The 227,969-nt window shown below is 72.6% G+C and carries 200 protein-coding genes, 5 tRNA genes, 8 pseudogenes and 1 riboswitch (1 of these 214 cut by a window edge); of the genes and pseudogenes, 153 read left to right on the top strand and 60 right to left on the bottom strand.

Annotated features, from left to right (window positions below):
- Nucleotides 1–561 precede the first annotated feature (561 nt).
- Genes ACZ6X9_RS01465 through glgX form a run of 3 tightly spaced genes read right to left on the bottom strand, consistent with a single transcriptional unit; the run spans nt 562 to nt 7,154 of the window.
- Complete coding sequence (locus tag ACZ6X9_RS01465; protein ID WP_469775888.1) at nt 562–2,448, bottom strand: ABC transporter ATP-binding protein; 1,887 nt, start codon at nt 2,446–2,448, stop codon at nt 562–564.
- Nucleotides 2,445–4,751 carry an ABC transporter ATP-binding protein gene (locus ACZ6X9_RS01460; protein ID WP_469775887.1) on the bottom strand — a complete coding sequence of 769 codons (2,307 nt, stop codon included), beginning with the start codon at nt 4,749–4,751 and terminating at the stop codon, nt 2,445–2,447. Before ACZ6X9_RS01460 ends, ACZ6X9_RS01465 begins: the two co-directional genes overlap by 4 nt.
- A 51-nt stretch (nt 4,752–4,802) precedes the next feature.
- Nucleotides 4,803–7,154, bottom strand: coding sequence for a glycogen debranching protein GlgX (glgX, locus tag ACZ6X9_RS01455; RefSeq protein ID WP_469775886.1), 2,352 nt, complete (start codon nt 7,152–7,154; stop codon nt 4,803–4,805).
- A gap of 236 nt (nt 7,155–7,390) precedes the next feature.
- Between glgX and ACZ6X9_RS01450 the strand changes: the two genes are divergently transcribed.
- The 6 genes from ACZ6X9_RS01450 to ACZ6X9_RS01425 all read left to right on the top strand — a co-directional run bounded on the left by ACZ6X9_RS01450 (nt 7,391) and on the right by ACZ6X9_RS01425 (nt 13,355).
- The gene (locus ACZ6X9_RS01450) at nt 7,391–8,653 is read left to right on the top strand and encodes a L,D-transpeptidase (protein WP_469775885.1); all 1,263 of its coding nucleotides are present in this window, start codon (nt 7,391–7,393) and stop codon (nt 8,651–8,653) included.
- Between the two features lie 166 nt (nt 8,654–8,819).
- A complete protein-coding gene (locus ACZ6X9_RS01445) occupies nt 8,820–10,055 on the top strand; it encodes a L,D-transpeptidase (RefSeq protein WP_469775884.1) in 1,236 nt (411 codons plus the stop codon).
- Nucleotides 10,056–10,183: 128 nt separating this feature from the next.
- Nucleotides 10,184–10,951, top strand: coding sequence for an enoyl-CoA hydratase/isomerase family protein (locus ACZ6X9_RS01440; protein WP_469775883.1), 768 nt, complete (start codon nt 10,184–10,186; stop codon nt 10,949–10,951).
- Nucleotides 10,952–11,261: 310 nt separating this feature from the next.
- A complete protein-coding gene (locus ACZ6X9_RS01435; protein WP_469775882.1) occupies nt 11,262–11,765 on the top strand; it encodes an ATP-binding protein in 504 nt (167 codons plus the stop codon).
- A gap of 617 nt (nt 11,766–12,382) precedes the next feature.
- On the top strand, nt 12,383–13,069 hold the full coding sequence (locus tag ACZ6X9_RS01430; protein WP_469775881.1) for an N-acetylmuramoyl-L-alanine amidase: 687 nt from the start codon (nt 12,383–12,385) through the stop codon (nt 13,067–13,069).
- A 58-nt stretch (nt 13,070–13,127) separates the two neighbouring features.
- Complete coding sequence (locus ACZ6X9_RS01425; protein ID WP_469775880.1) at nt 13,128–13,355, top strand: EF-hand domain-containing protein; 228 nt, start codon at nt 13,128–13,130, stop codon at nt 13,353–13,355.
- A 32-nt stretch (nt 13,356–13,387) separates the two neighbouring features.
- Here the strand turns inward: ACZ6X9_RS01425 and ACZ6X9_RS01420 are convergent, their stop codons facing one another.
- Nucleotides 13,388–13,696 carry a hypothetical protein gene (locus ACZ6X9_RS01420; protein ID WP_469775879.1) on the bottom strand — a complete coding sequence of 103 codons (309 nt, stop codon included), beginning with the start codon at nt 13,694–13,696 and terminating at the stop codon, nt 13,388–13,390.
- A 280-nt stretch (nt 13,697–13,976) separates the two neighbouring features.
- On the opposite strand from ACZ6X9_RS01420, the gene cutA reads away from it, so the two are divergent.
- The 5 genes from cutA (at nt 13,977) to ACZ6X9_RS01395 (ending at nt 17,761) form a co-directional block, all read left to right on the top strand.
- Nucleotides 13,977–14,324 (top strand): divalent-cation tolerance protein CutA, encoded by a 348-nt coding sequence (gene cutA, locus ACZ6X9_RS01415; protein ID WP_469775878.1) that lies wholly within the window; start codon nt 13,977–13,979, stop codon nt 14,322–14,324.
- Nucleotides 14,325–14,763: 439 nt separating this feature from the next.
- On the top strand, nt 14,764–15,519 hold the full coding sequence (locus tag ACZ6X9_RS01410; RefSeq protein ID WP_469775877.1) for an ATP-grasp domain-containing protein: 756 nt from the start codon (nt 14,764–14,766) through the stop codon (nt 15,517–15,519).
- 267 nt (nt 15,520–15,786) lie between these two features.
- The gene (locus tag ACZ6X9_RS01405; protein WP_469775876.1) at nt 15,787–16,809 is read left to right on the top strand and encodes an AraC family transcriptional regulator; all 1,023 of its coding nucleotides are present in this window, start codon (nt 15,787–15,789) and stop codon (nt 16,807–16,809) included.
- Nucleotides 16,806–17,315, top strand: a complete 510-nt coding sequence (locus tag ACZ6X9_RS01400; protein WP_469775875.1) for a ferredoxin — start codon at nt 16,806–16,808, stop codon at nt 17,313–17,315. The genes ACZ6X9_RS01405 and ACZ6X9_RS01400 overlap by 4 nt, the downstream gene beginning before the upstream one ends.
- 47 nt (nt 17,316–17,362) lie before the next feature.
- On the top strand, nt 17,363–17,761 hold the full coding sequence (locus ACZ6X9_RS01395) for a YunG family protein (protein ID WP_469775874.1): 399 nt from the start codon (nt 17,363–17,365) through the stop codon (nt 17,759–17,761).
- Between the two features lie 38 nt (nt 17,762–17,799).
- Here ACZ6X9_RS01395 and ACZ6X9_RS01390 read toward each other — a convergent pair.
- Both ACZ6X9_RS01390 and ACZ6X9_RS01385 read right to left on the bottom strand, forming a co-directional pair.
- Nucleotides 17,800–18,164: pseudogene (locus ACZ6X9_RS01390) on the bottom strand (hypothetical protein).
- Nucleotides 18,165–18,180: 16 nt separating this feature from the next.
- Nucleotides 18,181–18,908, bottom strand: a pseudogene (locus tag ACZ6X9_RS01385) (tetratricopeptide repeat protein); the annotation flags it as partial.
- 44 nt (nt 18,909–18,952) lie between these two features.
- Here ACZ6X9_RS01385 and ACZ6X9_RS01380 point away from each other — a divergent pair.
- The 7 genes from ACZ6X9_RS01380 (at nt 18,953) to ACZ6X9_RS01350 (ending at nt 24,321) form a co-directional block, all read left to right on the top strand.
- Complete coding sequence (locus ACZ6X9_RS01380) at nt 18,953–19,231, top strand: hypothetical protein (protein ID WP_469775873.1); 279 nt, start codon at nt 18,953–18,955, stop codon at nt 19,229–19,231.
- Between the two features lie 301 nt (nt 19,232–19,532).
- Entirely contained in the window at nt 19,533–19,655 is a 123-nt protein-coding gene (locus ACZ6X9_RS01375; RefSeq protein WP_433023445.1) for a lasso RiPP family leader peptide-containing protein, read from the top strand.
- A gap of 120 nt (nt 19,656–19,775) precedes the next feature.
- Nucleotides 19,776–21,575, top strand: coding sequence for an asparagine synthase-related protein (locus ACZ6X9_RS01370; protein WP_469775872.1), 1,800 nt, complete (start codon nt 19,776–19,778; stop codon nt 21,573–21,575).
- Entirely contained in the window at nt 21,569–21,820 is a 252-nt protein-coding gene (locus tag ACZ6X9_RS01365; RefSeq protein ID WP_469775871.1) for a lasso peptide biosynthesis PqqD family chaperone, read from the top strand. Before ACZ6X9_RS01370 ends, ACZ6X9_RS01365 begins: the two co-directional genes overlap by 7 nt.
- 1 nt (nt 21,821) lies before the next feature.
- On the top strand, nt 21,822–22,316 hold the full coding sequence (locus tag ACZ6X9_RS01360) for a lasso peptide biosynthesis B2 protein (protein WP_469775870.1): 495 nt from the start codon (nt 21,822–21,824) through the stop codon (nt 22,314–22,316).
- Nucleotides 22,298–23,206, top strand: a complete 909-nt coding sequence (locus ACZ6X9_RS01355) for a phytanoyl-CoA dioxygenase family protein (protein ID WP_469775869.1) — start codon at nt 22,298–22,300, stop codon at nt 23,204–23,206. The genes ACZ6X9_RS01360 and ACZ6X9_RS01355 overlap by 19 nt, the downstream gene beginning before the upstream one ends.
- Nucleotides 23,203–24,321, top strand: coding sequence for a hypothetical protein (locus ACZ6X9_RS01350; protein ID WP_469775868.1), 1,119 nt, complete (start codon nt 23,203–23,205; stop codon nt 24,319–24,321). The genes ACZ6X9_RS01355 and ACZ6X9_RS01350 overlap by 4 nt, the downstream gene beginning before the upstream one ends.
- 60 nt (nt 24,322–24,381) lie before the next feature.
- Here ACZ6X9_RS01350 and ACZ6X9_RS01345 read toward each other — a convergent pair whose 3' ends face one another.
- The 4 genes from ACZ6X9_RS01345 to gcvT form a co-directional block, all read right to left on the bottom strand.
- Nucleotides 24,382–25,764: an L-serine ammonia-lyase gene (locus tag ACZ6X9_RS01345; protein WP_469775867.1), complete on the bottom strand. Its 1,383-nt coding sequence runs from the start codon at nt 25,762–25,764 to the stop codon at nt 24,382–24,384.
- A 149-nt stretch (nt 25,765–25,913) separates the two neighbouring features.
- Nucleotides 25,914–27,176 carry a serine hydroxymethyltransferase gene (gene glyA, locus ACZ6X9_RS01340; protein WP_469775866.1) on the bottom strand — a complete coding sequence of 421 codons (1,263 nt, stop codon included), beginning with the start codon at nt 27,174–27,176 and terminating at the stop codon, nt 25,914–25,916.
- 45 nt (nt 27,177–27,221) lie between these two features.
- Nucleotides 27,222–27,599: a glycine cleavage system protein GcvH gene (gene gcvH / locus ACZ6X9_RS01335; RefSeq protein ID WP_004949856.1), complete on the bottom strand. Its 378-nt coding sequence runs from the start codon at nt 27,597–27,599 to the stop codon at nt 27,222–27,224.
- A 161-nt stretch (nt 27,600–27,760) separates the two neighbouring features.
- A complete protein-coding gene (gcvT, locus tag ACZ6X9_RS01330) occupies nt 27,761–28,933 on the bottom strand; it encodes a glycine cleavage system aminomethyltransferase GcvT (RefSeq protein ID WP_469775865.1) in 1,173 nt (390 codons plus the stop codon).
- A gap of 158 nt (nt 28,934–29,091) precedes the next feature.
- A riboswitch (glycine riboswitch) is annotated at nt 29,092–29,196 on the bottom strand.
- A 139-nt stretch (nt 29,197–29,335) separates the two neighbouring features.
- On the opposite strand from gcvT, the gene ACZ6X9_RS01325 reads away from it, so the two are divergent.
- The 10 genes from ACZ6X9_RS01325 to ACZ6X9_RS01280 all read left to right on the top strand — a co-directional run bounded on the left by ACZ6X9_RS01325 (nt 29,336) and on the right by ACZ6X9_RS01280 (nt 40,998).
- On the top strand, nt 29,336–30,700 hold the full coding sequence (locus ACZ6X9_RS01325) for an AAA family ATPase (RefSeq protein WP_469775864.1): 1,365 nt from the start codon (nt 29,336–29,338) through the stop codon (nt 30,698–30,700).
- Entirely contained in the window at nt 30,697–31,476 is a 780-nt protein-coding gene (locus tag ACZ6X9_RS01320; protein WP_469775863.1) for an enhanced serine sensitivity protein SseB, read from the top strand. The genes ACZ6X9_RS01325 and ACZ6X9_RS01320 overlap by 4 nt, the downstream gene beginning before the upstream one ends.
- Nucleotides 31,477–31,601: 125 nt before the next feature.
- Nucleotides 31,602–32,363, top strand: a complete 762-nt coding sequence (locus ACZ6X9_RS01315) for an enhanced serine sensitivity protein SseB C-terminal domain-containing protein (protein WP_469775862.1) — start codon at nt 31,602–31,604, stop codon at nt 32,361–32,363.
- A 593-nt stretch (nt 32,364–32,956) separates the two neighbouring features.
- Nucleotides 32,957–33,961 (top strand): ABC transporter permease, encoded by a 1,005-nt coding sequence (locus tag ACZ6X9_RS01310; RefSeq protein ID WP_469775861.1) that lies wholly within the window; start codon nt 32,957–32,959, stop codon nt 33,959–33,961.
- A 162-nt stretch (nt 33,962–34,123) separates the two neighbouring features.
- The gene (locus ACZ6X9_RS01305; protein ID WP_469775860.1) at nt 34,124–35,905 is read left to right on the top strand and encodes an ABC transporter substrate-binding protein; all 1,782 of its coding nucleotides are present in this window, start codon (nt 34,124–34,126) and stop codon (nt 35,903–35,905) included.
- 136 nt (nt 35,906–36,041) lie between these two features.
- Nucleotides 36,042–37,040, top strand: a complete 999-nt coding sequence (locus tag ACZ6X9_RS01300) for an ABC transporter permease (RefSeq protein WP_469776611.1) — start codon at nt 36,042–36,044, stop codon at nt 37,038–37,040.
- On the top strand, nt 37,037–38,137 hold the full coding sequence (locus ACZ6X9_RS01295; RefSeq protein WP_469775859.1) for an ABC transporter ATP-binding protein: 1,101 nt from the start codon (nt 37,037–37,039) through the stop codon (nt 38,135–38,137). The genes ACZ6X9_RS01300 and ACZ6X9_RS01295 overlap by 4 nt, the downstream gene beginning before the upstream one ends.
- Nucleotides 38,138–38,271: 134 nt before the next feature.
- A complete protein-coding gene (locus ACZ6X9_RS01290; protein ID WP_469776610.1) occupies nt 38,272–39,264 on the top strand; it encodes an ABC transporter ATP-binding protein in 993 nt (330 codons plus the stop codon).
- A 118-nt stretch (nt 39,265–39,382) separates the two neighbouring features.
- On the top strand, nt 39,383–40,090 hold the full coding sequence (locus tag ACZ6X9_RS01285) for a trimeric intracellular cation channel family protein (RefSeq protein ID WP_469775858.1): 708 nt from the start codon (nt 39,383–39,385) through the stop codon (nt 40,088–40,090).
- Nucleotides 40,091–40,113: 23 nt separating this feature from the next.
- On the top strand, nt 40,114–40,998 hold the full coding sequence (locus tag ACZ6X9_RS01280; RefSeq protein WP_469775857.1) for a thioesterase family protein: 885 nt from the start codon (nt 40,114–40,116) through the stop codon (nt 40,996–40,998).
- A gap of 33 nt (nt 40,999–41,031) precedes the next feature.
- On the opposite strand, the gene ACZ6X9_RS01275 is transcribed toward ACZ6X9_RS01280, so the two are convergent.
- Nucleotides 41,032–41,616: a TIGR03086 family metal-binding protein gene (locus ACZ6X9_RS01275; RefSeq protein ID WP_469775856.1), complete on the bottom strand. Its 585-nt coding sequence runs from the start codon at nt 41,614–41,616 to the stop codon at nt 41,032–41,034.
- A 361-nt stretch (nt 41,617–41,977) separates the two neighbouring features.
- Here ACZ6X9_RS01275 and ACZ6X9_RS01270 point away from each other — a divergent pair, with 361 nt between their 5' ends.
- The 3 genes from ACZ6X9_RS01270 (at nt 41,978) to ACZ6X9_RS01260 (ending at nt 45,593) form a co-directional block, all read left to right on the top strand.
- On the top strand, nt 41,978–43,147 hold the full coding sequence (locus tag ACZ6X9_RS01270) for a cysteine desulfurase family protein (RefSeq protein ID WP_469775855.1): 1,170 nt from the start codon (nt 41,978–41,980) through the stop codon (nt 43,145–43,147).
- A 17-nt stretch (nt 43,148–43,164) separates the two neighbouring features.
- Entirely contained in the window at nt 43,165–44,307 is a 1,143-nt protein-coding gene (gene mnmA / locus ACZ6X9_RS01265) for a tRNA 2-thiouridine(34) synthase MnmA (protein WP_469775854.1), read from the top strand.
- 788 nt (nt 44,308–45,095) lie between these two features.
- Nucleotides 45,096–45,593, top strand: a complete 498-nt coding sequence (locus ACZ6X9_RS01260) for a hypothetical protein (protein ID WP_469775853.1) — start codon at nt 45,096–45,098, stop codon at nt 45,591–45,593.
- Nucleotides 45,594–45,680: 87 nt separating this feature from the next.
- Here the strand turns inward: ACZ6X9_RS01260 and ACZ6X9_RS01255 are convergent, their stop codons facing one another.
- Nucleotides 45,681–45,962: a hypothetical protein gene (locus ACZ6X9_RS01255; protein ID WP_469775852.1), complete on the bottom strand. Its 282-nt coding sequence runs from the start codon at nt 45,960–45,962 to the stop codon at nt 45,681–45,683.
- On the opposite strand from ACZ6X9_RS01255, the gene ACZ6X9_RS01250 reads away from it, so the two are divergent.
- Complete coding sequence (locus ACZ6X9_RS01250) at nt 45,961–46,233, top strand: hypothetical protein (RefSeq protein WP_469775851.1); 273 nt, start codon at nt 45,961–45,963, stop codon at nt 46,231–46,233. The genes ACZ6X9_RS01255 and ACZ6X9_RS01250 overlap by 2 nt on opposite strands.
- A 295-nt stretch (nt 46,234–46,528) precedes the next feature.
- Here the strand turns inward: ACZ6X9_RS01250 and ACZ6X9_RS01245 are convergent, their stop codons facing one another.
- Both ACZ6X9_RS01245 and ACZ6X9_RS01240 read right to left on the bottom strand, forming a co-directional pair.
- Entirely contained in the window at nt 46,529–47,737 is a 1,209-nt protein-coding gene (locus ACZ6X9_RS01245) for a sensor histidine kinase (protein ID WP_469775850.1), read from the bottom strand.
- Nucleotides 47,734–48,405, bottom strand: a complete 672-nt coding sequence (locus tag ACZ6X9_RS01240; RefSeq protein WP_469776609.1) for a response regulator — start codon at nt 48,403–48,405, stop codon at nt 47,734–47,736. Before ACZ6X9_RS01240 ends, ACZ6X9_RS01245 begins: the two co-directional genes overlap by 4 nt.
- 441 nt (nt 48,406–48,846) lie before the next feature.
- Between ACZ6X9_RS01240 and ACZ6X9_RS01235 the strand changes: the two genes are divergently transcribed.
- From ACZ6X9_RS01235 to ACZ6X9_RS01190, 10 genes are all read left to right on the top strand, one after another.
- The gene (locus tag ACZ6X9_RS01235; protein WP_469775849.1) at nt 48,847–49,536 is read left to right on the top strand and encodes an SDR family oxidoreductase; all 690 of its coding nucleotides are present in this window, start codon (nt 48,847–48,849) and stop codon (nt 49,534–49,536) included.
- 69 nt (nt 49,537–49,605) lie between these two features.
- Nucleotides 49,606–50,646: a methionine synthase gene (locus tag ACZ6X9_RS01230; RefSeq protein ID WP_469775848.1), complete on the top strand. Its 1,041-nt coding sequence runs from the start codon at nt 49,606–49,608 to the stop codon at nt 50,644–50,646.
- Between the two features lie 145 nt (nt 50,647–50,791).
- Nucleotides 50,792–52,939 carry an NAD-dependent DNA ligase LigA gene (gene ligA, locus ACZ6X9_RS01225; RefSeq protein WP_469776608.1) on the top strand — a complete coding sequence of 716 codons (2,148 nt, stop codon included), beginning with the start codon at nt 50,792–50,794 and terminating at the stop codon, nt 52,937–52,939.
- Between the two features lie 172 nt (nt 52,940–53,111).
- Complete coding sequence (locus ACZ6X9_RS01220; protein WP_469775847.1) at nt 53,112–55,241, top strand: putative bifunctional diguanylate cyclase/phosphodiesterase; 2,130 nt, start codon at nt 53,112–53,114, stop codon at nt 55,239–55,241.
- A 299-nt stretch (nt 55,242–55,540) separates the two neighbouring features.
- Nucleotides 55,541–55,837, top strand: a complete 297-nt coding sequence (gatC, locus tag ACZ6X9_RS01215; RefSeq protein ID WP_004948522.1) for an Asp-tRNA(Asn)/Glu-tRNA(Gln) amidotransferase subunit GatC — start codon at nt 55,541–55,543, stop codon at nt 55,835–55,837.
- 5 nt (nt 55,838–55,842) lie between these two features.
- The gene (gene gatA / locus ACZ6X9_RS01210; RefSeq protein ID WP_469775846.1) at nt 55,843–57,339 is read left to right on the top strand and encodes an Asp-tRNA(Asn)/Glu-tRNA(Gln) amidotransferase subunit GatA; all 1,497 of its coding nucleotides are present in this window, start codon (nt 55,843–55,845) and stop codon (nt 57,337–57,339) included.
- Nucleotides 57,336–57,605, top strand: coding sequence for a hypothetical protein (locus tag ACZ6X9_RS01205; RefSeq protein ID WP_469775845.1), 270 nt, complete (start codon nt 57,336–57,338; stop codon nt 57,603–57,605). Before gatA ends, ACZ6X9_RS01205 begins: the two co-directional genes overlap by 4 nt.
- Before the next feature lie 25 nt (nt 57,606–57,630).
- Entirely contained in the window at nt 57,631–59,139 is a 1,509-nt protein-coding gene (gene gatB / locus ACZ6X9_RS01200; RefSeq protein WP_469775844.1) for an Asp-tRNA(Asn)/Glu-tRNA(Gln) amidotransferase subunit GatB, read from the top strand.
- A 233-nt stretch (nt 59,140–59,372) separates the two neighbouring features.
- The gene (locus tag ACZ6X9_RS01195) at nt 59,373–59,960 is read left to right on the top strand and encodes an AMIN-like domain-containing (lipo)protein (protein ID WP_469775843.1); all 588 of its coding nucleotides are present in this window, start codon (nt 59,373–59,375) and stop codon (nt 59,958–59,960) included.
- A gap of 431 nt (nt 59,961–60,391) precedes the next feature.
- Nucleotides 60,392–62,608 (top strand): MMPL family transporter, encoded by a 2,217-nt coding sequence (locus ACZ6X9_RS01190; protein ID WP_469775842.1) that lies wholly within the window; start codon nt 60,392–60,394, stop codon nt 62,606–62,608.
- Between the two features lie 306 nt (nt 62,609–62,914).
- Here the strand turns inward: ACZ6X9_RS01190 and ACZ6X9_RS01185 are convergent, their stop codons facing one another.
- The gene (locus ACZ6X9_RS01185) at nt 62,915–63,298 is read right to left on the bottom strand and encodes a hypothetical protein (RefSeq protein ID WP_469775841.1); all 384 of its coding nucleotides are present in this window, start codon (nt 63,296–63,298) and stop codon (nt 62,915–62,917) included.
- Between the two features lie 272 nt (nt 63,299–63,570).
- Here ACZ6X9_RS01185 and ACZ6X9_RS01180 point away from each other — a divergent pair, with 272 nt between their 5' ends.
- From ACZ6X9_RS01180 to ACZ6X9_RS01155, 6 genes are all read left to right on the top strand, one after another.
- On the top strand, nt 63,571–63,996 hold the full coding sequence (locus ACZ6X9_RS01180) for a hypothetical protein (RefSeq protein WP_469775840.1): 426 nt from the start codon (nt 63,571–63,573) through the stop codon (nt 63,994–63,996).
- Nucleotides 63,997–64,222: 226 nt separating this feature from the next.
- On the top strand, nt 64,223–65,038 hold the full coding sequence (locus ACZ6X9_RS01175) for an alpha/beta fold hydrolase (RefSeq protein WP_469775839.1): 816 nt from the start codon (nt 64,223–64,225) through the stop codon (nt 65,036–65,038).
- Nucleotides 65,039–65,061: 23 nt separating this feature from the next.
- Nucleotides 65,062–65,952: a helix-turn-helix domain-containing protein gene (locus ACZ6X9_RS01170; protein WP_469775838.1), complete on the top strand. Its 891-nt coding sequence runs from the start codon at nt 65,062–65,064 to the stop codon at nt 65,950–65,952.
- Nucleotides 65,953–66,402: 450 nt separating this feature from the next.
- A complete protein-coding gene (locus ACZ6X9_RS01165; protein ID WP_469775837.1) occupies nt 66,403–66,669 on the top strand; it encodes a GlsB/YeaQ/YmgE family stress response membrane protein in 267 nt (88 codons plus the stop codon).
- Nucleotides 66,670–67,249: 580 nt separating this feature from the next.
- Nucleotides 67,250–67,468: a hypothetical protein gene (locus ACZ6X9_RS01160; protein WP_469775836.1), complete on the top strand. Its 219-nt coding sequence runs from the start codon at nt 67,250–67,252 to the stop codon at nt 67,466–67,468.
- Nucleotides 67,469–67,716: 248 nt separating this feature from the next.
- Nucleotides 67,717–70,740, top strand: coding sequence for a helix-turn-helix transcriptional regulator (locus ACZ6X9_RS01155; protein ID WP_469776607.1), 3,024 nt, complete (start codon nt 67,717–67,719; stop codon nt 70,738–70,740).
- Between the two features lie 4 nt (nt 70,741–70,744).
- Here ACZ6X9_RS01155 and ACZ6X9_RS01150 read toward each other — a convergent pair whose 3' ends face one another.
- Nucleotides 70,745–70,909, bottom strand: a complete 165-nt coding sequence (locus tag ACZ6X9_RS01150; protein ID WP_469775835.1) for a DUF6191 domain-containing protein — start codon at nt 70,907–70,909, stop codon at nt 70,745–70,747.
- Between the two features lie 112 nt (nt 70,910–71,021).
- Here ACZ6X9_RS01150 and ACZ6X9_RS01145 point away from each other — a divergent pair, with 112 nt between their 5' ends.
- From ACZ6X9_RS01145 to ACZ6X9_RS01135, 3 genes are all read left to right on the top strand, one after another.
- A complete protein-coding gene (locus ACZ6X9_RS01145) occupies nt 71,022–71,585 on the top strand; it encodes a TetR/AcrR family transcriptional regulator (protein ID WP_469775834.1) in 564 nt (187 codons plus the stop codon).
- 138 nt (nt 71,586–71,723) lie between these two features.
- Nucleotides 71,724–72,332 carry a DUF4865 family protein gene (locus tag ACZ6X9_RS01140; RefSeq protein ID WP_469775833.1) on the top strand — a complete coding sequence of 203 codons (609 nt, stop codon included), beginning with the start codon at nt 71,724–71,726 and terminating at the stop codon, nt 72,330–72,332.
- A 53-nt stretch (nt 72,333–72,385) separates the two neighbouring features.
- The gene (locus tag ACZ6X9_RS01135; protein WP_469775832.1) at nt 72,386–72,742 is read left to right on the top strand and encodes a MerR family transcriptional regulator; all 357 of its coding nucleotides are present in this window, start codon (nt 72,386–72,388) and stop codon (nt 72,740–72,742) included.
- 95 nt (nt 72,743–72,837) lie between these two features.
- On the opposite strand, the gene ACZ6X9_RS01130 is transcribed toward ACZ6X9_RS01135, so the two are convergent.
- On the bottom strand, nt 72,838–73,830 hold the full coding sequence (locus ACZ6X9_RS01130) for an aldo/keto reductase (protein ID WP_469775831.1): 993 nt from the start codon (nt 73,828–73,830) through the stop codon (nt 72,838–72,840).
- Between the two features lie 108 nt (nt 73,831–73,938).
- Here ACZ6X9_RS01130 and ACZ6X9_RS01125 point away from each other — a divergent pair, with 108 nt between their 5' ends.
- The 6 genes from ACZ6X9_RS01125 to serA all read left to right on the top strand — a co-directional run bounded on the left by ACZ6X9_RS01125 (nt 73,939) and on the right by serA (nt 84,166).
- Nucleotides 73,939–74,928: a 2-hydroxyacid dehydrogenase gene (locus ACZ6X9_RS01125; protein WP_469775830.1), complete on the top strand. Its 990-nt coding sequence runs from the start codon at nt 73,939–73,941 to the stop codon at nt 74,926–74,928.
- Nucleotides 74,929–75,303: 375 nt separating this feature from the next.
- Nucleotides 75,304–78,294 (top strand): putative bifunctional diguanylate cyclase/phosphodiesterase, encoded by a 2,991-nt coding sequence (locus tag ACZ6X9_RS01120; protein WP_469775829.1) that lies wholly within the window; start codon nt 75,304–75,306, stop codon nt 78,292–78,294.
- Nucleotides 78,295–78,739: 445 nt separating this feature from the next.
- Nucleotides 78,740–80,602 carry an acetolactate synthase large subunit gene (locus ACZ6X9_RS01115; protein WP_469775828.1) on the top strand — a complete coding sequence of 621 codons (1,863 nt, stop codon included), beginning with the start codon at nt 78,740–78,742 and terminating at the stop codon, nt 80,600–80,602.
- Nucleotides 80,603–80,625: 23 nt separating this feature from the next.
- Entirely contained in the window at nt 80,626–81,150 is a 525-nt protein-coding gene (ilvN, locus tag ACZ6X9_RS01110) for an acetolactate synthase small subunit (RefSeq protein WP_469775827.1), read from the top strand.
- 112 nt (nt 81,151–81,262) lie between these two features.
- Nucleotides 81,263–82,264: a ketol-acid reductoisomerase gene (ilvC, locus tag ACZ6X9_RS01105; RefSeq protein ID WP_469775826.1), complete on the top strand. Its 1,002-nt coding sequence runs from the start codon at nt 81,263–81,265 to the stop codon at nt 82,262–82,264.
- Nucleotides 82,265–82,561: 297 nt separating this feature from the next.
- Nucleotides 82,562–84,166 (top strand): phosphoglycerate dehydrogenase, encoded by a 1,605-nt coding sequence (gene serA, locus ACZ6X9_RS01100; RefSeq protein ID WP_469775825.1) that lies wholly within the window; start codon nt 82,562–82,564, stop codon nt 84,164–84,166.
- An 84-nt stretch (nt 84,167–84,250) separates the two neighbouring features.
- Here the strand turns inward: serA and ACZ6X9_RS01095 are convergent, their stop codons facing one another.
- The 3 genes from ACZ6X9_RS01095 to ACZ6X9_RS01085 form a co-directional block, all read right to left on the bottom strand.
- On the bottom strand, nt 84,251–85,231 hold the full coding sequence (locus ACZ6X9_RS01095; protein ID WP_469775824.1) for a DMT family transporter: 981 nt from the start codon (nt 85,229–85,231) through the stop codon (nt 84,251–84,253).
- Between the two features lie 89 nt (nt 85,232–85,320).
- Nucleotides 85,321–86,046, bottom strand: a complete 726-nt coding sequence (locus tag ACZ6X9_RS01090; protein ID WP_469775823.1) for an ArsR/SmtB family transcription factor — start codon at nt 86,044–86,046, stop codon at nt 85,321–85,323.
- A 686-nt stretch (nt 86,047–86,732) separates the two neighbouring features.
- On the bottom strand, nt 86,733–88,292 hold the full coding sequence (locus ACZ6X9_RS01085) for an MFS transporter (protein WP_469775822.1): 1,560 nt from the start codon (nt 88,290–88,292) through the stop codon (nt 86,733–86,735).
- A 96-nt stretch (nt 88,293–88,388) separates the two neighbouring features.
- On the opposite strand from ACZ6X9_RS01085, the gene ACZ6X9_RS01080 reads away from it, so the two are divergent.
- From ACZ6X9_RS01080 to ACZ6X9_RS01070, 3 genes are all read left to right on the top strand, one after another.
- The gene (locus ACZ6X9_RS01080; RefSeq protein WP_469775821.1) at nt 88,389–88,985 is read left to right on the top strand and encodes a TetR/AcrR family transcriptional regulator; all 597 of its coding nucleotides are present in this window, start codon (nt 88,389–88,391) and stop codon (nt 88,983–88,985) included.
- Nucleotides 88,986–89,375: 390 nt separating this feature from the next.
- The gene (locus ACZ6X9_RS01075; RefSeq protein WP_469775820.1) at nt 89,376–90,617 is read left to right on the top strand and encodes a cytochrome P450; all 1,242 of its coding nucleotides are present in this window, start codon (nt 89,376–89,378) and stop codon (nt 90,615–90,617) included.
- A 20-nt stretch (nt 90,618–90,637) separates the two neighbouring features.
- Nucleotides 90,638–90,829, top strand: a complete 192-nt coding sequence (locus tag ACZ6X9_RS01070; protein WP_185941221.1) for a ferredoxin — start codon at nt 90,638–90,640, stop codon at nt 90,827–90,829.
- Nucleotides 90,830–90,932: 103 nt separating this feature from the next.
- On the opposite strand, the gene ACZ6X9_RS01065 is transcribed toward ACZ6X9_RS01070, so the two are convergent.
- Nucleotides 90,933–91,916 (bottom strand): serine hydrolase, encoded by a 984-nt coding sequence (locus ACZ6X9_RS01065; protein WP_469775819.1) that lies wholly within the window; start codon nt 91,914–91,916, stop codon nt 90,933–90,935.
- 837 nt (nt 91,917–92,753) lie between these two features.
- On the opposite strand from ACZ6X9_RS01065, the gene ACZ6X9_RS01060 reads away from it, so the two are divergent.
- Complete coding sequence (locus ACZ6X9_RS01060) at nt 92,754–93,101, top strand: hypothetical protein (RefSeq protein WP_469775818.1); 348 nt, start codon at nt 92,754–92,756, stop codon at nt 93,099–93,101.
- Between the two features lie 75 nt (nt 93,102–93,176).
- On the opposite strand, the gene ACZ6X9_RS01055 is transcribed toward ACZ6X9_RS01060, so the two are convergent.
- A complete protein-coding gene (locus ACZ6X9_RS01055; protein ID WP_469775817.1) occupies nt 93,177–93,854 on the bottom strand; it encodes a winged helix-turn-helix transcriptional regulator in 678 nt (225 codons plus the stop codon).
- A 97-nt stretch (nt 93,855–93,951) separates the two neighbouring features.
- On the opposite strand from ACZ6X9_RS01055, the gene ACZ6X9_RS01050 reads away from it, so the two are divergent.
- From ACZ6X9_RS01050 to ACZ6X9_RS01040, 3 genes are all read left to right on the top strand, one after another.
- The gene (locus tag ACZ6X9_RS01050; RefSeq protein ID WP_469775816.1) at nt 93,952–94,869 is read left to right on the top strand and encodes a class I SAM-dependent methyltransferase; all 918 of its coding nucleotides are present in this window, start codon (nt 93,952–93,954) and stop codon (nt 94,867–94,869) included.
- Between the two features lie 200 nt (nt 94,870–95,069).
- Nucleotides 95,070–95,915, top strand: a complete 846-nt coding sequence (locus ACZ6X9_RS01045) for a helix-turn-helix domain-containing protein (RefSeq protein WP_469775815.1) — start codon at nt 95,070–95,072, stop codon at nt 95,913–95,915.
- Nucleotides 95,912–96,970: a methyltransferase gene (locus tag ACZ6X9_RS01040; RefSeq protein ID WP_469775814.1), complete on the top strand. Its 1,059-nt coding sequence runs from the start codon at nt 95,912–95,914 to the stop codon at nt 96,968–96,970. The genes ACZ6X9_RS01045 and ACZ6X9_RS01040 overlap by 4 nt, the downstream gene beginning before the upstream one ends.
- A 17-nt stretch (nt 96,971–96,987) precedes the next feature.
- On the opposite strand, the gene ACZ6X9_RS01035 is transcribed toward ACZ6X9_RS01040, so the two are convergent.
- Nucleotides 96,988–97,347, bottom strand: coding sequence for a hypothetical protein (locus tag ACZ6X9_RS01035; RefSeq protein ID WP_469775813.1), 360 nt, complete (start codon nt 97,345–97,347; stop codon nt 96,988–96,990).
- Nucleotides 97,348–97,762: 415 nt separating this feature from the next.
- Here ACZ6X9_RS01035 and ACZ6X9_RS01030 point away from each other — a divergent pair, with 415 nt between their 5' ends.
- Genes ACZ6X9_RS01030 through ACZ6X9_RS01015 form a run of 4 tightly spaced genes read left to right on the top strand, consistent with a single transcriptional unit; the run spans nt 97,763 to nt 102,456 of the window.
- Nucleotides 97,763–98,602, top strand: coding sequence for an SDR family oxidoreductase (locus ACZ6X9_RS01030; protein ID WP_469775812.1), 840 nt, complete (start codon nt 97,763–97,765; stop codon nt 98,600–98,602).
- Between the two features lie 3 nt (nt 98,603–98,605).
- On the top strand, nt 98,606–100,201 hold the full coding sequence (locus tag ACZ6X9_RS01025; protein ID WP_469775811.1) for an MFS transporter: 1,596 nt from the start codon (nt 98,606–98,608) through the stop codon (nt 100,199–100,201).
- The gene (locus ACZ6X9_RS01020) at nt 100,198–101,154 is read left to right on the top strand and encodes a diacylglycerol/lipid kinase family protein (protein WP_469775810.1); all 957 of its coding nucleotides are present in this window, start codon (nt 100,198–100,200) and stop codon (nt 101,152–101,154) included. Before ACZ6X9_RS01025 ends, ACZ6X9_RS01020 begins: the two co-directional genes overlap by 4 nt.
- Nucleotides 101,155–101,211: 57 nt before the next feature.
- Nucleotides 101,212–102,456 carry a polyprenyl synthetase family protein gene (locus ACZ6X9_RS01015; RefSeq protein ID WP_469775809.1) on the top strand — a complete coding sequence of 415 codons (1,245 nt, stop codon included), beginning with the start codon at nt 101,212–101,214 and terminating at the stop codon, nt 102,454–102,456.
- 10 nt (nt 102,457–102,466) lie between these two features.
- Here the strand turns inward: ACZ6X9_RS01015 and ACZ6X9_RS01010 are convergent, their stop codons facing one another.
- Entirely contained in the window at nt 102,467–103,378 is a 912-nt protein-coding gene (locus ACZ6X9_RS01010) for an oxygenase MpaB family protein (protein WP_469775808.1), read from the bottom strand.
- Nucleotides 103,379–103,594: 216 nt separating this feature from the next.
- On the opposite strand from ACZ6X9_RS01010, the gene ACZ6X9_RS01005 reads away from it, so the two are divergent.
- The gene (locus tag ACZ6X9_RS01005; protein WP_469775807.1) at nt 103,595–105,097 is read left to right on the top strand and encodes a succinic semialdehyde dehydrogenase; all 1,503 of its coding nucleotides are present in this window, start codon (nt 103,595–103,597) and stop codon (nt 105,095–105,097) included.
- 126 nt (nt 105,098–105,223) lie between these two features.
- On the opposite strand, the gene ACZ6X9_RS01000 is transcribed toward ACZ6X9_RS01005, so the two are convergent.
- Nucleotides 105,224–106,453, bottom strand: coding sequence for a PucR family transcriptional regulator (locus tag ACZ6X9_RS01000; RefSeq protein ID WP_469775806.1), 1,230 nt, complete (start codon nt 106,451–106,453; stop codon nt 105,224–105,226).
- Between the two features lie 242 nt (nt 106,454–106,695).
- Here ACZ6X9_RS01000 and ACZ6X9_RS00995 point away from each other — a divergent pair, with 242 nt between their 5' ends.
- From ACZ6X9_RS00995 to ACZ6X9_RS00985, 3 genes are all read left to right on the top strand, one after another.
- Nucleotides 106,696–107,622, top strand: a complete 927-nt coding sequence (locus ACZ6X9_RS00995; RefSeq protein ID WP_469775805.1) for a proline dehydrogenase family protein — start codon at nt 106,696–106,698, stop codon at nt 107,620–107,622.
- A gap of 32 nt (nt 107,623–107,654) precedes the next feature.
- A complete protein-coding gene (gene pruA / locus ACZ6X9_RS00990; protein ID WP_469775804.1) occupies nt 107,655–109,286 on the top strand; it encodes an L-glutamate gamma-semialdehyde dehydrogenase in 1,632 nt (543 codons plus the stop codon).
- A 224-nt stretch (nt 109,287–109,510) separates the two neighbouring features.
- The gene (locus ACZ6X9_RS00985; protein WP_469775803.1) at nt 109,511–109,789 is read left to right on the top strand and encodes a hypothetical protein; all 279 of its coding nucleotides are present in this window, start codon (nt 109,511–109,513) and stop codon (nt 109,787–109,789) included.
- Between the two features lie 165 nt (nt 109,790–109,954).
- Here ACZ6X9_RS00985 and ACZ6X9_RS00980 read toward each other — a convergent pair whose 3' ends face one another.
- Complete coding sequence (locus ACZ6X9_RS00980) at nt 109,955–110,887, bottom strand: DUF6415 family natural product biosynthesis protein (RefSeq protein ID WP_469775802.1); 933 nt, start codon at nt 110,885–110,887, stop codon at nt 109,955–109,957.
- A gap of 236 nt (nt 110,888–111,123) precedes the next feature.
- Here ACZ6X9_RS00980 and ACZ6X9_RS00975 point away from each other — a divergent pair, with 236 nt between their 5' ends.
- Nucleotides 111,124–111,957 (top strand): helix-turn-helix domain-containing protein, encoded by an 834-nt coding sequence (locus ACZ6X9_RS00975; protein WP_469775801.1) that lies wholly within the window; start codon nt 111,124–111,126, stop codon nt 111,955–111,957.
- Nucleotides 111,958–112,406: 449 nt separating this feature from the next.
- Nucleotides 112,407–112,919, top strand: coding sequence for a hypothetical protein (locus ACZ6X9_RS00970; protein WP_469775800.1), 513 nt, complete (start codon nt 112,407–112,409; stop codon nt 112,917–112,919).
- Here ACZ6X9_RS00970 and ACZ6X9_RS00965 read toward each other — a convergent pair.
- Nucleotides 112,886–113,197: pseudogene (locus ACZ6X9_RS00965) on the bottom strand (transposase); the annotation flags it as partial. The gene ACZ6X9_RS00970 and the pseudogene ACZ6X9_RS00965 sit on opposite strands and share 34 nt — an antisense overlap.
- 264 nt (nt 113,198–113,461) lie before the next feature.
- Nucleotides 113,462–113,527 (bottom strand): annotated as a pseudogene (locus tag ACZ6X9_RS00960) (hypothetical protein); the annotation flags it as partial.
- Between the two features lie 2 nt (nt 113,528–113,529).
- Between ACZ6X9_RS00960 and ACZ6X9_RS00955 the strand changes: the two are divergent.
- Both ACZ6X9_RS00955 and ACZ6X9_RS00950 read left to right on the top strand, forming a co-directional pair.
- Complete coding sequence (locus ACZ6X9_RS00955; RefSeq protein WP_469775799.1) at nt 113,530–114,234, top strand: GNAT family N-acetyltransferase; 705 nt, start codon at nt 113,530–113,532, stop codon at nt 114,232–114,234.
- Between the two features lie 10 nt (nt 114,235–114,244).
- Nucleotides 114,245–114,877 carry a M15 family metallopeptidase gene (locus ACZ6X9_RS00950; RefSeq protein ID WP_469775798.1) on the top strand — a complete coding sequence of 211 codons (633 nt, stop codon included), beginning with the start codon at nt 114,245–114,247 and terminating at the stop codon, nt 114,875–114,877.
- A 112-nt stretch (nt 114,878–114,989) separates the two neighbouring features.
- Here ACZ6X9_RS00950 and ACZ6X9_RS00945 read toward each other — a convergent pair.
- Nucleotides 114,990–115,738: pseudogene (locus ACZ6X9_RS00945) on the bottom strand (phosphotransferase family protein).
- A 108-nt stretch (nt 115,739–115,846) separates the two neighbouring features.
- Here ACZ6X9_RS00945 and ACZ6X9_RS00940 point away from each other — a divergent pair.
- Both ACZ6X9_RS00940 and ACZ6X9_RS00935 read left to right on the top strand, forming a co-directional pair.
- The gene (locus tag ACZ6X9_RS00940) at nt 115,847–116,386 is read left to right on the top strand and encodes a tetratricopeptide repeat protein (protein WP_469775797.1); all 540 of its coding nucleotides are present in this window, start codon (nt 115,847–115,849) and stop codon (nt 116,384–116,386) included.
- 404 nt (nt 116,387–116,790) lie between these two features.
- The gene (locus ACZ6X9_RS00935; protein ID WP_469775796.1) at nt 116,791–116,925 is read left to right on the top strand and encodes a hypothetical protein; all 135 of its coding nucleotides are present in this window, start codon (nt 116,791–116,793) and stop codon (nt 116,923–116,925) included.
- A gap of 412 nt (nt 116,926–117,337) precedes the next feature.
- On the opposite strand, the gene ACZ6X9_RS00930 is transcribed toward ACZ6X9_RS00935, so the two are convergent.
- The 3 genes from ACZ6X9_RS00930 to ACZ6X9_RS00920 all read right to left on the bottom strand — a co-directional run bounded on the left by ACZ6X9_RS00930 (nt 117,338) and on the right by ACZ6X9_RS00920 (nt 121,660).
- Nucleotides 117,338–118,699, bottom strand: a complete 1,362-nt coding sequence (locus ACZ6X9_RS00930) for a trypsin-like serine peptidase (RefSeq protein ID WP_469775795.1) — start codon at nt 118,697–118,699, stop codon at nt 117,338–117,340.
- A gap of 542 nt (nt 118,700–119,241) precedes the next feature.
- Complete coding sequence (locus ACZ6X9_RS00925; RefSeq protein ID WP_469775794.1) at nt 119,242–119,940, bottom strand: hypothetical protein; 699 nt, start codon at nt 119,938–119,940, stop codon at nt 119,242–119,244.
- 745 nt (nt 119,941–120,685) lie between these two features.
- Nucleotides 120,686–121,660, bottom strand: a complete 975-nt coding sequence (locus ACZ6X9_RS00920) for a hypothetical protein (protein ID WP_469775793.1) — start codon at nt 121,658–121,660, stop codon at nt 120,686–120,688.
- A 428-nt stretch (nt 121,661–122,088) separates the two neighbouring features.
- Between ACZ6X9_RS00920 and ACZ6X9_RS00915 the strand changes: the two genes are divergently transcribed.
- Nucleotides 122,089–122,550: a hypothetical protein gene (locus ACZ6X9_RS00915; protein ID WP_469775792.1), complete on the top strand. Its 462-nt coding sequence runs from the start codon at nt 122,089–122,091 to the stop codon at nt 122,548–122,550.
- Between the two features lie 86 nt (nt 122,551–122,636).
- Here the strand turns inward: ACZ6X9_RS00915 and ACZ6X9_RS00910 are convergent, their stop codons facing one another.
- Together ACZ6X9_RS00910 and ACZ6X9_RS00905 are read right to left on the bottom strand one after the other, a co-directional pair.
- Nucleotides 122,637–123,083, bottom strand: coding sequence for a hypothetical protein (locus ACZ6X9_RS00910; protein WP_469775791.1), 447 nt, complete (start codon nt 123,081–123,083; stop codon nt 122,637–122,639).
- A gap of 230 nt (nt 123,084–123,313) precedes the next feature.
- A complete protein-coding gene (locus tag ACZ6X9_RS00905; RefSeq protein WP_469775790.1) occupies nt 123,314–124,930 on the bottom strand; it encodes a purple acid phosphatase family protein in 1,617 nt (538 codons plus the stop codon).
- Between the two features lie 138 nt (nt 124,931–125,068).
- Between ACZ6X9_RS00905 and ACZ6X9_RS00900 the strand changes: the two genes are divergently transcribed.
- The 4 genes from ACZ6X9_RS00900 to cimA all read left to right on the top strand — a co-directional run bounded on the left by ACZ6X9_RS00900 (nt 125,069) and on the right by cimA (nt 130,908).
- Nucleotides 125,069–126,127 (top strand): 3-isopropylmalate dehydrogenase, encoded by a 1,059-nt coding sequence (locus ACZ6X9_RS00900; RefSeq protein WP_469775789.1) that lies wholly within the window; start codon nt 125,069–125,071, stop codon nt 126,125–126,127.
- A gap of 207 nt (nt 126,128–126,334) precedes the next feature.
- The gene (locus ACZ6X9_RS00895; RefSeq protein ID WP_469775788.1) at nt 126,335–127,420 is read left to right on the top strand and encodes a branched-chain amino acid aminotransferase; all 1,086 of its coding nucleotides are present in this window, start codon (nt 126,335–126,337) and stop codon (nt 127,418–127,420) included.
- Nucleotides 127,421–127,615: 195 nt separating this feature from the next.
- Nucleotides 127,616–128,959 (top strand): MFS transporter, encoded by a 1,344-nt coding sequence (locus ACZ6X9_RS00890; protein WP_469775787.1) that lies wholly within the window; start codon nt 127,616–127,618, stop codon nt 128,957–128,959.
- 326 nt (nt 128,960–129,285) lie between these two features.
- A complete protein-coding gene (gene cimA / locus ACZ6X9_RS00885) occupies nt 129,286–130,908 on the top strand; it encodes a citramalate synthase (RefSeq protein WP_469775786.1) in 1,623 nt (540 codons plus the stop codon).
- 15 nt (nt 130,909–130,923) lie between these two features.
- Here cimA and ACZ6X9_RS00880 read toward each other — a convergent pair whose 3' ends face one another.
- Entirely contained in the window at nt 130,924–131,529 is a 606-nt protein-coding gene (locus tag ACZ6X9_RS00880) for a YceI family protein (protein WP_469775785.1), read from the bottom strand.
- Nucleotides 131,530–132,208: 679 nt separating this feature from the next.
- On the opposite strand from ACZ6X9_RS00880, the gene ACZ6X9_RS00875 reads away from it, so the two are divergent.
- The 3 genes from ACZ6X9_RS00875 (at nt 132,209) to ACZ6X9_RS00865 (ending at nt 136,656) form a co-directional block, all read left to right on the top strand.
- Nucleotides 132,209–134,665 (top strand): polysaccharide lyase 8 family protein, encoded by a 2,457-nt coding sequence (locus ACZ6X9_RS00875; RefSeq protein ID WP_469775784.1) that lies wholly within the window; start codon nt 132,209–132,211, stop codon nt 134,663–134,665.
- A 197-nt stretch (nt 134,666–134,862) separates the two neighbouring features.
- Nucleotides 134,863–136,446, top strand: coding sequence for an acyl-CoA carboxylase subunit beta (locus ACZ6X9_RS00870; RefSeq protein ID WP_469775783.1), 1,584 nt, complete (start codon nt 134,863–134,865; stop codon nt 136,444–136,446).
- A gap of 15 nt (nt 136,447–136,461) precedes the next feature.
- On the top strand, nt 136,462–136,656 hold the full coding sequence (locus ACZ6X9_RS00865) for an acyl-CoA carboxylase subunit epsilon (protein ID WP_398264129.1): 195 nt from the start codon (nt 136,462–136,464) through the stop codon (nt 136,654–136,656).
- A gap of 269 nt (nt 136,657–136,925) precedes the next feature.
- Here ACZ6X9_RS00865 and ACZ6X9_RS00860 read toward each other — a convergent pair whose 3' ends face one another.
- The 8 genes from ACZ6X9_RS00860 to ACZ6X9_RS00825 form a co-directional block, all read right to left on the bottom strand.
- The gene (locus tag ACZ6X9_RS00860) at nt 136,926–137,507 is read right to left on the bottom strand and encodes a GTP-binding protein (protein WP_049717346.1); all 582 of its coding nucleotides are present in this window, start codon (nt 137,505–137,507) and stop codon (nt 136,926–136,928) included.
- Nucleotides 137,488–138,132, bottom strand: coding sequence for a DUF742 domain-containing protein (locus ACZ6X9_RS00855; RefSeq protein WP_469775782.1), 645 nt, complete (start codon nt 138,130–138,132; stop codon nt 137,488–137,490). Before ACZ6X9_RS00855 ends, ACZ6X9_RS00860 begins: the two co-directional genes overlap by 20 nt.
- An 84-nt stretch (nt 138,133–138,216) precedes the next feature.
- Nucleotides 138,217–138,639, bottom strand: a complete 423-nt coding sequence (locus tag ACZ6X9_RS00850; protein ID WP_049717348.1) for a roadblock/LC7 domain-containing protein — start codon at nt 138,637–138,639, stop codon at nt 138,217–138,219.
- Nucleotide 138,640: 1 nt separating this feature from the next.
- Complete coding sequence (locus ACZ6X9_RS00845) at nt 138,641–141,760, bottom strand: sensor histidine kinase (RefSeq protein WP_469775781.1); 3,120 nt, start codon at nt 141,758–141,760, stop codon at nt 138,641–138,643.
- Between the two features lie 325 nt (nt 141,761–142,085).
- Entirely contained in the window at nt 142,086–142,667 is a 582-nt protein-coding gene (locus tag ACZ6X9_RS00840) for a GTP-binding protein (RefSeq protein ID WP_469775780.1), read from the bottom strand.
- A complete protein-coding gene (locus ACZ6X9_RS00835; RefSeq protein WP_469775779.1) occupies nt 142,648–143,055 on the bottom strand; it encodes a DUF742 domain-containing protein in 408 nt (135 codons plus the stop codon). Before ACZ6X9_RS00835 ends, ACZ6X9_RS00840 begins: the two co-directional genes overlap by 20 nt.
- Nucleotides 143,056–143,158: 103 nt before the next feature.
- Nucleotides 143,159–143,581, bottom strand: a complete 423-nt coding sequence (locus ACZ6X9_RS00830) for a roadblock/LC7 domain-containing protein (protein ID WP_462698163.1) — start codon at nt 143,579–143,581, stop codon at nt 143,159–143,161.
- Nucleotides 143,582–147,433, bottom strand: a complete 3,852-nt coding sequence (locus tag ACZ6X9_RS00825) for a nitrate- and nitrite sensing domain-containing protein (protein ID WP_469775778.1) — start codon at nt 147,431–147,433, stop codon at nt 143,582–143,584.
- Between the two features lie 552 nt (nt 147,434–147,985).
- Between ACZ6X9_RS00825 and ACZ6X9_RS00820 the strand changes: the two genes are divergently transcribed.
- The 9 genes from ACZ6X9_RS00820 to ACZ6X9_RS00780 all read left to right on the top strand — a co-directional run bounded on the left by ACZ6X9_RS00820 (nt 147,986) and on the right by ACZ6X9_RS00780 (nt 152,411).
- A complete protein-coding gene (locus ACZ6X9_RS00820; RefSeq protein WP_469775777.1) occupies nt 147,986–148,174 on the top strand; it encodes a hypothetical protein in 189 nt (62 codons plus the stop codon).
- A gap of 199 nt (nt 148,175–148,373) precedes the next feature.
- Nucleotides 148,374–149,156 carry a fumarylacetoacetate hydrolase family protein gene (locus ACZ6X9_RS00815; protein ID WP_469775776.1) on the top strand — a complete coding sequence of 261 codons (783 nt, stop codon included), beginning with the start codon at nt 148,374–148,376 and terminating at the stop codon, nt 149,154–149,156.
- On the top strand, nt 149,149–150,660 hold the full coding sequence (gene gltX / locus ACZ6X9_RS00810) for a glutamate--tRNA ligase (protein ID WP_469775775.1): 1,512 nt from the start codon (nt 149,149–149,151) through the stop codon (nt 150,658–150,660). Before ACZ6X9_RS00815 ends, gltX begins: the two co-directional genes overlap by 8 nt.
- A gap of 228 nt (nt 150,661–150,888) precedes the next feature.
- A tRNA-Gln gene (locus ACZ6X9_RS00805) sits at nt 150,889–150,960 on the top strand.
- Between the two features lie 80 nt (nt 150,961–151,040).
- Nucleotides 151,041–151,113 (top strand) — tRNA-Glu (locus ACZ6X9_RS00800).
- A gap of 60 nt (nt 151,114–151,173) precedes the next feature.
- Nucleotides 151,174–151,246: transfer RNA gene (locus tag ACZ6X9_RS00795), tRNA-Glu, on the top strand.
- A 13-nt stretch (nt 151,247–151,259) separates the two neighbouring features.
- Nucleotides 151,260–151,331: transfer RNA gene (locus ACZ6X9_RS00790), tRNA-Gln, on the top strand.
- A gap of 28 nt (nt 151,332–151,359) precedes the next feature.
- Nucleotides 151,360–151,432, top strand: a tRNA-Glu gene (locus ACZ6X9_RS00785).
- Nucleotides 151,433–151,529: 97 nt separating this feature from the next.
- Entirely contained in the window at nt 151,530–152,411 is an 882-nt protein-coding gene (locus ACZ6X9_RS00780) for an MEDS domain-containing protein (protein ID WP_469775774.1), read from the top strand.
- An 18-nt stretch (nt 152,412–152,429) separates the two neighbouring features.
- Here ACZ6X9_RS00780 and ACZ6X9_RS00775 read toward each other — a convergent pair whose 3' ends face one another.
- Entirely contained in the window at nt 152,430–153,104 is a 675-nt protein-coding gene (locus ACZ6X9_RS00775) for a MerR family transcriptional regulator (RefSeq protein ID WP_469775773.1), read from the bottom strand.
- An 81-nt stretch (nt 153,105–153,185) separates the two neighbouring features.
- On the opposite strand from ACZ6X9_RS00775, the gene ACZ6X9_RS00770 reads away from it, so the two are divergent.
- On the top strand, nt 153,186–153,680 hold the full coding sequence (locus tag ACZ6X9_RS00770; protein ID WP_469775772.1) for a DUF4188 domain-containing protein: 495 nt from the start codon (nt 153,186–153,188) through the stop codon (nt 153,678–153,680).
- 195 nt (nt 153,681–153,875) lie between these two features.
- Here ACZ6X9_RS00770 and ndgR read toward each other — a convergent pair whose 3' ends face one another.
- A complete protein-coding gene (ndgR, locus tag ACZ6X9_RS00765) occupies nt 153,876–154,604 on the bottom strand; it encodes an IclR family transcriptional regulator NdgR (RefSeq protein WP_040889156.1) in 729 nt (242 codons plus the stop codon).
- Nucleotides 154,605–154,701: 97 nt separating this feature from the next.
- On the opposite strand from ndgR, the gene leuC reads away from it, so the two are divergent.
- The 4 genes from leuC to ACZ6X9_RS00745 all read left to right on the top strand — a co-directional run bounded on the left by leuC (nt 154,702) and on the right by ACZ6X9_RS00745 (nt 158,034).
- Nucleotides 154,702–156,123, top strand: coding sequence for a 3-isopropylmalate dehydratase large subunit (gene leuC, locus ACZ6X9_RS00760; RefSeq protein WP_469775771.1), 1,422 nt, complete (start codon nt 154,702–154,704; stop codon nt 156,121–156,123).
- Nucleotides 156,124–156,175: 52 nt separating this feature from the next.
- Nucleotides 156,176–156,769: a 3-isopropylmalate dehydratase small subunit gene (gene leuD / locus ACZ6X9_RS00755; protein ID WP_469775770.1), complete on the top strand. Its 594-nt coding sequence runs from the start codon at nt 156,176–156,178 to the stop codon at nt 156,767–156,769.
- A gap of 214 nt (nt 156,770–156,983) precedes the next feature.
- Complete coding sequence (locus tag ACZ6X9_RS00750; RefSeq protein ID WP_436778644.1) at nt 156,984–157,229, top strand: SCO5555 family protein; 246 nt, start codon at nt 156,984–156,986, stop codon at nt 157,227–157,229.
- Nucleotides 157,230–157,350: 121 nt separating this feature from the next.
- A complete protein-coding gene (locus tag ACZ6X9_RS00745) occupies nt 157,351–158,034 on the top strand; it encodes an HU family DNA-binding protein (RefSeq protein ID WP_469775769.1) in 684 nt (227 codons plus the stop codon).
- A 409-nt stretch (nt 158,035–158,443) separates the two neighbouring features.
- On the opposite strand, the gene ACZ6X9_RS00740 is transcribed toward ACZ6X9_RS00745, so the two are convergent.
- On the bottom strand, nt 158,444–158,653 hold the full coding sequence (locus ACZ6X9_RS00740; RefSeq protein ID WP_469775768.1) for a hypothetical protein: 210 nt from the start codon (nt 158,651–158,653) through the stop codon (nt 158,444–158,446).
- Nucleotides 158,654–158,663: 10 nt separating this feature from the next.
- Nucleotides 158,664–159,344, bottom strand: a complete 681-nt coding sequence (cofC, locus tag ACZ6X9_RS00735; protein WP_469775767.1) for a 2-phospho-L-lactate guanylyltransferase — start codon at nt 159,342–159,344, stop codon at nt 158,664–158,666.
- 240 nt (nt 159,345–159,584) lie between these two features.
- Between cofC and ACZ6X9_RS00730 the strand changes: the two genes are divergently transcribed.
- From ACZ6X9_RS00730 to ACZ6X9_RS00720, 3 genes are read left to right on the top strand one after another with little or no spacing between them, the layout of a single operon-like run.
- Complete coding sequence (locus ACZ6X9_RS00730; RefSeq protein WP_469775766.1) at nt 159,585–160,352, top strand: lysophospholipid acyltransferase family protein; 768 nt, start codon at nt 159,585–159,587, stop codon at nt 160,350–160,352.
- Nucleotides 160,349–161,347 carry an NAD(P)H-dependent glycerol-3-phosphate dehydrogenase gene (locus ACZ6X9_RS00725; RefSeq protein WP_469775765.1) on the top strand — a complete coding sequence of 333 codons (999 nt, stop codon included), beginning with the start codon at nt 160,349–160,351 and terminating at the stop codon, nt 161,345–161,347. The genes ACZ6X9_RS00730 and ACZ6X9_RS00725 overlap by 4 nt, the downstream gene beginning before the upstream one ends.
- Before the next feature lie 35 nt (nt 161,348–161,382).
- Complete coding sequence (locus ACZ6X9_RS00720; RefSeq protein WP_469775764.1) at nt 161,383–162,531, top strand: D-alanine--D-alanine ligase family protein; 1,149 nt, start codon at nt 161,383–161,385, stop codon at nt 162,529–162,531.
- Here ACZ6X9_RS00720 and ACZ6X9_RS00715 read toward each other — a convergent pair.
- A complete protein-coding gene (locus tag ACZ6X9_RS00715) occupies nt 162,528–163,082 on the bottom strand; it encodes a DUF3515 domain-containing protein (protein WP_469775763.1) in 555 nt (184 codons plus the stop codon). The two genes, ACZ6X9_RS00720 and ACZ6X9_RS00715, sit on opposite strands and share 4 nt — an antisense overlap.
- A gap of 19 nt (nt 163,083–163,101) precedes the next feature.
- Entirely contained in the window at nt 163,102–163,335 is a 234-nt protein-coding gene (locus ACZ6X9_RS00710) for an Lrp/AsnC ligand binding domain-containing protein (protein ID WP_004942812.1), read from the bottom strand.
- A 155-nt stretch (nt 163,336–163,490) separates the two neighbouring features.
- Between ACZ6X9_RS00710 and ACZ6X9_RS00705 the strand changes: the two genes are divergently transcribed.
- Nucleotides 163,491–164,474: a thiamine-phosphate kinase gene (locus ACZ6X9_RS00705; RefSeq protein WP_185941270.1), complete on the top strand. Its 984-nt coding sequence runs from the start codon at nt 163,491–163,493 to the stop codon at nt 164,472–164,474.
- A 21-nt stretch (nt 164,475–164,495) separates the two neighbouring features.
- Nucleotides 164,496–165,284 carry a bifunctional hydroxymethylpyrimidine kinase/phosphomethylpyrimidine kinase gene (gene thiD, locus ACZ6X9_RS00700; RefSeq protein WP_469775762.1) on the top strand — a complete coding sequence of 263 codons (789 nt, stop codon included), beginning with the start codon at nt 164,496–164,498 and terminating at the stop codon, nt 165,282–165,284.
- A 287-nt stretch (nt 165,285–165,571) separates the two neighbouring features.
- Here thiD and rpmB read toward each other — a convergent pair whose 3' ends face one another.
- Nucleotides 165,572–165,757, bottom strand: a complete 186-nt coding sequence (gene rpmB, locus ACZ6X9_RS00695) for a 50S ribosomal protein L28 (protein ID WP_004942804.1) — start codon at nt 165,755–165,757, stop codon at nt 165,572–165,574.
- 288 nt (nt 165,758–166,045) lie between these two features.
- Between rpmB and ACZ6X9_RS00690 the strand changes: the two genes are divergently transcribed.
- The 10 genes from ACZ6X9_RS00690 to mutM all read left to right on the top strand — a co-directional run bounded on the left by ACZ6X9_RS00690 (nt 166,046) and on the right by mutM (nt 176,288).
- The gene (locus ACZ6X9_RS00690) at nt 166,046–167,689 is read left to right on the top strand and encodes a DAK2 domain-containing protein (protein WP_469775761.1); all 1,644 of its coding nucleotides are present in this window, start codon (nt 166,046–166,048) and stop codon (nt 167,687–167,689) included.
- Nucleotides 167,690–167,916: 227 nt separating this feature from the next.
- On the top strand, nt 167,917–170,067 hold the full coding sequence (recG, locus tag ACZ6X9_RS00685; protein ID WP_469776606.1) for an ATP-dependent DNA helicase RecG: 2,151 nt from the start codon (nt 167,917–167,919) through the stop codon (nt 170,065–170,067).
- Nucleotides 170,068–170,175: 108 nt separating this feature from the next.
- A complete protein-coding gene (locus tag ACZ6X9_RS00680) occupies nt 170,176–170,622 on the top strand; it encodes a cupin domain-containing protein (protein WP_469775760.1) in 447 nt (148 codons plus the stop codon).
- A gap of 153 nt (nt 170,623–170,775) precedes the next feature.
- Nucleotides 170,776–171,384 carry a 16S rRNA (guanine(966)-N(2))-methyltransferase RsmD gene (gene rsmD / locus ACZ6X9_RS00675; protein ID WP_469775759.1) on the top strand — a complete coding sequence of 203 codons (609 nt, stop codon included), beginning with the start codon at nt 170,776–170,778 and terminating at the stop codon, nt 171,382–171,384.
- On the top strand, nt 171,381–171,893 hold the full coding sequence (gene coaD / locus ACZ6X9_RS00670; RefSeq protein WP_469775758.1) for a pantetheine-phosphate adenylyltransferase: 513 nt from the start codon (nt 171,381–171,383) through the stop codon (nt 171,891–171,893). The genes rsmD and coaD overlap by 4 nt, the downstream gene beginning before the upstream one ends.
- A 131-nt stretch (nt 171,894–172,024) precedes the next feature.
- Complete coding sequence (locus tag ACZ6X9_RS00665; RefSeq protein ID WP_469776605.1) at nt 172,025–173,275, top strand: ATP synthase F0 subunit B; 1,251 nt, start codon at nt 172,025–172,027, stop codon at nt 173,273–173,275.
- 241 nt (nt 173,276–173,516) lie between these two features.
- Nucleotides 173,517–174,113 carry a YceD family protein gene (locus tag ACZ6X9_RS00660; RefSeq protein WP_469775757.1) on the top strand — a complete coding sequence of 199 codons (597 nt, stop codon included), beginning with the start codon at nt 173,517–173,519 and terminating at the stop codon, nt 174,111–174,113.
- A 2-nt stretch (nt 174,114–174,115) separates the two neighbouring features.
- Nucleotides 174,116–174,289, top strand: a complete 174-nt coding sequence (gene rpmF, locus ACZ6X9_RS00655) for a 50S ribosomal protein L32 (protein ID WP_003951102.1) — start codon at nt 174,116–174,118, stop codon at nt 174,287–174,289.
- 19 nt (nt 174,290–174,308) lie between these two features.
- Entirely contained in the window at nt 174,309–175,289 is a 981-nt protein-coding gene (rnc, locus tag ACZ6X9_RS00650) for a ribonuclease III (RefSeq protein ID WP_469775756.1), read from the top strand.
- Between the two features lie 126 nt (nt 175,290–175,415).
- Nucleotides 175,416–176,288, top strand: coding sequence for a bifunctional DNA-formamidopyrimidine glycosylase/DNA-(apurinic or apyrimidinic site) lyase (mutM, locus tag ACZ6X9_RS00645; protein ID WP_469775755.1), 873 nt, complete (start codon nt 175,416–175,418; stop codon nt 176,286–176,288).
- A 38-nt stretch (nt 176,289–176,326) separates the two neighbouring features.
- On the opposite strand, the gene ACZ6X9_RS00640 is transcribed toward mutM, so the two are convergent.
- Nucleotides 176,327–176,740, bottom strand: a complete 414-nt coding sequence (locus ACZ6X9_RS00640) for a winged helix-turn-helix transcriptional regulator (protein WP_469775754.1) — start codon at nt 176,738–176,740, stop codon at nt 176,327–176,329.
- Between the two features lie 124 nt (nt 176,741–176,864).
- Here ACZ6X9_RS00640 and ACZ6X9_RS00635 point away from each other — a divergent pair, with 124 nt between their 5' ends.
- On the top strand, nt 176,865–177,458 hold the full coding sequence (locus ACZ6X9_RS00635; RefSeq protein WP_469775753.1) for a flavodoxin family protein: 594 nt from the start codon (nt 176,865–176,867) through the stop codon (nt 177,456–177,458).
- Between the two features lie 146 nt (nt 177,459–177,604).
- On the opposite strand, the gene ACZ6X9_RS00630 is transcribed toward ACZ6X9_RS00635, so the two are convergent.
- The gene (locus ACZ6X9_RS00630) at nt 177,605–179,122 is read right to left on the bottom strand and encodes a CAP domain-containing protein (protein ID WP_469775752.1); all 1,518 of its coding nucleotides are present in this window, start codon (nt 179,120–179,122) and stop codon (nt 177,605–177,607) included.
- Nucleotides 179,123–179,284: 162 nt separating this feature from the next.
- On the opposite strand from ACZ6X9_RS00630, the gene ACZ6X9_RS00625 reads away from it, so the two are divergent.
- From ACZ6X9_RS00625 to ACZ6X9_RS00605, 5 genes are all read left to right on the top strand, one after another.
- Entirely contained in the window at nt 179,285–179,566 is a 282-nt protein-coding gene (locus ACZ6X9_RS00625; RefSeq protein WP_469775751.1) for an acylphosphatase, read from the top strand.
- 396 nt (nt 179,567–179,962) lie between these two features.
- Nucleotides 179,963–180,169, top strand: a complete 207-nt coding sequence (locus ACZ6X9_RS00620; protein ID WP_004944922.1) for a hypothetical protein — start codon at nt 179,963–179,965, stop codon at nt 180,167–180,169.
- Nucleotides 180,170–180,480: 311 nt separating this feature from the next.
- Nucleotides 180,481–184,038 (top strand): chromosome segregation protein SMC, encoded by a 3,558-nt coding sequence (gene smc / locus ACZ6X9_RS00615; protein WP_469775750.1) that lies wholly within the window; start codon nt 180,481–180,483, stop codon nt 184,036–184,038.
- Nucleotides 184,039–184,321: 283 nt separating this feature from the next.
- On the top strand, nt 184,322–185,740 hold the full coding sequence (locus ACZ6X9_RS00610) for a sugar porter family MFS transporter (RefSeq protein ID WP_185941282.1): 1,419 nt from the start codon (nt 184,322–184,324) through the stop codon (nt 185,738–185,740).
- A gap of 101 nt (nt 185,741–185,841) precedes the next feature.
- Nucleotides 185,842–186,594 (top strand): serine hydrolase, encoded by a 753-nt coding sequence (locus tag ACZ6X9_RS00605; protein ID WP_469775749.1) that lies wholly within the window; start codon nt 185,842–185,844, stop codon nt 186,592–186,594.
- Nucleotides 186,595–186,781: 187 nt separating this feature from the next.
- Here the strand turns inward: ACZ6X9_RS00605 and ACZ6X9_RS00600 are convergent, their stop codons facing one another.
- Nucleotides 186,782–187,267 (bottom strand): carboxymuconolactone decarboxylase family protein, encoded by a 486-nt coding sequence (locus ACZ6X9_RS00600; protein ID WP_469775748.1) that lies wholly within the window; start codon nt 187,265–187,267, stop codon nt 186,782–186,784.
- Nucleotides 187,268–187,398: 131 nt separating this feature from the next.
- Here ACZ6X9_RS00600 and ACZ6X9_RS00595 point away from each other — a divergent pair, with 131 nt between their 5' ends.
- The 4 genes from ACZ6X9_RS00595 to ACZ6X9_RS00580 all read left to right on the top strand — a co-directional run bounded on the left by ACZ6X9_RS00595 (nt 187,399) and on the right by ACZ6X9_RS00580 (nt 191,605).
- Nucleotides 187,399–188,424 carry an RNA polymerase sigma-70 factor gene (locus ACZ6X9_RS00595; RefSeq protein ID WP_469775747.1) on the top strand — a complete coding sequence of 342 codons (1,026 nt, stop codon included), beginning with the start codon at nt 187,399–187,401 and terminating at the stop codon, nt 188,422–188,424.
- Nucleotides 188,425–188,696: 272 nt separating this feature from the next.
- A complete protein-coding gene (locus tag ACZ6X9_RS00590) occupies nt 188,697–189,407 on the top strand; it encodes an HAD family hydrolase (protein WP_469775746.1) in 711 nt (236 codons plus the stop codon).
- Nucleotides 189,408–189,481: 74 nt separating this feature from the next.
- Nucleotides 189,482–190,723 carry a helix-turn-helix domain-containing protein gene (locus ACZ6X9_RS00585; protein ID WP_469775745.1) on the top strand — a complete coding sequence of 414 codons (1,242 nt, stop codon included), beginning with the start codon at nt 189,482–189,484 and terminating at the stop codon, nt 190,721–190,723.
- Nucleotides 190,724–191,116: 393 nt separating this feature from the next.
- The gene (locus tag ACZ6X9_RS00580; RefSeq protein WP_469775744.1) at nt 191,117–191,605 is read left to right on the top strand and encodes a hypothetical protein; all 489 of its coding nucleotides are present in this window, start codon (nt 191,117–191,119) and stop codon (nt 191,603–191,605) included.
- A gap of 72 nt (nt 191,606–191,677) precedes the next feature.
- On the opposite strand, the gene ACZ6X9_RS00575 is transcribed toward ACZ6X9_RS00580, so the two are convergent.
- Nucleotides 191,678–193,174 (bottom strand): purine-cytosine permease family protein, encoded by a 1,497-nt coding sequence (locus ACZ6X9_RS00575; protein WP_469776604.1) that lies wholly within the window; start codon nt 193,172–193,174, stop codon nt 191,678–191,680.
- A gap of 286 nt (nt 193,175–193,460) precedes the next feature.
- On the opposite strand from ACZ6X9_RS00575, the gene ftsY reads away from it, so the two are divergent.
- The gene (gene ftsY / locus ACZ6X9_RS00570; protein WP_469775743.1) at nt 193,461–194,708 is read left to right on the top strand and encodes a signal recognition particle-docking protein FtsY; all 1,248 of its coding nucleotides are present in this window, start codon (nt 193,461–193,463) and stop codon (nt 194,706–194,708) included.
- A 332-nt stretch (nt 194,709–195,040) separates the two neighbouring features.
- Here the strand turns inward: ftsY and ACZ6X9_RS00565 are convergent, their stop codons facing one another.
- The gene (locus ACZ6X9_RS00565; protein ID WP_469775742.1) at nt 195,041–195,712 is read right to left on the bottom strand and encodes a bifunctional DNA primase/polymerase; all 672 of its coding nucleotides are present in this window, start codon (nt 195,710–195,712) and stop codon (nt 195,041–195,043) included.
- Nucleotides 195,713–196,202: 490 nt separating this feature from the next.
- Here ACZ6X9_RS00565 and nsdA point away from each other — a divergent pair, with 490 nt between their 5' ends.
- The 5 genes from nsdA (at nt 196,203) to ffh (ending at nt 204,215) form a co-directional block, all read left to right on the top strand.
- Nucleotides 196,203–197,804 carry a transcriptional repressor NsdA gene (gene nsdA, locus ACZ6X9_RS00560; RefSeq protein ID WP_469775741.1) on the top strand — a complete coding sequence of 534 codons (1,602 nt, stop codon included), beginning with the start codon at nt 196,203–196,205 and terminating at the stop codon, nt 197,802–197,804.
- 494 nt (nt 197,805–198,298) lie between these two features.
- Nucleotides 198,299–199,696, top strand: coding sequence for an ammonium transporter (locus ACZ6X9_RS00555; RefSeq protein WP_469775740.1), 1,398 nt, complete (start codon nt 198,299–198,301; stop codon nt 199,694–199,696).
- Nucleotides 199,693–200,031 carry a P-II family nitrogen regulator gene (locus ACZ6X9_RS00550; RefSeq protein ID WP_469775739.1) on the top strand — a complete coding sequence of 113 codons (339 nt, stop codon included), beginning with the start codon at nt 199,693–199,695 and terminating at the stop codon, nt 200,029–200,031. Before ACZ6X9_RS00555 ends, ACZ6X9_RS00550 begins: the two co-directional genes overlap by 4 nt.
- A 22-nt stretch (nt 200,032–200,053) precedes the next feature.
- Nucleotides 200,054–202,429 (top strand): [protein-PII] uridylyltransferase, encoded by a 2,376-nt coding sequence (locus ACZ6X9_RS00545; RefSeq protein WP_469775738.1) that lies wholly within the window; start codon nt 200,054–200,056, stop codon nt 202,427–202,429.
- A gap of 238 nt (nt 202,430–202,667) precedes the next feature.
- Nucleotides 202,668–204,215, top strand: coding sequence for a signal recognition particle protein (gene ffh, locus ACZ6X9_RS00540; RefSeq protein ID WP_469775737.1), 1,548 nt, complete (start codon nt 202,668–202,670; stop codon nt 204,213–204,215).
- A gap of 105 nt (nt 204,216–204,320) precedes the next feature.
- Here ffh and ACZ6X9_RS00535 read toward each other — a convergent pair whose 3' ends face one another.
- Nucleotides 204,321–205,145 carry a class I SAM-dependent methyltransferase gene (locus tag ACZ6X9_RS00535; protein WP_469775736.1) on the bottom strand — a complete coding sequence of 275 codons (825 nt, stop codon included), beginning with the start codon at nt 205,143–205,145 and terminating at the stop codon, nt 204,321–204,323.
- A 285-nt stretch (nt 205,146–205,430) separates the two neighbouring features.
- Between ACZ6X9_RS00535 and proS the strand changes: the two genes are divergently transcribed.
- From proS to ACZ6X9_RS00450, 17 genes and pseudogenes are all read left to right on the top strand, one after another.
- Nucleotides 205,431–206,846 (top strand): proline--tRNA ligase, encoded by a 1,416-nt coding sequence (proS, locus tag ACZ6X9_RS00530; protein WP_469775735.1) that lies wholly within the window; start codon nt 205,431–205,433, stop codon nt 206,844–206,846.
- Between the two features lie 236 nt (nt 206,847–207,082).
- Nucleotides 207,083–207,673 carry a hypothetical protein gene (locus tag ACZ6X9_RS00525; RefSeq protein WP_469775734.1) on the top strand — a complete coding sequence of 197 codons (591 nt, stop codon included), beginning with the start codon at nt 207,083–207,085 and terminating at the stop codon, nt 207,671–207,673.
- A gap of 218 nt (nt 207,674–207,891) precedes the next feature.
- Nucleotides 207,892–208,329 carry a 30S ribosomal protein S16 gene (gene rpsP / locus ACZ6X9_RS00520; RefSeq protein ID WP_433023624.1) on the top strand — a complete coding sequence of 146 codons (438 nt, stop codon included), beginning with the start codon at nt 207,892–207,894 and terminating at the stop codon, nt 208,327–208,329.
- 2 nt (nt 208,330–208,331) lie between these two features.
- Nucleotides 208,332–208,571 carry an RNA-binding protein gene (locus ACZ6X9_RS00515; RefSeq protein WP_223772169.1) on the top strand — a complete coding sequence of 80 codons (240 nt, stop codon included), beginning with the start codon at nt 208,332–208,334 and terminating at the stop codon, nt 208,569–208,571.
- A gap of 105 nt (nt 208,572–208,676) precedes the next feature.
- Nucleotides 208,677–209,288 (top strand): ribosome maturation factor RimM, encoded by a 612-nt coding sequence (gene rimM, locus ACZ6X9_RS00510; protein ID WP_469775733.1) that lies wholly within the window; start codon nt 208,677–208,679, stop codon nt 209,286–209,288.
- Nucleotides 209,288–210,103: a tRNA (guanosine(37)-N1)-methyltransferase TrmD gene (gene trmD, locus ACZ6X9_RS00505; protein WP_469775732.1), complete on the top strand. Its 816-nt coding sequence runs from the start codon at nt 209,288–209,290 to the stop codon at nt 210,101–210,103. The genes rimM and trmD overlap by 1 nt, the downstream gene beginning before the upstream one ends.
- 131 nt (nt 210,104–210,234) lie before the next feature.
- Nucleotides 210,235–210,585 (top strand): 50S ribosomal protein L19, encoded by a 351-nt coding sequence (gene rplS, locus ACZ6X9_RS00500; RefSeq protein ID WP_469775731.1) that lies wholly within the window; start codon nt 210,235–210,237, stop codon nt 210,583–210,585.
- Nucleotides 210,586–210,630: 45 nt separating this feature from the next.
- A complete protein-coding gene (lepB, locus tag ACZ6X9_RS00495) occupies nt 210,631–211,455 on the top strand; it encodes a signal peptidase I (protein ID WP_469775730.1) in 825 nt (274 codons plus the stop codon).
- A 145-nt stretch (nt 211,456–211,600) separates the two neighbouring features.
- Nucleotides 211,601–212,254, top strand: a complete 654-nt coding sequence (gene lepB, locus ACZ6X9_RS00490; RefSeq protein WP_469775729.1) for a signal peptidase I — start codon at nt 211,601–211,603, stop codon at nt 212,252–212,254.
- Between the two features lie 169 nt (nt 212,255–212,423).
- Nucleotides 212,424–213,512 carry a signal peptidase I gene (gene lepB / locus ACZ6X9_RS00485; RefSeq protein WP_469776603.1) on the top strand — a complete coding sequence of 363 codons (1,089 nt, stop codon included), beginning with the start codon at nt 212,424–212,426 and terminating at the stop codon, nt 213,510–213,512.
- A 170-nt stretch (nt 213,513–213,682) separates the two neighbouring features.
- Complete coding sequence (gene lepB / locus ACZ6X9_RS00480; RefSeq protein ID WP_469776602.1) at nt 213,683–214,477, top strand: signal peptidase I; 795 nt, start codon at nt 213,683–213,685, stop codon at nt 214,475–214,477.
- Nucleotides 214,470–214,988 (top strand): NUDIX hydrolase, encoded by a 519-nt coding sequence (locus ACZ6X9_RS00475; protein WP_469775728.1) that lies wholly within the window; start codon nt 214,470–214,472, stop codon nt 214,986–214,988. Before lepB (ACZ6X9_RS00480) ends, ACZ6X9_RS00475 begins: the two co-directional genes overlap by 8 nt.
- Nucleotides 214,989–215,027: 39 nt before the next feature.
- Entirely contained in the window at nt 215,028–215,336 is a 309-nt protein-coding gene (locus ACZ6X9_RS00470) for a DUF2469 domain-containing protein (RefSeq protein ID WP_004944840.1), read from the top strand.
- A gap of 93 nt (nt 215,337–215,429) precedes the next feature.
- Nucleotides 215,430–215,789 (top strand): YraN family protein, encoded by a 360-nt coding sequence (locus ACZ6X9_RS00465; RefSeq protein ID WP_469775727.1) that lies wholly within the window; start codon nt 215,430–215,432, stop codon nt 215,787–215,789.
- Nucleotides 215,789–217,408 (top strand): YifB family Mg chelatase-like AAA ATPase, encoded by a 1,620-nt coding sequence (locus ACZ6X9_RS00460; RefSeq protein ID WP_469775726.1) that lies wholly within the window; start codon nt 215,789–215,791, stop codon nt 217,406–217,408. Before ACZ6X9_RS00465 ends, ACZ6X9_RS00460 begins: the two co-directional genes overlap by 1 nt.
- Nucleotides 217,409–217,590: 182 nt before the next feature.
- A pseudogene (locus ACZ6X9_RS00455) lies at nt 217,591–218,340 on the top strand (DNA-processing protein DprA); the annotation flags it as partial.
- Between the two features lie 194 nt (nt 218,341–218,534).
- The gene (locus ACZ6X9_RS00450) at nt 218,535–218,768 is read left to right on the top strand and encodes an RNA recognition motif domain-containing protein (protein WP_469775725.1); all 234 of its coding nucleotides are present in this window, start codon (nt 218,535–218,537) and stop codon (nt 218,766–218,768) included.
- Nucleotides 218,769–218,806: 38 nt separating this feature from the next.
- Here the strand turns inward: ACZ6X9_RS00450 and ACZ6X9_RS00445 are convergent, their stop codons facing one another.
- From ACZ6X9_RS00445 to ACZ6X9_RS00435, 3 genes are read right to left on the bottom strand one after another with little or no spacing between them, the layout of a single operon-like run.
- Nucleotides 218,807–219,328 (bottom strand): DUF6262 family protein, encoded by a 522-nt coding sequence (locus ACZ6X9_RS00445; RefSeq protein WP_469775724.1) that lies wholly within the window; start codon nt 219,326–219,328, stop codon nt 218,807–218,809.
- Nucleotides 219,325–221,808, bottom strand: a complete 2,484-nt coding sequence (locus ACZ6X9_RS00440) for a hypothetical protein (RefSeq protein ID WP_469775723.1) — start codon at nt 221,806–221,808, stop codon at nt 219,325–219,327. The genes ACZ6X9_RS00445 and ACZ6X9_RS00440 overlap by 4 nt, the downstream gene beginning before the upstream one ends.
- Nucleotides 221,805–222,968, bottom strand: coding sequence for a tyrosine-type recombinase/integrase (locus ACZ6X9_RS00435; protein ID WP_469775722.1), 1,164 nt, complete (start codon nt 222,966–222,968; stop codon nt 221,805–221,807). Before ACZ6X9_RS00435 ends, ACZ6X9_RS00440 begins: the two co-directional genes overlap by 4 nt.
- Before the next feature lie 129 nt (nt 222,969–223,097).
- Between ACZ6X9_RS00435 and ACZ6X9_RS00430 the strand changes: the two are divergent.
- The 3 genes and pseudogenes from ACZ6X9_RS00430 to ACZ6X9_RS00420 form a co-directional block, all read left to right on the top strand.
- Nucleotides 223,098–223,598, top strand: a pseudogene (locus ACZ6X9_RS00430) (DNA-processing protein DprA); the annotation flags it as partial.
- Nucleotides 223,599–223,887: 289 nt separating this feature from the next.
- Entirely contained in the window at nt 223,888–224,724 is an 837-nt protein-coding gene (gene whiG / locus ACZ6X9_RS00425) for an RNA polymerase sigma factor WhiG (RefSeq protein ID WP_469775721.1), read from the top strand.
- A 76-nt stretch (nt 224,725–224,800) separates the two neighbouring features.
- Nucleotides 224,801–225,355 (top strand): TetR/AcrR family transcriptional regulator, encoded by a 555-nt coding sequence (locus tag ACZ6X9_RS00420; RefSeq protein WP_469776601.1) that lies wholly within the window; start codon nt 224,801–224,803, stop codon nt 225,353–225,355.
- A gap of 172 nt (nt 225,356–225,527) precedes the next feature.
- Here ACZ6X9_RS00420 and ACZ6X9_RS00415 read toward each other — a convergent pair.
- A pseudogene (locus ACZ6X9_RS00415) lies at nt 225,528–226,076 on the bottom strand (M23 family metallopeptidase); the annotation flags it as partial.
- Nucleotides 226,077–226,391: 315 nt separating this feature from the next.
- Here ACZ6X9_RS00415 and rpsB point away from each other — a divergent pair.
- Entirely contained in the window at nt 226,392–227,285 is an 894-nt protein-coding gene (rpsB, locus tag ACZ6X9_RS00410) for a 30S ribosomal protein S2 (protein WP_469775720.1), read from the top strand.
- A 178-nt stretch (nt 227,286–227,463) separates the two neighbouring features.
- Nucleotides 227,464–227,969 carry the 5' portion of a translation elongation factor Ts gene (tsf, locus tag ACZ6X9_RS00405; RefSeq protein ID WP_469775719.1) on the top strand. It continues 331 nt past the right edge of the window, so 506 of the gene's 837 nt are visible here — the first part of the coding sequence; its start codon is at nt 227,464–227,466; its stop codon lies beyond the right edge, outside the window.

Raw genomic sequence — 227,969 nt, 5'->3', positions numbered from 1 at the left:
CTGGGGGCGTGGCTGCTGCCTCGCGGCCGGGCCGGGCTGCCGCCTCGGCCCGGCCGCGGCTGCCGCCGCTGCCCCGACCCGGTTGTCGCTTCCACCTTGGCCCGGCTGCCGCTTCAGCCCTCGTGGCGGCTGTTGTCTCTGCCTTTGCCCTGGCCGTGGCTGCTGCCGCGGCATGGCTGCTGCCTCGGCCCTTGCCGGAGTTGCCGTTCGGCCTGGCCCGGGCTGCTGCTTCAGCCCTTGTGGCGGCTGTCGTCTCTGCCTCTGCCCCGGTCGTCGCTGTTGTAGCAGCGGGCCGCTGCCTCGACCCCTGCCGGAGTTGTCGCTCGGCCCGGCCCCTGCTGCTGCTTCACCCCATGTGGCGGCTGTTGTCTCTGCCTCTGCCCTGGCCGTGGCCGTCGCCGCGGCATGGCTGCCGCCTTGGCCCCTGCCGGAGTTGTCGCTCGGCCCGGTCCCGACTGCCGCCTTGGAATTCCTGCGCCCCGGCCTTGCCGTCGCGGTCGCGGCCGATTCCCCGGCCGCCGTTCGCCGCCGGGCTGGGCGACCCCGTTCGCGGGCGGGCCGTCAGGCCAGGCTCTCGCGCCATGCCCGGTGCAGTGCCGCGAACCTCCCTTCGCCCGCCGTCAGTTCGGCCGGAGTGCCGTCCTCCACCACTCGGCCGTCGGCCATGACCAGCACCCGGTCGGCGATCTCCACGGTCGAGAGCCGGTGCGCGATGACCACCGCCGTCCGGCCGCGCAGCACCGTGCGCATCGCCCGCTGGACGGCCCGCTCGCCGGGGATGTCGAGCGAGGACGTGGCCTCGTCCAGGACCACGACGGCCGGGTCGGCGAGGAGGGCGCGGGCGAAGCCGACGAGCTGTCGCTGGCCGGCGGAGATGCGGCCGCCGCGCTTGCGCACGTCGGTGTCGTAGCCGTCGGGCAGGGCGGTGATGAAGTCGTGGGCGCCGATGGCCTTGGCCGCGCGTTCGATGTCCGCGCGGGTGGCGTCGGGCCGGCCGACGGCGATGTTCTCGGCGATGGTGCCGGAGAACAGGAACGCCTCCTGGGTCACCATCACCACGTGCCGGCGCAGCTCGGCGGAGGACAGGCCGGTGAGCGGGACACCGTCGAGCAGCACCCGCCCCTCGGTCGGGTCGTAGAACCGGGCCAGGAGCTTGGCGAGGGTGGACTTGCCGGCACCGGTGGAGCCGACGACCGCGACGGTGTGCCCGGCGGCGAGGGTGAGGTCGAAGCGGGGCAGCACCTCCCCGCCGGTGCGGTAGGCGAAGCGCACTCCCTCAAAGACGACCTCACGGCCCGGATCACCGGCGGGCCGCGGCGGCAGTGCGACGGGCCGCTCCGGCTCGGGGACCGTGGGCCGCTGGGCCAGCAGACCGGCGATCTTCTCCAGGGAAGCGGCGGCGCCCTGATACGAGTTGAGGAACATGCCGACCTGGTCCACCGGGTCGTAGAGCCGCCGCAGGTACAGCACCGCCGCCGCCAGCACGCCCAGCTCCAGCCCGCCGGCGGCCACCCGATAGGCACTCCAGACCACGATCGCGGCCAGCGAGGCGTTGCAGATCAGCCGTGAGGTCGTGACGTAGCGGGCCATGCTGTGCATGGCGTCCACGTTGGTCTCCCGGTGCACGCGGTTGAGCTCGGCGAAGTGCTCCTCGTTCACCGCCTCCCGGCGGAACGCCTGGACCGGCCGGATGCCGTTCATCGTCTCCGCGAACTTCACGATGACGGCGGCCGTGGCCGTCGACTTGCGGCGGTGCACGGCCAGCGACCGGTGTCGGTAACCGCGCATGACGACGGCGAGCGGGACGAAGGACAGGGCCGCCGCCGCGCCCGTCCGCCAGTCCAGCCAGGCCAGGGTGGCGGAGACGAGCAGGACGGACGCGGCGATGCCCATCAGCTCCTGGAGCCCGTCGTTGAGCAGCTCGCGCAGCGCCTCGACGTCGGTGGTGGCCCGGGAGATCACCCGGCCCGAGGTGTAGCGCTCGTGGAAGTCGACGCTCAACGTCTGCGCGTGCCGGAAGATCCGGCCGCGCAGGTCGAGCAGGGCGTCCTGGCCGGCCCGGGCCGAGACCCGGACGAAGGCCAGTTGGAGCAGGCCCGAGGCCACCGCGCAGACCAGGTAGGCGGTGCCCACCGCGACGAGCGGGCCGTAGTCGTCCCGGCGGACGGCCGGCACGGCCCGGTCGATGGCGACGGCGACGAGCAGCGGACCGGCCTGCACGGCCGCCTGCTGGGCCAGCAACAGGAGCACCGCGAGCCACACGCGCCCGCGCGCAGGCGCCAGCAGGGAGCGCAGCAGCTTCAGCGAGGCGCCTTTGGGAGCGGCCAGGACGTCCTGTGCGACCGGGTCGTCGGCGGGTGGGCCCGGCGGGCCGTCCGCGGGCGCCCCGGCGGCCCCCTCGGCCGGCCGGGGGCCGCTGTCCCTTGGTCCGGAGACGGTGGAGGTCACGGTCGGTCGTCTCCTTCCTGGTGTGCCGGGCCCTGCCGGCGTCCTGGGCCTTCTTCCTGCCACGCCGAACCATTGCCGCGTGCCGGGCCTTCCGCGCGTGCGGGCCCTTCCCGGCGGTCCGGCGGCAGGTGATCGCCGTGCGGCTCCCGCCCGTCCTCCGAGGCGGACATCAGCCACGCGTACTCCCGGTTCTCGCGCAGCAGCCGGTGGTGGGTGCCGACGGCCGCGATGCGGCCCTCCGACAACAGCGCGACCCGGTCGGCGAGCAGCACGGTCGACGGCCGGTGGGCGACGACGAGCGCGGTCGTGGTGGCGAGCACCTCGCGCAACGCCCGTTCCACCTGCGCCTCGGTGTGCACGTCGAGCGCCGAGAGCGGGTCGTCGAGGATCAGGAAACGCGGCTCGCCGATCACCGCGCGGGCCAGGGCGAGGCGCTGCCGCTGGCCACCGGAGAGGCTGAGCCCCTGCTCACCGACCTGGGTGGCGGTGCCCTGCGGCAGCGCCCGGACGAAGCCGTCGGCCCGGGCCACCGCCAGCGCCCGCGCCAGCTCGGCGTCGCCCGCGCCGACGCCGCCCATCAGCACGTTCTCCCCCACGGACGCGCTGAACAGAGTGGGTTCCTCGAACGCCACGGCCACCAGCTCGCGCAGGCGCTCACGGGGGAGCGTGGCGGCGTCCCGCCCGTCGAGAGTGATCCGGCCGGCGGTGATTTCGTGCAGCCGGGGGATCAGTGCCGTCAGGGTCGTCTTGCCGCTGCCGGTGGCCCCTACCAGGGCCATGGTCTCCCCGGGCCGGATGTGCAGATCGACGCCGCGCAGCACGGGAGGGGCGTCCGGCGGCGCGTCGGGGTACCTGAACTCCACGCCCTCCAGGCGCAATCCACCTCCGGAGGCCGTGGCACCGGCCGTCGCCGACACAGGAACGCTCTTCGGCGCAGGCGCAGGCGCAGGCGCAGGCGCAGACGCACTCTCGGACACGGATACGGACAGGGGCACGGGCACGGGCACGGCGGTGGACACGGCCGCGGAAGCGCCCGCGGACGCGCCCGGCGACCGGGGCGCACCTCCCGGTGCCGACGGCCTCTCCGGCACCGACGACCCTTCCGGCACCGGCGCTTCGTCCCGCACCGGCGGCCCCCGTCGCCCCGGTCCATCCCCCGGCGGTGTGACGTCCCCCGCCACCGGCGCGGCCCCCGACGTCCCACCGTTTCTCGACGCGTCGGCGTCCTGTGACGCGGCAGCATCCTGTGACGCGTCGGCGTCCTGCGACGTAACGGCGTCCCCCGACGCGGCAGCGTCATCGGGCACCGGCACGTCCAGCACCTCGAAGTAGCGGTCCGTCGCCGTGGCGGCCTCGTTGGAGAGCGCCAGCAGGAAGCCGATGGACTCCACCGGCCAGCGCAGCGCCAGTGCGGTCGACAGGAACGCCACCAGCGCTCCCGCCGTCAGACCGCCGTCGGCGACCTCCCGGACGCCCAGCACCAGCGCCGCGCCGACCGCCACCTCGGGCAGGATCATGATGACCGCCCACAGCGCCCCCAGCAGCCGGGCCTTGTGCAGCTCCGTCGCGCGGACGCGGCCGGAGAGCGCCTCGAAGGCCCGCTGCTGGCCCCGGTGCCGGCCGAAGCCCTTGATGATCCGGATGCCGAGGACGCTCTCCTCCACCACCGTGGTCAGATCGCCGACCTGGTCCTGGGCGGTGCGCGCGGCCAGCGAGTAGCGGGCCTCGAAGGAGCGGCAGAGGATCACCAGCGGGACGACCGGGGCGAGCAGTACCAGGCCCAGCGTCCACCGCTGGAGCAGCAGGATGACGAAACCGATGACGATCGTCAGCCCGTTGACGACGAGGAACGTCAGCGCGAACGCCAGGAAGATGCGCAGCAGCATCAGGTCGGTGGTCGCGCGGGATATCAACTGCCCGGAGGCCCAGCGGTCGTGGAAGGAGACGGGCAGCCGCTGGAGGTGGCGGTAGAGCGCGGCCCGCATGGTCGCCTCGACCTCGGCGAGCGGGCGGGCCACCAGCAGCCGGCGCAGGCCGAACAGGACGGCCTCCAGCACGCCCAGCACCAGGATCGCCAGCCCGCCGAGCCACACCCCGGACGGGTCGCCGTCCGCGATCGGGCCGTCGACGGTCCACTTGAGGGCCAGCGGGATCACCAGGCTCATGGCCGAGGCGAACACCGCCAGGACCGCGCCCCCCAGCATCCGGCCGCGCGCCGGCCGCACGAACGGCCACAGGCGCAGCAGCGAGCGCACGGCGGAGCGCTGCGCCTCGGCCCCGGGTGCTTCACGGATGTCGGTCATCAGTGGGGAGCCTACGACCCGCCACTGACAACGCTCACTCGGATTTCCGCCCTAGGCCAAGGGTCGTGCGCCGCCCTCCGCCCCGCCCCCGGTCACCTGTCCCGGCAGCACCTTCCACACCACAACGGACCGCGCCTCCACGGTGATTGGGGCTCCCGCGGACCGTCGCGCGCCCGGTGCGGCGTCCTGTTCCTCCAGGGCCGTGTCGACGAGCAGTTCGTACGCCTCCGCCCACGGCGGCCCGGGCAGTGTGAACCGGACCGGCTCCTCCCCGGCGTGCAGGACGACGAGGAAGCTGTCGTCCGTGACGGGCGTGCCGTCCGGGCCGTGTTGGGGGATGTCGCCGCCGGAGAGGTACATGCCCAGCGTGGCGGCGGGCGCGTACCAGTCGGCCTCCGTCATCTCCGTGCCGCGCGCCGTGAACCAGGCGAGGTCCCGCAGCCCGTCCGACGACTGCGGCCGGCCGGAGTAGAAGGTGCGGCTGCGCAGGACGGGATGGGTGCGGCGGAGGGTCAGCAGCCGGGAGGTCAGGTCGGCGAGGGCGCGCCAGCCCGGCTCCTCCAGTAGCGACCAGTCGACCCAGCCGGTCTCGTCGTCCTGGCAGTAGGCGTTGTTGTTGCCGCCCTGGGTGCGGCCCATCTCGTCGCCCGCGACGAGCATCGGCACGCCGGTGGAGAGCAGCAGCGTGGTCAGCAGGTTGCGCGCCTGCCGGCGGCGCAGGGCCAGTACGTCCGGGTCGTCCGTCGGCCCCTCCGTGCCGCAGTTCCAGGAGCGGTTGTCGTCGTTGCCGTCCCGGTTGCCCTCCCCGTTGGCCTCGTTGTGCTTCCGCTCGTAGCTCACCAGGTCGCGCAGGGTGAACCCGTCGTGCGCGGTGACGAAGTTGACGGACGCGTACGGCCGCCGGCCGCCCCAGGCGTAGAGGTCGCTGGAGCCGGAGAGCCGGTAGCCGAGGTCCCGGACGTCCGGGAGGGCGCCGCGCCAGAAGTCCCGTACGGCGTCCCGGTAGCGGTCGTTCCACTCGGTCCACAGCGGTGGGAAGTGGCCCACCTGGTAGCCGCCCGAGCCGACGTCCCACGGCTCGGCGATCAGCTTGACCCGGCGCAGCACCGGGTCCTGGGCGATCACGGCGAGGAACGGCGAGAGCATGTCGACGTCGTGCATCGACCGGGCGAGCGCCGCCGCCAGGTCGAAGCGGAACCCGTCCACGCCCATCTCCGTCACCCAGTACCGCAGCGAGTCGGTGATCAGCCGGAGCACGTTGGGCTGGACGACGTGCAGGGTGTTGCCGCAGCCGGTGTAGTCGGCGTAGCGGCGGGGGTCGTCCTGGAGCCGGTAGTAGCGGCGGTTGTCGACGCCGCGCAGCGAGAGCGTGGGCCCGAGCTCGCCGCCCTCGGCGGTGTGGTTGTAGACCACGTCGAGGATGACCTCGATGCCGGCCGCGTGCAGCGCCCTGACCATCCGCTTGAACTCGCCGACCTGCTGGCCGCGGGTCCCGGTGGCGGCGTAGGCGGCGTGCGGCGCGAAGTAGCCGATCGAGTTGTAACCCCAGTAATTGCGCAGACCGCGCCGGAGCAGGTGGTCCTCGTGGGCGAACTGGTGCACGGGGAGCAGTTCGACGGCCGTCACCCCGAGGCGGACCAGGTGGTCGAGGGCGGCCGGGTGCGCCAGCCCGGCGTAGGTGCCGCGCAGCTCCGGGGGGACGCCGGGGTGGCGCATGGTGAAGCCGCGGACGTGCAGCTCGTAGATGACGGTGTCGGCCCAGGCCGTCTCGGGCCGGCCGGCGCCGGCCGGGACGTCGTCGTCGGCGACCACCACGCCCTTGGGGACGAACGGCGCCGAGTCCCGCTCGTCGCGGACGGTGTCGGCGACGTGCTGCTGCGGCCAGTCCCGGACGTGCCCGTACAGCTCCGGCGGCAGTGGTCCCGAGCGGCCCGGAGGGTGGCCGAAGTCCCCGTCGACGGCCCGGGCGCAGGGGTCGAGCAGCAGTTTGGCGGGGTTCCAGCGGGCGCCCGTCCAGGGGTCCCAGCGGCCGTGCACACGGAAGCCGTAGCGCTGCCCCGGCAGCACGCCCGGCACGAAGCCGTGCCATATCTCGTGCGTCAACTCGCTGAGGAAATGCCGGGTTTCGCGCTGCTCCCCGGTGGCGTCGTCGACGTCATCGAAGAGGCACACCTCCACCGCCTCGGCGCCCCCGGCCCACAGGGCGAAGTTCGTCCCCGCGACCCCGTGCGCCCCGACGCCGAAGGAGGCCCCCAGCGGCTCGGGGGAGCCCGGCCACACCGCCCCCTCGGCGCCGCGCTCCACCGGCCGTCCGTTGACGGCGGCGGCCGGCGCACCGGCCGTCCGGTCCGCCGGTCCGGTCTGGGGGCGGCGCCCCGTCTGCTGCTCCGATGTGCTCGACACGTGTTCGCCTCCGGCGGCTCTCGGACGGCGCGCACCGGGCACCCGGCGTCCCGTACGGGTGTCCGGCGGTGCGGCCTCCGCCCCGCGTCCCGGGGCTCCTTCGGGGTTTCCTTCCCACTCCTGCCCGGTTCCGCGCATGTCCGGCCCGGATCCTCGTATGCGCTCACACGTGTGACCGGGCGCGGCAAGCGAGTGCCGGTTCGTTTCCCGTGGGGAACCGGGTCGTTGGGACGGATGTGACAGGATTTGCCCTCCCGCGCGCCCTGCGCGGACTGTGCGCCCTCGCCGCCCTCGCCATGCTCTGCGGCTGCGCCGCCGACGCCCCGCGCGCGACACGGTCCCACTCCGCCGCCCCGGTGGCGGCGCCCTCGGACGATCCGCGGCCGGTCGCCGGGCTGATCCGGGTCACCCCGCGCCCCGGCGCCCGGGAGGTCCGGGCCGCGGACCGGTTCGAGGTACGGGTGCGGCAGGGGCGACTGGAACGGGTGCGGGCGATCCGGATCCGGGACGGCGTCCGCCGCCCGGTCGCCGGGCGGATCTCCGCCGACGGGCGCCGCTGGCGGCCGGACGCCCGGCGGGTGGCGCTCGCCGCCCGCTACACCGTGGACGTGACGGCCAGGGACGCGGCGGGCCGACGGGCGACGCAGCACAGTGAGTTCCGGACGTACGTCCCGGAACACCGCGTCGTCGCCGCGGTCGCCCCCGACCCCGGCGCCACGGTCGGCACGGGCATGATCGTCTCCCTCGCCTTCAGCCGGCCGGTCGCCGACCGGGCCGCGGTCGAACGGGCCGTCAGGGTCACCGCCTGGCCGCGGACCGAGGTCGCCGGCCACTGGTTTGGCCCCTCCCGGCTGGACTTCCGCCCGCGCCGGCGCTGGGCGCCCGGCTCCCTCGTCACCGTCGACCTGCGGCTCCGCGACGTCCGCGCGGCGCCCGGCGTCTACGGGCTCCAGCGCCGGAGCATCGCCTTCCGGGTCGGCCGCGACCAGGTGAGCACCGTGGACGCCGCCGCGCACACCATGACGGTGGTCCGCGCCGGCCGGACGCTGCGCACGGTGCCGGTCACCACGGGCGGCCCCGGGACGGAGACGTACACGGGCCGGATGGTGATCAGCGAGAAGGCGCCGGTGATCCGGATGAACGGTGACACGGTCGGTTTCGGCGGCGCGTACGACATCAAGGACGTGCCGCACGCCATGCGGCTCACCGCCACGGGGACGTTCCTGCACGGCAACTACTGGGTTCCCGCCGCGACGTTCGGCGCCCGGAACGTCAGCCACGGCTGCATCGGGCTGCGGGACGCGGAACACGGGGGAGGCGCCACCCCGGCCGCCTGGTTCTACGGCGCGTCCCTCGTCGGCGACACCGTCGAAGTGATCAACTCCGGGCGGAGCCCGGTGCTGCCGGACAACGGGCTGAGTGGCTGGAATCTGACCTGGGCACAGTGGCGCGCGGGCTCCGCGCTGGACCGCTCGGCCTCCTCCACCGGGGTGGATTGACCCGGTCGGCACCCTATGCACCCCCGCTCGCGTGCCACTTGGAACCCAACGGTGACCTTGGCGGGACCGGGCTGTCCGATCCGTATGGTTATCTATCGCCATGCGCGGAGGACGCGCTTCGGGGGCGCCGCGTGGCCGCGGGCCGTGCGATGAGGAGAGAACCGTAGTGAACGTGTTGCCGCTGTCCGGAAGAGCCGGGAGAAGGGGCCGCCGGGGAGCGCTGTCCGCCCTGGTACTGGCCGCGGTGATGACCGTGGCGACCGCGTGCGGAGGCGACAAGGAAGCCTCGGATCCGGGCGGCAAGGCGGGCAGGAAGGTCGCCGCCGACGGCCCGTCCCAGGCCATGGTCTCGATCGCGGTCAAGGACGGCGCGACCGGCGTGAAGACGAGCGGGGCGCTCAAGGTCACCGCCGAGCAGGGCACTCTGACGTCGGTGAAGGTGACGGACGGCAAGGGCGGCCGAATAGAGGGGAAGATATCCCGCGGCGGGTCCCTCTGGGAGCCCGTCGCCCACCTGGCCGCCTCCACCAAGTACGCGGTGGACGCGATAGCCAAGGACAAGGAAGGCCGCGAGTCCGCCAAGCACGCGTCGTTCACCACCCTCACCCCGCAGAACACCTTCGCCGGTTACTTCACGCCCGAGGACGGCAGCACCGTCGGCGTGGGCATGCCGGTCTCGCTCACCTTCAGCCGGGGCATCACCAACCCCAAGGCCGTGGAGCGGGCGGTCAAGGTGACCGCCGAGCCCGCCGTCGAGGTCAAGCCGCACTGGTTCGGCAACGACCGTCTCGACTTCCGCCCCGAGAAGTACTGGGCCGCCGGCACCAAGGTGACGCTGAACCTGAACCTCAACGGCGTCGAAGGCCGCCCCGGCGTCTACGGCACGCAGACCAAGACCGTGAAGTTCACCGTCGGCCGCCGTCAGGTGAGCACGGTGGACGCCAAGGCGCACACCATGAAGGTCGAGCGCGACGGGAAGATCATCAAGACCGTGCCGATCTCCGCGGGCGCCCCCGGCCACTCGACCTACAACGGTCAGATGGTCATCAGCGAGAAGTACGAAGTGACCCGGATGAACGGTGACACGGTCGGCTTCGGTGGCGAGTACGACATCAAGGACGTGCCGCACGCGATGCGCCTGTCCACGTCCGGCACCTTCATCCACGGCAATTACTGGTCCGGTTCGGGCACCTTCGGCTCCGAGAACGCCAGCCACGGCTGCGTCGGCCTGGAGGACCAGCGCGGCGGCGGCGACCCCTCGATGCCCGGCTCCTGGTTCTTCAAGAACTCGATGATCGGTGACGTCGTCGTGGTGAAGAACTCCGACGACAAGGTGATCGCGCCGGAGAACGGCCTCAACGGCTGGAACATGCCGTGGTCGGAGTGGACGAAGGGCAACTGACCCCAGCCCTCCCACACCGTCCCTCCCGAACCTCCCGTCCCGTCCTTCCCGTCCCGTTCGGCACGGCCCGGCGCACTGTGACCAAGTGCACCGGGCCGTCGCCGTTTCCCGGCGTCTAACCTGCTGCCATGACTGTGCATCTTGAGGTCGCCGACGGCGTCGGGACGGTCCGGCTGGACCGTCCGCCGATGAACGCGCTGGACATCGCCACCCAGGACCGGCTGCGCGAGCTGGCCGAGGAGATCACCCACCGTGCGGACGTGCGGTCCGTGGTCCTCTGGGGCGGGGAGAAGGTGTTCGCGGCCGGCGCGGACATCAAGGAGATGCGGGACATGGACCACCCGGCCATGATCGCCCGGTCCCGTTCGCTCCAGGACGCCTTCACCGCCGTTGCCCGGATCCCCAAGCCGGTGGTCGCCGCGGTGACCGGCTACGCGCTGGGCGGCGGCTGCGAGCTCGCGCTCTGCGCCGACTTCCGGATCGCCGCCGACAACGCCAAGCTCGGCCAGCCGGAGATCCTGCTCGGCCTGATCCCGGGCGCGGGCGGCACCCAGCGGCTGCCCCGCCTGATCGGTCCGTCCAAGGCCAAGGACCTCATCTTCACCGGCCGCCAGGTCAAGGCCGACGAGGCGCTGGCCATCGGCCTGGTGGACCGGGTCGTCCCGGCCGCCGAGGTGTACGAGCAGGCGCACGCCTGGGCCGCCCGGCTCGCCGCCGGACCCGCCATCGCCCTGCGGGCCGCGAAGGAGGCGGTGGACTCCGGCCTGGAGACCGACATCGACACCGGACTGGCCATCGAACGCAACTGGTTCGCCGGACTGTTCGCCACCGAGGACCGTGAGATCGGTATGCGCAGTTTTGTCGAGGACGGTCCGGGCAAGGCCAAGTTCGTCTGACAGCAGGCCACTTGGCATGAACTGACAGCAAGTGACCCCCGGGCCCGAGCGGGTGTGCGCGGAGGATCAGGTTCCGGGGGTTGCCTCTTGTGGGGGAATTTCGAGGGGTGTGCGGACCCCTGGTGTTGACCCGGCCGGACACCCGCGACGATCTTTCGTGCACCTGCGGTCATCGCAGGTCAGTCGTGGTGTGCCACGGCGGATGAAGCCTCTGGCATATGTCGTCGCGAGGGCTCGGAGGGGTCTCTTCCGGAAAACCGAATCCGAAGGTTCCACTCCCGGGCGGCCTTTCGGCGGCCATCATGGGGGCATGGCGGGTCTGGAGGGAACGGAGCAGCCGCGACGCGGAGTCGGTACGGCCGAGACGCGCTGGGCTCCGGCGGTTGACGACGAACTGGCGCTCAAGGCGCTCGAGCGGTACGGCGACCCCACGGTCCGTGAGATCCGGATGCCCTCCTGCCCGGAGTCCACGGTCGCCGTGCGGCGGCTCACCCAGGCGGTGATCGTCTGCCGTTGGGGTCTCTCCGAGCGGCTCGCCGAGCACGCGGTGCTGCTGGTCTCGGAGCTCGTCGGGAACGCCGTCCGGCACACCGGCGCCCGGCACTTCGGCCTGCGGCTGGCGCGGCGCCGGGGCTGGATCCGGGCCGAGGTGCGCGACCCCTCGCGCGGGCTGCCCTGCCTGGTGCCGGTGGGCGAGCTGGACATCAGCGGGCGCGGGCTGTTCCTCGTCGACCGGCTCGCCGACCGGTGGGGCGTGGACCTGCTGGCGCGGGGCAAGACGACGTGGTTCGAGATGCGGGTGGCCGACCGCTGACCGCGTCTCGCGGGGGCTTCGGACGCGGGGCCCTGTGCGCGGGCGCTCTGCGTGCGGAGGCTCTGCGTGCGGAGGCTCTGGGTAAGGGGCTTTCGCGTGGGAGCCGTCGCGTGAGGGCTGTCGCGTGAGGGCTGTCGTGTGGGGGCCGTCGGGCGGGCTTTCGTGTGGCGGCGTTGAAGATCGCCTTCCGGTTCCCTCGGTACGCCGAGAGGCCCCGGTCCGTCGTCCTGCGACGGGAGGGGCCTCTTTCTGGCGCCGCGGAGAATTGGGGTGTGTTCCGCGGCAGGTGACGACCGAGCCCGGGTCAATGGGGGTCGTGCCACCGACTATGGCAGACAGGGCGGTGCCCGGCCAAACCTCAATAGCGACGGTATGGGGGGATTTGACGGTGATCTCCCAAATGACTCAGGGTAATCGAAGGTGAGTTGTGCCACTCGCCTTCTTTTCCATGAATCAATCCGCTGAGTAACTTATGGATATGCGGCTGTCTGTCGAGTAGGTGCAGACCAATACCGGGATCGCTCGCGAGTCCCCGGCGCGGCGGTGCTTGCGCGCCCACACTGTCTGTGGGTGTCATGTCCCCGTCCGACGTTCCCCTCGCGCCTCCCGGAGACCCCATGGACGCTGAGCCGTTGAACGACGCGCCGTTGGACGCCACGCCCCCGCTCGGACCCGGTCCGGGCGGCGTGCCGCGCCGCCGCGCGCTCGGCGGTACCGCCACGCTGCTCGGCGTGGCCGCCCTGGGAGCGGCCGCCGCCTTCAGCGTCGGCCGCCCGGCCGCCTCGGCCGCGTCCCGGCCTCCGGACGCGTACCCGCCCACCCACTGGATCCCGGCCGCCGGCGCGAATTACACCGTCTCCGGTCGCCCCGGCGCGTATCCGGTCGAGTACCTCGTCATCCATGTGACCCAGGAGACCTTCCCGGACACCGTGAAGATCTTCCAGGACCCGAAGTCCAAGGTCTCCGCGCACTACGCCGTCGCCTCGGCCGACGGCTACATCGCCCAGTTCGTCCGCGAGCGGGACATCGCCTGGCACGCCGGCAACTGGGACTACAACACCCGCAGCATCGGCATCGAGCACGAGGGGTGGGTGGACCGGCCCGAATACTTCACGGACGCGCTGTACCGCTCCTCCGCCCGGCTCGCCGCCGCCGTCTGCGCGCGCTACGGCATCCCCGCCGACCGCGACCACATCATCGGACACGTGGAAGTGCCCGGTTCCACGCACACCGATCCCGGCCCGTACTGGGACTGGGACCGCTACCTGGAACTCGTGACCGGGCACTTGGCCGCGGGCGGCTAATCTGTGCCGGTCAACAAGCCCGCGACGCACGGTGCGCGGCAGATCAGGGGAGGCCCACATGGCTGACATCGAGGAAGCGCGCAAGGTGTTCGCGCAGTTCGACGCCAACGGCGACGGTTTCATCACCGCCGCCGAGTACAAGAGCGCCATGGCCCGGCTCGGCGACCCGTTCGTCACCGAGACCGTGGCCCAGGCGATCATCAACTCCAAGGACGCCAACGGCGACGGGCTGATGTCCTTCGACGAGTTCTGGGCCGCCCGGAACAAGCCCGAGACCAAGGGCTGACCGGCGCCGCGCGGCCGGCGGCCGGGGGCGGGTCAGCGCCCGCCCCGCCGCTGGGCGCCCGCCCGGCGCCGCGCGTCGTTGCACAACAGGCAGCGGCCCCAGCCCGGGGGCAGCGGATCCTCCTCGTCCCCGTACAACGGGTCCACGGCGCCCTTGGGGTGCAGCGAGCACCCGGTCGCGCCGTGCGCGGCACCCAGGGCACGGGCCGCGTCCAGCGCCCGGCGCAGGGCGTCGACGATCTGCCCGGCCTCCTCTGCGGTGGGCGGGGCGTCCAGGGCGTAGGCGATGTCCGAAGCGGTATTGAGCGCGCTGTGGAGTTCGCGCAGGTCTGCGTAACTCATGCTCGCGAGCGTACGCGGCACCACTGACAACGCGGCCCGGATCATGCTCGGGCCCAGGTCGGGCGGGGTTCCCGGCGGATGCGCCGCCCGGAGTTCCGGGGCGTACGCGCCGCCCGGGGTTCGGGGGCGTACGTGCCGCCCGGGGCCGCCGGACGCACCGCCCGGGTCCGCCGTAAGCGTGCACCGGAACCGCTCCGGCCGGCAGAGCGCGGCACTCGCCCGCCGCACATCCGGCCGCCTCACCGCCCGCCCCCGCCCCGCCCCGCGATACCGTCGGCCCATGGACGCCACGACCCCTCCCGCGGACGCGACGACCCCCTGCCTCGCCGTGCTGACCACGGCCCCCGACGAAGAGACCGCCCGGCGCCTCGCCGCGAGCGCCGTCGAGCGCCGGCTGGCGGCCTGCGCCCAGATCGACGGTCCGGTGACCAGCGTCTACCGGTGGCAGGAAGCGATCGAGAGCGACACCGAATGGCGCGTCCTCTACAAGACGACGACCGCCCGGTACGCGGAGCTGGAGGCCCACATCCGTGCCGGGCACCCGTACGACGTCCCCGAGGTGATCGCGACGCCGGTCACGGCGGGCAGTGACGCCTATCTGACGTGGCTGCGCTCGGAGACCTCCTGACGCTCCCGGGCTCGGGAGGGAACACGAGACCGTTCATCGCGACGCCGGTCACGGCGGGCAGCGACGCCTATCTGACGTGGCTGCGCTCGGAGACCTCCTGACGCTCCCGGCTCGGGGAGGAGCACGAGACCGTTCACCCTCACCGCGGCACGGTCACGGCCGAGCCGTGGCGAGCGCCCTGGGACGAACAGCGCGCCGGTATCCGTCGGCGAGCGCCCCGGGGCGAACAGTGCGCCGGTATCCGCCGGGCGAGCGCCTCCCCGTACCGCTCGCCCGGCGGATCGGACCGGGCGGCCGTCGCGGTGGCGCGGGCGGCGTACGGCGGGGCGGCGGTGACGGGATGAGGTGCCGTCGGCGGCCCGAGGCTCCGGCGGCGGGCCGAGGGGGCGGTCGGAAAACCGGGGGCGCTTCCGACGCCCCCGGGCGAGAATCGGCCGCCATGACGCTCGTCCTGCCGCCCCGCCTCACCGCCTCCGCCGAGTCCGTACGGGACGCCGCCGTCCGGCGCGGCCTCCGTACCGTCCGGCTGCCGGACTTCACCGTTCCGGACGGGTTCCGCGCGGAGCGCCTGCATGCCGGGCCGGCGTTCGCGGACGCCGTGGCGCCCGCCCTGGGGATCGCTCCGTTGGAGGCCCCGGCCGACTGGCTCGCCCGGCTGCCGCGGGAGTGCACGCGGCGCGAGGTGCGGGCGGTGCCGATCGGCGAGGCGTACGGCCTCCGCCGGCCCGCCTTCGTCAAGTCCCCGAACGACAAGGGGATACGCGCGATGGTCTACGCCGACGGTTCGCGGCTGCCCGGCCCCGACGCCGTCGACCCGGCCACGACCGTCCTGGTGAGCGACGTGGTCGAGTTCACCGCCGAGTACCGGCTGTTCGTCCTGGACGGCGCGGTGCGCGGCGGGAGCCGGTACGGCGAACGGGGCCGGCTCGTTCTCGGCCCCCTGGCCCCCGACGCCGCCCGTTTCGGCGCGGAGCTGCTCGCCGCTCACGCGGACACGCTGCCTTCCGCCGTGGTCGTCGACGTGGGAACCGTCGCGGGCGGCTGGGCGGTGATCGAGGCAAACGCCGCGTGGGCGAGCGGCCTCTACACCACCGATCCGGACACGGCCCTCGACGTCGTGCTGCGGGCCGCCGGGCCGTGCACGGCCGTCGCGGACCGGGACCGTCCGTTCGTCCGGGGGCGTGCCCTCCGGTAGCGGTGAGGCCCCTGTGGCGTCAGCCGTCCGACGACTCCCCTCCTGACGGTCGTCGGTCGATTGACGTGGGACCGCGAGCCGGACCCCCGTACCCGCTCGCACTCCGATCCGCGAGGCCCTGAAAGGCCGCCGATGGACGGACAGCGTCCGTTTTCGGCCGCCCAAGCCCCGCGGCCGTTCCAGATTGCCCAGACCGAGGCGCCCCTGCCCAGGACCGAACGTGCCACCCGTGGCACACGACGCGCCAACGTGTCGGAAAATGAACCCATGGCAGAAGCGCTGACCACCGGGACGACCGGCGAGCTGGACTCCATCGTCCTGTCGAAGTTCCTCCTCACCGCGGCGGCGGCGAGCGGTGCCGACCCCGACCGCATCGCCCGCGAGGCCGGGGTGCCGGACTGGGCGCTGGCCGAGGACGAGGTCACGATCCCGGCCCGGTGCACGATGCGCGTCTGGGAACTGGTGGAACGGGCGCTGGACGTACCGGACTCGCCGGTGTCCATCGCCGGCTGGTACAGCCTCGGCGCGCTCGGGCTCTTCGACTACCTCTTCGCCAACGCGCCGACGCTCGGCGCCGCGATGGAGAGCAGCACCCGGCACCTGCACTTCATCACCACCAACGGCCGTTTCGCGCTCCATGCGCGGAACGAACGGGAGACCACCTTCTCCTTCCACTACGTGGAGGGCGAACCCCGGCAGGTGGAACTGGCCGAACAGTTCGCCCTGGCCGTGCTCTGCGCCCGGTCGCGCGGGGTGACGGGCACGCCGGTGCACCCGCTGCACGTCGGCTTCTCCCAGTCCGCACCGCGCAGGCACGCCACCCTCACCGAGGCCCTCGGCGCCGAGCGCGGCGTCGACTTCGGCCAGGACCGGGCCACGGTCACCTTCCGCACCGCCGACCTCGCCCGCCCGGTCCCCGGCGCCGACCCGCGGCTGGGCGCCATCCTCGGCCGCTACGCCGCGACCCTGCCCCCGCCGCCGCCCGCCGACTGGCGCGACCGGTTCCGCCAGGCCCTCGACACCTGCCTCGCCGAAGGCCCCCCGGCCCTCGACCACGTGGCCCGGCACCTCACCATGAGCCGCCGCACCCTGCAACGCCGCCTCGCCGAATCCGGCACCACCTGGCGCGTGGAACTGGACGCCGCCCGCCGCCGCCACGCCGACCTGGCCCGCCGCACGGGCCGCCCGGCCAACGCCGCCCTCGCCGACCGCCTCGGCTACTCCGACCCCCGGTCCCTGCGGCGGGCGGTACGGCGGTGGTCGGCGGAGGAGCACGGGTCGGAGGGGTGACCCCGCTCGCCGAACGGGACCGCGCCCTCTTCCAGGGCCGCTGGGAGGACCGCCTGTGGCTGAACGTGCCCGGCCCCTTCTACGGCGGCGGCACCGACACATGCCGGACAGGCCGGCTGCACGCGCCACGGCACGTGCTGTACGAGGCCGAGCACCTCACCGAGTTCGTCTACCGTCAGCCCCGCACGCCCGCCGAGACCGCCGCCCTCGTGACGGCCGCGGGCGAGGAACCGTTCCTCGGGTACGGATGCGACGGCGACGCGTGGTGGACGCCGTCCGCCGTCCGCGAGTGGTGGCGCGACCGCGACCGGATCATCCGGTACCTGGCGGACCACAGGCGGCGGTGGGACGAGATCGACGCCGCGACCGGACAGGACGTGGCCGCGGCCGCGCGCGACTACGCGGCGTCTCTGTACGGCGAGTTGGCCACGGACCTGCGGATCTACCTCTTCCGGCTGGAGGAGGGCCGTCCACCCTCCTCCACGGACCGGCTGCCGGGACTCTGACCGGCGGAGGCACCCGGAATGTCAGTGGGGGCTGCGACGCTGCCGGTATGACTGCCTGGACTCTGTCAGAGCTGGACGCCGCCCTGCGGGTGAGCTGGGCCGCCGACACCTGCTCACCCGACGACCGGCCCGAATGGTCCCCCGGGAACCCCGCCCTGGGGCACTGCGACATCACCGCGCTGATCGTGAACGACATCTTCGGCGGCGAGCTGGTGGTCGCCGAGGTCCGCCCCGACGGCACCCGGCAGGCCTACCACTGGTGGAACCGGCTGCCCAGCGGCGTCGAACTCGACCTGACCCGCGAACAGTTCCGCCGGGGCCAACCGCTCACGAACGCGCGCGTCGTCAGGCGCCCGCCGGGCCCGCTCCGCCGCTGGGACGCGTACCTCCTGCTGCGCGAACGCGTCACCGGGCACCTCGGACACCTGCCGGAGCCGGCCGCTTGAGCCGGTTCGGGCGGGCAGACGGCCTCCGGGGGTGACGCTCAGCCGACCGCCTTCTCGATCGCCTCGAAGACGTCGGCGTCCGTCTCCCGTTGCCATGCCGGCAGTTCCGGCCAGTCCGCGACATAACCCGGCTTCGGATCCGCGGAATGCCTGTACATCTGCGCGGTCAGCAGAGGGCCACGAACCGGCCCTTCTGCTCGCGCGTCAGCCGCGCCGCGTGCCCGTCGCTGACGGCGAGGAACCGCCGCACCTGCTCGTACACCGCTCCCGCGGCGGCCCTTTCCCAGTCCGGTGTGTCCCCCCACAGGGTGACGTAGCCGGGCTTGGGCTCCCCGGGAAAGTACGCGCGCACGCCGGCGAACCACGCTTCGCGGAACAGCCGGACGCCTTCATTCTCGGACAAGGGGATTCCTTTCGGTTCACGTCCCGACGAGCGCGGGGGCGAGGCGGCGCGCCCGTTCGTGGAGTTCCCTCGCGGCACGGTTGCGCAGATGGGGGCGAAGGCGGGCGTTCAGGGCGCGGACGCGGTCGTCCGCGCGGCCGGAATGGACATCGGGGTAGTCGTCCAGGGCGAGGTGCCAGGTGCGGCAGGCTTCCTCCAAGTGGCCCAGTTCCCACTGTCGTTCGGCGAGGGTGCAGCGGTGCCGGACGCGGGCCCGCCGGAACACGCCCTGCCGCACCCGGTCGGACTCCTTCAGCGCGGCCACCGAACCGGAGACGTCCCGGAGTTCGTGGCGGACCTGGCTCACGTGGTACAGCAGTGACGACGGATCGTACGAACCGAACGCCCTCGCCCGGGACTCGGCCTTCTCCATCGCCACCTCCGCCTCCCGGAGGTACGCCAGCGCACCCGCGCGGTCGCCGGTGCGGGCCGCCGCGTGCGCCGCTGCCCGGCAAGGAAGGCGCGCATCCGAGGGCCGGCCTGCGGGGACGCGGCGGCCGCCGCGTCGGCAAGGCGCAGCGCCTCGCGCCCGTGCCCGAGGTCCACGGCCTGGACGCTCATCCCGCGCAGGGTCGTGCAGTACGTGAGGTGGTCGCCCACCGCACCGGCCAGCTCCAGAGCCTTGACGTAGTAGCACTGGGCCAGGCCGTGGAAGCCCTCGTCGACGGCCATGTAACCGGTCAGGTAACACAGGTCGGCGGCGGCCGGGCTCAGCCCGGAAGGGGTGCAGGACGACCGGATCGGGTGACGTGAACACGCATGCGACGAGCCCCCGGCGGCCCGACCTGGCGATCATGCACGAGTACGTGGTCACCGTTCCGCACACATCCGGCCCGCCGCCCGTCGCCGTAGGTATGTACACCCTCCCCGCGGTCTCCCAGCGGCCCCGCCGCCCCTGCGTCCGCTGCGCGTCGCTCCGGGACGCGCTCGCCGGCGCGGTGCGGGCGGGAGACACGGCCGCCGAAGGCCGGATCGCCCGGGAACGGGCCGGGCACTGGCGGCGGGAGCACCGGCGGGTGCACGGCTGACGGCGGTCGAACCGGGCGCGGCGGCGTTGGGGGGGGGCTCAACAAGAGGGCCTGCTTCCGGCCGTTCGAGTCCACTCGGCGGTGCGTCGCCGCCGAGTGCGCGTCGGGCCGCGACGCGCGCCTGATGCGCAAGGGGACCAGTGGACATGCCCGTCACCCGGTAAAAGGAGTTCGATATTCCCATCCCGCCCGGACCGTTTCTTCCGGCCATAATCGGCGGCCACACCGAAAACGCGTTCTCGCGAACCCCCGCTCCCTCTTGTTAAGTTGCGGCCCCATCGAGGGGAAGGGGGTGACGCATATGAACGATCACGAGATTGTCGAGTACGAGGCGCCCGAAATGCTGCCCATCGGCGAGTTCTCCGAGGTCACGATGTGGTACGGCTGGGCCAGCAACGACGGCGAGGGTACCGCGATCATCTGATCGCGGTGTACGCATTCGGTCGGCTGGGGGGATTCCTTGAGCGCGTCATGGTTCATCGCTTTCCCGGAGAATGCCGATGACGCATGTCCGGCCCACCCCGGGCCGACCGAGAACGCCGAAGTGCTTACGTACGCGTCAGGCCGGACGTGGGTGATCGCGGACTGCTCCCATTCCCGCCTGATCGCCGCGGAAGCCGGCGTCAGACGCCTCGCGCTGTTCGGTGAGACGAGCATCGACGCGGGGCGTCTGGCCCGCCTGCTGGCGCGGCACGACGACGTCGTCGGCCTGATGGCCGCCGCACACGAGATCTCCGGCAGCTTTCACATCCTCTACGCCGACGGCCGTTCGACCCACGTCCAGGGGAGCGCGTCGGGCCTGCGCCAGGTGTTCTACGCCCGGTGCCGGGACGGCTCGTACGCCGCGTCCGACTCGGTCGAACCGCTGGCCCGGCTCGGCGGCGCCACCCCGCGCATCGAGATGGCGGCCTGGGGGATGCTGCACCCCGGCTTCGATTACGGGCTGACCCACGGCACCTACTGGCACGGGGTCCACCGGCTCCCCGCCGACCGGCGGCTGCGCATGACCGCCGACCGGGCCGAGCTCACCACCTGGTGGCGCCCCCCGGCGCCGGCGCTGTCGGTGGCCGACGGCGCGCCGGGGGTACGGGCCGCGCTGGAGGAGGCGGTGGCCGTCCGGCGGGCCACGGCCGGCGGCCTTTCGGCGGACCTGTCGGGCGGCATGGACTCGACGTCCCTCTGCTTCCTGCTGGCCGGCCAGGGCGCCCGCTTCCCGTGCTTCGTCGAGCGGACCGTCGACCCCAACCACGACGACGCCCACTGGGCGGCGATCGCCGCCCGGGAGATCGACCGTCCGCTGACGGTCCTCGGCCCCGAGGACGTCCCCGGCCCGTACGACGGCATCTGGGAACCCGGCCGCGGGCTCGTCGAGGACGTCCCGTACGGACTGGGCGAGCCGTACACCCTGATCCGGAACCGGGCGCGGAAGACCGCGATGGCGAAGATCTTCGCCGCCACCGGCTCGGACACGCACGTCGGTGGATTCGGGGGCGACGAGCTGTTCACCGTCGCGCCGTCGCACTTCGCCGACCTCTCCGCGCACGCACCCCTGGCGGCGGTCCTCGGGATCCGCGACCTCGCGCGGCTGAGGCGCTGGAGCATGCCCTCCGTCCTGCGCGCGCTCGCCCGGCGGCAGACGTACCGGGGCTGGTTCGAGGAGCAGTTGCGCAGTGTGCACCTGCCCCGGCCGGACCTCCTCGGCCCCGGCCTGAACTGGGGCCCGCAGGTCCGCGTGCCCCCGTGGTCGACCCCCGCAGGCGTCGACGCCGTGCGCGCGGTCGCGACCGCCGCCGATGCCGGCCGGACCCCGCAGGCCGGCACCCGCTCGGTGCACACCAGCGTCGCGGGACACCGCATCGGCGGACAACGGCTTGGCCCGCTGAGAGCCCTGATGGAACACCACGGCATCACCCTGTCCTTGCCGTACATGGACGACGCGGTACTGGAGGCCGCCCTGGCGGTCTCACGCGCCGAGGCCCTGCCGGGCACCGGGTTCAAACCCGTCCTGAAGGCCGCCATGCGCGTGGGCGCGCCGCCGGACTCCCGGGCGGGCGCGCTGTCGCGCTCCACCAAGGGCGAGTTCAGCATGTCGGTCCACCGCGGCCTGGCCCGCAACCGCCGTTCGCTCCTCGGCCTGTTCGAGGACTCGCTGCTCGCCGAGCACGGCCTGGTGCACATCGACCGGCTGCGCGCCGCCCTGCGGGACACCATGCGTCCCGAGTACGAGACCAACGCGCTGGAGACGACCGTCGCCGCCGAGGTCTGGATGCGGGCTGTGGCGCAGGCGCCCGCTCCGGCGCCCGAACGCCCCCTCGCCCACCGACGACTGGCCTCACCATGCTGAAGATCTCCCCGCACGTCGTCCTCACCAAGACCGAGGACGCGGCCGTTCTCCTGGACAAGAAGTCCGGCACGTACTTCCGGGTCAACCCGACCGGGACGGCGGTCTTCGAGATGCTCGCCGCCGGACGCACACCGGACGAGGTCGTGGGCGAGCTGTGCGCACGCCACCCGGAGGCGGCCGGCCGGATACCCGGCGACGTCGCGAGGCTGATCGACACCATGCGACGCGCGAAGGTGCTGATCTGACGTGACACTCCCCATGACCCTGGAGCCCCGCGCCCGGCTGCCTCTGCGCCGGCTGCCCCTGCCGGTGCTGGCCGTCGCGGTGAGCCGCCTGCTGACCCGGCTGAGCCCGCACGCGCTGGAGCGGGTGCTGCGCCTGCTCAGCCGCGGCGCCCGGCCCGCCACCCGCGCCGAGGCCCTCGCCGCGCGCGCCGACGTCGTCTCCGTCAGCCGCCGCGCCGCCGGCCCGTACTGCCTGGAGCGGTCGATCGCCGCGGCCCTGCTGGCCCGCCTGCGGGGCGGCTGGCCCGACTGGGTCTCCGGCGTCAGCCTGCTGCCCTTCGCCGCGCACGCCTGGATCGAGGTCGGGGGCCGGGCGGTCGGCGAGTCCCTGCGGCTTGACGCCTTCCACAAGAACATCGTCGTATCCCGGGACCCCCGCACCGGACGGAGCGGCAGGCCGCACGACCACCCCACCGAGAGCCGAGACGGACGGACACCATGGACACCAAGCGCATAGCGGAGCGACTGGCCGGCCGGGGATACGCGCTGGTGCCCGGCTTCCTGACCGGGGAGGCCCTCGCACGGGCGCAGGCCGCGGTCGCCACCTACTTCCCCGACCCGGAGGCGAACGGGAGCACGCCCGAGGAGGTCAACGGCCTCAAGCACGCGGTCCCGTTCCCCTTCACCAGCAACGACCTCAACCGGCACGCGCTCGACCCCCGGGTCATCGACGTCGTCGAGGAACTGCTCGGCACCACCGACCTGCGGCTGACGAGCTCCTTCATCCAGGCCAAGTACGGCACGGCGTACGGGGAGAGCCGGGACCAGACCCTGCACAACGACGCCTGGGCGGCCAGCAGCCTGGTGCACCCGCGGGCGGACGGCGTCTACCAGCGCGTGTACGGCATCCTCTACCTGACCGACGTGACCGTGGACACCGGGCCCACCTACGTCGTCGACCGCGCCGCGCACCTCGGGCTGCCCCTGCTGACCGACGCGGGCAAGGGCTCGTACGACAAGGCGGATTACCCCGAACTGTACGAGCGGGAGCGGCCGGTGGAGGCCGAGGCCGGCTCGCTCCTGCTGTTCGTCGGCGACATCGTGCACCGGGGGTCGGCCTACAACGGGCGGTACGGGCGGCGGCTCGCGCTCTTCTTCAACATGCACGCCGCACAGGCCCGTTGGACGGACAAGCACCTGTGGTCGATGCGCCCCGCCCACCCCAACTGGCACACCCAGCACGAGCTCATGGTCGAGCTGAGCCCGCGCCAGCGCCACCTCCTGGGCTTCCCGCCGCCCGGGGACGACTACTGGACCGACGAGACGATCGCGCACCTGGAGCGGATGTACCCCGGGATCGACGCCAAGCCCTACCTGCCGCGGGCCGCCGACGCGGTCGCCCCGTGACGGCCGGTCGCCCCGCGACCGAGCGGCCCGGATACGCCGGACTGGCCGTCGACGGCCTGCGCTACCTGGGAGAGGTGTTCGGCCTGGGGGAACGTTTCGACGCGGCGGCCGAGGAGTCCGTCCGGCACCTCTTCGACGGGTGGGGGCACCGGGTCTCGCGGGACACCGACGGCGGCGGGACCCGGGAGGACGCCGTGGCGACCGCCCCGTTCGAGTACTCCCTCGTACTCGACGGGGACCGCGTCGACGTCCGGATCTTCTTCCGGCCGCTCCCCGCGCGGGGCCCCGCCTCCGCGGCCGGGAGCTGGGAGCGCGGCCTGCGGACGCTGGACGGGCTGGAACGCCTGGGCCTCGCGCGCCCGGAGCGGGCCCGGCGGGTCGCCGGACTGTTCCGGCCGCGCAGCGGGCGGGCGGCGTTCGGGATGTGCCTGGCGGCTTCGGTCCGCGCCTCGGGGATCGCGCGCCCCAAGGTGTACTTCGACACGCTGGCGGCGGGCACCGAGCGCAGCCGGGAGGCCGTCGCGACGGCACTCGACCGGCTCGGGCAGCGCGGCGCGTGGAGCTGGCTGCGGCGCCACGACCCGCGGGGCATGGCCCACCTGATGCCGGCCTTCTTCGCGCTCGACGTGGACGAGTCCCCGCACGCCCGGATGAAGTTCTACACGACGGTCGCGGAGCGCTCGACCGCCGAACTCGAAGCCCGCCTGGCCCCGTTGGGCCCCGCCGCGGTGGCCGCCGCGACGGGCCTGGTGACGGACACCGCCCCGCCGGGCTCGAAGCCGCTCGACATGCCCGGGGTACGCCCGACGCTGTGCTGGAGCATGACCTCGCGCGACGGGACGCGGCCGGACGACGCCACGCTGTACCTGCCGTTCGACCTGTACGCCCCGCGCCGGCGCGAGCCGCACGGCAGGCTGCGCGAAAGCCTCGGCCCGGCGCTCCTGGCGGGGGTCGGGCGGCTGGTGGACGACCACGCCGCCGCCGTACCGGAGCGGGCGAACCCGTTCCACTGGGTGGCGGCCAAGCTGGTCCACGGCGGGCGGGCGCTCACCCTCTACGTCTCGGCCGCGGCGGTCGAGACGGCCCGGCTCGAACACCGGCGGGTGCATGCCTGACGGCCACAACGGCGGCGCCCCGCCCGGGAGTCCGGGCGGGGCGCTCGCGAGGTCAGGGGATCAGCACTCGATGACGTTGACCGCCAGGCCGCCCCGGGCCGTCTCCTTGTACTTGACCTTCATGTCGGCGCCGGTCTCCTTCATGGTCTTGATGACCTTGTCGAGGGAGACGTGGTGCCGGCCGTCGCCGCGGAGGGCCATGCGGGCCGCCGTGACGGCCTTGGCCGCGGCCATGCCGTTGCGCTCGATGCAGGGGATCTGGACCAGGCCGCCGACGGGGTCGCAGGTGAGGCCGAGGTTGTGCTCCATGCCGATCTCGGCCGCGTTCTCGACCTGCTCGGGGGAGCCGCCCATGACCTCGGCGAGGCCGCCGGAGGCCATGGAGCAGGCCGAGCCGACCTCGCCCTGGCAGCCGACCTCGGCGCCGGAGATGGAGGCGTTCTCCTTGAAGAGCATGCCGATCGCGCCGGCGGCGAGGAGGAAGCGGACGATGCCTTCCTCGTCCGCGCCGGGGACGAAGTTCATGTAGTAGTGCAGAACGGCCGGGATGATGCCGGCGGCGCCGTTGGTGGGGGCGGTGACGACGCGGCCGCCGGCCGCGTTCTCCTCGTTGACCGCCATCGCGTAGACGGTGATCCACTCCATCGCGCGGGCCTGCGGGTCGCCTTCGGCGCGCAACTGGCGGGCGGTGCTCGCGGCGCGGCGGCGGACCTTGAGGCCGCCGGGGAGGATGCCCTCGCGGGACATGCCGCGGCTGACGCACGCCTGCATGACGCGCCAGATCTCCAGCAGGCCGGCCCGGATCTCGTCCTCGGTGCGCCAGGCCTTCTCGTTCTCCATCATCATCGCGGAGATCGACAGGCCGGACTCGCGGGACATCCGCAGCAGCTCGTCGCCGGTGCGGAACGGGTACTTCAGGACGGTGTCGTCGGGGACGATCCGGTCCGCGCCGACCGCGTCCTCGTCCACCACGAAGCCGCCGCCGACCGAGTAGTACGTCTTCTCCAGCAGGGGCGCGCCGCTCTCGTCGTAGGCGAAGAGGGTCATGCCGTTGGCGTGGTACGGCAGCGAGCGGCGGCGGTGCAGGATCAGTTGCGTGGAGTCGTCGAAGTCGATCTCGTGGTCCGAGCCGATCTCGGTGCCGAGGAGGCGCAGGCGCTTGGTGGTGCGGATGCGCTCCACCTCGTCGTCGGCGATCTCGACGTCCACGGTGCGCGGGGAGTGGCCCTCCAGACCGAGGAGGACGGCCTTGGGGGTGCCGTGGCCGTGCCCGGTGGCGCCGAGGGAGCCGAAGAGCTCCGCGCGCACCGAGGCGGTCTGGGCGAGCAGGCCGTCCTTCTTCAGGCGGCCCACGAACATCCGGGCGGCGCGCATCGGGCCGACCGTGTGGGAGCTGGACGGGCCTATGCCGATCGAGAAGAGATCGAATACGGAGATGGCCACGGTGGCAGCTCCTCGGGTCGGGGGTGGAACAAAGGGTGTGGGGGGTACAGCGATACAGCGATATGCGGTTGTGACGTGGTGCGGGGCACCGCGCTCACCTCCAGTGTGCGCGATGCCCCGTACATCCCGGTAAAACCGGAGGTCCGGTCCTACTTCAGGCCGGGGTACAGCGGGTGCTTGTCCGCCAGCGCGGTGACGCGGGCGCGCAGCGCCTGGGCGTCGTACTCGGGCTTCAGGGCCTCGGCGATGACGTCCGCGACCTCGCGGAAGTCCTCGGTGGTGAAGCCGCGGGTGGCCAGTGCCGGGGTGCCGATCCGCAGGCCCGAGGTGACCATCGGGGGGCGCGGGTCGTTCGGGACGGCGTTGCGGTTGACCGTGATGCCGACCTCGTGGAGGCGGTCCTCGGCCTGCTGGCCGTCCAGCAGGGAGTGGCGCAGGTCCACCAGGACCAGGTGCACGTCGGTGCCGCCGGACAGGACGGAGACGCCGTGCTCCTTGACGTCGTCCTGGACCAGGCGCTCGGCCAGGATCTTCGCGCCGTCCAGGGTGCGCTGCTGGCGCTCCTTGAACTCCTCGCTCGCCGCGACCTTGAAGGAGACCGCCTTGGCCGCGATCACATGCTCCAGCGGGCCGCCCTGCTGACCGGGGAAGACCGCCGAGTTGATCTTCTTGGCGAGCTCGGCCGTGGAGAGGATCACACCGCCGCGCGGACCGCCGAGGGTCTTGTGCGTGGTGGTGGTGACCACGTGCGCGTGCGGCACCGGGGAGGGGTGCAGCCCGGCGGCGACCAGGCCCGCGAAGTGGGCCATGTCGACCATCAGGTACGCGCCGACCTCGTCGGCGATCCGGCGGAAGGCCGCGAAGTCGAGCTGACGCGGGTAGGCGGACCAGCCGGCGACGATCAGCTTGGGGCGGTGCTCCTTGGCGAGGCGCTCGACCTCCTCCATGTCGACCAGGTTGGTCTGCTCGTCGACGTGGTAGGCGACCACGTTGTAGAGCTTGCCCGAGAAGTTGATCTTCATGCCGTGGGTCAGGTGCCCGCCGTGGGCGAGGTTCAGACCCAGGATGGTGTCGCCCGGCTTGAGCAGCGCGAACATCGCCGCGGCGTTGGCCTGGGCGCCCGAGTGCGGCTGCACGTTGGCGGCCTCGGCGCCGAACAGCGCCTTGATCCGGTCGATGGCGATCTGCTCGACGACATCGACGTGCTCGCAGCCGCCGTAGTAGCGGCGGCCCGGGTAGCCCTCGGCGTACTTGTTGGTGAGGACCGAGCCCTGGGCCTCCATGACCGCGACCGGAGCGAAGTTCTCCGAGGCGATCATCTCGAGCGTGGACTGCTGACGGTGGAGTTCGGCGTCGACAGCGGCGGCGACGTCGGGGTCGAGCTCATGGAGGGAGCTGTTCAGAAGCGACATGAGTTCTTCCTGGGCGGGAGGGGCCGGGTGGAGGCGGGACGCGGGTCAGCCGGCGAAGTCCGTGTACGCGTCGGCGGTCAGCAGCTCCGCCGGCTCGTCCGTGATCTTCACCTTGAACAGCCAGCCGCCCTCGAAGGGGGCGGAGTTCACCAGCGAGGGGTCGTCCACGACGTCCTGGTTGGCCTCGACGACCTCGCCCGTGACGGGGGCGAAGAGGTCGCTGACCGACTTGGTGGACTCCAGCTCACCACAGGTCTCGCCCGCGGTGATGGTGTCGCCGACGGCCGGGAGCTGCGCGTAGACGACATCCCCGAGCGCGTTGGCCGCGAACTCGGTGATACCCACCGTCGCCACACCGTTCTCGTCGGTGGCCGACAGCCACTCGTGCTCCTTGGTGTAACGGAGGTGCTGGGGGTTGCTCATGGGTCGATTCTCCTGTACGCGGATCGATGCTTGTGCAGGACCCCTGGTCCGGCCAGGGGCGTCTTGCCAGGTGAGACGAAGGGCGGGGGTTCCGTTCGGAAATCGGGCATTCCGCCTGCTTTGCGGCTCGATGCCCGCTCCCTACCCGGATGTCCCGGAGGTCAGCGCTCCCGCCGGTAGAACGGCAGCTCCACCACCTCGTACGGCTCGTGGCTGCCGCGGATGTCCACCGCGACCCCGGCCGTCCCGGGCGCGGCGTGGGCCGCGTCCACGTAGGCGATGGCGATCGGCTTGCCGAGTGTGGGGGAGGGGGCGCCGGACGTGACCTCGCCGATCACCGTGCCGGTGGCGGCCTCCACCACCGGGTAGCCGGCCCGCGGCACCCGGCGGCCCGCGGCCACCAGGCCCACCAGCTTGCGCGGCGGGGCGTCCGCGGCACGCTCGGCGGCGGCCTCCAGCGCCGCGCGGCCCACGAAGTCACCGGGCTTGTCGAACTTCACGACCCGGCCGAGCCCGGCGTCGAACGGCGTGGTCGCCGTCGTCAGCTCGTGCCCGTACAGCGGCATGCCCGCCTCCAGGCGCAGGGTGTCCCGGCAGGACAGGCCACAGGGGACCAGGCCCGCGTCCGCGCCCGCCTCGGTCAGCGTCTGCCACAGCTTCTCCGCGTCGGCGGGGGCGACGAACAGCTCGAAGCCGTCCTCGCCGGTGTAGCCGGTCCGGGCGATCAGCGCCTCGACGCCGGCGACCGTGCCGGGCAGGCCCGCGTAGTACTTCAGGCCGTCCAGGTCGGCGTCGGTGACCGACTTCAGGATGGCGGGGGAGGCCGGGCCCTGGACGGCGATCAGCGCGTAGTTCTCCCGGTCGTCGCGCACCTCGGCGTCGAAGCCGGCGGCCCGCCCGGTGAGCGCGTCCAGCACCACCTGGGCGTTGGAGGCGTTGGCGACGACGAGGTATTTCTGGCGGCCTTCCTCGTCGGCCAGCCGGTAGACGATCAGGTCGTCCAGGATCCCGCCGCGCTCGTCGCAGATCATGGTGTAGCGGGCGCGGCCGGGCATCAGCGCCGAGAGGTTGCCCACCAGGGCGTGATCCAGTGCCTGGCCGGCCTGCGGACCCGTAAGGGTGATCTCGCCCATGTGCGAGAGGTCGAACAGACCGGCACGGGTGCGGACGGCCACGTGCTCGTCGCGCTCGCTCCCGTAGCGGAGGGGCATGTCCCAGCCGGCGAAGTCGGTCATCGTCGCGCCCAGGGCGCGGTGCAGCGCGTCGAGCGCGGTACGGCGGGGGGTGGCGGTCTCTGATGCGACGGACTCTGAGGCGGCGGACTCTGAGGGCATGATCAAGGCTCCCGGGCAGCGGTCGCGAGGACGCGGGGACGTCGAAGGACGGCCTCCCCATCTGTCATCGGAACCTGAGAGGTTCACCGGGAGCCCCGGAGGGCACACGGCTTGCACCTTGGGTGGGACCGCGGGGCGGTCCGCTTTTCAGATCTGCCTCACCCTGCGCGGTACGGGGCCTGAGAGATTCAAGGGAGGAACTTGCTCCTTCGGCGCCCGGCGGGCGGCGATGCGCCGTGCCGGAACTCTCCCGCGCGGATTCGAGCGGCCGGTATGCAGTTGGTCGTGACGCGTCGGTCGTGCTCTTGGCGCGCACTGGCGCGCACATCATTGCACGTACGAGCGTGCGATGGACCGTTCACAGCCCATCGCATTGGATTACTTTTCCTTTACTCCCTCCGTATGCGAGTGGGGTACACCGAGAGCACCGAGCGACGGAGCGACGAGGCCGTGGGAGAGCGGGCGAGGGGCGGGGGAGCGGTGCGAACGGGCGTCCAGGGGGAGGCGGCGGGGGCCGCGCGGGCGGCGGGGGCGGAGCCGGCGGCGAGGGCCGCCGGGCCTCGGGTGCGCGATCTGCGCGGGGTGGCGGCGCCCCCGGCGGAGCTGTGCTGCCGCGCCGGTGATCTGCTGGTGGTCTCCGGGCTCCCCGGGGCCGGCAAGTCCACCCTGATCCGACGGGTCGTACCGGCCCTCGACGGCCGGGGCGCCCCCGTCCGCAGCGTCGACTCGCAGGACGCCAGGGCCCGGTTGGAGCGCGGGTTGCGCCGGCTGCCGGTCCGGCTCCCGTACGCCGCCTACCGCCCCCTCGCGCGCCTCGCGCACTACGCGCACCTCTGGCGCGCCCTGCGCTCCGGCGCGAGCCTCGTCGTGCACGACTGCGGGCAACGCGGCTGGGTCCGCCGCCTACTGGCCCGCGAGGCGCGCCGCCGCGGCACCGCGCTGCACGTCCTGCTGCTCGCCGTGGAACCCGGCACCGCGCTCGCCGGGCAGCGGGCCCGCGGCCGGACGGTCTCCCGGACCGCGTTCGCCCGCCACCGCCGCGCCATGGAACGACTGATCACGGCGGCGGCCGGGGGCCGGCCCCCGGCCGGTGCGACGAGCGTGCTCCTCCTCGACCGCGCCGCGGCGGCGGCACTGCGGACGATCGTCTTCACGGGGGCGCCGACGTCGGGTACCTCCGTGGGGCCGGCCATGCCGGGTATGTCCGCGGGGGCGGCGAAGGCGGGTACGTCTGCGGGGTCGGCGAAGGCGGGAACACCCGTGGGACCGGCCATGCCGGGGACGTCCACGGCGCCGCCGGCGTCGGGGCCGCGCGGGCCGCTCACACCGGGGCTGCCCGTATCGGTGCCGCCCGAGCCGGAAACCCCCGCGAGGCCACGGGTGCCGGGACCGCCCGGGCCGCTCGCTCCGGGCCCGCCCCGGTCGCCCACCTCGGGGCCGCTCGGGTTGCCCACCTCGGGGTCGGTCACGCCGGGCGCCTTCGCGGGCGCATCCACGGGCGCCCCCGCGCCGGAAGCGCCCCCCGGCGCCCCCGCCCCGGGAGCCGTCGGCGGCCCGCGCCCGCGGGGCGTCTTCGCCGTGCGGCAGCCCGTCCCGCCGCCCCCGGCCCCCGCTGCCCACCGGCCCGCGCCGCCGGCCGCCGTCCCGCCGTCGGTGCGCTCCCGCCGTGTGCCCCGGCCGTCCGCCGTGCCCCTCCCGCCGTCTGACGGGGAGCCGGCCGTTAAGGTGCGGGTGCGAGTGCGACGAGACCGTGGGGAGAACGGATGAGCGGCCCCGAGCTGCACGGCACGGAGCGGGCCAGGGGCGAGGCCCCCAACTGGCCCGCCAACGAACTGGAGGAGACCCTCGCCGCCTGCGCGGGCGTCCCGGGCACCGGTGAGCGCGTCGTCGAGGCGCTGGCCCGCAGCGAGGTCTGGATACCCCTGCCCAAGGGCGGCGGCCCCGACAGCCCCGACCTCGACCTGCCCACCGTGGAGCTCGGCGGCGCCGCGTTCGTGCCGGTCTTCAGCTCCGAGGAGCAGTTCCGCCGCGTCGTCGGCGACCACATGGCCTACGCGGTCGCTCCCGCCGTGGATTTCGCCCGCGGCCTGCCCCCGCAGGTCGGCGTGGTCGTCAACTTCGAGGGCACGGTCGCCGCGCCGCTGCCCCCCGCCGCCGTCGCCGAGCTCTGCCGGGCCGGCCGGCTGCGGCTGGAGGGCGAGCCCACCGGCGGCCGGGTGCGTCTCCACGAGCCCGACTGGCAGGACGAGCCCACCGCCTTCCTCGCCGCCGCCGGCTTGGAGTTCACCGCCGCCCGCGCCGTGCGCACCGCCCGCCGCGCCCTGGCCAGCGTCGAGGGCGGCCCGCCGGAGCTCTTCGTCGGCGTGGAGCTCGACCTCCCGGACGACGACAGCCGCGCCGCCGCCGTGGACGCCCTGGGTCGCGCCCTGGGCTCCGCCCCCGTGCCCTGGCCGGTCCGCACGGTCTTCCTCGACGTCACCCGCGATCCGGTCGCCGACTGGATGCGGGACCGCGTCGCGCCGTTCTACGACCGTGACCGTTGACTGCTCCCCTGCATGTCGCCCCGGCCTCGTAAGCTGGTTGGACGACCGTACGGGAGGCGCGACCGCGCCGTGAGGCAGGGGGCGGACGCGACGCGAGCGTCGGCCGGGAGAAGGGGCGGGATCAGGTGAGCGCGGGCGCGGAGAGCGGCGTGGAGCAGGTGCTGCGCCAAGTGGCGCCCGGGCGGTACGACGTCTACGAGTCGCTGCTGCACGCCGTCGCCGAGGGCAGGCTGTGGATGCTGCTCTGGCACGGCCACCCCGGCTCGCCCGACGCCCAGTACGGGAACATGGAGGTCGACGGCCTCGGCTACGCCCCCTGCGTCACCTCCGAGCGGGAGCTCGCCGCCAGCGGCTGGAACCGCGCCCACGAGGTCGTCACCGGCCGCTCCCTCGCCGCGTCCCTGTACCCGGGCCGCTGGGGCCTGTGGCTCAACCCGCACGCCCCGGGCGGCGGCGTCGGCATCCCCTGGCTCGACCTCCGCCGCATCGCCGGCGGCCTGGACCGGCTGCCCGCCGGCCCCCTCCAGATCACCGAACCCACCGTCGACATCCCGCGGTTCTACGCCCTCCTCGCTCAGCACGCTCAGCGCACGCCCGCCGTCCGGGCGCTGCGCCGCGCCTGGGTGCAGCCGGCCATCGGCGCGGCCTACCTGGCGATCGGCCTCGACCTGTACGACACCTCCCCGCCGGCCGTGGAGTCCGTCCGGTCGATGATGCAGCAGGTGGTGGCCGTGGTGCCGGAGGGGCTGCCGGTGTCCACGGTGGCGATGGCGGACGAGTTCGACCCGGTGGCGCTGTGGATGCGCTCCCACGCCCGCCCGTTCTACGGGCATGCCGCCCCGAGCGGCGCGGCGGCACCGGTGCCGGGGTACGGGTACCCGCACTAGCGGATTCCCGTCCCGGCGAATCCCCGCCCGGACGGCCCTGCCCGCCCCCACGGCCCTGCCCGCGCGGGCACGTTCCCGGCCGGACGCCTCCGCGCGGTCCCGTCACCCCACCCGTCCGCCGCCGCGCGCGCCCACCCCCGTCCGCCGCCGCGTGCACGCACCCCCGGCCGGGGCCCGGGAGGCACCCGCGACGGGACGGGCCCGCGTGGCGGGCGAGGCGCACGTCCGCTGCCGGTTCCCCCGCTGAGGGTCAACCCCCGTCCGTATAACGGAAGCTCGCATCGCACATCACGGTTGCGCATCCATTGCCCGCCGGGTCTGGCGGGTGATCGTGAACGCGTTGAAGACTCCCGCTCCAAGGACCCGCAGGTCCGGTGTACGACCAGCTCCGCTTGTACTTCCCGCACCGCACCGCACCGCATCGCACCGCACTGCGCCACAGCACCGCAACGCACCGCAACGCAACGCACCGCAACGCACCGCACTGCGCCACCGCACCGCACAGCACCGCATGTGTCAGTGATGTCGACCGGCCGCCTCCCCGGGCGGTCGGCGGAGGCCGGTCCCACCGGCCGAGAGGGGTCCAGCGAACGATGACGGCACCACTCCCCGAGACGAGCGCGACCGGGACCGCGACCGTCGTCGCCGACGCGGAAATCCCGGTCCCGGGCACGACGATCGAGGGCCGCTCCCCCTGGCGCATCGCCTGGACGCGGCTCAAGCGCGACAAACTGGCCCTGGCCGGCGGGATCGTGGTCCTGCTGCTCGTCCTGGTCGCGATCTTCGCGCCGCTGATCGTGGACCTGCTGGGCCACCCGCCGAACGAGTACCACGAGGACCAGATCGACGCCCTGTTCGGCACACCGAAGGGTTCCTGGGGCGGCATCAACGGCGACTTCCTGTTCGGCGTCGAGCCGGTCAACGGCCGGGACGTCTTCAGCCGGGTGGTCTACGGCGCCCGGGTCTCCCTGCTCGTCGCGTTCCTCGCGGCCGTGGTCGCCGTGCTGATCGGCACCGTCCTGGGTGTCGTGGCCGGCTACTTCGGCGGCTGGGTGGACACCCTGGTGAGCCGGGTGATGGACGCCCTGCTGGCCTTCCCGCAGCTCCTCTTCATCATCGCCCTGATCTCCGTCGTCCCCAACGAGCTTTTCGGGCTGACCGGTTCGGGCGTCCGGATGGCCGTCCTCATCGCGGTGATCGGCTTCTTCGGCTGGCCCTACGTGGGGCGCATCGTCCGCGGTCAGACGCTCTCGCTGAGGGAGCGCGAGTACGTCGAGGCGGCGCGCAGCCTGGGCGCCGGCCGGATGTACATCCTCTTCCGCGAGCTGCTGCCCAACCTGGTCGCACCGATCACCGTCTACGCCACGCTGATGATCCCGACCAACGTCCTCACCGAGGCCGCGCTGAGCTTCCTCGGGGCCGGCGTCAAGCCGCCCACGTCGTCCTGGGGGCAGATGCTCTCCAAGGCCGTCAGCACCTATGAGGGCGACCCGATGTTCATGGTGATCCCGGGTCTCGCCATCTTCGTCACCGTCCTGGCGTTCAACCTCTTCGGGGACGGCGTACGGGACGCCCTTGACCCCAAGGGTTCGCGCTAGCCGCACCGGTTTTACGCGCAACACCGCTTACTGCGGAGCGATCTGACGTCGCATCAGCACGGCAGCCGCGTCGGCCGCTCCGGCATCAGGAGTACGAGCTGAAGGAACCACCCCCATCGCGGTCCGCCCCCGGACCGTGACGATCACGGAGGTCGCGACATCTTGGCAACGCACAGGACATCAAGGCGCGGAACGGCCGCGGGCGCGGCACTGGTGGTCGCGGCCCTCGTCGGAGTCACCGCCTGCGGTGGCGGAAGCGGCAAGAACGACAACGGCGGCGGAGGCGGCGGCAAGGGCGCCGGCTTCAACGCGGGCGTCGAGAAGGTCGCCAGCGCGTCCGACAAGAAGGGCGGCGAGCTGAAGTTCATCGCCACCCAGGAGTCCGACTCCTGGGACCCGCAGCGCATGTACTACGGCTTCGCCTGGGACTTCGCCCGCTACTACGTCCGTACGCTCGTGACCTCCAAGCCGGAGCCGGGCCACGCCAGCGCCGAGCTGGTGCCGGACCTGGCGACCGACCTGGGCAAGGTCTCGGACGACAAGAAGACCTACACCTTCACCCTGAAGGACGGGGTCACCTGGGAGGACGGCAGGCCGATCACCGCCCAGGACATCAAGTACGGCATCGAGCGCACCTGGGCGCAGGACAAGATCTCCGGCGGCCCCACCTGGCTGATGCAGGTCCTGGACCCGGAGAAGAAGTACAAGGGCCCCTACAAGGACGACAGCAAGGACAAGCTGGGCCTGTCCGCGATCGAGACGCCGAACGCCAAGACCATCACCTTCAAGCTGGCCAAGCCCAACGGTGACTTCCTCCAGATGCTGGCGCTGCCCGCCGCGAGCCCGGTGCCGCAGGACAAGGACACCGCGGAGAAGTACAACCTGCGGCCGTTCTCCAGCGGCCCGTACAAGTTCGAGTCGTACAACCCCAACAAGAACATGGTCCTCGTCCGCAACGACAAGTGGAACAGGGACTCCGACAAGGTCCGCAAGGCGCTGCCGGACAAGATCTCGGTCAAGTTCACCACCAACGCCGACGCGATGGACAGCGACCTGATCGCGGGCAACTACGACCTCGACCTCAACGCCACCGGCATGGGTTCGGCCGGCCGGCAGAAGGCGCTCCAGACCGCCAAGGCGAACCTGGACAACCCGCAGACCGGCTTCATCCGGTACGCGGCCTTCCCCAAGTCCGTCGCGCCCTTCGACAACGTGCACTGCCGCAAGGCGGTCATTTACGGCGCCGACCACACCTCGCTGCAGACCGCCCGCGGCGGCCCCCAGGCGGGTGGTGACATCGGCCTCAACATGATCCCGCCGGCCGTCACCGGCCACGACGGCTCCTACGACCCGTACAACCTCAAGCAGGGCGCGGCCGACCCGGTCAAGGCCAAGGAGGAGCTGAAGGCCTGCGGCAAGCCGGACGGCTTCAAGACCACCATCGCGGTCCGCAACAACAAGCCGCAGGAGATCGCGACGGCCGAGTCGCTCCAGGCGTCCCTGAAGAAGATCGGCATCGAGACGCAGATCGACCAGTACGACGGCGCCCAGTCGTCGACCGTCGTCGGCGCCCCCAAGAACGTCAAGAACAAGAACTACGGCATCATCGTCTTCGGCTGGGGCGCGGACTTCCCCAGCGGCCAGGGCTTCCTCCAGCCCATCGTGGACGGCCGGTTCATCCTGGACACCGCCAACCAGAACTACCCCGAGCTGAACGACCCCGAGGTCAACCGGCTCATGGACCAGGCGATCGCCGAATCCGACCCGCAGAAGGCGGGGAAGGTCTACCAGGAGGCGAACAAGAAGGTCATGGAGGGCGCCTGGTACCTGCCCTTCACCTACGAGAAGAACATCATCTGGCGCAGCTCCCGGCTGACCAACGTCTACACCACGGACGCCTTCAACGGCCGGTACGACTACGCCTCCCTGGGCGTCGTCCGATGACGGTCCCCGGACCGCACCCGACCGCCGTCCGTCCGCTCCTCCGGCGCTCCCGCCGCTAGGCCCGAAGGGCAGGTGAGGGCCGAGCGTGGCGGTCCGGTGGAGACTCCTCCACCGGGCCGCCGCCGGGCCGACCGCAGTGTTCGCTTACATCGTCAGGCGGCTGTTCGCCGTCATCGTGATGCTCCTCGTGGTCACGCTGGTGACCTTCTTCATCTTCTTCACCATCCCCAAGCTCACCGGGGCCGATCCCGCCGCCATGTACGTCGGCAAGCAGGCGGACCCGGAGACGATCGAAGGCATCCGGCAGAAGCTCGGGCTCAGCGATCCGGTTCTCGTCCAGTTCTGGCACTTCGTCAGCGGTCTGTTCACCGGCCGCGACTACACCGGGGGCGGCACCACCGACCACTGCCCGGCCCCCTGCTTCGGTTACTCCTTCCGTACCGAGCAGGCGGTCTGGCCGGTCCTCACCGACCGGCTGGCCCCCACCCTCTCGCTGGCCGGCGGCGCCTGCGTCATCTGGCTGCTGCTGGGCGTGACGGCCGGCGCGGTCTCCGCGCTGAAGCGCGGCTCCAAGATCGACCGCGGGGCCATGATGACCGCCCTGGCCGGCGTCTCGCTGCCGATCTACTTCACCGCGCTGCTCCTGCTCGCGCTGTTCAAGTACAAGCTCGGCTGGACCTCGTCCGAGTACGTGGACTTCGCCGACGATCCGGCGGGGTGGTTCGGCGGGCTGATCCTGCCCTGGGTCGCCCTCGCCTTCCTCTACGCGGCGATGTACGCCCGGCTCACCCGCGCCACCATGCTGGAGGTGCTCGGCGAGGACTACATCCGCACCGCCCGCGCCAAGGGGCTCACCGAACGGGTGGTGATCGGCAAGCACGCCATGCGCTCCACCATGACCCCCATCGCCACCATCCTCGGCATGGACCTCGGCGCCCTGGTCGGCAGCGCGATCCTCACCGAGAGCGCCTTCAACCTGCCCGGGCTCGGCCAGGCCGCGGTCACCGCCATCAACAACCGCGACCTGCCGATCATCCTCGGCGTGGTGCTGATCGCCGCCACCGCGGTCGTCCTCGCCAACCTCGTGGTGGACCTGCTCTACGCCGTGATCGACCCCCGTGTGAGGCTCTCATGACCACCACCCCCGAGCCGGTCACCGAATCGGTGGAGGAGCCGGACGGCGCCCGCGCCTACCTGGACGTCCGCGACCTGCGCATCCACTTCCCGACCGACGACGGCCTGGTCAAGTCCGTCGACGGGCTCTCCTTCAAGCTGGAGAAGGGCCGCACCCTGGGCATCGTGGGCGAGTCCGGCTCCGGCAAGTCCGTCAGCTCGCTCGGGATCATGGGGCTGCACACGGTCGGCCAGTACGGGCGGCGCAAGCCCCGGATCTCCGGGGAGATCTGGCTCGACGGCCGCGAGCTGCTCTCCGCCGACCCGGAGGAGGTCCGCAAGCTGCGCGGCCGGGAGATGGCGATGATCTTCCAGGATCCGCTGTCCGCCATGCACCCCTACTTCACCGTCGGCGCGCAGATCGCCGAGGCGTACCGGATCCACCACGACGCCGACAAGAAGACCGCCCGCAGGCGGGCCGTCGAGCTCCTCGACCGGGTCGGCATCCCGCAGCCCGACCAGCGGGTGAACGACTACCCGCACCAGTTCTCGGGCGGCATGCGGCAACGCGCCATGATCGCCATGGCGCTGGTCAACAACCCCGCCCTGCTCATCGCGGACGAGCCGACGACGGCGCTGGACGTCACCGTCCAGGCACAGATCCTCGACCTCATCCGCGACCTGCAGGAGGAGTTCGGCTCCGCCGTCGTCATCATCACCCACGACCTGGGCGTGGTCGCCGAACTGGCCGACGACATCCTCGTCATGTACGGCGGCCGCTGCGTCGAACGCGGCCCCGCCGAGCAGGTCTTCCACGAGCCCCAGCACCCCTACACCTGGGGCCTGCTCGGCTCCATGCCGCGCATCGACCGCGAGCAGACCGAACGGCTGATCCCGGTCAAGGGCTCCCCGCCCAGCCTGATCAACGTGCCGCCGGGCTGCGCCTTCAGTCCGCGCTGCCCGTACGCCGACGTCCCCGAGAAGGGGGTCACCCGGACCGTCCGGCCCGAACTCCGCCCGGTGACGGGGGAGAAGAGCCGGGGCCACGTCGCCGCCTGCCACATGACGCAGGAGGAACGGACGCGGATCTGGACCGAAGAGATCGCTCCCAAGCTGTGAAGGACCGAGCTGTGCCTGAAGACGCTGTGCCCGAAGACAACGACGCGGTTCCCGCCGCCGCGGCAGCGCCGGAGAAGCCGGTCCCGCTCGCCAAGGAGACGCCGTCCGCCCTCCCGGACGCCGACGCCCGCCCCCTGCTGCGGGTGGAGAACCTGGTCAAACACTTCCCGATCACCAAGGGGCTGCTGCGCCGCCAGGCCGGTGCCGTGCACGCCGTGGACGGTGTCAGCTTCGACGTCCGTCCCGGCGAGACCCTCGGCGTCGTGGGCGAGTCCGGCTGCGGCAAGTCCACCATGGGCCGGCTGGTCACCCGGCTGCTCGAACCGACCGGCGGGACCGTGGAGTTCGAGGGCCGGGACATCACCCACCTGGGGGTGGCCGGGATGCGCCCGATGCGCCGGGACATCCAGATGATCTTCCAGGACCCGTACTCCTCGCTGAACCCCCGGCACACCGTCGGCACCATCGTCGGCGCGCCCTTCCGGCTCCAGGGCATCACCCCGGAAGGCGGGGTGAAGAAGGAGGTGCAGCGGCTGCTGGGGCTGGTGGGCCTCAACCCCGAGCACTACAACCGCTACCCGCACGAGTTCTCCGGCGGTCAGCGGCAGCGCATCGGCATCGCCCGCGCGCTGGCGCTCAAGCCGAAGCTGGTCATCGCCGACGAGCCGGTCTCCGCGCTCGACGTCTCGATCCAGGCCCAGGTCGTCAACCTGCTCGACGACCTCCAGGACGAGCTCGGGCTGACGTACATCATCATCGCCCACGACCTGTCGGTGATCCGGCACGTGTCGGACCGGATCGCGGTGATGTACCTGGGCAAGATCGTGGAGCTCACCGACCGCCGGTCGCTCTACGGCACGCCCATGCATCCGTACACCAAGGCCCTGCTCTCCGCCGTGCCGGTGCCCGACCCCGGGCGGCGGGCCAAGCGGGAGCGCATCCTGCTCAAGGGCGACGTGCCGTCGCCGATCTCGCCGCCGTCCGGCTGCCGCTTCCACACCCGCTGCTGGAAGGCGACGGACGTCTGCCGGCAGCGGGAACCGGTGCTGACCGCGCTGCGGCCCGGGCACCAGGTGGCCTGCCACCACCCGGAGTCCGTGGCGGAGGCGGGGGAGACCGCGGCCTGAGCGGAGGGGCGTCGGGGGTCCTCCGGGGACCCGCTCGGGGAGGCCCGCCCCGGGCGGGCCGAGGAACCCTCCCAGGGCGGGACAAGGGGGACACCCGGCCGACCGGTAAGAATGTCGCGTGCTCACCGATCTGTTCACCCCCTCCGTCCAGCACTGGCTGGACATCGTCGGGATCTTCGTCTTCGCGATCTCCGGCGCGCTGCTCGGCGTCCGCAAGAACTTCGACGTCTTCGGCATGGCCGTGCTGGCGGAGGTCACGGCACTGGGCGGAGGTCTCTTCCGCGACCTGGTCATCGGTGCCGTGCCGCCCGCCGCCTTCAGCGACCTCGGCTACTTCCTCACCCCGCTGATCGCCACGCTCATCGTCTTCTTCCTGCACCCCGAGGTGGAACGGATCACCAGCGCGGTGAACGTCTTCGACGCCGCCGGGCTCGGCCTCTTCTGTGTCACCGGCACCGTCAAGGCGTACGGGCACGGGCTCGGCCTCACCCAGTCCGCCACCCTCGGGCTGGCCACCGCCGTGGGCGGCGGCGTCCTGCGCGACGTCCTCGCCCACGAGGTCCCGTCGCTGCTGCGCTGGGACCGCGACCTGTACGCGGTCCCCGCCATGGCCGGCGCCACGACGGCCGTCCTGATGCTGAAGTACGGCGTGCTGCACGGCCCCACCAACGCGATCCCGGTCGTCGTCGGCTGCGGGCTGCGGCTGCTCTCCATGCGCTTCCACTGGCGCGCCCCGCGCGCCTGGCACCGGCGGAGCGCGGCGGCGGAGGAGCTCCAGCCCGGGGTCGGGCCGCACCTCACACAACGTAAGGCTACCCGCCGGTAACCTACCGGTAGTACGGTGCCCGCATGGCACTGGCAAGCATCGGCAACAGCGAGTTCGACCGGGACACCGCGATCACGCCGCGCGTCCCGGACGGCCCGAGCGCTCCGGGCGTCCCGGGTGTTCCGGCGGGCGACACCGCCGAACACGACGTCCGCATCCACCAGGGCTGGACGCTCTTCGGCGCGGCCAACGGCGGCTACCTCCTCGCCATCGCGGCCCGCGCCCTCGCGGACACCCTGCCGCACCCCGACCCGTTCACCCTCACCGCCCACTACCTGAGCGCCACCCGCCCGGGCCCGGCCGTCGTCCGCAGCGCCGTCGCCCACACCCGCCGGTCGCTCTCCACCGGCCAGGCGAGCCTCTTCCAGACCGCCGACGACGGCACCGAGGTCGAGCGGCTGCGCGTCCTCGCCACCTACGGCGACCTCGACACGCTCTCCGACGACGTGCGCACCACCGCCAAGCCGCCGGAGCTGCCGCCGCGCGAGCACTGCCTCTCCCGCGACGACCTCGGCGGCGGCGAGGGCTTCGGCGCCGCCGAGATCGTCGCCCGTCTTGACCTCGCACTCGACCCCGCCACCGCCAACTGGGCCACCGGCGGACCCGCCGGCCGGGGCGAGATGCGCGGCTGGTTCGACTTCGCCGACGGCCGCGACCCGGACCCGTTCTCCCTCCTCCTGGCCGCCGACGCGCTCCCGCCCACCCCGTTCGACCTGGGGATCATCGGCTGGGTCCCGACGGTGGAACTCACCGTCCACGTCCGCCGCCGCCCCGCCCCCGGCCCGCTCCGGATCTCCGTCGTCACCCGCAATCTCGCCGGGGGCTTCCTGGAGGAGGACGCGGAGATCTGGGACAGCGCGGACCGGCTGGTGGCGCAGTCGCGGCAGTTGGCGCGGATGCTGGGCTGAGCCTCGGAAGAGCCGCGGGGGAGCCGCGCCGGATCAGTCCAGCGGCCGGCCGGTGCGGGCCGCCAGCCGAGTGTGGACGTCGGCCCCCTCGGGAGCCGGCCGGGCGGCCCCGAAGGCGCCCTCCTTGCCCTCGGGCGGCAGCGTCTCGGCCACCTTGAGGGCGAGTTCCGACAGCTCCGGGTCGAGGGTGGCGGGCCGGCCGAGCGCCTGGTTGAGATCCCAGGTGTGCGTGACGGTCTCCAGCACCAGGAAGCTCACCACGGCGTACCCGGGCGACTTCCCCCACGGCACGTCGTACACGGCCGTCAGCAGAGTCTCGTCGTCCCAGGCCTCGGCGAGCCGGTCGCCCGCCTCCCGGACGGCGGCGCCCCAGCCGTCGTCCGTCACCCGCGGGACGGGCGGCGGGCCGCTCGGCCGGAAGCCGCCGCTGGAGGCGACGCCCGCCAGCGCGTGGGCGGCGCCGACGATGTGGCCCAGCAGCCCCCGGACGTCGTACTCGGAGCACGGGGTCGGGGCGTCCAGCCGCTCCGGCCGGACCTCGGCGGCGACGGCGGCCAACTGGGCGACGGCCCGGCGCAACTGCGGGCGCGGGTCGGGGACGTTCTCGGTGTCGGGCACGGGCGGCTCTCCTCGGTGCGGTGCGGACGGCGGTCCGGGGCGGATCCCCCGGCACAGCGAGCCTGCCGCTGAAGGAGCACGTCCGGCGTGTGATTTTCGGCCAATATGAGTCGGCGGTCGGCCGAATACGGCCCGTCCGGCGTCGGCGAACGGCGCGTGGGCCGCTCGCCCGCCCACCCCGGCCCCACCCGGCCCGTCCGACGACCGGGGGCAGCCGCGGGGGGCACGGTTCCGGGGGCGCGCCCCAGCAGGAAACGGCGGAGGGAAAGGGGCCGGCCGAAGGGGCCGGGGGCACCCCCGACGAACAAGGCCGCACCGCCCGGGGACCGCCCGCCCCCGCGACTCGTAGAATCGTCCCACCATGGCCTACCTCGACCACGCAGCCACCACTCCGATGCTCCCGGAGGCGGCAGAGGCGATGACCGCCCAGCTCGCCACCACCGGGAACGCCTCGTCGCTGCACGCCGCAGGGCGCCGAGCGCGCCGCACCGTCGAGGAGGCCCGCGAGACCCTCGCCGCCGCACTCGGCGCCCGCCCCAGCGAGGTCGTCTTCACCGCCGGCGGCACGGAAGCGGACAACCTCGCCGTCAAGGGCCTGTACTGGGCCCGGCGCGCCGCCGACCCCGCGCGGACCCGCGTCCTCGCCAGCCCGGTCGAGCACCACGCCGTCCTCGACGCCGTCGACTGGCTGGCCGCCCACGAGGGCGCCACCGTCGAGTACCTGCCGGTCGACGCGCACGGCAGGGTGCGCCCCGAGGCGCTGCGCGAGGCGCTGGCCCGCGACCCCGACGACGTGGCGCTGGTCACCGTCATGTGGGCCAACAACGAGATCGGAACCATCCAGCCGGTACGTGAACTGGCCGCCGTCGCCGCCGAGTTCGGCGTCCCGATGCACTCCGACGCGGTGCAGGCCGTCGGCCAGCTCGACGTGGACTTCGCCGCGTCCGGGCTCGCCGCCATGACCGTCAGCGGCCACAAGATCGGCGGGCCGTACGGGATCGGTGCGCTGCTGCTCGGCCGCAGCCAGGCGCCCGTCCCGCTGCTGCACGGCGGCGGCCAGGAGCGGCACGTGCGCTCCGGCACCCTGGACGTCCCCGCCATCGCCGCGTTCGCGGTCGCCGGCACGCTGGCCGCCGAGCGCCGGGAGACGTTCGCGCGGGAGATCGGCGCCCTGCGGGACCGCCTGGTCGCGGGCGTCCTGGCGGCCGTCCCGGACGCGGTACTCGGCGGCGACCCGGACCCGGCGGGCCGGCTCCCGGCCAACGCCCACTTCTCGTTCCCCGGCTGCGAGGGCGACTCGCTCCTGCTGCTGCTGGACGCCCAGGGCATCGAGTGCTCCACCGGCTCCGCCTGCACCGCGGGCGTCGCCCAGCCCAGCCACGTCGTCCTGGCCACCGGCACCGATCCGGAGCTGGCCCGGGGCACCCTCCGCTTCTCCCTCGGCCACACCTCGACCGAGGCGGACGTACGGGCCGTGACGGAGGCCATCGGCCCCGCAGTGGCACGGGCCAGGAGTGCCGGGCTGTCCTGACTTACCCTGGACGGGTTATGACTGAGTTCCCCGGTGCACCCACAGGCCCCCGCGACGGTCGTCGCCTCCGCGTCCTCGCCGCCATGTCCGGCGGCGTCGACTCCGCCGTCGCGGCGGCGCGCGCCGTCGAAGCGGGCCACGAGGTGACCGGCGTGCACCTGGCCCTGTCGGCCAACCCGCAGTCCTTCCGCACCGGCGCCCGCGGCTGCTGCACCATCGAGGACTCCCGCGACGCCCGCCGCGCCGCCGACGTGATCGGCATCCCCTTCTACTGCTGGGACCTGGCCGAGCGCTTCCGCGAGGACGTCGTCGAGGACTTCGTCGCCGAGTACGAGGCCGGCCGCACGCCCAACCCCTGCCTGCGCTGCAACGAGAAGATCAAGTTCGCGGCGCTGCTGGACAAGGCGCTGGCCCTGGGCTTCGACGCGGTCTGCACCGGCCACTACGCGACGGTCGTACTCAACGAGGACGGCACCCGCGAGCTGCACCGCGCCAGCGACATGGCCAAGGACCAGTCCTACGTCCTCGGCGTACTGGACGAGCGGCAGCTCGCGCACGCGATGTTCCCCCTGGGCGACACGATCACCACCAAGGAGGAGATCCGCGCCGAGGCCGAGCGCCGCGGCCTGGCCGTCGCGAAGAAGCCGGACAGCCACGACATCTGCTTCATCGCCGACGGCGACACCCGCGGCTTCCTGGCGAAGCGCCTCGGCACCTCCGAGGGCGACATCGTCGACGAGACCGGCGCCAAGGTCGGCACCCACGAGGGCGCCTACGGCTTCACCATCGGCCAGCGCAAGGGACTCCGCCTCGGCCACCCCGCCCCGGACGGCAAGCCGCGCTACGTCCTCGACATCTCCCCGGTGAACAACACCGTCACCGTCGGCCCCGCCGAAGCCCTGGACGTCACCGCCCTCACCGCCATCCGCCCCCGCTGGTGCGGCGTCGCCCCCACCGGCCCCGCCGGCTACACCGCCCAGCTCCGCGCCCACGGCGGCGAGACCCCGGTCACGGCCGAGCTCGTGGACGACGTCCTCCAGGTCACCTTCACCACCCCCGTCCGGGGCGTCGCCCCCGGCCAGGCGATCGTCCTCTACGACGGCACCCGCGTGGTCGGCTCGGCGACGATCGCCACGACGAAGCGGGCCGTCGCGGTCTGAGGCCGGGCCGGGCGCCGCCTTCCCCGCGGCGGCCCGCGCCACGACAGGCCCCGCACGGACCGGTGGACTCCGTCCCGTACGTCGCCGCCCTCGCATTCGACCCGGGCGATGACGTCGTCGACGCTCTCCCCGCTCCGAGGCGTCCGGCATCGCCGTCAGCGGTGCCTCGCGGTCGGCGAAGTACCCGTGGAAGCCGTCCTTGGTCCCCATCGCCTTGGCGAGCGCCTCGATCCGCACCGAGTCCACCCCGCCTGAGGCCAGGGCCTCCAGCCCCGCCTCGATCCACTTCTCGCGCGGTGTGCGCAACGCGCCCCTCTGTGGCCCACGTCACCCTGTCGGCCCGGTTGTACGGAACCGTATAACGTCCTAGCCTCGGGTTGTACGGCAACGTATAACCGTGGGGAGGGCGCCCTCATGCCGTTCGGTCTCGTTGCCTTCCACCACCCCGTCCCTGAACCTCTCGGGTCGACTCGGGATGTTCGTGCGCGAACCCCACAAAGTCGCCGACACGGCGCGGCGTCAGCCGGGTTCATGCCCGGCGGGGCCCGGGTCGCCCCGGACGGCGATGCCGCCGCCACCGCCCGGCGCGTACGCGCCCGAAGCGGCCTTCTCGCGGCGTCCGCGGACGGCCGTGACGCGGCCGCGTCGCCCGACGGCATCAGCGACCCCGACCGAGGCCAGGCCCCGCGAGCTCCACTTCCTTCTGCCGCGCCGGCGCACCGCACCGCACCGCAGCCCTGCCCTGCCCTGTCCTGTCCGACGGTTCGACGCCACCATGAGGAGTGACGATGGTCGATTCCACGTCCGGTCCCCGCATTCCGGACAGAGTGCGCCACGTCCCCGTGCCGCCTGCCGCCCACGCGCTCAGCACACTGCCGAGGATCGACTACGAGAACGCCGTGCTCGCCGACCCCGACCCGGCGCCGGACCGCACGGCCGGGCAATGGGCGCGCGCCGTCCTGGAAGACGCGGACGCCGGCATGCGGCAGGCCCTCACCCAGGGCTGGACGTCGCTCGGCCTCGCCCTCGCCGCAGCCCCGTCCGACGGACACGTACTCGGCTGGCGGGTGGACCACAGCACCCCGGACGCCGCCCTCCTCGCCGCCGCCTCCCCCCTCGGACTCCACGCCGAACTGCTCTTCCAACGCCGGCGCAGCACACTGCTGTTGGCCTGCTTCGTCCGACTGCACGACGACGCGGCACGCGCCCGATGGGCCACCGTCGAGAGCCGCCACCCCCAGGTCATGCACCGACTTCTCGAACAGGCCGTATCCCGGACGGCGTGAACCGGGCGGCCCGTGCGGCTTCTTCCCGACGCCCGTTCCCGCGGGCTCGACCGCCGGTCGCCGGCCGGCGGTCGAGTGTGTTCGGCCTCAGCGGGACGTACGGGAAACGTTCGTCACCGAGCAGCGGAAGGTGCCCGTGGAGCCGGGCTTGGCGATGTAGATCGTGGAGACGTCGGCCGTGCGGTTGCCGTTCGGCGCGACGGACATGATCGAGGTGAAGCGGGTGCGGGTGTCGCCCTCCGGGGTCGTGAACTTCACGGTGAGCGAGTAGTCGTTGGTCTGCGACGTGCTGCTGTTGGTGGCGGTGATCTTGGCGGTGATCCCCGTCGAGCCGCTGTAGGTGCAGCTATCGATCCTGATGTCCCGCATGGCGTCGTTCGAGCTGCCGCGGCTGCGGCCGGACGAGCCCAGGATCGACGAGCCGCCGCCGGACGAGTCGCCGGAGGTCGTCGTCCCGCTGGTCGTCGAGCCGGTACTGAAGCCGCCCGACGTGGAGTCGGAGCCGCTGGACGTGGTGCCGCCGAACGTGCCGCCCGACGAGTCGCCGCCGGAAGTGGACGTGCTGCCACCGGACGACGAGCTGCTGCTGCTACTACTGCTGTGGTGGCTGGAACCGCTCCCTCCGCAGCTACCGCCGTGATGGCCCCTGGCACCGGTCAGTGCGACGACGCAGACGCCGAAGACGGCCGCTGCGCGGACATGGCGAAACTTCACTGGTTCGGAACTCCCCCGTTGTCAGGCTTTTTTGCCCGTTCTTTTGACGAGCGCACGCCAGACTAACCAGATCTTTACAAGCTCAGAAATCCCTGCGCCTTCTGTGACAAGGGCGGGATGAAACCGGTGACGAAACGGAACCGGCGTGGCTGGAAAAGGCCGGTAAACCCCGGGATAGCGGGCATGTCGGGCGGCGGGGAAGGGCGCCGGGGAGAGGGGTGTCAGGGTGCGGGCAGTGGTGGTGTCGGTGTGGACGGGAGGACCGCCCGTACCCGGAAGCCGCCGCGCACCGGCCCCGCCGTGAACTCCCCGCCGAGCTGCTCGGCGCGCTCGCGCAGGCCCGTCAGGCCGTGTCCGCCCGAGGGCAGGGCCGGGTCCGGGAGGGCGCCGGGGGAGCCGGGGGAGGGGGCGCCGGGGGAGGGGGTGGCGGCCGTGTTGGTCACCTCGACCACGAGGGCGGAGGGTCCGGTGCCGTCCTTGGTGGTCACGGCCACCGTGACGGACGCGTCCGGCGCGTGCTTCCGCACGTTGGTCAGGGCTTCCTGGACCGTGCGGTAGGCGGCTTCCTCCACCGGCCCGGGCCAGACCCGGGCGTCGAGCGCGGGGAGGTCGGCCTCCAGGCGGGCGTCGAGGCCGCTGCCCCGGACCAGGTCCGGCAGTGCGCCGAGCCGCGGCCGGAGCGCCGTGTCGCCGGGCGTCGAGCGCAGGACGCCGAGGAGGCCCCGGAGTTCGCGCAGGGCGGTGGCGCCCAGGCCGCGGATCACGGAGGCGGTCTCGCGCGCGGCCGGTTCCTCCGCGGTCCGTTCCAGGGCGCCGGCCTGTACGGTCATCAGGCTGACCTGGTACGAGACCACGTCGTGCATCTCGCGTGCCAGCCGGGCCCGTTCGGCGACGACCGCGCGTTCGGCGATCAGTTCCGCCTCGCGCCGGTGGGCCCGGGACAACTCCTCGATGTGGTCGGCCAGTTGCCGGCGGGCGCGGCTGAGCTGGCCCATGGCCGTCGGGCCGGCCGTCATCAGGGCGGAGGAGAGGACGCCGAACAGCAGCGCGTCGTCCCGGCTGTGCCAGGCTCCGAGCACCGACGGCCACCAGGGGCCGAGCGCGGTGAGGAAGAACGCCAGGGCCCAGCCGTAGACCGCCCGCCGCCGCTCCAGGGAGCGCGAGGCCTGGTACATCGCCACCATGGGGGCGATCAGCAGATGGCCGCCGAAGGTGACGGGGAGCGCGACGGCGAGGACGGGGACGGGGTGGCGGCGCCGGACGAAGAGGGCGGCGACGGTCACGGCGTAGAGGGCGGTCTCCGCCGGCCCGGTCACGGGGTACATGGCCGCGGTCTCGGCCGCCGCCACGGGGAGCAGGATCAGGTCGCGGAGGAAACCCTTCCGTGCCGCCGAGCGCTCGGTCCCGGAGGTGAACCGCGGGAGCCTCACGCGGGACCGGCCGCGTCCGGCTCCCCGTCGAGGCGGACCAGCCCGTGGTGGTGGGCGAGCACCGCCGCCTGCACGCGGTTGGCCGCGCCGAGCTTGGCGAGGATCGCGCTGACGTGGTCCTTGGCGGTGGCGGCGCCCATCAGCAGGGCGGCGCCGATCTCGGCGTTGGACTTCCCTCGGGCCAGCAGCGTCAGCACCGCGCGTTCGCGCTCGGTGAGGGAGGCGAGCCGGGCGGGCGGGGCGCCGCCGCCGGCGCGCAGGTAGCCGTGGACCACGCTGTCGGCGACCGCGGGCGACAGGACGGTCCCACCGGACGCCAGGATGCGGACGGCGCTGGCCAGTTCGTCGGGGACGGTGTCCTTCACCAGGAACCCGGCGGCGCCGGCACGCAGGGCGGGGGCGATGTGCTCGTCGCCGGAGAACGTGGTGAGCATCGCCACCACGGGCGGCTCCGGCAGCGCCAGCAGCGAACCGAGCACCGAGAGGCCGTCCACCTCGGGCATCCGGATGTCCAGCAGGACGACGTCGGGCCGGTGCTCGGCCGCGAGTGCGACGGCGCGTACGCCCTCGCAGGCCACCGGGACCTCGATGTCCGGCTCCGCCTCCAGGATGCTGCGGATCCCCGCGCGCAGGAGCTTCTCGTCGTCGACGACCATGACGCGGATCACTATCACCACTCCTGCGCGGATACCGGTCAGGAAATATAACAACCGCCCGGCCGTTCGCACCCCGCCGGTACCCGCCGACCGGCGGGGACGGAACCGACGGTCGGCGGGTACCGGGGGGTGCCTCCGGCTTGCCACCATGAGTGCGGGGGATGGGGTCCGCATCAGCCGGACTTTCCGGAGGCGGGCGGCCGGCCGTGCGTTCCAACGGGGGAGCGCGGCCGGGGAGCCGTACGGGCCAAGGGGGGAACGTACGGCTCCGGGGGCCGTCCCGACAGTGGGACGGCCCCGCCGTCTCCGGAACGGGCCCGCCCCGGCCACGGTGCTTCCCCGCCCCCGATGGGGGTCGCCGCGGCCGGGGCGCTCAACTCTCCTCACGGAGGCGCTTCCCCGGGGTTCCGGCCTACCGGCGTCCGCCGGCTGCCGGTAGGGCAAGCTGGGCGCATGGCAACTCATGTGATCACCGGTGCCGGATCGGGCATCGGAGAGGTACTGGCCGAGCGGCTGCTCGCCCGCGGGGACGAGCTCTGGCTGTTCGCGCGCGACGCGGGGCGGGCCAAGGAGCTGGCGGCCCGGTTCCCCGGCGCCCGTACGCTCGTCGGCGACCTCTCCAATCCCGACCGGCTCTCCTGGGCCCTGGACCACCAGACACTTCCCGAGCGCGTCGACTCGCTGCTGCACGTGGCGGGCGTCGTGGACCTCGGTGGCGTCGGCGAGCTGACGACGCGGACGTGGACGAACACGCTCGCGGTCAACCTCGTCGCACCGGCGGAGCTCACCCGGCTGTTCCTGCCCCAACTGCGGGTGTCCCACGGCCACGTGGTCTTCGTCAACTCCGGTGCGGGCCTCAACGCGCACGCGAACTGGAGCGCCTACGCGGCCAGCAAGCACGGGCTCAAGGCGCTCGCCGACTCCCTGCGCGCCGAGGAGCACGCCAATGGGGTGCGGGTGACCAGCGTCTACCCGGGCCGGACCGCCACCGCCATGCAGGCGAAGGTGCATCAGCAGGAAGGCAAGGAGTACGACGCCGGGCGGTGGATCGAGGCCGGTTCCGTGGCGTCGACGGTGCTCCACGCGATCGACCTGCCCCGTGACGCGGAGATCCACGACATCACGGTACGGCCGGGGCGCTGACCCTCCGGACGCGCTCCCGGCCGGACGGGCGTGCCCGGACCGGCCGGGAGAGTCTCGTACCCTTCCCGGGTGAGCCAGACGATCGAGACCAGCGAGCCCCGTGAGAACCGCCCCTGGGGGCCCGGCGCCGCGACCGGTGTCGGGTCGATGCCGGGAACGGACGCCCGGGAGGCGGCGAAGACCGTCACCGGGTCCCTGGAGACCCTTCCGTACCTGCCGGAACTGCCGGCGCGCGGTCCCGGCGCGGACATGATCGGCCGGACCGCCGGCCTCCTCGTGGAGGTCTTCGCCCACGTGGAGCCCAGCGGCTGGCGGATCTCCGACCGGCCCGGCCGCGACACCCGCCGGGCACGCTCCTGGCTGCGCGAGGACCTGGACGCCCTGGAGGAGTTCACCCAGGGGTACGAGGGGGCGCTCAAGGTCTCGGCCGTCGGCCCCTGGACGCTCGCCGCGGCGCTGGAACTGCGCGGCGGCGAGGCCGCGCTGGGCGACCCGGGCGCCTGCCGTGATCTCACCGCCTCGCTCGCCGAGGGGCTGCGCGGCCACCTCGCCGAGGTGCGCCGCCGGGTGCCGGGCGCGACGCCCGTCCTCCAGCTCGACGAGCCCTCGCTGACGGCCGTGCTCCGCGGCCAGGTCAGGACGGCCAGCGGTTACCGGACCCACCGGGCGGTCGACCGGGCCGTGGTCGAGGGCGCGCTGCGGGAGATCGCGGCGGTCGCGCGGGACGCCGGAGCACCCCTCGTCGTCCATTCGTGCGCCCCCGGCGTGCCCTTCGCGCTGCTCCGGCGCGCCGGGGCCGATGGCGTCTCGTTCGACTTCTCGCTGCTCACCGAGCGTGAGGACGAGGCGATCGGCGAGGCCGCGGAGGCCGGCACGACGCTCTTCGCCGGCGTCGTGCCCGGCGTGGACGGCCCATTGTCCGACCCTGCCGGTAGCGTCATGGGAGTCAGGACGCTGTGGCGCAGACTGGGGCTGTCACCTGCGACTCTCGCCGAGTCCGTGGTGGTCTCCCCGGCGTGCGGGATGGCGGGCGCCTCGCCCGCCCACGCCCGCGCGGCCCTCACCCACTGCGTCCGGGCGGCACGATCACTCGTGGACAACCCTGAGTGACGGCGCCGGAGGGCGCACCAGAGGACAACGGGAGGACGAGACGGTGGCTGTCGAACAGCACGGCGGGCACGGCGGAGACGGCGGGGCGAGCGAGCGGCTCACGGCGGAGGCGTCGACGCCCGCGGCGGCGCGGGAGCGGCACGCCCTGCTCGCCGAGCAGATCGAGGAGCACCGCTTCCGCTACTACGTGAAGGACGCGCCGGTCGTCAGCGACGCCGAGTTCGACCGGCTGCTGCGCGAGCTGGAGGCCCTGGAGGAGGAGCACCCCGAGCTCCGCACCCCCGACTCGCCCACCCAGAAGGTCGCCGGCTCGTACGAGACGGAGTTCACCTCCGTCGAGCACCGCGAGCGCATGCTCTCCCTCGACAACGCCTTCGACGACGAGGAACTGGCCGCCTGGGCCGACCGCATCGCCAAGGACGTCGGCGAGGGCGCGGACTACCACTTCCTCTGCGAGCTCAAGGTGGACGGCCTCGCCGTCAACCTGACCTACGAGCACGGCCGGCTGACCCGCGCCGCCACCCGCGGCGACGGCCGCACCGGCGAGGACATCACGCCCAACATCAAGACCATCTCCGAGATCCCCCACCGCCTCCAAGGGGACCGGATCCCCGCCCTGGTCGAGGTGCGCGGCGAGGTCTACTTCCCGATGGAGAAGTTCCAGGAGCTCAACGCGCGCCTGGTGGAGGCGGGCAAGCCGCCGTTCGCCAACCCGCGGAACGCGGCGGCCGGCTCGCTGCGCCAGAAGGACCCGCGGGTCACCGCGACCCGCCCGCTGCACATGGTCGTCCACGGTGTCGGCGCCCGTGAGGGCTTCGACATCGACTGCCAGTCGCACGCCTACGAGCTGCTGCGCGAGTGGGGCCTGCCCACCGCCGCGCACGCCGAGGTGGTGGACTCGCTGGACGGCGTGCGGAAGTTCATCGCGCACTACGGGCAGCCCAAGGTGCGGCACTCGATGGAGCACGAGATCGACGGCGTCGTCGTCAAGCTGGACGAGGTGCCGCTCCAGGGGCGGCTGGGCTCCACCGCGCGGGCCCCGCGCTGGGCCATCGCCTGGAAGTACCCGCCGGAGGAGGTCAACACCAAGCTCCTCGACATCCGCGTCGGCGTCGGCCGCACCGGGCGCGTCACCCCGCAGGCCGTCGTCGAGCCCGTCACCGTCGCCGGCTCCGAGGTCGAGTTCGCCACCCTGCACAACCAGGAGGTCGTCAAGGCCAAGGGCGTCCTCATCGGCGACACCGTCGTGCTCCGCAAGGCCGGCGACGTCATCCCCGAGATCCTCGGGCCCGTCGTCGACCTCCGGGACGGCAGCGAGCGCGAGTTCGTGATGCCGGCCGAGTGCCCCGAGTGCGGGACGGCGCTGCGCCCCATGAAGGAGGGCGACGTCGACCTCCGCTGCCCCAACGCCCGCTCCTGTCCCGGCCAGATCCGCGAGCGGATCTACTACCTCGCGGGCCGCGAGTGCCTGGACATCGAGAACTTCGGCTACGTGGCCGCCTCGGCCCTCACCCAGCCGCTGGAACCGGCCACTCCGCCGCTGCTCAACGAGGGCGACCTCTTCGACCTGACCATCGAGGAACTGCTGCCCATCAAGTCCTACGTCCGCGACCCGGACACCGGCCTGCCCAAGCACGACCCCAAGACCGGTGAGGAGAAGGTCGTCACCTTCTTCGCCAACCAGAAGGGCGAGCCCAAGAAGAACGCCCTGGCCATGCTGGAGAACATCCAGGCGGCCAGGACCCGGCCGCTCGCCCGGATCGTCAACGGCCTCTCCATCCGCCACGTGGGCCCGGTCGCCGCCGCCGCGCTGGCCCGCGAGTTCGGCTCGATCGACCGGATCGCCGCCGCCACGGAGGAGGAACTGGCCGCCGTCGACGGCGTCTCCGACACCATCGCCGCCGCCGTCCGCGAGTGGTTCGCCGAGGACTGGCACCGCGAGATCATCGAGAAGTGGCGGGCCGCCGGCGTCCGGATGGAGGAGGAGACGAGCGGCGACGAAGGCCCCCGCCCGCTGGCCGGCCTCACCGTCGTCGTCACCGGCACCCTCGCCTCCCACACCCGTGACCAGGCCAAGGAGGCGCTCCAGACCCGCGGCGCCAAGGTGACCGGATCCGTCTCCAAGAAGACCGACTTCGTGGTCGTCGGCGACAACCCGGGCTCCAAGTACGACAAGGCCATGCAGCTCAAGGTCCCCGTCCTGGAGGAGGACGGCTTCGCCGTACTGCTCGCCGAGGGACCGGACGCCGCGCGCGCCGTCGCCGTGCCACAGGAGCCCACCCCGGCGGAGTAATGCCCGCAGGGCCAGTGGGCATTACCCCTACAGCGCTTTCCGAACGCCGCGCGCGGCCGGATCCTGTTCGGGCAACCGCCGCCGATCGCTGCCCGTCGTAGCCTTCTGCGGCCTACTGTTGAGATGTGCGCCTGCCGTGGCGCGGGCACCGCCGGCTGTGAGAGGGACGGGCATGAAACCCACCGACAGCGCCGAACCGGCATCGCGGCTGCGCAGGGATCCACCACCCGCGCTGCCGGTCGTCTGCGTCCCCCTCGCGCTGCTCGTCCTCGCCCTGGGGATCGAGCACGCGGCGGCCGCGGGCCACGCGGTGTTCCCCGGGCGGACGGTCGGCTGGTCCCTCGCCACCCTCACGGCCCTGATCGTCGCCCACCTGGTGGCCCTGGGCCGGGACCGGTGGTGGGGCGGCTCCGGTTCCGGCGCCGCCCTGACCCTGGCCGTCCTGCTGCTGCACGGCTGGCTCCCGGCCGCCGTCATCGGCATCGCCGTCGTCACCTTCGTCACCACCGCCCGGCGGCACCGCTGGCGGCAGGCGTTACTCCACTGCGCCGTCGACGTCCTCGGCGTCGCGGCGGGCGGCGCCGCCCTCGGACTGCTCGGCGTGCACGCCTCCGTGGAACACCCCTGGCTGCCCAGCGGCTGGCAGCCGGCGGACATCCCCAGGATCGCCCTCGCGGCCTTCGTCTACCTCACCGTCACCCGGGCCCTGCTCTGGCGTCACCTCGCCCCGCCCCACTCCGGGTTCACCAGTGGCGTCGCCCGCGCCGCCCTGCTGCGGCAGGCGCTCGTCGGCGGCGCGCTCCTCGGCATAGCCCCGCTCATCGCCGTCGTCGCCGAACACACCCCGCTGCTGCTGCCGCTCTTCGCGATCCCGCTCATAGCCCTCGACTCCACCCTCTGGATAGCCCACGCCCGCGCGGAGGAACAGCTCCGCGACCCGCTCACCGGGCTGCCCAACCGGCAGTGGCTCCTCGAACGGACCTGGGCCGCGCTCGACGAGGCCGAACAGGCGGGCGAGCGGACCGCGCTCGTCCTCATCGACCTCGACCGCTTCCGGTCCGTCAACGACACCCTCGGCCACCTCGCCGGGGACCGGCTGCTGCTCCAGATAGCCGCCCGGCTCCGGGACGCGCTCCCGCGCGACGCGGAGGCCGCCCGGCTCGGCGGCGACGAGTTCGCCGTCCTCCTCCCCGCCGTCGACTCCCTCACCAGCGCCCAGCGCGTCGCCCGCGGCCTCGTCGCCGCCCTCGGCTCCCCCCTCGACCTGGACGGCCTCACCCTCGTCCTGGAGGCCAGCGCCGGCGTCGCCGTCCACCCCGACCACGCCCTCGACGCCGAAGGCCTGCTGCGCCGCGCCGACGTGGCCATGTACCAGGCGAAACGGGACCGCAGCGGCGTCGAGGTCTACGAGGCCCGCCGCGACGGCAACACCCCCGACCGGCTCGGCCTCCTCGGCGACCTCCGCCGCGCCCTCGACGCCGGCGAGGTCGAACTGCACTACCAGCCCAAGGTGGCCTTCGACGGACACGTCGAGGGCCTGGAAGCCCTGGTCCGCTGGGTGCACCCGGAGCGCGGCCGGGTCTCCCCGGACGAGTTCATCGCCATCGCCGAGTCCTCCGGGCTGATGCCCCGGCTCACCGAGTACGTGCTGGAGACCGCCCTCGGCCAGGTCGCCCGCTGGCGCGCCATGGGCCTGGAGGTGCCCGTCGCCGTCAACGTCTCCCCCCGCGACGTCCACACCCCCGGCTTCGCCGGCTCCGTCGCCGCCCGGCTCGCCCGACACGGCGTCCCGCCCGGCGCCCTCCAACTGGAGATCACCGAACACGTCCTCCTCGAGGACCCCCAGCGCGCCGCCGACGCGCTCGCCGGGCTCACCGGGCACGGCGTGAAGATGTCCCTCGACGACTTCGGCACCGGCTACTCGTCGTTGGTCCACCTGCGCCGCCTGCCCGTCAGCGAGCTGAAGATCGACCGGTCCTTCGTGGCCCGGCTCGCCATCGACAACGAGGACGCGGAGATCGTGCGCTGCACGCTCGACCTCGCGCACTCGCTCGGGCTGCTCGTTGTCGCGGAGGGGGTCGAGGACGACGAGACGTGGGAGCGGTTGCGGGATCTCGGGTGTGATGCGGTGCAGGGGTGGCTGGTCGCGGCTGCGATGCCTCCTGAGGAGACGACGGCTTGGTTGCGGATGCGGGAGGCCGGCTGGCGGCGGGAGCACCCGCCGGCCGTCGCGCCCGCGCCCGCGCCTGCGGCGCCCGCTCCCGTTGTCGCGGAGAAGGAGGCGGACCAGCCGGTGACGTAGGGGGGATGCCCCGGCCCCTCCCTTTCACCGTTTCTTGCGGGGGCTCCGCCCCCGCACCCCCGAAGCGCGCTGCGCGCGCTGTCCTCAAACGCCGGACGGGCTATCTTCAGCCTGTCCGGCGTTTGAGGACGAGCGGCGAAGCCGCGAAAAGGGGGTCCGGGGCGCAGCCCCGGGAAACGGCGAAAGGGCGGGTCCGGGGCACCCCCACCGCGCCAGCGGACAATCCGTTTCGCGGTGGACACGGCCCGCGCCATAGGATTGGCCGCGAAACCTACACACTCCACCCTGAGGATCGCTGCATGCCTGGCATCACGCGCGAGGAGGTCGCCCACCTCGCCCGGCTGGCGCGCCTGGAGCTGAAGGGCGAAGAGCTCGATCACTTCGCCACTCAGCTCGACGACATCATCGGCGCGGTCGCCCGCGTCTCCGAGGTCGCCGACCAGGACGTCCCGCCGACCTCCCACCCGCTGCCGCTGACCAACGTCATGCGGCCGGACGAGGTCCGTCCGTCGCTCAGCCCGGAGGCGGCGCTCTCCGGCGCCCCCGCTCAGGAGCAGCAGCGTTTCAAGGTGCCGCAGATCCTGGGTGAGGAGTGACCACGATGACCACCGAACTGATCAAGCTGACCGCCGCGGAGATCGCCGAGAAGATCGCCGCCGGTGAGGTCACGGCCGTCGAGGTCACCGAGGCCCACCTGGCGCGCATCGAGGCCGTCGACGAGAAGGTGCACGCCTTCCTGCACGTCGACCGCGAGGGCGCGCTGAAGCAGGCGCGCGCCGTGGACGAGAAGCGCGCGCGGGGCGAGAAGCTCGGCCCGCTGGCCGGCGTCCCGCTGGCGCTGAAGGACATCTTCACCACCGAGGGCATCCCGACCACCGTCGGCTCCAAGATCCTCGAAGGCTGGATCCCGCCGTACGACGCGACGCTCACCAAGCGCCTCAAGGACGCGGACGTCGTCATCCTCGGCAAGACCAACATGGACGAGTTCGCGATGGGCTCCTCCACGGAGAACAGCGCGTACGGTCCGACCGGCAACCCCTGGGACCTGACCAGGATCCCCGGTGGTTCCGGCGGCGGCTCCAGCGCGGCCCTCGCCGCGTACGAGGCCCCCCTCGCGATCGGCACGGACACCGGCGGTTCCATCCGCCAGCCCGCCGCCGTCACGGGCACGGTCGGCGTCAAGCCGACCTACGGCGCGGTCTCCCGCTACGGCATGGTCGCGTTCTCGTCCTCCCTGGACCAGGGCGGCCCCTGTGCCCGTACGGTCCTGGACGCGGCGCTGCTGCACGAGGTCATCGCCGGGCACGACCCGATGGACTCCACCTCCATCGACGCCCCGGTCCCGCCGGTCGTCGAGGCGGCCCGCAACGGCAGCGTCGAGGGCATGCGCGTCGGCGTCGTCAAGCAGTTCCGCGGCGAGGGCTACCAGGCCGGTGTCCTCCAGCGGTTCGACGAGTCCGTCGAGCTGCTGCGCGAGCTCGGTGCCGAGATCGTCGAGGTGGACTGCCCCTCGTTCGACCTGGCGCTGGCCGCGTACTACCTGATCGCGCCGTCCGAGTGCTCCTCGAACCTGGCCCGGTTCGACGGCCTCCGCTACGGCCGGCGCGCCGGCGACGACGGCACCCGGTCCGCCGAGGACGTCACCGCCCTCACCCGTGAGGCCGGCTTCGGCCCCGAGGTGAAGCGCCGCGTGATGCTCGGCACCTACGCGCTGAGCTCCGGCTACTACGACGCCTACTACGGCTCGGCGCAGAAGGTCCGCACTCTCATCACGCGGGACTTCGAGAAGGCGTTCGAGCAGGTGGACGTGCTCGTCTCGCCGACCACGCCGACCACCGCCTTCCCGATCGGCGAGCGCGCCGACGACCCGATGGCGATGTACCTGGCGGACCTGTGCACCATCCCGACCAACCTGGCGGGCAACGCGGCCATGTCGCTGCCGTGCGGCCTCGCTCCGGAGGACGGGCTGCCGGTGGGGCTCCAGATCATCGCTCCCGCCATGAAGGACGAACGGCTCTACAAGGTCGGTGCCGCGGTCGAGGCCGCGTTCACCGCCCGCTGGGGCCACCCGCTGCTGGAGGAGGCACCCGCACTGTGAGCACCGCGAGCCAGAACAAGAGCAAGGGCAGCGCGCTGAAGAAGGCCAAGGGCTTCAAGAAGTCCAAGGCCGGCACGTACCTGTCCATCGGCACGACCCTGTTCGGCGCGGTCAGCGTCGTCAAGCAGGCGAAGACGGCGCGCGGCGAGCAGGACACGCTCCAGCTCGTCGACGCGGTCGTCTCGGCCGCCGCCATCGTCACCGGCGTCGCTCTGCTCGTCCGCGAGCTGCGCCGTATGAAGAGCGACGACGTCCTCGCGGGCTGAGCCGGGACTGAGAGGTAAGTTTTCCGTGACCGTCACTGAACTGGTGTCGTACGAGGACGCGTTGGCGTCCTACGACCCCGTCATGGGCCTGGAGGTCCATGTCGAGCTCGGCACCAAGACCAAGATGTTCTGCGGGTGCTCCACGGAGCTGGGCGCCGACCCGAACTCGCAGACCTGCCCCACCTGCCTCGGCATGCCCGGCGCGCTCCCGGTCGTCAACGCCGTCGGCGTCGAGTCCGCGATCAAGATCGGTCTCGCGCTCAACTGCGAGATCGCCGAGTGGTGCCGCTTCGCCCGGAAGAACTACTTCTATCCGGACATGCCGAAGAACTTCCAGACCTCCCAGTACGACGAGCCCATCGCCTTCAACGGCTACCTGGACGTCCAACTGGAGGACGGCGAGGTCTTCCGCGTGGAGATCGAGCGCGCCCACATGGAGGAGGACACCGGCAAGTCCACGCACGTGGGCGGCGCCACCGGCCGTATCCACGGCGCGTCCCACTCCCTGCTGGACTACAACCGGGCCGGCATCCCGCTCATCGAGATCGTCACCAAGCCGATCGAGGGCGCGGGCGAGCGGGCCCCCGAGGTCGCCAAGGCGTACGTCGCCGAGCTGCGCGAGCTCATCAAGGCGCTCGGCGTCTCCGAGGCCCGCATGGAGATGGGCCAGATGCGCTGCGACGTCAACCTGTCGCTGCGCCCGAACGGCACCGAGAAGTTCGGCACCCGCTCGGAGACCAAGAACGTCAACTCGCTCCGCAGCGTCGAGCGGGCCGTCCGGTACGAGGTCATGCGGCACGCCGCCGTGCTGTCCTCGGGCGGCACGATCGTCCAGGAGACGCGCCACTTCCACGAGGAGGACGGCTCCACGACGGCCGGCCGCATCAAGGAGGAGGCCGAGGACTACCGCTACTTCCCCGAGCCGGACCTGGTGCCGGTGGCCCCCTCCCGCGAATGGGTCGAGGAGCTGCGGGGGACCCTGCCCGAGCTGCCGCGCGTGCGCCGCAACCGCCTCCGTGAGGAGTGGGGGATCAGCGAGCACGACATGCAGTCGATCCTCAACGCGGGCGCGGTCGACCTGATCACCGCCACCGTCGAGGCCGGCGCCGACTCCGCCGCCGCCCGCAAGTGGTGGATGGGCGAGCTGGCCCGCCGCGCCAACGAGGGCGGCACCGAGCTGGCCGCCATGCCGATCACCCCGGCCCAGGTGGCCCGGGTGGCCGCGCTGGTCGCGGACGGCTCGCTCAACGACAAGCTGGCCCGCCAGGTCATCGAGGGCGTGCTCGCGGGCGAGGGCGAGCCGGACGTCGTCGTGGAGAAGCGCGGTCTGAAGGTCGTCTCCGACGAGGGCGCGCTCGGCACCGCCGTGGACGAGGCCATCGCGGCCAACGCGGCCATCGCGGACAAGATCCGCGGCGGCAAGGTCGCGGCGGCGGGCGCGCTCGTCGGCGCGGTCATGAAGGCCACGCGGGGCCAGGCGGACGCGGCGCGCGTGCGCGAGCTGATTCTTGAGCGCCTCGGCGCGAAAGAATGATTGAGCACAGCCCGGAGAAGCCGGGCGTCGAGGGCTGACGCCTTCCGGTTCCCTGCGAGAGGGCCGCTCCCCGAGAGGGGGGCGGCCCTCTTCCGTATCGCCGGGTGCCTATTGGCTGACAAGTCGCATTTGGCCGGATTCGCTCGATCGCTTCCCCATCCGCCGGAACGGTCCGGCATGATCCCGTGCAACGGGCCGGACAGCGTGCCCGTACTCCATGGCTGGGGGTAGCAATGCGACGGTTGAGCACTGCGCTGGCCGCGCTCCTGCTGGCGGGCGCCGGACTGGTGACGGCCACGGGGGCGATCGCGTCGGAGCCCGCGAACGGCGGCACCACGGACGCGTCGGACTGCCGGGTCGGCTGGGGGAGCCGCCCCAGGAGCCATCCCGACTCCGAGTACCACCCGCTGACCGACATCAGAACCGGCCGACACCGCTGTTTCGACCGGATGGTCTTCGACGTGCACACCTCGGACGGTCACCCGATCGGGTACCACGTGGGGTACGTCGACAAGCTGTATCAGGACGGTTCCGGGGACGTCGTCACCGTCGGCGGGGGCGCCGTCCTGGAGATCCGGGTGTCCGCGCCGAGCCACGACCCCGAGACCGGCGGCGCGCGCTACCCCGCGCACGCCGGCCACCCGCTGCCGGGCGTGGACCTCACCGGATACCGGGCGTTCCGCGAGGCCCGCTTCGTGGGCAGCTTCGAAGGCGACACGATGGTGGGGCTGGGGCTGCGGGGACGGCTGCCGTTCAGGGTCTTCCAGACGGGCAACCACGTCGTCGTGGACGTCGCCCACACGTGGCACACCTTCCGGTAGGAGCCGCCGGGGTGTGAGGCGGGGGGCGTGGCCGGGACGTGTGGCCGGGGCACGTTGTCGGGGCGCGTGGTCGGGGCACGTTGTCGGGGCGCCAGAAGGGCCTGGTGCGGATCCGGGCTTTCCGGCCGGGCGCGATCCAGGCCCTGCGGCCGGGTTCGGCCCGCGGCCCGCGGCCGGGCGAGCCGCGTGCCCCTGTGGCCGGACGAGCCGCGTGCCCCTGTGGCCGGGTGTGGCGGGGGCCTGTGGCCGGGTGTGACGGGGGCCCTGTGGTGTGACCCACAAAAGGGACAAACGATCTCCGGGAGCTGTCAGAGTGGACGGCCGGAGGCCCGCATACTGAGGCCGTCCGCCCCCTCTCCGCCGCAGCGCTCGATCACCGCGGGTCCCCCCCGGCGTGCGCGAAGCGGCACGACTCCCCCGGAAAGCAGGGAATGACCGCTCTCGTCCGGTGGTGCCTGCGCCGCCGCCTCGCCGTCGTCGTCCTGTGGCTCGTCGCCTTCGCGGGCACGGCCGCCGCGGCCGCGCTGGCCGGTTCCTCCTACTCCGAGGACTACCGGGTGCCCGGCACCGAGTCCGGCCGCGCCACGGCCCTGCTGGAACGGGACTTCCCCGGCCGCGGCGGCGACGACACGATCGTCTGGCACACCACGTCCGGCACCGTCCGCTCCGCCGACGTCCGGCAGCGGATGTCCCACACGCTCCGCGAGATCGCCCAACTGCCCGGCGTCGCCTCCGTCGACGGCCCGTACACCGGCTCCGGCGGCCGGATCAGCCACGACGGCCGGACCGCCTACGCCGACCTCACCTTCCGCGACGCCGGCCCCGCGAAGGTGCGGACGGTCGTCGACACCGCGCGGGCCGCGGCCGGCGCCGACCTGGAGGTGGCCCTGGGCGGCGAGTCCATCGGCCTCACCGAGGGCGCGAACAGCCACCTCAGCGAACTCGTCGGCATCGTCGTGGCGGCCGTCGTGCTGTTCGTCGTCTTCGGCTCCCTCGCGGCGAGCCTGCTGCCCATCGCCACCGCCGTCGTCGGGGTCGGCACGGCCGCCGCGGGCACGGTCCTGCTCGGCCACCTGATGCCGGTCGCCGGCTTCGCACCCATGCTGGGCACCCTCATCGGCCTCGGTGTGGGCATCGACTACGCCCTGTTCATCGTCACCCGGCACCGCAAGGGCCTCCGCCAGGGGCTGTCCGTCCCGGAGGCGGCCGAACGCGCGGTGGCGACGACCGGACGGGCCGTGGTCTTCGCCGGCGGCACCGTCTGCGCGGCGCTCCTCGGCATGCTCGTCCTCCGGCTGGACTTCCTGATCGGGGTCGCCCTCGCCGCGTCCCTCACCGTCGTCCTCACGGTCGCCGCCTCCCTCACCCTGCTGCCGGCCCTCCTCGGGCTGATCGGACGGCGGGTGCTGGGCCGGCGCGAACGCCGCGCTGCCGTCCCCGCCGGACCCGGCCCCGACGCCCCCACCGGCCTGGCCGCCCGCTGGTCGGCACTGGTCGAACGGCGTCCCAAGCTGCTCGCCGCCGTCGCCGCCGGCGTGATGCTCGTCCTCGCCCTGCCCGCGTTCGCCCTCCACCTGGGCACCTCCGACCAGGGCAACAACCCCGCCTCCTCCACCACCCGCCAGGCGTACGACCTGCTCGCCGACGGCTTCGGCCCCGGCGTCAACGGCCCCCTGACGCTCGTCGCCGAACTCGACGGCGCGGGCGAGCGCCTCGCCTTCGACCGGCTGCCCGAGCGACTGCGCGGCACACCCGGCATCGCCGCCGTGGCCCCCGCCGCGCACGGCCGCGGCGGCGCCTCCGGCGTCATCGCCGTCGTCCCCGACGGCTCCCCGCAGTCCCGCGCCACCAGCGACCTCGTCCGGCGACTGCGCTCCGAGACGCTGCCCCGCGCCACCGCCGGGACCGGCCTCGACGTACACGTCGGCGGACCGACCGCGGGCTACGACGACTTCGCCGCCGTCATCCGCGGCAAACTGCCGCTGTTCGTCGGCACGGTGATCGGCCTGGGCTGCGTCCTGCTGCTCCTCGCGTTCCGCAGCGTCGGCATACCGCTGAAGGCCGCCGCGATGAACATCGCCGCCGTCGCCGCCTCTTTCGGCCTGATCGTCGCGGTCTTCCAGTGGGGCTGGGGCAGCGAGTCCCTCGGCCTCGGCCGGGCCGGGCCCATCGAGCCGTTCCTGCCCGTGGTGATGATCGCCGTCCTCTTCGGACTGTCCATGGACTACCAGGTGTTCCTGGTGAGCCGGATGTACGAGGAGTGGCTGGCCACCCGCGACAACCGCCGGGCCGTCCGGGTCGGGCTGGCCGAGACCAGCCGGGTCATCAACTCGGCCGCGATCATCATGATCTCGGTGTTCCTGGCGTTCGTACTGAGCGGCGACCGCGTCATCGCGATGTTCGGCATCGGCCTGGCGGCGGCCGTCGCCCTCGACGCGTTCGTGCTCCGCACACTGCTCGTCCCGGCCCTGATGCACCTGCTCGGCGGCGCCAACTGGTGGCTGCCCGGGTGGCTGGAGCGGCGGCTGCCGCGCATCAGCATCGAACCGCCGGAACCGTGCCCGGAGCACGGCCCGGACCGGCTGCGGGAGGCGGCACCGCTGCCGACGGCGCGCCCGGACCGGGAGGACGTACGGCCGGTGGCGTGACGGGGGTGGGGTGACGGCGGGTGGGGCGACGGCGGGTGGGGTGATGGCGGGTGGGTGAGGGCGGGTGGGTGACGGCGGGTGGGTGACGGCGGCGGCCGGACGGCCGGCGCGATCTGACGGCCCGGAGCCCCGGCCGCCGTCGGTGCGGTTCGCGGCCTCGCGGCCTCGCGGCCTCGCGGCCCCTCCCCCCCATCCGCCCGCCGCCGTGCCGGGATCGGCCGTCGCGCCGCCCCGGCTCCCGCTTCCCCCGGCGGCGGTTGCTTCGGGAGGCGCCGACGTCCCGCACTGCCCCGGCGGGGTCCCGAATCAGCCGTCCTCGATGTCCGAGATGAGCTTGGTGCTCGCGTCGCTCTGCACGGCCAGCCGGGTGTGCCCCGCGTCCGGGCCGGAGCCCCAGGTGAGGGTGACCGTGGTGAACACGTGCCCGGCCCCGGAGTCGTGGTAGCGCACCTCCCAGTGCGCGGGAACGTCCTGGGCGCGCAGCACGCCGTCGGCGTGGTTCGCCTCCTCCCAGGCGGCCAGCCGTTGCCGCAGGTCCTCGGTGAGGTAGTGCGCGCGAAGCTGCGCACCGAGGTCGTCCGTCCCGTCGAAGACGGCGTCGATATAAGCGCCGTAGAAATCGGCCACCCGATCGACGGTGGAGTCCGGGCTCCCGCCGCGGACCCCGCCGGCCGCCTGCTCATCCGCCATGAAGTCTCCTTCGTGCTGGGCGAGTTGAGGTGCCCGCCGACAGCACCTTGCCCCGGCCCGATGCGGAATACTCCTTTCAGGTGATATGTCGCCGAAAGCCGTGACCCACCCCGCGTCGCCGGGCGGCATCGCGTCCCGGGTGGCGCCGGAGTTTCCCGCGGACGGGTGGTTTGGACCCGAATCCTCGCCGTCACGTCGAGCGGGCCGGAAGGATGGACCGTCGGCCGCCGGGAGGGACGTCCGACCCGGCGGGACCAAGGGAGGGAAACGTGATGGGTTCGCATCGGTCGACCGCTCCGTGGAGCATGGGACTGGTCCTGGTCACCGTCATGGCATCCGCCGCGGCGCCGGCGGTCGCCCACACCGGGTCACCGCACCGGATGGCCGGGCGTGTCACTCTCACGAACGCGGACGACGGCAGGACCGTGCCCGCTCGTACAGGCGACGACATCGGCGTCACCCTCACCGGCTCCCGCGAAAACGGCCTCACCTACTCCTGGAGCGTCCCGGTAAGCGACAACACCGGCCTTCACCGGGCCGCGGGCAGCACGACCCCCAGGGGTGACGCCACGGCGAGGTTCCACGCCGAGCGGCAGGGCGTCACCGTCCTCACCGCCCAGCGGCACTGCCGTGCCGACCAGGGACACACCTGTCCCTTGGTGGTCACGCCGTGGAAGGTCAGGGTCGAAGTGAAGTGAGCTCCCGGACGGGCCTCGGCTCCCGCCGGTCACCCACACCTCCGGCGACGTGACCCGGCGACGCGACTCGCCCCGGACGACCTCGCCGAGCCGCTCGCCGCGGCCGGGCGCGCCGATTCCCGCCCGCCCGGTGGCGCTCGTGGAGACGGAAGTGTCCGGCGATCGCCGGCCTCGCGGCGACATTTGTACAAGACCGACAGGCGGTGGCCCAGGCATCGTCCCGTCCATGAGGAATGACGACGTCAAGCAGGTGCACGGGATGCACGTGGTCCACGACGGCCCGCGAGAGGCACCGCCGTTGGTGCTCATCCACGGATCGGGGACCTCAAGCAGTTCATGGAGCCCCGTGGTGCCGGCGCTCGCCGGCCGGCATCACGTCGTCCGGATCGACCTCCCGGGTCACGGCCGGTCCCTGCCCGCCTCGTCGTATGACGTGCCCGAGCAGGCGGGTGCCCTGGCCGAGGCGCTCGATGAACTCGGCCTTCGTGCGGTCACCCTGGTCGGGCACTCCAGCGGTGGCTACATCGCCACCGCGCTCGCCGAACAGCGCCCCGACCTGGTCGGTTCGCTCGCACTGATCAGCAGCGGCCCGAGTCCCGGTGCCCTCCTTCCGCAGCCCGTCGTCCTTCGGGTCCTGGTCGGCCCGCCGCTGGGGCCGCTCCTCTGGCCGATCCGTACGGACGCGATGCTGCGCAGGGGCATGACCGCGGTGTGCAACCGCCCGGTGGACATTCCGGACGACATGGTCGCCGAGGCCCGGAGCATCAGCTACCGGACGCTCAGAACGGTGCTGCGCCGGAACACCGCGTACATCACCGAGCGGAGCGTGCCCGAGCGCCTCACCGTCCTCGGCATACCGGTCCTGGTGATCTTCGGCGCTGCCGACCCCCGCTGGGATCCGTCCTCGGCGCACCTCTACGACACCGTGCCGAACGCGCGCGTCGAGCTGCTGCCCGGCGTCGGGCACCTCCCGATGTCCGAAGCGCCGGAGACGACCGGCGAGTTGCTGCTGGACTTCGCGGCAACGGCCACGGGCCGCTGACACCTGTCGCCTAGCCTGGTGCCATGGAGTCCCCCGGGTCACCACCTGACTGGACGTCGGTGGACGTCGCCGTCCCGCGGCCGTCGGAACGTCTGCCGGGGATCCGCATGGCCGGATTCCGGCAACGTGTCCCGGCGCCCACGGACATCACCATGGTCGCGCACCCATCGGTCACCCTGTTCGTGGACCTGAGCGAAGGAAACGGGCTCGTCCACGACGCCCGCGGCCGGCGTGTACGGGGCAGCGCGGTCGTCGGACTGGCCCCGGGCGAGCTTCGGGTCAGCGGCCGGGCGGCCGGGGGGCTGGGGTGCCTCCAGATTCGGTTGTCACCGGTCGTGGCGGCCGCGGTGCTCGGGGCACCGACCGAGCTCGGCGGGACGGTGACCTCCCTGGAAGAAGTCTGGGGTCGCGACGCCGGGCGCGCCGAGGACAGGCTGCGCGCCGCCGCGTCGTGGGACGAACGGTTCGCCATCGCGGCAGATCTCCTCGGCCGACGGCTGGGCGCGCGCCCACTGCCCGATCCGGAGGTCGCCGGTGCCTGGTGGCGGATGCTCACCAGCCGGGGACGGGTGCGGGTCGACGGCCTGGCGGAGGAGGTGGGATGGAGCCGTAAGCGCCTGTGGTCCCGCTTCCGGTCCCAGACCGGCCTCACCCCCAAGCACGCTGCCCGACTGGTGCGCTTCGACCACGCCGCCCGCCTTCTCGCGGCGGGCCATGCCGCCACTTGGGTGGCGGCCGCAAGCGGCTACGCCGACCAGTCCCACCTCCACCGCGAGGTCAAGGCGTTCACCGGCGCCACGCCCGTGGCCGTAGCCGCTGCGCCGTGGCTCGCGATCGACGACGTCGCGTGGCCGACTTCGTTCGCGGACCCGACGCCGTCGTCGTATGCGTCGCGCCGAGCGCGGGTGACGTGAACGGTGCGGGCGGCGTCCCGCCACGGTCCCGGGCGAGTGCGGCAACCTCTTCCCGGGTGAGTGCGGCGGCCTCGGCGCCGGCCGGCGGCTCCTCGGTGGCGACGTCGTCGAGGCCGCTCCCGTCGCCGTGGCAGGTCCCCCGGCCGTCGGCGGTCGTGAGGGTGACCTGGGCTTCGCAGCGCCGCATGGCGGTCCTCCTGACGGTCGGGCTGACAGCGGACCCGGACCGATGGCCATCGAAGGCGGACCGGTCACCGAAGGTGCCGTCGACGGCCGCCGGGCCGGGGTGCCGGGTGGGCCAGTCGGAGGGAACGGGACCTTGGCCCCGTGTGGAGTGATCCTGAACGGATATCCGTATGTCGCCGGTCGTCCGCGCGGAGCGACCGGCGGGCAGCCTCGGCGGAAACCCCGTCGGGCCCCACAGCACACCTACAGCAAAGGACGCACACCGTGGGCATCATCGCCTGGATTCTCATCGGCCTCATCGCGGGCGCCATCGCCAAGGCACTCACGCCCGGCAAGGACCCGGGCGGCTGCCTCGTCACGATGCTCATCGGCATCGTCGGCGGTCTGCTCGGCGGCTGGCTCGGCAAGGTGATCTTCGGCGTGCACTCCATCAACGGCTTCTTCCACCTCTCGACGTGGATCGCCGCGATCATCGGCTCGGTGATCGTGCTCCTGCTGTACCGCCTCTTCACCGGGCAGCGTTCGCGCTGACCGCGGCCGGCGCTCCGCGTCCGTCGTGCCCGGACGACGTCAGAACCGGGAGGCAGGGCCTGGTGTTCCCGGTGCGGGCGGCCATCCGCCGCTCGCACCGGCCCGGCCCGGGACCCGGCTCACCGGGCGGCCGACGTGCGCAGGGCCGGCAGGGCGGAGGCCGCGCCTGCGAGTTCCTCCTCCGTCGCCTCGGGCAGTCGGCATGCGACCGGTCCCAGGACGACCCCCGACAGGAAGAGCGCCCGTCGGCCGTGCCCGGCGCGGCCCGGCCCCTGGCTGCCGCCGGGTGGACGTCGCGCCCAGTACCGTGCCCGCCGCCGTAAAGCAGCGGAGGCAGGGGATGACGCGGAGAGCAGTGGCGGGCCCTGAGACTTGGTCACCTGCCCGGGTAAGGACGCTCAGGGCGTCTAAGGCGGTCGGCGCCGGGCGCCCCGGAATCTAAGGCGGTCCGGGCCCGCCGATATGAGGCAGTCACCCGATGCCCCGCCCCCACCTCAGAGACGAAGCTTGTCTCAGGTCGGAAAGCCGGAACGCAGAAGACGGCACCGGCCCACGGAAGCCGAGAATCTGAGGAGTCACCATGTTCGACGTCGTACTTCACCACTACCGCCTCGTCGAGTTCGGCCGTGAGGCCGCCAACCAGCGGATGCTGGACGAGGCCCGGGTCGCCGGCCGTTCGCAAGCCGCCCGGGAAGCCGGGAGGCGGGTGAGGACGGATGGCGACCTGCCGCTGAGGGCGGAGGGCACCCTGCCGCTCATCCCGCGGCAGCGGCGCGTGACCGAGCGGGCCGGGCTGTGATCCACCCGGTGGCCGGCCCGGCCGGGGACGACCGCGCCGTAGCAGGCCTCGCCGTCACCGGCCCGACCGCCACCGGCCTCGCCGTCACCGGTCTGACCGTGACCGCGCCGACCGCCACCGGCCCCGCCGTCACCGGCCCCACCGTCACCGGCCCCACCCTCAGAGCCACCGGCCCCACCCTCACCGCCCCGCCCGTCACCGGCCGGACTGTGATCAATTCGTCCGGGGCGATGTCAGAGGGCTGTGCGATGCTCGGCGATGTGCAGAAGACCTCCGTCAGCCCCGTGTTCGTCGGCCGGACCGAAGAACTGGGCGTACTTGTCGACGCTCTCGCCCGCGCCGCCACGGGCGAGCCGCAGTCCGTGCTCGTGGGCGGCGAGGCGGGGGTGGGCAAGACCCGGTTGATCGACGAGTTCCTGGACGCGGCCGCCGCGGCCGGGGCCGTCACCGCCCTGGGCGGCTGTGTGGAGATCGGCAGCGACGGGCTGCCGTTCGCGCCGGTCTCCACCGCCCTGCGCGGCCTGCACCGGCAGCTAGGGGACGAGCTCGCCCGGGCGGCGGCGGGGCAGGAGGGCGAACTGGCGCGGCTGCTGCCCGAGCTGGGCGAGACCGCGCGGGAGTCGGAGGACGGCCGCGCCCGTCTCTTCGAGCTGACGGCCCGCCTGCTGGAGCGCCTCACCGCGGACCGCACGATCGTCCTCGCCATCGAGGACCTGCACTGGGCGGACCGCTCCACCCGCGAGCTGCTCTCCTACCTCTTCCGTTCGCTGCACACCGCGCGGCTCGTCATCGTCGCCACCTACCGCTCCGACGACATCCACCGGCGGCACCCGCTGCGCCCGTTCCTCGCGGAGGCGGACCGGATGCGCGCGCTCGGCCGCGTCGAGCTGTCCCGCTTCACCCGGGACGAGGTGCACGCCCAACTGACCGGCATCAGCGGCAGCGCGCCCGACCACTCCCTGCTCGACCGGGTCTTCGAACGCTCCGACGGCAACGCCTTCTTCGTGGAGGAGCTGGCCGCGTCCATCGCCGGTGGCTGCCGGACCGGCCTCAGCGACTCGCTGCGCGAGCTGCTGCTCGTCCGCATCGAGGCGCTGTGCGAGGACGCGCAGCGGGTCGTGCGCGTCGCCGCCGAGGGCGGCTCGACGGTGGAGTACGCGCTGCTGCACGCGGTCACCGGCCTTGACGAGGACGCGCTCATCGAGGCGTTGCGTCAGACCGTCGGCGCGAGCGTCCTCGTGCCCACGTCCGACGGCGACGGCTACCGCTTCCGGCACTCCCTCGTGCGCGAGGCCGTCGCCGACGACCTGCTGCCCGGTGAGCGCTCCCGTCTCCACCGGCGGTACGCCGAGGCGTTGGAGGCCCAGCCCGGTCTGGTCCGGGCCGACGAGCGCCCCGCCCGGCTGGCCGTCCACTGGTACCACGCGCATGAGCCGGCCAAGGCGCTGCCCGCCGTGCTGGAGGCGTCGGTGCACGCCCGCCGGCGGTACGCCTACGCGGAGAAGCTGCGTCTGCTGGAGCGCGCGCTGGAGCTGTGGGAGGACGTTCCGGCCGAGATCCGCGCCGCCCAGCGCCCGCTCGACTTCGCGGACGTCTACCCCGCCTGCGGCTGTGACGACGAGGCGCTGCACCACATGGACCTGCTGGCCGAGATCGTCGTCGCCGCCAACCTCTCCGGCGACCAGGAACGGGCGCTGGCCATCGCCAAGAAGGCGCTCCGCAAGCCGGGGATGGACCCGCTGCGCGGCGCCTGGTTCTGGTTGCAGCGCTCCAAGCTGATGACCAGCCTCGGGCGGGGCGACGGCCGGCCGGAGCTCGACACCGCGCTGGAGCTGGTCGCGGAGCTGCCGCCGTCCGCCGTGCACGCCGAGGTGCTGGCCCAGCTCGCCGCCTGGGGGGCGCTGCACGACTCCGGGCCCGAGGTGGGTGACACGGCGGAGCGGGCGGTCGCGATGGCCCGTGCCGTCGGGGCGGAGAGCACGGAGCTCAGCGCCCGCCTCACGCTCGGCGGCCACCGGGTCGACACCGGGCGCGACGTGGACGGCGGGCTCGCCGAGATGGCCGAGGTCTGCGCCCGGGTCGTGGACCGGGGCGTCGTCGGCGTCGTGGGCCGCAGCCACATCAACCTGGCCTCCGCCCTGCAGGGCGTGGGCCGTTCCGCGCGCGCCGCCGAAGTGGCCCGGGAGGGCATCGCCCTCGCCGACCGCTACGGTCTCGACGACGCCCGTGCGTGGGCGCGCAACAACCTGGCGTCCGCCCTCTTCCTCCTGGGGCACTGGGACGAGGCGGAGGCGGCGGCCCTGGAGGCCCGGCGCGAGGCCCGGGGCGTCAAGCCCCCCGGTTTCGCCGATGTCCGCCTGGCCGCCGTCGCCCTCGCGCGGGGCGACCTGGAGCGCGCGGAGTGCCTGCTCGCCTCGGCCCGCGAGCGGTTCGGCACGCACGACCCGCAACCGCAGAGCACCCTGGTCCTCGCGCGGTACACCATCGAACTGCACGCGGCGCTCGGCCGGTACGCCGAGGCCCGCGCCGAGCTGGAACGGGTGCTGGCGGCCGGGCTGCCGCGGGGTGTCGACCGGTACGTCTGGCCGTTCCTGACGACGGCCGCCGCGGCCGAGGCCGACGCCGGGGAGCTGCCGGAGACGGCCCCCGGCCGGGCCGCGGTGCTGTCCGGGCTCCGGGCGGCGGCCGACGGCCGGAGCCGGTCGATCCCGCTCCACCGGGCCTACGGGCTGCTGTTCGACGCCGAACACGCCCGCGCGGAAGGGCACTTCGAGGCCCGTCGATGGGAGGCCGTGGCCGACGCCTTCGAGCCGCTGGACCGTCCCCTGGAGCTTGCGCGTGCCCGCCACCGCTGGGCCGAGGCGCTGCTCACGGCGGGTGGCCCGGCCGCGGAGCACGCCGCCGGGCCGCTGGCCCGGGCGCACGCCGAGGCCGTCCGGCTCGGCGCCCGGCCGCTGCGCGAGGCGACCGCGTCGCTCGCCCGGCGCGCCCGGCTCTCCCTCGACGGGGAGCCGTCGCCCGACGGACGCGCGCCGGAAGCGGTCCCGGGGCCCGACGCGCCGCCCCGGCTCACGCCTCGGGAACGCGACGTCCTGCGCCTGGTCACGCTGGGCCGGAGCAACCGGCAGATAGCCGAGGAGCTGTTCATCTCCCCGAAGACGGCCAGTGTGCACGTCTCCAACATCCTGGCGAAGCTGGGTGCTTCGGGCCGTGGCGAGGCCGCGGCGACGGCGCACCGGCTGGGGCTGTTCAGCCCCGCCGGGGCCGGATGACGGCTCAGCCCCGCCGGGGCCGGATGACGACGCATCCGGAGTCGAGGTCGACCGGCCCCCGCCCGGGGTCGGCGTCCCCGACGTCGTCCAGGCACAGCTCGTGCCGGTTCCGTTCCTCCTCGGTGTGCCGGCGTCCCGGGGCGAACAACTCGCTGAGTGCGTCGAACATGCCGACTCCCGTCGTCGTGGCGGCCTTTCCCATGTAAGCACACGGGTGTGCGACGGCCGGGCGGTACGACCGCACCTTGTTTCTGTACCTACTGGTATGTACAGTTCTGATCATGGACACCTCGGAACGCCTCATCGAGAGCACCCGCGCCCTGCTCTGGGAGCGCGGTTACGTGGGCACCAGCCCCAAGGCCATCCAGCAGCGGGCCGGGGCCGGGCAGGGCAGCATGTACCACCACTTCACCGGCAAGCCCGATCTCGCCCTCACGGCCATCCGCAGGACGGCCGAGGAGATGCGCGCCCAGGCCGAGCGGCAGTTCTCCGGGCCCGGGACGGTGCTTGAGCGGATCTCCGCCTACCTGCTGCGCGAGCGCGAGGTGCTCAAGGGCTGCCCGGTGGGCCGGCTCACCCAGGACCCGGACGTCGTCGCCGACCCGGAGCTCCGGCGGCCGGTGGACGAGACCTTCGCCTGGCTCCGCGACCGGCTCGCCGGCCTGCTCGCGGACGGCCGCGAACGCGGCGAGCTGGACCCGGCACTCGACCCGGCCACCACGGCGTCCACGATCGTCGCCGTGCTCCAGGGCGGCTACGTCCTGGCCCGCGCCGCCGACTCCGACGAACCCTTCCGGCAGGCGGTCACGGGCGTGCTCGGACTGCTGCGAGCCCACGCCCGATGAGCCCCCGGGCCCGGTCCTCCCCCCGCCGTCCACCGGCGTGCGTGCCACCGCGCTCCTGACCGCCATCCTCGCCATCCGAACCGCGAAGCCCTGGTCACCCACCGAACCGACGTCCGACACGACCGGAAAGAGCCTCCTGTGTACGCGATGCAGTACGAGATCACCCTCCCCGCCGACTACGACATGGGCGTCATCCGCGACCGCGTGGCCACCCGCGGCCACGCCCTCGACGACCGGGCCGGCCTCGGCCTGAAGGCGTACCTGATCCGCGAACGCGGGCGCGGGGGCTCGCCCGTCAACCAGTACGCGCCCTTCTACCTCTGGCACGACGACGGGGCGATGGCGGAGTTCCTCGTCGGCGGGGGCGGCTTCCAGGGCGTCGTCGCCGACTTCGGCCGCCCCGCCGTCCACCACTGGACGGGAATCGCCTGTCACGCCGGGCCCGCCCGCGCCGACACCCCGCGCGCCGCCTCCCGCCGGATCACCCCGCTGCCGGTGACCGAGGACCCGGGCGCCCTCACCGCCCTCGTGGCCGAGGAGACCGCCCGGCTCGCCGAGACCGCCGGGCGCGCCGGCGTGCACACGGCGGCGCTCGCCGTCGATCCGCGCCACTGGGAGCTCATGCGGTTCGTGCTGTGGAAGCACGAGGTTCCCGAGGACGAGGCCGAGAGCGCTGTGGAGCGGTACGAGGTGGCGCACCTGTCCGCGCCGCACCTGGCGGACGTCTCCGCCGGCCGGCTGTGGTGACGCCCGGCGCCCCGGCGGGAATGCGCGCGCCGGGGCGCGGCGCTGCACCGGGCATGCGCATGAAAGACATGGTGCGCCGGACGGGCGTCAGTGAACGGTTGCTGCGGTACTACGAGGACCAGGGGCTGCTGACGCCCGAGCGGCTGCCCAGTGGGTACCGGGTCTACTCCGAGGACGACGTCGTCACCGTCCGGCGGATCCGCGGGTTGCTCGCCGCCGGGCTGACGACCGCCGTGATCGCCAGGATGCTGCCCTGCCTGGACGGGGACGGGTCGCGACTGGTGCCGGTCTGTCCGGATCTCGTCGCCGAGCTGCGGGGGGAGCGGTCCCGGATCACGTCGGCCATCGACGAGCTGCTGACCGCGCGGGGCTTGCTGGACGAGGTGATCGCGGCCGGGCCGCGGGGATAGGAGCCCCGGCCCCGCCCTTTCGCCGTTTCCCGACGGCGCGGCCCCCGGAACCGCGCCCCGCGGTCGTCCTCGAACGCCGGATCGGCCGGAGAGGTTCAGTACCAGGATCCCAGCGCTCTCGGGAGCTCTCCTATCTCCTCCAAGTCCTTCTCCGTCAACCGGACTTCCGCCGCCGCCGCGTTCTCCACCGCCCAGTGGGCCTTCTTCGTCCCGGGCACGGGTATCACGTGCCGCCCCTGGGCCAGCACCCACGCCAGGGCGATCTGGGCGGCGGTCGCGCCGTGGCGGTCGGCGACGCGGCGGAGTCCGGCGACGATGGGCTGGTTGGCGGCCATCATCTCGGCGGTGAAGCGGGGGTGGCGGGCCCGGATGTCCTCGGGCTCGAAGCCCTGGCCGGGGGTGAGGGTGCCGCTGAGGAAACCGTTGCCCAGGGGCATCGCGGCGAGGAGGCCCACGCCGCGCGACGCGCACCAGGGCGCGAGGGCGTCGAGGGCCTCCCGGGACCAGACGGAGAGTTCGGCCTGGACGCAACTGACCGGGAAGACCTGCTGGACGCGCTCCAACTGCCGGATCGTGCCGTCGTAGAGGCCACCGCGGGCGCGCCGGTGGGTGCGGGCGCCTATGGCGCACCACCCCAGGGCGCGCACCTTCCCGGCGGCGACGAGGTCGGCCATCGCGCCCCAGGTCTCCTCGACGGGCACCTCGGGGTCGGGCCGGTGCAACTGGTAGAGATCTATGACGTCGGTCTGGAGCCGGCGCAGCGAGGCGTCGCAGGCGCGTTTCACATAGCCCGGGCGCCCGTTGGCGACGATGTGCTGCTCGCCGACGAGCAGCCCGCACTTGGTCGACACGAACGCCTCGGATCGCCGCTCGCGCAACACCCGTCCCACCAGCAACTCGTTGGTGAACGGGCCGTACATGTCGGCCGTGTCGAGCAGGCTGGCGCCGGCGTCCAGGGCGGCGTGCACGGTGCGGAGCGCGGTCTCGCCGCTCTGCTGGGAGGCGGTGTAGGCCCAGTGCATGGGCATGCACCCGAGGCCGATCGCACCCACTTCGAGCGCCGTCGCACCGATTGTCCTGCGCTCCACCGGCCGTATCCCTCCCGTTCCCTCCTGATCGGCGCGCGTCCAACTTAACCTTTGGCGCAGGTCCGGCCGTCAGCGGGCCGCCGGGGGGACGTCGCATAACCTCCCGGCATGAGCGCAGATCACAGCGGTGAGCACCCGTCCGACGCCCGGCCCCTGGCCTGGCTGCCGTTCCGCCCCGAGGAGATCGACGGGCTGCCCGAGGGGCTGGAGTACGCCTACTGGAACGGTGGCGACGACTATCCGACCGACCCGGCGCGGGTCGCCTTCTACGGGATCCCCTACGAGATCGACGGCGCGCTGGCCCCCGCCGAGGTGTGCCTGCGTCCGCTTCCCCTGATGCGCGCCGTCCGGGTCGTCCAGGCGCTCACGGCCGGGACCGACCACCTCCGCCCCGCCCTGCCGCTGCTCCCGCCGGGGGCCGTGCTGTGCAACGCCCGCGGCCTGCACGACGCGAGCACCGCCGAGCTGGCCCTCACTCTGATCCTGTCCTCCCTCAGGGACATCCCGGGTTTCGTCCGGGCGCAGGACGTGGGGGAGTGGCGGCAGGGCTTCCGTCCGGCGCTCGCCGACACGTCGGTCCTCATCGTGGGGTACGGCTCGATCGGACGTGCCATCGAGGACCGGCTTGCTCCCTTCGAGTGCGCGCGGGTGGCGCGCGTCGCGCGCTCCCCGCGTCCCACGGAGCGCGGTCCCGTGCACCCGGTCACCGCCCTGCCGGACCTCCTGCCGGACGCCGACGTGGTGATCGTGGCGACCCCGCTCACCGACGAGACCCGGGGCCTGTTCGACGCCGGCCTGCTGGCCCGGATGAAGGACGGGGCGCTGCTCGTCAACGTGGCGCGCGGGGCCGTCGTGCACACCGGGGCACTGCTCGCCGAGTTGGAGAGCGGGCGGCTGCGCGCCGCGCTGGACGTCACCGACCCCGAGCCGCTGCCCCCGGGGCACCCGCTCTGGACCGCCCCCCACACGCTGATCACCCCGCACGTCGGCGGCCCGTCCTCGGCCTTCAGGCCCCGCGCCGAGGCGCTGCTCCGCGGCCAACTGGCCGGATTCGTCCTGGACGAGCCTCTGCGAAACGTCGTAGCCACGGCCGTCTGAAGCCACGTACAGACACCGTCCGGCTGCACTGAGTATCCATAATCCCGTAGCTAGTTACGCTATGTATATGAGCTATGTCCGTGAGTGACCAGTCTGGTGTATCGTCCGGACCGGGGGCTGCGCCGGGCACCGTACGGGCGCAGCGAAGTACCGCACTCAAGGGGGGCGACGGGCGATGCACGGCCAATGGACGATCAACCCGACGCGGCTCACGCACCAGCGGCCCACGTCGTCGGCACGGTGGCGGCCCGCTCACCCGCGGCAGGTCCGGCGGCATCCGGTCCGCCCGGCCCACCGCACGGCCGGCCCGTTCCGGCGGTCCCGGCGGACGGCGGGGTCGGAGGCGTTCCGGGCCCCGCTCGGGACGGCGGAGCGGTGACCGCGCAGGGAGCCGCCCTGCCCCGGCAGGCGGTCCCGGCCGGGGGGCCGGGCGGCCGGCCCGCCGGGGCCTCGGGCGTGGTGTCACAGCTCTTGCTCGCCCTCGTCTGCGGCGGCTACGCCACGGGCGCGGCGTTCGGCTGGGGCTCGCCCCATCTCGCCAAGACCATGGGCGACTTCGGGCTCAGCGGGGCGGCGGTCCTCGCCGCCGTCTCCTGCTTCTGGTACGCGCGCACTCGTACCACCGGCTTCCGGCCCGCGTGGCTGCTCTTCGCGGTCTCCTCGGGCATGGCGGGCTTCGGGAACGCGGTCTGGGGCTGGTACGAGGTCGTGCTGGAGGAGCGCGTCCCGACCACCTCGCCCGCGGACTTCGCGTTCCTCCTGTTCGCGCCGCCCGCCATCATCGGTCTGCTGGTGCTGGCCCGCCGCCCGGTCACCCGGGCCGGCTGGCTCTGCCTGGCGCTCGACTCCTGGCTGATCGGCGGCTCGCTGCTGACGCTGTCCTGGAGCCTGGCCCTCGCCCACACGGCGCACTTCGCCGACGAGACGGTGGCGCACGTCGCGCTGTCCCTGGCGTACCCGCTGCTGGACATCGTGCTGGTGTCCATGGTGCTGGCGCTGCACTTCCGGCGTTCCTCCGCCAACCGGTCCGCCGTCAACACGGCGATCGCCGCGCTCGCCCTGACGGTGCTGTGCGACGCCCTGTTCACCTCGCCGCTGCTGCGCGAGAACTACCGCTCCGGACAGATCCTCGACGCCGGCTGGTTCGCGGGCTACATGCTGATGGCCTACGCCCCGTGGGTGACGCGGGAGCAGGGGAGCGCGTCCGGTGCCGCCGCCACCTCCGGCCGTCAGGTCCAGGCCTCCGGCCGGCCCATCGCGGGCTCCCTCGCCGCCCTCACGCCGTACCTCGCGGCGGCCGTCTGCACCCTGGGCATCCTCTACAACGTCCTCGACGGCCACCACGTCGACCGGGTCGTCCTCTTCACCGGCTGCACGGTCGTCCTCGCGCTGGTCGTCCGGCAGGGCATCATGCTGCTCGACAACATCTCCCTCACCCAGGAACTGGCGCAGGCGGAGAACCACTTCCGCTCCCTGGTGCAGGGCTCCAGCGACGTCATCATGATCGCCGCGCCGACCGGCATACTGCGGTACGTCAGCCCCGCCGCCGCCGGCGTCTACGGGCGGGACGCGGAGGAGCTGGTCGGCTCGGAGCTGGCCTCCCTCATCCATCCCGAGGACCTGGGGCGGGTCGTCCACGAGGTGCGCCGCTTCCTGGCCGCGGCGCCCGCCGACGAGCCCACCACCCGGATCGAGTGCCGCTTCCGCTCCGGCGACGGCGAATGGCTGAACGTCGAGTCCACCGTCAAGCGGCACCACGGCGGCCTCATCTTCAACAGCCGTGACGTCACGGAACGGGTGCGCCTCCAAGCGCAGTTGCAGCACACCGCCGAGCACGACCCGCTCACCGACCTGCCCAACCGCTCGCTGTTCACCAAGCGCGTCCAGCAGGCCCTGGCCGGCCGCAGAGTGACCGATCCGGGCACGGCCGTGCTCTTCATCGACCTCGACGGCTTCAAGGCCGTCAACGACACCGTCGGCCACCAGGCCGGGGACGAGCTGCTGGTGCAGGCCGCCCGCCGGCTCCAGGAGTCCGTGCGCGCCGGGGACAGCACCGCCCGGTTCGGCGGCGACGAGTTCGCCGCGCTGATCATCGGCGACGGCACCCGCGATCCGTCGGCCCGCGAGTACCGCATCATGGAGATCGCCGACCGGCTGCGGCTCACCCTCTCCCAGCCCTACGTGGTGGAGGGCGGCACCGAGGTCCGGGTGGCCGCCAGCATCGGCGTCGCCTTCGCCGAGCCGGGCATCACCCCCGGCACCCTGATGCGCAACGCCGACCTGGCCATGTACCGGGCGAAGCAGGCCGGCAAGGGGCGCGTCGAGTTGTACGCGCCCCACCTGCAGGCCGAGGTCGTCCGCCGCGCCGAGCTCACCACCCGGTGGCGCACCGCCCTGAACGACGGGGAGTTCGCGCTGCTCCACCAGCCGGTGGTGGAGCTGGCCACCGGACGGGTCACCGCCGTCGCCGCCCAGGCCCGCTGGCGCTCCCCGCAGGGCATCCTGTTCCCGCCGGAGGAGTTCCTGCCCGCCGCCGACCCGGACCGCGGGGACGAGAACGGCCGCACCGTCGAACTCGGCCGCTGGACGCTGGAGAAGGCCCTCGAACAGGCCGAGCGCCGACGGGTCGCGGGCCACGCCGTGCCGGTCTACGTCCGGCTGTCCGCCGCCCGGCTGGTCGACCGGGCGCTGCCCGCCAAGCACGTCGAGTCCCTGCTGCTGCGGCACGGCACGCCCGTCGGCGGGCTGGTCCTGGAGCTCACCGGCGTCGACTCCCGCGTCCCGCTGGACGAGCTGGAGCGGCGGCTGGTCTCGCTGCGCCGGTTCGGGGTGCGCATCGCCCTCGACGGCTTCGGCAGCGGCCACGCGGCCATGAGCGCCCTGCGGCGGCTGCCCGTCGACGTCCTCCGGCTCGACCGGGACCTCGTCGACGGCGTCACCGACTCCGTCCGGCTGCGCAAGATCACGGCGGGGCTGCTGAAGATCGCCGGTGATCTCGGGACGCAGTCCGTGGCCGAAGGCGTGGACGACCCCGAACAGGCCCGCGTACTCCGTGCCATGGGCTGCACCCACGCCCAGGGCCTGGCGTTCTCCGGGCCGCTCGACGAGCACCGGCTGCGGCAGGCGCTCGGCCGCGGCTGCTACCCGGTTCCCCTCGAACCGCCGGCCGGCGAGAGCGGCCCCACCCCGGGCGGGCCGCTGCCGTCGTCGGCGAACAGGCTGCCGGGCGGCGGGAAACGGCTGCTCCTCGGCGGACCGGTGCCCGTCAACGTGGTGTTGCCGTCCGCGCTCCGGGCGGGCGGTGCGGGGGCCCTGGCCCATGCTCCATTGCGCTCAAATAGTGAGACGCCCGTCCCACCCACTTGACACCTCGCCCGTGACAGGGAGAGGGTCGGTCCCATGCGCACCCGAATTCTCGTACTTGGACAGCGCGTCGGCTGAAGCAGGTCGTGGTTCCCCGCCTGCTGACCCACACCGGCGCGCTCCCCTCGCTTGCCTTACGGCACGAGGGGTTTTTTGTTGCATCGATACCGACCGAGACTCCACCGCCCGACCGGACCGCGACGACGCGGTTCCACCGCGGCAGCTCCCGCAGCCCGCCGCGGTCCGTCCGAAGCAGTCCGTCCGAAGCAGTCCGTCCCAAGCAGTCCGTCCGAAGCGGCTCGTGGCAGTCCCGGCAGCCGAAGCGGACCCGGCAGGCGAAGCAGCCTCCACAGCCGAAGCAGTCCCCGACCGAACCAGTCCCCGTAGCCGAAGCACATCCCTCGAAGCGTCCGTCCCAGCAGTACGAATCTCCGAGAAGAGAAGGTCGATGTCCGAGCAGGCCACCGGAGCACCCCATCCGCAGCCGCGCACCCGAGGCGGCGCGGCCCACCAGCAGCCCGCCATCGTCGAGCCCGGTGTCACGGGCGCGCAGTCGCTCATCCGCTCGCTGGAGGAGGTGGGCGCCGACACCGTGTTCGGCATCCCCGGCGGCGCGATCCTCCCGGCCTACGACCCGATGATGGACTCCTCGAAGGTGCGGCACATCCTGGTCCGCCACGAGCAGGGCGCCGGCCACGCCGCCACCGGGTACGCCCAGGCCACCGGCCGGGTGGGTGTCTGCATGGCGACCTCCGGGCCGGGCGCCACCAACCTCGTCACCCCCATCGCCGACGCCCACATGGACTCCGTCCCGCTGGTCGCCATCACCGGCCAGGTCTCCTCCAAGTCGATCGGCACGGACGCCTTCCAGGAGGCGGACATCTGCGGCATCACCATGCCGATCACCAAGCACAACTGGCTGGTGACCGACCCCGCCGAGATCCCGCGGACGATCGCCGAGGCGTTCCACGTCGCCTCCACCGGCCGCCCCGGCCCGGTCCTGGTCGACATCGCCAAGGACGCGCTCCAGGCGCGCACCACCTTCGTCTGGCCGCCCCACACCGACCTGCCCGGCTACCGGCCCGTCACCAAGCCGCACGCCAAACAGATCCGCGAGGCCGCCAAGCTGATCACGCAGGCCAGGCGGCCGGTGCTGTACGTCGGCGGCGGCGTGCTCAAGGCCCGGGCCACCGCCGAGCTGAAGGTGTTCGCCGAGCTGACCGGCGCCCCCGTGACCACCACCCTGATGGCGCTCGGCGCGTTCCCCGACAGCCACCCGCAGCACGTCGGCATGCCGGGCATGCACGGCTCGGTCGCCGCCGTCACCGCCCTGCAGAAGGCCGACCTGATCGTCGCGCTGGGCGCCCGCTTCGACGACCGCGTCACCGGGCGGCTGGACTCCTTCGCCCCGCACGCCAAGATCGTCCACGCGGACATCGACCCCGCCGAGATCGGCAAGAACCGCGCCGCGGACGTCCCCATCGTCGGTGACGCCCGGGAGGTGCTGGCCGACCTGATCGTCGCCGTCCAGGCCGAGCACTCCGCCGGGCACACCGGCGACCACACCGCCTGGTGGACCGAGATCGACCGGTGGCGCTCCTCGTACCCGCTGGGCTACGACCGGCCCGAGGACGGCAGTCTCTCCCCGCAGCAGGTCATCCAGCGGATCGGGCAGCTCGCCCCGGAGAACACCGTCTACACCGCGGGCGTCGGCCAGCACCAGATGTGGGCCGCCCACTTCATCACCTACGAACAGCCCGCCACCTGGCTCAACTCCGGCGGCGCGGGCACCATGGGCTACGCCGTCCCGGCCGCCATGGGCGCCAAGGTCGGCATGCCCGACCGCACGGTGTGGGCGATCGACGGCGACGGCTGCTTCCAGATGACCAATCAGGAACTGGTCACCTGCGCCCTGAACAACATCCCGATCAAGGTCGCCGTCATCAACAACGGCTCCCTCGGCATGGTCCGCCAGTGGCAGGCCCTGTTCTACAACGAGCGCTACTCCAACACCGTGCTGCACTCCGGCCCCGAGGCCGACGGCAAGCAGCCCTGCTCCGGCACCCGCGTCCCGGACTTCGTCAAGCTCGCCGAGGCCATGGGCTGCGTGGGCCTGCGCTGCGAGGACCCGGCCGATCTGGACGCCGTGATCGCACAGGCCAACGCCATCGACGACCGGCCGGTGGTGGTGGACTTCATCGTCCACCAGGACGCCATGGTCTGGCCGATGGTCGAGGCCGGCACCTCCAACGACCGGATCCTCGCCGCCCGCGGGGTCCGCCCCGACTTCGGCGACGTCGTCGACGACTGACACCAGGAGAGAGAAGACCGACCATGACCAAGCACACGCTCTCCGTCCTGGTGGAGAACACCCCCGGCATCCTGGCCCGGATCGCCGCCCTGTTCTCCCGCCGCGGCTTCAACATCGACTCGCTCGCCGTCGGCGTCACCGAGCACCCGGACATCTCCCGCGTCACCATCGTCGTCAACGTCGAGTCGCTGCCGCTGGAGCAGGTCACCAAGCAGCTCAACAAGCTCGTCAACGTGCTGAAGATCGTCGAGCTGGAGGACACCGGAGCCGTCAAGCGGCAGCTCGTCCTGGTGAAGGTCCGGGCCGACAACGAGACCCGCTCCCAGATCACCGAGATCGTCCAGTTGTTCCGCGCCAAGACGGTGGACGTCTCCCCGGAGGCCGTCACCATCGAGGCCACCGGCGGCAGCGACAAGCTCAACGCCATGCTCAAGATGCTGGAGCCGTTCGGCATCAAGGAGCTGGTGCAGTCCGGCACCATCGCCATCGGCCGCGGCGCCCGCTCGATCACCGACCGCAGCCTGCGCGCCCTGGACCGCTCGGCCTGACACCTCTTCGTCCCTCCCGCCGGCGGTCCCGGATACCGGGACCCGGCGACATCCCGCCTCCCCGCCGTCATACGGTGGGACGCAACACCTCGCATTCAAGGAGAAACCACACGTGGCTGCCGAGCTGTTCTACGACAACGACGCCGACCTGTCCATCATCCAGCGCCGCAAGGTCGCGGTCCTCGGCTACGGCAGCCAGGGCCACGCCCACGCGCTGTCGCTGCGTGACTCGGGCGTCGACGTCCGCGTGGGTCTGCACGAGGGCTCCAAGTCCCGGCAGAAGGCCGAGGAGCAGGGCCTCCGCGTGGTCACCCCGGCCGAGGCGGCGGCCGAGGCCGACGTCATCATGATGCTCGTCCCGGACCCGGTTCAGGCCGACGTCTACGAGCAGTCGGTCAAGGAGCACCTGAAGGACGGCGACGCGCTGTTCTTCGGCCACGGCTTCAACATCCGCTTCGGCTTCATCAAGCCCCCGGCCGGCGTCGACGTCTGCATGGTCGCCCCCAAGGGCCCCGGCCACCTGGTGCGCCGTCAGTACGAGGAGGGCCGCGGCGTCCCGTGCATCGCGGCCGTCGAGCAGGACGCCTCCGGCAAGGCCTTCGAGCTCGCCCTCTCCTACGCCAAGGCCATCGGCGGCACCCGCGCCGGTGTCATCAAGACCACCTTCACCGAGGAGACCGAGACCGACCTCTTCGGCGAGCAGGCCGTGCTCTGCGGCGGCGCCTCCGCCCTGGTCAAGGCGGGCTTCGAGACCCTCGTCGAGGCCGGCTACCAGCCCGAGATCGCGTACTTCGAGTGTCTCCACGAGCTGAAGCTGATCGTGGACCTGATGTACGAGGGCGGCCTGGAGAAGATGCGCTGGTCCGTCTCCGAGACCGCCGAGTGGGGCGACTACGTCACCGGCCCGCGCATCGTCACGGACCAGACCCGCGCCGAGATGAAGAAGGTCCTCGCCGAGATCCAGGACGGCACCTTCGCCGAGAACTGGATGAAGGAGTACAAGGCGGGCCTGCCGAAGTACAACGAGTACAAGAAGGCCGACGAGGACCACCTGCTGGCGACCACCGGTCAGAAGCTGCGCAAGCTGATGAGCTGGGTCGACGACGAGGCGTGATCCCCAGGGTCCGGCGGGGCCGCTTCCGGGCGGCCCCACCGGACCCTTCCCGTCCCTCCCGGCACGGTTGTCCAGGGTGGCCGGTCCCCTCGGGGTGATCCTTGCGAAACGGCGCGGGACGCCCGCCCGTCCGCCGATACACTTCACCGCAACAAAGCGCGTCAGGCTCACAGCGTCGTGCGTCTCCAACGCGGCTGCGCCCCTTCACCGCCTGCGGCCGTCGGGACGGCCGTCATTCCCCCGTGCCCCCCACGGCACGTCCGGGAAACCCATGGACCAGTGAGGACTGAGGACCCCGTGAGCACTGCTTCGACCCGCAAACCCGTCGTACTCATCGCCGAGGAACTCTCGCCCGCCACCGTCGACGCGCTCGGCCCGGACTTCGAGATCCGGCACTGCGACGGCGCCGACCGAGCCGACCTGCTGGCCTCCCTCGTGGACGTCGACGCCGTCCTCGTACGCTCCGCCACGAAGATCGACGCCGAGGCGGTCGCCACCGCCAAGCGGCTGCGGGTCGTCGCCCGCGCCGGCGTCGGCCTGGACAACGTGGACGTCTCCGCCGCCACCAAGGCCGGCGTGATGGTCGTCAACGCCCCCACCTCCAACATCGTCACCGCCGCCGAACTCGCCTGCGGCCTCCTCATCGCCACCGCCCGCAACATCCCGCAGGCCAACGCCGCGCTGAAGAACGGCGAGTGGAAGCGGTCCAAGTACACGGGCGTGGAGCTCTCCGAGAAGACGCTCGGCGTGGTGGGCCTCGGCCGCATCGGCGTGCTCGTCGCCCAGCGCATGGCCGCCTTCGGCATGAAGATCGTCGCCTTCGACCCGTACGTCCAGCCCGCCCGCGCCGCGCAGATGGGCGTCCGCCTCTGCACGCTCGACGAACTGCTGGAGACGGCCGACTTCATCACCGTCCACCTGCCGAAGACCCCCGAGACGCTCGGTCTGATCGGCGACGAGGCGCTGCGCAAGGTCAAGCCGTCGGTGCGGATCGTCAACGCCGCGCGCGGCGGCATCGTCGACGAGACCGCCCTCGCCGCGGCCCTGAAGGAGGGCCGGATCGCCGGCGCCGGCCTGGACGTCTACGCGAGCGAGCCGTGCACCGACTCGCCCCTCTTCGAGTTCGACAACGTCGTGGCCACTCCGCACCTCGGTGCCTCCACCGGCGAGGCGCAGGAGAAGGCGGGCATCTCCGTCGCCAAGTCGGTGCGGCTGGCCCTCGCCGGCGAACTGGTGCCGGACGCGGTCAACGTGCAGGGCGGCGTCATCGCCGAGGACGTCAAGCCGGCGCTGCCGCTGGCCGAGAAGCTGGGCCGCATCTTCACGGCGCTGGCCGGCGAGGTCGCGGTCCGCCTGGACGTGGAGGTTTACGGCGAGCTCACGCAGCACGACGTCAAGGTGCTCGAACTCTCGGCGCTCAAGGGCGTGTTCGAGGACATCGTCGACGAGACGGTCTCCTACGTGAACGCCCCCCTCTTCGCCCAGGAGCGCGGCGTCGAGGTCCGCCTCACCACCGCCTCCGAGTCCCCGGAGCACCGCAACGTCGTCACCGTCCGCGGCACCCTGTCGGGCGGCGACGAGGTCTCCATCTCCGGCACCCTCGCCGGCCCCAAACACCTCCAGAAGATCGTCGCGGTGGGCGAGAAGGACATCGACCTCGCCCTCGCCGACCACATGGCGTTCCTCCGCTACGTCGACCGCCCCGGCGTCGTCGGCACCATCGGCCGCATCCTCGGCGAGGCGGGCATCAACATCGCCGGCATGCAGGTGTCGCGGGCGACGGAGGGCGGCGAGGCGCTGGTCGCCCTGACGGTCGACGAGTCGATCCCGCTGCCGGTGCTCGCCGAGATCGCGGACGAGATCGGGGCGGTTTCGGCCCGCGCGGTGAACCTGGCGGACTAGGCCCGGGGTTGCCCCGGCCCCGCCCTTTCTCCGGTGCTCGCGGCGGCTGCGCCCCCGACGGGCAGGAGTGTGCGCCCCGGCGCGCTATTCGGCCCGTCCGGGGGCGCCCGCTCGGGAGGAAGGGCCGGGGCCGGCCTCCGCGTGCTCCGCCCGCGGTGCGCGGCGCGGGCGGGATCGGGACACCGCCACGCCCACCAGGCACAGCCCCCCACCCGCCAACGTCAGCCACAGAGGCACCTCGTCCAGGAACACCCACCCGAGCACCACCACGACGGCCGGTACGGCATACGTCGTCGCGCCCATCTTCCCGACGGGCGTCCGGGCCAGGGCGAAGCTCCACGTGGTGAACGCGAGAGCGGTCGGGACGACGCCGAGGTACACCATGTTCAGGGTGGCGGAAGCCGGCGCCCGGGGCAGTTCCGCCGCCAGTCGCCCCGCGAACGGCAGGCAGGTCGCCGTGCCGACGAGGCAACTGAACACGGTGATCTGCAAGGGAGAGCCGTAGGACAGCGCGGGCTTCTGCGCGACGACGCCCGTCGCGTACGCCGCGGCGGCCAGCAGACACAGCACCACACCCAGGACCGGCGTCGACCCCGAGGACCCCGCCGACTGCGACAGGCCGACGACCACCGCGCCGGCGAACGACACCGCCATGCCCGCGACCAGTCGGGGCGGCAGCGCCTCGCCCAGCAGTCGGGCGGCGAGCAGGGCCATCAGGATCGGGCCGATGTTCACGAGCAGGGCGGCGGTGCCCGCGTCGACCAGGCGCTCGCCCCAGTTGAGGACGGTCATGTAGCCGCCGAACCAGACCACGCCGGATATCACGATCCCCCGCCACGCGCCGCGCGGCGGAAGCCCTTCCCGCCGGGCCACCAGCAGCAGGACCAGGGTCACGGAGGCGGTGGCCAGCCGGCCCAGCGCGAGGGCGCCGGGCGAGAAGGCGGTCCCGGCGCTGCGGATGGAGACGAAGGCGGACGCCCAGGCCAGCACGGAGAAGCACGCCGCGCCGACCGTGAGGGCGGCGGGGGAGCGGGCGGGGGAGAGGGCGGTGGGGCGGGAAGTCATGCCGGTCACTCTAGAGCGAAAACATTTCGGCGACCACCGAAGTGTTGGCCCCTTGTGGATCCGGCTGCCACCCTCGGCGCGCGCGGTCTTCACACCCAGGCGCCTGCCCCGACCCCCAGCAGCTCCTCGAACGCCCGCTCGCCCGCCTCCGTGACCAGGAGCGCCCGGCCGCCCTCGGGCGGGCGGACGACCCACCCGGCGCGCAACGCCCGCGCGCACAGGCGGGCCGCGGCCACGCCGCCGAAGTGGCGACGGCGTTCGGTCCAGTCAAGGCACGAGCTCGCCACCGGCCGCCGGCCGGGCCGGGTGAGGTCGATGCCCGCCCGGGCGAACCAGTCATGACCCTCCTCCGTCAGCTCGAACACGCCGTCCGTGCGCAGCAGTCCGCGTTCCCCGAGGGCGTCCGTCACCGCGAGCCCGAGACGTCCCGCGAAGTGGTCGTAGCAGGTCCGCGCGCGGACCAGCGGGTCAGGCGCCGACACCACCGGCACCGCGTGCGGGGCGTCCCGCCCGGGGACGGCGTGCGCGGCGAGGCCGTCCACCAGCCGTGCGGTGGCCGCGTCGGCGATACGGACGAGGCTGCGCCGCCCCCGCCGTTCGATCACGCAGACCCCCGCGGCGGCCAGCTTCGTCAGGTGCCCGCTGACGGTGGACGGCGCGACGTCGGCCATCCGCGCCAGCTCCCCCGCGGTCCAGGCGCGGCCCTCCAGGAGCGCCATGCAGATGGCCGCCCGGGTCTCGTCGGCCAGCGCCGCCGCGAGCGCGGCGAGCCGCGCGGCGGGCTCGCCGGGTTCGGTGTCGGGAGTGAGAGACATGCCCCTCAGCATGCCTCATCGTTTCGTCGCCCGCCGAAGCGGCACGGTGCTCCGGCGGGCACGTCGGGAGGCCGCGCAGGGCAGTGGAAGCGTCAGGGGAACCGGGTGTGCGAGGGTTCCGTCACAGCGGCGGCGACCGGGCGGCGCATCCGGTTTTCGTAACGGAAGTCAGGTGAGCGTGAGAAGGATCGATGCATCCGAGTTTCGAGGCACGCCGCAGAGGTATGTGGCCCAACTGGACCTGACAACGCGGCAACTAATCTCATGGTGGGGGTCCGAAGAGATCACCCAGGATGACCTAGGGCCGTGGTTCACGTTCGCCTTCGCTCTTGACAACGGAATCCTGGCCGCCTTGGTTCGGGAAGTCGAGAACGCGCCGTCCGCGGGTTACATCCTGACTGCCATAGGGGCGCAGGATCCGCGCGTGACGCTGACGGACTTTCTGACGGAGTCGGGCCTCGACGCGGATTGCGTACTCCATGAGGGGTTCGAGTAGTCGCCGCGAGTGCGCTCTTCACCACGGCGTCCGGTCGAAGGGCTCAGTCCGGGCCGGATGCCGTCCGGACGAGGTTCGCCGCGGGACCACGGGCGGTCGGTACCCGAAACGTGGCTGCGCTGGTGGGCCTTGCTCCGGCCCGTGACGGTGAAAGGCGGGACCGGGACATCCCGGTCCCACCTCCCGAGACTCACCGTCCGGAGACGACCGGCGTCTCCGTAGGCATGTCTGCCGGCGCCGTGCCCTCCGCGCGTCCCCGCAGGACGCGCACCGTCACCGCCGCTCCGGCGAGCAGGACGAGCGCGGCCCCCAGGGCCGCGACGTGCATTCCGTGCACGAACGCCTCCCGTGCCGCGGAGAGCACCGCCTCGCCCGGTCGTCCCGGGAGTCGCCCCGCGACCGCTGCCGCGCCGGTCAGTGTCTCGCGGGCCGTGGTGAGGTCGCCGTGCGGGAGGGTGGGGGAGAGGGTGCCGGAGACGTCGCGGCGGTAGACGGCCATGCCGATGCTGCCGAAGGCGGCCATGCCGAGGGCTCCGCCGAACTCCTGGCCGGTCTCCAGCAGGGCGGCGGCCGAACCGGCCTTCTCCGGGGGCGTGGCGCCGAGCGCCAGGTCGGAGACGAGGGCCGCGACGATGACGATGCCGCAGGCGATGACGGCGCAGGAGACAAGGGTGAGGGTCAGGGAGCGGGTGCCGGTGCCGAGGAGGAGAGCGAAGCCGGTCGCGGCGACGACGAAACCGGTGGCGATCACGTAGGCCCGGTCCACCCGCTGGGCCGCGACGGTGGCGAGCGGGCCGGCCGCGCCGACGGCGAGGGACGGGAGGGTGCCCCAGAGCGCCGCCTCCAGCGGGCCCTTGCCCAGGACCGACTGGAGGTACTGGGTGGTGAAGTACGAGGAGCCCATCATCGCGAACATCGCGAGGGTGTTGAGGCCGATGCCCGCCCCGAAGGCGCGGTCGCGGAACAGCTCCCGGCTGATCATCGCGGACCGCCCGCCACGCTGCCGCCGGACGAACGCGAGGCCGAGTGCCAGGCCGAGGGCCAGGCAGAGCAACCGCGGCATGCTGAAGCCGTCGGCCGCCATCTCCTTGACGCCGTAGATCGTCGGCAGCACGGCACCCATCGACAGCACCACGCCGAGCAGGTCGAAGCGGCCGGGCCGCGGGTCCTTGAACTCCGGGACCAGGAACGGCGCGCAGGCGAGCAGCAGCACCATCGCGGGCACGTTCAGCAGGAACACCGACCCCCACCAGAAGTGCCTGAGCATCACCCCGCCGAGCACCGAGCCCAGCGCGATGCCGCCCGCCATGGCCGCGGACCAGATGCCGACCGCCTTGGCGCGCTGGGTGTCGTCGCGGAACATGTTGCGCACCAGCCCCATCGTGCTGGGCATCAGCGTCGCACCGCCGACGCCCAGTACGAACCGCGCCGCGATCAGCATCTCCGGGCTCTGCGCGTAGGCCGCGGCCACGGAGGCCACGCCGAAGGCGGCGGCGCCGAGCAGCAGGAGCTTGCGGCGGCCTATCCGGTCGCCCAGCGAACCCATCGTCATCAGCAGCCCGGCCAGGGCGAACGCGTAGCTGTCGAAGATCCAGAGCTGCTGGGTGCTGCTCGCGCCCAGGTCCCGGGTGATGGCCGGGACGGCGAAGAAGAGGACGGAGGTGTCCATCGAGACCAGGAGGAGGGGGAGCAGGAGGACGGTGAAAGCGGTCCATTCCCGGCGCCCGGCCTGCGGGGTGGGGTTCATCATGGGCAGGACTATACGAGCGTATGAGACGCATGTCTATGACGCTTGTATAAGACGAGCGTCCATGACGCTTGTATGGGCGGCGGCTAGGCTTCCGGTATGGGACATCGTGAAGATCTGCTGGAGGGCGCCAAGCGCTGCCTGCTCGACAAGGGCTGGGTGCGGACGACCGCGCGCGACATCGTGGCCGCCTCCGGCGCCAACCTGGCCTCGATCGGCTACCACTACGGCTCCAAGGAAGCGCTGATGATGGCCGCGTTCCTCCAGTTGACGGAGGAGTGGGGGGATCGTGTGGGCCGGGCGCTGGCCGCCGGGGTGGACCCCGACGCTTCGCACGACGAACGGATGGCGGCCTGCTGGGACTCACTGCTCGACGGGTTCGCGAACGACCGCGCCTTCTGGGCCGCCCAGTTCGAGATGATCGGCCAGCTCCCCAACCGGCCGGAGCTCCGGGAGCAGTTCGCCGCCGTGCTGCCGAGCGGGCGCGAGGGCATCGTCGCCGTCTTCGAGGGGGTCGAGGACGCCGAGGTGCCCGCGGTCGCGTCCCGCACCGCCGGCTCCGTCGTGCACGCCCTCTTCATCGGGCTGTGGGTGCAGTGGATCATCGATCCGAAGGTCGCGCCGCGCGGCAAGGACCTCGTCGAGGGGATGCGGCGCATCGTCGAGGGGCGGGTGCTCGACCCGGAGGAGGGGTGAGGCGGGAGGGCGGACCGGCAGGGCGGGCGGGCCGCGTGATCGGATGGCGGGCCGGGTGGCTGGGTGGCCGGGTGGCGGGGGGCCGGGGGCGGGGGTGCTCCATCGGGGCCGGATGGCCGGCCGTCACGGCCGGGTGGCGGCCCGCTGCAGTCGGATAGCGGTCCCTCACGGCCGGGTGGCGGGCCGCCACGGTCGGATGATCGCCTGCCGTGGTCGGATGGCGGTCTGCCGCCGCGGCCCGGTGGCGGCCCGTCACCGTCGAATGGTCGCCCGCCGCGGCCCGGTGGCGGTCCGTCGTGGCCGGATTCCGGGCACGCCCCATGGACGGGTGCGGAACCCTCCGGTCTAATGGTTGCCCGAGGATACTAGTCCGCTTGCCGGAGGTCACTCATGACCGAAACCGCGCAACCCCCGCTCCCTGCCCCCCACTCGGCCCCGCCCGCCGCACCGGAAGCCGGCGCCCACCCCTGGCCCAGGAACCGGAGCTGTCCCTACCACCCGCCCGCCGGCCTTCCGTCGGCCCCCGGGGACCGCCCGCTCGCCCGGGTGACGCTCTTCGACGGCCGGCAGGTCTGGTTCGTCACCGGTCACGCCGAGGTCCGGGCCCTGCTCGCCGACCGCCGCCTCTCCGCCGACCGGCAGCGCCCGGACTTCCCGGTCACCATGCCGCGCCTGGCCGAACAGGCCGACCGGCCCATCCCGCTGCTGGGCGCCGACGACCCGCTGCACAACCGCCAGCGCCGGACGGTCATCCCGGGCTTCGGCCTGCAACGGATCACGGCCCTGCGCCCCGCCGTCCAGCGCGTCGTGGACGACCTCCTGGACCGCATGCTGGCCGCCGGACCGGAGGCCGACCTCGTCACCGCGTACGCCCTGCCCGTCCCGTCCACGGTCATCTGCGCCCTGCTCGGCGTCCCGTACGACGACCACGAGTTCTTCGAACACCACTCGCGGCGGCTGCTGGTCGCGGACACAGCGGCGGAGGCCGGCGAGTCCCGCGACGCGTTGCGCGCCTACTTCCGGCGGCTCCTCGACCGCAAGCGCCGGGCGCCGGGCGACGGCCTGCTCGACACCCTCCTGGCGGACCCGGCCGAAACCCTGGACGCCGAGGAACTCGTCTCCACGGCGATGCTGCTGCTGATCGCGGGCCACGAGACCACCTCCAACATGATCTCCCTCGGCACCTACACCCTGCTCCGCCACCCGAAGCAACTGGCCGCACTGCGCGCCGATCCGGGACTGATGCGCGGCGCGGTCGAGGAGCTGCTGCGCTACCTCTCGATCGCCGACTCGCTGGTGCGGGTGGCCGTGGCGGACGTCGAGGTGGCCGGGGAGACGATCCGGGCGGGCGAGGGCGTGCTGCTCGCCACGCCGGAGGCCAACCGCGATCCGGCCGCCTACGCCGACCCCGACACCCTCGACGTACGCCGCTCCGCCCGCCATCACGTGGCGTTCGGGTACGGGATCCACCAGTGCCTGGGCCAGAATCTGGCCCGCGCGGAGCTCGAAATCGCCTTCTCGTCCCTGTTCGCCCGTATCCCCACGCTACGGCTGGCCGTTGCCCCCGATGAGGTGTCCGTCAAGCCCGGCGGCACCGTGCAAGGACTGTTCGCCCTCCCGGTCACCTGGTGACCGCAGAACGGAGTACCCCCATGCGCGTCAGCATCGATTCGGACCTGTGCATCGGCTCGGGTCAGTGCGCCCTCACCGCCCCCGGCGCCTTCGACACGGACGACGACGGCTTCGGCGTCGTCCGGCCGGAGGGCGAGGGCGGCGCGGACCCGATGGTGAAGGAGGCGGTGCGGGCCTGTCCGGTCCAGGCGATCACGCTCGACGAGGGCTGACGGGGCCCCCGTCCCCGCCGCCGGGCGCGGGCGCCGGTGCGGCCGGTCCGCACCGCCGCCCGCCGCCCGCCGCCCGCGGCCCGGGGGCTGGTGTGCCCGAGGCTCACACGCCGGGCGGCATGACCTCCTGCGGGTGTGCCGGCGGCGCGATGAGCCGGGCGTTCTTCGTCACCTGGTTGACGTCGCGGTGGATGACGCGGGCGACGGCCTGGATGGTGTCGATGCCGCCCTGCCAGGTGCGGTTGCCGTGGGTGAGGACCGACATGGTGTAGGTCCGGCCGCCGACGGTGAAGGCGCCGATGCTGTGCACGCGCCAGAGGCCGTCCCGGTCGCGCTGCAGCCAGCCGTTCTTGACGTGCACAGTGGTGCCCTTGGGGGCGCCGGCCGGGGTGCCCCAGCGCTGCGAGGGGATCACCTTGTTCATCAGGTCGAGGGCGTAGGCCCGCGACTTGTCGGCGAGCAGTTTGTTGCGCGTGGTGAACAGGGCGAGCAGCCGCTGTTCGTCGCGCGCGGTGATCTGCGTGGTGCCCCAGGTCTGGTTGGGGAGCGTGCGCTTCATGCCGGCGGCCTTGACGAAGTCCTTGATCTTCGCCGTGGTGAGACGGTTGCGAAGCTCCGTCGTGGAGTTGTTGTCCGACTCGGTGATCATCTTCTTGGCGAGAGCCTTCTCGCGCGACGACAGCGAGCGCTTCGCCCGGTCGGCGTCCCACAGCAGGGTGCCGAGGACGATCGGCTTGAAGACGCTCGCGGAGTCGAACTGCCGGTCGGCGTCGTACGTGCAGGTCGTCTTCGTCTTCGGGTCGTCGAACGCGATGCCCGTGTGACCGGCCCGGCCGCTCAGCGCCGCGGTGATGTCCTTGGTGAGCTTGGCGGCGAGCCCGGCCTTCTCCGAGGTGCACACCACCTTGGGCCCCGCCGCGGCGGCGGGCTCAGCCACGGCGAGCGGCGTGGCGACGGCCGCCGCGGCGACGGCGGCGGTCAGGGCGCGGCGCGGCAGGCGGCGGGTCCTCGCGGCGGCCGCGGGGGCGTCGGACGCGGAGGCGGCGCCGGGTATCGGGGCGGCGTCGGGTATCGGGTGTGCGGTCATGGCGGGTTCCCCCCAGAAGTGGGCCGTGGCGGGGCGGCCGGGAGGGGATCGCCTCCCCGGTCCCGTCGGCCCCACCGGTCAATCGAATGACTGCACGATTCTCGCTCATGCTTCTTCCTGGTGGGACGGGTGGTTCGTCTCCGCTGTCGCCCGGGGGGTCGGAACCTTGTGCTGCGGGCGGGTGCCGGCCGCGCTCACCTCAACTCGCTTGGCAGGGGCGGACGTTGTGTTCGCCATGGCGTCTCGCTTCGCGCCGCCCGGGTGCACCGCTGCCGGCCGGCCGGGAAACCGGCCGTGTGCGGCCGGCGTGCGGCGGACAGCGTGGTCGGCGTCAGCCGGGTCTCCCAGCGTTCGACGGCGTGGGGAGCCAGGGAGTGGGTGGCGTCCGGATGGCGCGCGACGCACGGAGCGCGGGGCGGGAGCGGTCGGCAGTAGCCGGGCTCCCTCTCGGCGACGCCCCGGCCGGGACCGTACGCGCCCCACCGCGACGGGCCCACCGCGACGCGTTCCACCGCGACGCGTTCCACCGCGACGCGTTCCACCGCGACGGGCCCCACCGGGACGGGCTCCACCACGACGCACCCCACGGCGACGTGCCCCACCGCGACCCGCCCCACGGCGAACCACGGCGGGCTCCCGCACCGCACCGGTTCCGGGCGGCTCGCCCTCCTCGGCCGGACCCCCTCCTCGGCCGGTTCCCCCCCGGCCGGGCCCCCGCCGGGGCGGCGTACGCACACGCCACCCGGGGACCCGCCTGGCAGCCCCGCGGCGTCCGAGCCCACGCACGGGACGCACCCGAGCCGAGGGGCGCTCCTTCATGATCACTACAGTCCTCGCATGACCGTGACCGACGCACTCCTCATCGACCTGATCAACCGCACGGAGATGGAGGGCGTCGGCCCGCGCATCACCCTCGTCGCCGGGGGAGTGGTGATCGCGGGCCGCCTCACGGCGCAGCGGCACTGGGCGGGCCATGTCGCCGCGCGACTCGACGAGGCCGGGGCGCCCGACGACCGTTTCGCCGAGGACGTCGCGCGGGAAGGGGAGGAACCCACCGCCTACCCGCCGGAGTTCGCGCACCTCCGGCACTGTCAGCTCATCTCCGGTTCCAGCGCGCTCCCGGCCGGGCTCGGCGAGTCGTTTCGGGTGCCGCTGTCCACGGTGACCGGGTGGAGTCTGCGCTGATCCGATTCCCCCGGACGCCGGTGCCGCCTTCCACCACCACCCCCACCGCCAACCTCCCCCGCCACCCCCACCGCCTCACGCCGCCGGATCCCCGGCCGCCCGCCAGGCGAACCAGTGGGGGAAAGCCCCGGTGAGCTCGGGGTCCCCGGCCATCCGGACGTGTCCGGAGCGCCGGGCCGCCGTCAGGGTGGTGGTGCCCGCCACCACTCGGTGGAGCTGCGCCGAGTCGGCGGTCACCCACACGTCGACGTCGTACCCGGGGTGCCGCCGGCACGCGCTGACGTCTCCGCCGGGCGACAGGACGAGCCACGCGTGTTCGTCGGGCGCGTCGGGGAGCGACAGGGCGAACTCCACCACCACGCGCCGGCCGGGGAGCCGTTCACGCCGTATGAACTGGCGCAGGCGCCACAGTAGCCACCCCGCGTCCAACTGCTCGCGCGTGGGGTCGCCCAGTGCCCAGCGGCGCGCCCAGGCTCCGAGTTCCCGGACGAGTGGTTCGAGCGCGGCGCCGGCGGGGGTCAGCCGGTAGGCGGGGCGCCCGTCGGCGTCGGGGACGCGGGTGACGAGGCCATGGGCCCGCATCCGGCGCAGCCGGGCCGACAGCAGGCTCCGGCCGATCCCGGGGACCCCGCGGTGGATGTCGTTGAACCGATCGGATCCGAGCATGAGTTCGCGCAGCACGAGCAGCGTCCAGCGGTCCCCGACCGCCTCCACCCCGGCCGTCACCGGGCAGTATTCGATCCCCCGCGGCATGACCGCAGCCACCCCCCGTCTCGTCCCGTCGTATCCGTTCCGTCCCGGTCCGATTTCCGTACCGGCCCCGGTCGCTTCACCATAGGACGCTCGGTGCGTGAACATCTCGACACCCGCGCAGAGTTCTCCGGAACCGGATCCGGCCGCGCCCCCGGCCCCCTCCACCTGGGCCGCCGGCGACTACCCCGCCATGGCCCGCCGCCTCGTCCCGGCCGCCGAACGAGTCGTCGCCGTCGCCGCGCCGGCGCCCGGGACGACCGTCCTCGACGTCGGCTGCGGCACCGGCAACGCCGCCCTGGCCGCCGCCCGCGCCGGCGCGGCCGTCACCGCCGCCGACCCGACGCCGGAACTCCTCGCCGTGGCCGCCCGCCGGGCACAGGCGGAGAAGCTGACCGTCACCTTCCAGGAGGCCGGCGCCGAGCACCTCACCGGCCGGTACGACCGGGTCCTGACCGTCTTCGGCGCCATGTACGCGCCCGACCACTCCCGGGCCGCCGAGGCGTTGCTGCGGTGCTGTGCCCCCGGCGGCCGGATCGTGTCCGCCGCCTGGACGCCGGACGGCCTGATGGCGGCCCTCAACCGGGCGGCCGGCCGCTACCTGCCACCCCCGCCACCGGGCGGCCGGCCGCCGGTGCTCTGGGGCGACGAGGCTTATGTGCGGGGGCTGTTCGCGGGGCACGACGTCGCCGTGGCCACGGAACACGTCCGCCTCACGTTCGCGTCCCCCCGCGCGGCGGCCGGGTTCTGGGTCCGCACGGCCGGGCACGTGCAGCTCGAACGTCCCCGCCTCCGGGCGGACGGCTCCTGGGAGGCCCTGCACGACGACCTCGCGGCCGTTTTCGCCGCCTGGAACCTGAACGCCACCGTAGGACCGGAGGCCGCCGCAGGACCGGACGACGCCACCGCAGGACCGGACGCCACCGCAGGACCGGACGCCGTCACCGGACCGGACGCGGAGGTGCGGGTCGAGGCGGCGTACCTGCTGGCCGTGATCGCGCCGACACGACCGGCCTGACCATCGACACCGACGCCGACGCCGCCGCCGCCGACGCGATGGCGCCACCGACGCCGACGGCGATGGCCGGGAAGGCGACGACGGGTGATGGCGGGCGGCGACGGGTGGTGGCGCGGCGACGGGTGCCAAGCCGCACCACCGCCTCCGCTCGCGGAACTTTCGTCCAAGACAAGTCCGCCTGCCCGTACGACCATTGGCGCATGCAGAGCTACCACACGTGGCCCGAACCCCCGGACGCCGACGCCGGAGAGGGCTGGGAGGTCGCCCGACCGCTTCACGGCACCTCCGTCGCCGGCGTCCGGATGGCGGGGTTCCGTGACCGGGCCGCGAGCTGGCTGGACAAACGGGTGCTCCCCGGGCCCGCCGTGGTCGTCGTCATCGGTCTCGGCGACGAACCGTTCACCGTCGAGGGCGCGGCGGGACGGCAGTCGCTGAGCAGCTTCGCCGCCGCGCCGGCGCCCGGACCGGTCCGCGTCGGCGGCGCCCGGGTCGAGTGCGTCGAGGCACGCCTGTCGCCCCCGGCCGCCTACGCGTTGCTGGGCGTCCCGCCGCGCACACCGGACGGGTCCGCCGTCGGCTTGGAGGACCTGTGGGGACGGGAGGCGCGCCGCCTCCGCGAGCGGCTGGCCGAGGCCGTGACCTGGCAGGAACGTCTCACGCTGGTGGACGCGTTCCTCACGCGGCGGGCCGCGCGGGCACCGGTGATGGCCCCCGAGGTCGCGGCGGTCTGGAACGCCATCGTGGTCCGTCGGGGCCGGGTGCGGGTCGGCGACCTCGCCGCGTCCTGCGGCTGGAGCCGCAAGCGGCTGTGGTCCGTGTTCACCGCCCAGATCGGTCTGACGCCCAAGCGCGCCGCCATGCTGGTCCGCTTCGACCACGCCGCCCGGGCGCTCCGCGCGGGCGAGAGCGCCGCCGATACCGCCCTGGCGTGCGGCTACGCCGACCAGCCCCATCTCCATCGCGACGTCCTGGCCTTCGCCGGCTGTACGCCGGGAGCCCTGGCTCCCCACCCACCGCACCGCCCCCCGAAAGGAACCCGCCCATGACCGCCACCGGTGACCGCACACCGACCCCCGCCGACCGCGCCCTGATCGTCCGGACCGCCTTCGGCAGCATGGCCGCGCAGACCCTGCGCGCGGCGGTACGGCTGAGGGTGGCCGAGCTGATCGGCGACACTGCGCGCCCGGCCGACGACATAGCCGCCGACGCCAAAACCGCGGTCCGGCCCATGACCCGCCTGCTGCGTGCCCTGGCGGCGCTCGGCCTGCTGCGGGAAACCACCCCCGGCACCTTCGCGGTGACCCCCGCGGGTACGCTCCTCGACTCCCGCCGCCCCGGCAATCTGGCGGCCCTCGCGCGGGTGTTCACCGACCCGGTGGTGACCCGCCCCTGGGAGGACCTGGAGGACAGCGTCCGCACCGGCGACGTCGCGTTCGACGCGGTCTTCGGCACGGACTTCTTCGGCCACCTCGCGCGGCACCCGGAGCTGTCCGCGGCGTTCAACACGGCGATGAGCCAGGCCACGGGGGCGACCGCCGCCGCGCTCCCGGCCGCCTTCGACTTCGGCCGGTTCACCTCGGTCACGGACGTCGGCGGCGGCGACGGAACGCTTCTGGCCGGCGTGCTGACGGCGTACCCGGAACTCACGGGCGTCGTCTTCGACACGGCGGAGGGCCTGGCCGAGGCGCCCGCGACCCTGGAGCGGCACGGGCTCACGGGACGCTGCTCCCCGCGCGCCGGGGACTTCTTCCAATCCGTCCCGGAGGGCTCGGACCTCTACTTGATCAAGAGCGTCCTGCACAACTGGCCGGACGACCAGGCGGCCGCCATCCTGGGCCGCTGCCGCGAGGCGCTGCCGCCCGGCGGCCGGGTCCTGATCGTGGAACCCGTCCTCCCCGACACCGTCGACCCCGAAGCCCACTCCACCGACGGCGGGATCACCTATCTGAGCGATCTGAACATGCTGGTGAACGTGAGCGGCCGGGAACGCACCCGCGCGGAGTTCGAGGACGTGTGCCGACGCGCGGGCCTGACCGTCGTCTCGGTCACCCCGCTCGCGGCGGCCAGGCCGTTCTCCCTCGTCGAGGCCGCCGCGGGCTGATCAGAACCGTCGGGTCCTCATCGCACGACGCAGGGCGTCCTGTTGAGCACGGCGACCGTCTCGCTTCCGCAGTTGTTGCTGCCGCCGAACGCCTGGCGCGAGTCCAGGTTCGAGAGCAGTCCGCCCGTCGGGCCGACGAGGTTCCGCTCGCCGGGGCCACCTCGTCGGACGACGCACTGCCGGTCGTTGAGGAGGCCCACCCTGTTCGTGCCGCACAGGTTCGAGTCACCGGAGGCGGTCCTGCTGTTGATGTTCGACAGCAGGCCGCCGGGCAGGGTGTCGATCGTGTCGGCGGTGGCCGATCCGGTCACCGCGGGGGACATCAGGAGGGCCAGGGCCGTGCCGGCCAGTACCGCGAATCGCTTCGACGCACGCATCGGTCTGCCTTGCCTTTCCACGGGGAGCGGGCCGGTCCGCCCGGCTCCGGTCGGAGGAAGCGGTGGCCAATGATCATCCGACCACACGGACGGGCTAACGCCGTCACACGATCACAGTTACGGGCGGTTCCCGAGGACCCGTGTCACGTCGCACCGGAGGGAGCGCGAGGGCGGGCGCGGCGGCTTCCCCGAGGGCTGGTGCGCCCTTGGGGCGCGTCCGTCCGTCCGGGTGCGCGGATGACCGGACGGCCGTTCGGGGCTCGACGGCCGTCGTCCCCCGGCCGTCCCCTCGTACGGGCTAAAGCGCGTACTGATCACACCGTTCGCCCGGAGCGTCGGGCAGGATGCGCCACTTGTGAGAACGTCATATCGGTCCGGCGGGTCCGCAGCGATCCCCCGCGCCAAGCATCGGGCCGTGTTGGTGACCGGCTGTTCGACGGGTATCGGGCGTGCCGTCGTCTCCCGACTGTCGCGCAGGGGGTACGAGGTCGTCGCCACCGCCCCGCGGGTCGAAGACCTCCGGGACCTGGCGGCCGGCGGTCTGAGCGTCGCGGCCCTCGATGTCACGGACGAGGTGTCGGTCCGGGAGTGCGTGGCCGCGGTCGAGGAGCGGCACGGTGCCGTCTGGGGCTTGGTGAACAACGCCGGGTACGCCCTGCCCGGCCCCCTGGAGGACATCCCGCTCGACGAGGCGCGGCACCAGTTCGAGGTCAACGTCTTCGGCCCGCTGCTCATGGCACAGGCGGTGCTGCCCGGCATGCGTGCGGCGGGCGAGGGGCGCATCGTCAACATCTCCTCGGTCGCCGGCCGCTTCTCGCTGCCCGGCGGCGGCTGCTACCACGCCAGCAAGCACGCGCTGACCTCCCTCAGTGACACGCTCAGGCTGGAAACCCGGCCCTTCGGTGTGCGGGTCAGCACCATCGAACCGGCGGCGGTGCGCACCGCGTTCATCGGGACGGCCCTGGACGCCCTGTCCCGGGGCGGCCGGCACCTGCCGGCCTACGACGCGTTCCGGAAGCAGTTGGAGACCTTCTACGGCCGGGTGCGGAGCCGGCCGCGCCGGTACGGCGTCGGCTCCGCGCAGGCGGTGGCCCGCGCGGTGGAGTGTGCCCTGGGCGCGACCGGTCCCCGGTCGCGGTACGTGGTGGGGCCGGCCGCGCGTCTCTCGCTGGGTGCGCACGGCCTGTTGCCCGGCCCCTGGTTCGACGCCCTGGCGTGCGCGGTCTTCCCCGTGCCCCGGCCGGAAGGAGACTGAGCCGTGCGGCAGTGGGGTGTGCTCACCGCGCTGTGTCTGGCCTTGATGCTGCTGGGCGTCGATCAGACCGTCGTGAACGTGGCCTTGCCGGAGATGCAGCGGGAAATGGGGCTCTCGGCGGCCCGGTTGCAGTGGATCGTCGGGGCCTACACTCTCACGCTGGCCGCGGGGGTGCTGGCCGCGGGCAACTGGGGGGACCGCCGGGGGCGGCGCCGGGCCCTGGTCACCGGATTGTGGGTGTGTGTCGCGGCGTCCGTGCTCGGGGGCGTCGCGACCGATGCCTTCCTCGTGGTGGCGGCTCGCGGACTCATGGGCGCCGGCGCCGCGTTGATCATGCCGGCGACCCTTTCCATCCTCGTGCACGTCTTCACCTGTCCGGGGCGCCGGCGGCTCGCCGTGACGCTCTGGTCGACCGTCGCGGGCGTGGGCGTCCTGCTGGGTCCCCTGGTCGGCGGCTGGCTGCTGGAGCGGTACTCGTGGCGGGCGTGTTTCTGGGGCAACGTCCCCTTGGCCCTGCTGGCCCTGGCCGGCGTCGTCGCCGTGGTCCCCGCCTGCCGGCAGGAGCGGGCGCCCGGCGCGGATCCGGTGGGCCTCCTGCTGTCCTCCGGCGGGCTGGCGGCGGTCGTGTGGGCGCTCATCCAGGCCCCGTCGCACGGGTGGACCAGCGGTCCCGTGGTGGGGGTCGCGGCCGGCGGGGCGGTGCTGCTGGCCGCGATGGTGCGCTGGGAGAGCCGTGCGCCGTCGCCCATGCTGCCGCTGGGACTCTTCCGCGACCGGGGCTACGCGGTGGCGGTGGGGACGCTTTCCCTGCTGTTCTTCACCCTGGTCGGTGCCACCTTCGTCCTCACCTTCCATCTTCAGGGCCTGTTGCGGCTCTCCCCGTTCGAGGCGGGGACCACGATGGTGCTCGGCGGCCTGGGGGTGGCCTGCGGGGGCGTCGTCGCGGCCGTGGCCGCCCGGTGGACGGCCGCCCGGCATCTGATCGTCGCCGGTCTGGTGCTGTGCGGTGGTGCGTTCCTCGTGCTGGCCGGTGTGTCGGCGGCGGCCGGGGACGGCCGGCTGCGCGTGTTCCTGTGGCTGGTGGGTCTGGGAACCGGGCTGGCCGGTGGTCCGGCCACCGGCCTGATCATGGGCGCGGTACCGCCCGGCACGGCGGGCGTGGGCGCCGCCGTCAACGACGCGGTGCGCAGTGTGGGCAGTACGTCCGGGGTGGCCGCGATGGGTTCGGTGTTCAACACGGTGTACTCCTCGGCCATGCGGGACCGTTCGCGGCCGGGGGCGGCGGCGGGCGGGCCGGGCGCACGGGATCATCTGCTGGCCGCCCTGGCGCGGGTGCGCGGCCTGGTGGCCGAGGCCGCGCTGGCCGGCGGGCCCCGCACGCCCGCCGGTGCCCGGCGGCTGCGGGCCGCCGGTGTGCTGGCGCACGAGGCGCAGGCGGCGTTTCTGTCGGCCCTGCACCACATCGCGTACCTGTCGGCGGCCTTGTGCCTCGCCGGGTCGTGTGCCGCGGCGTTCCTCCTCCGGGAGGGGGGAAGCGAGCGTGGGAGAAGGCCCGTCGCGCCGGTTCCCGCCGTGACGGGGCCGGGCCGCCTCCGGTGACCGGGACGGCCCTTGTCATCGTCAACCCCGCCGCCACCAGGGCCGCCAGGCTCGACGTGGACGCGGTGAGGAGGTCCCTGGCCGGGGCCGGCGGGACGGTGGACCTGGCGGTGACCGGAGGCCCGGCGCACGCGACGGAACTGGCCCGCGAGGCCCGGCGGCGCGGGGTCCGGCTCGTCGTCGCGGCCGGGGGTGACGGGACGGTGAACGAAGTGGCCAACGGCCTGCTGGCTGATGTCCCCGCCGGCGGCCCGCCGGCCGGAGGGCCCGCCGACGGCGTGCCGGCGCTGGGCATCCTGCCCGTCGGCGCCCTGAACGTCGTCGGCCGTTCCCTCGGTGTGCGTACCAGCCCGCCGGACGCCGTGCGCCGACTGGCCGCCGCCCTGCGCACGGGCCGGCGCACGCTCGTCAACGTCGGCCGCGTCAACTCGCGGTTCTTCCTCTTCGCGTCCGGCGCCGGATTCGGCGCCGAGCTGATGTCCCGGGTGGAGGCCACCCGGCGCCGGAGCGGCAGGACGTCGGCGATCCGCGCCCTCGCCGAGGGCGTGCGGGTCTTCCCCCGCGGGGAGGACCGGCGCAGGCGGGCCTTGCGGATCTCGGCGGCCGGGAGCGAACGACAGGCCTTCGCCCTGCTGGTGGCGAACACCTCCCCCTACGCCTACCTGGGCGGATGGCCTCTCAACCCGTGCCCGGCCGCCGCCTGGGACAAGGACCTGGAGGCGCTGGCGTTCACCGGTGCGTCCTTCCCGCGCTGCGCCTTCCTGCTGGCCCGCATGCTCGCGGCGCCCCGGCGGGAGCACGCGGGACGGCCGGTGACACGGTTCTCCGGCGTCACGAACCTGTCGGTCACCTCGGAGGTCCCCATCGCGCTGCACGCGGACGGCGAACCGCTGCCCCCCTGCCGCACGCTGTCGTTCCACTCCGTGCGGCAGGCGCTGGCCGTCGCCCTGTGAGCGGTTCCCGACGACACCTCCCCCTACCCACGAGCCGCACCCGTGAGAAAGAGTCACATGCCCCCCACCCGCCCTTCGTACGCTGTCGACGGCTCTCCCGTGGCGGGGGACCCCTGCCAGGAGCCCGCGCCCGCCGACCGCCGGCGTCACGGCGCCCGCCCGGACACCGGGCTTCCCGAGGCCGTGCGCGCGGACCTGCGGCGCTTCAGCGCGGAGCTGCGCACCCACATCACGGCGCTCTACCCCGACGCCGACTCCCTGGACGCCGGCGTCGTGCGGGACTTCCTGGGGCTGCCGGACGCCTCGTGCCTCCGGCCCGGGCTGCTCGCGGAGATCACCCCCCGGCTCCACGAGGCCCTGGTACGGCCCGTGCGGCACCTCGTGGACGGCGGTGGGCGGCGGTGGCGCCCCTACCTGATGGCCAAGGTGATCGAGACGCTGGGCGGTGACAGCCGGCGCTTCGGACCGATCCTCGCGGCCGGGGAACTCATGCACACCGGTTCCCTCATGGTCGACGACGTCGAGGACGGCGCCGGGCTCCGCCGCGGGACGCAGACGGCCCATCTGGCGTTCGGCGTGCCCGTCGCGCTCAACGCCGGCACCGCGGCGTACCTCGTCTTCCACCGGGCCCTGTGCGCCGTCGTACCGGACGACGCGCCCCTGAGGTCCGCCGTCCAGGACGTGTACCTGCGCGCGCTCCGGGCGGCCCACGCCGGGCAGGGGCTGGACATCGCCGGGTTGCGGGCCGAGATGGACACGGCCGTCGCCGCCGGCGATCCGCGCGCCCTCCTGGACCACCTGCGGCTGACGCACCGGCTCAAGTCGGGCGTCCCGGTGCGCGCCGCCTTCGAGGTCGCCGCCCTGCTCACCGGTGCACCGGCCCGGACGCGCGACGGGCTCGGGCGGTACGGAGAGGCCATCGGCGTCGCCTACCAGGTCACGGACGACGTCCTGGACCTCCGCGGCGTCCTCCACGAGGGCGCGCCCACGAAAACCGTCGCCGAGGACCTCCGCAACGGCAAGGTCACCATGCCGCTGGCCCACGCGGTCGCCCTGCTCCCGCGCCGGCGGATGAGCGCGCTGTGGCAGCGCGCCCGGGAAGGCCGCTGGACACCGGAGTCGCTGCGGGAGGACGCGGCCGTGCTGACCGAGTGCGGTGCCCTTCAGGCGTGTGTCGAGGAGGCCGGCCGGCTCCTCGACCCGGCCTGGCGGGATCTGCGGCCCTGCCTGCCGCGCAACCGCGCCGCCCTGTTCGTCCGGGCCGTCGCCCGGCACACCGTGCACAGGGCGCGTGTCGCCTGACGGTCCGGGATCAGGGCTCCCTGCGCCACCGGGCGTCCACGTCGCTGGGCGCGGTGACACCGAAGTCGGCCACCGTGTACTGGTGGTGGGTGCCCGGGTAACTGCGCAGGCGGGGCGGGTCGTCGTAGTACGAGTGGCGCTGGGGGCGCCGCAGGCGCAGCCCCCGGGCCCGCAGCCGCATCAGGGTCTCCACCACGGGACGGGCCAGCCGTGGCTCGGGGTAGGTGAAGGCCCTGCGCAGTGGCTCGTCCATCAGGCTGACGACGCCCGCGCGGGCGAGGGGGCGGACCGGTGGTGCCACCCAGGAACAGGCGATGTCCAGTACGTAGTCCGCGACTTTGCGGCCCGTCGCCGACGGTGCGAACCAGGTCTGCTCGTACTCCCTGTTGAAGCGTTCCAGCCCGGCGTAGTCGTCCGGCAGGTCCTTGACGTTCATGCGGGTGCCGATGGCCCGGTAGAAGCAGAAGGCGGCGGTCTTCTCCTGTTCGAGCAGCGGACGCCATCCGTAGCGGGCGATCCACCGGACCGGCTCGCAGACGAGTGCCGACAGGGTGTAGAGCAGGTGCTCGTTGCGGATGGTGTACCAGTGGTGGGCCCGGTTCATGGTGCGCAGGGCGACCTTGCCTTCCGGGGAGTCGTACCCGTACTTGGCGAGGGCTGCCAGGAGGGCGAGGGTGTCGTCGTACCGCCGCTGGCCGGCCCGGGCGAACTGGCCGGTGGCGTCGATGAGTTCCGCGATCTCGGGCACGGCGAACATGCGGATCAGGGCCAGCTCCAGGGAGCGCTGGTAGTCCCAGGGGAACTCCAGTCCGGTACTGAGCCGGTAGATCAAGAGGTGGTCGCGCACGCCGTCGAGCGAGGCGATGTGGCGGGCACGGTCGTAGCGGGCGCACCGGGAGGGGGGCTTCGGGCTGGCAGACATACTGCCGCATGATCGGACCATGAGCCGTCGCCGGGGAAGGGGCGGGTCCCTCGTGCGGCGTACGCGGCGGGAGGCCGCGCCCGGCCGCTCACCGGTTCGGGTGGTCTTCCGGCCGGACGGCGCATCCTTTCGGCCGGAAACCCGTTCATGTGATGATCCGCACCCGGTGTCGTGCCGGTCGTGGCGGCCCATGGTGAACGCGGTGAGGGGACCGTCATGACCGTGCACACGACGACCCACGCGCCCTTCGACGGGCGGCCCCTGGGCCGGGTGCCGCACTGCACGCCGAACGACGCGGAACGCGCCTTCGCCGAGGCCCGCCGCGCCCAGCGCCTCTGGGCCCGCCGGCCGGTGGGCGAGCGGGCCGCCGTCCTGCGCCGGGTGCACGAACTCGTCCTGCGCCGCCACGAGGAGGCGCTGGACCTGATCCAGCTCGAATCCGGCAAGGCACGCAAGGACGCCTTCGAGGAAGTCGTCGACGTCGCCTTGACGGCCCGGTACTACGGCCGGCACGCACCCGCCCTGCTGCGGCCCAGGCGCCGGCGCGGCGCGGTGCCGGGCTTCACCCACACCGTCGAATACCGCCACCCCCGCGGTGTCGTCGGTGTCATCGCCCCGTGGAACTACCCGCTCACGTTCGCGCTCTGCGACGCCCTGCCCGCGCTCGTGGCAGGCAACGCCGTGGTGTGCAAGCCCGATCTCCAGGGGACCTTCACGGCGGTGTGGGCCCGTGAACTGCTGGAGCGCGCGGGTCTGCCCCCCGGGCTGTTCCGGCTCGTGACCGGCCCCGGCGGCGAAGCCGGCCCCCTGGTCGTCTCCCACAGCGACTACGTGTGCTTCACCGGATCCCCGGCCACGGGCAGGAGCGTCGCCGCCTCGGCCGGCCGGCGCCTGGTGGGCTGCACGCTGGAACTGGGCGGGAAGAACGCCCTCATCGTGCTGCACGACGCGGACGTGCCCAGGGCGGTCGACGGGGCGGTCCGCGCCTGCTTCGCCAACGCGGGCCAACTGTGCATGTCGGCCGAGCGCGTACTCGTCCACGAAAGCCTCTACCCGGCGTTCCTGGCGAAGTTCGCGGCGCGGACGCGCTCCCTGCGGCTGGGAGCGGCCCTCGACTACAGCGCGGACATGGGTTCACTCGTGTCCCCCGCCCATCTCCGCACCGTCGACGCCCTCGTCCGGGACGCCCTGGGCAAGGGCGCCCGATTGATCACCGGCGGCCGCCCGCGCCCGGACCTGGGCCCGTGCTTCTACGAACCCACGATCCTGACCGGCGTCACCGAGGACATGACCGTCGACGGCCGGGAAGTGTTCGGACCGGTCGCGAGCGTCCACCCCGTCCGGGACGAGGACGACGCCGTGCGCCGGGCCAACGCCGGCCCCTACGGCCTCAACGCCAGCATCTGGACCCGCGACGCCGCGCGCGGCCGTCGCCTCGCCCGGCGCGTCCGGGCCGGTACGGTCAACATCAACGAGTCCTACGCCGCCGCCTACTCGTCCGTGGACGCGCCCATGGGCGGCATGGGGGAGTCCGGACTCGGCCGCCGCCACGGCCGCGAGGGCCTCCTCGCCTACACCGAGGCACAGACCGTCGCCACCCAACGCCTGCTGCCCCTGCGGGCCCCCGCGCGAGTGCCCCAGCACCTCTACGCCCAGGCCACCCGTCGCCTCCTTCTCCTGGCCGCGGCGAGACGCCCCGCTCGGCGGGCGGACCATTGAGCCCCGAGCCGGAGCGCACCGGCACGCCACAGGGGCCGGTGACGGTGGGGCGCCGGTCGACCGCCCCCCGGCAGCGGCCCGGGCCGTTCCGCACCCGGTGCGCACACCGGTCGCGGACCCTGCCCCTCAGCCCAGCCGCGCCGCCTTCAGCGTCATGTGCAGCAGCAGCCGGTCCTCGCCGTTGTCCAGGTCCAGGCCGGTGAGCTGTTCCACCCGGGACAGCCGGTAGTAGAGCGTCTGCCGGTGGATGCCGAGGGCGGCCGCCGCGCGGCCGGCCTGGCCGGCGCAGTCGAGGTAGACCTCGGTGGTGCGGGCCAGCTCCGCGTGGGAACGCTCCAGCAGCGGGCGGACGGCGTGGTCGGCCGCCCGGTCGGCCGGCAGGCCGGTCAGGACGCGGTACGGGCCGATGGCCGCCCATTCGGCGAGCGGGCCGAGCCGCCGTTCGGCCGCCGCCGCGCGGGCGGCGGACAGCGCCTCCGCCCAGGCGTCGGTGAGCTCCGCGAGCCCCCTGCGCGGGGTGCCCAGGCCGGCGGCGGCCAGGCCGGGACCGCCGTCCGCGCCCGCCCGGGGCGAGTGCAGCAGCCGGTCGGCGGCGGCCCGGGCGGGTGCCGGGGCGCTGAGGGCACGCAGCCGGACCAGCGCGGCCAGGGCCGCCGAGCCGTCCGGCAGGCTGTCCGGCACGGCGCAGAGCGCCGCCACGCCGGAGCGGGCGGCGAACGCCGACCCCGGCCGGTCGCCCGTCGCGTCGTCGCCGTCGTCGGAGTCCGTGCGCCAGGGCGCCACCGCCAGCAGCGCCAGCGGCCCGTCCGCCGCCGGGCCCAGCGCCTCCCGGAGGGCGAGGCGCGCCGCGTCCCGGCCGGCCGGGCGCGCGGTCAGCAGGTCCCGCAGCAGCTCGCCCAGCTCGGCGCCGGCGCGGGCCTCGGCGGCGAGCAGGGCGCCGATCCGGGCGGCGGTCTCCATCGCCTGCGCCACGCGCGGGTCCGGCGCGGCCGGGTCCAGGTCGACGCCGGCCAGGTGCTCGTCGTCCAGCAGCCAGACGTAGCCGTGCACCACGCCCCGGTGGCGTACGGGAAGGCAGACGCGGCCCTTGAAGACGCCCGCCGCCGGGTCCGGCGGGATGCGCATCGGCGCCTGGGCCCGGGCGATGCCGAACGCCTCGAACCAGGCCCGGACGGCCGCCGTCGAGCGCCGCTGGAGGATCGAGCGCGTCCGGACGGGGTCCATGGACATCTCCAGGTCGTCGTCGCCGCCGTGCGCGCCGAAGGCGATCAGGCCGAAATCCCGGTCCTCCAGGGTCGCGGGCGCGCCGAGCACCGCCGAGATCTCGTCCACGAGCTGCTGGTACTCGCCCCGCATGACGCGCCGCGCTCCATTTCTCCGGCTCGTCCCGGCTTCCGCCGACCGCCCGCCGGGCTTTCGTCCGATTCGCCCCCGCCTCCGTGGCCTCCGGGAACCATTGTCATACATGTGTCTGAGATCCCGGCCACGGATGCGTGACAGGTGTCGATGGCCCGCGGGGTGGCGCGAAACCTACGTTTCACGTCGAGTTGGTTATGCCGTCGTCCCGGGTGGGACCGGCCGTCATCGTGGAGGTGCCCGTGCTGGGTCCCGTCATCCTCGCCGCCTCGCGCAGCGACCGCATGCGTCGCTTCGTGTCGGCCGCCCCGGGCACCAAGCAGGTCGTCGACCGCTTCATCGCGGGCGAGACCGTCGGCCAGGTCATTCCGATCGTCAAGGACGCCGCGGCCAAGGGCCTGGAGGTCACCCTCGACGTCGTCGGCGAGGACATCACCACCGTCGAGCAGTCGTACGCGGCCCGTGACGCCTACCTGGAGCTGATCGAGCGCCTCAAGGAGCTGGGCCTCGGCGAGCGCGCCGAGATGTCCGTGAAGCTGTCGATGTTCGGCCAGGCGCTGGAGGGCGGCCACGAGCTGGCCCTCGCCAACGTCCGCCCGGTCGTCGAGGCCGCCGCCGCCATCGGCACCACCGTCACGCTGGACGCCGAGGACCACACCACCCTCGACTCGATGTTCGCCATCCACGAGGAGCTGCGGAAGGACTTCCCGCGGACCGGCTGCGTCATCCAGGCGTACCTCTTCCGCACCGAGGACGACGCCCGCCGGCTCGCCGCCGCCGGCAGCCGGGTGCGTATCGTGAAGGGTGCGTACAAGGAACCCGCCTCCGTCGCCTACCAGGACAAGGCCGAGATCGACAAGGCGTTCGTCAGGATCGTCAGGATCCTGATGGCGGGCGAGGGCTACCCGATGATCGGGTCCCACGACCCGCGCCTGATCGCGATCACCCAGGAGCTGGCCCGGCAGGCGGGGCGCAAGCTCGACGAGTACGAGTTCCAGATGCTCTACGGCATCCGCGGTGACGAGCACGTCCGGCTGGCCGCCGAGGGCCACCGGATGCGGGTCTACACGGCCTACGGCACCGACTGGTACGGGTACTTCATGCGCCGCCTCGCCGAGAAGCCCGCCAACCTGCTGTTCTTCCTCCGCTCGATGATCACCAAGGGCTGAGACCCTCCAACCCCGTAAGGAGTCCGAGACTCATGGACGCTGTCACCCAGGTCCCCGCCCCGGTCAACGAGCCGGTGCACTCCTACGCCCCGGGCACCCCGGAGCGCGCCCGCCTCGAGGCCAAGCTCAAGGAGCTGGCCGACAACCCCGTCGACCTGCCGATGACGATCAACGGCGAGAAGCGGATGGGCGGCGGCGAGCGCTTCGACGTCGTGCAGCCGCACAACCACCAGGCCCGCCTCGGCACCTACGCCAACGCCACCGAGCAGGACGCCCAGGACGCGATCGACGCCGCCCTGGCCGCCGCCCCGGCCTGGCGCGCCATGTCCTTCGACGACCGCGCCGCGATCATCCTGCGCGCCGCCGAGCTGCTCGCCGGCCCCTGGCGTGAGACGCTGGCCGCCTCCACCATGCTCGGCCAGTCGAAGACCGCCCAGCAGGCCGAGATCGACACCCCCTGCGAGCTCGTCGACTTCTGGCGCTTCAACGTGCACTTCGCGCGCCAGATCCTCGCCGAGCAGCCGGTCGCCAACTCCACCGGCGTGTGGAACCGCAGCGACCACCGCCCGCTGGAGGGCTTCGTCTACGCGATCACGCCGTTCAACTTCACGGCCATCGCCGGCAACCTCCCGACCGCCCCCGCCCTCATGGGCAACGTCGTCGTCTGGAAGCCGTCCCCGACCCAGACCCACTCCGCCGTGCTGCTCATGCAGCTCCTGGAGGAGGCCGGCCTGCCCAAGGGCGTCATCAACCTGGTGACCGGCGACGGCATCGCCGTCTCCGAGGTGGCCCTGAACCACCCCGAGCTCGCGGGCATCCACTTCACCGGCTCCACCAAGACCTTCCAATACCTCTGGAAGACCGTCGGCAACAACATCGAGAAGTACAAGGGCTACCCGCGCCTCGTCGGCGAGACCGGCGGCAAGGACTTCGTCGTCGCCCACCCGAGCGCCGACCGCGCCATCCTGAAGACCGCACTGACCCGCGGCTCCTTCGAGTTCCAGGGCCAGAAGTGCTCCGCCTCCTCCCGCGCCTACATCCCCCGCTCCATCTGGGAGGACGGCTTCAAGGAGGAGTTCGCGGCCGAGGTCGACGGCATCACCATGGGTGACGTCACCGACCTGTCCCACTTCATCGGCGCCGTCATCGACGAGCGGTCCTTCGCCAAGAACAAGGCCGCCATCGACCGCGCCAAGTCCGACCCGACCTGCACCATCGTCGCGGGCGGCAGCTACGACGACTCGGTCGGCTACTTCGTCCGCCCGACCGTCATCGAGTGCACCGACCCGTCCAACGAGGTCTTCACCACCGAGTACTTCGGCCCGATCCTCGCCGTCCACGTCTACGAGGACGACCAGTACGACGCGATGCTGGAGCAGATGGAGTCGGTGTCGGCCTACGCGCTGACCGGCTCGGTCATCGCCCAGGACCGCGCCGCCGCCGCCCACACGATGGAGAAGCTGCGCTTCGCCGCGGGCAACTTCTACATCAACGACAAGTCGACCGGCGCCGTCGTCGGCCAGCAGCCCTTCGGCGGCGGCCGCGCCTCGGGCACGAACGACAAGGCCGGTGCGGCCACCAACCTCCTGCGCTGGGTCTCGACCCGGTCCATCAAGGAGACCCTGGTCCCGCCGACCGACTACCGCTACCCGCACATGGGCTGACCTGCCCTTCCCCGGGGATTCCGGGTTCCCGGGATTTCCGGGGTTCCCGCCCCCGTCCGGCTCCCGCCGGGCGGGGGCGTTTCCGCCGGTGCTGTCGGTCGGTGCTGTCGGTCCGGCGGGGGCGCGGGCGGGGCCGCGCGGGCGGGGCCGCCACTGCCGGGAGACGGGCGCCCCGGCTCAAGGGATGACGCCCGGGCTCAGGGAGCGGCGCCTAGGCTCACGGAATGAACCGTGACGAGAAGACGGCGCTTCTGGAGTGGTGGGCCAACCCGTCCACCTGCCTGGCCCGGATCCCTGTCAGAGCGACGGCCACCGCGAGTCCGGGCGAGTGGGAGGCCCTGATCCCGCCACCTCACGGCCAAGGCACCCGCGAGAACCTCGAAGAGCTCATCGACACGGACCCTGGCTTCACCCTCCGCTTCGCCACCTCGGCCGTCGAGGTCCGGGCGGAGGCCCCCGACGACACCGGCCGCCTTCGGCTGACCGCCGTCCCGTCGCCGTAACCGCCGGACCTTCGCGACATGGCGGGCGCGGCGACGGTTCCAGGCGGAGAAGTTTCAGCGGCGGTGGTGCCACGCGGTGACGGTCGTGCGGGGCGGCGGCTCTACGCGGCGGCGGTCGTGCGCGGCGGTGGTCGTGCGGTTCTGCGGTTTTGCGGTGTGGCGGTTCTACGCGGCGACGGCGTAGGCGGGCGCGCCGAGCCGCAGCTCCGCGAGCGTCCCGGCACGTGCCGCGTCCAGGGCCGCCCTGACCCGGCGCGCCTGATGCGGCGAGCAGCGGTCGCCGAGAGCGCCGACGGGGACCCAGGCGTAACCGGCCAGTTCCGGCCGCTCGGGAAGCCGTACGCCGGTGTCTCCTGTCTCTCCTGTCTCTCCTGTGTCGCTGGTGTCGCCGGTGTCGAGGGCGCCGACGGCGTACACGAAGGTGACGCCGGCCTCGACCCCGCCGCCCCGCGCCCAGTCGACGACGAGCAGCCGCTCCGGCCGGACGGCCAGTCCGGTCTCCTCCCGCACGGTTCTGGCCATGGTCTCCCAGGCCGGCTCACCCGCCGCCGCCGGCCCTCCGGGCAACCGGAAGTTGCTGCCGGGTACGCCGGGGTGCGAAGGCGACACCATGAGCACGTCCCGCTCGTCGGCTCCGCCGGGGGAAGGACGGCAGATCAGCGCCCGGGCGGCCACCCGCACACACGGCGCGGAACCCGCGGCCGTACGCGCGTCGAGTACCCGCCGGTGCCCCAGCAACTCCCTGACGATCAGGGCCAGGCTCCGGCAGTGGCTGAACGCCGACTCCAGCCCGTTCCCGGGACCCGTGCACCGGGCCCGGTACGTCGCCTCGTCGGCGGCCCCCTCGGCGGCGACCCGCCGCGGATCGCCCACCGGCAGCGACTCCCGCGCCGTGACCTTGATCCAGGGCGCCCACTCGCCGATGAAACGGCGCAGCTCGGCGGCCGACGCCTCCATGATCTCCGCCGGGGGCGGCATGGACGCGGTGAGGATCAGGCCGACCACGCTTTCGATCTCCGCTTCGGCCGCGGGGCGGAGGGCCGGTGGGGCGGCCTGTCGGCCTCCGTTGGGCATGGCGGTACCGGGCCAGACGGGCATGGGGTCGCTCTCCTCGGTGGGGGGACGGCTGTCGGGAACCGGGGCACGTGGGCGCGAACCCTTGCGCTCGCTTATGTGTGCGATACCGCACGGCGGGCATCACAGTGAGGATTCGAACGCAGCGTCGTGCGGCGGGAGTTACGCGTCCCGGTTCCGATCTCCAGTATCGTCCTCAGCCCCTATGCTCACCCCATCTCAGGGTTGAGTGCTGACCAAGTCGATTGGGGGATACAACTATGGCTGGTGCTGCTCCACTTGATCCGTACCAAGCACGAGTCGCAGCGCTCGGAGCGGCGATCCGCGAGCACCGGCTTACGAAGGGGTGGAAGCAGAGGGAGCTCGGCAAGGCGGTTGCCCTGTCGAACACCGCGATTTCCCACTTCGAAAAGGGCACGCACGTGCCGAGGCGCGACGTCGCCCGCCGCATCGACCGTGCGTTGGGCGCCAACGGTCGCATCTGGAAGCTCCGTGACGAACTCGACGACGATCCCGATGCCGTGTGGGTGCGCCGGGCGTTCTGGTTCGAGTCCCGGTCGATCGGCCTTCGTGACATCAGTTGCGCAGTTCCTGCCCTCCTGCAGAATGCCGCGTATGAACGGGCGATCATCGAGAAGCACATTCCGTTCTGGGGCGGCAATGTAGAGGACAAGCTCAAGTACCGAGCTCGTCGGCACCAACTCTTCGAGGGTTCCGGTCGGCCCCACTTTTCTACGGTGCTCACCGAGGCTGCCCTCCACACGGTGATCGGTAGCGGAGCGATCATGCGGGAGCAGCTTGCGGACTTGGTTGCCGCGTCTCAGACGCCGGGGATCGAGGTACGCATCGCGCCCTTCGACGGCGACGCCGACATCGTGCAGAGCGTTGGAAGATTCACCATCATGGAGCTTCCCGCAGGCAAGAAGGTGGTGTACAATCAATCCGGCTTTCGAGGCGGCGTGATCACCAAACAAGAAGCGGTGGACGAATATGCCAGCTTCTATGATCGGCTCCAGGCCGGGGTGCTGGACGCCAAGGCATCAAGAATGCTGATTCGCAAGGTGATGGGTAGGGCCTACCGCCTGTACCTCTAGCCTCCATGTCCCCAACCGCCTGGAGTGGAGGGCGATGTCGGCCGTACCGAGATCGCCGAACAGTTCCCCGGCATCCTCCCCATCCGCGACTCCAAAACCCCCACCGCCCCCGATCATCGTCCCCCGAGCCGCCTGGGCCTCCTTCGTGACCGCAGTGGCCGCCACGTCCTGAGGACGAAAACCGTGCCTGAACACCGCACGGCAAGCCGCACCGCCTGCCGGATGGTCGTTCCCTGGTCCGGCGGCCGTGAGAGGGGCGGGCGTCCCCTCTTTCGGGGCGCGTCGGCCGGGCATGAACGCTAGACGGGGGAGGGGCGGACGCATTGCCGGGCGACGCACTTCTCCTTGCCTCTCACGAGAGGGGGGAGTGGAGAGGCGGGGCGTGTCCTATGCCTTGGATCAAGGGAAACGGGGGCGTGTCGGGTCGGTGAGCCGGGCAGCATGGCGGGGTGGCTGATCTGCTGTGGAATGACGTGAAGCGCTTCTTCGACCCGGACACGGTGGGGGCGTTGCCGGACGTGCGTGTCCCGGATGCCTCGGTGGAGGACTGGCAGGCGGTCCTCGATCTGATCGCGGAGAAGGGCTGGAAGTGCCGGTACTCCGAGGGGGAGACGGTGCTTCCGGTGCCCCGGGCGGAGGCCGTGCTGTCCCGTCCGGTGGACGCCGAGTGCCCGAGCCTGCGGGTCTGGCCGGCTGCCGATGTGTTGGCGATCTTCCGTTTCCATGCCGGCGATGAAGTCGACTTCGACGTCGACGTGAGGGAGTTGCAGGGTCAGGATCGCCTTGACGTGTTCTGCGGCTTCCTTCGGGAGATCGGGCGGCGGCTGGGCAAGCCGGTGTTGATGGACCCGGAAGGCGACTGTGGCCATCCGGTGATCGGCTTCGATGTCGAGGCCGGTCGAGTCGTTCTCCTTGCAGATCCGCCACGTCAGGTGACTGCGGCCGACGGCTGCGGCTCGTAGAAGGTCCCGTCGCGGAGCATCGCGAACAGGACGTCGGCCCTGCGTCGGGCGAGGCAGGGCAGGGCCTGGGTGCGATGTTTGCCCTGGGCGGTCTTCTTGCCGTAACAGCCCGGGACACGGGGGCGCCCAGGGCTGCGAACGCGGAGAGGAAGAAAGCCCCTTGAGCTGCTTGTCTCCTCTCCTGGAGGGCTGTTCGCCGCGGATCCGGGAACCTGAGCTCCGGGTCGCCGGGTCGCCGGGGCAAGTCCGGCGTAGGTGGCGAAGTGGCCGGCGGTCGCCGTCGGCCGGCCCCGCGGATCGGGGGCGGTGAGCCGAACCGCTCCGGCAGTGTGAGGGTGGCTGGTGCTGCGACCGTGGCCCCAGGACCCGTTCCGGCGAGGGGTGGAGCTGGACCGGCAGGCCGTGCGGCCGGTTCGCGGCCCGGGGTGCTTCCCCTGCGAGGTCGTCGTCGAACCCGGAGTGATCATCTCCGGCTCGGCGAGCATCACGTCCTCGCCGGCGAGGGCCCGCAGCGTGTGGGGCATCGCGCGGACCGCGTCCGCGATGATGAACGCGTCCCTCGCATCTGTCTTCGCCTCACCTGGATAGAGGTCGGCGATCCGCCGCATCCATGCCTGGCCTGGAGTTTCGGGAACAGTTCGCGGAGCTTGGGCTCGGTGTGGGGAAGCCGTTCGCCGAACGCTTTCTTCCCGGCCGGTGTCACGGCGGTGGCGTCGTGTCCGCCCTTTTGCGGAGTCACGAAAACGGTGACGGCGGGGTCGGTCGCGAGGTCGTGCGGTCCCGGGACAGGATGGGCCCCATGAAACCGTCGCCCACGCTGTCCGCCACGGAGATCACCACGGGCCGGCTCCGGCTGCGCGCCGCGCACGACACCGATCGCGACGGACTCGTGGAACTGCAGACCGATCCACAGGTCCGGCGGTACCTCGGCGGTCCGAGACCGCGACACGCCGTCGAGGGGTATCTCGACGCGATCGGTGCCGCGCACGTCACCGACAAGCCCGGCACGTTCGTCATCGCCGACGAGACGACCGACCGGCTCATCGGCACGCTCGTGCTCGACCGACGCTCCGCCGAGCTTCCCGGGCACGTCACCGAGGAGGGGGATGAACTCGAACTGACCTACCTGCTGCGTCGCGGGAGTTGGGGCGCGGGCCTGGCGTTCGAAGGCGCACGGCGCGGAGCAGACCCTGGCGGTGACCGACTTGCACTCGTTCAAAGCCTGACCGGCAGGCGGCAAGTAGCAGGCGGCAGGTGTCGGCTGGCACGCGGCCCGGGTCACCTCCCATGCCACCGGCCGAGCCGACGCCAGTAGGCTCGCGGTCATGGTCTTGCTGAGCGATCCTCGGTTGGTCGACATCCCCGTGCTCGACTGCGGGGAGCCGCTTGTGGACGTCGCGACGGTTCCGGCGGTGACGCTGGACCCGCGGGAACGGGACGCGGCCGGCGCCTACGGCCGGGTCAGGGCCGGGGTGCTCGAACGTCTGCGCGCGGCATCCGGGAGGCTTCCCGAGGGCATCGGGTTCCTCGTCATCGAAGGCCATCGCAGCCCGCGGGAACAAGCCCGCCGCTTCGCGCTGTACGAGGACCGTCTGCGGCTTTCGGGGATCGCGGACCCGGCCGAGCGCCGACGTCTGACCAGCGCTTTCGTCTCTCCGGTCGAGGTGGCTCCGCACTGTGCCGGCTCCGCACTCGACCTGACACTCGTCGACGCGGACGGCGTCGAGCAGGACATGGGCGGCCCGGTGAACGGACACCGCACGGGAGGCGAACGGACGTGCCCGTTCGAGGCCCCGGGGCTGTCGGAGGCCGCACGGGAGAACCGCGGCCTCCTGGCCCGTTGCCTGAGTGCGGAGGGCTTCGTCAACTACCCGAGTGAGTGGTGGCATTGGTCGTACGGCGACCGCTACTGGGCACTCGTGACGGGCACCCGCGCCGCCGTCTACGGGCCGGTCTGAGGGGCCGGTTGCCCTCGGCCCGAACCGGCAGGGCCTCCAGCGCGGCAGACACCGAAGGAACCGACCCGGGGCGGCGACACCGCGTTCACCACAATCACCAGCATCACCGCGATTACCGAGATGTCAGAATGTCGACCTCACAGCCCGGTGCGAACGGATCGAAGCCGTGCTCGACCAACCAGCGCACGGCCGACAGGCACCGCACGGACCACCACGCGCGGATCACGTCGAGGTCGACGCCGGCGTCGGAGCCGTAGCCGGTGAGGACGTCGCCGAGGTGCTCCTCGTGTCCGAGCGTCAGGGTGGCGAGGTCGAACAGCGCGTCACCCTGGCCCGCCTCGGACCAGTCGATGATGCCGGTGATCTCGTCACCGTCGGCGAACACGTGGGTGATCTGCAAGTCTCCGTGCGTGAACACCGGGTCCAGGGCCGGAGTACGGCCTCGGCGATCCGGCGGTTGCGGGCGACCTGATCACCGGACAGGACCCCGTTCGCCACGAGCCACTCGCATGCGCCGTCGAGATCCGCCGCCAACGCGTCGCGACTTCGTCCGGCCCGGCCGGGCCACGGCGGCGGTGGCGCGTCGTGCACCGTCCGGATGGCGGCACCCGCCGCGGCCCACGCCGCCGGCGAGGCGGTCGACGGGACGCCGAGGCGGCCGAGCGCCGCCCCGCGTACCGCACCGATCGCGAGCACGGGCGGCTCACGCCACAGGACTTCCGGGGTCGGCACGGGCGCCATCGCCATCGCTTTGACCTCGACGTCGACGCGCGCCTGGTCGGCGTCCACCTTCAGGAACACGTCACCGACACGCAGGGTCACGCGCTCGGAGTGGGCGACGACGACCTCGACCTCATCCATGGCGCCCAGCATCCCCGGTGGGCCGCCCGCGGCGCCGGGAATATCGGGAGCGATCGCACCGCCGCCGGGGTTCCGCCGGCCGGGGGCGGTGTGCCAGCGTGGGGCGCCATGGAGAATGATCACGAGAGGGACGCGGAGCTGGCACGAGCAGTGCGGCTGCGGGAAGAGGGACAGGCCGAGCATGCCCGGGAGCGGCTGACGGAGCTGGCCGAGCGGTATCCGGAGGACGCCGAGATCGCCTACCAGACCGCCTGGGTGCACGACGTCCTCGGCCTGGAGGCCGAGGCCGTGCCGTTCTATGAGCGGGCCCTGGCCGACGGTGACGGACTGGCTCCGCAAGCCCGTCACGGGGCCTTCGTCGGACTGGGGAGCACGTTCCGGGTCCTGGGCCGGTACGGGGCGGCCGTGCGGACGCTTCGGCGTGGGCTCGAAGAGTTTCCGGACGATCCGGCGCTGCGGGTCTTCCTGTCCATGGCGCTGTACAACGAGGGCGAAGGCCGCGAGGCGGTGCGGTTGTTGCTGAAGACGGTGGCCGCCACCAGCGGCGACCGTCGGGTGCGGGACTACCGGAGGGCGATCGAGTATTACGCCGACGACCTGGACGGTGTGCAGCAGGCGGCGGAGGAGTCACCGAAAGCGGAGGGCTGAGTCGTCGGCGGTGCGGGCGGGCGTCCCGACGGCCGGGCGGTCCCGCTCGCGTCGCGGCCCCGCTCACGTCTCGGCCCCGGCACGCCGACGGCCCGCACGCGCGTCCACGTCGGCCGTTCCCCCGTTCGCCGTCTCAGATAGTAGGAAGCCCGAGTAAATACCGCGACAGCGCGGGAATGCTCGCTTAGCGTGGAGGAAGCCGAGCGTCCCGCTCCATCGAGCGACGGCGGATGCGGCCGGGCGCGCGAGCGCAGGTGACCCCTGTGAGCGCCCGGGCCCCCGCCCCTTCCCGGCTCGGTTTTCACGCCGGATTCCATCCGGTCCCGCCCAATCCCACTCGTCCTCACCAGACCGCATTCCTCGCAGGGCTTCTTGCAGGGCTTCTTCCAGAGGAGACGTGACCCATGGCCGAGACCACCGCCGTCCGCAAACCCCGCCGCACCCGCCGTGCCGAGCGCGACGCCGACCGCATCAACGCCGCCGCGGCCCTCCAGCGCGCCCTCGACCGCCGCGACAACGGGGGCCCGGCGGGCCTCTAGGTTCTGCCTCCTCGGTCGGCGTCGAGCCCGGACGAGGAGCACGGCGAAGAGGGAACGCCGCCTGCCAGTCTGTCTTCCCCGAGCGGAGTGCCAGGTCGCCTGGCCTGCAGGGACGCCGACCCCGACGCCCCATCGGCCGCAGCCGGCGTCCGTTGACGTTGCCGTCAGCATCGCCGTCAGCGTTGTCGTCAAGCAGCGCGAAAGACCCGCCGGAGAACTCCGGCGGGCCTTCACCACTCACATGGCGGGTCGTCGTCGATGACCGGGGCCCGGCCGATCGCCCCGAGGAGGGCGAGGGACAGGGTGTCAGGCTCGGATCTCACGCCATCTCCGGGGCATTCCCGCGCCGGGCAGCGGGCGTGCTTCGGGTGGGTGGATCACCGTACGAGCGATCCACCCACCCGCAGTCACGTCAGCCGGTCGCAGGGACGAGGTTGTGCTCCGTGCCGAGGCGTTCGCTGCCGGTGTCCTCGTAGAGGGAGGTCTCGCCGTCGGACCAGCGGATGACGAGGTCGTCGGTGCGGCCGTTACCGGTGAAGTCGCCGGTGGTCATCACGGTGCTGTGGGTCCAGGTGCTCCAGTTGCCGCCGCGGACGGTGTGCCTGGCGCCCACATGGCTGGTGGTGGTGCCCACGTAGCTGTTGATCGAGCCGTCCTTCCAGCGCACCAGCAGATCCCACCTGCCGCTGCCGCTGTACTCGCCGGCGGTCAGCAATGTCACGTCCTCCCAAGCCTTGTTGGAGTCCATGAGCTTGTGCTCCTCCGAGAACTCCTTCTCGGCGCCGACGTTCGTGTAAAGGGTCAGCTCGCCATCGGACCAGCGCACCATCAGGTCGGTGACGTACTTGGCGGCGATGAAGCGGCCCGCGGTGATCTGGGTGGCGTGCTGCCAGGTCTTGGCCTTGTCCTTGTCTTTGTCCTTGTCGACCATCGTGATGCCGTTCCAGTTCAGCCCCTTGGAGCCGACATCGCCGTAGAGGGAGACCTCGCCATCGGACCAGCGCACGATCAGGTCGAACTGAGTGGAGCCGGTGAAGTCACCGGCGGTGATCCCTTCCGCGTGCTTCCAGGTGGCGTTCTTCCCCAAGAGCTGCCGCTCGCCGCTGAACCCGCCGCGGCCGTCGCTGTTGTAGAGGGTGATCTCACCGTCGGTCCACACCACAATCAAATCACTGCGCCCGCGGCCGGTGAAGTCGCCGGAGGCCATCAGCTTGGCGTGCTTCCACGTGCTGGCGCCGCCCATGGTGTACGGGAGGCGGGGCTGCTGGTACTTGCCATAGTTGGGATGGCGGCCGTGCTGGGCGTCGTCGTAGAGGCGGAAGAAATAGTCCTGGTGCATCGGGCTGTAGGTGATGCGGTCGTACATGCCGGGGTACCGGGGGTCGCTTTTGTCTATGCCACCGCCATTCCAGCCGCCGACGTTGCCGATGATCTCACCGGTCCCGTCATTGTTCAGCTTGGAGAACCACGGTCCGCCCGAGACACCACCCCACATGCCGGCGCAGTCGATCTGCATCTGGTTGTACCTCGGCAACGGCGACGTCTTGGTGGAACACTTCACCGCCGTGTCGGCCCGGTTATGGCCGATCATGGGATATTCGAAGATCGTGACGTTGTTGTAAAAGGTCTTGGTTCTGCCGAGAGTGTTGCCCCCCACTACGTCCTGTACGTTCTTGCCCTTGAGTGACTTCAAGCCGGCGAAGGTGAAATCCAGGTCGGAGACGGCGGTTTTATCGTTTCGTTGGTATTGCCCGTAGATGAACCAGGTTTTCACGGGCCAGATTCCGTACGGCCCTCGACTTGAGAGGAGCTTGATACCCGTTGGGTGTCCGCCCTGAGGGGTCGGTGGCGGAGGCCATGCGCTCCGGCGTCCAGAACCGTCTCAGCTCCTCCGCCTCCGCGTCGCCGTCCGTGCTGCCCTGAGTGGGGTCCGTCGGGGCAGGGGAGGCGCTTCGCTCCGGGGGAGCCGGCGGCATAGGGCCGAGGTGGGGGATGTCGCTGTTCTGGGGGCGGCGCCGGGGGGCGTGAGACGTATGGAGGGCGCCGGGTTGGATGCGCCGAGTGGGTTCGGAGTGGGTGCGTTGGCGGCGGTTGCCGGGCTGACAGCCAGGACAACGAGACCTGTTGCGGCCATGACGGCGCGCCGAAGCCGTGCTCCGTGCAATGACATGCGTTTTCACTCTTCATTCAGAATTCGAACTTCCCTGTTTTCAGAGAAGCCTTTTAAGGGCGGGCGCCCACAAGGAATATGGGCGCGCCGAATGGACTCCCGAACCGGAGGGGATCCGCTTCAGGAACATTCACAGAAGGAGGTGTTCAGGTCGTGGTGGACTTCCTGTGTCGCCGGTCGCGGACGATGAGGATGACGATGGCCGCGAGGCCGATGGAGGCGACGGCGATGATGGCAAACAGCCAGGGGCTGATCCGGCTATTGGGCGTGGTTGACGCGGAAGAACCGGGAGGCGGGGGTGGCGGCTGTTCGGCTTTCGCGGAGACGATCAGGTTCTGCGTCACGCTCTGCCGTCCTCCGTGCGAAGACACCGTCACCGGGTAGGTGCCCTCGGGAAGATTTCGTCGCAACTGGATATGCCCCGCGTACACATAGGGCCCGTTCTCGTCATCCTGCCGGAGTCCCGGGTCGTCACTGGTGTGCATACGCAGAGCCAGTGGGTGCTCGAAAGCCGGTGACTGCGCCTGGAGCGTTCCGGCCCCGTCGTCGTCGACAGCAAGGGAGACGGCCGCCTCCGCGCCAGGGCGTACTCGATGCGCCTGGGCTGCCGGGTTGGTGGGGTCGGTCCCGTAGCGGGGGTAGACATCGAAACGTCGGACATAGTCGGAGTACGGCGTTTTCCCCACGGTTACGTCGGTGCTGGCGACTGGTTGGTCGTGGTAATAGGCGGTGACCACATACCGCCCCGGATAGTCGGTCGTATAGCGGCCGTATTCGTCCGCGCTCTCTGTAGCTCGACCGTCGCGTGGGGCAACTTCCATCGGATCCGGAAAGAGATAGGACAAGCCGTCGTTCGGGTCGGCAGGCCGGGCTCTGATTGTGGCCGTGTCCCAACCCGCAGGCATCCCGCTGAGGCGTACAGCGGCAAGGGCGCCGGCCCGTACCGGCGTGTGCCCGTGGGGGCCCAGGCCGAACACTTCAAGGCGTGCGTGGGGGGCGGCGGTTGGCGAAGCGAGAGGAGTAGGGGCGGACGGTGACGGCGTTTCCGCGTGGGCGGGTGCCAGGGGGAGGAGCAGTGCAGATGCGACAGCGGCGGTGAGCGCGCGGAGAACCGTGGCGGTGGCGAACTTTGTCTTCACTGGATTCCTGGTGTGATTCTGAAATTGTCTTCGTCGTGCGGCAGTTGCGCGCTGGTGAGCAGACAGTGGCACTCTGCGGCTGCGAGTCTCCTGTACTTGTCATGCTCTGACAAGACCCCGCCGGCGGGAGGGGTCCCGGGGCCGCTGGGTGACCGAGGAAGCGGCACGTCATCTTGGTCGTGCTCGCACGCGCCTTCGGCGGGAACACCAGGCCTCTCCTCGTCCGGTGTCCGCCGGGCTGGTGGCCAGGGCAATGAGACCTGTTGCGGCCACGAGAGCATGCCGAAGGCGTGCTCTGTTCAGAGACATGTGTTCCCCTTTTTTCGAATCGCGGCTTCCCTGGTCGTCAGGGAAGGCTTTTAAGGCGAGCGCCTGTAAGGAACTGGGGCTCGTCGTGAGGGGGGGGCTGGTCCGGACGGATTCCGGCGGGGGAGAGTCAGAGGAGGCGGTCTCAGGCCGTGGTGGAATTCCGACGTCGTCGGTCGCGGAGGGCGCGGACGGCGCGGAAGGTGAAGACCGCAAGGCAGGGCAGGCCGATGGCGAGGCCGGCTAGTTGCCAGATGGTCGGCCGAAAACCGGACGTGGACCCGGGTAGTGCCCGAGGTGGGGGGTCCTGGGCTGTCGCGGCGACGATCAGGTTCTGGGTCACGCTGTGCCGTCCTCCGTGCGAGGACACGGTGACGGGGTATACGCCCTCGGGGAGGTTCGGCCGCACTCGGAAATGTCCCGCATACACGTAAGGGCCGCTTTCCGCGTCCTGCCGGAGATCCGGGTCGTCACTGGTGTTCATGCGCAGTTTCAACGGATGATCAAAAGCAGGCGAACGCGCCTGAAGGGTCCCTGCATCGTCGTCGCTGACAGCAAGAGAGACGGCTGCCTGGGCCCCAGGGCGAACTCGGTGTGCTTCCGTTGCCGAGTCGGTGGGGCTTCCATAGCGGGGGTAGATGTCGAAGCGGCGAACGTAGTCGAGATACGGCCCTTTCTGCACTGTGACCTCGGTGCTGGCGAGTTCCCGTCCGCGATAGCTGGCGGTGACCACATACCGGCCCGGCTCCAGAGTCGTGTAATGACCGTAGTCGTCCGCGCTTTCCGTCTCTTTGCCCTTGCGCGGCCTGACGTCGTAGCCGAAGAAATAGGAGAAGTGGTCATTGGGGTCGGCGGGCCGGGCGTCGATGGTGGCCTTGTCCCACCCCGGTGGCATCCCGCTGAGGCGTACGGAGGCAAGGCTGCCGGCCCGCACCGGTGTGTGCCTGTCGGGGCCCAGGCCGAACACCTCAAGTCGTGCATGAGTGGCGGAGCTTGGCGAGGCGGAAGCGGACGGTGACGGCGTTTCCGCTTGGGCGGGTGCCAGGGGGAGGAGCAGTGCGGATGCGGCAGCGGCGGCGAGCGCGGGGAGAACCGTGGCGGTGACGTTTTCTGTCTTCACTGGATTCCTGGTGTGTCTGAAATCGTCTTCGCCGGGCGACAGCTGCGCGCTGTAAGCAGACGGTGCCGCTCCGCGGATGCGAGTCTCCTGTGTTTGTCATGCTCTGACAAGGCCCAGCCGACGGGAACGGTCCACGATCGGTGGGCGCCGGCTCGCCGCTGCCCGGCCGGACTCGACGCGGTCGCCCGCTGCGTCGCCTGCGCACAGGCAGCGCCACGGCCGGGGTCCTGGCCCGGTCATCAGGACCGGAGGCCGCCGGGCGGGTGACCCCGGAACGCCGGCCCGGCGGGGGTGCGGGCGCCCCGGGGGCGGCCCGGCCGGTCCGTTCGTCCGCCGGCGACGGCGGGCCCGCGCGTCCCGCCGCCGTCGACATCCCGTATCCGCGCGCGAGCGCGGTCGTTCGTCAGCTCATGAACCGACACAGGCTCATGAACCGACGCACCGTCGCCCGCGCCGCCGGCGTCGGTCTGGCCCTCCTCGCCGGAGCCGGGGCCGGGACGGCTCCCGCGTGGGCCGGGGGCCCGGACGGGGGCCTCCTCTCCCCGGTCGCCGGCGGTGGTTGCTCCGGCCGGTCGGGTGTGACGGCCGGCGGGGATGCCGCGGGGGTCGTGGCGGGCCTGCTCGGCCCGCCCGTCACCGGACTGCTTGCCCCGTGCGGCGGCTACGACAACCACCGGCCGCAGCCCCCGTGCGCCCCCGTCCCGGACTCCAGCCCGGCGGTCCCGACCCTGCTCAACGTCGGCGTGCAAGGTTTCGACATCCTGAGCGACCGCACGCCCCGGACGTGTACGGACGGCCCCGCGGGTTCGGTCCCGCCGTCCGTGCTCGACTTCATCCCGTTCATCCCGTTCGTCCCGGCCCTGCCGGGGACGACGGGCGCCGGCCCCTGACGAGGCAGGCCCGCGCCCGTCGGGCAGCCGGACAGCCGGGCAGTCGGGCAGCCGGACAGCCGGGCAGCCGGGCAGCCGGGCGGTGTCTACTCCTCGTCGGACGGCCGCAGGAACTCCAGGGTCCACGTCTCCTGGAACTCCGGCTGCGGCGGCACGACCTCGATCTGCGCGCCCCGGTGCCCGGCGCGGAGGGCGAGTCCCTTGTCCGAGAGGATCTTGACGCCGCCGATGACCCGCTCGAACGTGAACTTCGCCCACTCGGGGCGCGGGACGCTGTTCACGTACAGCTTGTCCTCGGCGATCACCAGCCCGGCGGCCTCGTGCTGCGCGAGGTGCACCACGTACGGCGCCCCGGGCACCGGCTCGGTGGGTTCGATGGTCCACTCCTGCTCGATCGGGAGCGGGTTGAGGCGGTCGGTGATGACCGGGGCGCCGTGTTTGACGGCGTACTCGGTGGCCGTCAGCAGGGCCGCCGGGCCGATGATGTGGGCGTGGACCTTGTAGACGCCGGGCTTCACGGGGATCGGAGGCATGCGAGGGACTCCCTCTCTCACGGTCCGCTTCCGCCGGCGGCGGGGTGCCGTCGGCGCACGCTCCACCATGAACGCGTGCCGTGCCGCGAGAAAGGCACGGATAAAGACAGATCTCATCCGACCGGGATCGATCGGACATGGTTGCGAATCTCGGGCGGAGGGCCGGACGGGGGCGCCCACGGCGCGTCGCCGGCCCGGCGGCGCACCGTGGGCCCGATCCGGCGTCGGCCCTACCGCCCTGACCGCACCACGTCGAAGTGGTCGATCCGCTTCCCGTTCTCCGCCAGCGCCGTGACCCGCAGCCGGGGCCGCGTCCCCGGCTCGCATTCGACCGCCAGGAAGGAGTGGCCTGTGTAGCGGACGCGGGACCACTCCACTCGTTCGGGGGACTTCACCCGACCCTTCTTCCAGTGGTAGCTGGCGATGCTTTCGAGGTCGTGGACGTGGCCCTCGTAGCTGTCGGGGACGGGGAAGTCGTAGAGGTCGGCGCCCGCGCCGCCGGCGGTGACGTAGACGATGCCGTCGCGGGCCGGGTCGACCGTCGCGCCGATCGGGACGCGGCGGCGGAGCCGGCCCGCGCGGAGGGCGTCGGTGCGCTCGTAGACGTGGTTGTGGCCGTTGACGACGAGGTCCACGCGGTGCTTGTCGAACAGGGGGAGCCACGCGTCGCGGACGCCGCCGTCCGAGGCGTGGGCCTTGGTCGTGGAGAAGGCGCAGTGGTGGAAGAAGACGACGATGAAATCGACGTCCCGGTGGGCCCGCAGCTCGCGCAGTCGGCGGTCGAGCCAGGCGGTCTGCCGGCCGCCGCTGTACCCGGCGTTGGCGGCGATCTCGTATGAGACGTCGTTGGCGTCCAGGGCGACGACGGCGACGTTGCCGTGGACGAAGGAGTAGGCACCTGGTGCGCGGCGCGGGTCGAAGCCGTTGGCGGGGAGGGCCCAGCGGGCGCTCTGGCCGCCGTAGCCGTTGGGGGAGTACCAGGCCTCCATGTCGTGGTTGCCGGTGGTCACCATCCAGGGGACGCTCCGCGCCACCGTCTCCGTCTGGGCGAGGAACTGGTCCCACACCCGCGCGTCGTACACGTCGCCGGGCCGGCCGGCGCCGCTGGTGTCGGCGTAGCAGATGTCGCCCGCGTGCAGGTGGAAGGCCGGGTCCTGGCCGAGCAGCAACTGGTCGTTGCCGAGCGCGTGGTAGCCGACGCCCTGGTCGCCGAAGGCCGTGAAGACGAACCGCTCCGGGCGCGCGGGCGCGGTCCGGAAGGACGCCACCGTGCCGAGGTTGCGGACGTCCGCCGGGTCGAAGCCGGCGTGCCCGACGCCGTAGTAGTACGTGGTGCCGGGACGCAGCCCGTCCAGGGCGACGTGCAGGTAGTGCTGGTCGACGGCGGGCAGCTTCCGGACCAGCGGCGGGGTGTGCAGGTGCCGCACCTCGGCCTCGACCCGGCGGCCGAGGTCCCAGGGCTTCAGCCCGACCCGGAGGAAGGGCTTGCGCACCGCGAACGGCACCTGCCACGAGACGCGCATCTGCGTCTTGGGGTCGGCGCCGAACGCCAGGTGCCGTCCGAAGGGGGCGACCAGGGCGCCGCTGACCCGGCCGGTGGCTCTAGCCGAGACGAGGGTCGGGGCTCCCGGAGCGGAGGTCCCCGGGGCGGAGGTTCCGAGGGCGGAGGTTCCCAGGGCGGCGGGAGCGGCTCCGAGCAGGCCCGTCCCGGCGACCGTCCCCGCCGTCACCGCGCCCGCGCGCAGCAGGCCGCGCCGGGTGAGCTTGCTCCGCAGGTACTCGTGCTGCTCCGGCATGGTCATGCGCTCGGCGAGCCGGCCGGGGATGCCTACGCGTGGAGTGTCCATGCCGGGAAAGTGCCAGCAAAGGCCCGTCCCGTCACCCACTTCCGCCGAATTCCGCCGAACCGGCCCCTGCCGGTCGCCTCTCGTCCACATGATGGACGCAGAGTGTCATTCAGTGGGACGAGGCAGTACGGTCCCGTCATGTCTCGCAGCATGCGCCTCGCAGTGATCCCCGGTGACGGCATCGGCCCCGAAGTGGTGGCCCAGGGACTTCGCGTCCTCACCGCCGTCCTCCCCTCCGACGTGAAGCTGGAGACCCGGGAGTACGACCTCGGCGCCCGGCGCTGGCATGCCACCGGGGAGACCCTTCCCGACGCCGAGCTGGAGTCCCTCAAGGACCACGACGCGATCCTGCTCGGCGCGGTGGGCGACCCCTCCGTACCGTCCGGCGTACTGGAGCGCGGCCTGCTCCTCAAGCTCCGTTTCGCCTTCGACCACTACGTGAACCTGCGCCCCTCCCGGCTCTACCCCGGCACCGCCGGCCCGCTCGCCGGCGGCCCGGACATCGACTTCGTCGTGGTCCGCGAGGGCACCGAGGGCCCGTACACCGGCAACGGCGGCTCGCTGCGCACCGGCACCCCGGCCGAGGTCGCCACCGAGGTCAGCGTCAACACCGCGTACGGCGTGGAACGCGTCGTCCGGGACGCCTACGCGCGGGCCCAGGCCCGGCCGCGGAAGCACCTCACGCTGGTGCACAAGAACAACGTCCTGGTGCACGCCGGGCGGCTCTGGACCTCGGTCTTCGAACGGGTCGGCCGGGAGTTCCCCGAGGTCACGACGGACTACCTGCACGTGGACGCCGCGACGATCTTCCTCGTCACCCGGCCCGAGCGGTTCGACGTGATCGTCACCGACAACCTCTTCGGCGACATCCTCACCGACCTCGCGGCGGCCGTCAGCGGCGGCATCGGAACCGCCGCCTCCGGCAACATCAACCCGGACGGCACCTTCCCGTCCATGTTCGAGCCCGTCCACGGCTCGGCTCCGGACATCGCGGGCACCGGCACGGCCGACCCGACGGCCACCGTCCTCTCCGTCGCCCTGCTGCTGCGGCACCTCGGCTACGAGGGGGAGGCCGCGCGGGTGGAGGAGGCCGTCGCCGCCGACCTCGCGCGGCGGGACGGGACCGCCCGCTCCACGGAGGAGACCGGATCGGCGCTGGTGGCCTTGGTAACCGAGGTACCGGGGGTACCCTCCTGACCCGTCCGCCTCGCGCGCGGCCGGAATCACCACCGTTCCATCGGGCCGCGCGCCTCCTCGGCGTTCGCACAGGTATTTCGTTCATGACCCCGGCCGAGCGATAATCGGACACGGGGCCGCGAAAAGAGGCGAAAAGCTCGGACGTCCACCAGAGCGGGGGCGGCGTGAGCGCGGTCCGCAGCACCCGAAAGTTAAGGACACGCATCCATGACCACGCCCACGATCGAGCTCAAGCCCTCCTCGCAGCCGCTGTCCGCCGCGGAACGGGAGCGCATCCTCGCCGACCCCGGGTTCGGCCGCCACTTCACCGACCACATGGTCACCATCAAGTGGACGGACGGGGTCGGCTGGCACGACGCCCAGTTGGTGCCGTACGCGCCGCTGTCGGTCGACCCGGCCAACATGACCCTCCACTACGGGCAGGCCATCTTCGAGGGCCTCAAGGCGTACCAGCGCCCCGACGGCGGCGTCGCCACCTTCCGTCCCGACGAGAACGCCAAGCGCTTCCAGGCGTCCGCCCGCCGGCTCGCGATGCCCGAACTGCCCGTCGAGACCTTCATCGAGGCGTGCGACGCCCTCGTGCGGCAGGACCGCGCCTGGGTGCCCGCCTCCGGTGAAGCCTCCCTCTACCTGCGGCCGTTCATGTTCGCCACCGAGGCGGGGCTGGGCGTGCGCCCGGCCAAGGAATACCTCTTCGTCGTCATCGCCTCGCCGGCCGGCGCCTACTTCGCGGGCGGCGTCAAGCCCGTCTCCGTCTGGATCTCCGAGGAGTACGTCCGCGCCGCCCCCGGCGGCACCGGCGCCGCCAAGTGCGCGGGCAACTACGCCGCCTCCCTCATCGCCCAGGCGCAGGCCGCCGAGAAGGGCTGCGACCAGGTGGTCTGGCTGGACGCCGTGGAGCGCCGCTGGATCGAGGAGATGGGCGGCATGAACCTGTACTTCGTGTACGGGAACCGGATCGTCACCCCCGAGCTGACCGGGTCCCTGCTGCCCGGCATCACGCGGGCCTCGCTGCTGCGGATCGCCTCGGACCTCGGGTACGAGGTCGCCGAGGGGCGGATCTCGGTGGAGGACTGGCGGAACGCGAACGCGGACGGGTCGCTGACCGAGGTGTTCGCCTGCGGCACGGCCGCGGTCATCACGCCCGTCGGGTCGGTGAAGTCCGCGCGCGGTGACTGGACGATCGGCGACGGCGGTCCTGGTGAGGTGACGATGCGGCTGCGGCAGGCGCTGCTGGACGTTCAGACGGGGGCCGCGGACGACACGTACGGGTGGATGCACCCGCTGGGGTAGTCGGTCGGGGTGCCCCGGCCCCGCCCTTTCACCGTTTCCCGGGGCTGACGCCCCAGACCCCCTTTCGCGGCTTCGCCGCTCGTCCTCGAACGCCGGACGGGCTGAATCAAGCTCGTCCGGCGTCCGAGGAGCACGCGACCGCGCCTCCGCCTCGGACCCCTTGTCCGAAACCGCTCGGTCCGCCACCGTTCCCCCATGGAACAGCACTGGAAGAAGATCTGGGTCGGCTCGGCCGGCAACATGGTCGAGTGGTTCGACTGGTTCGTCTACGCCAGCTTCGCGACCTACTTCGCGGGCTCCTTCTTCCCCGAAGGCAACGACACCGCCAAACTCATGAACACCGCCGGCATCTTCGCCGTCGGCTTCTTCATGCGCCCGGTCGGCGGCTGGCTGCTCGGGCGGGTGGGCGACCGGCGGGGGCGCAAGGCGGCCCTCACCCTGACCGTGACGCTGATGTCCGCCTCGGCGGTGCTGATCGCCGCCGCGCCCACCTACGGGGTGGCGGGGTACGGCGGCGTCGCCGTGCTGCTGGTCGCGCGGCTGCTGCAAGGGCTGTCGGTGGGCGGCGAGTACGCGGCCAGCGCCACGTACCTCACCGAGGCGTCCGCTCCCGGCCGCCGCGGTTTCGCGTCCAGCTTCCAGTACGTGTCCATGACGGCCGGCCAGTTGCTCGGCCTGGGGCTGCTGATCGTGCTGCAACACAGCCTGAGCTCCGCGGAGTTGCACCAGTGGGGCTGGCGGATCCCGTTCGTCGTCGGCGCGCTCGGCGCGGCCGTCATCTTCTACCTCCGGCGCAACATGCTGGAGACGGAGACGTACCAGGAGGCGGACGACACCCCGCAGGGGGACCGCGGCACGGTCCGCGCCCTGCTGCGGCACAAGCGCGAGGCGCTGCTGGTCATGGCGCTGACCATGGGCGGCACCGTCGCGTATTACACGTACACCACGTACCTCACCAAGTACCTCTCCAACACCGCCGGGCTGCCCAAGCAGACCGCCACCCTGGTCAGTTTCTGCGCGCTGCTGGTCTTCGCCTGCCTCCAACCCCTCGCGGGCGCCCTGTCCGACCGGATCGGCCGCCGGCCGCTGCTGGTCACCTTCGCGGTGGGGTCCACCCTCCTGACCGTGCCGATCATGACGCTGCTGAAGCACGCCGGTTCGTTCTGGCCCGCCCTGGGTCTCGCCCTGCTGGCCCTCGTCGTGGTCACCGGCTATACGTCGATCAACGCCTGTGTGAAGGCTGAGCTGTTCCCGACGGGCGTCCGCTCGCTGGGCGTCGCGCTGCCGTACGCGCTGGCCAACGCGCTGTTCGGCGGGACGGCCGAATACGTGGCCCTGTGGTTCAAGAACAGCGGGCACGAGGCGGGCTTCTCCTGGTACGTGGCGGGTTGCGCGGCCGTGTCGCTGGTGGTGTACCTGACGATGCGGGAGACCCGGGACATCGACCTCAAGCGGGTCGGTGCCGGTGCGCCCGCGGGACCGGCCGGGCGCGATCCCGAGGCTCTCGGGGACTCCAAGGGCGCCGTGGCCGCCCCCTGACCCGAACGATTGCCCGACATCCGGCCCCGCCGCCCGCATCGTGAGACGCGCCTCCGGCGGCGGGGGCGGCTGTGCAAGACTGCGTCCGTGTTCTCGCTCGCCATGATTACGGGCAGCAGGCGCGCCGGTCCGCAGTGACCGTTCCGCACGTACCTGGTGCGGCACGGCCACCCTCGTCCCCGACCCGCGCGCAGACCTCTCGCACCCGCGAGAGGTTTTTTCGTTTCCGGCCCACCCTTCGCCGGGAGCGGAGCACGCGGGACCATGGAGGGACGGTGGAGCCGGTCATTCCGGTAGACCGAGATCCCGACAGGAGCCTCAGCAGCATGACGGACACCCTCACGGACGCCCCCGAGGCGGCCCCGTCCGACGCGTTCCACGTCTTCGACACCACGCTCCGCGACGGCGCGCAGCGCGAGGGCATCAACCTCACGGTGGCGGACAAGCTCACCATCGCCCGGCACCTGGACGACTTCGGCGTGGGCTTCATCGAGGGCGGCTGGCCGGGCGCCAACCCGCGGGACACCGAGTTCTTCCGGCGCGCCCGGGAGGAGATCACCTTCCGCCACGCCCGGCTCGTCGCGTTCGGCGCCACCCGCAAGCCCGGCGTCCGGGCGGAGGACGACCCCCAGGTCGCCGCGCTCCTCGCGTCCGGCGCCCCGGTGGTCACCATCGTCGCCAAGGCTCACGACCGCCACGTCGAACTGGCCCTGCGCACCACGCTGGACGAGAACCTGGCGATGGTCCGGGACACCGTCGCGCACCTGCGGGCGCACGGCCGGCGGGTGTTCGTCGACTGCGAGCACTTCTTCGACGGTCACCGGGCCGACGCGGCGTACGCCACCGCGGTCGTCCGCGCCGCGCACGAGGCCGGCGCCGACGTGGTCGTGCTCTGCGACACCAACGGCGGCATGCTCCCCGCCCGGGTCGGCGAGACCGTCTCCGCGGTGCTCGCGGCGACCGGGGCGCGGCTGGGCATCCACGCGCAGGACGACACCGGGTGCGCGGTGGCCAACACCCTGGCCGCCGTGGACGCGGGCGCCACCCACGTCCAGTGCACGGCCAACGGTTACGGCGAACGCGTCGGCAACGCCAACCTCTTCCCCGTCGTCGCGGCGCTGGAGCTCAAGTACGACCGGCGGGTGCTGCCGCCCGGCAAGCTGGCCGAGACCACCCGCATCTCGCACGCCATCGCCGAGGTCGTCAACCTGACGCCGTCCACGCATCAGCCGTACGTGGGAGTCTCCGCCTTCGCCCACAAGGCCGGACTGCACGCCTCCGCGATCAAGGTCGACCCGGACCTGTACCAGCACATCGACCCGGAGCGGGTCGGCAACACCATGCGGATGCTGGTCTCGGACATGGCCGGCCGCGCGTCGATCGAGCTCAAGGGCAAGGAGCTCGGCATCGACCTGGGCGGCGACCGGGAACTCGTCGGCCGGGTCGTCGAGCGCGTCAAGGAGCGGGAGGCACAGGGCTACACCTACGAGGCGGCGGACGCCTCCTTCGAACTCCTGCTCCGCCAGGAGGTGACCGGCCGGGCGCTGCGCTACTACCGCGTCGAGTCCTGGCGCGCCATCGCCGAGGACCGCCCCGACGGCACCCACGCCAACGAGGCGACCGTGAAGCTCTGGGCCAAGGGCGAGCGCATCGTCGCCACGGCGGAGGGCAACGGACCGGTCAACGCGCTGGACCGGGCGCTGCGTTCGGCCCTCGAACCGTTCTACCCGCAGCTCGGCGGGCTGGAGCTGACCGACTACAAGGTCCGCATCCTGGAGGGCAGCCTGGGCACCGGCTCGATCACCCGGGTCCTGGTCTCCACCAGCGACCAGGACGGCGAGTGGTCCACGGTCGGCGTGGCCGAGAACGTCATCGCCGCCTCCTGGCAGGCGCTCGACGACGCCTACGCCTACGGGCTGTGGCGCGCGGGCGTCGAACCGCGGGAGTGAGACCCGGCGGCGGGCTCAGTCCTGGGACGGGGCGCGGACGGCGGAGATGTCGAAGAGCAGCTTCACCTTGTCGCTGATCATGACGCCGCCCGCCTCCAGGGCCGCGTTCCAGGACAGCCCCCAGTCGGACCGCTGTATCTCGGCGCGGCCCTCGAAACCGACGCGCTCGGTGCCGTAGGCGTCGACGGCCGAGCCGTTGAACTCCAGGTCGATGGCGACGGGACGGCTGACGTCCTTGATGGTCAGGTCACCGGTGATCCGGTACGTGTCGCCGCCCAAGGCCTCGGCGGAGGCGGACCGGAAGGTCATCAGCGGGAACCGCTCGGCGTCGAAGAAGTCCTCCTTCAGCAGGTGCGCGTCACGGTCCTTCATGCCGGTGTCCACGCTCGCGACGGAGATGTCGAGGGAGGCCGCGGACCGGGTGGGGTCGCTCCCGTCGAGATGGAGCGTGCCCTGGTACTCGCCGAAGTGGCCGCGGACGTTCGTGACCATCGCGTGGCGGACGGTGAAGCCGATGCTGCTGTGAACGGGATCGATGGTCCAGTCGCCGGTGAGGGCGGACAGCGCGGGGTTCGCGGCGGCCGGGGTCTCGGGGGCGGACTTGCGGGTGAAGGGGCCCATGGCGTTCTCCTCGTGGGTCGACGGCCGGCCGGGCGGGGCCGGCGGGGGTGGGTCGATCGCTCGATCCCTTTCCACGGTAGTGCGGGATGGTTCATCCTTCAACTGAATCGGGGATATGTCCGGGCGGGATTCTCCGCGCCCGCGCGACGCGCCGGGAGGCCGTTTCCGGCCGGGCCGTGCGGGCCGTGCGGGCCAGGGAAGCGGTGCGGCGCGGGGACGCCGCCGGGGGAGCGGCGCGGGGCCGGATGCCGTGCGGGCCGGACCGGCTTCGCGCCGCCGGGCGGGCGGCGGGGACGGGTGCGGGCCGGGCCGGGCCGACCGACGCTGACCCGGGTGCGCGACGGGACGCTCGCAGGACGTCCGTGGCGGGCGGATCCCGGCGCCACCCCGGCGGCCGGCGAGGACCGGTCGCACGCCCCGGGCCCCGGCGGAAGCCGTGACGGCGAGCCGTGCACCCGGGCCCGCCCCGGGCCCTGGCGGAGCCGTGACGGTGAGCCGTGCACCCGGACCCGCTCCGTGCCCCGGCGGAGTCGCGACGGCGAGCCGCGCACCCGGCTCGCCCCGTGCCCCGGCGCCGCGTGGAGCGGGCGGCGTTTCCGTTCGCCTCATTGCGCGCCCCGCCGCGCGGCTGGCACGGTGTGGCCACCCCGCGCAGCCCTCCCGCATCGTGAGGACGCCCATGCCTCCACCCTGGACCCGCCGCGCCTTCCTCGCCACGGCTCTCGCCCGGAGCCTCGCCGGAGCCCTGGCCGACGGGCCGCCCGCCACCGCCTCCACCGCCCCCACCTCCACCGCCCCCACCTCCACCGCCCCCACCTCCACCGCCCCCGCTCCCTGCGCTCCCGCCTCCTGCGCCACTCCTGCCGCCGACGGCGCCCCCGCCCCCGCCGACGCGTTCACCACCCTCCGCCACCGCTGGCGCGACCTCCTCCTCGGCACCGGCTTCCACCCCGGCGCCGAGCCGTACCGCACCGTCCTGCGCCGCACCGGCGCGACCGCACGCGCCCACCGGGCCCGGATGCGGCCCGCCCCCGGGTCACTCTGGCCCGACGCCCCCTTCGACCCGCCCGCCGGCATCACCCTCAGCCACGCCCGGCTGCACGGCATGGCCCGGGCGTACGTCCAGCCCGGCACCGGGCTCACCGGCGACCCGGCGCTCGCCGCCGACGTCCTCGCCGGGCTGGACCACGTCCACCGGACCGTCTACCACCCGGGCGCCGAGCGGTACGGCAACTGGTGGGAGTGGCAGATCGGCACCCCGCGCCTGCTGCTCGACACGCTCACCCTGCTGTACGCCGAGGCCGGGCCCGCCCGGTGCGCCGACGGGCTCGCGGCGGTCGACCACTTCGTCCTGGACGCGCTCCTCGGCCCGTACACCGGCACCAGCACCGGCGCCAACCGCGTCGACCTCTGCCGCGTCGTCGCCCTCCGCGGCGTCCTGGGGGAGGCGCCGGCCAAGCTCGCCCTCGCCCGCGACGCGCTCACCCCGGTCCTCGCCCACGTCGACCACGGCGACGGGCTGTACGCCGACGGCTCGTTCCTCCAGCACACCGCCGTCCCCTACACCGGCACCTACGGGTGGGTGCTGCTCGACGGCCTCGCCCGGCTCCTCGCCCTGCTGAACGGCTCCGCCTGGGACGTCGCCGACGCCGGCCGGCGCTTCGTCCACGACGCCGTCGACCGGGCGTTCGTCCCGCTGATCCACCACGGCCTGGTGCCGGACACCGTCTCCGGCCGTGCCGTCAGCCGGGGGCTGACCGACGACGGCCCGCCGCAGAGCGACCGGCAGCGTGGCCACGCCCTGGTCGCGGCCATCGCGCTGCTCGCGGAGGGCGCGCCCGCCGCGCGCGCCCGGTGGCACGGGCTGATCAAGGGCTGGGCCGCCCACGACCCGGCCGCGCCGCCGCTCGCCGACCCGCAGTTCGACACCGGCGACCTCGCCCGGCTCGCGGCCGTCCTCGCCGGGCCGGCTCGCGTCGTGCCGGAGGCCGTCGGGCACCGGCTGTTCCCGGCCATGGACCGGGCCGTGCACCGCCGCCCGGGCTGGACCGCCGCGCTCGCCATGGCCTCCGACCGCGTCGCCCACTACGAGAACGGCAACGGCGAGAACCCGCGCGGCTGGCACACCGGCGCCGGCATGCACCTGTGGTGGGTGCCCGGCGGCGAGGACCAGTACGGGGACGGGTTCTGGCCCACCGTCGACCCCTACCGCCTCCCCGGCATCACCGTCTCCGTCAAGCGCCTCGCCGACGGCGAGGGCGGCGCCTGGGGCAAGCCGCGACCGGACGCGCGCTGGGTGGGCGGCGTCACGGACGGCACCTACGCGCTCCTCGGCCAGCACCTCAAGGGCCTCGGCTCCACCCTGGAGGCGCGCCGGGTCTGGGTGTACGCGGACGACGCCGTCGTCTGCCTCACCGCGGGCGTCACGGCCCGCGACGGGACACCGGTCGAAACCGTGCTCGACAACCGGCGGATCACCGGACCGCCCCGGCTCACCGTCGACGGCGTGCCCCGGCCCTCCGGCACGGGCTTCTTCCCCCGGGCGCACTGGCTCCACCTGGAGGGACACGGCGGCTGGGTGCTCCCCGGCGGTGCGCCCGTGCACGTCCTGGACGAACACCGCACCGGCGCCTGGCGGGACGTCAACGCCGGCGGCTCCGCCCGCCCGCTCACCCGCCGCTACCTCACCCTGTGGCACCCGCACGGCACCGACCCCGACGGCGCGGCCCTCGTCCACCTGCTGATGCCCGGTGCGAGCCGCGCCGCGGTCGCCGCCCGCGCGGCGGAGCACGGCCGGCTCACCGTCCTCGCCAACACCGCCGACCGGCAGGCCGTACGTCTCGCTTCGCCCGGCCTCACCGCCGCCGCCTTCTGGCGCCCCGGCACTGTGGGCACCCTCACGGTGACCGCCCCCGCCGCCGTCCTCGTCCGCCGGCACGGCCGCCGCGCCACCCTGCACCTCGCCGAGCCCCCGCGCACCGGCCGGCCGCTCGACCTCGTCTGGGCGCGGCCGGTGCGCCGGGTGGTGGCGCACGACCCGTCCGTACAGGTCCGCGCCACCGGGCCCGTCCTGCGGCTGCGGATCCGGCCGGGGACCCGGTGCCTGCCGCACCGCTGCGAGGTCGAGACCGGCTGACGCCCCGCCAGGAGCCCGGCCGGGCAGCGGTGTGTCCGAGTGGTTTTGTGGACTACCCACAGCGTGGGAAGCCCGGACGAATGGGGCCGACTGATAGGGGCGCAGCGCGATTCTGTGCTTCTTGCCCACCAAATCGAGCACTACCTTGTGCGGAGTCGACATGATGTTCCGGCGGGGGTCCCACGTACCGTCTATCCATGAGCAATCTCGAAGGTGCGCCCGAAGAGGCGAGTGACGTCCGTGGGCGCGTCGCCGAGCTGCACGCCATCCGCGAGCAGGTTCGGCGTGGTCCGAGCGACCGGGCTACCCAGGCACAGAAGGCCAAGGGGAAGCTGACGGCCCGCGAGCGTATCGATCTGCTGCTGGACGAGGGCTCTTTCTCCGAGGTCGAGCCGCTGCGCCGGCACCGCGCCACCGGCTTCGGCCTGGAGGCGAAGAAGCCGTACACCGACGGGGTGATCACCGGCTGGGGCACCGTCCACGGCCGGACCGTCTTCGTCTACGCCCATGACTTCCGCATCTTCGGCGGCGCGCTGGGCGAGGCCCACGCCACCAAGATCCACAAGATCATGGACATGGCCATCGCGGCCGGCGCGCCCCTGGTCTCGCTCAACGACGGCGCCGGCGCCCGCATCCAGGAGGGCGTCTCCGCCCTCGCCGGCTACGGCGGCATCTTCCAGCGGAACACCAAGGCGTCGGGCGTCATCCCGCAGATCTCGGTGATGCTCGGCCCGTGCGCGGGCGGCGCCGCCTACTCGCCCGCCCTGACGGACTTCGTCTTCATGGTCCGCGAGACCTCGCAGATGTTCATCACCGGCCCGGACGTGGTCCGCGCGGTGACCGGCGAGGAGATCACCCAGAACGGCCTCGGCGGCGCCGACGTGCACGCCGAGACCTCCGGCGTGGCCCACTTCGCGTACGACGACGAGGAGACCTGCCTGGAGGAGGTCCGCTACCTGCTCTCCCTCCTCCCGCAGAACAACCGCGAGAACCCGCCCCGGGTCGTCTGCGAAGACCCCGTCGACCGCACCGGCGAGGCCCTGCTCGACCTCGTCCCGGCCGACGGCAACCGCCCCTACGACATGCGCAAGGTCATCGAGGAGATCGTCGACGACGGCGAGTACCTCGAGGTCCACGAGCGCTGGGCCACCAACATCATCTGCGCCCTGACCCGGCTCGACGGCCAGGTCGTCGGCATCGTCGCCAACCAGCCCCAGTCGCTGGCCGGCGTCCTGGACATCGAGGCCTCCGAGAAGGCGGCCCGGTTCATCCAGATGTGCGACGCCTTCAACATCCCCATCGTCACCCTTCTGGACGTACCCGGCTTCCTGCCCGGCGTCGACCAGGAGCACGGCGGCATCATCCGGCACGGCGCCAAACTGCTCTACGCCTACTGCAACGCCACCGTGCCGCGCATCTCGGTGATCCTCCGCAAGGCCTACGGCGGCGCCTACATCGTCATGGACTCCCAGTCCATCGGCGCCGACCTCACCTACGCCTGGCCCACCAACGAGATCGCCGTCATGGGCGCCGAGGGCGCCGCCAACGTCATCTTCCGCAAGCAGATCGCCGAGGCCGACGACCCCGACGCCATGCGCGCCCGCATGGTCAAGGAGTACAAGGCCGAGCTCATGCACCCGTACTACGCGGCCGAACGCGGCCTCGTCGACGACGTCATCGACCCGGTGGAGACGCGGCAGGTGCTGATCCGTTCGCTGGCCATGCTCGCGACGAAGCACGCCGACCTGCCATCCCGCAAGCACGGCAATCCGCCCCAGTAACCCCAGAGGACAGACATGACTGACACGCTTGTTCGCGTCGAGAAGGGGACGGCCGGGCCCGAGGAGCTGGCCGCCGTCACGGCGGTGCTGCTCGCCCGGGCGTCCGCGGGGTCTTCGGCCCCGGTGCCCGGTCCGCGGCGGTCCGCGGCGTCCTGGCGCCGCCTGGAGCGGTCCGGCGGTTTCACCGCCGCTCATAGCTGGCAGGGCTGACGCCCTGGCCCATGGAAAGGGCCCCGCACTCCCGAGGGAGTGCGGGGCCCTTTCGGCTTCGCCGGGATGTGCCCCGGTCCCGCCCCTTCGCCGATTCCTGGGGTCTGCCCCAGACCCCCGCATCGCGGCTTCGCCACGAGGTCCTCAAACGCCGGACGGGCTGGAAAACCAGCCCGTCCGGCGTTTGAGGACAACCGCGCGGAGCGCGGTTTCAGGGGGTGCGGGGGCTTGCCCCGCAAGAAACGGTGAAAGGGCGGGTCAGGGGCCTGCTACCGCAGGCGCGCCATCAGCGCGTGCTCCACCAGCGTGATGAGCGCGCTCTTCGCCTCGTTCCGGTGCCGCGCGTCCGTCGTGATGATCGGCGCGTCCGGCCCGATCTGGAGAGCCTCGCGCACCTCGTCGGGCGTGTACGGCTGGTGCCCGTCGAACCCGTTGAGGGCGATGACGAACGGCAGGCCGCTGTTCTCGAAGTAGTCGACGGCCGGGAAGCAGTCGGCGAGACGCCGCGTGTCCACCAGGACGACCGCCCCGATGGCACCGCGGACCAGGTCGTCCCACATGAACCAGAACCGGTCCTGTCCGGGGGTGCCGAACAGGTAGAGGATCAGGTCCTGGTCCAGGGTGATACGGCCGAAGTCCATCGCCACGGTCGTCGTGGTCTTGTCCGGCGCGTGCGTGAGGTCGTCGATGCCCGCCGAGGCGGAGGTCATGACGGCTTCGGTGCGCAGCGGGTTGATCTCCGAGACCGCGCCGACGAACGTGGTCTTGCCCACGCCGAAACCACCGGCCACCACGATCTTCGCGCTGGTGGTGGAGCGGGCTGCCTCGCCGCTAGAGGTTCCGAAGTCCACTGAGCACCCTTTCGAGCAGTGTCACGTCAGGCTGGCCGCCGGCGGACGCGTCGCCGCCGGGCTGATGAATGGCGACGAGCCCGGCCTCGGCCAAGTCGGCGACGAGGATTCGGGCGACGCCGAGCGGGATGGAGAGAAGTGCCGAGATCTCGGCGACCGACTTGATCTCGCGGCACAGGTGGCAGATGCGCTGATGTTCCGGCAACTGCCCTTGAAGCTGGGCCGGCTGGGCCGTGGTGTGCACCAGCGCCTCGATGGCGAGCTGGTAGCGCGGCCGGGTCCGGCCGCCGGTCATGGCGTAGGGGCGGACCAACGGGTTGCTCTTGCCACCCGAGGGCGACCCCGAACGCCGGTGCTGCGGTCCCTGTCCCGCGTGCCGGCCCTGGCCCGCGGGAGGCGGGACATGGCCGGTCGGGACGTGACCGGGCGCGCCGGGAGGGGAGTACCCGCCGCCGGGCACCGCGTTCGGCGGCGCCGGGGGCTGCGGGGTGTAGGGCACCTGTGAGGGGTGCTGGGCCTCCGACCGGTCCCTGGGGGTGGGCGCGGAGGGGAAGTTGAAGCGGTTCAGCGGCGGGTTCTCCTGCTGGTCATTGCCATACGGGTAACCGCCTGGGGGCGTTGCCACGGCTCCTCCTCCGACTTTCCTGTCTGCTGCTGGTCGCGCCACCGCACCTTAAGGCGCGGTGGCGCGAAACGCACTGCCTCTTTGCTAGTTGAGAAGACTCCCCTGCAGTTCGGCGCGGAGGTCGGGCGTCAGGACGTTGCCCGCGCGGTCGACCAGCAGGGCCATCTCGTAGCCGACGAGGCCGATGTCGCACTCGGGGTGCGCCAGCACGGCCAGCGAGGAGCCGTCGGAGATGGACATGATGAAGAGGAAGCCGCGCTCCATCTCCACCACGGTCTGGTTGACGGCGCCGCCCTCGAAGATGCGCGAGGCACCCGCGGTCAGGGAGGTCAGGCCGGAGGCCACCGCCGCCAACTGGTCCGCGCGGTCTCGCGGAAACCCTTCGGACATGGCCAGAAGGAGTCCGTCGGCGGAGACCACGACGGTGTGGGACACCCCTGGGGTGTTCTCCACGAAACTGGTGATCAACCAGTTCAGGTTCTGCGCCGCCTGGCTCATCGGGCTCACACTAACGCTCCTGCTCGTAGGTGCCGCCGGGGCCGAAGCCCTGGTCGTGTTGCTGCTGCTGCTCCTGCGCGGTGATCGCGGGGAACTCCGAGGAGTCCGTCCCCGCGCTGCGCCCCTGCTGGACACCGCGGCGCAGGTTGGCGAGCCTGCCGCGGACGTCCTCGGGTGCCCGGGAGATCTGCGGGCCGCCCTGGGAGGTCTCCGCCGCCTTGCCCTCGACCAGATTGGCCCTGGGCACTCGGCGCGGGAGACCGGAGGAAGTCGTTCCGCCCGCCTTCGGCACCCGGAGCTGCTCGGCGCGGTGCCAGCGCTCGTCGTTGGCCGACTGCCCGGCGGACGTGTCCCCCTCGTTCCGAGGCCGGGAGATGTCCTGCTGGGACTGCTCGGGTTCTCCGCCGCCCCTCGTGGCCTCCTCGCCCGTCTCCGGCTGCTGCCACTGCCGATCGCGGCGCGGCAGACCGGACCCGGTCAGCGAGGGAGGGCCGCTCGAGGCGGGGCCCGGACGGTCGAACTCTACGCGCTCCGGCTGCGCCGTGTCAGCGGACGGCTGAGATTCCGATTCCGCTCCGTAACCCGGTGCGTACTCGTGCTGGTACGGAGTGGCCTCCGGCGTCGACGCACCCCACTCGCCTTGGTAGGCGGGGGCGTTGAAGTCGCCGTAGGTCTGCTGGTCAGTGAAGCCCTGCTCGCTGTAGGCGGCTTCCGTATACGGCTGCTCACCCGTGGCCTGCGGGGCGAACGGAGTCTGCTGGGTGTCGTGCGGCGCGAGCTGCTGCCCCGCCCCGTCCGTACCCTGCTGCTGCGGTACGTAGCCCTGACCGTCCTGGTGGCCCTGGGGCGCGAACCCGTCGGCACCGGACTGCGCGACGTTGTGCGCCTCCAGCGCGGCCCGCCGCTCCTCGCGCAGCCGCGAGCGGTTGAGCGGGTCGAGCACCGGGGCGCCGGCCGCGCCCGCTTCGTAGCGCGAGTCGTCGAAGCCGAGCTCCGCGGCGGTCCGGACGCCACCGGCCGGCCCGACGGTCCCGGCCTGCTGCTCGGGGACGATCCGGGAGACCGTGAAGTCGTCGCCGGCCTGCTCGTCCTCGCCACCGCCACCATGGGTGATCGGCTCCGGGAGCATGACCAGCGAGGTGGTGCCGGCCTGCTCGCCCGAGGGGCGCAACTGGACCCGGATGCCGTGCCGCATGGCCAGCCGGCCGACCACGAACAGACCCATCCGCTGGGACACCGTGGCGTCCACGGTCGGCGGGTTGGCCAGCTTGTGGTTGATGTCCGCGAAGTCCTCGGGGGTGAGCCCGATGCCCTTGTCGTGGATCTCGATCATCACCCGGCCGTCGGGCAGACGCGTGGCGTTGACGCGGACCTTGGTGTGCGGGGAGGAGAACGTGGTGGCGTTCTCCAGCAGCTCGGCGAGGAGGTGCACGAGGTCGGTCACGGCGAGGCCGTGGATCTCGGCCTCCGAGACGCCGTCCAGCTCGATGCGCTCGTACGCCTCCACCTCGGAGGAGGCCGCGCGCAACACGTCCACCAGCGGGATCGGCTGGTCCCAGCGGCGGCCGGGCTCCTCGCCCGCGAGGATGAGGAGGTTCTCGCCGTTGCGGCGCATACGGGTGGCCAGGTGGTCCAGGCGGAAGAGGTTCTCCAACTGGTCCGGGTCGGCCTCGTTGTTCTCCAGCCCGGTGATGAGCTCGAGCTGGCCCTCGATCAGGCTCTGGTTGCGCCGGGAGAGGTTGGTGAAGATCGCGTTGACGTTGCCCCGGAGCATCGCCTGCTCGGCGGCGAGCCGGACGGCCTCCCGGTGCACCTGGTCGAAGGCGCGGGCGACCTCGCCGATCTCGTCCTTGGTGTCGATCGGGATCGGCTGCACCCGGGTGTCGATCCGGCCCGGCTCGGTGCGCGAGAGCTGGTCGACCAGGGCCGGCAGCCGCTGCTCGGCGACCTCGAAGGCCGCGCCGCGCAGCTTGCGCATGCTGCGGCTCATCGAGCGGGCGATGCGCCCGGCGACGAAGAACGCGGCCAGCAGCGCGACGATCATGATCGACCCGTTGAGGATCGCGTCCCGCCGCGCGTCGGAGGCGACCTGCGAGGCCTCGTCCACCGCGTGGTCCGTGAGGTAGGCCTCGACGGAGCGGTAGGCGTCGAACTTGCCGGTGGCCGTGGCGTACCAGGACTCCGAGGTCACGCCGAGGCCCTTGAGCTTCTGCGGGGACTCGCCGGACATGATGGCGAGCGCCATCTTGTTCTGCTGCTCGACCTGCGCCTTCTCCTTGAACGCGGTCTTCAGCCGGTCGATGTCCTGCTGGGCGCCACCGGTCGTGTACTCGTCGTGGGCGATGTACTCGAGGAAGTTGTAGGAGGAGAACGACGTCAGCAGGGCGTGCCGGTCCTTGGCGGACATGTCCGGCTTGGCCAGCAGGTGCGTGCCCATGGAGCGCTGCAGCGACTCGGCGGCCTTGGCCAGCGAGACGGCGTAGACCATGCGGCCGTACGAGGTGACGGTGCCGGTGCCCAGGCCGAGTTCGTTGGTGAAGGCCATCAGCGGACGCTGGATGGAGCCGTACGCGTCCTCGGTCCGCGCGGCCTCGGAGGCGTAGGCGGTCTTCCGGATCTGCGGCAGCTTCTTCTCCGCGTCCCGGACGGCCGAGAGCCGGCGCTGCAGGCTGGGGGTGTCGGGCATGCCGCGGACGGCGTCGTCGAAGGCCGCCTGGGCGGCATCCGTCGCCTCCCGGGCCTTCTTGACGTTCGCGTCGTCCCGCTGCTGTGCCAGCAGGGGCATGACGCTCTTGTCACGCTCGTCGACGACGGCCTGGGCGTAGTCGGCGGCGGCCCGCACCACACGGGCGGTGTCGGCCGCGTCCTCGGCCTCGGTCCAGGTGTCGACCGACTTCTTGATGCCGAGACCACCGAAGACCAGCGCGACCAGCACCGGGATGAGGAGGATCGCGTTCAGTCGGGTGGCCACCCGCCAGTTGCGGGGCGAGAGCCGGCCGCCGCGTCCGCCGGGGGCGGCGGCGGGGGTCCGGGGAACGTCCGAGGGCTGCACCGCGGCCTGCGACGGCGGTGTGAAGTTGCCCCGCGCGTCCTTCGCCTGCTGCGCGGTGCCGGTCTTTCTTCGCCTCACTCGTCCAACAACCTCTCGGCGTCGGCACAGTCGTCGTGCCGTCTTTCGGCTGGGCCACGACGGCCCAGTTCGGGAAATTCCAGCACGCCGGACCAGTGCGTTCCAAACAGTGGGCAGAGCCGACGGCCGGGGGAATGTGCCCGACATAAAACGGGCATTAAGAGCGAGCGGCGCCAAAAGGCGGGCGAAACATGTGCGGAGGGGAGCCGGGCGGCTGCGGCCTGTTGCGGCGGGCCTGTCGCGCCCCGGTCAATTCTCTGTCGAAACGTTATGAACCCCGAGGGCGGCCCGTGGCATATCCCACACGGCCGCCCGTTCCCGTCGGCTACTTCAGCCGCGCCATCAGGGCGTGCTCGACGAGCGTGATGAGCGCGCTCTTCGCCTCGTTCCGGTGGCGCGCGTCGGTGGTGATGATCGGCGCGTCCGGGCCGATCTGCAGCGCCTCGCGCACCTCTTCGGGGGAGTAGGGCTGCTCTCCGTGGAAGCCGTTGAGGGCGATGACGAAGGGCAGGCCGCTGTTCTCGAAGTAGTCGACCGCGGGGAAGCAGTCGGCGAGGCGGCGGGTGTCCACCAGGACGACGGCGCCGATGGCGCCGCGGACCAGGTCGTCCCACATGAACCAGAACCGGTCCTGTCCGGGGGTGCCGAATAGGTACAGGATCAGGTCGTCGTCCAGCGTGATGCGGCCGAAGTCCATGGCGACGGTGGTCGTCGTCTTGTCCTGGACGTGGCTCAGGTCGTCGATGCCCGCCGACGCGGACGTCATCACGGCCTCGGTGCGCAGCGGGCTGATCTCCGAGACCGAACCGACGAACGTGGTCTTGCCCACGCCGAAACCACCGGCCACCACGATCTTCGCGGAGGTCGTGGAGCGGCCGGCGTTCCCGCTAGAGCTTCCGAAGTCCACTGAGCACCCTTTCGAGCAGTGTCACATCCGGCGTTCCGCCGGCCTCGCCGCCGCCGCCCGGCTGATGGATCGCCACCATGCCGGCCTCCGCCAGGTCGGCCACCAGGATCCGCGCCACACCGAGCGGCATGCTCAGCAGCGCGGAGACCTCGGCGACCGACTTCACCTCGCGGCAGAGGTGGCAGATCCGCTGGTGCTCGGGCAGCAGATTGACCAGTTGGGCCGGGTCGGCGGTCGAGCTGACCAGCGCCTCGATGGCGAGCTGGTAACGCGGCCGGGTCCGGCCGCCCGTCATGGCGTAGGGACGGACCAGGGGCTGGTCGCCTTCACTCCCGTACGGCATGTGGTGCGAGGCGCCGTACGGGCCGGGCGAGACGGGCGGGGTCATGAATCCTCCGGGCGGGACAGCAGGAAGGCAATGATGCCGTCGAGCGGGGGCCGGTGGGAGCTTTCGGCCGTACGGTCGGACGGGACTTGCGGGGTGTGTACGGTCAGTTCAGCAGGCTTCCCTGCAGTTCGGCGCGGAGGTCGGGCGTCAGGACGTTGCCCGCGCGGTCGACCAGCAGGGCCATCTCGTAGCCGACGAGGCCGATGTCGCACTCGGGGTGCGCCAGCACGGCCAGCGAGGAGCCGTCGGAGATGGACATGATGAAGAGGAAGCCGCGCTCCATCTCCACCACGGTCTGGTTGACGGCGCCGCCCTCGAAGATGCGCGAGGCACCGGCCGTCAGGGAGGTCAGGCCGGAGGCCACCGCCGCCAACTGGTCCGCGCGGTCCCGGGGGAACCCCTCGGACATGGCCAGCAGCAGTCCGTCGGCGGACACCACCACCGTGTGGGACACCCCCGGGGTGTTCTCCACGAAGTTGGTGATCAACCAGTTCAGATTCTGCGCCGCCTGGCTCATCGGACTCAACTAACGCTCCTGCTGGTAGGTGGGGCCACCGTGGTGGCTACCGGTGGCCGGGCTGGTGCCGGCCTGACGTCCTTGCTGAATGCCCCGGCGGAGGTTGGTCAGCCGGCCCCGCACGTCGTCGGGCGCGCGGGAGACCTGCGGACCCTCCGGCAGGGCCTGCTGCTGGGCCGTGCCCTCCACCAGGTTGGCGCGGGGCACGCGGCGGGGCAGGCCCGACGAGGTGGTCCCGTCCGCGGCCGGCACCCGGACCTGCTCGGCCCGGCGCCAGCGCTCGTCGTTGGGGGACTCGCGCCAGTCCGGCAGCGGGGTCTGGGCCGTGGCGTGGGAGGGCTCCGGGGCGGCGGGGGCCGCGGGGGCCTCGGCGCGGGGTGCCCGGCGCGGCAGACCGCGCGGCGCCTCCGGCTCGGCCGCCCGCTCGCGGGCCTCCTCCTGCTCGCGGAACCAGTGCGACTCGAGCTCCTGGAAGAGCGGCGTCGTCTCCTGCGCACCGTCCCGTCGCCCGGCGTCCTGCCGGCCGAAGCCGTCGTCGCCGGCAGGCGGAACGATCCGCCCGGCGCCGTCGGCGTCCGGTACGGGCGCGAGGTGCGGGAAGGCGGCGGTGTCACCCGGGCCGGCCGCGTCGCGCCCGGGCAGCGCGTGCCGTCCGGTGCTGCTGCTCTCCGGCTCCGGCACGGGCGCCAGGCGCGGGAACTGCCCGGTGGCGCCGGGACCGTCGGCCGCCGGGCGGTCGAACCGTCCGGTGTCGCCGGGGGCGGTGGGCAGCGCGTGCCGCCCGGTGCTGCTGCTCTCGGGCTCCGGAACGGGCGTGAGCTGCGGGAACTGCCCGGTGGCGGCCGGACCGTTCGCGGTGCCTTCGCCCCGGTCGCCGGCCGGGTGCCCGGCGGACTCGACGCTGTCGTGACCGCGCGGGGTCTCCTGCGCGGCACGCGACGAGCCGTTCGAGGCGAGCGGCCAGTCGTCCGCCGGCGCGGCGGGGGAGCGGTCGTTGCCCCAGCTCGGCGCCGGACGGGCCGGCGGCTCGGCGGGCGTGTTCTTGCGGTCGCCGCGCTTCGGCAGGCCGGAGAGCGGGTTGCGGGCGGGCAGGCCGTCACCGGTGCCGCCGCGCTTGGGCAGCCCGTTGCCGGCGCCACCGCGCTTGGGCAGACCGTTCTCGGTGGTGCCGCGCTGCGGCAGGCCGCCCTCGGCGCCGCCGCGGGCGGGCAGTTCGGGCAGGGCGGACGGGGAACCGGCACCCCGGGCCGGCAGCTCGCCGGAGGGGCCCTGACGGTCGCCGCGCTTGGGCAGCCCGTTGTCGGTGCCACCGCGGACGGGTAGGTCGGAGCCGCCGTTCTCGTCGCGCTGGGGCGGCTGCTGCGGGCGGCGGCCGTTGCCCACCGGAGCGATGACGGCGGGGCGCTTGCCGCGCGAGGGGAGGCCGGAACGGCCGTCGGCGCCCTTGCCCGCGGCGTCACCCGCGCCGGCGTGCGGCGGGGCGTCGAAGAGGCTGGGGCCACCGGTCGGCGCGCTCGCCCCCGGGGTGCTGCCGGGGACGCGCGTCGGCAGACCGCTCTGGGTCAGGCCGCCCGCGCGGGACGGGTTGGCCGGCGGACGCGGACCCGACGGCGGCTGCTGGCCGCGGCCGCGGTCCGGCGCCTGCGGGGCGCCGCCCGGGCCGGGCAGGCCGGGCGTGGACTTGCCGCCCGGAACACCGGGGACACCCGGGCCGGGCATGCCGCCGGGGGCGCCGCCACCGGGCAGGCCGGGGCCGCCGGGCGCGCCGGGACCCGGCTTCCTGCCGCCCTGGGCGACGTCGACGGGCAGCATGACGAGCGCGGTGGTGCCGCCGGAGTCCGACGGACGGAGCTGGATGCGGATGCCGTGTCGCAGGGACAGGCGGCCGACCACGAACAGGCCCATGCGCCGGGAGACGGAGACGTCCACGGTCGGCGGGCTGGCCAGCCGCTCGTTGATCGCCGCCAGGTCCTCCTGGGACAGGCCGATGCCGGTGTCGTGGATCTCGACCAGCACCCGGCCGTCCGGCAGGGCGTGACCGGTGACCTTGACCTTGGTCTGCGGGGAGGAGAACGAGGTGGCGTTCTCCAGCAGCTCGGCGAGGAGGTGCACGAGGTCGTTGACGACGCGGCCGGCGACCTCGGTCGGCGGCACACCGGTGAGTTCGATGCGCTCGTACTGCTCCACCTCGGACGCGGCGGCACGGAGCACGTCGACGAGCGGGACGGGCCGGGTCCACCGGCGGCCGGGCTCTTCACCGGCGAGAACGAGGAGGTTCTCACCGTTACGGCGCATGCGGGTCGCGAGGTGGTCGAGCTTGAACAGCGAGGACAACTGGTCCGGGTCGGCCTCGCGGGACTCCAGTTCGGAGATGAGCGAGAGCTGACGCTGGATGAGGCCCTGGGAACGCCGCGAGAGGTTGGTGAACATCGCGTTGACGTTGCCCCGGAGGAGGGCCTGCTCGGCGGCGAGGCGGACCGCCTCGCGGTGCACGTCGTCGAAGGCCGCGGCCACCTTGCCGATCTCGTCGCGGCTGTGCACGCCGACGGACTCGACGGAGGTGTCCACGTCCTGCGGGTCGGTCTCGGAGAGCTGCTTGACCAGCTCGGGCAGGCGCTCCTGGGCGACCTTCTGCGCGGTGTCCTGCAGCCGGCGCAGCGAGCGCACCATGGACCGGGCGACGACGAAGGCGCCGACGAGGGAGATGCCGAGGACGAGGATGATCAGCGCACCGTTGAGGTACGCCTCCTGCTGGGCGTCGTCACGGAGTTCGAGAGCCTTCTGATCCATCTCGCTGAGGAGCGAGCTCTCGATCTTGAACATCTCTTGGATCTTGACGCTGTCGCGGTCGAACCAGTCGCGGTAGGACAGGCTGTCCGCGCCCCGCAGGCCGTCGTTGCGCATGATCACGCGCTCGGCGTACGAGTTCGCCTGCGCGATGTCGTACTTGCCGCCGTTGAGGCCCTGGACCAGTTCCTTCTCGTCCCCGTGGATCTGGAGGAAGCGCTGGTAGGACTGGTTCTCACCGGAGAGCGCCGACTGGCCGAAGAGCCGGTCGTTGTCGGAGAGGGCGTGCGGCGAACGGGCCAGCGCGGCGCTGATCAGCGCGCGCTGCATGGACGCGTACTCCTTGGCGGAGGAGAACGAGGCCAGGGCGCGGGTGGAGGAGATCATCTCGCTGTTGCTGGACGCCAGCGCCATGTCCTGCGAGAGCGTGATCAACTGGCTGACCAGGCCGTTGTAGGCGTTGACGGTCCGCGAGATCTGGTTCTCGTCCTTGTAGGCGTCGCCCCGGATCTTCTTGATGTCGTGAAGCTGCCGGGTGATCTGCACCATCGTGGCGCTGACGCCGGTGGTGGTCTTGTCGTCAGGCTTCACCTCGGCGGTGAGCTTGTCGAACTCCTCGATCGCCTGATCGGTCTTCTGACGCGGCGCGACGACGTCGTCGTTCTTGGCGTCCTTGCTGATCAGCGGGCCGGCGGAGCGGTCGCGCTCCTCCTGGAGGGCGTTGGCGAGGTTGGTGGCCGCCTTGGTCATGTCGGTCAGCAGCTTCATGTGATCGAGCTGATCGACGTTGTTCAGCGAGGTGTCGATTCGCATCGCACCCAGGGTCGTCGCCGCGACGACGGGCAGGGCGAGCAGGGACACCAGGCGGGTGCTGATGCGCCAGTTGCGCAGGGCTATTCGTGAGCCCGGCCCGCTGGGGCCCTTCGTCTTGCCGGCCTTCGCCTTGGCCGAACCGTCGGCGGGTTCGCCACCGGCCGGCGCGTCGACGGGCGTGCCGCGGTCGCCGCCTGTCGCCGCACCGTGCGGCTCCGGCTCCGCCGCAGCGCTGCCATCCCTCTTGAAACGTCCCTGCACTAGCGTCGCAACCTCTGGACCAGGCGTCCCTCCGGATGAACGGAGGAACGGTGTCGAGTCGTGGGGGGACCGCGGTGCCCCCCTGGCGGTCCGTGGAATTCCAGCACAGTGCCGGATGCGCCAACAAGGCCGGTGCGTCCCACCCCTGATCGGTGACGGACGGTAGCCCGGCTCGTAGCTCTCCGTGGAGAGGTCAGTCCTATCAATTCGGTCTTTAGGGGGCGAATGTTCCGCACCTCGTCGCGCTGTGCGAGCTGTCCCAGTCGCCATGATCAGGAGCGGAACGTCAGCTTCAGTCCGGCAATGTCCGTTTCGTGCAGGCGTGACAGCCGCCGGTTATGCGGCTTTTATCCCAAGCTTCGTGAGGAAACTCACAGGTGACACCCCGCATTCCGCTCGGTATGGCGGGGAAAGGCGCGCCTAGCCTGGACCCTTGCGCGGACGCGACGACCGCCGAAGGCCCCGGGCGATCCGAAGGCCGCGGCCGACCGCCCGTGAAGACCGCGACGACCGCGACGACCGCTCCCAGAGACAACGCGAGGCAACCGCACAGTGAAGACCACCAGCCCCTCCCGGAAGACCGCCAACCCGCGCCGCACCACGCTCGCGGGCCTCAAGGACGCCAAGGCACTCTTCGAGGCCGAGCGCCCGCAGCACCCGGTCGAGCTCCCGACGGTCACCGCCAACCCGCGCCGCACCATCCTGATGACCGCCCCCGCGCCGGCCGTCGTCGAGGACTGAGGACCGACGGAACCCACCGCCCCGGCGCGACCCGCCGGGGCGCCGTCATCGCCTCCCCGCTCCCGGCCCGCCCGCCCCTCCCTTCTCACCCGGTCTCATCGCTTCTCACCCGGCGAACGCCGCGCACGGAGCCCGCACGCCCCCCGCGATAGCCTGAAGTGTCAGACTCCGGCCGGATCAGTGAGGGGCCCAGCTTCCCGTGCGCATCGCCAGATTCTCCATCGACGGCAACGTCGGCTACGGCGTGGTCGAGGGGGACGCCTCCACCGAGGGCGGTCCCGTCCTCGACATCATCAAGGGCATTCCCTACGGCGACTTCGAACGCTCCGGGACCAAGGTCCCGCTGAGCAAGGTCCGCCTGCTCCCGCCCGTCCTCCCCAGCAAGGTCGTGGCCATCGGCCGCAACTACGCCGAGCACGCCGCCGAGCTGGGCAACGAGGTGCCGGAGGTGCCCGTCGCCTTCTTCAAGCCGTCCACCTCGGTCGTCGGCCCGGGCGACCCCGTCGTGTACCCGTCCTTCAGCAGCGAGCTCCACCACGAGGCCGAGCTCGCCGTGGTCATCGGCCGCATGTGCCGCGAGGTGCCGCGCGAGCGCGTCAAGGACGTCATCCTCGGTTACACCTGCGCCAACGACGTCACCGCGCGTGACGTCCAGGAGCGCGAGAAGCAGTGGGCCCGTGCCAAGGGCTTCGACTCCTCCTGCCCCCTCGGCCCCTGGATCGAGACCGAGGTGGACCCGGGTGACCTGGCGATCACCTGCACGGTCAACGGCGAGCTGCGGCAGAGCGGCCGCACCGCCCAGATGCTGCGTTCCGTCGAGGAGCTCATCGTCCACATCACCGAGGCGATGACGCTGCTCCCCGGCGACGTCGTCCTCACCGGCACCCCCGCCGGGGTCGGACCCCTGCACGACGGCGACGAGGTCGCCGTCACCATCGAAGGCATCGGCACTCTCACCAACAAGGTGATCAAGCGTGGCTAACGCGAACTCCCCCAAGCTCTCGACTTCGCTCGAGCAGGGGGTACCCCCCCGCGTACGTTTCTGTCCCTCGCCGACCGGCAACCCCCACGTGGGCCTGGTCCGCACCGCCCTCTTCAACTGGGCGTTCGCCCGCCACCACGGCGGCACCCTGGTCTTCCGCATCGAGGACACCGACGCGGCCCGCGACTCCGAGGAGTCGTACGAGCAGCTCCTCGGCGCGATGCGCTGGCTGGGCTTCGACTGGGACGAGGGCCCCGAGGTCGGCGGCCCCCACGCGCCCTACCGCCAGTCGCAGCGCATGGACATCTACCGCGACGTCGCGGAGAAGCTGCTGGCCGCCGGCCACGCGTACCACTGCTACTGCACCACCGAGGAGCTCGACGCCCGCCGCGAGGCCGCCCGCGCGGCCGGCAAGCCGTCCGGCTACGACGGCAAGTGCCGGGTCGTGAGCCCCGAGCAGAAGGCCGCCTACGAGGCCGAGGGCCGCCCGTCGATCGTCCGCTTCCGGATGCCCGACGAGCCGATCACCTTCACCGACCTGGTCCGCGGCGAGCTCACCTTCACCCCGGAGAACGTGCCGGACTTCGGCATCGTCCGGGCCAACGGCGCGCCGCTGTACACGCTCGTCAACCCCGTCGACGACGCGCTGATGGAGATCACCCACGTGCTGCGCGGCGAGGACCTGCTGTCCTCCACCCCGCGGCAGATCGCGCTCTACAAGGCGCTGATGGAGCTGGGCATCGCCAAGGGCGTCCCGGAGTTCGGCCACCTGCCGTACGTCATGGGCGAGGGCAACAAGAAGCTCTCCAAGCGCGACCCGCAGTCCTCCCTCAACCTCTACCGGGAGCGCGGCTTCCTGCCGGAGGGCCTGCTCAACTACCTCTCGCTGCTCGGCTGGTCCCTCTCGGCCGACCAGGACCTCTTCTCGATGGACGAGATGGTCGCGGCGTTCGACATCAAGGACGTCAACGCCAACCCGGCCCGCTTCGACCTCAAGAAGGCCGAGGCGATCAACGCCGACCACATCCGCAAGCTGGACGTGCAGGACTTCGTCGCGGCCTGCGAGCCCTGGCTGCGCGCCCCGCACGCCCCCTGGGCCCCGGAGGCGTTCGACGCCGCCGCCTTCGCGGAGCTGGCCCCGCTGGCCCAGACCCGCCTCACGGTCCTCTCCGACATCACCGCCAACGTGGACTTCCTCTTCCTCGACCGGCCGGTGGAGGACGAGGCGTCCTGGGCCAAGGCCATGAAGGAGGGCTCCGACGCCCTGCTCCGCACCGCCCGCGAGAAGCTGGCCGCCGCCGAGTGGAACGCCGAGGCCCTGAAGGCCGCCGTCATCGCCGCCGGCGAGGAGCACGGCCTGAAGCTCGGCAAGGCCCAGGCCCCGGTCCGGGTGGCCGTCACCGGCCGTACGGTCGGTCTGCCGCTCTTCGAGTCGCTGGAGGTCCTCGGCCGCGAGCGGACCCTGGAGCGCGTGGACGCCGCGCTGGCGAAGCTGGCGGGCTGACGGCCGTCACCGCGCCCTGAGGGGCCCTGGGAGCCGCATGGGCGGCTGCCAGGGCCCCTCGCCGCGTCCGGGCCCCCGCCGGCCGGGCCGTACGGCGCCTCGGGTTATCGATTTTGGTGCCCCGTCCACCTTCGGGTAATGTTCTTCCTGCGCCGCCCGGGAGGGCCGAGAGGCCGGAGCGGAGGGCGCGAGCCCGAGCAAGACCCCTTCAGGGGGGTCGAGTTCCGGTGGGGTATGGTGTAATTGGCAGCACGAGTGATTCTGGTTCACTTAGTCTAGGTTCGAGTCCTGGTACCCCAGCAAGAGAAATTCGCTCGAAATTCTCTCGCAAATCTACTGGTAAAGTAGACACCGCGCGAAAGCGCAAAAGCGAAGTGCAAGCCCCCGTTGTGTAGCGGCCTAGCACGCCGCCCTCTCAAGGCGGTAGCGCCGGTTCGAATCCGGTCGGGGGTACTGATCCTGAATCCGTCACCATCCGGAGATTTCCGGAGGCGATGTCGAAGGATCGCTAGGGCCCCCGTTGTGTAGCGGCCTAGCACGCCGCCCTCTCAAGGCGGTAGCGCCGGTTCGAATCCGGTCGGGGGTACTGGTATTCACCATGGGCTATGGTGTAATTGGCAGCACGAGTGATTCTGGTTCATTTAGTCTAGGTTCGAGTCCTGGTAGCCCAGCGCAAGACTTCCGAGTCTGCAAAAGCAAGCCCCCGTTGTGTAGCGGCCTAGCACGCCGCCCTCTCAAGGCGGTAGCGCCGGTTCGAATCCGGTCGGGGGTACGCACCGGAAATGCCCTCCGCGATACGCGGGGGGCATTTTCCGTTCCCGCCCCGTGCGCTCTTCTCGCCCCGGGGCGCCGTCGCCATAATTCCCCGCATGGCCCTTCCCCGTGGTGCGCTCCACCGGATCCCCGTCGGCGACCTCCGGCCCGGGGACCATGCCTGTCTGCTCTTCGCGTCCGACGAGGAGCGGACCACGGTCCTGCGGGAGTTCGTCCGCGGCGGCCTGGACGCCCAGGACAAGATCCTCTACCTGGCCGGCCCACGGGAACCCCACGACCCCGCGGCCCTGCTGGACCGCTACCGGCTCCCGCCCCCGCGCGGCGGCCGGGTTGAAGTGCTCCCCCTCGACGAACTCCGCACCACCGACGGGTCGTTGGAACCCGACGCCCTGCTCGGCCGGTTACGCGCCGCCGCGACCCGCTCCCGCGCCGAGGGCTACCGCGCCCTGCGCATCGCCGGGGAACCCCGCCCGGCCCCGCGCGACGGGCGGGACGCGCGCCGGCTCCTGCGGTACGAGTCCCTCCTCGGCGAGGAGTTCGCCGCCGGCCGGGCACTGGCCGTCTGCCAGTACGACGTCCGGCAGTGCGTCCCCGAGGCGCTGGACGCCGTCACGTCGGCCCACACCCGCGGCGTGGGCCCCGACCCGCTGGTGAGAACCGCCGACCTGCTCGTCGTCCGCACCTACCGCCCGCCCGGGCTGCGCCTGGAGGGCCGGGTCGACGCCTCCGCCCACCGGCAGTTGCGCGACGCGCTGCGGTCGGTGGCCGCGGTGCGCGGGGAGCTCCGCCTGGAGATGTCCGGCGTCGAGTTCCCGGACCTCGGAGGCCTCCGGCTGCTGATGACCTTCGCCCGGGCCCGCGCCGCCCGCCACCGCTCCGTCGAGGTGACCGGCCTCGCCCCGGAGCTGTCCCAGGTCATCACCCTCATCGGCTGGGACCGCACGCCCGGTCTCCGGCTGGCGGAGACGGTCGGCTGAGCGCACCCCGGCGGGGCCTCAGTCCTCGTCCTCGCCGCAGGCACCACACCGGCCGCCCCCGAACCGCCGCGCCGACTCCTCCGCGTGCGCCATCCGCCGCAGGCTCAGCAGCACCGGCTCGTAGAGCACCGTGAGCGCCACCGCCGCCTCCACCTGCCCGTCCTCCGTCGGCTCCGCCGCCACCATCTCCAGGTCCGTGCCGGCGATCTCCGCGGCCACCCGCCCGTACGGCAGCAGGTCGTCCGTCCCGCAGGGGTAACCCAGCCTGGCCAGGGCGGCCACCGAGTCCAGCAGCGTCCGGTAGGCGGGGGAGTGCGCGACCCCCACCCGCTCGGCGTCCCAGCCCAGTCGCGTCAGCAGGCCGTCCACGGCCGTGCGGGCGGCCTCCGCCGCCTCGTCGCCCGCCTCCGGTGTCGGAACCCTCGGCAGCGCCCAGGTGGCCGCTCCCAGCCGCATGTGGTGGTCGAGGGACGCGTCCTCCGCCGCGGCGACCACCTCCCGTGCGGCGGCCACCGGCACCCCTCCCACCTGGATCAGGGCCCGCACCAGACGCAGCCGCCGCAGGTGCTCCTCCCCGTACTCGGCCTGGGTGGCCGACACCCGGCGGCCGGGCTGCAGCAGGCCCTCCCGCAGGTAGTACTTGATCGTCGCGGTGGGAACGCCGCTTCGTTCGCTCAGTTCGGCCAGTCGCATGGCTCTTGCGCCTTTCCTGGGATAGTGCCACTATCCAAACATGGATAGCGCCGCTATCCAATGAAGAGGTGGGGGTCGCTCATGGCTGTGTCACCGATCGAGGGCCGGGTCACCGCGGCGGCCGACGGGGAGGTGGTCGTCTTCCTGATCGGCATGCGGATCAACCGTTGGCGCTCGGTGCGCCACTGGGCGCCGGTGTTCGGGGCGATGCGGGCGATGCTCGCCGAACTCGGCCGGGACCCGGACGCCGGGCTGCTGGGCCACCGGCTGCTGACCGCCGGGCCGCGCGAGTACACGGTGCTGCAGTACTGGGAGTCACGCGAGAAGCTGCTCGCTTACGCGGCCGACCGGGATCGGCTCCACCGGCCGGCGTGGGCCGCCTTCAACCGGCGGGCGCGGGAAGCGGCGGGGCGGGTGGGGATCTGGCACGAGACGTACGTCGTGCCGGCGGGGGCGTACGAGTCGATCTACAGCGGGATGCCGCGGCATGGTCTCGGGGCCGCTTACGGGGTCGAGCCGGTGGCCCGGCGGGGCGAGCGGGCCGCGGAGCGGCTGGGTGCGCCTGCGGCGGGCTGAGCCCCTGACCCGCCCCTTCGCCGATTCCTGGGGGCCGGCCCCCAGACCCCCGAAACCGCGCTCCGCGCGGTTGCCCTCAAGCGCCGGGCAGGCTGATATAGCCTGTCCGGCGCTTGAGGACGAGCGGCGAAGCCGCGAAAAGGGGGTCTGGGGCGCAGCCCCAGGAATCGGCGAAAGGGCGGGACCGGGGCAACCTCACCCGTTGCGCCGCAACGCCTCCGTCAGCCGCACCGCCGCGTCCAGCACGGCCTGGGCATGCATCCGCCCCGGGTGCCGGGTCAGCCGCTCGATGGGCCCGGACACCGACACGGCCGCCACCACGCGATTCGACGGCCCCCGCACGGGAGCGGAGACGGACGCGACGCCCGGCTCCCGCTCCCCGATCGACTGCGCCCACCCACGCCGCCGCACACCCGAAAGCGCCGTGGCCGTGAACCGGGCCCCCTGCAGCCCGCGGTGCAGCCGCTCGGGCTCCTCCCAGGCCATGAGGACCTGGGCCGCGGAACCGGCCTTCATGGGCAGCGTGGACCCGACCGGGACCGTGTCCCGCAGTCCGGACAGCCGTTCCGCCGCGGCGACGCAGATGCGCATGTCGCCTTGGCGCCGGTAGAGCTGGGCGCTCTCGCCCGTCACGTCCCGGAGGTGCGTGAGCACCGGGCCCGCGGTGGCCAGCAGCCGGTCCTCGCCCGCCGCCGCCGCGAGTTCGCTCAGCCGGGGGCCGAGGATGAAGCGGCCCTGCATGTCCCGGGCCACCATGCGGTGGTGTTCCAGGGCCACCGCGAGCCGGTGCGCCGTCGGGCGCGCCAGCCCGGTGGCCGTCACCAGCCCGGCGAGCGTCGCCGGACCCGACTCCAGGGCGCTCAGCACCAGGGCCGCCTTGTCGAGAACGCCCACTCCGCTCGAGGCGCCACCAGAATTGTCCATGCAACGATACTCGCGTCTCACACTATGAAACGCAAGTTCACGTTTCCCCGGAAGCCGCCAACCTGTATCCACGGCACCCCGATCCGGAGGAAGAGCGATGGGACGCACACTGGCCGAGAAGGTCTGGGACGAGCACGTGGTGGCGCGCGCCGAGGGCGAGCCCGACCTCCTCTACATCGATCTCCACCTGCTGCACGAGGTCACCAGCCCGCAGGCGTTCGACGGCCTGCGCAAGGCCGGGCGGCCGGTGCGGCGCACCGACCTGACCATCGCCACCGAGGACCACAACACCCCCACCCTCGACATCGACAAACCCATCGCGGACCCCGTCTCGCGGACCCAACTGGAGACGCTGCGCCGCAACTGCGCCGAGTTCGGGGTCCGGCTGCACCCGCTGGGCGACGTGGAGCAGGGCGTCGTCCACGTGGTGGGACCGCAACTGGGACTGACCCACCCCGGTACCACCGTGGTCTGCGGGGACAGTCACACCTCCACCCACGGCGCGTTCGGTGCCCTCGCCTTCGGCATCGGCACCAGCCAGGTCGAGCATGTCCTGGCCACCCAGACGCTGCCCCTGTCGCCGTTCCGGACCATGGCCGTCACGGTCGAGGGCGAACTGCCCGCGGGGGTCACCGCCAAGGACCTGATCCTCGCCGTCATCGCGGAGATCGGCACCGGCGGCGGCCAGGGACACGTCATCGAGTACCGCGGGCCCGCGATCGAGAAGCTCTCGATGGAGGCCCGGATGACCGTCTGCAACATGTCCATCGAGGCCGGCGCCCGGGCGGGCATGATCGCTCCGGACGAGACCACCTTCGCCTATCTGAAGGACCGCCCGCACGCCCCCAAGGGCGCCGACTGGGACGCCGCCGTCGCCCACTGGCGCACCCTGCGCACCGACGACGACGCCGTCTTCGACCGCGAGGTCGTCATCGACGCGTCCGCCCTCTCCCCGTTCGTCACCTGGGGCACCAATCCGGGGCAGGGCGCGCCGCTCTCGGCGGCCGTCCCCGACCCCGCTTCGTACGAGGACGCGTCGGAGCGCTCCGCCGCCGAACGTGCCCTGGAGTACATGGGGTTGACGGCCGGTCAGGCGCTGCGGGACATCCGGGTGGACACCGTCTTCGTCGGCTCCTGCACCAACGGCCGGATCGAGGACCTGCGGGCCGCCGCCGACGTCCTGCGGGGCCGCGCCGTCGCCGACGGAGTGCGGATGCTGGTCGTCCCCGGGTCCGTCCGGGTGGCCCTCCAGGCGGTCGACGAGGGGCTCGACGCGGTGTTCACCGCGGCGGGTGCCGAGTGGCGGCACGCCGGCTGCTCGATGTGCCTGGGCATGAACCCCGACCAACTGGCGCCGGGCGAGCGGTCGGCGTCGACCTCCAACCGCAACTTCGAGGGCAGGCAGGGCAAGGGCGGCCGCACGCACCTGGTCTCGCCCCAGGTCGCCGCCGCCACCGCCGTGCTGGGCCGACTGGCGTCGCCCGCCGACCTCCCGGCCGGTCCGGTCCTCGCCGCCTGACCGGCGCAGGGCACCCTACCCCAGCACTCCACCCAGGGAGGAAGAGCAGCTCATGGAAGCGTTCACCGCACACACCGGCCGGGCCGTGCCGCTGCGCCGCAGCAACGTGGACACCGACCAGATCATCCCGGCGCACTGGCTGAAGAAGGTCACCCGCGACGGCTTCGAGGACGGCCTCTTCGAGGCGTGGCGCAAGGACCCGGACTTCGTCCTCAACGAGCCCGCCCGCGCGGGCGCCTCGGTCCTGGTCGCCGGACCGGACTTCGGTACCGGCTCCTCCCGGGAGCACGCCGTCTGGGCGCTGCAGAACTTCGGCTTCAAGACCGTGATCTCCTCCCGGTTCGCGGACATCTTCCGGGGTAACTCGCTCAAGAACGGTCTGCTGACGGTCGTCCTGCCCCAGGAGACCGTCGAGCGGCTCTGGGAGCTGACCGAGGCCGACCCCTCGGCGGAGGTCACCGTGGACCTCGTCGCCCGCCAGGTACGGGCCGAGGGCATCACGGCCGATTTCAGCCTTGACGACAACGCCAGGTGGCGGTTGCTGGAGGGGCTGGACGACATCGGGCTGACCCTCCGGCACGAGTCCGCCATCACCGCCTTCGAGGCCCGCCGACCGTCCCACAAGCCGTCCACGGCCTTGGTCTGAGGCCCCTTCCGGGCGGGTTCCGGGCCGGAACCCGCCCGGTTCCGAGCCCGTTTTCCCGCCCGTTCGGCCCAGTCTCCCGGCCCCGGAACGACCCTCGATTTCCGCTGTTCACCCCAGGTTTGGCATGATGCGCCCCCTGTCTTCGGACAGGGGGCGCATCGCGTTGTTGAGGCCCTGTGAGGCGACAACTCGCCTCAGATGGCACAATCGGTGCATGGAACGCGGCAGCCAACTCGAGCTCTACCGGCTCGTCGCCGACCAACTCAAGGAAGCGCACTCCCGAGTGCGCGCACTGCAAGTCCCGGAGGGCGTACGGATGGCGCTGTCCCGGAAGCTGCTGGCCATCACGGCCGCGGCGAAGCACGATCTCTCAGGCGCGGCAATGCGCCTGGACCGGCTGATGAAGGACCTCGACGAGGGCCGTTTCCCTTCAGAGCGCGGCACCGACGGAACTCCGTGATGGGTCGGGTTCGTTGCGGCACAAGGGTGATTAGACCGTTTCGTGTTTGATTTGCGGTATATATCTGCCTAACGTGCGAAAAGGCTGGAACAATTCCAGCAATGTCTCCGAAGGGGAAGACGTGAACAAGGCGCAGCTCGTTGAAGCCATTGCCGACAAGCTCGGCGGCCGTCAGCAGGCCGCTGACGCCGTCGACGCGGTACTCGACGCGATCGTCCGTGCCGTTGTCGCCGGCGACCGGGTCTCGGTCACCGGCTTCGGCTCGTTCGAGAAGGTCGACCGCCCGGCCCGTTACGCCCGCAACCCGCAGACCGGCGAGCGCGTCCGGGTCAAGAAGACCTCGGTGCCCCGCTTCCGCGCCGGTCAGGGCTTCAAGGACCTGGTGAGCGGCTCGAAGAAGCTGCCCAAGGGCGGCGAGGTCGCGGTGAAGAAGGCGCCCAAGGGCAGCCTTTCCGGTGGCAAGGCCACCACGAAGGCCGCGGCCAAGAAGGCCACCGCCAAGAAGACGGCCGCCAAGAAGGCGACCACGGCCAAGAAGGCGACCACCGCCACGAAGGCCACTCCCGCCAAGAAGACCACCACGGCGGCGAAGAAGACCACGGCGAAGAAGACCGCCCCCGCGACGAAGGCGGCGGCGAAGAAGGCGACGCCGGCGAAGAAGACCGCCACCGCCACCGCGGCCAAGAAGACCACGGCGAAGAAGACCGCGCCGGCGGCGAAGAAGGCCACGGCGACCAAGGCGCCCGCGCGCAAGACCACGGCGCGCAAGACCACCGCCAAGAAGACCGCGGCCAAGAAGAAGTAAAAAGCCGCTGACGGCGTCACGCGCCGGGCCGGGCTCCCTTCGGGGAGCCCGGCCCGCGGTGCGTCCGCCTCCGGCGGGGCGGCGGACGGAAGGACGCTCGCGCCGCGCCCGCCGGCTCGCGGGAGCGGCTGTGCGCCCGCTGGGACCCGTATCCGCCCGAAGGGGCATCCCCTGGACGCCGGAGCCGCCGGGGGAGTTCGGATCGGCCCCCTGGGCCCGGGAAGCGCGCGAAAGCCCCGAGGGGGGCGCCGGAGCCCGTTCCTCCGGAAGTCCGGGCCGGTTCGCCGTGGGAACGGCCGGCGTCCCCTGAACGCCCGGCCCGGCCCGGCGTCTCGACGCCCGCGGCGCGCCCGGCGCCCGAGAGAGCCGGGAGGCCCGGGACGGAGCCGGGAACCCTGAGGGCCCGGGCTCAGAAGGTCTGGAGCGTCACCAACGTCACACGCCGCGGCTCCGGCCCGTCCGCCTCCGCGCACTCGATCCGCACCCGCTGCCCCGGCCGCAACAGCCGCAACCCGCCCGCGTCAAACGCCGCGGCGTCGAACGGCACCGGCGTGCCGTCGTCGAGGAGAACGCTGCCGCAGCGGGTCTCGGGGTCGTAGGTGTACGCGGTGGCCTGCATGCCGGAGAGCCTAGTCCGTCACCGTGCCGGCGGCCCCCCGCGCCGGACCGGTCGCCGCCCAGGCCCCGGCGACGGCGGCCGTGCGCGGCCCCACGCCCAGCGCCAGCGCGGCCCGCAGATCCGCCACGGTGTCGACGTCACGCCGTACGGAATCCACTCCCGACAGCCCGATTTCCCGCGCCCCCGACGCCCGGTGCCGGGCGCGCGAACGGCCCTCGAACGCCGGCGCCAAAAGCATTCCGGGCGCCGCGGCCAAGAGCGTCGTCCCGATTCCCTCGGCATCCGCGAGAAATGCGCGCGGGAATTCCGACGCCGAATCGAGCACCCGCCCGAGTTCCGCCGCCCGCAGTGCCGGAAGATCCGCGTTCAGCGTCGCCACGCCCGAGTGCGGGCGGTGGGAGCGGACCGTCCGGGCCCCGTGCGCGAGGGCCGCGTTGATGCCCCCGCCGCCCGCCGGTTCGGCCACCGTCCGGGCACCGGCGGCGGTCAGTTCCGCCCCGGCCAGCGGGTCGTCGGTGACGACCACCACATCGCGGACCGCCGCGCAGGAGAGCGCCGCCTCCACCGTGTCCAGCGCGAAGGCCAGCGCCAGCGCGGGCCGGTCCGCACCGGAACCCGCGCCCACGGCCGCCGCCAGCCGGCTCTTGGCCCGCGCCAGCGGCTTCAACGGCACCACCAGCGTCCAGCGCACGGCACTCCCTCTCTCCTCCACCCGGGGCCACCCGGGTTCGCCCCGGCCGCCACCCGCCCCTGCCGGGCCCATTGTCGCCCCCGGCCGCGCGCCCCCGCTCCGGGAGTCCGGCCGCTGCCACCGGAGGGGCACGGGGTTACGGTGTTCTCGACAGACCGGGTACCTGGCGCCACACTTGTCCGGCCCCGGGAGAGCAGCAGGCCCGCGGTAGCTTCCAGGTCCCAAGAGAAGGGTGTACGGGTGTCCCGCCACAGAATCGGCTTCTGGTACCGCTTTACGGCGGTGTTGGCCAAACCGCCGCTCGTGATTCTGTTCAAGCGGGAGTGGCGCGGAATGGAGCACATTCCCGCCGACGGCGGCTTCATCACCGCCATCAACCACAACTCGTACCTGGACCCGCTGGCCTACGCCCACTTCCAGTACAACACCGGGCGCGTCCCCCGCTTCCTCGCCAAGGCCGGCCTCTTCCGCAACGGTTTCGTCGGCACCCTGCTGCGCGGCACCGGACAGATTCCCGTCTACCGCGAGAGCACCGACGCGGCCAACGCGTTCCGGGCCGCCGTCGACGCCATCAACAAGGGCGAGTGCGTGGCCTTCTACCCCGAGGGCACCCTGACCCGCGACCCCGACCTGTGGCCCATGGAGGGCAAGACCGGCGCCGCCCGCGTCGCCCTGCTCACCAAGGCACCCGTCATCCCGGTCGCCCAGTGGGGCGCCCACGAGGCCATGCCGCCCTACGCCAAGGAGAAGAAGCTCCGCCTCTTCCCCCGCAAGACCCTCCGGGTGCTGGCCGGCCCGCCCGTGGACCTGAGCGAATTCCACGACAAGGAGCCGACCGCCGAGGTACTCCGCGCGGTCACCGAGAAGATCATGGCCGCGATCACCGAACTCCTCGCCGAGCTCCGCGGCGAACCGGCCCCCGCCGAGCCGTACACCCTCAAGAAGGCCCGGGCCGCCGCTGCCGCCCGCCGCCGGTCGGAGACCGCCCGCCAGGAGGACGCCAAGTGACCCGCTGCGCCGTCTTCGGCACCGGATCGTGGGGCACCGCCTTCGCGATGATCCTCGCGGACGCCGGCTGCGAGGTGACCATGTGGGGCCGCCGCGAGGCCGTCGTGGACGCCGTCAACAAGGGCGCCAACCCGGACTACTTCCCCGGTGTCGAACTGCCCTCCGCCGTCCGGGCCACCACCGACCCCGCCGAGGCCGCCGCCGGGGCCGCGTTCACCGTGCTGGCCGTGCCGTCCCAGACGCTGCGCGGCAACCTCGCAGCCTGGAAGCCCCTGCTGGCCGACGGCACCGTGCTGGTCTCCCTGATGAAGGGCGTCGAACTCGGCACCGCCAAGCGGATGAGCGAGGTCATCGAGGAGGTCGCCGGGGTCTCGCCGGACCGCGTCGCCGTCCTCACGGGCCCCAACCTGGCCAAGGAGATCGCCGCCCGGCAGCCCGCCGCCGCCGTCGTCGCCTGCCGCGACGAGGAGGTCGCCAAGCGCCTCCAGACCGCCTGCCACACCGCGTACTTCCGCCCCTACACCAACACCGACGTGGTCGGCTGTGAACTCGGCGGCGCCGTCAAGAACGTCATCGCGCTCGCGGTCGGCATCGCCGACGGCATGGGCCTGGGCGACAACGCCAAGGCGTCCCTCATCACCCGCGGCCTCGCCGAGACCACCCGCCTCGGGCTGGCGATGGGCGCCGACGCGCACACCTTCGCCGGGCTCGCCGGGATGGGCGACCTCGTCGCCACCTGCTCCTCGCCGCTCTCCCGCAACAACACCTTCGGCCGCAACCTGGGCCGCGGACTGAGCCTGGCGGAGACCATCGCCGTCACCAAGCAGACGGCGGAGGGCGTCAAGTCCTGCGAGTCCGTGCTCGATCTGGCGCGAAGGCACCATGTCGACATGCCGATCACGGAGACCGTGGTGGGCATCGTCCACGAGGGCAAGCCGCCCATGGTCGCCCTGAAGGAGCTGATGGCGCGCAGCGCCAAGCCGGAGCGGCACTGAGATCCGGCGGGGCCACCAGGTAGTCTCAACGCGATATGAGCAGCGAGAACCCCACCCAGAGCCCCGGCCGCAAGCCGCGCGTCGCGGTCGTCTTCGGCGGCCGCAGTTCCGAGCACGCCATCTCCGTGGTCACCGCCGGAGCGGTGCTGCGCGCCATCGACCGCACCAAGTACGACGTGCTGCCGATCGGCATTACGCAGGACGGCCGTTGGGCGCTGACCACCGACGATCCCGAGCGGATGGCCATCTCCGGCCGCACGCTGCCCAGCGTCGACCGGCTCGCCGAGTCGCCGGAGGGCGAGGTCGTGCTGCCCGTCGCGCCCGCCAACCGCGAGATCGTCTACACCGAGCCCGGCTCGGTGCCCAAGGCGCTCGGCGAGGTCGATGTGGTCTTCCCGATGCTGCACGGCCCCTACGGGGAGGACGGCACGCTCCAGGGCATGCTGGACCTCGCCGGCATCCCCTACGTGGGCGCCGGCGTCCTCGCCTCGGCCGTCGGCCAGGACAAGGAGTACATGAAGCGGATCTTCATCTCCTACGGGCTGTCCGTCGGCCCCTACGAGGTGATCCGTCCGCGCGAGTGGGAGAACGACCGCGAGGCCGCCCGCCGCAAGATCCTGGGCTTCGCCGACGAGCACGGCTGGCCGCTCTTCGTGAAGCCCGCCCGCGCCGGCTCGTCCATCGGCATCACCAAGGTGGACGACGCCTCGGGCCTGGACGAGGCCCTCGAGGAGGCCCGCCGCCACGACCCCAAGATCCTGGTCGAGGCGCTGCTGCGCGGCCGGGAGATCGAGTGCGGGGTCCTGGAGTTCGAGGACGGCCCGCGCGCCAGCGTGCCCGCCGAGATCCCGCCGGTCGAGGCGCACTCCTTCTACGACTTCGAGGCCAAGTACATCGACTCCGCCTCCGGCATCGTCCCCGCGCCGCTCACCGAGGAGCAGACCCGCCGGGTCCAGGAGCTGGCCGTCCAGGCGTTCGAGGCCGTCTCCTGCGAGGGCCTGGTCCGCGCGGACTTCTTCCTCACCGAGGACGGCGAGTTCGTCATCAACGAGATCAACACCATGCCGGGCTTCACGCCCATCTCCATGTACCCGCGCATGTGGCAGGAGAGCGGCGTCGAGTACCCGGAGCTGGTCGACCGACTCCTCCAGGCCGCGCTGCGCCGCTCCACGGGCCTGCGCTAGGGGGTTTTCGGAGCGGGGGAGTCGTCCGGGTCGTCGGACGGCACCGCCTTCCGGACGGCGGCGGCGAGATCGACGAGCACACTGATGTCGCCGCCGTCGCCGACCACCTTCTTCGGCAGCGTCACCTCGATGTACACCGGCCGCAGGGGAGTGGTGCAGCGGATGCTCCCGTCCGACAGCCGCTCGGGGGACCACTTCACCCCGTCGACGTCCACCGACTGCGTCCGCTCGTCCTCGAAGATCTTCGGCCGCGGCACCCCGCAGCGCAGCTCGATCCACGGGCCGTCGCCCCAGGCGGCGGTGAAGTCCGAGACGGGATCGGTGGCGTGGCGCTTCAGCCCGCCCACCTCGTCCGGCAACTCCTTCCGCAGCGCCCGGCAGAGCCCGGCCTGCCGCGCGGCGGGGGTGGGCACCGACGGACGCGGCGCGTCCTCCGTCGCCGAGCAGGCGACGGCCGCGCCCAGCAGGGCCGCCGTGACGGACAGGGCGGCCCGCCGGCGCGGCCGGACGAGCGGGGCTGAACGGGCTGAACGGGCGGGCACAGTGCTCACCGGCCGAGCATACGAGGGGCTACAGGTGGACGACCGGGCAGGTCAGGGTCCGGGTGATGCCCTCCACCTGCTGCACCTTGGCGACCACCATCCGGCCGAGCGCGTCCACGGTGTCGGCCTGAGCGCGGACGATGACGTCGTAGGGACCCGTCACGTCCTCGGCCTGGATCACGCCGTTGATCTTCGAGATGACTTCGGCCACGGTCGACGCCTTGCCGACCTCGGTCTGGATCAGGATGTACGCCTGTACCACGGAACCTCCAGGGCGGCTTCGAGGATCATGTGGGGAGAAGAGACGCCACCGTACCGCGCCGCCGCACGGCACGGGGAGACCCGCGCCACCTGCGCGGCGCGCGGTTCCTCGGGAACCGCGAGACCACAGCACCGGATACTCCGAGGAGGAGCGCAGTGAAAGGCACCGTCGGCGAGTTGGGGGAGTTCGGCCTCATCAGGGAGCTGACCTCCCGGCTCACCACCACCCCGGCCGTCCGGCTCGGACCGGGCGACGACGCCGCGGTGGTCGCAGCGCCCGACCGGAGGGTCGTGGCCAGCACGGACGTGCTCCTGGAGGGACGGCACTTCCGCCGCGACTGGTCCACCGCCTACGACGTGGGCCGCAAGGCCGCCGCCCAGAACCTCGCCGACATCGCCGCCATGGGCGCCGTGCCGACCGCCGTCCTGCTCGCCCTCGTCGTCCCGGCCGAACTCCCCGCCACCTGGCCGGTGGAGCTCATGGACGGGATCCGCGACGAATGCCAGGTCGCCGGAGCCGCGGTGGTCGGCGGGGACGTGGTACGCGGCGAGACCATCACCGTGTCCATCACGGCCCTCGGCGACCTCCGCAACCACGAACCCGTCATGCGCTCCGGCGCGCAGCCGGGCGACGTCGTCGCCGTCACCGGCTGGCTCGGCTGGTCGGCGGCCGGACTCGCCGTCCTCTCCCGGGGCTTCCGCTCCCCCCGCGCCTTCGTCGAGGCGCACCGCCGCCCCGAACCCCCCTACCACGCGGGCCCGGCCGCCGCCTCGCTCGGCGCCACGTCCATGACCGACGTCAGCGACGGACTGATCGCCGACCTCGGGCACATCGCCGAGGCCAGCAAGGTCCGGATCGACCTGCACACCGCGGCGATCGACGTGCCCACCCAGATGTCCGACATCGGGCAGGCCGTCGGCGTCGACCCCCTCCAGTGGGTGCTCACCGGCGGCGAGGACCACGCCATCGTCGCCACCTTCCCGCCGGACGTGAAACTGCCCGCCCGCTGGAAGGTGATCGGCGAAGTGGTCAACCCCTCCGCCCTGCCCCAGGTGACCGTCGACGGCGCGCCCTGGGAGCGGGCGGGCGGCTGGGACCACTTCGGCGACGAGGACCTGCCGGAGGCGGAGGAGGACTGAGGGGCGCGTAGGTTGGTGCTCATGCCGATACCTCCGCGCGTGCTGACCGTCGCCGGCTCCGACTCCGGCGGCGGCGCCGGCATCCAGGCCGACCTCAAGACGATGCTCGCCCTGGGGACGCACGGCATGAGCGTCCTCACCGCCGTCACCGCCCAGAACTCCCGCGGCGTACAGGGCGCCTGGCCGCTGCCCGCGGAGGCGGTACGGGCCCAGTACCGCAGCGTCGTCGACGACATCGGCGTCCAGGCGGTCAAGACCGGGATGCTGGCGTCCGCGGAGCTGGTGGAGACCGTCGCCGAGTTGCTGACGGAGGTCGGGGCGCCCGTCGTCGTCGACCCGGTGGGCGTCTCCAAACACGGCGATCCGCTGCTCGCCGCGTCGGCGCTCGACGCGCTGCGGCTGAAGCTGCTGCCGCTGGCGACCGTCGCCACGCCCAACCTCGACGAGACGGCGTGGCTCACGGGCGTCCGCGTCACCGGCGAGGGCGATCTCCGGCGGGCCGCCGACGCCCTGCTGGCCTTCGGCCCGCGCTGGGTCCTCGTCAAGGGCGGCCATCTGCCCGGCGACGCGGTCGATCTCCTCACCGACGGCACGTCGGAGCACCTGCTGCGCGCTCCGCGCCACGACAACCGGCATACGCACGGGACGGGGTGCACGCTCGCGAGCGCGATCGCTTGCGGGCTCGCGAAGGGGCTTCCGGTGCCGGACGCGGTGTCGGCGGCGAAGGAGTACGTCACCGGGGCGATCGCTGCCGGTTTCCCGCTGGGGGAGGGGATCGGGCCGGTGGATCACGGGTGGGCACTGCGCTGAGTCCGCCTGCGGCGGGCTGGTGCCCCGGTCCCTCCCTTTCACCGTTTCCTGGGGGCAAGCCCCCAGACCCCCTGATCGCGGCTTCGCCGCTCGTCCTCAAGCGCCGGACGGGCTGATTCAGCCCGTCCGGCGCTTGAGGACAGCGCCCGCAGGGCGCTTCGGGGGGTGCGGGGGCTCGCCCCCGCAGGAAACGGTGAAAGGGAGGGACCGGGGCACAGCAAAAAGCCGGCCCCCCGCAGGGGGCCGGCTTTCAGCAACCGGAAAGGGCTGCGCGTGGCGCGAAGCCGCTAGCGCGAGACCTTGCCGGCCTTGATGCACGAGGTGCAGACGTTGAGCCGCTTCGGCGTCGCCCCGACCTTCGCACGCACCCGCTGGATGTTGGGGTTCCAACGGCGGGAGGTACGGCGGTGCGAGTGCGAGATGTTGTTGCCGAAGCCCGGCCCCTTGCCGCAGACGTCGCAGTTGGCAGCCACGGGTTACTCCAAAGACGGGTCACCCTCGCTCACGCGAGGACGACAGGCACGTACGGTGAATCCCTGCGTGCCGAGATCTCAGAGAGTGACCGGCAGTGTCAGGGGGATGACCTGACTCTCGTCAGGCAACCGGAGCAGCATACAACGACCGCTCCAGGACAACGAAACTACCATGACCGGCCCGTATCCCGCCCGGCCGGCCCGGTGGAGCGGCCCGCACGACTACTGTGCCCACGGGTCACCGCCCACCGCCACCGCCGCCCGCCGCTCCCCGAGGAGGACCTTCAGGTGCCGCATCCGCTCGACGCCGCCGCGGTACGCGCCTGGTGTGCTCTGGCGCTCGACGCGCTCGGCCGGGCCCGCGAGGAGATCGACGCGATCAACGTGTATCCCGTGGCCGACGGGGATACCGGGACCAACCTCTACCTGACCGTCGAGTCCGCGGGCCGCGCGGTGGAGGCCGTCTTCGAGGCGCATGCCACCGCGGGGCCGGACGCCCGGCCAGGCCTGTCCGAGGCGGTGCGGGCGATGGCGCACGGGGCTCTGATCGGCGCCCGGGGCAATTCCGGCACGATCCTGGCGCAACTGTTCCGGGGCATGGCGGAGGTCCTCACGGAGTGCGGTCCGAGTGACCGGAGTCACCTGCTGCCCCGCGCCCTGCGCCGCGCCGTCGACTCCGCGTACGAGGGCGTCGCGCGGCCGGTCGAGGGCACCGTGCTGACCGTGGCCGCCGCCGCCGCCGACGCGGCCGCCCGTACCGAGGGCGACGCCGCGGCCGTGGCCCGCGCGGCGCACACCGCCGCCCGTACCGCCCTGGCGGCCACCCCCGGCCAACTGGAGGCGCTCGGCCGGGCAGGAGTGGTGGACGCCGGCGGCCGGGGCCTGGTGGAGGTCCTGGGGGCGCTCTCGGCGGCCCTGGAGGGAGGCACCGCGCCGGCCGGCCGCCCGGCCAGGACGGCCGCCGCCCGCGCCGTCCGGCCCGTCGAGGCCTGCCCGGCCCCCGAGACCCCCTCCGGCACGGGCCCCGCCTTCGAGGTGATCTACCTGCTGGAGGCGGACGACGCCGCTGTCGCCCGGCTCCGTGCCCGGCTGGACGCGCTGGGGGAGTCGCTCGTCGTCGTGGGCGGCGACGGCCTCTGGAACGTGCACGTCCACGTGGACGACGCGGGGGCCGCCGTCGAGGCCGGCGTCGACGCCGGACGTCCGTACCGCATCCGCGTCACCCACTTCGGCGCCGCCGCCGAGGAGCGCACCCGCGCCCCCGAACGCGTCCAGCGGGCCGTCGTGGCGGTCGTCCCCGGCGAGGGGCTGGCCGCCCTGTGCGCCGAGGCCGGCGCGGCCGTCGTGCCCGTCCGGGCCGGCGAACCGCCCGCCAGCGGCGAACTCGTCGAGGCGGTGCGGCGCGCGCACGCCCGCGAGGTCGTCCTCCTGCCCAACGACCCGGATCTGCGGCACACCGCCGCCGCGGCGGCCGAGCAGGCCCGCGCCGAGGGGGTCAGGGTCGCCCTCATCCCCACCCGCTCCCCGGTCCAGGGCGTCGCCGCGCTCGCCGTCCACGAACCCGGCCGCCGGTTCGACGAGGACGTCGTCGCCATGACCTCCGCCGCCGGCGCCACCCGCTACGCGGAACTGACCGTCGCCGAGAGCCGGTCCTGGACCACGGTGGGCGTCTGCCAGGCCGGCGACGTGCTCGGGCTGATCGACGGGGACGTCGCCGTCATCGGCGCCGACCTGGCCGCGACCGCCGCCACGGTGCTGGACCGGATGCTCGCGGCCGGCGGCGAACTGGTCACCCTCGTCGTCGCCGACGACGTCCCGCCCGGCTTCGCCGAGGGGCTGGAGCGGCACGTCCGCGGCGGCCACCTCGCCGTGGACACCGTCGTCTACCGGGGCGGTCGGCAGCCGGCGCCCCTGCTCATCGGCGTCGAGTAGCCGGTCCCCGCGCCCCCGGGAGGCCACCGGATGCCCGGCGTTGTCAGTGGTGTGGTGTGCAATGGGACCGTGCCCGCGCTCGACACAGCGGCCCCCGGGGCGCTCCCGGACCCCTGCCCGGAAACGACTCGGACGGCCCGGAGCGCCGCCCGGAGAACGGCCTGGAGAACCCCGTGCAGCTCGATCAGCCCCTGAAGAAGATCCTCGGCGGCACCACCGCGAAGGTGATGGCCGAGCACCTCGGCCTGCACACCGCCGGGGACCTCCTGCACCACTACCCGCGCCGCTACGCCGAGCGCGGCGAGCTCACCCGCCTCGCCGACCTGCCGCTCGACGAGCACGTCACGGTCGTCGCCCAGGTCGCCAAGGCCGCCATGAAGACCTTCAACCAGGGCCGCGGCGTCCGGCTCGAAGTCGTCGTCACCGACGGCAGCGGCGCACTGACCCTCGTCTTCTTCGGGCGCGGCGCCTACGCGCGCGAGAAGGAGCTCGTCCCCGGCCGCCGCGGCATGTTCGCCGGCAAGGTGTCGCTGTTCAACCGCACCCGGCAACTGCTCCACCCCGACTACGAGCTGCTCGACCGCGACAGCGGCGCGGACGCCGCCGCCGACTTCGCGAACCGGCTGCTGCCCCTCTACCCGGCCTGCAAGCAGTTCCAGTCCTGGAAGCTCACCAAGGCCGTGGACACCCTCCTCGACCTCTTCGAGGCCGACGGCTGGCGCGGTCTCGTCGATCCGCTGCCGCCCGCACTCCGCGAGGGCCGCGGCCTCGCCGAGCTGCCGGACGCCTTCCGCAAGGTCCACCGGCCGCGCACCAAGGCCGACATCGAGGACGCCCGCGCCCGCCTCAAGTGGGACGAGGCGTTCGTCCTCCAGGTGGCCCTCGCCCGCCGCCGGCACGCCGAGACCCAGCTCCCGGCCGTCGCCCGCAAGACCGTCCCCGGCGGCCTCCTCGACGCCTTCGACGCGAAGCTGCCGTTCACCCTCACCGACGGCCAGCGCACCGTCTCCGCCGAGATCTTCGACGACCTGGCCACCGAACACCCCATGCACCGGCTGCTCCAGGGCGAGGTCGGATCCGGGAAGACGATGGTCGCCCTGCGCGCCATGCTCGCCGTCGTGGACGCGGGCGGGCAGGCGGCGATGCTGGCGCCCACCGAGGTGCTGGCACAGCAACACCACCGGTCGGTCACCGAGATGATGGGCGAGCTCGCCGAGGGCGGCCTGCTCGGCGGCGCCGACCAGGGCACCAAGGTCGTCCTCCTCACCGGCTCCATGGGCGCCCCGGCCCGCCGCCGCGCCCTGCTGGACCTGGCCACGGGCGAGGCCGGGATCGTGATCGGCACCCATGCCCTGATCGAGGACAAGGTCCGGTTCCACGATCTGGGGCTGGTCGTGGTGGACGAGCAGCACCGCTTCGGCGTCGAGCAGCGGGACGCCCTGCGGTCGAAGGGCAAGCAGCCACCGCACCTGCTGGTGATGACGGCCACCCCGATCCCCCGCACGGTGGCCATGACCGTCTTCGGCGACCTGGAGACGTCCGTCCTGGACCAGCTCCCCGCCGGCCGCTCGCCCATCGCCACCCACGTCGTCCCCGCCAAGGACAAGCCGCACTTCCTGTCCCGTGCCTGGGAGCGGGTGCGCGAGGAGGTGGAGGGCGGCCACCAGGCGTACGTGGTGTGCCCGCGCATCGGGGACGAGGAGGAGGGCGGCGCCAAGGGCGGGAGGAAGCAGGGTGCGGACGGGCCTGACGACCCCGAGAAGCGCCCGCCGCTCGCCGTCCTCGACATCGCCGCGGGGTTGGCGAAGGGGCCGCTGGCGGGCCTGCGTGTGGAGGTGCTGCACGGGCGGATGCAGCCCGACGCCAAGGACGACGTCATGCGCCGCTTCGCCGCCGGCGAGGTGGACGTCCTGGTGGCCACCACCGTGATCGAGGTGGGCGTGAACGTGCCCAACTCCACCGTCATGGTGATCATGGACGCCGACCGGTTCGGCGTCTCGCAGTTGCACCAGCTCCGCGGCCGGGTCGGCCGCGGCTCCGCCCCGGGCCTGTGCCTGCTGGTCACCGAGGCCGGCGAGGCGAGCCCCGCCCGGGCCCGGCTGGGCGCGGTCGCGAGCACCCTGGACGGCTTCGAGCTCTCCCGCATCGACCTCGAACAGCGCCGCGAGGGCGACGTGCTCGGCCAGGCCCAGTCCGGCGTCCGGTCCTCCCTCCGGATGCTCACCGTCATCGACGACGAGGAGGTCATCGCCGCCGCCCGCGACGAGGCGGCGGCCGTGGTGGCCGCGGATCCGGAGCTGGAGTCCCTTCCGGAGCTCCGCACGGCCCTGGACGCCCTGCTGGACGAGGAGCGGGAGCGGTACCTCGACAAGGGCTGATCCGGCGGTTGTTGCCGTTCCCGCAACGAAGGTTGCCCGTCCGACCGGGCCCGCCGCAGCCTGAGGACCGGCCGAAAGGGCCGGACGAACACCTCAGGGAGGCGGGCCATGACCATGCGGGAGAACACCGCGACCACACCGGGCGTCGGCGGGGACGGGAAGCCGAACGACCGCGTTCACCTCGTCCGCGCCGGCGAACTCGACGGTCACGCCGCCCTCAGCGGCCACACCGTCGGCTCGAAGAGGCTCTGGATGGGCCTGGTGGAGAACCCGCCGCTGAGCGCCACCGACAACCACCACCACGGCGCCTCGGAGGCCGGTGTCTACGTGGTCAGCGGCCACCCGGTGTTCGTCTTCCACGACGGCACCGGGGAGGTGCGGATCACCGCGGGCCCGGGCGACTTCCTCCTCGTCCCGCCGTTCGTCCCGCACCGGGAGGAGAACCCCTCCGCGGACGAGCCCGTGGTCGTCGTGATCGCGCGCACCACACAGGAGCCGATCAAGGTCTCGGTGCCGGAGCTCTACCGGCTCACGGAGCTCCCGGCGGGCGGCTGACACGGGGGCTCGGCGGCCGGCCGGGCGTCCGGGGGAGGGGGCGGCGGGAGCGCGGGGCGGACGCGCCCGGGGCGGGCCCCCGGGGCACGGCCTACGCTGAGGGCAGCGGCGAACCCCCGCCGCCCTCCGCCCGCACCGAAGGACCCGAGCCCCATGACCCGCGTGATCGCCGGAACCGCCGGCGGACGCCGCCTCGCCGTACCGCCCGGCACCGGTACCCGCCCGACCTCCGACCGGGCGCGCGAGGGCCTGTTCTCCACCTGGACGGCCCTGCTCGGCCCGCTGGACGGGACCCGCGTCCTCGACCTGTACGGCGGATCGGGCGCCGTCGGCCTGGAGGCGCTGTCGCGCGGCGCGGCGCACGCGCTGCTGGTCGAGGCCGACGCCCGGGCCGCGAAGACCATCCGGGACAACGTCAGGACCGTCGGCCTGCCGGGCGCCGAGGTGCGCACCGGCCGGGCCGAGCAGATCGTGACCGGCCCCGCCCCGGACGCCCCCTACGACATCGTCTTCCTCGACCCGCCCTACGTGGTCACCGATGACGAACTCCGCGAGATCCTGCTCACACTCCGCACCGGCGGCTGGCTCGCCGAGGACGCTCTGGTCACCGTCGAGCGCGCCACCCGGGGCGGCACGTTCCGGTGGCCGGAGGGCTTCGAGGGGCTGAGGGCCCGTCGCTACGGCGAGGGAACCCTTTGGTACGGTCGCGCCGCCTCGGCGTGCATCACCGACACCGCTCCGCGCACGTCACGCACGCCATGAACGCACCGGAGAGCGAGGAACCACCGTTGTTGCGCCGCGCCGTCTGTCCGGGGTCGTTCGACCCCGTCACCAATGGACACCTCGACATCATCGCCCGCGCTTCCAAGCTGTACGACGTCGTGCACGTGGGCGTGATGATCAACAAATCGAAACAGGGCCTCTTCACGGTGGACGAGCGGATAGACCTGCTCCGCCGGGTCACCGCCGAGTACGGGAATGTAGAGGTGGAGTCCTTCCACGGGCTCCTCGTCGACTTCTGCAAGGAGCGCGGCATCCCGGCCATCGTCAAGGGCCTGCGGGCGGTCAGCGACTTCGACTACGAGCTCCAGATGGCCCAGATGAACAACGGCCTCTCGGGCGTCGAGACCCTGTTCGTCCCCACCAACCCCACCTACAGCTTCCTCTCCTCCAGCCTGGTCAAGGAGGTCGCCGCCTGGGGCGGCGACGTCTCCCACCTGGTACCGCCGGCCGTGCTGGACGCCCTCACCGAGCGCCTCGCGCGCACCTGACCCGGCACCGGGATCCGGCACCGGCCCGCCACCCGGAACTGACGACTCGTCAGTAGCCGCCGGAGGGCCCCCGGCGGCCGTACAGTCGTGGCGTCCGTACCGTCGTCCGGGAGAGAGTGGCGAGCGCCAAGGTGGACGTCCAGAAGAAGCTCGACGAGATCGTCGCGACGGTCGCCGGGGCCCGTTCGCTGCCGATGTCCGCGTCCTGCGTGGTCAACCGGGCCGAACTGCTCGGCCTCCTGGAGGAGGTGCGGGCGGCCCTGCCGGACTCCCTCGCGCAGGCCCGGGAGCTGATCGGCGGCCGGGAGCGGCTGGTGGCCGACGCCCGCGAGGAGGCCGAGCGGATCATCGAGTCCGCGCGCGCCCAGCGCGGCTCCCTGATCTCCGACACCGAGGTCGCCCGGGAGTCCCGCGAGGAGGCCGACCGCATCCTCGCGGAGGCCCGCCGGGAGGCCGCCGAGATCCGCGCCCAGGCCGACGACTACGTGGACGGCAAGCTCGCCAACTTCGAGGTCGTCCTCACCAAGACCCGCGGCTCGGTCGAGCGCGGCCGGGAGAAACTGCTCGGCCTCGGCGACGGCCGTGAGGCCGAGGACCCCGACGCCCCCGCGCGCAGCGGCGACCCCGCCACCCAGCGGCAGAACGCCGACGCGTACGTCGACGCCAAGCTCACGGCCGTCTCGGCGGTGCTGGCCAAGACGCTGGAAGCGGTCGGCCGCGGCCGGGAGAAGCTGCTCGGCGCCCGCCCGGCGGACGAGCTGGGCGCCCATCTGGCCGCGCAGGACGCCGCCCGGGACGGCCGCCCGGCCGAGCGCCCCGCCACGGACGCCGACTTCCTGGCCGAGCTCGCCGCCCACCCGGCCCCGGCCGCCACCGGGTCCGACTGGGCCGCCCACCGGGAGCCGGCCGCCGCGTACCCGCGGGCGGACGCCCCGGCGGCGGCGCGGGAGACCGGGCACCAGACCGGCTACGGCTGGCAGCCGTACCCGGGTCAGGCGGATCCGTACGCGGCCGGCGGCGGCCACACCGGGCAGGACGCGGGGTACGGCTGGCCGGTCCAGGACGCGGGCCAGGGGTACGGCCACGGGTACGGGCAGGGCTATGAGCAGGGATACGGGCAGGAACAGGGGTACGGCCAGGAACAGGGGTACGACCAGGCGCAGGATCAGGGCCACGGTCCGGAGCACGCGCACGGCCACGGCCGGGGAGGGCACGCCCAGGACCACGGCCGGGGCTACCCGGCCCACTCCCGGCAGGACGCCCCGGTGGAAGGCGTGGTCGTCGTCCCCCCACAGGGCGGTGGCGCCCTCGACGAGACCAGCTTCTTCGACACGAGCATGATCGACCTGGAGCAGCTCCGGCGCTACGAGCAAGGGCGCTGAGCCGGTCCCGGCCGCTCTCGCGGGCGGTCCGGGACCGGGTCCGAAGTCGGTGCGGAAGGCACGATTGGGCCAGGGGCGGACCGTCCAGTATCCTGACTGTTCGGTCGCGCGTACATTCGCGATCCCGGCTGCCCGCGGCGTGGCGTACGAGTGTCGTACGGCATGCGGACACGGGCCGCCTTCGCCGCAGCGTAGAAAGCAGGAAGCCCTGAACGCCCGCCTCGATCACCGTTCCCCCCTCGTGTTCGACACGCACGAGCTGGGCCGGCGTCCCGGTGCGCTGAAGCGGCTCTCCCGCTCGATCCCGGCCCCCGCCGATCTCGGCATCGAGGTCATCGGGGTCGCCGAGGGCGCGACCGTGGAGCTCGACCTCCGACTGGAGTCGGTCATGGAAGGGGTGCTCGTCACAGGCACCGCCCGTGCACCGCTCACCGGGGAGTGCGTAAGGTGTCTGGAGCCGCTGGAGCGAGAGCTCGAGACGGACTTCCAGGAGATGTACTCCTACCCCGACGCCGACAGCCGGAACCGCCCCGTGGCGGAACCGGAGGACGACGCCGAGGACGAGGAGGACACGCTCTTCCTCGAGGGCGACCTGTTCGACCTCGAACCCGTGCTGCGTGACGCGGTGGTGCTCGCACTGCCGCTGCAGCCGGTGTGCCGGGAGGACTGCCCGGGCCTGTGCTCCGAATGCGGGGCGCGGCTCGCGGAAGACCCCGACCACCACCATGACGTCCACGACATTCGGTGGGCGGCACTGCAGGGACTCGCCGTATCCGACCAGGACGGCGAGATGGACAACGCACCCCGGTCCGCCGGGGATGACTCACAGGAGAAGTAGCCGTGGCTGTTCCGAAGCGGAAGATGTCGCGCAGCAACACGCGCCACCGCCGGTCGCAGTGGAAGGCTGCGGTCCCCACCCTGGTGGCGTGCGAGCGCTGCCACGAGCCGAAGCAGCAGCACATCGCGTGCCCGAGCTGCGGCACCTACAACAAGCGCCAGGTCCTCGAGGTCTGATCGGCGGGTGACAGGCTCCATGTCAGACGCCAATACGCCGTCCCGCGGACGCGGGACAGGATCCGGACCGGCGCCACAGGACGCAGCCTCGTCTCACACGCTTCTGGAAGGGCGGCTCGGGTACAGACTCGAGACCGCCCTTCTGGTGCGTGCGCTGACCCACCGCTCCTACGCCTACGAGAACGGCGGTCTGCCCACCAACGAGCGGCTGGAGTTCCTCGGTGACTCCGTCCTCGGCCTGGTGGTCACGGACACGCTGTACCGCATCCACCCCGACCTGCCCGAGGGCCAACTGGCCAAACTGCGGGCCGCGGTGGTCAACTCTCGGGCGCTGGCGGAGGTGGGACGCGGTCTCGACCTGGGTTCCTTCATCCGGCTCGGCCGGGGTGAAGAGGGGACCGGTGGCCGTGACAAAGCCTCCATCCTCGCCGACACCCTGGAAGCGGTGATCGGCGCCGTCTACCTCGACCAGGGGCTCGACGCCGCCGCCGAACTGGTGCACCGGCTCTTCGACCCGCTGATCGAGAAGTCCTCGAACCTCGGCGCCGGCCTGGACTGGAAGACCAGCCTCCAGGAGCTCACGGCGACGGAGGGACTGGGCGTGCCCGAGTACCTCGTCACCGAGACGGGTCCGGACCACGAGAAGACCTTCACGGCTGCTGCCCGCGTCGGTGGTGTCGAGTACGGCACCGGCACCGGCCGCAGCAAGAAGGAAGCCGAGCAGCAGGCGGCCGAGTCCGCCTGGCGCGCCATCCACGGTGCGGCGGAAGCCCGGGCCAAGGCCGCCGAGGCCGAACGGACCGGGAAGGCCGAGAAGACCGAGAAGGCCGCCGCGAAGGCGGAGAAGGCCGCGAAGACGGAGAAGTCCGTCCAGCGGGAGACGGCCGTCAAGGCCGACGGGACGGTACCCGCCCCGACCGAGCCCGCGTCCGCGCGGGACGAGGTCGTGGACGGGGACACCGATCCCACGGCAGGCGGGGCACAGCCCGCCGCGCAGTGAATCACCGGCCGGCCCGGGGCGCTTACCCACGCCCCGGGCCGGCCGTTTCCCGTCCCCCGCGGGGTGGCGGAGGAGACCGTTCCCGGACGATCGCGTTCCCGGGAGAACCGTTCCCGGAGGAGCGCCGTGCCCGAACTGCCCGAGGTCGAGGTCGTCCGGCGCGGGCTGGCGGCCTGGGTGTGCGGCCGTACCGTCGCCTCGGTCGAGGTCCGGCACCCCCGGGCCGTCCGCCGGCACCTCGCCGGCGCCGCCGACTTCGCCGCGCAGCTCACCGGGGAGCGCCTGGGCCTCGCGCGGCGCCGGGGCAAGTACCTGTGGCTGCCGCTGGAGGACCCCGCCGGGCCGGGCCGGGCCGTCCTCGCCCACCTGGGCATGAGCGGCCAGCTCCTGGTACAGCCGGAGGGCGCGCGGGACGAGAAGCACCTGCGGGTGCGGCTCCGCTTCGCCGACGACGCGGGCACCGAGCTGCGCTTCGTCGACCAGCGCACCTTCGGCGGGCTCTCGCTGCACGACACCGTGCCCGGCAGCGACGACGCGCTCCCCGACGTGATCTCCCACATCGCCCGGGACCCGCTGGACCTGGCCTTCGACGAGGCCGCCTTCCACGCCGCGCTGCGCCGGCGCCGCACCACGGTGAAGCGCGCCCTGCTCGACCAGTCGCTGATCAGCGGGGTCGGGAACATCTACGCGGACGAGGCGCTGTGGCGCTCGCGGCTGCACTTCGACCGGCCGACGGCCACACTGACCCGCCCCCGCACGGCCGAACTGCTCACCCATGTCCGCGAGGTCATGACCGAGGCGCTCGCCGTCGGCGGCACCAGCTTCGACAGCCTCTACGTCAACGTCAACGGCGAATCGGGCTACTTCGACCGCTCGCTCGACGCCTACGGGCGGGAGCACGAGCCGTGCCGGCGCTGCGGCACGGCCATGCGCCGCAGCCCCTGGATGAACCGGTCGAGCTACTTCTGCCCGCGCTGCCAGCGCCCGCCGCGGATCTGAGCCTCCGGGGACGGGGGTGGGCTCCGGCCGGCGCCGCGTCAGGCGCGTTCCGCGTCGTACCGCGCCCGCGCCGCCTCGATGTCGTCCTGCCGCTCCTGCACCAGCTCGATCACGGCCATCAGCCGTTCGGCGATCTCCTCGCCCAGTGGCGTCAGGCAGTAGTCCACCCGCGGCGGGTTGGTCGGCTGTGCCGTGCGGTGCACCAGGCCGTCCCGCTCCAGGGCCTGCAGCGTCTGGGACAGCATCTTCTCGCTGACGCCCTCGACCCGCCGGCGCAGCTCGTTGAAGCGCAGGGTGTTCTCCCGCAGGGCGGTGAGCGCGAGCGTGCCCCAGCGGCCGGTGATGTCGCTCAGCGTCTCCCGGGACGGGCAGTCGCGCGCGTAGACGCTGAACGCGAGCGCCTCGGTACAGGTCATCTTCCTGCTCGGTGCTGCGGTGCCGTCGGTCGCCATGGTTTCAGCGTACTCCTCCACAGCGCTCACTTCAGGGTTGCGCTTACGAAAAGTTAGTGCTTTCCTTTGGTCATCGATCCGACCCCCCATGACGGATCGCCCGACTTCCCTCAGGAGACCCGCCATGAGCGCACCCACCGCCCCCGTCGTCTCGATCGCCTTCCACTCCGGCTACGGCCACACCGCCGTCCTCGCCGAGGCGGTCCGCGCCGGCGCCGCCGAAGCCGGCGCGACCGTCCACGTGATCGAGGTCGACAAGATCACCGACGAGCAGTGGGCCCTGCTCGACGCCTCCGACGCGATCGTCTTCGGTTCGCCGACCTACATGGGCACCGCCTCGGGCGCCTTCCACGGCTTCGCCGAGGCGACCGCCAAGCGCTGGTTCACCAACGCCTGGCGCGACAAGCTCGCCGCCGGCTTCACCAACTCCGGTTCCAAGAGCGGCGACAAGCTGCACACCCTCCAGTTCTTCACCGTCCTCGCCGGCCAGCACGGCATGCACTGGGTGAGCCTCGGTCTGCACCCGGGCTGGAACACCTCCGAGGCCTCGGAGAACGACCTCAACCGCCTTGGCTTCTTCCTCGGCGCGGGGGCGCAGACCAACAACGACCAGGGCCCCGAGGCCGTGCACAAGGCCGACATCGAGACGGCCGCGCACCTCGGCCGCCGGGTCGCCGAGCAGGCCCGCGTCTTCGTGGCCGGCCGCGCCGCCCTCTGATCCGCACCGCCCCGCAGCCGCCGGTGGGCGGGCCGCGGACCCCGGAAACCGGGGCCCCGGCCCGCCTGCCGGCGTTCTCCGTAACCAGGCGGGCTGCCCGGCGGGGTATCCGACGGAGTGTCCGGCGGGGTGTCCGGCGGGCGTCCTCAGTACCCGAAGTCCTGCGTCCACCACGGGCCGCCCGCGCCGTGCCGGACGCCGACGCCGAGGGTCCGGTAGTCGCAGTTGAGGATGTTCTGCCGGTGTCCCGCGCTGCGCATCCAGGCGTCGACCACCGCGTGCGCGTCGGCATGCCCCCGGGCGATGTTCTCGCCGCCCAGGTTCCTGACGCCGTGCCGGGCCGCCCGGTCCCAGGGGGAGTGGCCGTCCGGATCGGTGTGGTCGAAGAAACCGCGCCGCGCCATGTCCTCGCTCAGCGACTGGGCGAGCGAGGTGAGCCGTGCGTCCGCACGCAGCGGACGGCAACCGACCTTCAGCCGCTCGGCGTTGACCAGGGCGACGACCGTGCGCGCCGCGGCGCCCCGGGTGTCCGCGGCGAGGTCCGCCGAGGTCCGCGCCCTCGTCTCCGCGACGTGGTCGGCGGCATGGCCGACGGTATGGTCGGCCCGCAGCCGGGCGGACGCCGGGGCGGAGTCCGCCCGCTCCGCCCGTTCCGCCCGGGCGGGGGCGTCCCGTACCGCGTCGGACCGGTGCGCGCCGACCGTGATCCGGGCCGCGGTGGAGCCGGGGACGGTGACGGAGGCCGTCGCCGCCGACGCCGCGGCGGACGAGGCGGCCGCGGCGGTGACTCCCGGGGCTCCCGGAATTCCCGTGACCGTCGGGATCGTCGAGGTCGCGGTGTCCGCCATGTCCGCGACGGCCGCCGGGCGTCCGGCGGAGGTCCGTGCGACGGCCTGGACCAGCGTGCGGGCGCTCGCATGGTCGTACGCCGTGCCGACGGCCGTCCCCGGCCGGGCCACCGGGACGGTCGGGCCGGTGTGCCCGGCCGCCGGCGGCTGCCCGGGCCGGGCACCGGGCGGCACCTCGATCGGGGCGTCGGCCCGGACCTGGCCGCCGGGGACCCCGCCCCGCCCGCCCCCACTGCTGTCGCCGACGGTCAGCGGATTGCCGGGCAGCAGACCGGAGACCATGGCCACGGCCCCCATGGCCACGGCGGCCGAAGCGCCGAGCAGCCCGGTCCGGGCCGGGCCCTTTGCCTTCGGCGGCCGGACGGCCCCGCCGCCGACACCACCCCCGACGCCGCCGGCGGCCCCGGCGGTGCCCTTCGCGGGGGAGCCCCGGCCGGGTTTCCGCCCCTTGCGCGGCGCCTTTCCTTCCTGCCGGGCCGTTTCCGCGGGCTGTTTCTCCGCCCGCTTCTCCGGCCGCTTCTCCTGCCGCTTTTCCGGTCGTGCCCGGCCGTCCCCCTGCGGCGCGCCCCCGTGCTCGGCCCGGCGCGGACCGCGGTGCCGGCCGGGGCTGCCCGGACGGGCCGCCTCGGGCACGGGACCGGGCGCCTCGGCGACCGGTGGGGGGACCGCCACCGGGAGGGGGATGGTGGGCGCCTCGTCCGGGTCGTACGGAACAGGCGTCGTAGTCGTCACGGCCGTCCCGGCCGGTTCGGCCGTCTCGCTCGTCAGGGGATCCCTGGCCGCCCGGGGACTCGCTGTCGCTTCTTCGGAGGTCACGGGGGCAGAGCGTCGATGGCGACCCATCCGCTGCCTTCCTTGGGTGCTCGGCGTCACGTGGGATGTCACTCGTACGGGCTAGTCCTTTTCGAGGCGCGACCTTACGGCACGGCATGAGGGGTCGAAGTGCCGCTTATCTAATTGGCCGGTTAGCGTGCAGACATGAACGACTGTGTCCGTCTCACCGCCTGGGTTCGTGGTCATGTGCAGGGTGTGGGTTTCCGCTGGTTCACCCGGGAGAACGCCTTGCGCATCGGAGGTCTGATCGGTTTCGCCTCGAACCTCGCCGACGGCAGGGTCCAGGTGGTGGCCGAGGGTCCGCGCGAGGCGTGCGAGGGGCTGCTCGACTGGCTGCGGAGCGGGGACACGCCCGGACGCGTGGACGGCGTCACCGAGATCTGGGCCACACCGCGGGGCGGATACGACGGCTTCGAGATGCGCTGACCGGGTACCGCCGGAAGGGGGGAACAAGGCGAAACGGGAAAGACTCGGACGCGCGTTTATATGCCATTGGCATATGCACCTCAGGGATATTGCCTGATGGTTGCCAAGAGGGCCCCGCCATGGAAGGCTGCACCCCAACGGATGATCTCCCCGCCCTCCGGGCCCGGTCAGGCAAAGGCGCCGCGCATTCACCCGCCGCGCACCCCCGGGACGCCCGTCGATACGCGGTGTGATCGTGTTGACCGTCAAACCATTTGGTGAGACTCTGGAAGCCCCGCGCACCTTAGCTGTTTGGCATGGAAGACACGAGCAAGAGCGAAGCCAAGCACCGCGGGTGCGAATCCCTCACGACCCACACCGCTTAGGTCGGTCACTCAGTGTGGAGGACCATCCATCATGGCAAAGGCGCTTCTCGGTTACGTCGGCGGCTCCGACCCCCGAGTCCTCTCCGAGATGCGGCGGCTTCAGCAGCGAGTCCAGGACCTGGAATCCGAGCTCATCCGGATGCAGGCCGAGAACGACGCGCTGTCTGCCGCCGCTCACCGCGGTGACTCGCTGCTCGACAGCATCGACGTTTCCAAGGCGGAGCCTGCGCTCGCCTGACCGCGTCGGCCCCGCCCCGGGGGCCTGGTCGGGCTGCACTGTCAGCCGCTCGAGAATCTGCAAGGGACGCTTCGGCGTCCCTTCGTCGTAGTACCCGCCTTCGCCGGTGGCTCCCACCGGCCGGCCGCTCCGTTCCCTGGGCGTCCCCCGTCGTTCCGACCGTCGTCCACTGGCGTTCGCCCCCCGTCCCGTACCGCAACTGTGCCCTCCCCGTTCCTGGGCGAAACCACGGCCCGCGGATCGCGTCGCGGCGCGCCAACGGCCCGCGCGGGCCCGGAACGGCGCAGGACAGGACGGTAAAGTCCTTCCGCGTGCACCTCAAGAGCCTGACCCTGCGCGGGTTCAAGTCCTTCGCGTCCGCGACGACCCTGCGCTTCGAGCCCGGCATCACCTGTGTCGTGGGCCCCAACGGTTCCGGCAAGTCGAACGTCGTCGACGCCCTCTCCTGGGTCATGGGCGAACAGGGCGCCAAGTCGCTGCGCGGCGGCAAGATGGAGGACGTCATCTTCGCCGGGACGACCGGGCGGCCGCCGCTCGGCCGCGCCGAGGTCTCGCTCACCATCGACAACTCCGACGGCGCGCTGCCCATCGAGTACGCCGAGGTCACCATCACGCGGATCATGTTCCGCAACGGCGGCAGCGAATACCAGATCAACGGGGACACCTGCCGCCTCCTCGACATCCAGGAGCTCCTCTCCGACTCCGGCATCGGCCGGGAGATGCACGTCATCGTCGGCCAGGGCCAGCTCGACTCCGTCCTGCACGCCGACCCGACCGGCCGTCGCGCCTTCATCGAGGAGGCCGCGGGCGTCCTCAAGCACCGCAAGCGCAAGGAGAAGGCGCTGCGGAAGCTGGACGCGATGAAGGCCAACCTCGCCCGGGTCCAGGACCTCAGCGACGAACTGCGCCGCCAGCTCAAGCCGCTGGGCCGGCAGGCCGCCGTCGCCCGCCGCGCCGCCGTCATCCAGGCCGACCTGCGGGACGCCCGGCTGCGGCTGCTGGCCGACGACCTGACGGCACTCCGCGAGGCGCTGCGCGCCGAGATCGCCGACGAGGCCGCGCTCAAGAGCCGCAAGGACGCCACCGAGGCCGAGCTGCGCGAGGCGGCCCGGCGCGAGGCCGAACTGGAGCGGCAGGTCGAGGAACTGGCACCGCGGCTGACGACGGCCCAGCAGACCTGGTACGAGCTGTCCCGTCTCGCCGAACGGGTGCGCGGCACCATCGGCCTCGCGGACGCCCGCGTCACCAGCGCCACCGCCGCCCCCGCCGAGGAGCGGCGCGGCCGCGACCCCGAGGACCTGGAACGCGAGGCGGCCCGGATCCGCGAGCAGGAGGCCGAGCTGGAGGCCGCCGTGGAGGCCGCGGGCCGGGCCCTGGAGGACACCTCCGCCCACCGCGCCGACCTCGAACGCCGCCTCGCCGAGGAGGAACGCCGGCTGCGCGACGCCGCCCGCGCCCTCGCCGACCGGCGCGAGCAGCTCGCCCGGCTGCAGGGCCGGGTCACCGCCGCGCGCGGCCGGGTGGCCTCCGCCGAGGCCGAGGCCGGCCGCCTGGCGACCGCCCGCGACGAGGCCCTGGAGCGTGCCGAGGCGGCGCGCGAGGAGTACGAACGCCGGCAGGCCGAGGCGGACGGCACCGACGCCGGGGACGCCGAACTCGCCGGCCGGCTGCGGGCCGCCAAGGAGGCGCTGGCCGCCGCCGACGCCGCGCTGGCCGCCGCCCGCGAGGCCGCCACGGACGCCGAACGCCGCCGGGCCGCCGTCTCGGCCCGGCACGACGCCCTGGCCCTGGGCCTGCGCCGCAAGGACGGCACGGACGCCCTGCTGTCGGCGCGGGAGCGGTGGGACGGGCTGCTGGGCCCGGCCGCGGAGCTCCTCACCGTCGCCCCGGGGCACGAGCTGCCGGTGGCCGCCGCGCTGGGCGCCGTCGCCGACGGCGTCGCCGTCACCGGCCTCCCGGCCGCCGCCGAGGCGCTGCGCCTCCTGAAGAAGGAGGACGCCGGCCGGGCCGTCCTGCTGCTCGGCGGCGCTCCTTCCTCCGCGGCTCCGGACCGGCCCGCCCCGCCCTTCGGACGGTACGCCGCCGGGCTGGTCACCGGCCCGGAGGAGCTGCTGCCCGCCGTGCGGCGGCTGCTGGACGGCGTGGTGGTCGTGGACTCCCTGGAGGACGCCGAGCGGCTGGTCGCCGGGCGTCCGGAGCTGACCGCCGTCACCGCCGAGGGCGACGTCCTCGGCGCCCACCTCGCCCAGGGCGGCTCCGAGGGCGCGCCCAGCCTGCTGGAGGTGCGGGCGGCCGTCGACGAGGCCGCCGCCGAGCGGGCGGAGCTGGACGAGCGCTGTGCCGCGCTGGCCCGTGCGCAGGAGGAGGCGGGGGAGGAGCGCGGCCGGTGCGCCGCCGCCGTCGAGGAGCTGGCCGCCCGGCTGAGCGCCGCGGACCGCGAGAAGTCGCGTTCCGCGCAGGTGCTCGGCGGGCTCGCCGGGCAGGCCCGGGCGGCGGCGGGCGAGGCCGAACGGGCCGCCGCCGCCGCGGCCCACGCGGAGGAGGCCCTGGTCCGGGCGCGTGAGGAGGCCGAGGAGCTGGCCGCGCGGCTGGCCGCGGCCGAGGAACTGGGCGAGGACGAGCTCGGCGAAGCCTTTGACGAGCCCGACACGGCGGTCCGCGACCGGCTGGCCGCCGACGGCGCCAACGCCCGGCAGACCGAGATGGAGGCCCGGCTCCAGCTCCGCACCCACGAGGAGCGGGTCAAGGCGCTGGCGGGCCGGGCGGACTCGCTGGACCGTGCGGCGCGCGCCGAGCGGGAGGCGCGGGAGCGCGCCGAGCGGCGCCGCGCCCGACTGCGGCACGAGGCCGAGGTGGCCACCGCCGTCGCGGCCGGCGCCCGGCAGTTGCTGGCCCACGTCGAGGTGTCGCTGGTCCGCGCGGACGAGGAGCGGCGGGCCGCAGAGGCGGCGAAGGCCGAGCGCGAGCGCGAGCTCGTCGCCCGCCGCAACCGGGCCCGGGAGCTCAAGTCCGAGCTGGACAAGCTGACGGACTCGGTGCACCGGGGCGAGGTGCTGGGTGCCGAGAAGCGGCTGCGGATCGAGCAGTTGGAGGCGAAGGCGCTGGAGGAGTTCGGCATCGAGCCGGCGGCGCTGGCCGCCGAGTACGGTCCTGACCAGTTGGTGCCGCCGTCGCCCGCGCCGGAGGGCGAGGAGCCTCGGGAGCTCGCGCCCGTCCCGTACGTCCGGGCCGAGCAGGAGAAGCGGCTGCGCGCCGCCGAGCGGGCGTACCAGCAGCTCGGCAAGGTGAACCCGCTGGCGCTGGAGGAGTTCGCGGCGCTGGAGGAGCGGCACAAGTTCCTCTCGGAGCAACTGGAGGACCTGAAGAAGACCCGGGCCGACCTGCTCCAGGTGGTCAAGGACGTGGACCGGCGGGTGGAGGAGGTCTTCACCGAGGCGTACCGGGACACGGCCCGGGAGTTCGAGGGCGTCTTCTCGCGGCTGTTCCCGGGCGGTGAGGGGCGGCTCGTCCTGACCGACCCCGACGACATGCTGGCCACCGGCGTGGACGTGGAGGCCCGGCCGCCGGGCAAGAAGGTGAAGCGGCTGTCGCTGCTGTCGGGCGGCGAGCGGTCGCTGACCGCCGTGGCCCTGCTGGTGGCGATCTTCAAGGCGCGGCCCAGCCCGTTCTACGTGATGGACGAGGTCGAGGCGGCGCTGGACGACACCAACCTCCAGCGGCTGATCGGGATCATGCGGGAGCTCCAGGAGAGCTCGCAGTTGATCGTGATCACCCACCAGAAGCGGACGATGGAGGTCGCCGACGCGCTCTATGGCGTGTCCATGCAGGGCGACGGTGTCTCAAAGGTCATCAGCCAGCGGCTGCGGTGACCGGATCTCTCCCCTGTCGGCCGGCCGGTCGGTGATCATCCATGGCTCAAACAGCCCCGCATTCCGGGCATTTTTCATGATCGCCTTCAAGTAATGAAGGCAAACTACCGCAAACGCCAGGGATAGTTCTTCGTCACAAAGTATTGACTTCGCCAAATGAAGACATAGGGTCTGCTGCGTTGCTTATGCCTTCAACTGGTGGGCACTTGGATCATGTGACCCACTGGAAAGGCCACCCCCACACCTTTCCCGGCAACGTCGCCGAGGAACCCAGGAGTACACGTTGACCAGCACTGCGATGGCGCAGGGGGCCGAGGGCCGCAAGGCCCAGCCGGACCACCTCGGCCACGTCATCTTCATCACCGCGGCCGCGGCCATGGGTGGCTTCCTCTTCGGCTACGACAGCTCCGTGATCAACGGTGCGGTCGAGGGCATCCGCGGGAAGTACGACATCGGCTCGGCCGCCCTCGCCCAGGTCATCGCCATCGCGCTGATCGGCTGCGCCATCGGCGCCGCGACCGCGGGCCGCATCGCCGACCGGATCGGCCGCATCCGCGTGATGCAGATCTCGGCGACCCTCTTCACCATCAGCGCCGTCGGCTCCGCGCTGCCCTTCGCCCTCTGGGACCTGGCCTTCTGGCGCGTCCTCGGCGGCATCGCGATCGGCATGGCCTCGGTCATCGGCCCGGCCTACATCGCCGAGGTCTCCCCGCCCGCCTACCGCGGCCGCCTCGGCTCCTTCCAGCAGGCCGCGATCGTCGTCGGCATCGCCGTCTCGCAGTTGGTCAACTGGGGCATCCTCAACGCGGCCGACGGCGACCAGCGCGGCAAGGTGCTGGGCATCGAGGCCTGGCAACTGATGCTCGGCGTCATGGTCGTCCCGGCCGTCCTCTACGGCCTGCTCTCCTTCGCCATCCCCGAGTCCCCGCGCTTCCTGATCTCCGTCGGCAAGATCGACAAGGCCAAGGCCGTCCTCGCCGACGTCGAGGGCAAGGGCGTCGACCTCGACGGCCGCGTCGCCGAGATCGAGCACGCCATGCGCAGCGAGCACAAGTCCAGCTTCAAGGACCTCCTCGGCGGCAAGGCCGGCTTCCTGCCGATCGTCTGGGTCGGCATCGGCCTCTCGGTCTTCCAGCAGCTCGTCGGCATCAACGTCGCCTTCTACTACTCGGCGACCCTGTGGCAGTCCGTGGGCATCGACCCGAGCGACTCGTTCCTCTACTCGTTCACCACGTCGATCATCAACATCGTCGGCACCGTGGTCGCGATGCTCCTCGTCGACCGCATCGGCCGCAAGCCGCTCGCGATCGTCGGTTCGGCCGGTATGGCCGTCTCCCTGGCCCTGGAGGCCTGGGCGTTCTCCTCCCAGGCCGGCGACGGCTCGCTGCCGACCGCACAGGGCACCGTCGCCCTGATCGCGGCCCACGCCTTCGTCCTCTTCTTCGCCCTCTCCTGGGGCGTCGTGGTCTGGGTCTTCCTCGGCGAGATGTTCCCCAACCGGATCCGCGCCGCGGCGCTGGGTGTCGCCGCGGCCGCCCAGTGGATCGCCAACTGGGCCATCACGGCCAGCTTCCCGAGCCTGTCGGACTGGAACCTCTCCGGCACCTACATCATCTACACGGTCTTCGCCGTGCTCTCCATCCCCTTCGTGCTCAAGTACGTCAAGGAGACCAAGGGCAAGGCGTTGGAGGAGATGGGCTGACATCCCCCCGCCGCCCGTCTCCACGGAAAGGCCGCCCCGGTTTCGCACCGGGGCGGCCTTTCCGCTGTCTACGCGGCCGTTCCGCTGTCTACGCTGAGACCGTGCTCTCCCTCGTCGTGACTCCTCAGGGCCGCCCCCCGGTGATCGAGCGGAACGCGGACGCGGCGCACTACGCCGCGAGCACCATGAAAGTGGCCGTCCTGGCCGCCCTCCACCGCTCCGGCACCGACCTCGACCGGCCCGTTCCGGTCGTCAACCGCTTCCTCTCCGCGGCCGGCGGCACCTACGCCAACGACCCCGCCGAGGACAGCGATCCACTGCCCTGGCGACGGCTCGGCGAGCCGGTCCCGCTGCGCTGGCTCGCCGAGCGGATGGTCACGCACTCCTCGAACCTGGCCACCAACCTCTGCCTGGCCGAGGTCGGGTACGCGGCCGTGGCCGAGGTCTGGCGACGGGCGGGCGCCACCCGCAGCACCGTCGTCCGCGGCATCGAGGACCACCCCGCCCGCGCCGCCGGCCTCCAGAACCTCGTCACCGCCCGCGACCTGGCCGCCCTCCTGGCATCGCTGGAACCGGAGGTCCTGGCCCTGCTGGAGCACAACGCCCACGCCGTCGACCTCGCCGCCGGCCTGCCCCCGGGCACCCGGCTCGCCGGCAAGAACGGCTGGGTCACCGGCCTCCGCCACAGCGCCGCCGTCGTCCACCCGTCCGACGCCCCGCCCTACACGGTCGCCGTCTGCTACACGGGCCCCCTCGGCTCCGGCGACGACGTCCACGACCCGGCCGCCCGTCTCCTGGCCCGGATCTCCGCCGCGGTGTGGCACTCGCGGCACCGGCTCGCGGAGGCACCGTAGCGGGGCCGGCCGGGCGGGTGCCTTCAACCGGGCGCCCTTCACGTGGGCGTCCTTCAAGTGGGCGTCCTTCAACCGGGTGCCGGTCGGCCGGGCGCGGGCAGTCGAGTGCGGATCAGCCGGGCGCGGATCAGCGGGGCGCCGGTCATCCCGGCACCGGTCGGCCGGGCGGGGGTCGGCCGGGCGGCGGTCAGTCGAGTGCGGAGGCGAACATGCCCGCCTCGTACGACCCGCCCCGCTGGTGCACGATCACGGCGAGCCGGTTGGCCGCGTTGATCAGCCCGACCAGGCAGACGAGCGCGGCGATCTGGTCGTCGTCGTAGTGCTCGCGGACCCGGGCCCACGTCTCGTCGGACACGCCCTGGTGGGCGTCGGCCAGCCGCGTCCCCTCCTCGGCGAGCGCCAGGGCGGCCCGCTCCGCCTCGGTGAACACCGTGGCCTCGCGCCAGGTGGCCACCAGGTGCAGCCGCGCGTGGCTCTCCCCGGCCGCCACCGCCTCCTTGGTGTGCATGTCGACGCACCAGCCACAGCCGTTGATCTGGCTGGCGCGCAGCGACACCAGTTCCTGCGTGGACTGCGGCAGCGACGACTGGTGGAGCAGCACGCCGGCGTTGGCGAACCGCTTGGTGAACCGGGCGCCGAACTCGTTGGTGAACAGGTCGAAACGGGTGTCCATGACGTCGTCCTCACGGTGTGGTGTGGCACTGGCGACCATGAGATGCCGCCGGGCGGCGCCTTGTGACGGTGTGCGGATGTGACGAGGACCACCGGCGAAGGGTGTCACAAAGTGCCGGTGAGCGGTGTCCGATGCACGTGACACGGTCGGAAACGAACACGGGGGAGCAGAAGGTGAACAGCGAGCACGGCACGCGTACGGAGGAGCCGGGCGAGGTCCGGCAGGGAGGGCCCGCGGGCGGGTCGCCGGGCGGGGGCGCGTGCGGCACCGGCACCTCCGCGGACGTCGCCACCGACACGTTTGTGACCCACCGGAACCTGCTGTTCACGGTCGCCTACGAGATGCTCGGCTCGGCCGCCGACGCGGAGGACGTGCTCCAGGAGACCTGGCTGCGCTGGTCGGCCGTCGACCTCGACACCGTGCGGGACCGGCGCGCGTATCTCGTCCGCGTCACCACCCGCCAGGCCCTCGGCCGGCTGCGGACCCTCGGCCGGCGGAAGGAGTCCTACGTCGGGACCTGGCTGCCCGAACCGCTGCTCACCGCCCCCGACGTGGCCGAGGACGTCGAGCTCGTCGACAGCGTCTCGATGGCGATGCTGCTGGTCCTGGAGACGCTCGCGCCGACCGAGCGGGCGGTGTTCGTCCTGCGCGAGGTGTTCGACCTCGGGTACGACGAGATCGCCGAAGCCGTCGACAAGACCCCCGCCGCCGTCCGCCAGATCGCCCACCGGGCCCGCTCCCACGTCGCCGCCCGCCGGCCGCGCGGCACCGTCTCCCCGGCCGAGACCCGGAGCGCGCTCGACGCCTTCCGGCGGGCGGTCGAAACAGGCGACCTGCAGAGCCTGCTCGACATCCTCGCCCCCGACGTCGTCCTCCTCGGCGACGGCGGCGGCGTCAAGAAGGCCGTCCTCCGGCCCGTCGTGGGCGCGGACAAGGTCGCCCGTCTGCTCCTCGGCTCGCTGTCCCGGATCACCGAGGAGACATCGCTGCTGACGACGCAGGTCAACGGCCACCCGGCGCTGCTCTTCCGGCTGGCCGGCGAACTGGACACCGTCGTGGCGGTCCGCATGGACGACGGCCTGATCAGCGGCTTCTACGCCGTCCGCAACCCGGAGAAGCTGTCGCGGATGGACGAGGAGGCGGCGCTGCGGCGCTGAGGGCGGCGTTCGCCCCGCGCGTGAACGACGGCACGTCACCGGACGGGAGACGAGCCCGGACCGATGGCCGGAGCAGGTCCGGGCCCGCCGCACGATTCCGCCCACGACGTCCTGAGTGCAGAAGCCCGAAACGGCGCGGACGGGCCGGTGAAGTCGCCCTGTGGCTCGGTCGTGTGGCGGCTGCCTGACGTCCGACTCGTGCTCGGCTTCTGCGCTGGACGGCGGGCGCTTTCGCCGCCGCGCAGACGGTTCCGTCCCGTAGGCTGCTTCGCGTGATCGAGGCAGTGGTGTTCGACATCGGCGAGACGATCATCAAGGACGACCGTGGGTGGGCTTCTTGGGCGGACTGGCTCGCCGTTCCCCGGCACACCCTGTCCGCGCTCGTCGGCGCCGTCGTGGCGCAGGGGCGAGACAACGCCGACGCGATTCGCATGCTCCGGCCGGGTATCGATCTCGCCGCCGAAATGCGTGCCAAGGAAGTGGCGGGGTTCGGCGAAGAGCTCGACGAGTCGGACCTTTACCCGGATGCCAGACCGGCGTTGCGCGCGCTTCGCTCAGCCGGTCTGCGAGTGCTCCTGGCCGGCAACCAGACGGCCCGGGCCGGTGACCTGCTGCGAGCCATGGACCTGCCTGTCGATGCCGTCGCCACCTCGGAGGAGTGGGGGGTGGCCAAGCCGGACCCCGCCTTCTTCCGCCGTGTCGCCGAGCTGGCCGGAACGTCGCCCGGACGCACGGTCTACGTGGGTGACCACCCTGCCAACGACTGCGTTCCCGCGGCTGCCGCCGGGTTCCGCACAGCGCATCTGCGGCGAGGGCCGTTGGGATATCTGTGGTCGGGCAGCACGGAAGCCGCTGTGGCGGAGTGGCGCGTCCACTCCTTGCTGGATCTGCCATGTCTGCTGAGACCGGGGGGCGCACCGACCGGTCCGTGTCGTGGTGGCCGACCGGACGGTCCACCGACATCAACGGCCCTTCGTACATAGGCTCCTTCGATGCCGTGCGCACCCATGCACGCTCTACGCTGGCCGTGTCGAGCCGCGCGAAGGAGGGCCAGCCCATGCCGGACGCCGCCCCGGACCCGTACGCCCATCCCCTGGTCTTCGGCCAGCGGATGCAGATCCTGCGCACCCGCCGCGGGCTGAGCCGCCCGGTGCTCGCCGGGCTGCTCGGGCGGTCGCCCTCGTGGGTGAAGCAGGTGGAGAACGGTGACATCAACACCCCGTCCCTGGCCATGATCCTGCGTATCGCGGAGGTTCTGCGCGTGCGCGACCTGGCCGATCTCACCGGCGATCCTGCCTTGTCGGCCGAGCTGTTCACCGGCCCGGGGCACCGGCTTCTGCCCGCCGTGCGGGAGGCGGTCGACGCTTTCCCGGTCCGGTGCGACCGTGAGCCGTCGTCCGTCGAGCACCTGCGGCAGCGGCTCGACCGGGCCTGGGCGGCCCGCCACTCGGCTGCCAACCACCGCGAAGTCGTGGGCGCTTTGTTGCCTGACCTGATCCGAGACGCGCAGTGCGGTGCGCACGCCGCCGAGACGTCAGCCGAGCGGCGGGCGATGCAGGCGATCCTGTCCGAGGTCTACTCCTTGGCCCAGTTCTTCCTGGCCTACCAGCCCGACCAGGCTCTCCTCTGGCGGGTGGCCGAGCGCGGCACGGTGGCGGCCCAGGAATCGGAGGACCCGCACGCCGTCGGCGTCGCCGCCTGGCTGACAGTCCAGGCCCACCGCGACGCCGGGCGCTTCGACGCGGCGGACGCGGTCAACGCGGCGACGCTGCGGTTTCTGGAACCGCTGCTCGCGAATGCCGGCGCCGACGTTCGCGCCGTCGTCGGGGCGCTGCGCTTCGAGGCGGGGTACACGGCGGCACGGCGGGGTGAGTCCGGGACCGCGTGGGGCTGGTGGGATCAGGCCCGCACTGTCGCGGACAGCCTGCCGCCCGGGTACTACCACCCCGTCACGTCGTTCTCCACAGCCGTGATGTCGGCCCATGCCGTCACCATCGCCGTGGAACTGAGGGCGGGCCCCGAGTCGGTCAGGCAGTCCGCCAGGGCGGACGGGGATCTGATCCCCTCCCGTCCTCGCCGGGCACGGCACCGCATCGAGGAGGCCCGCGCCCACCATCTCGACAACCAGCCGGACATCGCCCTCGCCACCCTCGCCAAGGCCCACGCGGCCGCGCCGGAAACGATCGCCTACAACGGCTACGCGCGACGGATCGTGCTGGAGGAAACCGAGTCCAAAAGCCCGGAAAGGCGACGGCGGGCCGGTGAACTCGCCGTGCGGCTGGGCATCCTGGCCGCCTAGACGCACCGGGCGAACTCGTGAGCGAGGGGCAGGATTCCTGCCCCTTCCGCTTTTCCCGCAGCCGTACGGTCGGCGCGACATCACGTCCACCAGCGCGCCTCCGGGAGCCTCATGAACAGCAGCGCTGCGGGTCGAGCACCCGCAATCCCCCGCAGGGCAGAAGAGCGCTCACTGCCATCCGATCTCTGTCGCCTCGGACAGCACTCTTCCTGCCCCGGTGCCACGACGATCCGCTGCGTCTCCGGAGAAGCCAGCGGTGATCACACCGAGTCCCGGTCCTGTGCTTGTCCCTGCCATGGCAGTGGCGGACGCGGTGTGCCCGGGCCCCGCCCGGCCGGAACCGCCGGCCCGTCCTCACGCGCCCCCCGCCACACCGAAGGGAAAGCCGTGCCCATGAACGACCTCATCCGCCTCCACCCCTGGCTCGCCACCGGCGCAGCCGCCTGGCTCGTTTCGCGGGAGGTGCACCCGCGGGTGGCGCGGGAGGCGTGGGCCAAGGGGTTGCCGGCGACGTTGCGGGCCGGGATCCACTTCGACGTCGTTCACATTCCCGCCGCGCTGGTCGAGGGCGGGGGCGCGAGCGGGGAGTGGGACGCGGTGGCGGGGCGGTTCCGGGAGGGTGGGATCACCGCGGGTGTGATCGTGTCGCGGCGGCGGGAGCGGTACAGCGTGCTGGTGCCGCCGGACGCCGCCGGGAACTGGGACGTGCCGCACACGCACTGCGTCGGGGCGAGCTGTCACACGAACTACCTGGCCACCCCGGTACCGACCCGGCGGCACCCGCCCGGCGCCTTCTGGCTGCTGCCGGTGCCGGACGGGCGTGAGGCGCTCTGCCCGCCCGGCCGGTTGCGGGAGCTGCTCGCGGGCGCGGCGGGGTGCTGAGCCGGGCGCACAGCACAGCGCCCCCGCACCGGCAACCGGTGCGGGGGCGCTCCGTACGGAGCGGCGGAGCCGTCAGACGGTGGCCTTCGGCCGGGCCGGCTCGTTCTCGCGCTGCGACGGGACCGGGGCGGCGCCGTTCTCGCGCGGGGTGGGGAGGACGGCCATGATGATCGCGGAGATCACGATGGTCGCGGCCCAGCCCAGGCCGTACTTGCCGATGAAGGTGGTGGCCAGCGGGCCGGTGAACCAGGAGCAGTCGGTGAAGCAGAGGCCCGCGAGCAGGGCCACAGCCCAGGACGTCATGGCCTGCCAGCAGAAGCCGCCGACATACCAGTAGCGGCTGGTACGGCCGGTGTCCATGAGGGCCTCGGGGTCGTAGCGCACGGCGCGCGTGCGGCGGCGGAACATGTCGACCGCGTAGACGCCGATCCAGGCGGAGAAGGAGACCGCGAGCAGGATCAGGAAGGTGATGAAGGAGCTCAGGAAGCTCTTCGCCACGAGCATCAGCATCAGGCCGCCGACCAGCGAGATCACGGCGTTGATGCTGACCGCCATGGCCCGCGGCAGCTTGACGCCCATGGTCTGGGCGGTGAAGCCGGCCGAGTACATCGAGAGGCTGTTGATCAGCAGCATGCCGACGATGGCGGTGATCAGGTAGGGGACCGCCAGCCAGGTCGGGAGGATGTCACCGAGGAAGGAGACCGGGTCGGCGGCGTTCGCCAGGTCCGGGGTGGACACGGCCATCACGGCACCCATGAGCACCATCGGCACCATGACGAGGCCCGCACCGGAGATCGTCGTCCCGACGATCTTCTTGCCGGAGGCGGAGTGCGGCAGGTAGCGCGCGAAGTCCGGACCGGTGGGCACCCAACTGATGCCGCCGGCGGCGATGGTGCCGACACCGGCGACCACCATGGCCGTCGTGCCCGCGGGCTTGGAGAAGACCTCGTCCCAGTCGATGTTGGCGATCAGGTAGGCGAGCACCAGCACGCTGAAGACGCCGAACAGGTAGGTCGACCAGGTGTTGCACACGTTGAGCGCCTTGCGGCCCATGCCGCTCACCAGGAACGTGCACGCGACGAACGCCAGCAGCGTCACCACGATCAGCGCGGTGTTGCTCTTCACGCCGAAGACCAGGTCGAGCACGGTCAGCACGGCGTACGCGCCGGTGACCGCGTTGATCGTCTCCCAGCCGAAGCGGGCGACCCAGAGGATCGCGCCCGGGAAGAGGTTGCCCCGCACACCGAACGTCGCGCGGGAGAGCATCGCGCCCGGCGCGCCGCCCCACTTGCCGGAGACCGACAGGACGCCCACGAGCCCGAAGGAGACCAGCGCCGCGCAGGCGGCGACGATCAGGACCTGCCAGAAGTTCAGGGAGTTGAAGACGATCAGAGCCGCGCCCATGGTGAGCAGCAGGACGCTGATGTTGGCGGCGACCCAGGTCGGGAAGAGCTCCCGGACCCGGCCGTGCCGCTCGTGGTCGGGGACGGGCTCGATGCCGCGCGTCTCGATGGCGCTCGCGGCGCCGTCGGTGCTGGACACGTTGGCGCCTTCGGCAGCGTTGTCCATGGTGGGGGCCATATCGGGGGCTCCGTGCGGGGTGTGAACAGGGCGGGGCCTGAACAGCGGGGGGACAGAAAGGAACAGTCGGACTCTACGCGCGTCGCGCAGCCCGGACCATCGTACTTACTTCCAACTTTGCGCAGTTAGTGCCATTGGTCCTTGTGGGAAGCCACAAGAGCGACGGCGGGAAAACGCGCGACGGGCATACGGCCGCCGCCGGAAAAGCACAAGAGTGCCGCGTCGCCGGGCGCTGCGGCGCCCGGACGGCAGGGTGGCCGATACTGGGTCCGTTATGGAAATCGTCATCCTTGCTGTAGTCATCGCTGTAGTCATCGCTGTGGTCGCGCTCGGCGCGATCAGCGGGCTCGTGGTCAGCAGCCGCAAAAAGAAGCAGCTACCCCCGGCTCCGCCGCCGAGCAGCCCGTCCGTCACCGCGCCGCCCGCCGAGCCCCACGTCGGCGAGGAGGCCGAGACCCCGCGCGAAGAGAAGCGCCGCACCGTCGAGGAGGTCGAGCTCCCGCCGACGGAGCAGGCCCCTGAGGCGCCGGCGCCCGTCGCGGAGCCCGAGCCCGCGCCCGAGGCGCCCGCCGTCGAGGTGCCCGAGCCCACCGCCGGCCGGCTCGTCCGGCTCCGCGCCCGCCTCTCGCGCTCGCAGAACTCCCTGGGCAAGGGGCTCCTCACGCTCCTGTCCCGGGAGCACCTCGACGAGGACACCTGGGAGGAGATCGAGGACACCCTGCTCACCGCCGACGTCGGCGTCGCGCCGACGCAGGAACTGGTCGAGCGGCTGCGCGAGCGCGTCAAGGTGCTCGGCACCCGCACCCCCGACGAACTGCGCGACCTCCTCCGCGAGGAGCTCCTGACGCTGGTCGGCACCGAGGCCGACCGCAGCGTTCACACCGAGCCCGGTGTGGGTGTCAACGGTGAGGAGAAGCCCGGCATCGTCATGGTCGTCGGCGTCAACGGCACCGGCAAGACCACCACCACCGGCAAGCTCGCCCGCGTCCTCGTCGCCGACGGCAAGTCCGTCGTCCTCGGCGCGGCCGACACCTTCCGCGCCGCCGCCGCCGACCAGCTCCAGACCTGGGGCGAGCGCGTCGGCGCCCGTACCGTCCGCGGCCCCGAGGGCGGCGACCCCGCCTCGGTCGCGTTCGACGCGGTCAAGGAGGGCATCGCGGAGGCCGCGGACGTCGTCCTCATCGACACCGCCGGCCGGCTGCACACCAAGACCGGGCTCATGGACGAGCTCGGCAAGGTCAAGCGCGTGGTCGAGAAGCACGGCTCGGTCGACGAGGTGCTGCTCGTCCTGGACGCCACCACCGGCCAGAACGGCTTGGTCCAGGCCCGGGTGTTCGCCGAGGTCGTCAACATCACCGGCATCGTGCTCACCAAGCTCGACGGTACGGCCAAGGGCGGCATCGTCGTCGCCGTCCAGCGCGAGCTGGGCGTGCCCGTCAAGCTGGTCGGCCTGGGCGAGGGCGCGGACGACCTCGCGCCGTTCGAACCGGAGGCGTTCGTCGACGCCCTGATCGGGGACTGAGCGACGGCTTTCGGGGACCGGACACCGGCCTTCCCGGGCCGGACGCCGGACGCCGGACGGCTTTCGGAGACCGGCGGACGGCCTTCGAGGGCCGGGCGACGGTCCGGCCGGAGCGTAGGAACGGGTTCTGCCGCGGAGAGCGCGCGGCAGGGCCCGTTTCGCGTTCCCGGGACGGCTGCGCGGCACGGGACGCATGGGCGGTACGGGGCCGGACCGGTGGAGGCCGGCGGGGACCAGAGGTGTCAGGCCGTGCCCGACCGGTGGAGGCCGGCGGGGGACCAGAGGTGTCAGGCCGTGCCCGAGCGGTGGAGGCCGGTGGGGGACCTGAGGCGTCAGGCCGTGCCCGAGCGGTGGCAGACGTACGCCAGCGTGCCCAGCAGCAGCCGGGCCTCCGGCGGCCGGAAGGCGGTGTCCAGGGCCGGCGGGCGCAGCCAGCGCATCGGGCCGAGCCCGGCGAAGTCGGACGGCGGCGCGGTGACGTGGTCGCCGGCGCCGAGACCGTGTAGGTCGAGCCGGGCGTCGTCCCAGCCCATCCGGTAGAGCAACTGCGGGAGTTCGGCGGCGGCCCCCGGCGCGACGAAGAACAGGGCACGGCCGTGCGGGGTGAGGGCCACCGGGCCCAGGGGGAGCCCCATCCGCTCCAGCCGGGCCAGTGCGTGCCGCCCGGCCGCCTCGGAGACCTCCAGGACGTCGAACGAGCGTCCTACGGGCAACAGGACGGCCGCGCCGGGCACCTGAGCCCAGGCGGTCGCGGCCTCGTCCAGCGTGGCGCCGGCCGGGACCACGGGGGCGAAGGAGAGGGGATGGGCTCCGGGGGACGGGCAGTCGGCGGCCCCACAGGAGCACGCCACCTGCTGCCCCGCCCGCACCGCGCGGGCGCCGGGCGCCACGTCCCAGCCCCACAGCCCGGTGCACTCCGCCACCACGGTCACGGCATCGGACGCGCGGCCCCGGCGCCGGGAACTCGCCCGCAGGTCCCGGATGCCGCCGATTGTGAAGCCCATGCCCCCTCCAACGGGTCCTCTTCGCGGTTGGTTACGGGTCGGAGTGTCCTGGACACGTACCGTCGCGGGGGCCGCTTCATGGCGGCGCGACGGTGCGCGGCAGGGTGTGTGACCTGCGATGCGCGCCGTCGTTCACTCCGGTTCGCCCCTTGCCGGACCCCGCTCGCCGTGCATTCCGGTGCCCATGTCAAGTCAATCGCGCGGCGGGCGTGGCGCGTTCATTCCTTGGGGTGGCGAATGGTGGCGTTTCCTGGACTGCACTCGCTTCGACCGTGATCGTAGGATTACTTTCGGTGTGTGAACCGCGGCGGCACTACGGAGTGCCGCCACCACGTTCGCGCCCGTACTCCCTTTTCCTGTGCGGCTGTTGAGCCGCCATGGAGCGATGTGGTGGGCGGGCGGCGTGAGCGGCGCGGTGCGCCGGTGGTTCGCCACTCAGCGGTCCGCACGGGCGAGTGCGGGACCGGACGGTCTGGATGGGGGCGTTCCAGTGGACGGCAGCGTCAGCGGCACCGGCGGTGCCGGCAGGGCTGAGCGGGCGGAGCAGGACGGCGTGGCCGAGCGGGCGGAGAAGCCGGGCGCAACCGAGGCGCTCGAGAAGGCCGAGAAACTCGAAAAGGCCGAGAAGGCCGAGAAGGCCGAGAAGGCCGAGAAACGTCCCAACGAGCAGCTCAACTCCTGGTTTCTGCGCAGCGGCTGGTCGAAGGGCGAGCTGGCGCGGCAGGTCAACCGCCGGGCCAGGCAACTGGGCGCCCACCACATCAGCACCGACACCTCCCGGGTCCGCCGCTGGCTGGACGGCGAACAGCCGCGCGAGCCCATCCCGAAGATCCTCTCCGAGCTCTTCTCCGAGCGGTTCGGCTGTGTCGTCGGCGTGGAGGACATCGGGCTCCGCACCGCCCACAGGTCGCCCTCCGCCTCCGGTGTCGACCTGCCCTGGGCGGCGCCCCAGACCGTCGAGCTGATCAGCGAGTTCTCCCGCAGCGACCTGATGCTCGCCCGGCGCGGCTTCCTCGGCACCTCGCTCGCCCTCTCGGCGGGGCCCGCCCTGATCGAGCCCATGCAGCGCTGGCTGGTCCCCACCTCGCCCACGGGTGCCGCGTCGTCCGGCGGCGGCGACCGCTCCCGCCGCGCCCAGCTCTCCAGGCCGGAGCTGGACCTGCTGGAGTCCACCACCATGATGTTCCGCGCGTGGGACGCCCAGTGCGGTGGCGGGCTGCGCCGCAAGGCCGTCGTCGGCCAGCTCCACGAGGTCACCGACCTGCTCCAGGAGCCGCAGGCCGACGAGACGTCCAAACGCCTCTTCAAGGTGGCCGCCGAACTCGCGCAGCTCGCGGGCTGGATGAGCTACGACGTCGGCCTGCACCCCACCGCCCAGAAGTACTTCGTGCTCGCCCTGCACGCCGCCAAGGAGGCGGGCGACCGCTCCCTCGGCTCGTACGTCCTCTCCAGCATGAGCCGGCAGATGATCCACCTCGGCCGGCCGGAGGACGCGCTCGAACTGATTCACCTCGGGCAGTACGGATCACGTGAGACGGCGACCCCCCGCATCCAGGCCATGTTGTATGCGATGGAGGCCCGGGCGTACGCCACCATGGGCCAGCCCGCCAAATGCAAGCGCGCCGTGGGCATGGCGGAGGACTGCTTCTCCGACTGCACCCCGGGGGACGGCGATCCGGACTGGATCCGCTTCTTCTCCGAGGCCGAGCTGAACGCCGAGAACGCGCACTCGTACCGCGACCTCGCCTACGTCGCCGGCCGCAGCCCCACGTACGCCTCGCTCGCCCGCCCCAAGATGCGGCAGGCCGTCCGGCTCTTCGAGGAGGACGGCGAACACCAGCGCTCCTTCGCCCTCAACCTGATCGGCCTGGCCACCGTCGACCTCATGGACCGGGAGCCCGAGGCGTCCACCGTGCACCTGGCGAAGGCCCTGCGGATCGCCAAGCAGGTGCGCTCCGAACGGGTCAACAACCGGCTCCGCAAGACCGTGGGCACCGCGGTCCGTGACTTCGGTGACGTCGCCGAAGTCCGCGACCTGACCGAACAGCTCGCCCTCCACCTGCCGGAATCCGTGGAGGCCGCCCCCGCGTGACCCGCCGGGCTCCGGGCGGCTTCCGGCCTCCCAGGCCCCCGGCCTTCCGCGCGGCCCCAGACCCCGGCCGCGGCGACCGTCCCGTACAGCCCGACTCGGCTCCCCCACGCCAGTCAGACGTCGGACGGCCGCCGCGGCCGGCCTTCTTCCCCGACCGCCCGCCAAGGGCAGCCCGGGCGGCGGCAGCCCGGCGAGGACGGCCCGGACGACGGCACCCGGGCGGCAGCACCCCGGCGACGGCAGCCCGGGCCGATGGTGGCCCGGTGACCCCACCCCGCGCGGTGCCCCCCCGTACGGTCATCCGGCTGTACGGTCGCCCCGCCGCGTCCCCGCGCGGTTCACCCACTCGTAACACTCCCGCCGCCTTCGTCACCGGCGTGAAACAGCCGGCTGCCCTGTGCGAAACCGTGCTGCGTCAGCCTCGAGGCCACACCGGCCCACAGCGAACCCCGCCCGCACGGGGGCACGGGCCCCGCTGCGAGGAGACACGGATCGTGAATGGAGCGGATACCGCGTTCGTACTGATCAGCGCCGCGCTCGTGATGCTGATGACGCCCGGCCTGGCCTTCTTCTACGGCGGCATGGTCCGGGTGAAGAGCGCGCTGAACATGCTGATGATGTCGTTCGTCTCCCTCGGCATCGTCACCGTGCTGTGGGTGCTCTACGGCTACTCGCTCGCCTTCGGTGACGACATCGGCGGGGGTCTCCTCGGCGACCTCGGTCATGTGGGGCTGAAGGGCATCAGGCCGGAGACCCTCACGGGCGGCAAGGAGGGCATTCCGGTCCTCGCCTTCGCCCTCTTCCAGTTGATGTTCGCGGTGATCACCCCGGCGCTGATGAGCGGCGCCCTCGCGGACCGGGTGCGCTTCAGCGCCTGGTGCCTGTTCATCACCCTCTGGGTCAGCCTCGTCTACTTCCCGGTCGCACACTGGGTCTGGCACGCCGACGGCTGGCTGTTCAAGCTCAAGGTGATCGACTTCGCCGGCGGCACCGCCGTCCACATCAACGCGGGCGTCGGCGCCCTCGCCGCTCTCATCGTCGTCGGCAAGCGCATCGGCTTCCGCAAGGACCCCATGCGCCCCCACAGCCTCCCTCTGGTGATGCTCGGCGCGGGGCTGCTGTGGTTCGGCTGGTTCGGCTTCAACGCCGGTTCCGCGCTCGCCGCCAACGGCACCGCCGCCACCATGGCCCTCAACACCCAGGTGGCCACCGGCGCGGCGATGCTCGGCTGGCTCGCCTACGAACGCGTCCGGCACGGTGCCTTCACCACCCTGGGCGCCGCCTCAGGGGCCGTCGCCGGGCTGGTGGCCATCACCCCGTCCGGTGCCGCCGTCAACGCCTTCGGCGCGATTCTCATCGGCCTCGTCGCGGGAGCCGTCTGCTCCTGGGCCGTCGGCCTCAAGTTCCGCCTCGGCTACGACGACTCGCTCGACGTCATCGGCGTCCACCTCGTCGGCGGCGTCATCGGCACCCTGCTCGTCGGCGTTCTCGCCGTGGACGGCGTCGGCGGCGCCACCCAGCTCGGCCGGCAGGCCGCCGGCGCGTTCTCGGTCATGGGCTACTCGTTCGCGGTCTCCTGGCTGCTCGCCAAGCTCGTGGACCGTATCGTCGGTTTCCGCGCCACGGAGGACGACGAGATCGCCGGGCTCGACCGGGCGTTCCACGCCGAGACCGCGTACGACCACAGCGCGGTGGGAGGCACCACGGCCCTCCGCGGCGCGCCCGCCCCGGACCGCCGGCCGCAGGACCCACGAGCGGAGGGACCGCGAGCCGAGGACGGGCGGTCGGAGGACGGGCGGCCGGGAGAACCGCGGCCGGGCGGTACGACGGACGGCGCGCCGGACGACCGGCCGGACAACCAGAAGCCGGACAACAAGAAGGTGGACGCATGAAGCTCGTCACCGCCGTCGTCAAACCGCACCGCGTCGACGAGGTCAAGGACGCCCTGCGGCGGTTCGGCATCCAGGGGCTGACCATCAGCGACGTCCAGGGACACGGCAGACAGCGCGGCCACACCGAGGTCTACCGGGGCGCCGAGTACCGGATCGACACCCTCCCCAAGTCCCGCATCGAGGTCCTCGTCGAGGACCAGGACGCGGCCGACGTCGTCGACGTCATCGTCCGCACCGCCCGCACCGGGAAGATCGGCGACGGCAAGGTCTGGGTCGTCCCCGTCGAGACCGTCGTCCGCGTCCGCACCGGCGAACGCGGACCCGACGCACTCTGAACCACCCACCAGGGAGCCCGAGTTGACCGATACCCGTCTCCAGTCCGCCGGCTCGGGCACCGACTGCTACGCGGCGGCCCGGCTGCGCCTGCTGCACGACCGCACCCGCAGCGGACCGGTCCTGCGCGCGGAACTCGCCCGGCTCACCGACGACTGGCTCGCCGGTCTCCTCGGCCGCACCCAAGGCGTCGCCCTCGTCGCCGTCGGCGGCTACGGCCGCGGCGAACTCTCGCCCCGCAGCGACCTCGACCTCCTGCTGCTGCACGCGCCCGGCGCCGACCCCGCGCACGTCGCCGCCGTCGCGGACCGCCTCTGGTACCCGGTCTGGGACCTCGGCCTCGCCCTCGACCACGCCGTCCGCACCCCGGCCGGCGCCCGCCGGACCGCCACCGACGACCTCAAGGTCCACCTCGGCCTGCTCGACGCCCGGCACCTCGCCGGCGACCCCGGACTGACCGCCGCCGTCCGCGCGACCGCCTACGCGGACTGGCGCGACCGCGCCCCCGCCCGGCTCCCCGAACTCCGCGAACTCGGCGAGGAACGTGCCCGCCACCACGGCGACCTGCGCTTCCTCCTCGAACCCGACCTCAAGGAAGCGCGCGGCGGCCTCCGCGACGCCACCGCGCTGCGCGCCGTCGCCGCCTCCTGGCTCGCCGACGCCCCCCGCGAGGGCCTGGAGCACGCCCGCGCGCTGCTCCTCGACACCCGCGACGCCCTGCACCTCGCCACCGGCCGCGCCACCGACCGCCTCACCCTCCAGGAACAGGACCAGGTCGCGGGCGCCCTCGGCCACCCGGACGCGGACGCCCTGCTGCGCCGCGTCTACGAGGCGGCGGGCACCGTCGCGTACGCGGCCGACGTGGTGTGGCGCGAGGTCGGCCGGGTGCTGCGGGCGCGGTCCGGGCGGCCCCGGCTGCGGCGGGTGCTTGGGGGCCGTGGCGGCGGCTTCAGGGAACCGGAGCGGCTGCCGCTCGCCGAAGGCGTCGTCGAACAGGACGGCGAGGCGGTCCTCGCCCGGGCCGCCCGGCCCGAACACGACCCCGTCCTGCCGCTGCGCGCCGCCGCCGCGGCGGCTCGCGCCGGGCTGCCGCTCGCCGCGCACACCGTCCGCCGGCTGGCCGCGGCCGGTCCGCTGCCCGAGCCCTGGCCCGCCGAGGCGCGCGAACTCCTCGTCACGCTCCTCGGGGCCGGTCCGCACACCGTCACCGTGTGGGAGGCGCTGGAGGCGGAGGGCGTGATGTCCCGGCTGCTGCCGGAGTGGGAGCGCGTCCGCTGCCGCCCGCAGCGCAACCCCGTCCACCGCTGGACCGTCGACCGGCACCTGATCGAGACCTGCGTCCGGGCCGCCGCGCTCACGCGTCGCGTCGACCGCCCGGATCTGCTGCTGGTCGCCGCGCTCCTGCACGACCTGGGGAAGGGGCTGCCCGGGGACCACTCGGTGGCGGGGGAGGCGCTGGCCCGGGTGATCGGGCCCCGGCTCGGCTTCGGTCCGCCGGACACGGCGACCCTCGCCGTCCTGGTCCGGCACCACCTGCTGCTCGTCGAGACCGCGACCCGGCGCGACCTCGACGATCCGGCGACGGTCCGGACCGTCACGGACGCGATCCCCGACGCCGCCACGCTGGATCTGCTGCACGCCCTGACCGAGGCCGACGCGCTCGCGACCGGGCCGGCGGCGTGGAACTCCTGGCGGGCGTCGCTGGTTTCCGGCCTGGTGCGGCGGGCGGCGGCGGCCCTGGCGGGGGAGCGGGTCGTGGGGCGCGCGGAGCCTTCGCCGCCCTCCGCCGACGAGGAACGCCTCGTGGCGGAGGCGCGGAGTTCCGGCTCACCGACGGTGGAGCTGTCCGCCGGGGACGACGGTGTGGAGTTGCTGATGGCCGTCCCCGACCAGCCCGGCGTGCTGGCCGCCGCCGCGGGCGTGCTCGCGCTGCGGCGGCTCACCGTGCGGGCCGCGGATCTGCGGTCCGTGCGTGGTGGCGTGCTGTTGCTGCGGTGGCGGGTGGCGGCGGAGTACGGCGATCCGCCGTCGGGGGTGCGGTTGCGGGACGATCTTGTGCGGGCGTTGGACGGGTCACTGGATGTCGTGGGGCGGCTGGCCGAGCGCGAGGCGGCTTATGCGGGGCGTCGGCGTGGGCTGCCGCCGGCCGCGCCTTCGGTCTCCGTCTGCGACGGCGGATCCCACGACGCGACCGTCTTGGAGGTGCGGGCCGAGGACGCTCCCGGGCTGCTGTACCGGATCGGGCGGGTGCTGGAGGGGGCGGGGGTGTGGGTGCGGAGTGCGCATGTGTCGACGTTGGGGGCGAGTGTGGTGGATGCGTTTTATGTGACGGGGGTGGATGGGGTTCCTCTGGGGGAGGCGCAGGCTGTGGCCGAGGCGGTGGAGCGGGCGTTGCGGTAGCGCCTTCGGCGGGCTGTGCCCCGGTCCCGCCCTGCCCCCGGACGGGCCGGATAGCGCGCCCTGGCGCACCATTCAGCCCGTCCGGCGTTTGAGGACGAGCGGCGGAGCCGCGATCAGGGAGTCCGGGGCGCAGCCCCGGGAAACGGGGAAAGGGCGGGACCGGGGCCACCCCCACCGCCGGTGCGGATACCCTGGAGTGCGATTCCACCGCCCCCGACCCCGAGGACCGACGAGCGCCGTGTTCGATACCCTTTCCGATCGCCTCGCAGCCACCTTCAAGAGCCTCCGCGGCAAGGGGCGCCTGAGCGAGGCGGACATCGACGCCACCGCTCGCGAGATCCGCATCGCCCTGCTCGAAGCCGACGTCGCCCTCCCGGTCGTCCGGGCCTTCATCAAGCAGGTCAAGGAGCGGGCCCTCGGCGAGGAGGTCTCGAAGGCCCTCAACCCGGCGCAGCAGGTCGTCAAGATCGTCAATGACGAGCTCGTCGGCATCCTCGGCGGCGAGACCCGCCGCCTCCGGTTCGCCAAGACCGCCCCGACCGTGATCATGCTCGCGGGTCTCCAGGGTGCCGGTAAGACGACCCTCGCCGGCAAGCTCGGCCTCTGGCTGAAGACCCAGGGCCACAGCCCGCTGCTGGTCGCCTGTGACCTTCAGCGCCCCAACGCCGTCAACCAGCTCAGCGTCGTCGCCGAGCGCGCCGGGGTGGCCGTCTACGCGCCGCAGCCGGGCAACGGCGTGGGCGACCCGGTGCAGGTCGCCAGGGACTCGATCGAGTACGCCAAGTCGAAGGTCCACGACATCGTGATCGTGGACACCGCCGGCCGCCTCGGCATCGACGCCGAGATGATGCGGCAGGCCGCGGACATCCGGGACGCGGTGCGCCCGGACGAGACGCTGTTCGTCGTCGACGCGATGATCGGTCAGGACGCCGTCAACACGGCGGAGGCCTTCCGCGACGGCGTCGGCTTCGACGGTGTCGTGCTGTCCAAGCTGGACGGTGACGCCCGAGGCGGTGCCGCGCTCTCCGTCGCGCACGTCACCGGCAAGCAGATCATGTTCGCCTCCAACGGCGAGAAGCTGGACGACTTCGACGCGTTCCACCCGGACCGCATGGCGTCCCGCATCCTCGACATGGGCGACATGCTCACCCTGATCGAGAAGGCCGAGCAGACCTTCAGCCAGGCCGAGGCCGAGAAGATGGCGGCCAAGCTGGCGAAGGGCCCCAAGGAGTTCACGCTCGACGACTTCCTGGCGCAGATGGAGCAGGTCCGCAAGATGGGCTCCATCAGCAAGCTGCTGGGGATGCTGCCCGGCATGGGGCAGATCAAGGACCAGATCGCCAACCTCGACGAGCGCGACGTCGACCGCACCGCCGCGATCATCAAGTCGATGACCCCGGCCGAGCGCCAGGACCCGACGATCATCAACGGCTCGCGCCGGGCCCGGATCGCCAAGGGTTCCGGTGTGGACGTCAGCGCGGTCAAGAACCTGGTCGAGCGCTTCTTCGACGCCCGCAAGATGATGTCGCGCATGGCACAGGGCGGCGGCATGCCGGGGATGCCGGGCATCCCCGGAATGGGCGGCGGCGCCGGCAAGAAGAAGAAGCAGCAGAAGCAGGGCAAGGGCAAGCGCCAGAGCGGCAACCCGATGAAGCGCAAGGCCGAGGAGCAGGCCGCCGCGGCCCGCCGGGAACAGGCCGCGGCGGGCAACCCGCTGGGCCTGCCCGCCGGACAGGACGCGAAGGACTTCGAACTCCCCGACGAATTCAAGAAGTTCATGGGCTGAGCCGGTCGACGGGCTGAGCCCGCCCGGCCCGGGGACGCACCCCGGCGGAAAGCCCCCGGCTCGTGGCCGGGGGCTTTTCACATGTCCCCGCGTACCCTGCCGTTGCTACACGCGTGCGATGAGATAGCGGAACACATTCGGCATCCACACCGTGCCGTCCCCGCGCACATACGGGTGGACGGCCTCCGTGAGTTCCTTCGTCACCTGCTCCGGGTCGGTGGTCCGGGTCGCCGCGTCGAAGGCGCCCGTCGAGAGCAGCCCGCGGACCGCGCTCGCCAGGTCGGCGTAGCCGTACGGGCAGGAGACCCGCCCCGAGCCGTCCGGCCGCAGCCCGGCCATCCGGGCCAGGTCCTCCAGGTCGTCCCGGCCGCTCGGCCGCCAGTGCGCCGCCGTGGCCATCGGGTCGGCCAGCCGGGCCGCGACCCGCAGCGCCCCGGAGGCGGCGCAGCGCTCCGGCGGCCCCCAGCCGGCCAGCACGACCGGCGCCCCGCGCCGCGCCCGGGCGGCGGCCCGCCGCAGCGCCTCGGCCATCTCCCGGACCCCGCCGCCCGCGCAGTAGAGCGGGTCGAAGGCGGTGACGAGGGTGAACGGGGGATCCGCCGGGTCCGCGACCCCGTCCACGTCACCGTGGCCCAGCCGGACCGGCACGGTGGAGGGGTGGGCCGCCAGCCGCTCCCGGGCGAGGTCGAGCCGGCGTTCGTCCGTGTCGATGCCGCTGACGGTGGCCCCGCGGGAGGCCGCCATCAGCAAGGCGAGTCCCGATCCGCAGCCCAGGCTCAGCAACCGGGTTCCGTCAGCTACTTCCAGCCGCTCGTAGACCGCTTCGTACAGCGGCACGAGCATGCGTTCCTGGATTTCCGCCCAGTCGCGGACCCGCGACCGGGGCGGCGACGGGGACGGCCGGTGCCGTCGCACGAGCGTTGGTGTCATCGCATGCGCCCCAATCCGCCGAATTCGGTTTCCTGACCGAAGTGCCGCCCCCCATGTGCTGCCGTGCGCGCGGTTCCCCGAACCGCCCCCCAAGCCAGGGAACCCCGCATCCGCCCGAGAGTCCAGGGGATGCGGCGAGAAGTTCCCCCACCGCCCAAGATGGCATGTGCCGCGCCGGGCCGCATGAGATGAATACCCAGCCGCAAACCCTGAACGGGCCGCCAACGCGGGGTTGCGCGCGGACGGATTCACACTCGGCCCGACCGGGCCCGTACCATTCGCACCATGGCAAAGGCTCCCATTCTCACTCCGCAGGCGGAAGACTTCCCGCGCTGGTACCAGGACCTGATCAACAAGGCCGAACTGGCCGACAACGGCCCGGTGCGCGGCACCATGGTCATCCGCCCGTACGGCTACGGGCTGTGGGAGCGCATGCAGCAGGAGATGGACGCCCGGATCAAGGACGCGGGCGCCTCCAACGCGTACTTCCCGCTGTTCATCCCGCAGTCGTACCTGACGCGCGAGGCCGAGCACGTGGAGGGCTTCGCCCCCGAGCTCGCGGTCGTCACGCACGGCGGCGGCAAGGAGCTGGACGAGCCGATCGTCGTCCGGCCCACCTCCGAGACGATCATCAACGAGTACTTCTCGAAGTGGGTGCAGAGCTATCGCGACCTGCCCCTGCTGATCAACCAGTGGGCCAACGTGGTCCGTTGGGAGATGCGCCCCCGCGTCTTCCTGCGCACCACCGAGTTCCTCTGGCAGGAGGGCCACACGGCGCACGCGACGTACGAGGACGCGCGCGACTACGCGGCGCGCATCCACCGGGACGTGTACTACGACTTCATGGTCAACGTCCTGGGCATCGACGTGGTCCTCGGCCGCAAGACGCCCAAGGAGCGGTTCGCCGGCGCGATCAACACCCTCACCCTGGAGGGCATGATGCGCGACGGCAAGGCCCTCCAGATGGGCACCAGCCACGAGCTCGGCCAGAACTTCGCCAAGGCGTTCAACACCTCGTACCTGTCCAAGGACGGGCAGCAGGAGCTCGTCTGGCAGACCTCGTGGGGCGTCTCGACCCGCATGGTCGGCGGCCTGATCATGTCGCACGGCGACGACAGCGGCCTGCGCGTCCCGCCGCGCCTGGCGCCGGTGCAGGCCGTCGTCCTCGCCATCAAGGGTGACGACGCCGTCATCGCCAAGGTCCGTGAGATCGGCGACCGGCTCAAGGCCGCGGGCGTCCGCGTCCAGGTCGACGACCGCACCGACACCCCGTTCGGCCGCCGCGCCGTGGACTGGGAGCTCAAGGGCGTTCCGGTCCGCATCGAGATCGGCCCGCGCGACCTGGAGAACGGCACCGCGATGCTGGCCCGCCGCATCCCCGGCGGCAAGGAGCCGGTGCGCATCGACGAGCTGACGGCGCTGCTGCCGAAGGTGCTGGAGGAGGACCAGGCGCTGCTGCTGAGCCAGTCCCGCGAGCGCCGCGAGGAGCGGACGACGGACGTGTCCACCATCGAGGAGGCGGCCGAGGCGGCCGTCGCCGGCGGCTGGGCGCGGATCCCGTGGGCGGTGCTGGGCGCCGAGGGCGAGGCAAAGCTGGCCGAGCAGGCGGTGACCGTGCGCTGCCTGGTGACCGAGGACGGCGGGGTGCCGGAGACGGACGACGCCCCGGGCGCGCTGGCGATCGTCGCGCGGGCCTACTGAGGTCCGGGCGCCGTCGGACTCCGGCCGGGGCGGAACTGACTCATGCGTCAGTTTCGCCCCGGCTTGCGAACGGGTGTGCGCACTTCTGCGGCTTCTCCGTACTTCTGCGCAGATCGGGGCACCCGCCCTCGTCGCGGCGGGTGGACCGGTATCGCAGGGATACTGACTGGTACGTGCAAATTATTTGGGATGGCCCGGTATCGGAACACCGGGCGGTCCCGGCTCGTTGTCACGACGTGAGCACGACACCACCTGTTCTCGCCGCAGAACTGGCGCAGGCGTGGGCCGACATTCAGCGGTACCACCCCGAGCTGCCGGATCTCGCCGCGCCCGAATCGTTGATCGGGGAGTCGTCGTCCGCGTGCGGCGCCGAGCTCTCCTTCGAAAGGCTGCTGCACGAGGCAGTGCACGGCATCGCGGCCGCCCGCGGTGTCCGGGACACCTCACGCGCCGGCCGCTACCACAACCGCCGGTTCCTGGCGATCGCCGAGGAGCTCGGGCTCGACCACAGTGACGAGCCGCATCCCAGCAGCGGTTTCTCGCTGGTCGTGCTCAACCCGGAGGCGCGTCGCCGCTACCGCGCCACCATCGACAGACTGCAGCGCGCCCTCAAGGCGCACACGATGGCCACCGCGGCCGACACCTCGCGCACCTTCCGCGGACCCGCCGCTCGGCACGGATCGTCGGGCGGCGGCGTCCGGGTCAAGGCCGTGTGCGACTGCGGGCGGAACGTCCGTGTGGTGCCGTCCGTGCTCGCCCAGGCGCCGATCATGTGCGGGGGCTGTGGCCAGCCGTTCCGTATCCCCGAGGCGATGTCCGTGGGATGACGCGCGGCCCCGGCCGACGCCCGTCGGACCGGGGCCGGACCGGGATCGGGTGATGTTCGTGCGCCCGGACGCGTATGGCACAATGGGGGTTTGTACTCGACAGTCGTACAGGACCCCTCTCTCCTCCGGCTGACGCGTCCATCGGGCACTCCGAGTACCGCAACCCCACGTGGCATCTTGTTGTGCCCACCACGTCAAGACCAGGAGACACCACTCCAGTGGCAGTCAAGATCAAGCTGAAGCGTCTGGGCAAGATCCGTTCGCCTCACTACCGCATCGTCGTCGCCGACTCCCGTACCCGCCGTGACGGCCGGGCCATCGAGGAGATCGGTCTGTACCACCCGGTGCAGAACCCCTCGCGCATCGAGGTCGACTCGGAGCGCGTCCAGTACTGGCTGGGTGTCGGCGCGCAGCCGACCGAGCCCGTCATGGCCATCCTCAAGGTCACCGGCGACTGGCAGAAGTTCAAGGGCCTCCCGGCCCCGGCCCCCATGCTGGTGGCCGAGCCGAAGAAGGACCACAGCGGTCTCTTCGAGTCCGTCGTGAACGCCGCCGACCAGTCGAAGGGTGAGGCCATCACCCCGAAGGCGAAGAAGGCGGAGAAGAAGGACGAGGCTGCCGACGCCGCCGAGTCCGCTGAGTCGACCGAGGCCTGAGCATGCTGGAGGAGGCCCTTGAGCATCTGGTCAAGGGCATCGTCGACAACCCCGACGAGGTGCAGGTTGCGTCCCGCACCCTGCGCCGCGGGCGCGTGCTGGAAGTCCGGGTCCACCCGGACGACCTCGGCAAGGTGATCGGCCGCAACGGCCGTACCGCCCGAGCGCTGCGGACCGTCGTGGGCGCCATCGGCGGCCGCGGCATCCGCGTCGACCTCGTCGACGTGGACAACGTCCGCTGACGGACGGCAGGCATCGGCACGGGCCGGGAAGGGATCCCCTTCCCGGCCCGTTGTCGTGTGAGAGGGGCGTTTCGGGCCCCAGGATCGTGGAGAAGGAACGGAATCGTGCAGCTCGTAGTGGGCAGGATCGGCCGCGCCCATGGCATCAAGGGCGAGGTCACCGTCGAGGTGCGGACGGACGAGCCCGAACTGCGGCTCGGCCCGGGCGCCGTGCTCGCCACCGACCCCGCCGGCGTGGGACCGCTCACCGTCGAGAGCGGCCGGGTGCACAGCGGCCGGCTGCTGCTGCGGTTCGCCGGCGTCCCCGACCGGACGGCCGCCGAGGCGCTCCGCAACACCCTCCTGATCGCCGACGTCGACCCGGACGAGACCCCCGAGGACCCCGACGAGTTCTACGACCACCAACTGGTGGACCTGGACGTCGTCACCGTCGACGGCACCGAGGTCGGCCGGATCACGGAGATCGCCCACCTGCCCTCGCAGGACCTCTTCATCGTCGAACGCCCCGGCGGCGACGAGGTGATGATCCCCTTCGTGCAGGAGATCGTCACGGAGATCGACCTGGAGGCGCAGCGCGTCCTCGTCGACCCGCCGCCCGGGCTGCTCGACGCCGACAAGGCCGTGATCGCCGGCAGCCGTGACGAGAATCCCGGCGAGAGCCGCGACGAGACCGGTGGCGAAACCGGCGGCGAGACCCGTGGCGAGGGTGACCGCTGATGCGCCTCGACGTCGTCACGATCTTCCCCGAGTACCTCGAACCGCTGAACGTCTCGCTCGTCGGCAAGGCCCGCGCTCGTGGGCAGCTCGACGTCCGCATCCACGACCTGCGGGAATGGACGCACGACAAGCACAACACCGTCGACGACACCCCCTACGGCGGCGGCCCCGGCATGGTGATGAAGCCCGAGCCGTGGGGCGAGGCGCTGGACCACGTCGTCGGCTCGGGCTCCGGTGAGGATGCGCCGACGATCGTCGTCCCCACGCCCAGCGGCCGGCCGTTCACCCAGGAACTGGCCGTGGAGCTGTCGGCCAGGCCCTGGCTGGTGTTCACCCCCGCCCGCTACGAGGGCATCGACCGCCGGGTGATCGAGGAGTACGGCGAGCGGTTCGACGTCCGTGAGGTCTCGATCGGCGACTATGTGCTGGCCGGCGGCGAGGCCCCGGTCCTCGTCATGGTCGAGGCCATCGCCAGGCTGCTGCCCGGTGTGCTCGGCAACGCCGAGTCGCACCGCGACGACTCCTTCGCCCCCGGCGCCATGGCCGACCTGCTGGAAGGCCCGGTCTACACCAAGCCGCCGGAGTGGCGCGGCCGGGGCATCCCCGACGTGCTGCTCAGCGGCCACCACGGGAAGATCGCCCGCTGGCGCCGCGACGAGGCGTTCCGCCGCACCGACCTCAACCGGCCGGATCTGATCGAGCGCGCCGACCCCGCGTCCTTCGACAAGAAGGACCGCGAGATGCTCTCCATCCTCGGCTGGGCCCCGGGCCCCGACGGCCGATTTGGGCGACTGGCCCCGGACGTGGAAGAATAAGCCGTTGCCTTGCGTCCGGCGCACGCCCCTGCCACAGGGGGACCGACGTCCGCCGGAGGCAGTACGGCACCTCTCACTTTCCGCACCAGTTCCGCCGATGACCTGTGGCATCGGCGAGGAAGAGACGACTCATGTCCTCCCTGCTCGACAACGTCAACTCCGCGTCGCTGCGCACCGACGTCCCGGCCTTCCGTCCCGGTGACACCGTGAACGTCCACGTTCGCGTCATCGAGGGCAACCGCTCCCGCATCCAGCAGTTCAAGGGTGTCGTCATCCGCCGCCAGGGCGCGGGCATCAGCGAGACCTTCACCGTCCGCAAGGTCTCCTTCTCGGTCGGCGTCGAGCGCACCTTCCCGGTCCACAGCCCGATCTTCGAGAAGATCGAGCTCGTGACCCGCGGTGACGTCCGTCGCGCCAAGCTGTACTACCTCCGTGAGCTCCGCGGCAAGGCCGCGAAGATCAAGGAGAAGCGCGACAACTGAGCTTCCGCCCGGCGTCCCGGTCCGGCCGGATAGGCTCTCGGACCGATGGACACCGACGCACAGCTTTCGGAGCGCGACCGCTCTCCCCACCCCGAAGGGGGCGAGGAGCAGCGGTCGCGCTCTTCGCGTATACGGGACCGTGCGACGCTCGCCGGGCTGCCCCGAAGGGCGTGGCGGTGGCTGACCGGCGGCGGGCCGCTGCGCCGGGCGGGGGTGCTGGCGGCCTGCTGCCTGGCCTCCGTGATGCTCGTCAGCGCGTACGTCGTGCAGCCCTTCGTGATCCCGTCGGCGTCGATGGAGAACACCCTGCGGCCCGGTGACCGGGTGCTGGTCAACAAGCTGGCCTACCGCTTCGGCGACGAGCCGCGGCGCGGCGACGTGGTCGTCTTCGACGGCCTGGGGTCGTTCGTCCAGGAGGAGCCCGCGGAGAACGCGGTGACCAAGGCGGTCCGCAAGGTCGCCTCCTCGGTCGGCCTGATGCAGCCGGCGGCGACGGACTACGTGAAGCGGGTCGTGGGCGTCGGCGGCGACCGGGTGGTGTGCGACCACCGGGGCCGGCTGTCGGTCAACGGCCGGGTGATCACCGAGGACTACCTCTTCCCGGGGGACACGGCCTCGCGGGTGCCGTTCACGGTGGTGGTACCGGAGGGACGGCTGTTTGTGCTCGGCGACCACCGCGGCGCGTCCCGCGACGCGCGCGACCACCTGGGAGAGCCGGGCGGCGGCATGGTCCCGGTGGACCGGGTGATCGGCCGCGCGGACTGGATCGGCTGGCCCGTCGGCCGGTGGACCGCGCTGGACCGGACGCACGCCTTCGACGGCGTACCGGAACCGAGCGCTCATGGCGGGGGTGCGAGTGGAGCACCGTAGCGGCCGGCCCCGGCGGCGGACCGGGGGGACGCGTGCGCGGTACGGGCCGCGGCCGCCGGGCCCGGCGCCGGGTGGCCCCGACGGGCGGGCGGCGCGTCGGCGGGCGACGGCGCGGCGGGAGCGCAGGAGCCGGCGCCGGTCCCTGGTGACCGAGGTGCCCGTGCTGCTGTCGGTGGCGCTGCTGATCGCCCTGGTGCTGAAGACCTTTCTCGTGCAGGCGTTCGTCATCCCCTCCGGCTCCATGGAACGGACCATCCGGATCGGCGACCGGGTGCTGGTGGACAAGCTCACGCCCTGGTTCGGCGCCGAGCCCGAGCGCGGCGACGTCGTGGTCTTCAAGGACCCGGGCGACTGGCTGGGGGACGCGGAACGGCCGGACGAGGGATCGGCGGGGGTCAGGGCGGGGCGGCGGGTGCTGTCGTTCATCGGACTGCTGCCCTCGCAGGGGGAGCAGGATCTGATCAAACGGGTGGTCGCGGTCGGTGGGGACACGGTCAAGTGCTGTGACGCGGGCGGCAAAATCATGGTCAACGGTTCGCCGGTCCAGGAGCCCTACGTGCACCCGGGAAACGCGCCGTCCGAGCTGCCGTTCGAGGTGCGCGTGCCGCGTGGACGGCTGTTCGTCCTGGGTGATCACCGCTCCGACTCGGCCGACTCGCGGTTCCACCTCTCCGAGCCCGGGCACGGTACGGTCCCGGAAGACCTGGTCATCGGCCGTGCCATGGTGATCGCCTGGCCGCCGGGGCACTGGCGCCGGCTGTCCGGGGGACCGGACGGGGCGGGCGGTGCCGACGGCTGAGCCGTCCGGCCGGGTCCGCTGCCGGGCGTGCGGACGTTCCGGGGCGTGTGGGGCGAACGGGATGATCCGGATCCCGACCCCTGCGGAACTCCCGCTCGTTAAGGGAGTGGCGGGCCTGCGGCGGATGGCGACAGGCGACAGCGCGGAGTGAGGAGTGGATGTGGGGGATGTGGCGGTCGGCGCGCGGTCCGGCCATGGAGAGCCCGAGAAGCGCCCGGACGGTGCCGGGGAGCCGGCCGCGGGGCCGGCACCGGAGGGAATCCCCTCTCCCGTGCACCATGGGTCCCATGAGGCTCCCGGAGGTCCGCCGCCACCGGAGGATCCCGGCCGGCCCGGTCCGCTCGGGCGGACTCCGGACGGAGCCGCGGGCGGCCCGCCCGACGGGCCGGCAGGCGGCCCGGCGAACGGGCCGGCGGGCGGTGACCGGCCGGACGGCCGGGAGGCGGCCGGGGAGCCGGGGGCTGCTCGCAAGGGCGGGAAACCGGGCACATCCGGGAAGCAGCGGTCCTTCTGGAAGGAACTGCCGATCCTGGTCGGCGTCGCGCTGATCCTCGCCCTCTTCATCAAGACGTTCCTGGTGCAGGCGTTCTCCATCCCGTCCGAGTCGATGCAGGACACCCTGCAGCGCGGTGACCGGGTGCTGGTCGACAAGCTCACGCCCTGGTTCGGCGCCGAGCCCGAGCGCGGCGAGGTCGTCGTCTTCCACGACCCGGGCAGTTGGCTGAGGGACACCCCGGGCGAGCAGTCGGGCCCGGTGGGCAACGGGGTGCAGAAGGTCCTCAGCTTCGTCGGACTGATGCCCTCCGCCGGCGAGAAGGACCTGATCAAGCGGGTCATCGCGGTCGGCGGGGACAAGGTCGAGTGCAAGGGCGGCAACAACCCCGTGGTCGTCAACGGCAAGGCGCTCGACGAGCCGTACATCTTCCCCGGCGACACCCCGTGCAGCGACAAGCCGTTCGGGCCGGTCACCGTGCCCAAGGGCAAGCTCTGGGTGATGGGCGACCACCGGCAGAACTCGATGGACTCGCGCTGGCACCAGGACGAGGACGGCGGCTTCGTGCCGGTGGACGACGTCGTCGGCCGCGCGATCGTCGTCGCCTGGCCGCTGAACCGCTGGGCGACGCTGCCCATCCCCGACACCTTCGACCAGCCCGGCATCGGCTCGGCCGCCGCCGCGGCGCCCCCGGCGCTGGGCCTCGCGGGCGCCGTGCCGCTGGTGCTGTGGCGCCGCCGCAGGCTGCTCGCCGCGCGGGACTGACCGGGTGCCGTCCGGCTCGTCCCCGTCCCCGTCCCCGCCGCCGGGGCCGGGAGGGCTGACGCCGCTCCCGTACCGCGGGTAGGGTGCGATTCCGCGCTCCGGCGCGGATTCCCTGCTCCGGCGCGGGGAGCGGATCTTCTGAGGGCGGATTTCCACGGGTGGGGGACGCGATGGGCGGAGCGGAGCGCGGCGGTGCGGGACGGGCCGGAAGGCTGGTGTCCGGGATCGCCGTGGCCCTCGGCACCGTCCTCTTCCTCGGCGGCTTCGCGTGGGCGGCCCTCGTCTACAAGCCGTACACCGTCCCCACCGACTCCATGGCGCCGACCATCGCCCGCGGCGCCCGCGTCCTCGCCCAGCGGATCGACGGCGACGAGGTCCGGCGCGGGGACGTCGTCGTCTTCCACGACAAGCTGTGGGGCGACATGGCCATGGTCAAGCGCGTGGTGGGGGTCGGCGGTGACACCGTGGCCTGCTGCGACCGGCGGGGGCGGATGACGGTCAACGGCACCCCTGTCGAGGAACCGTATCTGCACGGCGCCGGACTGGCCTCGCCCAGCGGTTTCTCCGCCACCGTGCCCAAGGGCGACCTGTTCCTCCTCGGCGACCACCGCGCCGACTCCGTCGACTCCCGCTCCCACCTCGGCCAGGACCAGGGCGCGATCCCGCGTGACGCGGTGAGCGCGCGGGTGGACGCCGTGCTCTGGCCCGCGGGCGACCTCGGCGTTTTGTCCCGGCCCACCGCGTTCGACGCGCTGCCCGGCGGCACGTCCCGCCCGGGGCCGGTCCGTCCGCTGGCCGTCGCCGTCGTCGCGGGGGCGGTGCTCATCCTGGGGGGTGCGTCGTACGGTCCGCTCGCGCGTCTGCTGACCCGGCGGACGAGGCCGGGCGGGACGGCTTCCGGCGGTACGGGTCCGGGTGGGACGGCTTCCGGCGGGACGGGGAAGGCGGTGGCGCCTCATGGATGAGACCGCGGCCGAGGCCGCCCGGCCGGCCGGTCCGCTGCGGCGGGCGGCCCGGGTGGTCCTGCTCGACGCCCGGGACCGGATCCTGCTGCTGCACGGCTTCGAACCCGCCGACCCCGGGCGGACCTGGTGGTTCACCCCGGGCGGCGGGCTGGAGGGCGACGAGGACTGGGAGGCCGCGGCCCGCCGTGAGCTCGCCGAGGAGACCGGGATCACGGAGATCGAACTCGGCCCGCCGCTGTGGCGGCGCACCTGTTCCTTCCCGTTCGACGGCCGCCGCTGGGACCAGGAGGAGCGCTACTACCTGGCCCGCACCCGGCAGACCGGCGCCTGGAGCGGCGGCCGGACGGAGCTGGAGCACCGCAGTGTGACCGGACTCCGCTGGTGGACCTGCGGTGAACTCCTCGCCACCCGTGAGACGGTGTATCCGACCAGGCTCGCCGAGCTGCTGAGCACACTGCTCCGAGACGGCCCCCCGCAGGTGCCGGTGCGCCTGGAGACGGAACGCGCCTGACGCACAATGGGGGAACGCACGGCTGAAGGGGAACATGCCATGAGCGCCGAGGACCTCGAAAAGTACGAGACCGAGATGGAGCTGAAGCTCTACCGGGAGTACCGCGACGTCGTCGGTCTGTTCAAATACGTGATCGAGACCGAGCGGCGCTTCTACCTCACCAACGACTACGAGATGCAGGTCCACTCCGTCCAAGGCGAGGTCTTCTTCGAGGTCTCGATGGCGGACGCCTGGGTCTGGGACATGTACCGGCCCGCCCGCTTCGTCAAACAGGTGCGGGTCCTGACGTTCAAGGACGTCAACATCGAGGAGCTCAACAAGAGCGATCTCGACCTTCCGAGTGGCTGAGTTCTCCACAACCGGCGGGTTGTCCACAGCTTTCGACCAAGATCCCCCACTTCCGCCCGGAGGCCGCACCGTCGGTCCCGGGAGGTGGTGCGGATGGACGCGCGACGGGCGCTCGGGCGCTACGGAGAAGACCTGGCGGTACGCCGGCTGACCGAGGCCGGGATGACGGTGCTGGCCCGCAACTGGCGCTGCCGCGACGGTGAGATCGACGTGGTGGCACACGACCGCGACGCCCTGGTCGTGTGCGAGGTGAAGACCCGCAGAGCGGGCCCTTTCCAGCATCCGATGGCGGCCCTCACGGCGGTCAAGGCCGAGCGGCTGCGCAGACTCGCGGGTCGTTGGCTGGAGCGGTACGGCGGCCCGCCGCCGGGCGGGGTCCGCATCGACCTGGTCGGCGTGGTGCTCCCGGAGCGGGGCGCCCCCGAGGTCCAGCACGTCAGGGGGGTGGCGTGATGGGCTTCGCCCGCACCTGCTCGGTGGCGCTGGTCGGGGTGGAGGGAGTGGTGGTCGAGGTCCAGGCCGACCTCGAACCCGGTGTGGCCGCCTTCGCCCTCGTCGGCCTGCCCGACAAGAGCCTGTCCGAGAGCCGGGACCGGGTTCGCGCGGCCGTCGTCAACTCGGGCGGCGAGTGGCCGCAGCGGAAGCTCACGGTGGGTCTGAGCCCGGCCTCCGTCCCCAAGGGCGGCAGCGGCTTCGACCTGGCCGTGGCCTGTGCCGTGCTGGGCGCCGCCGAGCGCATCGACCCACGGCGGATCGCCGACCTGGTGATGATCGGAGAGCTGGGGCTCGACGGCCGGGTCCGCCCGGTGCGGGGCGTCCTGCCGGCCGTCCTCGCGGCGGCGGACGCCGGGTACCGGCAGGTCGTCGTCCCCGAACGCACGGCGGCCGAGGCGGCGCTCGTCCCCGGTGTCGCCGTGCTCGGCGTCCGCAGCCTCCGCCAGTTGGTGGCGGTCCTCACCGACGAGCCCGTGCCCGAGGAAGAGGACCCCGAGCGGGAGGGCCGCCCCGACCCGCTGCTCGCCGGCCTCGCGGTGCCCGGCGCCGGCCGGGGCATGGGGGCGGCGGGGACGATGGAAGGCGGGCACGCACCCGACCTCGCCGAGGTCGCGGGCCAGCACCGCGCCCGCCGGGCGCTGGAGGTGGCCGCCGCCGGACGGCACCACCTGTTCCTGCTGGGCCCGCCGGGCGCGGGCAAGACCATGCTCGCGGAGCGGCTGCCCGGTTTGCTGCCGCCCCTCGGCCCGGAAGAGTCGCTGGAGGTCACGGCGGTGCACTCGGTGGCGGGCACGCTCCCGGCCGGGCAGCCGCTCATCGACCGCCCGCCCTACTGCGCCCCGCACCACTCGGCCTCGATGGCCTCGCTGGTCGGCGGGGGATCGGGGATGCCCCGGCCGGGCGCGGTGTCGCTGGCTCATCGAGGCGTGCTCTTTCTGGACGAAGCGCCCGAATGTTCCCCTCGGGTCCTGGACGCCCTCCGGCAGCCGCTGGAATCCGGGCACGTGGTGGTGGCGCGCTCCGGCGGGGTGATGCGGCTCCCGGCCAGGTTCCTGCTGGCGCTGGCGGCCAACCCGTGCCCGTGCGGACGGCACGGGCTCGGCGGGGACGGCTGCGACTGCGCGCCCCGGGCGGTGCGGCGCTATCTGGCCCGGCTCTCCGGGCCGTTGCTCGACCGGGTGGACCTCCGGGTGACCGTCGAGCCGGTGGCCCGCGCGGAGTTGGTGGGGCTCGGCTCCGGTGCCGAGAGCTCGGAGGCGGTCGCCGCGCGGGTACGGGCCGCCCGCGAACGGGCCGCCGCACGGTACGCGGGCACACCGTGGCGGACCAACAGCGAAGTCCCGGGGCACGAACTGCGCACCCGCTGGCGTGTGGAACCCGAGGCCCTGACCGAGGCCGAACGGGACATGGAGCGCGGGCTGCTCACCGCCCGCGGCCTCGACCGGGTGCTTCGGGTCGCCTGGACCGTCGCCGACCTCGCGGCCCGGGACCGGCCGTCGGCGGACGACGTACGGCAGGCGCTGGAGCTGCGTACCGGCGTACGGCGGGGCGTGGCGATGGCGGGGGAGGGGCGGTGACGGAGTCGGGGGCGAACGGCGGGGCCCGCGGGGCGGGCGGGGCGCCGGGAGGATCGGTGGAGGGGGACGCGAGCGGTCCGCTGACAGAGACCGGGGCCCGGACCCGAGGTGGGGCGCCGGGCGGTGACGGCGGCGGGACCAGCGGGACCAGCGGAACCAGGGATGAACCAGTGAACGGATCGGTGTGCGGCCGGAGCGGTCCAAGCGCTCGAAGCGGCCCACGTGACGCGAGCGGCTCGGGGGCCGGTGCCCGAAGCGGGGAGAGCGAGGAGCGGCTGGCCCGGGCCGCGTTGACCCGGCTCGCCGAGCCCGGGGACGAGCGGGTGGGCCGCTGGCTGTGCGAGCTGGGCGCTCCCGCCCTGGTGCGCGGGCTGGTCGGAGACGGGCCGCCGCCCAAAGGGGCCAGGAGCGAACGGCTGGCCGGGTGCCGGGCCCGGGCCGCCGCACTCGACCCGGCGGGCGACCTGGCCGCCGTGGCCCGGCTCGGCGGCCGGTTCGTCTGCCCCGGTGAACCCGAGTGGCCCACGCAGCTCGACGACCTCGGGGACGCCCGGCCGGTCGGCCTCTGGGTGCGGGGCCCGGCCGACCTTCGGCTGTGGGCCCTGCGGTCGGTCGCCGTGGTGGGCGCCAGGGCGTGCAGCGACTACGGCTCGCACGTGGCAGCCCTTCTCGGCGCCGGTCTCGCCGAACGCGGCTGGGTGGTGGTCTCCGGTGCCGCCTACGGAGTCGACGGCGCGGCCCACCGCGGGGCGCTCGCCGCCGGCGGGGCGACTGCGGCCGTGCTGGCCTGCGGAGTCGACGTGCCCTACCCGCGCGGCCACGCCCAACTGCTGGACAGGATCGCGGAACAGGGCCTGGTCCTCGCCGAACTGCCGCCGGGCGGCCACCCCACCAGAAGCCGGTTCGTCCTCCGGAACCGCGTCATCTCCGCTTCTCTGGGGGACTGAGCTGTTGCGACAGCAAGGTTCTCACGTTGATGCAGCTCAAGGCGGATGAGATGGAACCTAGCAAGTGCAACACCTGTGGTGCTATCCCTGAGTAGGGTGATTCAGGTCGAAGCAGTACCGATCAAGGTCGTGTCTGTTCTGACACGGGAGACGAGTGCGCGATGGGCAACCGGTTGCATGTGTCCAACCTGTCCCCCGACACCAGTGAAGGGGCTCTCCGGGGCTTGTTCAAAAGGGTTGGGGCAGTCCAGAAGGTCTACGTGGCTAAGGACGTCATGACCGGTGCTGGCAAGGGGGCGGGCTTTGTGACGATGGCCTCGGAAGAGCTTGCTGCCCAAGCCCTCAAGGAGCTGAATGGCATGAAGCTGGACGGTCGCCGGATATCCGTCGTCCCTTCAGTTGACCAGTACTGATGGCAGCCCCCATGTGGGGGGTTGGTGCGGTCCATCGGTCACTTGTTGTTGTGGTTGAGGGCTCGGGTCAGCTCACGGTTGGCCGCCCGCGCCGCGTCGAGCTCGTCGGTCCGCTCCTCCAGATGTCCCCGCGTGTCGACGAGTTCTTGTTCGAGCATGGTGATGCGTTGCTGGAGCTGGTCGATGTCGGCGGGTGCCCCCAGACCGGACTCGTGCCATGCGGCCTCCCCGAGGATCTGGGAGAGGCGTTTCTCTAGCTGGCGGACCCGTGCGGCGAGGCGTTTGTTGCGCTCGAGGGCGTTGGCCAGGTCGGCCCGGAGGGAAGCCCGGCTGACCGCTGCGATCCGGCCCTCCTCCGGTGGCGCGGAGGCGGCCGCGTGGACGCGTTCGAGAAGGTCCCGGTGCCGGTAGAGAAACGTGCGGTCCACCCTCGCCGCGCGGGCCAGGCCGGAGACGGTGATGTCTGCGTTGCTTCGCAGCATGGCATCGAGGGATTTGAGGACGCGTTCGCGGCGGCGGGCCGCGTCGGCCCGCCGTCCGTCCGTCATCGGGTTGGTCATGCCATCCTTCCGGGTCGGAAGTCGGGCACTGGCGGTCCGACGCGTGGCATCCCGAGCGAGATGACCTGGCGTCGGCTGCGACGCAGGACGGCTGTGGCGTCCTCGATCTGGGCCCGCTCCTCCGGGGTGAGGGAATCGAGGTCTTCCTTCACCCGCCGGATCAGGCTCCGGACCCGGGTGATCTCCTCGTCCGAGGGCATGGCCTCGGCTTTCGCCCAGTCGTCCGCAGCCATGAACGCCGCCAGCCGTTCGCGGTTGCGCAACAGGTCAGCGAGATAGGCCTCGAGGTCGGGGAGGTAGGAGGCGTCGGTGCGGAAGTGATCGCAGCCGACACAGCGGAACCGGGCCGGGCAGGCATGCCCGCCGGCCGCGACGTTCGTCGGTTCGACGCAGACCCCGTAGGGAGCCTGGACCTCGCCGACCGCCCGGCGGGCGTACTCGGACTCGAGGAGTTCCTTCGCCTGCCGCCAGATACGGTTGCCGTGCCGGTCGAACTGCAGCGCCGAGACACGCTGGACGGCCTCCCGCTTCCGCTGGTCACTGACCCGGTAGTAACGCTGAGTAGTGTCGGCTTGACGGTGATCCATCAAATCCTGGAGGACGTCCGATCGGACATCCGCGTCAGCGTGCCGCTGGGCAAAGGTGTGCCGGTAGGCGTAAAGAAAAATCCTCGCCTTGTCGAACGGCAGCATCTTGGTGACGCACTCGCCGTTCTCCTCCACCGTCGTCGGGAGGATGAAATCAGGCAGGGAGTTCACCCACGTGCGGTGTTGGCTGGAGACCCAGTCCGTTGACGTGGCCTTCGTGCCATGAGGGTTACTCATCGTGGCGGGGAAGAGCTTGAGCTTGTTGGCCGGGGTGTCGGGGAAACGGGCTCGGGCGCGTTCCTGCTGCTTGATGATCAACGAGGCGGTGGCCCCGGCGATCGGCTGGCGGCGGGCGTTGCGGAGCGACTTGAAGTTGTCGTAGACCAGCACGGGGCTGCCATCGTTGTCGCGTTCGAGGCACTGCAGAGGAAGCTTGCAGATTTCATCTGGGCGGCGGCCAGTGTCGATGATCAGCTCGACCGCTGTGCGGATATCGATGGTGGCGAGGGCCTCCAGCGAGCCGAGATGTTCGCAGAGCTGCCGCATGACTTCCGGCGGCAGGTCGCGGCCAGCTTCGGAGTCTTCAGGGTCGTCGGGGATGTCCTCGTCCCACAGCGCGAAATCATCAGGCAGTCCGTGCAGGGGCTGGTCCTGACGGGTCAGCCCCAAGGTCCGCATTCGTGTGAGCAGCCGCCGCGTGTCCCTGGTGATCGAGACGTGCTTGGAGCTGGAAATCTCTCCTTGCTCATTGAGGAATCTCAGCCGGGCGAGAAAGGCGACCACGTCATCGCGACCAAGCAATCGCAGGTCGCTGCCGTGATCGGGGCGGTTGAGCTGGAGGCTTTTTGAGAGGCGGACGATGGTGTTGATTCGGTCCTGGACGACCGCACGCCGGTCTCTGCCCCGACGCCTGGGGATGTCGTCGATGGCCCATGCCTGGGTGGCTTTCCGCAGCCAGGGCTGAGTGATCTTGTCGAAGGAGAACGTGCCACTCATGCCAAAGGCTGCAGCGTCCCAGACCTCCTTGTGGCGTTCGGTTTCAGGAGAGATACCGAGGCGGCGCACGTGCTTGAGAATGCTCTGGGCCAGGAGCCGGCTGGCGTCGCTCAGAGCCTGAAGGTCGACCTCGGCCAGGGTGGTGGCCTGCTGTGCGCGAGCGATGTTCGACAGCGGACGCAGAACGTAGTCCTTGTGCAGGAGCCCTTCAGGGACGCGTTCCTGGAGGCCGTAGAGGATCTCGGCGACCACCCGGTCGGGAAGCCCGCGGAGGCTGACGCGGCCGAATTCGGCGACTTCGGCGGTGGTCAAACGCCAGAGTTCCTCGTCCCCCAAAGTTCCCTTCCGTCGCTCAGTCCGCCGACGCGTGGAATGGGCCTGGCAGTAGCCAGTGCGGTACTGGCGCTTCCGGTCGCAGGCGGCGACCAGGCAAGGTCCCAGAGTGGGCAGGGGCTTTACTTGTGGGAGAGCGAGGAATTCCTCCAGCGGCAGGGCGTAGGTCTTGCGCTGCTGATGCAGGTGTGTGGGGCAAAGGGAGACAATGGTGTCCCTCCCTGACCGCTCGCAGCGCGGGACGCGGCAAGGGGTGACGCCGGTTGCCCGCCAGAGGCGTTTGGCTGTGGCCACGAACTCCTCGAGGGGCTGGTGACCGGACTTCCACCGCTGCGTGCAGCCGATGCACAAGCCTTTCTGACTGGCGAAGTAGACCATCTTGTCGCAGCCGTTCACCAGGCACTCGGGGGCGCTGAACTGCGGATGCGAGCGGGGGAAGACCAGAACGCGAACTTCAGGGTCCCAGCTGATCAACTGCAGGAAGTCAGGCCGGACGGCGGCCATAAGATCTGCAGCGGCCACGTCTTCTCTTGACGGCTGCTGTGTGGTGAGAGCGAGCTTCACCGGTCCTCACCCCGCACGAACAGACGGGGCGAGGGGACACGCTCAACGGCCTCGCGCAGCCGTGAGGGCTTCGGGTGCAGGTAGGGCTGGGGCGAGGACGGGTTCTTTTGTCCGAGCAGGGCCTGGACCTCGTCGAGCTTGCCGCCGGCGTCGACAACGTTGCTGGCCATCGCGTGCCGACACATCCGCGCGGTGACCATCCGGCCGAGTCCGGCTCGGCGGGACAGAGACTCACACAGTTCCCCGATGGCCTCGGTGGTCACCGGCGACCCGTAGGGCGGGCGGAACAGATTGACCAACAGGTGATCGCTGCCGCCTTCCCCGAGGAGCTCGTGACGCTCCAGGACGTACTGGTCGATAGCCTGTACCACCAGGAAGTCCACCGGCATGACCCATGACTTCTTCGACTTCGACCACGCGCCGTTGATGTTCTGCCGGCGCACCACATGCAGATGGGCCCCTTCGACATCACAGCCCAGCGAGCGGGAATCCATCAGCATGTGAGCGTCGCAACGGTGCACTCCCGCGGTCTGCCCCGGACGCAGCCCCACCCGGGACAGCAGCAGCACGATCAGCCGGTCCCTCGCCGAGCGGCAGGCCAGGAACATCGCGACGACCTCCTCGTCGCTGGCCCGGTCGATCTCCGACTCCGGCTCCTGCAACCGGTGTAGGGCCCGCAGCCGGTAGCGCATGGTCCCGCTCTCGCCCGTCGCCTCCATTGGCAGGTCGAGGCTGCTGCCCACTTCATAGATCTGCTCGAGCACGTGCCCCGGCACGATCTTGTTCGCGATCGCGTGGAGCAGGAACATCCGCACCGCCGTCAGCACCTTGTTGATCCGCTTGTCCTCACGAACCGGCTTGGCTCCCGGCCCCGGCACCACCACCTGCCGCTGACCGCCGTTCCCCGGCGTCCACCGCAGCCAGAGCATGAACAGCCCCATGTCCTGGGCGGCCGTCCGCCAGTCCCGCCCCGTCCTGCCGCACCACCGCAGAAACAAGGACAGACCTTCGGCGTACGCCTTCGTCGTCGACTCTGCCCGGCCCCGGGCCAGCCGCACCTCTCTCAGGAAACGGTCCGCGTCCGGGACCACCTGCATCTCGTCGTCCACCACGGTCCAGTACCGGGACCCCGACGGCAGCAGGACAGGAAAAGCACGCACTCGTACCTCAACTCCTCAGTCGATCACCACGATTCACCGCAGAGCCACACCCCCCGAGAACCGTTGCAATACCTCAAACGAGGACAAGCGGTGCAACGTCACACTTCAGGCCTGATTCCCCCAGAGAACGCCGCCCTCACCCGCGGCACGGTGGTGGTGGAGGCGGAGTACCGCAGCGGTTCGCTTGTCACCGCCCGGCGCGCGCGGGCGTTGGGCCGGCACACGATGGGCGTCCCCGGTCCGGTCACCTCCGGTCTCTCGGCCGGTGTGCACGAACTGCTGCGCGAGGGCGCCACACTGGTGACCGACGCCGACGAGGTCGCCGAACTGGTGGGCGCCATAGGGGAGCTGGCGCCCGAACGCCGAGGCCCCGCCGTCCCCCGGGACCTGCTCGCCCCTCAGGCCGCGGCCGTACTGGAAGCCGTCCCCGGCTCCGGCGGCGACACCGCCCGCATCGCTCTGAACGCCGGGCTGAGCAGGGACACCACGCTCGGCAGACTCTACGAACTGCACGGCCTGGGCTTCGTCGCGCGCCGGGGCGACCACTGGCGCCCGCTCGCACGGACGTCAACATCCGTCCCCTCCAAGCCCCTCGGACGGCGCTCCCCTGTGCGGCGAGGCGGTTCTTGACCTGGGGCGATCGGGTGAAAGGGTTAAGGACATGACCGCCAAGACCGCGGTGACCCCGGCGGCACCGGCGCCGGGCCGCGCCCCCGCCGGGCCCCGCACGGTCCCGGGGCACGGCCGCCGGCCACGAGCACGGCCGGGGGATCACGGCCGTGCGGACCGCCGTGCGGGCCCGAGGGGCCCGGTCGCTCCCCGCAGTGCGCCGGTCACGCTACGCTCACGGGATTCCGGCCATGCGGATGGATCCTGTCGCACCTGATCCACGTCACAGCAGAACGGCTCAAGACGACGAATGCCCCAGCAACCCTCCGGATCGGACCGCGCGGCGGCACCCCCCGCGGCGCGCGGCGCCACCCGCCCGCCCGCACCCGCGACCCTCGACGAGCTGTGGCGCTCGTACAAGGCCTCGGGTGACGAAAGGCTGCGGGAGCAGCTCATCCTGCACTATTCGCCGCTGGTCAAGTATGTGGCGGGACGGGTCAGCGTCGGGCTGCCGCCCAACGTCGAGCAAGCGGACTTCGTCTCCTCCGGAATCTTCGGACTGATCGACGCGATCGAGAAGTTCGACCCCGCCCGCTCCATCAAGTTCGAGACCTACGCGATCACCCGCATCCGGGGCGCGATGATCGACGAACTGCGGGCGCTGGACTGGATCCCCCGGTCCGTCCGGCAGAAGGCACGGGCCGTGGAGCGGGCCTACGCCACCCTGGAGGCCAGCCTGCACCGTACGCCCTCCGAGGCGGAGGTGGCCGCCGAGATGGACATCCCCCTCGACGAACTGCACACCGTCTTCAGCCAGTTGTCCCTGGCGAACGTCGTCGCCCTGGAAGAGCTGCTGCACGTCGGAGGCGAGGGTGGCGACCGGCTCAGCCTGATGGACACCCTGGAGGACACGGCGGCCGACGACCCCGTCGAGGTGGCCGAGGACCACGAGCTGCGCCGACTGCTGGCCCGGGCCGTCAACACCCTCCCGGAGCGGGAGAAGACGGTGGTCACCCTCTACTACTACGAGGGGCTCACGCTCGCCGAGATCGGCCAGGTCCTCGGCGTCACCGAGAGCCGGGTCAGCCAGATCCACACCAAGTCGGTGCTCCAGTTGCGGGCCAAGCTCGCTGACGTGGGGCGCTGAGGAACGCCGCTCCGACCTCGTCTCTTTCCTCCGGGGTCCGTAAAGTGGAACCGTGCCCAGGATTCGAGCGGCCTCAGTGGCCGAGCACCGGACGATGCAGCGCGACGCCCTGCTGGACGCCGCCCGCTCCCTGCTGTCCGAAGGCGGTACGGAAGCGCTCACCTTCCCCGCCCTCGCCGAGCGCACCGGGCTCGCTCGGTCCTCGGTCTACGAGTACTTCCGCTCCCGGGCGGCCGTGGTCGAGGAGCTCTGCGCCGTCGACTTCCCCGTCTGGGCGGCCGAGGTCGAGTCCGCCATGGCGGCGGCCGACACGCCCGAGGCGAAGATCGAGGCGTATGTGCGGAGGCAGCTCGCCCTCGTCGGGGACCGCCGGCACCGCGCCGTCGTTGCCATCTCCGCGGGTGAGCTCGACGCCGCCGCCCGGGAGAAGATCCGGGCCGCGCATGGCGGGTTGATCTCGATGGTGGGGGAGGCGCTGGTGGCGCTGGGGCATGCGGAGCCCCGTCTTGTCGCGATGATGCTTCAGGGTGTCGTGGACGCGGCTGTCCGGCGGATCGAGCTCGGTGTGGAGGAGCCGGAGCGGGTCACCGCCGTCGCGGTGGGGATGGCGTTGCGGGGGGTCCGGGGCTGACGCCCCGGGGGTGGCTGCCCCGGTCCCTCCCCCAGAGGGGGCACCCCCATTCACCGTTTCTTCCAGGGCTGCGCCCCGGACCCCCTTTTCGTGGCTCCGCGCGGTTTCGGGGGTGCGGGGGCGCAGCCCCTGCAAGAAACGGCGAATGGGGGTGCCCCCTCTGGGGGAGGGACAGGGGCAACAATCGCGACGGCCCCCGCCGCACCAGCCACCCCGGCAGCAGCTCCAGCGGATCCAGGTACTCCCGCCCCCGCAGCAGCCCCCAGTGCAGACAGCCCGCAGCGCAGTGCCAGGGCCCGGGCCCCAGCTCGCCCAGCACCGTGCCCGCCGCCACCCGCTCCCCCCGCCGCACCCCGACCGCGGCCACCGGCTCGTATGTGGTCCGCAACGGAGGGCCACCGATCCCCGCGAGTTCCACGGCGACCACACCCCGCCCGGCGACCGTCCCGGCGAAGGAGATGACGCCGGCGGCGGCCGCCCGGACCGGGGTGCCGGGGACGGCGGCCAGGTCGACGCCCCGGTGGCCGCGGCCCCAGGGCGCGGCGGGCGGGTCCCAGCCACGGGAGATCGGCGGGCGGGTGCCCACCGGCCAGACCCGGGCGACCGGTGCGACCGGTGGGGCCGGGGGGCCGTCACCGGCCACCGCCGGCAGCGCACAGACGAGCACGACCGCGGCCACCACCGCGGCCAGAAGAAAGCGCGAGAACCTCAGCGAGTGCATGCGCCCACCGTGACGGAACTCCCTGATTCCAGGGGATCTTGAGCCGGACCTGTGGATTACCCGCTGGTTGTGGACAACGCCGTCACCCACCCCTTCCCCGGTCCCGTACACTTCTCTTGGCGATCCGGGTCACCGGGTCGACTTCGCACGCCCCGCCACTGTCGCGTCAGACCCTTCCCGGGCAGCGCGGTGGCCGCGTCCCTCGGTCCGTGAACGGCTCCCCAGCGGGGAGCGGCGCACGGCGGGCGCTCCGGGGCGTCAGGAGCGGCGGCCGCCCGGCCGCCGTGGAAACCGAGTATCACAAGGAGCACGGCCATGGCCGTCGTCACGATGCGGGAGCTGCTGGAGAGCGGCGTCCACTTCGGTCACCAGACCCGTCGCTGGAACCCGAAGATGAAGCGTTTCATCTTCACCGAGCGCAACGGCATCTACATCATCGACCTGCTCCAGTCGCTGTCGTACATCGACCGCGCCTACGAGTTCGTCAAGGAGACCGTCGCGCACGGCGGCTCCATCATGTTCGTCGGTACGAAGAAGCAGGCCCAGGAGGCGATCGCCGAGCAGGCGACCCGCGTCGGCATGCCCTACGTCAACCAGCGCTGGCTGGGCGGCATGCTCACCAACTTCTCGACCGTCTACAAGCGCCTGCAGCGCCTGAAGGAGCTCGAGCTCATCGACTTCGAGGATGTGGCCGCCTCCGGCCTCACCAAGAAGGAGCTCCTGGTCCTCTCCCGCGAGAAGGCCAAGCTGGAGAAGACCCTCGGCGGTATCCGCGAGATGCAGAAGGTGCCCAGCGCCGTCTGGATCGTGGACACCAAGAAGGAGCACATCGCCGTCGGTGAGGCGCGCAAGCTCCGCATCCCGGTCGTCGCCATCCTCGACACCAACTGTGACCCCGACGAGGTCGACTACAAGATCCCGGGCAACGACGACGCGATCCGCTCCGTCACCCTGCTCACCCGCGTGATCGCCGACGCCGTCGCCGAGGGCCTCATCGCCCGCTCCGGTGCCGCGACCGGCGACCAGAAGCCGGGCGAGAAGGCCGGCGAGCCGCTGGCCGAGTGGGAGCGCGACCTGCTCGAGGGTGGGGACGCCAAGAAGGCTGCCGAGGAGGCCCCGGCCGCCGCCGAGGCTCCCGCTGCCGAGGCGCCCGCCGCCGAGGCCGAGGCCGAGGCTGAGCAGCCGGCCGCGGACGCCGAGCAGGCCTGACCCTGCCGTACCGGACGGCGGGCGCCACGCACAGCGTGACCCCGCCGTCCCTGGTGGATCCACGGCCGGATTCCGTCCGGTGGACGGGGGCCGGCCGTCGTGGTGACCTCAAGACGGACCTGCCCCGCCGGGTGCCGAGCGGCACGGCGGGGCACAGTGCACAAGAAGGATTTCAACGATGGCGAACTTCACCGCCGCTGACGTCAAGAAGCTCCGTGAGCTCACCGGCGCCGGCATGATGGACTGCAAGAAGGCGCTCGACGAGGCCGAGGGCAACCTCGAGAAGGCCGTCGAGATCGTCCGTGTCAAGGGCCTGAAGGGCGTCGCCAAGCGCGAGTCCCGCACGACCGAGAACGGCGCCGTCGTCTCCTCCATCGCCGACGACAACACCTCCGGTGTCATCGTCGAGCTGAAGTGCGAGACCGACTTCGTCGCCAAGGGCGAGAAGTTCATCGCCGTGGCCGACGCGCTCGCCGCTCACGTCGCCAAGACCGCCCCCGCCGACATCGAGGCCCTGCTCGCCTCCGAGATCGAGGCCGGCAAGACCGTCCAGGCGTTCATCGACGAGGCCAACGCCACCCTGGGCGAGAAGATCGTCGTGGACCGCTTCGCGGCGTTCGCCGGCGGTTACGTCTCCGCGTACATGCACCGCACCGCCGCGGACCTGCCCCCGCAGGTCGGCGT

Source organism: Streptomyces sp. NPDC052910, assembly GCF_055585605.1.
Note: the sequence above shows the minus strand (reverse complement) of the source record. Positions and strands in the feature narration are given on the sequence as shown.

Coding starts and splice junctions, on each gene's coding strand:
- ACZ6X9_RS01115 (WP_469775828.1), top strand. CDS start 78,740: ATGTCCGAGCAGGCCACCGGAGCACCCCATCCGCAGCCGCGCACCCGA.
- rplS (WP_469775731.1), top strand. CDS start 210,235: ATGTCCTCCCTGCTCGACAACGTCAACTCCGCGTCGCTGCGCACCGAC.
- ACZ6X9_RS00680 (WP_469775760.1), top strand. CDS start 170,176: ATGACCATGCGGGAGAACACCGCGACCACACCGGGCGTCGGCGGGGAC.
- ACZ6X9_RS01220 (WP_469775847.1), top strand. CDS start 53,112: ATGAAACCCACCGACAGCGCCGAACCGGCATCGCGGCTGCGCAGGGAT.
- ACZ6X9_RS01195 (WP_469775843.1), top strand. CDS start 59,373: ATGCGACGGTTGAGCACTGCGCTGGCCGCGCTCCTGCTGGCGGGCGCC.
- ACZ6X9_RS01270 (WP_469775855.1), top strand. CDS start 41,978: ATGGCCTACCTCGACCACGCAGCCACCACTCCGATGCTCCCGGAGGCG.
- ACZ6X9_RS01395 (WP_469775874.1), top strand. CDS start 17,363: ATGACTGCCTGGACTCTGTCAGAGCTGGACGCCGCCCTGCGGGTGAGC.
- whiG (WP_469775721.1), top strand. CDS start 223,888: ATGCCCCAGCAACCCTCCGGATCGGACCGCGCGGCGGCACCCCCCGCG.
- ACZ6X9_RS01010 (WP_469775808.1), bottom strand. CDS start 103,378: ATGTCTGCCAGCCCGAAGCCCCCCTCCCGGTGCGCCCGCTACGACCGT.
- ACZ6X9_RS00875 (WP_469775784.1), top strand. CDS start 132,209: ATGCCTCCACCCTGGACCCGCCGCGCCTTCCTCGCCACGGCTCTCGCC.
- ACZ6X9_RS01250 (WP_469775851.1), top strand. CDS start 45,961: ATGGCGTCGTTCGAGCTGCCGCGGCTGCGGCCGGACGAGCCCAGGATC.
- ACZ6X9_RS00595 (WP_469775747.1), top strand. CDS start 187,399: ATGCACGTGACACGGTCGGAAACGAACACGGGGGAGCAGAAGGTGAAC.
- ACZ6X9_RS00475 (WP_469775728.1), top strand. CDS start 214,470: ATGGATGAGACCGCGGCCGAGGCCGCCCGGCCGGCCGGTCCGCTGCGG.
- ACZ6X9_RS00775 (WP_469775773.1), bottom strand. CDS start 153,104: ATGCGACTGGCCGAACTGAGCGAACGAAGCGGCGTTCCCACCGCGACG.
- ACZ6X9_RS00720 (WP_469775764.1), top strand. CDS start 161,383: ATGAGCAGCGAGAACCCCACCCAGAGCCCCGGCCGCAAGCCGCGCGTC.
- ACZ6X9_RS01005 (WP_469775807.1), top strand. CDS start 103,595: ATGACCGTGCACACGACGACCCACGCGCCCTTCGACGGGCGGCCCCTG.
- ACZ6X9_RS01190 (WP_469775842.1), top strand. CDS start 60,392: ATGACCGCTCTCGTCCGGTGGTGCCTGCGCCGCCGCCTCGCCGTCGTC.
- rsmD (WP_469775759.1), top strand. CDS start 170,776: ATGACCCGCGTGATCGCCGGAACCGCCGGCGGACGCCGCCTCGCCGTA.
- ACZ6X9_RS01235 (WP_469775849.1), top strand. CDS start 48,847: ATGGCAACTCATGTGATCACCGGTGCCGGATCGGGCATCGGAGAGGTA.
- ACZ6X9_RS01135 (WP_469775832.1), top strand. CDS start 72,386: ATGCGCATGAAAGACATGGTGCGCCGGACGGGCGTCAGTGAACGGTTG.
- ACZ6X9_RS01070 (WP_185941221.1), top strand. CDS start 90,638: ATGCGCGTCAGCATCGATTCGGACCTGTGCATCGGCTCGGGTCAGTGC.
- ACZ6X9_RS00835 (WP_469775779.1), bottom strand. CDS start 143,055: ATGACCCCGCCCGTCTCGCCCGGCCCGTACGGCGCCTCGCACCACATG.
- ACZ6X9_RS00635 (WP_469775753.1), top strand. CDS start 176,865: ATGAGCGCACCCACCGCCCCCGTCGTCTCGATCGCCTTCCACTCCGGC.
- coaD (WP_469775758.1), top strand. CDS start 171,381: ATGAACGCACCGGAGAGCGAGGAACCACCGTTGTTGCGCCGCGCCGTC.
- ACZ6X9_RS01085 (WP_469775822.1), bottom strand. CDS start 88,292: ATGATGAACCCCACCCCGCAGGCCGGGCGCCGGGAATGGACCGCTTTC.
- ACZ6X9_RS01355 (WP_469775869.1), top strand. CDS start 22,298: ATGGACACCAAGCGCATAGCGGAGCGACTGGCCGGCCGGGGATACGCG.
- ACZ6X9_RS00865 (WP_398264129.1), top strand. CDS start 136,462: ATGACTGACACGCTTGTTCGCGTCGAGAAGGGGACGGCCGGGCCCGAG.
- ACZ6X9_RS00460 (WP_469775726.1), top strand. CDS start 215,789: ATGGGCTTCGCCCGCACCTGCTCGGTGGCGCTGGTCGGGGTGGAGGGA.
- ACZ6X9_RS00470 (WP_004944840.1), top strand. CDS start 215,028: ATGAGCGCCGAGGACCTCGAAAAGTACGAGACCGAGATGGAGCTGAAG.
- ACZ6X9_RS01065 (WP_469775819.1), bottom strand. CDS start 91,916: ATGACCGCACACCCGATACCCGACGCCGCCCCGATACCCGGCGCCGCC.
- rpsB (WP_469775720.1), top strand. CDS start 226,392: ATGGCCGTCGTCACGATGCGGGAGCTGCTGGAGAGCGGCGTCCACTTC.
- ACZ6X9_RS01435 (WP_469775882.1), top strand. CDS start 11,262: ATGGCGGGTCTGGAGGGAACGGAGCAGCCGCGACGCGGAGTCGGTACG.
- ACZ6X9_RS00985 (WP_469775803.1), top strand. CDS start 109,511: ATGAACCGTGACGAGAAGACGGCGCTTCTGGAGTGGTGGGCCAACCCG.
- ACZ6X9_RS00445 (WP_469775724.1), bottom strand. CDS start 219,328: ATGACCAACCCGATGACGGACGGACGGCGGGCCGACGCGGCCCGCCGC.
- ACZ6X9_RS00980 (WP_469775802.1), bottom strand. CDS start 110,887: ATGCCCGTCTGGCCCGGTACCGCCATGCCCAACGGAGGCCGACAGGCC.
- ACZ6X9_RS00620 (WP_004944922.1), top strand. CDS start 179,963: ATGGCAAAGGCGCTTCTCGGTTACGTCGGCGGCTCCGACCCCCGAGTC.
- ACZ6X9_RS01405 (WP_469775876.1), top strand. CDS start 15,787: ATGGCAGAAGCGCTGACCACCGGGACGACCGGCGAGCTGGACTCCATC.
- leuC (WP_469775771.1), top strand. CDS start 154,702: ATGGGACGCACACTGGCCGAGAAGGTCTGGGACGAGCACGTGGTGGCG.
- ACZ6X9_RS01055 (WP_469775817.1), bottom strand. CDS start 93,854: ATGCCGCGGGGGATCGAATACTGCCCGGTGACGGCCGGGGTGGAGGCG.
- ACZ6X9_RS00550 (WP_469775739.1), top strand. CDS start 199,693: ATGAAGCTCGTCACCGCCGTCGTCAAACCGCACCGCGTCGACGAGGTC.
- ACZ6X9_RS01150 (WP_469775835.1), bottom strand. CDS start 70,909: ATGTTCGACGCACTCAGCGAGTTGTTCGCCCCGGGACGCCGGCACACC.
- ACZ6X9_RS00575 (WP_469776604.1), bottom strand. CDS start 193,174: ATGGACAACGCTGCCGAAGGCGCCAACGTGTCCAGCACCGACGGCGCC.
- ftsY (WP_469775743.1), top strand. CDS start 193,461: ATGGAAATCGTCATCCTTGCTGTAGTCATCGCTGTAGTCATCGCTGTG.
- ACZ6X9_RS00890 (WP_469775787.1), top strand. CDS start 127,616: ATGGAACAGCACTGGAAGAAGATCTGGGTCGGCTCGGCCGGCAACATG.
- ACZ6X9_RS00910 (WP_469775791.1), bottom strand. CDS start 123,083: ATGCCTCCGATCCCCGTGAAGCCCGGCGTCTACAAGGTCCACGCCCAC.
- ACZ6X9_RS00535 (WP_469775736.1), bottom strand. CDS start 205,145: ATGACACCAACGCTCGTGCGACGGCACCGGCCGTCCCCGTCGCCGCCC.
- ACZ6X9_RS00465 (WP_469775727.1), top strand. CDS start 215,430: ATGGACGCGCGACGGGCGCTCGGGCGCTACGGAGAAGACCTGGCGGTA.
- ACZ6X9_RS00870 (WP_469775783.1), top strand. CDS start 134,863: ATGAGCAATCTCGAAGGTGCGCCCGAAGAGGCGAGTGACGTCCGTGGG.
- ACZ6X9_RS00750 (WP_436778644.1), top strand. CDS start 156,984: ATGGAACGCGGCAGCCAACTCGAGCTCTACCGGCTCGTCGCCGACCAA.
- ACZ6X9_RS01260 (WP_469775853.1), top strand. CDS start 45,096: ATGGTCGATTCCACGTCCGGTCCCCGCATTCCGGACAGAGTGCGCCAC.
- ACZ6X9_RS01185 (WP_469775841.1), bottom strand. CDS start 63,298: ATGGCGGATGAGCAGGCGGCCGGCGGGGTCCGCGGCGGGAGCCCGGAC.
- ACZ6X9_RS01460 (WP_469775887.1), bottom strand. CDS start 4,751: ATGACCGACATCCGTGAAGCACCCGGGGCCGAGGCGCAGCGCTCCGCC.
- ACZ6X9_RS01430 (WP_469775881.1), top strand. CDS start 12,383: ATGGACGCTGAGCCGTTGAACGACGCGCCGTTGGACGCCACGCCCCCG.
- mnmA (WP_469775854.1), top strand. CDS start 43,165: ATGACTGAGTTCCCCGGTGCACCCACAGGCCCCCGCGACGGTCGTCGC.
- ACZ6X9_RS00955 (WP_469775799.1), top strand. CDS start 113,530: ATGCCTGGCCTGGAGTTTCGGGAACAGTTCGCGGAGCTTGGGCTCGGT.
- ACZ6X9_RS01410 (WP_469775877.1), top strand. CDS start 14,764: ATGACGCTCGTCCTGCCGCCCCGCCTCACCGCCTCCGCCGAGTCCGTA.
- ACZ6X9_RS01080 (WP_469775821.1), top strand. CDS start 88,389: ATGGGACATCGTGAAGATCTGCTGGAGGGCGCCAAGCGCTGCCTGCTC.
- recG (WP_469776606.1), top strand. CDS start 167,917: ATGGCCGAGCACCTCGGCCTGCACACCGCCGGGGACCTCCTGCACCAC.
- ACZ6X9_RS00900 (WP_469775789.1), top strand. CDS start 125,069: ATGTCTCGCAGCATGCGCCTCGCAGTGATCCCCGGTGACGGCATCGGC.
- ACZ6X9_RS00940 (WP_469775797.1), top strand. CDS start 115,847: ATGGAGAATGATCACGAGAGGGACGCGGAGCTGGCACGAGCAGTGCGG.
- pruA (WP_469775804.1), top strand. CDS start 107,655: ATGGACGCTGTCACCCAGGTCCCCGCCCCGGTCAACGAGCCGGTGCAC.
- ACZ6X9_RS00935 (WP_469775796.1), top strand. CDS start 116,791: ATGGCCGAGACCACCGCCGTCCGCAAACCCCGCCGCACCCGCCGTGCC.
- ACZ6X9_RS00585 (WP_469775745.1), top strand. CDS start 189,482: ATGCCGGACGCCGCCCCGGACCCGTACGCCCATCCCCTGGTCTTCGGC.
- ACZ6X9_RS00580 (WP_469775744.1), top strand. CDS start 191,117: ATGAACGACCTCATCCGCCTCCACCCCTGGCTCGCCACCGGCGCAGCC.
- cutA (WP_469775878.1), top strand. CDS start 13,977: ATGGACGCCACGACCCCTCCCGCGGACGCGACGACCCCCTGCCTCGCC.
- ndgR (WP_040889156.1), bottom strand. CDS start 154,604: ATGGACAATTCTGGTGGCGCCTCGAGCGGAGTGGGCGTTCTCGACAAG.
- ACZ6X9_RS00895 (WP_469775788.1), top strand. CDS start 126,335: ATGACCACGCCCACGATCGAGCTCAAGCCCTCCTCGCAGCCGCTGTCC.
- gcvT (WP_469775865.1), bottom strand. CDS start 28,933: ATGCCCTCAGAGTCCGCCGCCTCAGAGTCCGTCGCATCAGAGACCGCC.
- ACZ6X9_RS00880 (WP_469775785.1), bottom strand. CDS start 131,529: ATGGGCCCCTTCACCCGCAAGTCCGCCCCCGAGACCCCGGCCGCCGCG.
- trmD (WP_469775732.1), top strand. CDS start 209,288: ATGCGCCTCGACGTCGTCACGATCTTCCCCGAGTACCTCGAACCGCTG.
- ACZ6X9_RS01365 (WP_469775871.1), top strand. CDS start 21,569: ATGCTGAAGATCTCCCCGCACGTCGTCCTCACCAAGACCGAGGACGCG.
- ACZ6X9_RS01375 (WP_433023445.1), top strand. CDS start 19,533: ATGAACGATCACGAGATTGTCGAGTACGAGGCGCCCGAAATGCTGCCC.
- ACZ6X9_RS00950 (WP_469775798.1), top strand. CDS start 114,245: ATGGTCTTGCTGAGCGATCCTCGGTTGGTCGACATCCCCGTGCTCGAC.
- ACZ6X9_RS00625 (WP_469775751.1), top strand. CDS start 179,285: ATGAACGACTGTGTCCGTCTCACCGCCTGGGTTCGTGGTCATGTGCAG.
- ACZ6X9_RS01440 (WP_469775883.1), top strand. CDS start 10,184: ATGACTGTGCATCTTGAGGTCGCCGACGGCGTCGGGACGGTCCGGCTG.
- ACZ6X9_RS01045 (WP_469775815.1), top strand. CDS start 95,070: ATGCAGAGCTACCACACGTGGCCCGAACCCCCGGACGCCGACGCCGGA.
- leuD (WP_469775770.1), top strand. CDS start 156,176: ATGGAAGCGTTCACCGCACACACCGGCCGGGCCGTGCCGCTGCGCCGC.
- ACZ6X9_RS01040 (WP_469775814.1), top strand. CDS start 95,912: ATGACCGCCACCGGTGACCGCACACCGACCCCCGCCGACCGCGCCCTG.
- ACZ6X9_RS01075 (WP_469775820.1), top strand. CDS start 89,376: ATGACCGAAACCGCGCAACCCCCGCTCCCTGCCCCCCACTCGGCCCCG.
- ACZ6X9_RS01280 (WP_469775857.1), top strand. CDS start 40,114: ATGGCACTGGCAAGCATCGGCAACAGCGAGTTCGACCGGGACACCGCG.
- ACZ6X9_RS00975 (WP_469775801.1), top strand. CDS start 111,124: ATGGCTGGTGCTGCTCCACTTGATCCGTACCAAGCACGAGTCGCAGCG.
- ACZ6X9_RS01325 (WP_469775864.1), top strand. CDS start 29,336: ATGCGAGTGGGGTACACCGAGAGCACCGAGCGACGGAGCGACGAGGCC.
- ilvN (WP_469775827.1), top strand. CDS start 80,626: ATGACCAAGCACACGCTCTCCGTCCTGGTGGAGAACACCCCCGGCATC.
- ACZ6X9_RS01425 (WP_469775880.1), top strand. CDS start 13,128: ATGGCTGACATCGAGGAAGCGCGCAAGGTGTTCGCGCAGTTCGACGCC.
- rnc (WP_469775756.1), top strand. CDS start 174,309: ATGTCAGACGCCAATACGCCGTCCCGCGGACGCGGGACAGGATCCGGA.
- lepB (WP_469776602.1), top strand. CDS start 213,683: ATGGGCGGAGCGGAGCGCGGCGGTGCGGGACGGGCCGGAAGGCTGGTG.
- ACZ6X9_RS01180 (WP_469775840.1), top strand. CDS start 63,571: ATGGGTTCGCATCGGTCGACCGCTCCGTGGAGCATGGGACTGGTCCTG.
- ACZ6X9_RS01000 (WP_469775806.1), bottom strand. CDS start 106,453: ATGCGGGGCGAGTACCAGCAGCTCGTGGACGAGATCTCGGCGGTGCTC.
- ACZ6X9_RS01155 (WP_469776607.1), top strand. CDS start 67,717: ATGCTCGGCGATGTGCAGAAGACCTCCGTCAGCCCCGTGTTCGTCGGC.
- ACZ6X9_RS01310 (WP_469775861.1), top strand. CDS start 32,957: ATGACGGCACCACTCCCCGAGACGAGCGCGACCGGGACCGCGACCGTC.
- ACZ6X9_RS01090 (WP_469775823.1), bottom strand. CDS start 86,046: ATGTCTCTCACTCCCGACACCGAACCCGGCGAGCCCGCCGCGCGGCTC.
- ACZ6X9_RS01255 (WP_469775852.1), bottom strand. CDS start 45,962: ATGCGGGACATCAGGATCGATAGCTGCACCTACAGCGGCTCGACGGGG.
- ACZ6X9_RS00905 (WP_469775790.1), bottom strand. CDS start 124,930: ATGGACACTCCACGCGTAGGCATCCCCGGCCGGCTCGCCGAGCGCATG.
- gcvH (WP_004949856.1), bottom strand. CDS start 27,599: ATGAGCAACCCCCAGCACCTCCGTTACACCAAGGAGCACGAGTGGCTG.
- ACZ6X9_RS01175 (WP_469775839.1), top strand. CDS start 64,223: ATGAGGAATGACGACGTCAAGCAGGTGCACGGGATGCACGTGGTCCAC.
- ACZ6X9_RS01420 (WP_469775879.1), bottom strand. CDS start 13,696: ATGAGTTACGCAGACCTGCGCGAACTCCACAGCGCGCTCAATACCGCT.
- ACZ6X9_RS00515 (WP_223772169.1), top strand. CDS start 208,332: ATGCTGGAGGAGGCCCTTGAGCATCTGGTCAAGGGCATCGTCGACAAC.
- ACZ6X9_RS00640 (WP_469775754.1), bottom strand. CDS start 176,740: ATGGCGACCGACGGCACCGCAGCACCGAGCAGGAAGATGACCTGTACC.
- ACZ6X9_RS01060 (WP_469775818.1), top strand. CDS start 92,754: ATGACCGTGACCGACGCACTCCTCATCGACCTGATCAACCGCACGGAG.
- lepB (WP_469775730.1), top strand. CDS start 210,631: ATGGACACCGACGCACAGCTTTCGGAGCGCGACCGCTCTCCCCACCCC.
- gatA (WP_469775846.1), top strand. CDS start 55,843: ATGACCACCGAACTGATCAAGCTGACCGCCGCGGAGATCGCCGAGAAG.
- ACZ6X9_RS01320 (WP_469775863.1), top strand. CDS start 30,697: ATGAGCGGCCCCGAGCTGCACGGCACGGAGCGGGCCAGGGGCGAGGCC.
- ACZ6X9_RS00600 (WP_469775748.1), bottom strand. CDS start 187,267: ATGGACACCCGTTTCGACCTGTTCACCAACGAGTTCGGCGCCCGGTTC.
- ACZ6X9_RS01015 (WP_469775809.1), top strand. CDS start 101,212: ATGCCCCCCACCCGCCCTTCGTACGCTGTCGACGGCTCTCCCGTGGCG.
- ACZ6X9_RS01170 (WP_469775838.1), top strand. CDS start 65,062: ATGGAGTCCCCCGGGTCACCACCTGACTGGACGTCGGTGGACGTCGCC.
- gatC (WP_004948522.1), top strand. CDS start 55,541: ATGCCTGGCATCACGCGCGAGGAGGTCGCCCACCTCGCCCGGCTGGCG.
- ACZ6X9_RS00740 (WP_469775768.1), bottom strand. CDS start 158,653: ATGCAGGCCACCGCGTACACCTACGACCCCGAGACCCGCTGCGGCAGC.
- ACZ6X9_RS01035 (WP_469775813.1), bottom strand. CDS start 97,347: ATGCGTGCGTCGAAGCGATTCGCGGTACTGGCCGGCACGGCCCTGGCC.
- ACZ6X9_RS01295 (WP_469775859.1), top strand. CDS start 37,037: ATGACCACCACCCCCGAGCCGGTCACCGAATCGGTGGAGGAGCCGGAC.
- ACZ6X9_RS00915 (WP_469775792.1), top strand. CDS start 122,089: ATGAACCGACGCACCGTCGCCCGCGCCGCCGGCGTCGGTCTGGCCCTC.
- cimA (WP_469775786.1), top strand. CDS start 129,286: ATGACGGACACCCTCACGGACGCCCCCGAGGCGGCCCCGTCCGACGCG.
- ACZ6X9_RS00770 (WP_469775772.1), top strand. CDS start 153,186: ATGGCTGTGTCACCGATCGAGGGCCGGGTCACCGCGGCGGCCGACGGG.
- proS (WP_469775735.1), top strand. CDS start 205,431: ATGGCAAAGGCTCCCATTCTCACTCCGCAGGCGGAAGACTTCCCGCGC.
- ACZ6X9_RS01125 (WP_469775830.1), top strand. CDS start 73,939: ATGAGCGCAGATCACAGCGGTGAGCACCCGTCCGACGCCCGGCCCCTG.
- ACZ6X9_RS00565 (WP_469775742.1), bottom strand. CDS start 195,712: ATGGGCTTCACAATCGGCGGCATCCGGGACCTGCGGGCGAGTTCCCGG.
- ACZ6X9_RS01160 (WP_469775836.1), top strand. CDS start 67,250: ATGTTCGACGTCGTACTTCACCACTACCGCCTCGTCGAGTTCGGCCGT.
- ACZ6X9_RS01145 (WP_469775834.1), top strand. CDS start 71,022: ATGGACACCTCGGAACGCCTCATCGAGAGCACCCGCGCCCTGCTCTGG.
- glyA (WP_469775866.1), bottom strand. CDS start 27,176: ATGTCGCTTCTGAACAGCTCCCTCCATGAGCTCGACCCCGACGTCGCC.
- ACZ6X9_RS01095 (WP_469775824.1), bottom strand. CDS start 85,231: ATGACTTCCCGCCCCACCGCCCTCTCCCCCGCCCGCTCCCCCGCCGCC.
- ACZ6X9_RS00780 (WP_469775774.1), top strand. CDS start 151,530: ATGGCCCTTCCCCGTGGTGCGCTCCACCGGATCCCCGTCGGCGACCTC.
- thiD (WP_469775762.1), top strand. CDS start 164,496: ATGCCGATACCTCCGCGCGTGCTGACCGTCGCCGGCTCCGACTCCGGC.